General features: G+C 64.1%; 224 protein-coding genes, 6 tRNA genes, 1 other RNA gene and 2 pseudogenes (2 of these 233 only partly in view). 85 read left to right on the plus strand and 148 right to left on the minus strand.

From position 1 onward, the window contains the following. Nucleotides 1-62: the final stretch of a hypothetical protein gene (locus tag ACO055_RS03480; protein ID WP_422061219.1), read on the plus strand. It extends 2,302 nt beyond the left edge of the window; the window shows 62 of its 2,364 coding nt (coding positions 2,303-2,364); its start codon lies beyond the left edge, outside the window; it ends in the stop codon at nt 60-62. 529 nt (nt 63-591) lie between these two features. Here ACO055_RS03480 and ACO055_RS03485 read toward each other — a convergent pair. The 19 genes from ACO055_RS03485 to ACO055_RS03575 all read right to left on the minus strand — a co-directional run bounded on the left by ACO055_RS03485 (nt 592) and on the right by ACO055_RS03575 (nt 19,770). Further along, complete coding sequence (locus ACO055_RS03485; RefSeq protein WP_422061220.1) at nt 592-852, minus strand: DUF1467 family protein; 261 nt, start codon at nt 850-852, stop codon at nt 592-594. A gap of 2 nt (nt 853-854) precedes the next feature. Continuing rightward, nucleotides 855-2,489, minus strand: coding sequence for a ribonuclease J (locus ACO055_RS03490; RefSeq protein ID WP_422061221.1), 1,635 nt, complete (start codon nt 2,487-2,489; stop codon nt 855-857). Next, nucleotides 2,486-3,271, minus strand: a complete 786-nt coding sequence (locus ACO055_RS03495) for a type III pantothenate kinase (RefSeq protein ID WP_422061222.1) — start codon at nt 3,269-3,271, stop codon at nt 2,486-2,488. Before ACO055_RS03495 ends, ACO055_RS03490 begins: the two co-directional genes overlap by 4 nt. Nucleotide 3,272: 1 nt before the next feature. Next, nucleotides 3,273-4,073, minus strand: a complete 801-nt coding sequence (locus ACO055_RS03500; protein WP_422061223.1) for a biotin--[acetyl-CoA-carboxylase] ligase — start codon at nt 4,071-4,073, stop codon at nt 3,273-3,275. After that, entirely contained in the window at nt 3,995-5,428 is a 1,434-nt protein-coding gene (gene nuoN, locus ACO055_RS03505) for an NADH-quinone oxidoreductase subunit NuoN (RefSeq protein ID WP_422061224.1), read from the minus strand. The genes ACO055_RS03500 and nuoN overlap by 79 nt, the downstream gene beginning before the upstream one ends. Then, nucleotides 5,425-6,966, minus strand: a complete 1,542-nt coding sequence (locus tag ACO055_RS03510; protein ID WP_422061225.1) for an NADH-quinone oxidoreductase subunit M — start codon at nt 6,964-6,966, stop codon at nt 5,425-5,427. Before ACO055_RS03510 ends, nuoN begins: the two co-directional genes overlap by 4 nt. Next, nucleotides 6,963-8,999 carry an NADH-quinone oxidoreductase subunit L gene (nuoL, locus tag ACO055_RS03515; RefSeq protein ID WP_422061226.1) on the minus strand — a complete coding sequence of 679 codons (2,037 nt, stop codon included), beginning with the start codon at nt 8,997-8,999 and terminating at the stop codon, nt 6,963-6,965. The genes ACO055_RS03510 and nuoL overlap by 4 nt, the downstream gene beginning before the upstream one ends. A 4-nt stretch (nt 9,000-9,003) precedes the next feature. Then, nucleotides 9,004-9,309, minus strand: coding sequence for an NADH-quinone oxidoreductase subunit NuoK (nuoK, locus tag ACO055_RS03520; protein WP_422061227.1), 306 nt, complete (start codon nt 9,307-9,309; stop codon nt 9,004-9,006). Then, a complete protein-coding gene (locus ACO055_RS03525) occupies nt 9,306-9,917 on the minus strand; it encodes an NADH-quinone oxidoreductase subunit J (protein ID WP_422061229.1) in 612 nt (203 codons plus the stop codon). The genes nuoK and ACO055_RS03525 overlap by 4 nt, the downstream gene beginning before the upstream one ends. Before the next feature lie 12 nt (nt 9,918-9,929). After that, complete coding sequence (gene nuoI, locus ACO055_RS03530) at nt 9,930-10,418, minus strand: NADH-quinone oxidoreductase subunit NuoI (protein ID WP_422061230.1); 489 nt, start codon at nt 10,416-10,418, stop codon at nt 9,930-9,932. Then, complete coding sequence (gene nuoH, locus ACO055_RS03535) at nt 10,415-11,443, minus strand: NADH-quinone oxidoreductase subunit NuoH (protein ID WP_422062405.1); 1,029 nt, start codon at nt 11,441-11,443, stop codon at nt 10,415-10,417. The genes nuoI and nuoH overlap by 4 nt, the downstream gene beginning before the upstream one ends. A 300-nt stretch (nt 11,444-11,743) precedes the next feature. Next, nucleotides 11,744-13,756 carry an NADH-quinone oxidoreductase subunit NuoG gene (nuoG, locus tag ACO055_RS03540; RefSeq protein WP_422061231.1) on the minus strand — a complete coding sequence of 671 codons (2,013 nt, stop codon included), beginning with the start codon at nt 13,754-13,756 and terminating at the stop codon, nt 11,744-11,746. Further along, nucleotides 13,756-14,457: a hypothetical protein gene (locus ACO055_RS03545; protein ID WP_422061232.1), complete on the minus strand. Its 702-nt coding sequence runs from the start codon at nt 14,455-14,457 to the stop codon at nt 13,756-13,758. The genes nuoG and ACO055_RS03545 overlap by 1 nt, the downstream gene beginning before the upstream one ends. Then, nucleotides 14,454-15,746 (minus strand): NADH-quinone oxidoreductase subunit NuoF, encoded by a 1,293-nt coding sequence (gene nuoF, locus ACO055_RS03550; RefSeq protein WP_422061233.1) that lies wholly within the window; start codon nt 15,744-15,746, stop codon nt 14,454-14,456. Before nuoF ends, ACO055_RS03545 begins: the two co-directional genes overlap by 4 nt. A gap of 112 nt (nt 15,747-15,858) precedes the next feature. After that, nucleotides 15,859-16,527, minus strand: a complete 669-nt coding sequence (locus tag ACO055_RS03555) for a complex I 24 kDa subunit family protein (RefSeq protein WP_422061234.1) — start codon at nt 16,525-16,527, stop codon at nt 15,859-15,861. A 126-nt stretch (nt 16,528-16,653) separates the two neighbouring features. Then, nucleotides 16,654-17,871 carry an NADH-quinone oxidoreductase subunit D gene (locus ACO055_RS03560; protein ID WP_422062406.1) on the minus strand — a complete coding sequence of 406 codons (1,218 nt, stop codon included), beginning with the start codon at nt 17,869-17,871 and terminating at the stop codon, nt 16,654-16,656. 35 nt (nt 17,872-17,906) lie between these two features. Further along, nucleotides 17,907-18,845 carry an NADH-quinone oxidoreductase subunit C gene (locus tag ACO055_RS03565; protein ID WP_422061235.1) on the minus strand — a complete coding sequence of 313 codons (939 nt, stop codon included), beginning with the start codon at nt 18,843-18,845 and terminating at the stop codon, nt 17,907-17,909. Next, nucleotides 18,845-19,399, minus strand: a complete 555-nt coding sequence (locus tag ACO055_RS03570) for a NuoB/complex I 20 kDa subunit family protein (RefSeq protein WP_422061236.1) — start codon at nt 19,397-19,399, stop codon at nt 18,845-18,847. The genes ACO055_RS03565 and ACO055_RS03570 overlap by 1 nt, the downstream gene beginning before the upstream one ends. After that, on the minus strand, nt 19,396-19,770 hold the full coding sequence (locus ACO055_RS03575; protein WP_058456716.1) for an NADH-quinone oxidoreductase subunit A: 375 nt from the start codon (nt 19,768-19,770) through the stop codon (nt 19,396-19,398). Before ACO055_RS03575 ends, ACO055_RS03570 begins: the two co-directional genes overlap by 4 nt. Before the next feature lie 107 nt (nt 19,771-19,877). On the opposite strand from ACO055_RS03575, the gene ACO055_RS03580 reads away from it, so the two are divergent. Continuing rightward, the gene (locus ACO055_RS03580; RefSeq protein WP_422061237.1) at nt 19,878-20,471 is read left to right on the plus strand and encodes a YbjN domain-containing protein; all 594 of its coding nucleotides are present in this window, start codon (nt 19,878-19,880) and stop codon (nt 20,469-20,471) included. A gap of 107 nt (nt 20,472-20,578) precedes the next feature. On the opposite strand, the gene ACO055_RS03585 is transcribed toward ACO055_RS03580, so the two are convergent. From ACO055_RS03585 to thiE, 5 genes are all read right to left on the minus strand, one after another. Then, nucleotides 20,579-21,397 carry an inositol monophosphatase family protein gene (locus ACO055_RS03585; protein ID WP_422061238.1) on the minus strand — a complete coding sequence of 273 codons (819 nt, stop codon included), beginning with the start codon at nt 21,395-21,397 and terminating at the stop codon, nt 20,579-20,581. 96 nt (nt 21,398-21,493) lie between these two features. After that, the gene (gene efp / locus ACO055_RS03590; RefSeq protein ID WP_422061239.1) at nt 21,494-22,057 is read right to left on the minus strand and encodes an elongation factor P; all 564 of its coding nucleotides are present in this window, start codon (nt 22,055-22,057) and stop codon (nt 21,494-21,496) included. Nucleotides 22,058-22,169: 112 nt separating this feature from the next. Beyond that, nucleotides 22,170-24,119, minus strand: coding sequence for an OPT family oligopeptide transporter (locus ACO055_RS03595; protein ID WP_422061240.1), 1,950 nt, complete (start codon nt 24,117-24,119; stop codon nt 22,170-22,172). 311 nt (nt 24,120-24,430) lie between these two features. Then, nucleotides 24,431-24,946: a M23 family metallopeptidase gene (locus ACO055_RS03600; protein WP_422061241.1), complete on the minus strand. Its 516-nt coding sequence runs from the start codon at nt 24,944-24,946 to the stop codon at nt 24,431-24,433. After that, nucleotides 24,943-25,569 carry a thiamine phosphate synthase gene (thiE, locus tag ACO055_RS03605; RefSeq protein WP_422061242.1) on the minus strand — a complete coding sequence of 209 codons (627 nt, stop codon included), beginning with the start codon at nt 25,567-25,569 and terminating at the stop codon, nt 24,943-24,945. The genes ACO055_RS03600 and thiE overlap by 4 nt, the downstream gene beginning before the upstream one ends. Nucleotides 25,570-25,604: 35 nt before the next feature. Between thiE and ACO055_RS03610 the strand changes: the two genes are divergently transcribed. After that, the gene (locus tag ACO055_RS03610) at nt 25,605-26,006 is read left to right on the plus strand and encodes a hypothetical protein (RefSeq protein WP_422061243.1); all 402 of its coding nucleotides are present in this window, start codon (nt 25,605-25,607) and stop codon (nt 26,004-26,006) included. Here the strand turns inward: ACO055_RS03610 and ACO055_RS03615 are convergent. The 5 genes from ACO055_RS03615 to tkt all read right to left on the minus strand — a co-directional run bounded on the left by ACO055_RS03615 (nt 26,003) and on the right by tkt (nt 31,989). Further along, nucleotides 26,003-26,659 carry an O-methyltransferase gene (locus ACO055_RS03615; protein ID WP_422061244.1) on the minus strand — a complete coding sequence of 219 codons (657 nt, stop codon included), beginning with the start codon at nt 26,657-26,659 and terminating at the stop codon, nt 26,003-26,005. The two genes, ACO055_RS03610 and ACO055_RS03615, sit on opposite strands and share 4 nt — an antisense overlap. A gap of 18 nt (nt 26,660-26,677) precedes the next feature. Then, nucleotides 26,678-27,568: a fructose bisphosphate aldolase gene (locus ACO055_RS03620; RefSeq protein ID WP_422061245.1), complete on the minus strand. Its 891-nt coding sequence runs from the start codon at nt 27,566-27,568 to the stop codon at nt 26,678-26,680. 79 nt (nt 27,569-27,647) lie between these two features. After that, complete coding sequence (locus tag ACO055_RS03625; RefSeq protein ID WP_422061246.1) at nt 27,648-28,844, minus strand: phosphoglycerate kinase; 1,197 nt, start codon at nt 28,842-28,844, stop codon at nt 27,648-27,650. 133 nt (nt 28,845-28,977) lie between these two features. Beyond that, nucleotides 28,978-29,985, minus strand: a complete 1,008-nt coding sequence (gene gap / locus ACO055_RS03630; RefSeq protein WP_422061247.1) for a type I glyceraldehyde-3-phosphate dehydrogenase — start codon at nt 29,983-29,985, stop codon at nt 28,978-28,980. Nucleotides 29,986-30,021: 36 nt separating this feature from the next. Then, a complete protein-coding gene (tkt, locus tag ACO055_RS03635) occupies nt 30,022-31,989 on the minus strand; it encodes a transketolase (protein WP_422061248.1) in 1,968 nt (655 codons plus the stop codon). A 157-nt stretch (nt 31,990-32,146) separates the two neighbouring features. Here tkt and ACO055_RS03640 point away from each other — a divergent pair, with 157 nt between their 5' ends. From ACO055_RS03640 to ACO055_RS03655, 4 genes are all read left to right on the plus strand, one after another. Continuing rightward, nucleotides 32,147-32,347 carry a hypothetical protein gene (locus tag ACO055_RS03640; protein ID WP_422061249.1) on the plus strand — a complete coding sequence of 67 codons (201 nt, stop codon included), beginning with the start codon at nt 32,147-32,149 and terminating at the stop codon, nt 32,345-32,347. Further along, the gene (locus tag ACO055_RS03645) at nt 32,340-32,762 is read left to right on the plus strand and encodes a cell division protein ZapA (RefSeq protein ID WP_422061250.1); all 423 of its coding nucleotides are present in this window, start codon (nt 32,340-32,342) and stop codon (nt 32,760-32,762) included. Before ACO055_RS03640 ends, ACO055_RS03645 begins: the two co-directional genes overlap by 8 nt. A 227-nt stretch (nt 32,763-32,989) precedes the next feature. Next, the gene (locus tag ACO055_RS03650) at nt 32,990-33,568 is read left to right on the plus strand and encodes a 5-formyltetrahydrofolate cyclo-ligase (protein ID WP_422061251.1); all 579 of its coding nucleotides are present in this window, start codon (nt 32,990-32,992) and stop codon (nt 33,566-33,568) included. Continuing rightward, nucleotides 33,565-33,795: a DUF2842 domain-containing protein gene (locus ACO055_RS03655; RefSeq protein WP_422061252.1), complete on the plus strand. Its 231-nt coding sequence runs from the start codon at nt 33,565-33,567 to the stop codon at nt 33,793-33,795. The genes ACO055_RS03650 and ACO055_RS03655 overlap by 4 nt, the downstream gene beginning before the upstream one ends. Nucleotides 33,796-33,874: 79 nt before the next feature. On the opposite strand, the gene ACO055_RS03660 is transcribed toward ACO055_RS03655, so the two are convergent. Further along, nucleotides 33,875-33,951: transfer RNA gene (locus ACO055_RS03660), tRNA-Asp, on the minus strand. Between the two features lie 43 nt (nt 33,952-33,994). Continuing rightward, nucleotides 33,995-35,143: an AI-2E family transporter gene (locus ACO055_RS03665; protein ID WP_422062407.1), complete on the minus strand. Its 1,149-nt coding sequence runs from the start codon at nt 35,141-35,143 to the stop codon at nt 33,995-33,997. A gap of 249 nt (nt 35,144-35,392) precedes the next feature. On the opposite strand from ACO055_RS03665, the gene ACO055_RS03670 reads away from it, so the two are divergent. The 4 genes from ACO055_RS03670 (at nt 35,393) to ACO055_RS03685 (ending at nt 43,195) form a co-directional block, all read left to right on the plus strand. Further along, nucleotides 35,393-36,400 (plus strand): hypothetical protein, encoded by a 1,008-nt coding sequence (locus ACO055_RS03670; RefSeq protein ID WP_422061253.1) that lies wholly within the window; start codon nt 35,393-35,395, stop codon nt 36,398-36,400. Next, nucleotides 36,400-36,870 (plus strand): hypothetical protein, encoded by a 471-nt coding sequence (locus tag ACO055_RS03675; protein WP_422061254.1) that lies wholly within the window; start codon nt 36,400-36,402, stop codon nt 36,868-36,870. The genes ACO055_RS03670 and ACO055_RS03675 overlap by 1 nt, the downstream gene beginning before the upstream one ends. 74 nt (nt 36,871-36,944) lie before the next feature. Next, nucleotides 36,945-38,003 (plus strand): hypothetical protein, encoded by a 1,059-nt coding sequence (locus tag ACO055_RS03680; protein WP_422061255.1) that lies wholly within the window; start codon nt 36,945-36,947, stop codon nt 38,001-38,003. Between the two features lie 71 nt (nt 38,004-38,074). Next, a complete protein-coding gene (locus ACO055_RS03685) occupies nt 38,075-43,195 on the plus strand; it encodes a hypothetical protein (RefSeq protein WP_422061256.1) in 5,121 nt (1,706 codons plus the stop codon). Here the strand turns inward: ACO055_RS03685 and ACO055_RS03690 are convergent. From ACO055_RS03690 to thyA, 4 genes are all read right to left on the minus strand, one after another. After that, a complete protein-coding gene (locus ACO055_RS03690; RefSeq protein WP_422061257.1) occupies nt 43,192-44,466 on the minus strand; it encodes a dihydrolipoamide acetyltransferase family protein in 1,275 nt (424 codons plus the stop codon). The two genes, ACO055_RS03685 and ACO055_RS03690, sit on opposite strands and share 4 nt — an antisense overlap. Nucleotides 44,467-44,537: 71 nt before the next feature. Further along, nucleotides 44,538-45,542 carry an alpha-ketoacid dehydrogenase subunit beta gene (locus ACO055_RS03695; RefSeq protein WP_422062408.1) on the minus strand — a complete coding sequence of 335 codons (1,005 nt, stop codon included), beginning with the start codon at nt 45,540-45,542 and terminating at the stop codon, nt 44,538-44,540. A gap of 32 nt (nt 45,543-45,574) precedes the next feature. Then, nucleotides 45,575-46,870, minus strand: a complete 1,296-nt coding sequence (locus ACO055_RS03700) for a thiamine pyrophosphate-dependent enzyme (protein ID WP_422061258.1) — start codon at nt 46,868-46,870, stop codon at nt 45,575-45,577. 92 nt (nt 46,871-46,962) lie between these two features. Next, the gene (gene thyA, locus ACO055_RS03705) at nt 46,963-47,856 is read right to left on the minus strand and encodes a thymidylate synthase (RefSeq protein WP_422062409.1); all 894 of its coding nucleotides are present in this window, start codon (nt 47,854-47,856) and stop codon (nt 46,963-46,965) included. A 183-nt stretch (nt 47,857-48,039) separates the two neighbouring features. Here thyA and ACO055_RS03710 point away from each other — a divergent pair, with 183 nt between their 5' ends. Both ACO055_RS03710 and ACO055_RS03715 read left to right on the plus strand, forming a co-directional pair. After that, complete coding sequence (locus ACO055_RS03710; RefSeq protein WP_422061259.1) at nt 48,040-48,468, plus strand: JAB domain-containing protein; 429 nt, start codon at nt 48,040-48,042, stop codon at nt 48,466-48,468. 104 nt (nt 48,469-48,572) lie between these two features. After that, nucleotides 48,573-48,649 (plus strand) — tRNA-Pro (locus ACO055_RS03715). 167 nt (nt 48,650-48,816) lie between these two features. Here ACO055_RS03715 and ACO055_RS03720 read toward each other — a convergent pair. Continuing rightward, nucleotides 48,817-49,692 (minus strand): N-formylglutamate amidohydrolase, encoded by an 876-nt coding sequence (locus ACO055_RS03720; RefSeq protein WP_422061260.1) that lies wholly within the window; start codon nt 49,690-49,692, stop codon nt 48,817-48,819. A gap of 138 nt (nt 49,693-49,830) precedes the next feature. Between ACO055_RS03720 and cpdR the strand changes: the two genes are divergently transcribed. Continuing rightward, a complete protein-coding gene (gene cpdR / locus ACO055_RS03725) occupies nt 49,831-50,208 on the plus strand; it encodes a cell cycle two-component system response regulator CpdR (protein ID WP_422061261.1) in 378 nt (125 codons plus the stop codon). Nucleotides 50,209-50,278: 70 nt separating this feature from the next. Beyond that, nucleotides 50,279-50,353 (plus strand) — tRNA-Val (locus ACO055_RS03730). A 178-nt stretch (nt 50,354-50,531) separates the two neighbouring features. On the opposite strand, the gene ACO055_RS03735 is transcribed toward ACO055_RS03730, so the two are convergent. Together ACO055_RS03735 and ACO055_RS03740 are read right to left on the minus strand one after the other, a co-directional pair. Then, nucleotides 50,532-51,629: an acyltransferase family protein gene (locus tag ACO055_RS03735; protein ID WP_422061262.1), complete on the minus strand. Its 1,098-nt coding sequence runs from the start codon at nt 51,627-51,629 to the stop codon at nt 50,532-50,534. A 61-nt stretch (nt 51,630-51,690) separates the two neighbouring features. Continuing rightward, entirely contained in the window at nt 51,691-52,482 is a 792-nt protein-coding gene (locus ACO055_RS03740) for an SDR family oxidoreductase (protein WP_422061263.1), read from the minus strand. Nucleotides 52,483-52,576: 94 nt separating this feature from the next. Between ACO055_RS03740 and ACO055_RS03745 the strand changes: the two genes are divergently transcribed. The 4 genes from ACO055_RS03745 (at nt 52,577) to ACO055_RS03760 (ending at nt 57,534) form a co-directional block, all read left to right on the plus strand. After that, nucleotides 52,577-53,443 (plus strand): alpha/beta fold hydrolase, encoded by an 867-nt coding sequence (locus tag ACO055_RS03745; protein WP_422061264.1) that lies wholly within the window; start codon nt 52,577-52,579, stop codon nt 53,441-53,443. Nucleotides 53,444-53,453: 10 nt separating this feature from the next. Beyond that, entirely contained in the window at nt 53,454-54,182 is a 729-nt protein-coding gene (locus tag ACO055_RS03750) for an energy transducer TonB (protein WP_422061265.1), read from the plus strand. Nucleotides 54,183-54,313: 131 nt separating this feature from the next. Continuing rightward, entirely contained in the window at nt 54,314-56,791 is a 2,478-nt protein-coding gene (locus ACO055_RS03755) for a TonB-dependent receptor (protein ID WP_422061266.1), read from the plus strand. Nucleotides 56,792-56,850: 59 nt separating this feature from the next. After that, entirely contained in the window at nt 56,851-57,534 is a 684-nt protein-coding gene (locus ACO055_RS03760; RefSeq protein ID WP_422061267.1) for a Fe2+-dependent dioxygenase, read from the plus strand. On the opposite strand, the gene ACO055_RS03765 is transcribed toward ACO055_RS03760, so the two are convergent. The 4 genes from ACO055_RS03765 to ACO055_RS03780 are packed head-to-tail and all read right to left on the minus strand — an operon-like array spanning nt 57,531 to nt 60,519. Beyond that, entirely contained in the window at nt 57,531-58,475 is a 945-nt protein-coding gene (locus tag ACO055_RS03765; protein ID WP_422061268.1) for an FAD:protein FMN transferase, read from the minus strand. The genes ACO055_RS03760 and ACO055_RS03765 overlap by 4 nt on opposite strands. Before the next feature lie 11 nt (nt 58,476-58,486). Then, the gene (locus ACO055_RS03770) at nt 58,487-59,317 is read right to left on the minus strand and encodes a DUF4198 domain-containing protein (protein ID WP_422061269.1); all 831 of its coding nucleotides are present in this window, start codon (nt 59,315-59,317) and stop codon (nt 58,487-58,489) included. A gap of 21 nt (nt 59,318-59,338) precedes the next feature. Then, a complete protein-coding gene (locus tag ACO055_RS03775; RefSeq protein WP_422061270.1) occupies nt 59,339-59,866 on the minus strand; it encodes a DUF2271 domain-containing protein in 528 nt (175 codons plus the stop codon). A gap of 11 nt (nt 59,867-59,877) precedes the next feature. Further along, nucleotides 59,878-60,519 carry a PepSY-associated TM helix domain-containing protein gene (locus ACO055_RS03780; protein ID WP_422062410.1) on the minus strand — a complete coding sequence of 214 codons (642 nt, stop codon included), beginning with the start codon at nt 60,517-60,519 and terminating at the stop codon, nt 59,878-59,880. A 161-nt stretch (nt 60,520-60,680) separates the two neighbouring features. On the opposite strand from ACO055_RS03780, the gene ACO055_RS03785 reads away from it, so the two are divergent. Further along, nucleotides 60,681-60,833 carry a hypothetical protein gene (locus ACO055_RS03785; protein WP_422061271.1) on the plus strand — a complete coding sequence of 51 codons (153 nt, stop codon included), beginning with the start codon at nt 60,681-60,683 and terminating at the stop codon, nt 60,831-60,833. Nucleotides 60,834-60,840: 7 nt separating this feature from the next. On the opposite strand, the gene ACO055_RS03790 is transcribed toward ACO055_RS03785, so the two are convergent. Continuing rightward, nucleotides 60,841-60,933 (minus strand) — tRNA-Ser (locus ACO055_RS03790). Between the two features lie 241 nt (nt 60,934-61,174). On the opposite strand from ACO055_RS03790, the gene ACO055_RS03795 reads away from it, so the two are divergent. Next, nucleotides 61,175-61,942, plus strand: coding sequence for a DUF1134 domain-containing protein (locus ACO055_RS03795; protein WP_422061272.1), 768 nt, complete (start codon nt 61,175-61,177; stop codon nt 61,940-61,942). 172 nt (nt 61,943-62,114) lie between these two features. After that, the gene (locus ACO055_RS03800) at nt 62,115-62,651 is read left to right on the plus strand and encodes a hypothetical protein (RefSeq protein WP_422061273.1); all 537 of its coding nucleotides are present in this window, start codon (nt 62,115-62,117) and stop codon (nt 62,649-62,651) included. A gap of 43 nt (nt 62,652-62,694) precedes the next feature. On the opposite strand, the gene ACO055_RS03805 is transcribed toward ACO055_RS03800, so the two are convergent. Genes ACO055_RS03805 through petA form a run of 4 tightly spaced genes read right to left on the minus strand, consistent with a single transcriptional unit; the run spans nt 62,695 to nt 65,971 of the window. Then, a complete protein-coding gene (locus tag ACO055_RS03805; protein ID WP_422061274.1) occupies nt 62,695-63,249 on the minus strand; it encodes an adenine phosphoribosyltransferase in 555 nt (184 codons plus the stop codon). A gap of 26 nt (nt 63,250-63,275) precedes the next feature. Next, complete coding sequence (locus ACO055_RS03810) at nt 63,276-64,088, minus strand: cytochrome c1 (protein WP_422061275.1); 813 nt, start codon at nt 64,086-64,088, stop codon at nt 63,276-63,278. A 31-nt stretch (nt 64,089-64,119) separates the two neighbouring features. Then, the gene (locus ACO055_RS03815) at nt 64,120-65,400 is read right to left on the minus strand and encodes a cytochrome b (protein ID WP_422061276.1); all 1,281 of its coding nucleotides are present in this window, start codon (nt 65,398-65,400) and stop codon (nt 64,120-64,122) included. A 13-nt stretch (nt 65,401-65,413) separates the two neighbouring features. Continuing rightward, on the minus strand, nt 65,414-65,971 hold the full coding sequence (gene petA / locus ACO055_RS03820) for a ubiquinol-cytochrome c reductase iron-sulfur subunit (RefSeq protein ID WP_422061277.1): 558 nt from the start codon (nt 65,969-65,971) through the stop codon (nt 65,414-65,416). 224 nt (nt 65,972-66,195) lie between these two features. Between petA and ACO055_RS03825 the strand changes: the two genes are divergently transcribed. Together ACO055_RS03825 and hemF are read left to right on the plus strand one after the other, a co-directional pair. After that, nucleotides 66,196-66,654 (plus strand): tRNA (cytidine(34)-2'-O)-methyltransferase, encoded by a 459-nt coding sequence (locus ACO055_RS03825; protein ID WP_422061278.1) that lies wholly within the window; start codon nt 66,196-66,198, stop codon nt 66,652-66,654. Continuing rightward, nucleotides 66,651-67,511, plus strand: coding sequence for an oxygen-dependent coproporphyrinogen oxidase (gene hemF / locus ACO055_RS03830; protein WP_422061279.1), 861 nt, complete (start codon nt 66,651-66,653; stop codon nt 67,509-67,511). Before ACO055_RS03825 ends, hemF begins: the two co-directional genes overlap by 4 nt. Before the next feature lie 53 nt (nt 67,512-67,564). Here the strand turns inward: hemF and ACO055_RS03835 are convergent, their stop codons facing one another. Both ACO055_RS03835 and ACO055_RS03840 read right to left on the minus strand, forming a co-directional pair. Then, nucleotides 67,565-68,434, minus strand: coding sequence for a hypothetical protein (locus tag ACO055_RS03835; RefSeq protein WP_422061280.1), 870 nt, complete (start codon nt 68,432-68,434; stop codon nt 67,565-67,567). A 78-nt stretch (nt 68,435-68,512) separates the two neighbouring features. Beyond that, complete coding sequence (locus ACO055_RS03840) at nt 68,513-69,259, minus strand: hypothetical protein (RefSeq protein WP_422061281.1); 747 nt, start codon at nt 69,257-69,259, stop codon at nt 68,513-68,515. Between the two features lie 130 nt (nt 69,260-69,389). Between ACO055_RS03840 and lipB the strand changes: the two genes are divergently transcribed. Next, a complete protein-coding gene (lipB, locus tag ACO055_RS03845; protein WP_422061282.1) occupies nt 69,390-70,043 on the plus strand; it encodes a lipoyl(octanoyl) transferase LipB in 654 nt (217 codons plus the stop codon). Between the two features lie 10 nt (nt 70,044-70,053). Next, entirely contained in the window at nt 70,054-70,389 is a 336-nt protein-coding gene (locus tag ACO055_RS03850) for a hypothetical protein (RefSeq protein ID WP_422061283.1), read from the plus strand. A gap of 4 nt (nt 70,390-70,393) precedes the next feature. On the opposite strand, the gene queE is transcribed toward ACO055_RS03850, so the two are convergent. From queE to ACO055_RS03890, 8 genes are all read right to left on the minus strand, one after another. Beyond that, nucleotides 70,394-71,026 (minus strand): 7-carboxy-7-deazaguanine synthase, encoded by a 633-nt coding sequence (gene queE / locus ACO055_RS03855; RefSeq protein WP_422061284.1) that lies wholly within the window; start codon nt 71,024-71,026, stop codon nt 70,394-70,396. 4 nt (nt 71,027-71,030) lie between these two features. After that, nucleotides 71,031-71,714: a 7-cyano-7-deazaguanine synthase QueC gene (queC, locus tag ACO055_RS03860; RefSeq protein WP_422061285.1), complete on the minus strand. Its 684-nt coding sequence runs from the start codon at nt 71,712-71,714 to the stop codon at nt 71,031-71,033. 170 nt (nt 71,715-71,884) lie between these two features. Continuing rightward, nucleotides 71,885-72,370, minus strand: a complete 486-nt coding sequence (locus ACO055_RS03865; RefSeq protein WP_422061286.1) for a DUF3617 domain-containing protein — start codon at nt 72,368-72,370, stop codon at nt 71,885-71,887. A gap of 59 nt (nt 72,371-72,429) precedes the next feature. Further along, nucleotides 72,430-73,344, minus strand: coding sequence for an Hsp33 family molecular chaperone HslO (locus ACO055_RS03870; RefSeq protein WP_422061287.1), 915 nt, complete (start codon nt 73,342-73,344; stop codon nt 72,430-72,432). Further along, nucleotides 73,341-74,267 carry an ornithine carbamoyltransferase gene (gene argF, locus ACO055_RS03875; protein ID WP_422061288.1) on the minus strand — a complete coding sequence of 309 codons (927 nt, stop codon included), beginning with the start codon at nt 74,265-74,267 and terminating at the stop codon, nt 73,341-73,343. Before argF ends, ACO055_RS03870 begins: the two co-directional genes overlap by 4 nt. Nucleotides 74,268-74,295: 28 nt before the next feature. Beyond that, on the minus strand, nt 74,296-75,483 hold the full coding sequence (locus ACO055_RS03880) for an aspartate aminotransferase family protein (protein WP_422061289.1): 1,188 nt from the start codon (nt 75,481-75,483) through the stop codon (nt 74,296-74,298). A 110-nt stretch (nt 75,484-75,593) separates the two neighbouring features. Continuing rightward, entirely contained in the window at nt 75,594-76,580 is a 987-nt protein-coding gene (locus ACO055_RS03885; protein ID WP_422061290.1) for an LLM class flavin-dependent oxidoreductase, read from the minus strand. A gap of 67 nt (nt 76,581-76,647) precedes the next feature. Further along, nucleotides 76,648-77,109, minus strand: a complete 462-nt coding sequence (locus ACO055_RS03890) for an Lrp/AsnC family transcriptional regulator (RefSeq protein ID WP_422061291.1) — start codon at nt 77,107-77,109, stop codon at nt 76,648-76,650. Between the two features lie 65 nt (nt 77,110-77,174). Between ACO055_RS03890 and ACO055_RS03895 the strand changes: the two genes are divergently transcribed. Together ACO055_RS03895 and ACO055_RS03900 are read left to right on the plus strand one after the other, a co-directional pair. Continuing rightward, the gene (locus ACO055_RS03895; RefSeq protein WP_422061292.1) at nt 77,175-77,765 is read left to right on the plus strand and encodes a LysE family translocator; all 591 of its coding nucleotides are present in this window, start codon (nt 77,175-77,177) and stop codon (nt 77,763-77,765) included. A gap of 67 nt (nt 77,766-77,832) precedes the next feature. Continuing rightward, nucleotides 77,833-78,849, plus strand: a complete 1,017-nt coding sequence (locus ACO055_RS03900) for an aldo/keto reductase (RefSeq protein ID WP_422061293.1) — start codon at nt 77,833-77,835, stop codon at nt 78,847-78,849. Here ACO055_RS03900 and ACO055_RS03905 read toward each other — a convergent pair. From ACO055_RS03905 to ACO055_RS03920, 4 genes are all read right to left on the minus strand, one after another. Then, on the minus strand, nt 78,846-80,369 hold the full coding sequence (locus ACO055_RS03905) for an acyl-CoA synthetase (RefSeq protein WP_422061294.1): 1,524 nt from the start codon (nt 80,367-80,369) through the stop codon (nt 78,846-78,848). The two genes, ACO055_RS03900 and ACO055_RS03905, sit on opposite strands and share 4 nt — an antisense overlap. 43 nt (nt 80,370-80,412) lie before the next feature. Then, entirely contained in the window at nt 80,413-80,706 is a 294-nt protein-coding gene (locus ACO055_RS03910) for a hypothetical protein (protein ID WP_422061295.1), read from the minus strand. A 27-nt stretch (nt 80,707-80,733) separates the two neighbouring features. Further along, nucleotides 80,734-81,606 (minus strand): dienelactone hydrolase family protein, encoded by an 873-nt coding sequence (locus ACO055_RS03915; protein ID WP_422061296.1) that lies wholly within the window; start codon nt 81,604-81,606, stop codon nt 80,734-80,736. A gap of 177 nt (nt 81,607-81,783) precedes the next feature. Beyond that, nucleotides 81,784-82,443 carry an HAD family hydrolase gene (locus tag ACO055_RS03920; RefSeq protein ID WP_422061297.1) on the minus strand — a complete coding sequence of 220 codons (660 nt, stop codon included), beginning with the start codon at nt 82,441-82,443 and terminating at the stop codon, nt 81,784-81,786. A gap of 59 nt (nt 82,444-82,502) precedes the next feature. Here ACO055_RS03920 and ACO055_RS03925 point away from each other — a divergent pair, with 59 nt between their 5' ends. Further along, entirely contained in the window at nt 82,503-82,691 is a 189-nt protein-coding gene (locus ACO055_RS03925; RefSeq protein WP_422061298.1) for a hypothetical protein, read from the plus strand. A gap of 10 nt (nt 82,692-82,701) precedes the next feature. Here the strand turns inward: ACO055_RS03925 and ACO055_RS03930 are convergent, their stop codons facing one another. The 7 genes from ACO055_RS03930 to glmU are packed head-to-tail and all read right to left on the minus strand — an operon-like array spanning nt 82,702 to nt 87,795. Further along, on the minus strand, nt 82,702-83,076 hold the full coding sequence (locus tag ACO055_RS03930) for an aldehyde-activating protein (protein ID WP_422061299.1): 375 nt from the start codon (nt 83,074-83,076) through the stop codon (nt 82,702-82,704). 35 nt (nt 83,077-83,111) lie between these two features. After that, complete coding sequence (glmS, locus tag ACO055_RS03935; protein WP_422061300.1) at nt 83,112-84,935, minus strand: glutamine--fructose-6-phosphate transaminase (isomerizing); 1,824 nt, start codon at nt 84,933-84,935, stop codon at nt 83,112-83,114. 17 nt (nt 84,936-84,952) lie between these two features. Next, nucleotides 84,953-85,321, minus strand: a complete 369-nt coding sequence (locus ACO055_RS03940; RefSeq protein WP_422061301.1) for a PIN domain-containing protein — start codon at nt 85,319-85,321, stop codon at nt 84,953-84,955. Further along, the gene (locus tag ACO055_RS03945; RefSeq protein WP_422061302.1) at nt 85,318-85,542 is read right to left on the minus strand and encodes a ribbon-helix-helix protein, CopG family; all 225 of its coding nucleotides are present in this window, start codon (nt 85,540-85,542) and stop codon (nt 85,318-85,320) included. Before ACO055_RS03945 ends, ACO055_RS03940 begins: the two co-directional genes overlap by 4 nt. 30 nt (nt 85,543-85,572) lie before the next feature. Then, nucleotides 85,573-85,887: a hypothetical protein gene (locus tag ACO055_RS03950; protein WP_422061303.1), complete on the minus strand. Its 315-nt coding sequence runs from the start codon at nt 85,885-85,887 to the stop codon at nt 85,573-85,575. Continuing rightward, nucleotides 85,884-86,423 (minus strand): GNAT family N-acetyltransferase, encoded by a 540-nt coding sequence (locus ACO055_RS03955; RefSeq protein ID WP_422061304.1) that lies wholly within the window; start codon nt 86,421-86,423, stop codon nt 85,884-85,886. The genes ACO055_RS03950 and ACO055_RS03955 overlap by 4 nt, the downstream gene beginning before the upstream one ends. Nucleotides 86,424-86,427: 4 nt before the next feature. Further along, nucleotides 86,428-87,795, minus strand: coding sequence for a bifunctional UDP-N-acetylglucosamine diphosphorylase/glucosamine-1-phosphate N-acetyltransferase GlmU (glmU, locus tag ACO055_RS03960; RefSeq protein WP_422061305.1), 1,368 nt, complete (start codon nt 87,793-87,795; stop codon nt 86,428-86,430). A gap of 60 nt (nt 87,796-87,855) precedes the next feature. On the opposite strand from glmU, the gene ACO055_RS03965 reads away from it, so the two are divergent. Then, nucleotides 87,856-88,518, plus strand: a complete 663-nt coding sequence (locus tag ACO055_RS03965) for an HAD-IA family hydrolase (protein WP_422061306.1) — start codon at nt 87,856-87,858, stop codon at nt 88,516-88,518. Here the strand turns inward: ACO055_RS03965 and ACO055_RS03970 are convergent. From ACO055_RS03970 to ACO055_RS04010, 9 genes are all read right to left on the minus strand, one after another. Next, a complete protein-coding gene (locus ACO055_RS03970) occupies nt 88,515-89,204 on the minus strand; it encodes an alpha/beta hydrolase (RefSeq protein ID WP_422061307.1) in 690 nt (229 codons plus the stop codon). The genes ACO055_RS03965 and ACO055_RS03970 overlap by 4 nt on opposite strands. A 53-nt stretch (nt 89,205-89,257) precedes the next feature. Then, nucleotides 89,258-90,271, minus strand: a complete 1,014-nt coding sequence (locus ACO055_RS03975) for a nucleotidyltransferase domain-containing protein (protein WP_422061308.1) — start codon at nt 90,269-90,271, stop codon at nt 89,258-89,260. Continuing rightward, nucleotides 90,268-91,134: an HprK-related kinase A gene (locus ACO055_RS03980; RefSeq protein WP_422061309.1), complete on the minus strand. Its 867-nt coding sequence runs from the start codon at nt 91,132-91,134 to the stop codon at nt 90,268-90,270. Before ACO055_RS03980 ends, ACO055_RS03975 begins: the two co-directional genes overlap by 4 nt. Next, nucleotides 91,131-91,412 carry an HPr-rel-A system PqqD family peptide chaperone gene (locus ACO055_RS03985; RefSeq protein WP_422061310.1) on the minus strand — a complete coding sequence of 94 codons (282 nt, stop codon included), beginning with the start codon at nt 91,410-91,412 and terminating at the stop codon, nt 91,131-91,133. Before ACO055_RS03985 ends, ACO055_RS03980 begins: the two co-directional genes overlap by 4 nt. Beyond that, nucleotides 91,405-91,851, minus strand: a complete 447-nt coding sequence (locus ACO055_RS03990) for a MarR family winged helix-turn-helix transcriptional regulator (protein WP_422061311.1) — start codon at nt 91,849-91,851, stop codon at nt 91,405-91,407. Before ACO055_RS03990 ends, ACO055_RS03985 begins: the two co-directional genes overlap by 8 nt. A 68-nt stretch (nt 91,852-91,919) precedes the next feature. Further along, the gene (locus tag ACO055_RS03995; RefSeq protein ID WP_422061312.1) at nt 91,920-93,986 is read right to left on the minus strand and encodes a TonB-dependent receptor; all 2,067 of its coding nucleotides are present in this window, start codon (nt 93,984-93,986) and stop codon (nt 91,920-91,922) included. Then, on the minus strand, nt 93,983-94,615 hold the full coding sequence (gene maiA / locus ACO055_RS04000) for a maleylacetoacetate isomerase (RefSeq protein ID WP_422061313.1): 633 nt from the start codon (nt 94,613-94,615) through the stop codon (nt 93,983-93,985). The genes ACO055_RS03995 and maiA overlap by 4 nt, the downstream gene beginning before the upstream one ends. Nucleotides 94,616-94,622: 7 nt before the next feature. Then, nucleotides 94,623-95,648 (minus strand): SO2930 family diheme c-type cytochrome, encoded by a 1,026-nt coding sequence (locus ACO055_RS04005; RefSeq protein ID WP_422061314.1) that lies wholly within the window; start codon nt 95,646-95,648, stop codon nt 94,623-94,625. Beyond that, a complete protein-coding gene (locus tag ACO055_RS04010; RefSeq protein ID WP_422061315.1) occupies nt 95,645-96,856 on the minus strand; it encodes a parallel beta-helix domain-containing protein in 1,212 nt (403 codons plus the stop codon). The genes ACO055_RS04005 and ACO055_RS04010 overlap by 4 nt, the downstream gene beginning before the upstream one ends. 65 nt (nt 96,857-96,921) lie before the next feature. Here ACO055_RS04010 and ACO055_RS04015 point away from each other — a divergent pair, with 65 nt between their 5' ends. Continuing rightward, nucleotides 96,922-97,365, plus strand: a complete 444-nt coding sequence (locus ACO055_RS04015) for a DUF2147 domain-containing protein (protein ID WP_422061316.1) — start codon at nt 96,922-96,924, stop codon at nt 97,363-97,365. Between the two features lie 142 nt (nt 97,366-97,507). Here ACO055_RS04015 and ACO055_RS04020 read toward each other — a convergent pair whose 3' ends face one another. The 6 genes from ACO055_RS04020 to ACO055_RS04045 form a co-directional block, all read right to left on the minus strand. Beyond that, entirely contained in the window at nt 97,508-98,206 is a 699-nt protein-coding gene (locus ACO055_RS04020) for an aspartate/glutamate racemase family protein (protein ID WP_422061317.1), read from the minus strand. 109 nt (nt 98,207-98,315) lie between these two features. After that, nucleotides 98,316-99,800, minus strand: a complete 1,485-nt coding sequence (locus ACO055_RS04025) for an NAD(P)(+) transhydrogenase (Re/Si-specific) subunit beta (RefSeq protein ID WP_422061318.1) — start codon at nt 99,798-99,800, stop codon at nt 98,316-98,318. A 1-nt stretch (nt 99,801) separates the two neighbouring features. Next, a complete protein-coding gene (locus ACO055_RS04030; protein WP_422061319.1) occupies nt 99,802-100,083 on the minus strand; it encodes a proton-translocating transhydrogenase family protein in 282 nt (93 codons plus the stop codon). 144 nt (nt 100,084-100,227) lie between these two features. Then, nucleotides 100,228-100,842 carry a fasciclin domain-containing protein gene (locus tag ACO055_RS04035; RefSeq protein ID WP_422061320.1) on the minus strand — a complete coding sequence of 205 codons (615 nt, stop codon included), beginning with the start codon at nt 100,840-100,842 and terminating at the stop codon, nt 100,228-100,230. 118 nt (nt 100,843-100,960) lie between these two features. Further along, the gene (locus tag ACO055_RS04040) at nt 100,961-102,082 is read right to left on the minus strand and encodes an NAD(P) transhydrogenase subunit alpha (protein WP_422061321.1); all 1,122 of its coding nucleotides are present in this window, start codon (nt 102,080-102,082) and stop codon (nt 100,961-100,963) included. Nucleotides 102,083-102,092: 10 nt separating this feature from the next. Next, on the minus strand, nt 102,093-102,212 hold the full coding sequence (locus ACO055_RS04045; protein WP_422061322.1) for an aa3-type cytochrome c oxidase subunit IV: 120 nt from the start codon (nt 102,210-102,212) through the stop codon (nt 102,093-102,095). A gap of 297 nt (nt 102,213-102,509) precedes the next feature. On the opposite strand from ACO055_RS04045, the gene ACO055_RS04050 reads away from it, so the two are divergent. Next, complete coding sequence (locus tag ACO055_RS04050; protein ID WP_422061323.1) at nt 102,510-103,943, plus strand: sigma-54-dependent transcriptional regulator; 1,434 nt, start codon at nt 102,510-102,512, stop codon at nt 103,941-103,943. Here the strand turns inward: ACO055_RS04050 and folP are convergent. The 7 genes from folP to glmM form a co-directional block, all read right to left on the minus strand. Continuing rightward, complete coding sequence (gene folP / locus ACO055_RS04055; RefSeq protein WP_422061324.1) at nt 103,940-105,070, minus strand: dihydropteroate synthase; 1,131 nt, start codon at nt 105,068-105,070, stop codon at nt 103,940-103,942. The two genes, ACO055_RS04050 and folP, sit on opposite strands and share 4 nt — an antisense overlap. Then, complete coding sequence (locus ACO055_RS04060; RefSeq protein WP_422061325.1) at nt 105,070-106,209, minus strand: site-specific DNA-methyltransferase; 1,140 nt, start codon at nt 106,207-106,209, stop codon at nt 105,070-105,072. The genes folP and ACO055_RS04060 overlap by 1 nt, the downstream gene beginning before the upstream one ends. Nucleotides 106,210-106,416: 207 nt before the next feature. Continuing rightward, on the minus strand, nt 106,417-107,313 hold the full coding sequence (locus tag ACO055_RS04065; protein WP_422061326.1) for an oxidoreductase: 897 nt from the start codon (nt 107,311-107,313) through the stop codon (nt 106,417-106,419). Between the two features lie 17 nt (nt 107,314-107,330). Next, a complete protein-coding gene (locus ACO055_RS04070; protein WP_422061327.1) occupies nt 107,331-107,885 on the minus strand; it encodes a ribonuclease HII in 555 nt (184 codons plus the stop codon). Continuing rightward, the gene (gene thiD / locus ACO055_RS04075) at nt 107,882-109,024 is read right to left on the minus strand and encodes a bifunctional hydroxymethylpyrimidine kinase/phosphomethylpyrimidine kinase (protein ID WP_422061328.1); all 1,143 of its coding nucleotides are present in this window, start codon (nt 109,022-109,024) and stop codon (nt 107,882-107,884) included. The genes ACO055_RS04070 and thiD overlap by 4 nt, the downstream gene beginning before the upstream one ends. 106 nt (nt 109,025-109,130) lie before the next feature. Then, entirely contained in the window at nt 109,131-109,355 is a 225-nt protein-coding gene (locus ACO055_RS04080) for a DUF1272 domain-containing protein (RefSeq protein ID WP_422061329.1), read from the minus strand. A gap of 35 nt (nt 109,356-109,390) precedes the next feature. After that, a complete protein-coding gene (glmM, locus tag ACO055_RS04085; protein WP_422061330.1) occupies nt 109,391-110,728 on the minus strand; it encodes a phosphoglucosamine mutase in 1,338 nt (445 codons plus the stop codon). A gap of 119 nt (nt 110,729-110,847) precedes the next feature. On the opposite strand from glmM, the gene ACO055_RS04090 reads away from it, so the two are divergent. Beyond that, nucleotides 110,848-112,101 (plus strand): dicarboxylate/amino acid:cation symporter, encoded by a 1,254-nt coding sequence (locus ACO055_RS04090; RefSeq protein ID WP_422061331.1) that lies wholly within the window; start codon nt 110,848-110,850, stop codon nt 112,099-112,101. Continuing rightward, nucleotides 112,098-113,093 carry an aldo/keto reductase gene (locus tag ACO055_RS04095; protein ID WP_422061332.1) on the plus strand — a complete coding sequence of 332 codons (996 nt, stop codon included), beginning with the start codon at nt 112,098-112,100 and terminating at the stop codon, nt 113,091-113,093. Before ACO055_RS04090 ends, ACO055_RS04095 begins: the two co-directional genes overlap by 4 nt. Before the next feature lie 276 nt (nt 113,094-113,369). On the opposite strand, the gene ACO055_RS04100 is transcribed toward ACO055_RS04095, so the two are convergent. The 5 genes from ACO055_RS04100 to ACO055_RS04120 are packed head-to-tail and all read right to left on the minus strand — an operon-like array spanning nt 113,370 to nt 119,418. After that, nucleotides 113,370-113,906: a DUF1003 domain-containing protein gene (locus ACO055_RS04100; RefSeq protein WP_422061333.1), complete on the minus strand. Its 537-nt coding sequence runs from the start codon at nt 113,904-113,906 to the stop codon at nt 113,370-113,372. Nucleotides 113,907-113,913: 7 nt separating this feature from the next. Then, on the minus strand, nt 113,914-114,615 hold the full coding sequence (locus tag ACO055_RS04105) for an NnrU family protein (RefSeq protein WP_422061334.1): 702 nt from the start codon (nt 114,613-114,615) through the stop codon (nt 113,914-113,916). A 54-nt stretch (nt 114,616-114,669) separates the two neighbouring features. After that, a complete protein-coding gene (locus ACO055_RS04110; RefSeq protein WP_422061335.1) occupies nt 114,670-115,971 on the minus strand; it encodes an amidohydrolase family protein in 1,302 nt (433 codons plus the stop codon). Next, nucleotides 115,968-117,374 (minus strand): amidohydrolase, encoded by a 1,407-nt coding sequence (locus ACO055_RS04115; RefSeq protein ID WP_422061336.1) that lies wholly within the window; start codon nt 117,372-117,374, stop codon nt 115,968-115,970. The genes ACO055_RS04110 and ACO055_RS04115 overlap by 4 nt, the downstream gene beginning before the upstream one ends. A gap of 13 nt (nt 117,375-117,387) precedes the next feature. Further along, entirely contained in the window at nt 117,388-119,418 is a 2,031-nt protein-coding gene (locus ACO055_RS04120) for a peptide MFS transporter (protein WP_422061337.1), read from the minus strand. A gap of 214 nt (nt 119,419-119,632) precedes the next feature. Here ACO055_RS04120 and ACO055_RS04125 point away from each other — a divergent pair, with 214 nt between their 5' ends. Together ACO055_RS04125 and ACO055_RS04130 are read left to right on the plus strand one after the other, a co-directional pair. After that, nucleotides 119,633-120,214: a nitroreductase family protein gene (locus ACO055_RS04125; protein ID WP_422061338.1), complete on the plus strand. Its 582-nt coding sequence runs from the start codon at nt 119,633-119,635 to the stop codon at nt 120,212-120,214. Nucleotides 120,215-120,285: 71 nt separating this feature from the next. Further along, a complete protein-coding gene (locus ACO055_RS04130; RefSeq protein ID WP_422061339.1) occupies nt 120,286-120,633 on the plus strand; it encodes a GntR family transcriptional regulator in 348 nt (115 codons plus the stop codon). 58 nt (nt 120,634-120,691) lie between these two features. On the opposite strand, the gene ACO055_RS04135 is transcribed toward ACO055_RS04130, so the two are convergent. The 4 genes from ACO055_RS04135 to ACO055_RS04150 all read right to left on the minus strand — a co-directional run bounded on the left by ACO055_RS04135 (nt 120,692) and on the right by ACO055_RS04150 (nt 127,537). Continuing rightward, nucleotides 120,692-122,527, minus strand: a complete 1,836-nt coding sequence (locus ACO055_RS04135) for a tetratricopeptide repeat protein (protein WP_422061340.1) — start codon at nt 122,525-122,527, stop codon at nt 120,692-120,694. A 134-nt stretch (nt 122,528-122,661) separates the two neighbouring features. Further along, nucleotides 122,662-124,038, minus strand: coding sequence for a PEP-CTERM-box response regulator transcription factor (prsR, locus tag ACO055_RS04140; protein ID WP_422061341.1), 1,377 nt, complete (start codon nt 124,036-124,038; stop codon nt 122,662-122,664). Beyond that, on the minus strand, nt 124,035-126,146 hold the full coding sequence (gene prsK, locus ACO055_RS04145; RefSeq protein WP_422061342.1) for an XrtA/PEP-CTERM system histidine kinase PrsK: 2,112 nt from the start codon (nt 126,144-126,146) through the stop codon (nt 124,035-124,037). Before prsK ends, prsR begins: the two co-directional genes overlap by 4 nt. A gap of 2 nt (nt 126,147-126,148) precedes the next feature. Beyond that, on the minus strand, nt 126,149-127,537 hold the full coding sequence (locus ACO055_RS04150) for a TIGR03013 family XrtA/PEP-CTERM system glycosyltransferase (RefSeq protein WP_422061343.1): 1,389 nt from the start codon (nt 127,535-127,537) through the stop codon (nt 126,149-126,151). 125 nt (nt 127,538-127,662) lie between these two features. Between ACO055_RS04150 and ACO055_RS04155 the strand changes: the two genes are divergently transcribed. Next, nucleotides 127,663-128,700 carry a mannose-1-phosphate guanylyltransferase gene (locus ACO055_RS04155; protein ID WP_422061344.1) on the plus strand — a complete coding sequence of 346 codons (1,038 nt, stop codon included), beginning with the start codon at nt 127,663-127,665 and terminating at the stop codon, nt 128,698-128,700. Nucleotides 128,701-128,915: 215 nt separating this feature from the next. Here ACO055_RS04155 and ACO055_RS04160 read toward each other — a convergent pair whose 3' ends face one another. Both ACO055_RS04160 and ACO055_RS04165 read right to left on the minus strand, forming a co-directional pair. Beyond that, nucleotides 128,916-130,193 (minus strand): HD-GYP domain-containing protein, encoded by a 1,278-nt coding sequence (locus ACO055_RS04160; RefSeq protein ID WP_422061345.1) that lies wholly within the window; start codon nt 130,191-130,193, stop codon nt 128,916-128,918. A 113-nt stretch (nt 130,194-130,306) separates the two neighbouring features. After that, nucleotides 130,307-131,695, minus strand: a complete 1,389-nt coding sequence (locus ACO055_RS04165; protein WP_422061346.1) for a helix-turn-helix domain-containing protein — start codon at nt 131,693-131,695, stop codon at nt 130,307-130,309. A gap of 140 nt (nt 131,696-131,835) precedes the next feature. Between ACO055_RS04165 and ACO055_RS04170 the strand changes: the two genes are divergently transcribed. Beyond that, nucleotides 131,836-133,428, plus strand: coding sequence for an isocitrate lyase (locus ACO055_RS04170; protein WP_422061347.1), 1,593 nt, complete (start codon nt 131,836-131,838; stop codon nt 133,426-133,428). Nucleotides 133,429-133,693: 265 nt separating this feature from the next. Then, the gene (locus ACO055_RS04175) at nt 133,694-133,993 is read left to right on the plus strand and encodes a WYL domain-containing protein (protein ID WP_422061348.1); all 300 of its coding nucleotides are present in this window, start codon (nt 133,694-133,696) and stop codon (nt 133,991-133,993) included. A gap of 28 nt (nt 133,994-134,021) precedes the next feature. On the opposite strand, the gene ACO055_RS04180 is transcribed toward ACO055_RS04175, so the two are convergent. Together ACO055_RS04180 and ACO055_RS04185 are read right to left on the minus strand one after the other, a co-directional pair. Beyond that, nucleotides 134,022-135,005 carry a TerC family protein gene (locus ACO055_RS04180; protein WP_422061349.1) on the minus strand — a complete coding sequence of 328 codons (984 nt, stop codon included), beginning with the start codon at nt 135,003-135,005 and terminating at the stop codon, nt 134,022-134,024. Nucleotides 135,006-135,077: 72 nt separating this feature from the next. Beyond that, entirely contained in the window at nt 135,078-135,260 is a 183-nt protein-coding gene (locus ACO055_RS04185; protein WP_422061350.1) for a DUF465 domain-containing protein, read from the minus strand. A 262-nt stretch (nt 135,261-135,522) separates the two neighbouring features. On the opposite strand from ACO055_RS04185, the gene ACO055_RS04190 reads away from it, so the two are divergent. Both ACO055_RS04190 and ACO055_RS04195 read left to right on the plus strand, forming a co-directional pair. Continuing rightward, nucleotides 135,523-136,290: a crotonase/enoyl-CoA hydratase family protein gene (locus ACO055_RS04190; protein WP_422061351.1), complete on the plus strand. Its 768-nt coding sequence runs from the start codon at nt 135,523-135,525 to the stop codon at nt 136,288-136,290. A gap of 2 nt (nt 136,291-136,292) precedes the next feature. After that, nucleotides 136,293-137,168 (plus strand): alpha/beta hydrolase family protein, encoded by an 876-nt coding sequence (locus ACO055_RS04195; protein ID WP_422061352.1) that lies wholly within the window; start codon nt 136,293-136,295, stop codon nt 137,166-137,168. Between the two features lie 713 nt (nt 137,169-137,881). On the opposite strand, the gene ACO055_RS04200 is transcribed toward ACO055_RS04195, so the two are convergent. The 4 genes from ACO055_RS04200 to ACO055_RS04215 form a co-directional block, all read right to left on the minus strand. After that, entirely contained in the window at nt 137,882-139,201 is a 1,320-nt protein-coding gene (locus ACO055_RS04200; protein WP_422061353.1) for an amidohydrolase, read from the minus strand. A 14-nt stretch (nt 139,202-139,215) separates the two neighbouring features. After that, nucleotides 139,216-139,887 carry a DUF4893 domain-containing protein gene (locus ACO055_RS04205; RefSeq protein ID WP_422061354.1) on the minus strand — a complete coding sequence of 224 codons (672 nt, stop codon included), beginning with the start codon at nt 139,885-139,887 and terminating at the stop codon, nt 139,216-139,218. A 72-nt stretch (nt 139,888-139,959) separates the two neighbouring features. After that, the gene (locus tag ACO055_RS04210) at nt 139,960-140,745 is read right to left on the minus strand and encodes a 3-hydroxybutyrate dehydrogenase (RefSeq protein WP_422061355.1); all 786 of its coding nucleotides are present in this window, start codon (nt 140,743-140,745) and stop codon (nt 139,960-139,962) included. A gap of 25 nt (nt 140,746-140,770) precedes the next feature. Next, complete coding sequence (locus ACO055_RS04215; protein WP_422061356.1) at nt 140,771-141,919, minus strand: patatin-like phospholipase family protein; 1,149 nt, start codon at nt 141,917-141,919, stop codon at nt 140,771-140,773. A gap of 172 nt (nt 141,920-142,091) precedes the next feature. On the opposite strand from ACO055_RS04215, the gene ACO055_RS04220 reads away from it, so the two are divergent. Continuing rightward, the gene (locus ACO055_RS04220; RefSeq protein WP_422061357.1) at nt 142,092-143,012 is read left to right on the plus strand and encodes a neutral zinc metallopeptidase; all 921 of its coding nucleotides are present in this window, start codon (nt 142,092-142,094) and stop codon (nt 143,010-143,012) included. Further along, nucleotides 142,985-144,262 (plus strand): amidohydrolase family protein, encoded by a 1,278-nt coding sequence (locus ACO055_RS04225; RefSeq protein ID WP_422061358.1) that lies wholly within the window; start codon nt 142,985-142,987, stop codon nt 144,260-144,262. The genes ACO055_RS04220 and ACO055_RS04225 overlap by 28 nt, the downstream gene beginning before the upstream one ends. Here ACO055_RS04225 and ACO055_RS04230 read toward each other — a convergent pair. Then, nucleotides 144,259-144,966 carry an HPP family protein gene (locus ACO055_RS04230; protein WP_422061359.1) on the minus strand — a complete coding sequence of 236 codons (708 nt, stop codon included), beginning with the start codon at nt 144,964-144,966 and terminating at the stop codon, nt 144,259-144,261. The two genes, ACO055_RS04225 and ACO055_RS04230, sit on opposite strands and share 4 nt — an antisense overlap. 130 nt (nt 144,967-145,096) lie before the next feature. On the opposite strand from ACO055_RS04230, the gene ACO055_RS04235 reads away from it, so the two are divergent. Then, nucleotides 145,097-147,166, plus strand: a complete 2,070-nt coding sequence (locus ACO055_RS04235) for a prolyl oligopeptidase family serine peptidase (protein ID WP_422061360.1) — start codon at nt 145,097-145,099, stop codon at nt 147,164-147,166. A gap of 123 nt (nt 147,167-147,289) precedes the next feature. Here the strand turns inward: ACO055_RS04235 and ACO055_RS04240 are convergent, their stop codons facing one another. Continuing rightward, nucleotides 147,290-147,640: a cupin domain-containing protein gene (locus ACO055_RS04240; RefSeq protein WP_422061361.1), complete on the minus strand. Its 351-nt coding sequence runs from the start codon at nt 147,638-147,640 to the stop codon at nt 147,290-147,292. Nucleotides 147,641-147,726: 86 nt separating this feature from the next. On the opposite strand from ACO055_RS04240, the gene ACO055_RS04245 reads away from it, so the two are divergent. The 4 genes from ACO055_RS04245 to ACO055_RS04260 all read left to right on the plus strand — a co-directional run bounded on the left by ACO055_RS04245 (nt 147,727) and on the right by ACO055_RS04260 (nt 153,919). Further along, nucleotides 147,727-150,468: a valine--tRNA ligase gene (locus ACO055_RS04245; RefSeq protein WP_422061362.1), complete on the plus strand. Its 2,742-nt coding sequence runs from the start codon at nt 147,727-147,729 to the stop codon at nt 150,466-150,468. 95 nt (nt 150,469-150,563) lie between these two features. After that, nucleotides 150,564-151,925 (plus strand): MATE family efflux transporter, encoded by a 1,362-nt coding sequence (locus ACO055_RS04250; protein ID WP_422062411.1) that lies wholly within the window; start codon nt 150,564-150,566, stop codon nt 151,923-151,925. 97 nt (nt 151,926-152,022) lie between these two features. Continuing rightward, nucleotides 152,023-153,186: a sensor histidine kinase gene (locus ACO055_RS04255; protein ID WP_422061363.1), complete on the plus strand. Its 1,164-nt coding sequence runs from the start codon at nt 152,023-152,025 to the stop codon at nt 153,184-153,186. Between the two features lies 1 nt (nt 153,187). After that, nucleotides 153,188-153,919, plus strand: coding sequence for a LytR/AlgR family response regulator transcription factor (locus tag ACO055_RS04260; RefSeq protein WP_422061364.1), 732 nt, complete (start codon nt 153,188-153,190; stop codon nt 153,917-153,919). Nucleotides 153,920-154,008: 89 nt separating this feature from the next. Here ACO055_RS04260 and ACO055_RS04265 read toward each other — a convergent pair whose 3' ends face one another. After that, complete coding sequence (locus ACO055_RS04265) at nt 154,009-154,347, minus strand: UrcA family protein (RefSeq protein ID WP_422061365.1); 339 nt, start codon at nt 154,345-154,347, stop codon at nt 154,009-154,011. 234 nt (nt 154,348-154,581) lie between these two features. Here ACO055_RS04265 and ACO055_RS04270 point away from each other — a divergent pair, with 234 nt between their 5' ends. Continuing rightward, nucleotides 154,582-155,097 carry a hypothetical protein gene (locus ACO055_RS04270; protein ID WP_422061366.1) on the plus strand — a complete coding sequence of 172 codons (516 nt, stop codon included), beginning with the start codon at nt 154,582-154,584 and terminating at the stop codon, nt 155,095-155,097. A 3-nt stretch (nt 155,098-155,100) separates the two neighbouring features. Here ACO055_RS04270 and ACO055_RS04275 read toward each other — a convergent pair whose 3' ends face one another. Continuing rightward, complete coding sequence (locus ACO055_RS04275) at nt 155,101-155,475, minus strand: hypothetical protein (protein WP_422061367.1); 375 nt, start codon at nt 155,473-155,475, stop codon at nt 155,101-155,103. A gap of 148 nt (nt 155,476-155,623) precedes the next feature. Between ACO055_RS04275 and ACO055_RS04280 the strand changes: the two genes are divergently transcribed. Next, nucleotides 155,624-157,159 carry a BCCT family transporter gene (locus tag ACO055_RS04280; protein ID WP_422061368.1) on the plus strand — a complete coding sequence of 512 codons (1,536 nt, stop codon included), beginning with the start codon at nt 155,624-155,626 and terminating at the stop codon, nt 157,157-157,159. On the opposite strand, the gene ACO055_RS04285 is transcribed toward ACO055_RS04280, so the two are convergent. From ACO055_RS04285 to ACO055_RS04300, 4 genes are all read right to left on the minus strand, one after another. Beyond that, on the minus strand, nt 157,160-159,235 hold the full coding sequence (locus tag ACO055_RS04285) for a M13 family metallopeptidase (protein WP_422061369.1): 2,076 nt from the start codon (nt 159,233-159,235) through the stop codon (nt 157,160-157,162). 218 nt (nt 159,236-159,453) lie between these two features. Next, nucleotides 159,454-159,681, minus strand: coding sequence for a hypothetical protein (locus ACO055_RS04290; protein ID WP_422061370.1), 228 nt, complete (start codon nt 159,679-159,681; stop codon nt 159,454-159,456). Between the two features lie 11 nt (nt 159,682-159,692). Continuing rightward, nucleotides 159,693-160,631: a hypothetical protein gene (locus ACO055_RS04295; RefSeq protein WP_422061371.1), complete on the minus strand. Its 939-nt coding sequence runs from the start codon at nt 160,629-160,631 to the stop codon at nt 159,693-159,695. A 246-nt stretch (nt 160,632-160,877) separates the two neighbouring features. Next, nucleotides 160,878-161,459, minus strand: coding sequence for an N-acetylmuramoyl-L-alanine amidase (locus tag ACO055_RS04300; RefSeq protein ID WP_422061372.1), 582 nt, complete (start codon nt 161,457-161,459; stop codon nt 160,878-160,880). A gap of 205 nt (nt 161,460-161,664) precedes the next feature. Here ACO055_RS04300 and uvrA point away from each other — a divergent pair, with 205 nt between their 5' ends. After that, nucleotides 161,665-164,556, plus strand: coding sequence for an excinuclease ABC subunit UvrA (uvrA, locus tag ACO055_RS04305; protein ID WP_422061373.1), 2,892 nt, complete (start codon nt 161,665-161,667; stop codon nt 164,554-164,556). A 126-nt stretch (nt 164,557-164,682) separates the two neighbouring features. On the opposite strand, the gene ACO055_RS04310 is transcribed toward uvrA, so the two are convergent. Both ACO055_RS04310 and ACO055_RS04315 read right to left on the minus strand, forming a co-directional pair. Then, nucleotides 164,683-165,234, minus strand: coding sequence for a hypothetical protein (locus ACO055_RS04310; RefSeq protein WP_422061374.1), 552 nt, complete (start codon nt 165,232-165,234; stop codon nt 164,683-164,685). Nucleotides 165,235-165,646: 412 nt separating this feature from the next. Next, the gene (locus tag ACO055_RS04315) at nt 165,647-165,955 is read right to left on the minus strand and encodes a putative quinol monooxygenase (protein ID WP_422061375.1); all 309 of its coding nucleotides are present in this window, start codon (nt 165,953-165,955) and stop codon (nt 165,647-165,649) included. Between the two features lie 279 nt (nt 165,956-166,234). Here ACO055_RS04315 and ACO055_RS04320 point away from each other — a divergent pair, with 279 nt between their 5' ends. From ACO055_RS04320 to phoB, 6 genes are all read left to right on the plus strand, one after another. Beyond that, nucleotides 166,235-167,284 carry a substrate-binding domain-containing protein gene (locus ACO055_RS04320; RefSeq protein ID WP_422061376.1) on the plus strand — a complete coding sequence of 350 codons (1,050 nt, stop codon included), beginning with the start codon at nt 166,235-166,237 and terminating at the stop codon, nt 167,282-167,284. 165 nt (nt 167,285-167,449) lie between these two features. Next, nucleotides 167,450-168,826 (plus strand): phosphate ABC transporter permease subunit PstC, encoded by a 1,377-nt coding sequence (gene pstC, locus ACO055_RS04325; RefSeq protein ID WP_422061377.1) that lies wholly within the window; start codon nt 167,450-167,452, stop codon nt 168,824-168,826. After that, entirely contained in the window at nt 168,819-170,075 is a 1,257-nt protein-coding gene (gene pstA / locus ACO055_RS04330) for a phosphate ABC transporter permease PstA (protein WP_422061378.1), read from the plus strand. Before pstC ends, pstA begins: the two co-directional genes overlap by 8 nt. A 2-nt stretch (nt 170,076-170,077) precedes the next feature. Continuing rightward, nucleotides 170,078-170,875 carry a phosphate ABC transporter ATP-binding protein PstB gene (pstB, locus tag ACO055_RS04335; protein ID WP_422061379.1) on the plus strand — a complete coding sequence of 266 codons (798 nt, stop codon included), beginning with the start codon at nt 170,078-170,080 and terminating at the stop codon, nt 170,873-170,875. Nucleotides 170,876-171,068: 193 nt separating this feature from the next. Continuing rightward, a complete protein-coding gene (phoU, locus tag ACO055_RS04340; protein ID WP_422061380.1) occupies nt 171,069-171,791 on the plus strand; it encodes a phosphate signaling complex protein PhoU in 723 nt (240 codons plus the stop codon). Further along, complete coding sequence (phoB, locus tag ACO055_RS04345; protein WP_422061381.1) at nt 171,791-172,486, plus strand: phosphate regulon transcriptional regulator PhoB; 696 nt, start codon at nt 171,791-171,793, stop codon at nt 172,484-172,486. The genes phoU and phoB overlap by 1 nt, the downstream gene beginning before the upstream one ends. Nucleotides 172,487-172,682: 196 nt before the next feature. Here phoB and ACO055_RS04350 read toward each other — a convergent pair whose 3' ends face one another. Continuing rightward, complete coding sequence (locus tag ACO055_RS04350; RefSeq protein WP_422061382.1) at nt 172,683-173,981, minus strand: OprO/OprP family phosphate-selective porin; 1,299 nt, start codon at nt 173,979-173,981, stop codon at nt 172,683-172,685. A gap of 275 nt (nt 173,982-174,256) precedes the next feature. Between ACO055_RS04350 and ACO055_RS04355 the strand changes: the two genes are divergently transcribed. The 3 genes from ACO055_RS04355 to ACO055_RS04365 all read left to right on the plus strand — a co-directional run bounded on the left by ACO055_RS04355 (nt 174,257) and on the right by ACO055_RS04365 (nt 177,029). After that, a complete protein-coding gene (locus tag ACO055_RS04355) occupies nt 174,257-175,159 on the plus strand; it encodes an SDR family oxidoreductase (RefSeq protein ID WP_422061383.1) in 903 nt (300 codons plus the stop codon). 60 nt (nt 175,160-175,219) lie between these two features. Further along, nucleotides 175,220-175,876 carry a DUF4328 domain-containing protein gene (locus ACO055_RS04360; protein WP_422061384.1) on the plus strand — a complete coding sequence of 219 codons (657 nt, stop codon included), beginning with the start codon at nt 175,220-175,222 and terminating at the stop codon, nt 175,874-175,876. Nucleotides 175,877-175,955: 79 nt separating this feature from the next. Continuing rightward, nucleotides 175,956-177,029: a hypothetical protein gene (locus ACO055_RS04365; RefSeq protein ID WP_422061385.1), complete on the plus strand. Its 1,074-nt coding sequence runs from the start codon at nt 175,956-175,958 to the stop codon at nt 177,027-177,029. On the opposite strand, the gene ACO055_RS04370 is transcribed toward ACO055_RS04365, so the two are convergent. The 6 genes from ACO055_RS04370 to ACO055_RS04395 all read right to left on the minus strand — a co-directional run bounded on the left by ACO055_RS04370 (nt 177,007) and on the right by ACO055_RS04395 (nt 181,963). Then, nucleotides 177,007-177,354 carry a DUF2794 domain-containing protein gene (locus ACO055_RS04370; protein WP_422061386.1) on the minus strand — a complete coding sequence of 116 codons (348 nt, stop codon included), beginning with the start codon at nt 177,352-177,354 and terminating at the stop codon, nt 177,007-177,009. The two genes, ACO055_RS04365 and ACO055_RS04370, sit on opposite strands and share 23 nt — an antisense overlap. A 265-nt stretch (nt 177,355-177,619) precedes the next feature. Next, nucleotides 177,620-178,336 carry a serine O-acetyltransferase gene (gene cysE / locus ACO055_RS04375; protein ID WP_422062412.1) on the minus strand — a complete coding sequence of 239 codons (717 nt, stop codon included), beginning with the start codon at nt 178,334-178,336 and terminating at the stop codon, nt 177,620-177,622. Between the two features lie 87 nt (nt 178,337-178,423). Further along, nucleotides 178,424-178,999, minus strand: a complete 576-nt coding sequence (locus tag ACO055_RS04380) for a hypothetical protein (RefSeq protein WP_422061387.1) — start codon at nt 178,997-178,999, stop codon at nt 178,424-178,426. 46 nt (nt 179,000-179,045) lie between these two features. Next, entirely contained in the window at nt 179,046-180,434 is a 1,389-nt protein-coding gene (locus tag ACO055_RS04385; RefSeq protein ID WP_422061388.1) for a pyruvate dehydrogenase complex E1 component subunit beta, read from the minus strand. 1 nt (nt 180,435) lies between these two features. Beyond that, nucleotides 180,436-181,506 (minus strand): pyruvate dehydrogenase (acetyl-transferring) E1 component subunit alpha, encoded by a 1,071-nt coding sequence (pdhA, locus tag ACO055_RS04390; protein WP_422061389.1) that lies wholly within the window; start codon nt 181,504-181,506, stop codon nt 180,436-180,438. 130 nt (nt 181,507-181,636) lie between these two features. Next, nucleotides 181,637-181,963, minus strand: a complete 327-nt coding sequence (locus ACO055_RS04395) for an FtsB family cell division protein (protein WP_422061390.1) — start codon at nt 181,961-181,963, stop codon at nt 181,637-181,639. 186 nt (nt 181,964-182,149) lie between these two features. Between ACO055_RS04395 and ACO055_RS04400 the strand changes: the two genes are divergently transcribed. Then, a complete protein-coding gene (locus tag ACO055_RS04400) occupies nt 182,150-184,081 on the plus strand; it encodes a prolyl oligopeptidase family serine peptidase (protein ID WP_422061391.1) in 1,932 nt (643 codons plus the stop codon). A gap of 102 nt (nt 184,082-184,183) precedes the next feature. On the opposite strand, the gene eno is transcribed toward ACO055_RS04400, so the two are convergent. Further along, nucleotides 184,184-185,458, minus strand: a complete 1,275-nt coding sequence (eno, locus tag ACO055_RS04405; RefSeq protein ID WP_422061392.1) for a phosphopyruvate hydratase — start codon at nt 185,456-185,458, stop codon at nt 184,184-184,186. A 213-nt stretch (nt 185,459-185,671) separates the two neighbouring features. Between eno and ACO055_RS04410 the strand changes: the two genes are divergently transcribed. The 5 genes from ACO055_RS04410 (at nt 185,672) to ACO055_RS04430 (ending at nt 187,684) form a co-directional block, all read left to right on the plus strand. Next, on the plus strand, nt 185,672-186,214 hold the full coding sequence (locus tag ACO055_RS04410; RefSeq protein ID WP_422061393.1) for a hypothetical protein: 543 nt from the start codon (nt 185,672-185,674) through the stop codon (nt 186,212-186,214). Nucleotides 186,215-186,231: 17 nt separating this feature from the next. Next, nucleotides 186,232-186,681: a hypothetical protein gene (locus tag ACO055_RS04415; RefSeq protein WP_422061394.1), complete on the plus strand. Its 450-nt coding sequence runs from the start codon at nt 186,232-186,234 to the stop codon at nt 186,679-186,681. Next, complete coding sequence (locus ACO055_RS04420; RefSeq protein WP_422061395.1) at nt 186,681-187,052, plus strand: hypothetical protein; 372 nt, start codon at nt 186,681-186,683, stop codon at nt 187,050-187,052. The genes ACO055_RS04415 and ACO055_RS04420 overlap by 1 nt, the downstream gene beginning before the upstream one ends. Then, nucleotides 187,036-187,389, plus strand: coding sequence for a hypothetical protein (locus ACO055_RS04425; RefSeq protein ID WP_422061396.1), 354 nt, complete (start codon nt 187,036-187,038; stop codon nt 187,387-187,389). The genes ACO055_RS04420 and ACO055_RS04425 overlap by 17 nt, the downstream gene beginning before the upstream one ends. Nucleotides 187,390-187,468: 79 nt before the next feature. Continuing rightward, nucleotides 187,469-187,684 (plus strand): DUF4170 domain-containing protein, encoded by a 216-nt coding sequence (locus tag ACO055_RS04430; RefSeq protein WP_422061397.1) that lies wholly within the window; start codon nt 187,469-187,471, stop codon nt 187,682-187,684. A 33-nt stretch (nt 187,685-187,717) separates the two neighbouring features. On the opposite strand, the gene ACO055_RS04435 is transcribed toward ACO055_RS04430, so the two are convergent. From ACO055_RS04435 to ACO055_RS04450, 4 genes are all read right to left on the minus strand, one after another. Beyond that, entirely contained in the window at nt 187,718-187,996 is a 279-nt protein-coding gene (locus ACO055_RS04435; protein ID WP_422061398.1) for an ETC complex I subunit, read from the minus strand. Between the two features lie 180 nt (nt 187,997-188,176). Further along, nucleotides 188,177-190,645: an ATP-dependent helicase HrpB gene (gene hrpB / locus ACO055_RS04440; RefSeq protein ID WP_422061399.1), complete on the minus strand. Its 2,469-nt coding sequence runs from the start codon at nt 190,643-190,645 to the stop codon at nt 188,177-188,179. Further along, nucleotides 190,642-191,022, minus strand: coding sequence for a DUF1801 domain-containing protein (locus ACO055_RS04445; RefSeq protein WP_422061400.1), 381 nt, complete (start codon nt 191,020-191,022; stop codon nt 190,642-190,644). Before ACO055_RS04445 ends, hrpB begins: the two co-directional genes overlap by 4 nt. A 16-nt stretch (nt 191,023-191,038) precedes the next feature. Then, a complete protein-coding gene (locus ACO055_RS04450; RefSeq protein WP_422061401.1) occupies nt 191,039-192,052 on the minus strand; it encodes a polyprenyl synthetase family protein in 1,014 nt (337 codons plus the stop codon). 103 nt (nt 192,053-192,155) lie between these two features. Here ACO055_RS04450 and ACO055_RS04455 point away from each other — a divergent pair, with 103 nt between their 5' ends. Together ACO055_RS04455 and ACO055_RS04460 are read left to right on the plus strand one after the other, a co-directional pair. Further along, complete coding sequence (locus tag ACO055_RS04455; protein WP_422061402.1) at nt 192,156-192,443, plus strand: chorismate mutase; 288 nt, start codon at nt 192,156-192,158, stop codon at nt 192,441-192,443. After that, a complete protein-coding gene (locus ACO055_RS04460; protein WP_422061403.1) occupies nt 192,440-193,135 on the plus strand; it encodes a glutathione S-transferase N-terminal domain-containing protein in 696 nt (231 codons plus the stop codon). The genes ACO055_RS04455 and ACO055_RS04460 overlap by 4 nt, the downstream gene beginning before the upstream one ends. A gap of 339 nt (nt 193,136-193,474) precedes the next feature. On the opposite strand, the gene ACO055_RS04465 is transcribed toward ACO055_RS04460, so the two are convergent. The 12 genes and pseudogenes from ACO055_RS04465 to ACO055_RS04520 form a co-directional block, all read right to left on the minus strand. After that, the gene (locus tag ACO055_RS04465; RefSeq protein WP_422062413.1) at nt 193,475-194,779 is read right to left on the minus strand and encodes a sensor histidine kinase; all 1,305 of its coding nucleotides are present in this window, start codon (nt 194,777-194,779) and stop codon (nt 193,475-193,477) included. Between the two features lie 96 nt (nt 194,780-194,875). Next, entirely contained in the window at nt 194,876-195,538 is a 663-nt protein-coding gene (locus tag ACO055_RS04470; protein WP_422061404.1) for a response regulator transcription factor, read from the minus strand. Nucleotides 195,539-195,658: 120 nt separating this feature from the next. Further along, entirely contained in the window at nt 195,659-195,967 is a 309-nt protein-coding gene (locus tag ACO055_RS04475) for a hypothetical protein (RefSeq protein ID WP_422061405.1), read from the minus strand. An 89-nt stretch (nt 195,968-196,056) separates the two neighbouring features. Next, a tRNA-Val gene (locus tag ACO055_RS04480) sits at nt 196,057-196,131 on the minus strand. Between the two features lie 163 nt (nt 196,132-196,294). After that, nucleotides 196,295-196,567, minus strand: a complete 273-nt coding sequence (locus ACO055_RS04485) for an HU family DNA-binding protein (protein WP_037510426.1) — start codon at nt 196,565-196,567, stop codon at nt 196,295-196,297. 170 nt (nt 196,568-196,737) lie between these two features. Continuing rightward, complete coding sequence (gene lon / locus ACO055_RS04490) at nt 196,738-199,134, minus strand: endopeptidase La (protein WP_422061406.1); 2,397 nt, start codon at nt 199,132-199,134, stop codon at nt 196,738-196,740. Nucleotides 199,135-199,329: 195 nt separating this feature from the next. Then, nucleotides 199,330-199,665 carry a YbaB/EbfC family nucleoid-associated protein gene (locus ACO055_RS04495; RefSeq protein ID WP_422061407.1) on the minus strand — a complete coding sequence of 112 codons (336 nt, stop codon included), beginning with the start codon at nt 199,663-199,665 and terminating at the stop codon, nt 199,330-199,332. After that, nucleotides 199,662-201,365 carry a DNA polymerase III subunit gamma/tau gene (locus ACO055_RS04500; protein ID WP_422062414.1) on the minus strand — a complete coding sequence of 568 codons (1,704 nt, stop codon included), beginning with the start codon at nt 201,363-201,365 and terminating at the stop codon, nt 199,662-199,664. Before ACO055_RS04500 ends, ACO055_RS04495 begins: the two co-directional genes overlap by 4 nt. A 147-nt stretch (nt 201,366-201,512) precedes the next feature. Next, nucleotides 201,513-201,610, minus strand: an RNA gene (ffs, locus tag ACO055_RS04505) — signal recognition particle sRNA small type. Between the two features lie 38 nt (nt 201,611-201,648). Then, nucleotides 201,649-202,482, minus strand: a complete 834-nt coding sequence (locus ACO055_RS04510) for a c-type cytochrome (protein WP_422061408.1) — start codon at nt 202,480-202,482, stop codon at nt 201,649-201,651. A 55-nt stretch (nt 202,483-202,537) separates the two neighbouring features. Continuing rightward, nucleotides 202,538-202,917, minus strand: a pseudogene (locus ACO055_RS04515) (2Fe-2S iron-sulfur cluster-binding protein). Beyond that, on the minus strand, nt 202,917-204,020 hold the full coding sequence (locus ACO055_RS04520) for a cysteine desulfurase family protein (protein ID WP_422061409.1): 1,104 nt from the start codon (nt 204,018-204,020) through the stop codon (nt 202,917-202,919). The pseudogene ACO055_RS04515 and the gene ACO055_RS04520 overlap by 1 nt, the downstream one beginning before the upstream one ends. A gap of 273 nt (nt 204,021-204,293) precedes the next feature. Between ACO055_RS04520 and ACO055_RS04525 the strand changes: the two genes are divergently transcribed. Then, nucleotides 204,294-204,950 (plus strand): alpha/beta hydrolase, encoded by a 657-nt coding sequence (locus ACO055_RS04525; protein WP_422061410.1) that lies wholly within the window; start codon nt 204,294-204,296, stop codon nt 204,948-204,950. A 37-nt stretch (nt 204,951-204,987) separates the two neighbouring features. On the opposite strand, the gene ACO055_RS04530 is transcribed toward ACO055_RS04525, so the two are convergent. Continuing rightward, nucleotides 204,988-205,152, minus strand: a complete 165-nt coding sequence (locus ACO055_RS04530) for a hypothetical protein (protein WP_422061411.1) — start codon at nt 205,150-205,152, stop codon at nt 204,988-204,990. 112 nt (nt 205,153-205,264) lie between these two features. On the opposite strand from ACO055_RS04530, the gene rpiB reads away from it, so the two are divergent. The 8 genes and pseudogenes from rpiB to ACO055_RS04570 all read left to right on the plus strand — a co-directional run bounded on the left by rpiB (nt 205,265) and on the right by ACO055_RS04570 (nt 209,677). After that, the gene (gene rpiB / locus ACO055_RS04535) at nt 205,265-205,717 is read left to right on the plus strand and encodes a ribose 5-phosphate isomerase B (RefSeq protein WP_422061412.1); all 453 of its coding nucleotides are present in this window, start codon (nt 205,265-205,267) and stop codon (nt 205,715-205,717) included. Then, on the plus strand, nt 205,714-207,021 hold the full coding sequence (gene glyA / locus ACO055_RS04540; RefSeq protein ID WP_422061413.1) for a serine hydroxymethyltransferase: 1,308 nt from the start codon (nt 205,714-205,716) through the stop codon (nt 207,019-207,021). Before rpiB ends, glyA begins: the two co-directional genes overlap by 4 nt. A 5-nt stretch (nt 207,022-207,026) precedes the next feature. After that, entirely contained in the window at nt 207,027-207,245 is a 219-nt protein-coding gene (locus ACO055_RS04545) for a hypothetical protein (RefSeq protein WP_422061414.1), read from the plus strand. Between the two features lie 269 nt (nt 207,246-207,514). Next, nucleotides 207,515-207,985, plus strand: a complete 471-nt coding sequence (gene nrdR / locus ACO055_RS04550; protein ID WP_422061415.1) for a transcriptional regulator NrdR — start codon at nt 207,515-207,517, stop codon at nt 207,983-207,985. Nucleotides 207,986-208,010: 25 nt separating this feature from the next. Beyond that, nucleotides 208,011-208,154, plus strand: a pseudogene (locus ACO055_RS04555) (GIY-YIG nuclease family protein); the annotation flags it as partial. 306 nt (nt 208,155-208,460) lie between these two features. Beyond that, nucleotides 208,461-209,108: an RNA methyltransferase gene (locus ACO055_RS04560; protein WP_422062415.1), complete on the plus strand. Its 648-nt coding sequence runs from the start codon at nt 208,461-208,463 to the stop codon at nt 209,106-209,108. 33 nt (nt 209,109-209,141) lie between these two features. Next, the gene (locus tag ACO055_RS04565; protein ID WP_422061416.1) at nt 209,142-209,372 is read left to right on the plus strand and encodes a hypothetical protein; all 231 of its coding nucleotides are present in this window, start codon (nt 209,142-209,144) and stop codon (nt 209,370-209,372) included. Between the two features lie 92 nt (nt 209,373-209,464). Continuing rightward, on the plus strand, nt 209,465-209,677 hold the full coding sequence (locus ACO055_RS04570) for a hypothetical protein (protein WP_422061417.1): 213 nt from the start codon (nt 209,465-209,467) through the stop codon (nt 209,675-209,677). A gap of 5 nt (nt 209,678-209,682) precedes the next feature. Here the strand turns inward: ACO055_RS04570 and ACO055_RS04575 are convergent, their stop codons facing one another. Further along, nucleotides 209,683-210,012, minus strand: coding sequence for a chorismate mutase (locus ACO055_RS04575; RefSeq protein ID WP_422061418.1), 330 nt, complete (start codon nt 210,010-210,012; stop codon nt 209,683-209,685). A 212-nt stretch (nt 210,013-210,224) separates the two neighbouring features. On the opposite strand from ACO055_RS04575, the gene rpsD reads away from it, so the two are divergent. After that, a complete protein-coding gene (gene rpsD / locus ACO055_RS04580; RefSeq protein ID WP_037510385.1) occupies nt 210,225-210,836 on the plus strand; it encodes a 30S ribosomal protein S4 in 612 nt (203 codons plus the stop codon). Nucleotides 210,837-210,894: 58 nt separating this feature from the next. Here rpsD and ACO055_RS04585 read toward each other — a convergent pair whose 3' ends face one another. Beyond that, a complete protein-coding gene (locus ACO055_RS04585) occupies nt 210,895-212,856 on the minus strand; it encodes an alpha/beta fold hydrolase (protein WP_422061419.1) in 1,962 nt (653 codons plus the stop codon). Nucleotides 212,857-213,016: 160 nt separating this feature from the next. Between ACO055_RS04585 and ACO055_RS04590 the strand changes: the two genes are divergently transcribed. From ACO055_RS04590 to ACO055_RS04605, 4 genes are read left to right on the plus strand one after another with little or no spacing between them, the layout of a single operon-like run. After that, complete coding sequence (locus ACO055_RS04590; protein ID WP_422061420.1) at nt 213,017-214,702, plus strand: M28 family metallopeptidase; 1,686 nt, start codon at nt 213,017-213,019, stop codon at nt 214,700-214,702. Nucleotides 214,703-214,715: 13 nt separating this feature from the next. Beyond that, nucleotides 214,716-215,699 (plus strand): agmatine deiminase family protein, encoded by a 984-nt coding sequence (locus ACO055_RS04595; protein WP_422061421.1) that lies wholly within the window; start codon nt 214,716-214,718, stop codon nt 215,697-215,699. 8 nt (nt 215,700-215,707) lie between these two features. Further along, nucleotides 215,708-216,559, plus strand: coding sequence for an N-carbamoylputrescine amidase (gene aguB / locus ACO055_RS04600; RefSeq protein WP_422061422.1), 852 nt, complete (start codon nt 215,708-215,710; stop codon nt 216,557-216,559). A gap of 18 nt (nt 216,560-216,577) precedes the next feature. Then, entirely contained in the window at nt 216,578-217,222 is a 645-nt protein-coding gene (locus ACO055_RS04605; protein ID WP_422061423.1) for an FABP family protein, read from the plus strand. 3 nt (nt 217,223-217,225) lie between these two features. Here ACO055_RS04605 and ACO055_RS04610 read toward each other — a convergent pair whose 3' ends face one another. The 3 genes from ACO055_RS04610 to ACO055_RS04620 form a co-directional block, all read right to left on the minus strand. Further along, complete coding sequence (locus ACO055_RS04610; RefSeq protein WP_422061424.1) at nt 217,226-217,864, minus strand: PilZ domain-containing protein; 639 nt, start codon at nt 217,862-217,864, stop codon at nt 217,226-217,228. A 401-nt stretch (nt 217,865-218,265) separates the two neighbouring features. Continuing rightward, nucleotides 218,266-218,350, minus strand: a tRNA-Leu gene (locus ACO055_RS04615). Nucleotides 218,351-218,404: 54 nt separating this feature from the next. Next, nucleotides 218,405-219,859, minus strand: coding sequence for a coniferyl aldehyde dehydrogenase (locus tag ACO055_RS04620; protein ID WP_422061425.1), 1,455 nt, complete (start codon nt 219,857-219,859; stop codon nt 218,405-218,407). Between the two features lie 989 nt (nt 219,860-220,848). Between ACO055_RS04620 and ACO055_RS04625 the strand changes: the two genes are divergently transcribed. From ACO055_RS04625 to ACO055_RS04635, 3 genes are all read left to right on the plus strand, one after another. Further along, a complete protein-coding gene (locus ACO055_RS04625) occupies nt 220,849-222,036 on the plus strand; it encodes an acetyl-CoA C-acyltransferase (RefSeq protein WP_422061426.1) in 1,188 nt (395 codons plus the stop codon). A 193-nt stretch (nt 222,037-222,229) separates the two neighbouring features. Further along, nucleotides 222,230-222,694 (plus strand): RcnB family protein, encoded by a 465-nt coding sequence (locus tag ACO055_RS04630; protein ID WP_422061427.1) that lies wholly within the window; start codon nt 222,230-222,232, stop codon nt 222,692-222,694. A 137-nt stretch (nt 222,695-222,831) separates the two neighbouring features. Then, nucleotides 222,832-223,233, plus strand: a complete 402-nt coding sequence (locus ACO055_RS04635; RefSeq protein WP_422061428.1) for a hypothetical protein — start codon at nt 222,832-222,834, stop codon at nt 223,231-223,233. 30 nt (nt 223,234-223,263) lie between these two features. Here the strand turns inward: ACO055_RS04635 and ACO055_RS04640 are convergent, their stop codons facing one another. Beyond that, nucleotides 223,264-223,591, minus strand: the 3' portion of a protein-coding gene (locus ACO055_RS04640) for an SH3 domain-containing protein (RefSeq protein WP_422061429.1). The gene runs 131 nt beyond the window's last position; the window shows 328 of its 459 coding nt (coding positions 132-459); its start codon lies beyond the right edge, outside the window; it ends in the stop codon at nt 223,264-223,266.

A 223,591-nucleotide genomic window follows, 5' to 3' on the forward strand; every position in this document is an offset into this window, starting at 1 on the left:
CGTCGGATATCGGCAAGCTTTACGTGGCGCTGGCGCAGGCGATCGACCGTCTGCGGAACTAGGCCGCATTCGGAATAGCGGATTGGCGCGGCGGCGTTCGGCCGAAAACAGTCGCGGTCTTGTCCCGTCCCGTCCCGTCCCGTCTCGTCTTCGTCATTCCTGCGAAAGCGGGAACCCGGTTCCCACGCTCGCTCGCTGGGTTCCCGCTTTCGCGGGAATGACGACATGAGCGATGACCGCTCGTCAACCCAACCGGACGCTCAATCGCTGGTAATCCCGGACCTGATCCGGGATCCATGAGTTCACGGCAGCTGTGGAGCCCGGATCAGGTCCGGGGTGCCGAACGCGGAGACGATCGCCCTCGATCAGCGTCGTCGTCCCGCTGATGGTCGGTGTTGAACCCTGAAAACGGACCATTGCGCACGATTTGCATGTGAGCCCCGGCGATGGCCAGGATCCAGAGCGTGCGCACGGAACATCGGCTTTGAAACGCCCCGGAACCCCGGCTTTTGCCGGGGAACACGCCGGGTCGGACGAATGTCCGCTCCCCACGCCACAGCAGGCATCGACCAACAATCGGCCTGTGCGCTACTAGGCCCGCCCGCTCAGCACGTCGGGATCGGCCCAACCGTTCACATAGGCGATATAATAGAGCACGAAGCCGATCGTCGCGATGATCGTCATCTGCAGCAAGATACGCCTCGGACGAAAAGTCGCCGGCGCACCGGGGTCCTGCCCTCTCACCAGCGGCATGGCATCGTCGTCGGCACGGCGACCGTGGAAGGGCAGAATGAAGAAGGCGCTGAACGACCAGAACAGCGTATAGATCGCCAGCATCGACGTCCATTTCATCGTCAGATATCCACGATCAGCACGTCAGTGACGGGCTTTTTGCCGGTCCAGTCGGTCGCAACGCGCCGGACGCCGAGGCGGATCGCTTCCTTCAGCGCATTGCGGTCGCGCGCCTTGCCCGTCGCGGCCTGCTTGGCGGCGTCGTTCATTTCCTCGAGGAAAGTTTCGCGATCGTCCTCGACCGGCACGCCGCGATACTGGATCTCGCTGTTGGCGAATTTTCCGCGCGCAAAAACCACCGCGACCGAAATCTGTCCGTGCAGCGCCAATTTGCGTCGTTCATTGATCGTCTCGCCGTCCGCGGGAAGGATGACGTCGCCATCGAGGATCAGGCGGCCTGCATGCACGCGCTCGATGATCTTCGCCGGGCCGGGTGCAAGGCGAACGAGGTCACCGTTTTCCTGGATCAGCGCATCCGGAACGCCCTTTTCGAGCGCGAAGCGCGCCTGTTCGTGCATGTGGCGGATTTCGCCATGCACAGGAACGACGAGTTTCGGCCGCAGCCAACCATAAAGCGCGGCGAGTTCGGGCTGGCCCGGGTGACCGCTGACGTGGATATGCGCCTGCTTTTCGGTCACCGTGAGCACGTCCTTGGCGGCGAGCTGGTTCATGATCCGCCCGATCGCGACCTCGTTGCCGGGGATCTGTTTGGAGGAAAAGACGACCGTGTCTCCCGCTTCCAGCTTGATCTGGTGGCCGTCGAACGCCATCCGCGCCAGGGCGGCGCGCGGTTCGCCCTGCCCGCCGGTCGCGATGACCATGACCTTGTCGCGCGGCAAACGCATCGCTTCGTCGAAATCGACCGTCGGCGGGAAATCGTGCAGATAGCCGACCGAGCGCGCAACGCCGAGGATGCGGTCGAGCGACCGCCCCGCGACACAGAGCGTGCGCCCGCTGGCCTTTGCAACTTCGCCCAGCGTCTTGAGGCGGGCGGCGTTGGAGGCAAAGGTGGTGACGATCACCCTGCCCCTGGCCTCGCCGACCGCGGTCCGCAGTCCGTCGAACAGCCCGCCCTCACTGCCCGAAGCCTCGGGATTGAAAGCATTGGTCGAATCGCCGACCAGAACATCGATCCCTTCATTGCCGAGTTTGGTGAGCGCCGCCGCCGACGACGGGGTGCCCAGCACCGGATCGTCGTCGAGCTTCCAGTCGCCGGTATGAAACACCCGGCCATAGGGCGTGTCGATCACCGCCGCGCTCATCTCGAGGATCGAATGGGCGAGCGGGAGGAAGCGGATTCCGAACGGGCCGAGCTGGAACTGCGCGTCGATATCGACCACATGGACCTTGACCTGCTTCTCCAGCCCCTCTTCGATCAGCTTGCCCGCGATCAGCCCCGCGGTGAAGCGGTTGGCATAGAGCGGAACGCCCAGATCGGCGGCGAGATAAGGCAAGGCGCCGATATGATCCTCATGCCCGTGGGTCAGCACGATGCCGAGCAGGTCCTTCTTGCGATCCTCGATGAATTCCAGATCGGGCATGATGATGTCGATGCCCGGATAGTCGTGCGTCCCAAAGGTCACGCCGAGATCGAGCATGATCCACTTGCCGTCACAGCCATAGAGGTTGGCGTTCATGCCAATCTCGCCCGACCCGCCAAGCGCGAGGAAAAGCAGCTCCTTGCCAGGTACGGTCATGCCCCGGCGCCCCGCTGGTGATACAGGTGCATCAGGCCGTTCAGCGTCAGATCGGGTTCGATCCGGTCAAAGAGATGCGCCTGCTTGTCGAACAATGTGGCGAGCCCTCCGGTTGCAATCACGGTGAGCGGCTTGCCGATTTCGGCTTTCATACGCGCAATCAATCCTTCCATCATGGAGACATAGCCCCAATAAACCCCGATAAGCATCTGACTTTCGGTTGTTCTTCCAATAACACTGTCGGTGCCCGGTGCTTCGATCGCGATGCGCGGCAGCTTTGCGGCGGCGGCGACCAGCGCTTCGAGCGAGAGATTGACCCCGGGAGCGATGATCCCGCCCAGATAGGCGCCGTCGGGACCGATATGGTCGAGCGTTGTCGCAGTGCCAAAGCTGATGACGAGCTTGTCCTTGCCCGGTTCGACCGCTTGCGCCGAGATCGCGTTGACCGCGCGGTCGGCGCCGACCGATTGCGGCTCGTCGACCTTGAGCGCGATGCCCCAACTCACCGGCTCTCGCCCTGCGACGAGCGCATCGACGCCGAAATATTTATGCGCGAGCAACTGAAGATTATGGAGCGCGCGCGGAACGACCGTCGAGATGATCACAGCGTCAACATGGGCGCGATCATGGCCCTCGATGCGCAAAAGCTGGTCGAGCCAGACCATATATTCATCGGCGGTGCGGCGATCGTCGGTCGCGATCCGCCAGCGGGCGAGCAGCTCCTGCCCCTGGAAAAGCGCGAACTTGGCATTGGTATTGCCGACATCGATCGCGAGCAGCACCCTACTTCCCCTCCAGCGGTCGGTTCAATTCGACGTCGCCTGCGTGAACGAGCATGATCGCTCCGTCGGCGCGACGCAAGCGCAGCGCACCGTCGGCCGCGAGGCCGTCGAAAACACCGTCAACTTGCTGTTCGGACACACGGAGCGGCGTTCCAACCGAATGGCCGAGCGGCAACCAGGCGCGGACGATGCTCGCCGCGCCCTCCTGGCGCCAAATCCAGATCGCATCGACCATTGCCACCGCGAGCGCATCCGCGAAACGATCGCGGTCGAGACGCGCGCCCTTGTCGGCAAGCGCTGCGGTCGGCCGATCGGGCAACTCGGGCGCGGTGACCAGATTCACACCGATCCCGATGACAACCGAATTGCCCGAGCGCTCCAACAATATGCCGGCGCATTTTGCGCCATCGATCAGCAGATCGTTGGGCCATTTGAGCGTTGGTCCGACGTCTGGCGCCAAGGCCACTACGGCTTTCGCCAACGCGACGCCCGCGACGAGCGCCAGCGTGGCAGGCGACGGATCGCCAGCGGTCAGATGAACCACCGTCGATCCCATGAAATTGCCCTGCCCGTCGTTCCAGTCGCGGCCCAGGCGACCGCGCCCCGCGGTCTGGCGGTCGGCGACGAGCCAATGCCCCTCGCCGACATGCTCGCCGCTGGCAAGCCGCACCACCAGGTCGGCGTTGGTCGAACCTGTCTCTGCGATCCGCTCGACCGGCGGGATCAGAAGAGCACCGCCGCTGCGCTCGCGGACAGCGCCGCCAGGACGGGGATGAAGAGATAGCCGATCACCGAAAGCCACAGCGCGCTCGCCGTGATAACGGCATCCTCGACGACGACACCGCCGCCCGATGGGATTTCGGTGTCCGACTTGTCATCGAAGTACATCGTCTTGATGATCGCGATATAATAGAAAGCGCCGATCACCGAAGCGACGATGCCAGCAACTGCGAGCGGCACCAGGTGCGCGTTCACGGCGGCCTCGAACACCAGATACTTCGGCCAGAAGCCGAAGAGCGGAGGAATCCCTGCAAGGCTGAAGAAAAAGACCGACATCGCGGCCGAGAGGCCCGGGCGGCGCTGCGACAGCCCCGCCAGCGCCGGGATGCTTTCGATATATTGCCCATCGGCATCGCGAAGCTGGAGCACGACGAGGAACGCGCCGAGCGTCGTGATCATATAGACGAGCAGATAGGTCAGTACCGCTTCGACCCCTTGCTGCGTTCCGGCAGCAAGCCCGATCAGCATGAAACCGACATTGTTGATCGACGAATAGGCCAGCAGGCGCTTGATATTCTTTTGTCCGATCGCACCGGCAGCGCCGAGTATGATCGACGCGAGCGCGAGAAAAATGATGATCTGCTGCCAGGCTCCGACTGCGGGGCCCATCGCGCCGATCACAACGCGCGTCATCAACGCCATCGCCGCGACTTTGGGCGCGGTGGCAAAGAAGGTCGTCACCGGGGTCGGCGCGCCTTCATAGACGTCAGGAGTCCACATGTGGAACGGCACGGCGCTGATCTTGAACGCCAGGCCGGCGATCACGAAGACTATGCCGAAGATCAGACCGATGTTGAGCTTGCCGCCCATTGCCGCCGCGACGCCGGCGAAATCGGTCGTTCCGGTGAAGCCATAGAGCAGTGAGATACCATAAAGCAGAATGCCCGACGCGAGCGCACCGAGAACGAAATATTTCAGGCCGGCTTCGCTCGACCGTTCGTCGGTGCGCATGAAGCTTGCCAGCACATAGGCGGCCAGGCTGTTGAGTTCGAGCCCCACGTAAAGCGTCATCAAATCGCGCGACGAGGCCATGATTCCCATGCCGAGCGCAGCAAAGATGATCAACGTCGGATATTCGGCGCGCATGCCGTCCTTGAAGAAGCGCGGCGCGATGAACACACAGACAAAGCTCGCGGCATAGATCAGCAGCTTGGCGAAGGCGCCGAAGCTGTCGACCGAAAGCGTCCCCGAAAAGACTGTCGCATCGACGCCGAACAGCGCGACGACCGAAGCCGCTGCCGCGGCAAGGGTCAGCATCGCCGCGAGCTGATACAGCCCGACTTCGCGGTCGCTGAAAAAGGTGCCGAGCATCAGCGTGACCAGCCCGCCGACCGTCAGAATCAGTTCGGGCCAGATGAGAGCGAGATCGGCGTTCATTGGACGCCTCCTGCATGATGCGCTTCGCCGTGCGGCGCAGCGGCTTTCGGCTTGCCCGCGGCAAGGTGCGCGTCGCCTGCGGGTTTCGCCGGAGCCAGGCGCGCCACGACCGTCGTTACGTCACCGCGCATCGGCGCAAGGAAGCTTTCGGGATAGACACCCATCCACAGCGCGACCGCCGCGAGCGGCGCAAGGATGGCCCATTCGCGCGGGTTGAGATCGGCCATCGCCTTCACATCGTCCTTGGTCAGTTCGCCGAACACGACGCGGCGATAAAGATAGAGCATATAGGCGGCGCCAAGGATGATCCCGGTGGTGCAGACGAAGGCGACCCAGCTCGACGCTTCATAAATGCCCGCGAGGCTCAGGAATTCGCCGACGAATCCGCTGGTGCCCGGCAGGCCGATCGACGCCATCGTGAACAGCATGAAGAACAGCGCATAAGCCGGCATATTGACCGCGAGCCCACCGTAACGGTCGATCTCGCGCGTGTGGAGCCGGTCATAGATCACGCCGACGCAGAAGAAGAGCGCGGCCGAGACGACGCCGTGGCTGAGCATGATGATCAGCGCGCCCTCGATCCCCTGCTGGTTCAGCGCATAGAGGCCCGCGGTGACGATCGCCATGTGCGCAACCGACGAATAAGCAATGAGCTTCTTCATATCGCTCTGCACCAGCGCGACGAGGCTCGTATAAACGACCGCGACCATCGACAGCGCAAAGACGACCCACATGAACTGTGCCGAAGCTTCGGGGAACATCGGCATCATGAAACGGATAAAGCCATAGGCACCAAGCTTCAACAGCACGCCGGCCAGGATCATCGACCCTGCCGTCGGCGCCTGCACATGCGCGTCGGGAAGCCAGGTGTGGACGGGCCACATCGGCATCTTGACCGCGAGGCTGGCGAAGAAGGCAAGCCACAGCCACGTCTGCATTTCGACGGGGAAATTATAGCTCAGCAGCGTCGGAATATCGGTCGTGCCCGCTTCCTGGATCATCGCGATCATCGCGATCAGCATCAGCACCGACCCAAGCAGCGTGTAGAGGAAGAATTTGAACGCCGCATAGATGCGGTTCGCGCCGCCCCAGATACCGATGATGAAATACATCGGGATCAGTCCGGCCTCGAAGAAGATGTAAAACAGCAGCAGGTCCTGCGCCATGAAGACGCCGATCATGACGGTTTCCATGATCAGGAACATCGCCATGTACAGCCCCACGCGCTTGGTGATCGATTCCCAGCTGGCGAGGATGCACAGCGGCATCAGGAACACGCTGAGCATGATCAGCATCAGCGCCATACCGTCGATACCGAGCGCCCACTGAAAGCGGCCGAACAGATCGGCGCGCTCGGTGAACTGCCATTGTGCGCCGCCGATGTCGAACTGAGCCCATAGGACAACGCCCAGCGCAAAGTCGATCAGGGTCGCGGCGAGCGCGATGAAGCGCGCGTTGCGGTCGCCCGCAAAGATACACGCGATGGCGGCGACCGTGGGGACCGCCAGCATCAGCGAAAGGATAGGAAGCCCACTCACAGGAAATTCACCATGGCCCAGCTGGCAAGGCCCACAAGACCCAGCAGCATCACGAACGCATATCCATAAACATAACCCGATTGCAGCCGGACCGCGAGACGGGTCCCTCCAGCGACGAGGGCCGCAGCGCCATCGGGACCGAAGCGGTCGATGGTGCCTTCATCCCCGCGCTTCCAGAGGAAGCGCCCGATCGCGAAGGCAGGCTTCACGAAGAGGATATTGTAGAGCTCGTCGAAATACCATTTATTGTAGAGAAACTGGTGCAACAGCCCGAACTGCGCCACAAACCGCGCCGGCAGGCTGGTGTTGCGGATATAGCTGTTCCAGGCCAGGAAAAGCCCGATCGCCATCACCGTAAACGGCATCCATTTCACCCACCACGGCACTTGGTGCGCGGCGTGCATCAGATGCTCGTCGAACGCGAGGCTGCCCTTCCAGAACGCCATGCCCTCTTCGGGATAGATGAACTGATGGTGGAAGACGATGCCCGCGAACACCGCGCCGATCGACAGGACCACCAGCGGGATAAGCATCGAAAGCGGGCTTTCGTGCGGGTGATAGCCCGCGGTGCCATCGCCGTGTGCGTCGTGGTGGTGATCGGCATGCGCGTGATCGTCATGGCCGTGACCATGATCGTCGTGCACCGCATGCTGGATATGCTCGCTCTGGTCCCAGCGCGCCTTGCCATAGAAGGTCAGGAACACGAGGCGCCACGAATAGAAGCTGGTCAGGAAGGCGACGAAAATGCCGACCCAGAAGGCCACCACGCCGCCGCCGCCGCTCGCGAAAGCTGCCTCGAGAATGCCGTCCTTAGAATAGAAGCCCGCAAAGCCCGCGACGCCCGCGATGCCGACGCCGGTGATCGCCAGCGTGCCGAGCATCATCGCCCAATAGGTGATCGGGATCGATTTCCGCAGATTGCCGTAATAGCGCATATCCTGTTCATGGTGCATCGCGTGGATCACGCTGCCCGCGCCGAGGAACAGCAGCGCCTTGAAAAAGGCGTGCGTGAACAAGTGGAACATCGCAGCGCCATAGGCGCCTGCGCCCGCGGCGAAGAACATATAACCGAGCTGCGAACAGGTCGAATAGGCGATGACGCGCTTGATGTCCCACTGCGTCGTCGCGACGGTGGCGGCGAAGAAGCAGGTCGCGGCGCCGACGAACATCACGACGCCCTGTGCGACGGGTGCGGTCTCGAACATCGGCGACAGGCGGCACACCATGAAGACGCCCGCAGTGACCATCGTCGCGGCGTGGATCAGCGCCGACACCGGGGTCGGGCCTTCCATCGCGTCGGGAAGCCAGGTGTGGAGGCCAAGCTGCGCCGACTTGCCCATCGCGCCGATGAACAGCAGCAGGCAAAGGATCGTCATCGTGTCGAAGCGCGTCCCCATGAAGGTGATCGTGCTTCCCGCCATGCCCGGCGCGGCGGCCAGAATCTCGGGGATCGAGACTGTGCCGAACACCAGGAACGTACCGAAAATGCCCAGCATGAAGCCCAGATCGCCGACGCGGTTGACAACGAACGCCTTGATCGCGGCGGCATTCGCGCTGGGCTTCTTGTACCAGAAACCGATCAGCAGATAGGATGCGAGGCCGACGCCTTCCCAGCCGAAGAACATCTGAACCAGGTTGTTCGCGGTCACGAGCATCAGCATCGCGAAGGTGAAGAGCGAGAGGTAGGCAAAGAAGCGCGGCTGGTCCGGGTCTTCCTCCATATAGCCCCAGCTATACAGGTGGACGAGCGCCGACACCGTCGTGATGACGACGAGCATCACCGCAGTCAGCGTATCGACGCGCAGCTCCCAATTGAACTGGAGCGCGCCCGACGAAACCCAGTGGAGCACCGGCGTCACGCTCGCTTCGCCGCTGCCCGTCACGAACGACAGGAAGATCGGCCAGCTCAGCGCGCAACTGGTGAACAGCGCGCCGGTCGTGATCAGCTTTGACGGCACATTGCCGATCACGCGCTGACCCAGCCCTGCGACAAGTGCAGCGAGCAGCGGCAGGAAAACGATCGCCTGGATCACCGGCTTACCCCTTCATCCGGTTGGCATCGTCGACGGCAATCGTGCCGCGGCCGCGGAAATAAATGACGAGAATGGCGAGCCCGATCGCGGCTTCGCCCGCAGCAACGGTCAGCACGAACATCGAGAAGGCCTGCCCGACCAGATCGCCGAGCGCGGCGCTGAACGCGACGAGATTGATGTTCACCGCCAGCAGGATCAGTTCGATCGCCATCAGGATGACGATGATGTTCTTGCGGTTGATGAAGATGCCCAGCACGCCGAGCGTAAACAGCACCGCCGAAACGGCAAGATAATGGCCGACCGAAATCACAGTTCCATCCCCTGCCCGACGCCCGGATCGACCAGCCGCGTCGCATCCTGCGGGCGGCGCTGGTTCTGCAGCGAGACATTCTGCGTGCGCACTCCGCCGCGCTTGCGATGCGTCAGCACGATCGCGCCGATCATCGCAACGAGCAGGACGATACCCGCCGCCTCGAACAGGAAGATATAGCGCGTGTAGAGAAGCTCGCCGATCTGCTGGATATTGCTCTTGTCGGTCACGACCGGCGCGGCGCGCGCGGCCAGATCGACCCCGCCTGCACTCCATGCGCCCAGCGCGAAGATCAGCTCGGCGGCGAGGATGACCGCAACCAGCGCGCCCAGCGGCATATAGCGCACGAAACCGGCACGCAGTTCGGCGAAATCGATGTTGAGCATCATCACGACGAACAGGAACAGCACCGCGACCGCGCCGACATAGACGATGACGAGCAGCATCGCGATGAATTCGGCGCCCGCAAGCAGCATCAGCCCTGCCGCGTTGAAGAAGGCGAGGATCAGCCACATCACGCTGTGGACCGGATTGCGCGCGAAAATCACCATGGCCGCAGAGGCGATGACGACGGTCGCGAACAGGTAAAAGGCAAAGAGCTGGATCATGTGCGCGCGCCCTTATCGATAGGGCGCGTCGGCGGCAAGATTCGCCGCGATCGCGCGTTCCCATTTGTCGCCGTTGGCGAGCAGCTTGGCCTTGTCATAGAGCAATTCTTCGCGCGTTTCGGTCGCGAATTCGAAGTTCGGCCCCTCGACCACGGCATCGACCGGGCACGCTTCCTGACAGAAGCCGCAATAGATGCACTTGGTCATGTCGATGTCATAGCGCGTCGTGCGGCGCGAGCCGTCGTCGCGCGGCCCGGCCTCGATCGTGATCGCCTGCGCCGGACACACCGCTTCGCACAGCTTGCACGCGATGCAGCGTTCCTCGCCGTTCGGATAACGGCGCAGCGCATGCTCGCCGCGGAAACGCGGGCTGAGCGGATTCTTCTCGAACGGATAGTTGATCGTCGCCTTCGGCTTGAAGAAATATTTGAGCGTGAGGGCATGCGCCTTCACGAACTCCCACAAGGTGAAGCTTTTGATGAGGTGGGCAATGGTACTCATGAATACCTCGTCAGCATCAGATAGCCGGAGATCAGGAAGACCCAGAAGAGCGAAATCGGCAGGAAGATTTTCCAGCCCAGCCGCATCAGCTGGTCATAGCGATAGCGCGGAACGGTCGCCTTCACCCAGCTGAAGATGAAGAAGAAGGCGAGAATCTTGATGAACAGCCAGATGACGCCCGGAACCGCGTAGAGGATCGGGATATCGAGCGGCGGCAGCCAGCCGCCCCAGAACAGCACCGCGTTGAGCGTGCACATCAGCAGCACATTGGCATATTCGCCGAGCCAGAAGAGCGCAAAGCTCATCGACGAATATTCGGTCTGATACCCCGCGACGAGCTCCGATTCCGCTTCGGTCAGGTCGAACGGCGCGCGCGCAGTCTCGGCCAGCGACGAGATCAGGAACATCACCGCGAGCGGGAACAGGATGGGGTAGAAACCAAAGCCCTGGAACAGACCAAGCGCCGCGCCATCGCCGCCCTGCGCCTTGACGATGTCGTTCATGTTGAAGCTGTCGGCGAACAGCACGACGCCGATCAGGATGAACCCGATCGAGACTTCATAGCTGATCATCTGCGCCGACGCGCGCATCGCCGAAAAGAAGGGATATTTCGAATTCGAGGCCCAGCCCGACAGGATCACGCCGTATACGCCGAGCGACGAGATCGCGAGGATATAGAGCAACCCGACGTTGATGTCGGCCAGCACGGCGCCCGAATTGAACGGGATCACCGCCCACGCCATCAACGCGACCGTGAAGGTGATGATCGGCGCGATCAGGAACAGGCCGCGGTTGGCGCCCGTCGGGATGATCGTTTCCTGCAGGAACACTTTCAACCCGTCGGCAAAGCTCTGCAGGAGGCCAAAGGGGCCGACGACGTTCGGACCGCGGCGCAGCGCGATCGCGGCCCAAATCTTGCGGTCGGCATAGATGATCATCGCGACCGACAGCATCAGCGGCAGCGCGATCAGAAGGATACCCGCGACAGTCGCAAGCGCCCATGCAGCTTCGGCCGACATTCCCATGTCGACCCATCCCTTGAACGGGACATAGAGCATCATACGCTGGAAATACTCGGTCACAGCGACACCCCTCTTTCGTCACCCCGGACTTGATCCGGGGTCCATCCACGCTGGCGCCGCAATTGATGCCGGATCAAGTCCGGCATGACGATGTTATTGAAAACGGCACTCATTTCCGCGTTCCGTCTTGGTTGCGCCAATTATTATGCGGGCCTGGGCGCTCGACCTTCTTGGGGCCAAATGCGCGCCAGACGGCATAGCTCATGGCGGCAAGGAGGAAGCCAGAGGCGACAGGTGCGTAAGTCATTCCGCGGCCTCCGCAAAGTCTACGCCGTGAACCTGCTCTTCCGAGCAGCGCTGCATTGTCGGCGACGCGCGGCAGATGGCGTTGGTGAGATAGAAATCCTTGATCGGCGACGGGATCGCGCGGGCCTCGGGCTTCGCGCTCAGCTTCGGCACCGACCAGCCATAACCGGCGAGCCCCTCGACGCCGAGCGCCGGCACCGCCGCAGCCATCGCGGCGCGGCACTGCTCGAAGCTGTCGAAGCCGACCGACACGCCGAGCGTATCGGCCAGGGCGCGGAAAATGCTCCAATCCTCGCGTGCGTCACCGGGGGCGAACACGGCCTTCTCGCTGCGCTGGACGCGGCCCTCGGTGTTGACTGTCGTGAAATCCTTCTCGGTCCAGGCGGCCGCGGGCAGGATGACGTCGGCGGCGTGCGCGCCCTTGTCACCATGGTGGCCGACATAGACTTTCAGCGTGTTGTCGAAAGCTGTAAAATCGACTTCGTCGGCGCCAAGGAAGAAAGCAAGCTTCGGCTTCGCCTCGACCACAGCCTTGATACCGCCCGCCTGCGCATAGCCAAGCATCAACCCGCCCATGCGGCTCGCCGCCATATGGACGACACTGAAGCCGTTCCAGCCATCTTTGACCGCGTTCGCCGACTTCGCCAGCGCGAGCGCCGCGCCATGCACGCCGGGAACGGCAAGGCCGCCACCGCCGACGATGATCAGCGGACGCTCGGCACCCTTAAGCGCGTCGAGTGCCGCGGCAGGCAGCTTTGCGACCAGCGAGGCATCGTCGCCGAGCCAGTTGACCTTGTACGTCTGGTCCTTCTCGGGCCCGATCGCGAAGACCTTCGCGCCCTTCTTCCACACTGCTTTGCGCAGCCGCGTGTTGATCAGCGGCGCTTCCCAGCGAAGGTTCGTGCCGACCAGCAGGATCACGTCGGCGTTTTCAGCCTCGGCGATGCCGGTGTTGAAATTGACCGCCGACAGGCTGCTGACATCATAGTCGAGCCCGGTCTGGCGCCCTTCGAGCAACGTCGAACCCAGCGCGTTCACCAGCGCTTTTGCGGCGAACATCGTCTCGCAATCGGCCGTGTCGCCCGCAATCGCCGCGGCCGACGGACCCGCCTTGACGGCCTTGATCGCAGCGAACGCTTCGGCCCACGTCGCTTCGACGAGTTGACCGCCCTTGCGCACATAAGGTCGATCGAGGCGGCGACGGATCAGGCCGTCGACATGGTGGCGCGTCTTGTCGCTCGCCCATTCCTCGTTCACATCGTCGTTGATCCGCGGCAAAACCCGCAGCACCTGGCGCCCGCGCGCGTCGATGCGCACATTGGTGCCGACCGCGTCCATCATGTCGATGCCCAGCGTCTTGGTGAGCTCCCACGGCCGCGCTTCGAACGCATAGGGCTTGCTCGTCAGCGCACCGACGGGGCAGAGGTCGACGACATTGCCCGACAGCTCGCTCGCGACCGCGCGTTCCAGATACGACGTGATCTGCATATTCTCGCCGCGCCCGATCGCGCCGATGTCTTCGACGCCCGCGACTTCTTCGGCGAAGCGGACGCAGCGCGTGCACTGAATACAGCGGGTCATCACCGTCTTGACGATGGGACCCATATATTTCTCGGTCACCGCGCGCTTGTTCTCGTCATAGCGCGTCGCGCCGCGGCCATAGGCGACCGACTGGTCCTGCAGGTCGCATTCGCCGCCCTGATCGCAGATCGGGCAGTCGAGCGGGTGGTTGATGAGCAGGAACTCCATCACCCCTTCGCGCGCCTTTTTTACCATCGGGCTGTCGGTCTTGATGATCTGCCCTTCTGCGGTCGGCAATGCGCACGATGCCTGCGGCTTCGGCGGACCCGGCGCAACCTCGACCAGGCACATGCGGCAATTGCCCGCGATGCTCAGGCGCTCGTGGTAACAGAAACGCGGAATTTCTTTCCCCGCCAGCTCGCAAGCCTGCAGCACGGTCGCGCCCTGCGGAACGTCGATCTCTACGCCATCTACGGTAACTTTAGGCATCAGCCCGCGAACCCTTCCTTGCTCGTCACCGCGACCCGATAGGCGGCAAGCGCCATCAGCGCGCGAAGCCCGACGCGGTTCGTCCGGAACTCGGTGCCCTGTTTGATGCAGGACGATAGCTGCGGCGCGAGCGCCTTCATGGCATCGCGTTCGGCGTCGCTCATCACTTCGGTGCGGAACATTGCGGCGCTTTGCTGCGGCGCGGTCATTACGACGCACATCGAGATCGATTCGAGCGTGCTGCGCGCCGCGATCGGTGCCGCACTACGGTCACGACCCAGATCGGCCGAGAGCGCCGCAACGGTGAACTGGTCGGCAAGCAGATGCTCGGCCAGATTGCCCGCGAAGACGAGGCCCGAAAAGCCGAGCCGGCTGTTCGCGGCGCAGCGATCATGACCCTTGGCGATTTTGCGAATATCGTCCTGATACTCTTTCGACCGGTAATCCTTTGAAAGCAGCTTAACCGCTCCCGAGCGGCTCGCCTCGACGACGCAACCGGCAAAATTATACATCGCCTGCGCCGCGATCGGTTCGATCTTCGGTGCCGTATCGTCGTCATTCCTGGACGCCGACTCGTCGGTATTCGATGCCAGAGTGCGGTCGAACGGGTTCGCGTTCGCCGCACGGACTTCGCGCTGGGCGAAGGCCGGGGTCGCAGCCAGCGTTGCGCCAGCGATCAGGAGCAGAAGCTTCGTTGTCATTCGGCGGCCTCCAGCGCGCCGCCATTCTCGCGAATGCGGCGCTCGATTTCGGGGCGGAAGTGCTTGATCAGGCCCTGGATCGGCCACGCCGCCGCGTCGCCGAGCGCGCAGATAGTATGGCCTTCGACCTGTTTGGTCACATCGTACAGCGTGTCGATCTCGCTGATGTCGGCGTCGCCGGTGCGCAGCCGCTCCATGACCCGCCACATCCAGCCGGTGCCTTCGCGGCACGGCGTGCACTGGCCGCAGCTTTCATGCTTATAGAAATAGCTGATGCGGCTGATCGCCTGGACGACGTCGGTCGACTTGTCCATCACGATCGCGGCCGCGGTGCCAAGGCCCGATCCGACGGCCTTCAGCCCGTCGAAGTCCATCGGTGCGTCCATGATTTCGGCTGCGGGGACGAGCGGCACCGACGAGCCGCCGGGGATCACCGCGAGCAGATTGTCCCAGCCACCGCGGATGCCACCGCAATGCTTGTCGATCAGCTCGCGGAAGGTGATGCCCATCTCTTCCTCGACGACGCACGGGCGCTCGACATGGCCCGAAATCTGGAAGAGCTTGGTGCCCTTGTTGTTCTCGCGCCCGAAGGAGGAGAACCACGGCGCGCCGCGGCGCAGGATCGTCGGGACGACCGCGATGCTCTCGACATTATTCACCGTTGTCGGACAGCCGTATAGGCCCGCACCCGCCGGGAACGGCGGTTTCAGGCGCGGCTGGCCCTTCTTGCCTTCCAGGCTTTCGATCATCGCGGTTTCTTCGCCGCAGATATACGCGCCGGCGCCGCGGTGGACGAAGACGTCGAAATCATAGCCCGACTTCGCGGCATTCTTGCCGAGCAGACCGGCGTCATACGCCTCCTGCACTGCGGCAAACAGCGTCTCGGCCTCGCGAATGAACTCGCCGCGGATGTAGATGTAGGCCGCGCGCGCGCGCATTGCGAAGCCCGCAATCAACGCGCCTTCGATCAGCTTGTGCGGATCGTGGCGGATGATCTCGCGATCCTTGCAGCTGCCGGGCTCGGATTCGTCGGCGTTGATGACGAGGAAGCTGGGCCGGTCAGCGCGTGGCTCCTTCGGCATGAACGACCATTTGAGCCCCGTGGGGAAGCCCGCGCCGCCGCGGCCGCGCAGACCCGATGCCTTCACGACTTCGATGATCGCGTCCGGCCCTGCGGCCATCAGCGCTTTGGTATTGTCCCAATCGCCGCGCCCCTGCGCGCTTTTCAGGTTCCACGGCTGAAAACCGTAGAGATTGGTGAAGATACGATCCTTATCGGCGAGGCTCATGCGACCTCTCCCAAATCGTCACCCCGGACTTGATCCGGAGTCCACGACTTCAGCGCAGCGATGGATGCCGAATTAAGTCCGGCATGACGAAGGAACGAGGCTTTGGTCATGCTCACCACTCCTTCCGATAGTCGTGGTTGGCCTTGACCATGTCCTTCAGCGTCGTCGGGCCGCCCTCGGGCTCGCTCGTGTGGCGCTTGGGGTTCTGGGTGCCCGCTTTCGGCTGCTTGCCCGCCGCGAGTTCGTCGAGCAGGCGAACGGTGCTGTCATAGTCGAGGTCTTCGAAATTATCGTCGTTGATCTGAACCATCGGCGCGTTGGTACAAGTGCCCATGCATTCGACTTCGGTCAGCGTGAACAGCCCGTCGGGCGTCGTCTTGCCCTTCACCATCCCGCGATTCTTGCACGCGGCCATGACATCGTCCGACCCGCGCAGCAGGCACGGCGTCGTGCCGCAGACCTGGACATGATAGCGGCCGACGGGCGCCATATTGTACATGGTGTAGAAGGTCGCGACCTCATAGGCGCGGATGAAAGGCATATCGAGCTGCGAGGCGACGAACTCGATCACCGGCACGGGCAGCCAGCCCTGCGTCTGCGTCTCGGCGCCGACCTGGCGCTGCGCGAGGTCGAGCAGCGGCATCACCGCCGAGCGCTGGCGCCCCGCGGGATAGCGCGCGATGACTGCCTTCGCCTTTGCGGCATTGTCCTTGGTCCACGCAAAAGCGCCCCAGCGCGCGCGGGTTTCGGCTTCGTCGGGAATATTGGGTGCGTCAGCCATATAAAACCTCGTCACCCTGAACTTGTTTCAGGGTCCATGGTCCGCTCTGTCCATCGACTGAGCGCAAAAGGAGAGCGCAGGCCGTGGATGCTGAAACAAGTTCAGCATGACGGTTGAAAATGAGCATCACCGGTCGCACTCCCCGAACACGACATCGATCGCGCCAATGATCGCGGTCGTATCCGCGAGCATATGGCCCTTCGACATCATATCCATCGCCTGCAGATGCGAAAACGCCGTCGGGCGGATCTTGCAGCGGTACGGCTTGTTGGTGCCGTCGCTGACCAGGTAGACGCCGAATTCGCCCTTGGGGCTCTCCGTCGCGACATAGACTTCGCCGGCGGGGACGTGGAAGCCTTCAGTGTAGAGCTTGAAGTGATGAATCAGCGATTCCATCGACTGCTTCATCTCGCCGCGCTTGGGCGGCACGACCTTGCGGTCGAGGCTGGCGATCGGGCCGCTCGGCATATCGCGCAGGCACTGCTTGATGATCTTGGCCGACTGATAGACTTCCTGCACGCGGACCATGAAGCGGTCATAGCAGTCGCCGTGCGTGCCGACGGGAATCTCGAAATCCATCGCCGCATAGGCGTCATAGGGCTGCGACTTGCGCAGATCCCAGGCGATGCCGCTGCCGCGGATCATCGGTCCCGAAAAGCCCCACGCCAGCGCGTCTTCCTTGCTCACCGTCGCGATGTCGACGTTGCGCTGCTTGAAGATACGGTTGTCGATGACCAGGCTCATTGCGTCGCCGAACAGCTTCGGCAGGCGCGTTTCCGCCCATTCGCCGATATCGACGAGCAACTTTTCGGGAACATCCTGATGGACGCCGCCGGGCCGGAAATAAGCGCTGTGCATGCGCGCGCCCGACGCCCGTTCGAAGAAGTTCAGGCAATCCTCGCGCAGCTCGAACACCCACAGGTTCGGCGTCATCGCGCCGACGTCCATGACGTGCGACCCGATGTTGAGCATATGGTTGCAGATGCGCGTCAGCTCGGCGAACATCGTGCGCAGATATTGCGCGCGCGCCGGGACTTCGAGGTCGAGCAATTTCTCGATCGCGAGGACATAGCTGTGCTCCATCCCGAGCGGCGAACAATAGTCCAGCCGGTCAAAATAGGGCAGCGCCTGAAGATAGGTCTTATATTCGATCAGCTTTTCGGTGCCGCGATGGAGCAGTCCGACATGCGGATCGACGCGCTCGATGATTTCGCCGTCGAGCTCCATGACCATGCGCAGCACGCCGTGCGCCGCGGGATGCTGCGGGCCGAAATTGATCGTATAGTTGGTGACGGCTTGATCGCCCGCGGTATCGGCGGTGTCGACCGGATAGCCTTCGAACATATCGCTACCGTGATGCTTGACCTGGGGGGAGTCGGTCATGCGTCGCCTCCTGTCTTAGGCTTGCGCGGCGCGCGCGGCTTGGCCGACGCCGCCGCCTTTGCGGGCGCCTTGGGCCTGGCCGGCGCCTTTTCCGCGGCTTTGGTCGCGGGCGTCTTGGCCTTTGCCGCAGTAGTTGCCTTGGCGCCGTCGCGGCTCGTCTTCGCGGCCTTCAGATTGACCTTTGCACCTGCGCCCGTCTGCTCGGGCTTGTCGGTGGTCTTCGGCGTCGGCGGGGGCGCTTTCTTTTCGGCCTTGTCGTCGGCAACCTTGACCTGCTGCGCGGTCATCGGCGACGGGGCGCCCTTGCCCGGCGCTTCGCCCGTCCCGCCGGCTTTCTCGTCGCCCGGCAGCACATAGTCGGCGCCTTCCCAAGGGCTGAGGAAGTCGAAGTTGCGGAAATCCTGCGCCAGCTTCACCGGCTCGTACACGACGCGCTTGTCCTCTTCGCTATAGCGCAACTCGATATAGCCGGTCAGCGGGAAGTCCTTGCGCTGCGGATGCCCCTGAAAACCATAGTCGGTCAGGATGCGGCGGAGGTCGGGATTGCCCGCGAACAGCACGCCATACATGTCGAACACTTCGCGTTCGAGCCAGCCTGCGACCGGCCAGACCGGCACGATGCTCGGTACCGGCGTCGCTTCGTCGGTGCAGACCCGAACGCGCAAGCGGTGATTTCTGGTCACGCTGAGCAAATGATAGACGACTTCGAACCGCTCGCCGCGGTCGGGATAATCGACGCCGGCGATTTCCATCAGCTGCTGGTAATCCAGCTGGTCGCGCAGCACGACCATCACGCCCGCAATCGCTTCGCGGCGCACGGTGATGCTGTCCTCGCCGACGGCGAAGACATGCTCGATCAGATCGTCGCCGACGGCATTCTTGAGCGCGGCGCCAATGCCCTCGCGCGGGGCGATCAGGGGAGCGGGACTGGCCATCAGCGTTCGATGGTCCCGGTGCGGCGGATCTTCCGCTGCAATTGCATCACGCCGTACAGCAAGGCTTCGGCGGTCGGCGGGCAGCCGGGGACATAGATGTCGACGGGCACGATGCGGTCGCAACCGCGCACCACCGAATAGCTGTAGTGATAATAGCCACCGCCATTGGCGCAGCTGCCCATCGAGATGACATATTTCGGGTTCGACATCTGATCGTACACGCGGCGCAGCGCGGGTGCCATTTTGTTGCACAGCGTGCCCGCGACGATCATCACGTCCGACTGGCGCGGGCTGGCGCGCGGCGCGGCGCCGAAACGCTCCATGTCATAGCGCGGCATGTTGACGTGGATCATCTCGACCGCGCAGCAGGCAAGGCCAAAGGTCATCCACCAGAGCGAGCCGGTGCGCGCCCAGTTGAACAGATCCTCGGTCGACGTGACGAGAAAACCCTTGTCGCCGACTTCGCCATTGAGGTCGTCGAAGAAACTCTGGTCCGGGTTCGTGCCGGGGGCAACCGGCATCTGGCCGGACGGCAGGATGATACTGTTGCTCATTCCCAGTCCAACGCCCCTTTCTTCCACGCGTACACAAGGCCGATCGCGAGCTCGGCGAGGAATATCATCATCGTCGCCCAACCGGCCCAGCCGATTTCCTTGAGGCTGACGGCCCAGGGAAACAGGAAGGCGGCTTCGAGGTCAAAGATGATGAACAGGATCGCGACGAGATAGAAGCGCACGTCGAACTGGCTGCGTGCATCCTCGAACGCAGGGAAGCCGCATTCATATTCGGTCAGCTTCGCCGGATCGGGCTTATGCGCGCCGGTCAGGCGGGCCACGCCCATCGGCAGGAAGACGAACGCCGAGGACAAGCCAACGGCAATGACCAGAAAGATCAGAATCGGCAGATATTGCGTCAGATCGACCATGGGAGCTCGCAGTCTGTTTTGAGGCGTTTACCACCCCTTTGTTGGCCGCGCTTTAGGCCAGTGCGCCGCGCCTCGCAAGCGCTGCGGACAGGAAATTCGTTGCGCTTGTGACCAAAAGCACAAAGGGCGCTGGCGGGACCGCCTATCGCCATGATAATGCCGCCATCGGGGTCGGTTTTTCGGGCATATCCATGCCCGCTTTTGACTGGGGAATCACCATGGGACCAATTTCGCTTCGGGCCGCACTGGCGATGGGCGCTGCGCTCGTCTTTTCGGCTACGCCGGCACAAGCCGAACTCGTCAACGCGAAGAATCCGCAGACGATCAAGGCGATCGTCGAGTCGCAAGGCTGGCCCGCGACCCTGATCAGCAAGCCCGGCGAGGACCCCTATCTGGAGAGCAACCGCAACGGCCTGAAATTCCTGGTGCTGTTCATGAACTGCACCGACAACAAGAATTGCAAGACACTGCAATATTATATGGGGTTCAGCGACGCGAAAAACGTCTCGCTCGACCGCTTCAACGAATGGAACAAGACCAAGCGCTTTGCGCGGGCCTATCGCGACGACGAAGGCGATCCGGTTCTGGAAATGGATGTCGACGTCGATTTCGCCGGAATCCCGCGCGAAAATATCGGCGAGACCTTCAACACCTGGGCATCGCTGATGGACAGCTACCGGACGTTCATTTTCGAAAAATAGTTGGCGTTCGAGAACGGCGGACAAATATGGTTCGTCACCCCGGACTTGATCCGGGGTCCCGCTACTAGCATCGGAAAGCGGGATGCCGGATCAAGAATGGAAGGCGGTCAAGCGTTGCGCAGCGCGCCTGCGACCAGCTTTTGCAGCTTCGAATGCACCGCTGCGCTGCCCGCGATGTATTCGCTGCGCTCGATCGCGCGGTCGCCGCCGCGGAAATCGCTGACGAAACCGCCGGCTTCGCGAACCAGCAACATGCCCGCCGCGACGTCCCAGATCTGAAGGTCGCTTTCCCAGAAACCGTCATAGCGGCCTGCTGCAACCCACGCGAGGTCCAGGCTGGCGGCGCCAAAGCGGCGGATACCGGCAACTTCTGGCGCGACGGCACCGAAAATGCGGCTCCACTGCGCCATATTGCCATGACCCATGTACGGGATGCCGGTTGAAACCAGGCATTCGTTCAGGTGGCGGCGCGAAGCGACGCGCAGGCGCCGGTCGTGCAACCACGCGCCGCGGCCGCGTTCCGCCCAATAGCTTTCGTCGGTGACCGGCTGATAGATCAGCGCCGCCGTGACGTCGCCCCAGCCGCCACCGATCTTCGGTTCCTGCACCGCGATCGAAATCGCGAAGTGCGGGATCGCGTGCAGGAAGTTCGACGTGCCGTCGAGCGGATCGATGATGAAGCGCGGCTTGCCGGGTTCGCCTTCGATGATCCCGCCTTCTTCCAGGACAAAGCCCCAGCCCGGACGGTCGCGGCCGAGTTCGTCGTAAAGCGTACGCTCGGCGGCCTGATCGGCCTTCGACACGAAATCGGCCGGACCCTTCTGCGAAACCTGCAGATGCTCGATCTCGCCAAAGTCGCGGCGCAGCTTCGTGCCGGCCTTGCGCGCGGCGCGTTCCATGACGGTGATGATGCCAGATACGGCCATAGTTCTTCCTTCCAACACGTCGCCCCCGCGAAGGCGGGGGCCGCTGTCGGCAATGTAAAACGCTAGCGGCCCCCGCCTTCGCGGGGGCGACCTCATTTAATCCGCGCGGCGCACATATTCGCGGTCGTACACATGCACGACGATGCGGGTGCCGCTGGTGATGTGCGGCGGCACCATCACGCGCACGCCATTGTCGAGGATCGCGGGCTTGTACGACGAAGACGCGGTCTGCCCCTTCACGACCGCATCGGCCTCGACGATCGTCGCTTCGATCGTTTCGGGCAGCTCGACCGAGATCGGGCGCTCTTCCCACAGCTCGAGCACGACATCCATGCCGTCCTGCAGAAATTCATGGGCGTCGCCGACGACGTCCTTCGAGATGCTGATTTGCTCGAACGTATCCTTGTCCATGAAGACCAGGTCGTCGCCCTCGGCATAAAGGAACTGGAAATCCTTGGTGTCGAGGCGGACCTTTTCGACCGTGTCGGCGCTGCGGAAGCGGTTGTTGAGCTTGCGGCCGTCGATCAGATTCTTGGCTTCGACCTGCATATAGGCGCCGCCCTTGCCCGGCTGGGTGTGCTGGATCTTGGTGACCTTCCAGATCCCCTTTTCATATTCGATAATATTGCCGGGACGGATTTCAACGCCGGTGATTTTCATCGCGCACACTCGCTGGTTCAAGGATGGAAAGAGCCGCCGGCGCATCGGAACGCACCGGTCACAGGAGCGCGCCCTTAGCCGCGTGGGCGGCGAAGGGCAAGCCGTGCGTGCGTCAGGCGGTCGTCTCGACGGCTTTGCGCGTGCGCGCGTAGCTCATCACGACGAGCGCGACGAACAGTCCGAGCCCGATGAAAACCGACGGCAGCTGGAACCCTTCACCGACGACTGCGAGCGGGGCGTCGTTGCCCGTGCCCGCGACGATACCCGCGTACAGCACGCCGAACAGGCTTTCGCCAACGATCATGCCCGTTGCGGTGAGCACGCCCATGCGGTGCGCGAACTCGGCGTTCGCGCGCTTGTCGGCCCAGCGGTCATAGAACCAGCCCGCGACCGCGCCGATCGTCACCGGCAGGATCACCGCCATCGGCAGATAGATGCCGATGCCCACCGCAAGCGGCGGCAGGCGCAGCTTGCCCATGCGGCCGAGCAAAGCGTCGAGCAGGATGAAACCGACGCCCGCGGCGACGCCATAACCGAGCATCGTCCAGTTGAGGTCGCCGCCGAGCACGCCCTGTGCCAGCGACGAGATCAGCCCGGCCTGCGGCGCAGCCAGCGCATTCGGGCCCGCACCCGGCACCCCGACGAAACCCATGCTGTCGTTGAGGACATTGAGCACCGGCGGCACGACGAGCGAGCCGAAGACGACGCCGATCATCAGCGCGACCTGCTGCTTCCACGGCGTTGCGCCGACGAGCTGGCCGGTCTTCAGATCCTGAAGATTGTCGTTCGCGATCGTCGCGATACCAAAAACGATGCCGGTGACGATCAGCGCATAGGCGACCATTGCTGCACTCGCTTCGCTGCCTCCCCCGCGCCCGAGCAGGCCGACGAGAAGGAGCGAGGATGCGATGATCGAAAGAATGCCGATCCCCGAAACGGGCGAGTTCGACGCGCCGATCAGCCCAGCCATATAGCCGGTGACCGATGCGATCATCAGCCCGGCCACGATCACGAAGACAAGCGCACCAGCGATCAGGATGAACGACGACCCCGCAAGCGGCCCCCCGCTCAACACCGAATGCAGCAGCCAGCCGATAGGCAGCAGCATGAACAAAGATCCGCCGAATACCCAACCCACCGACAGATCCTGCTCCTCGACCGCCATCACCGCGCCGGCGCCGCGCGCCTTGCTCGCCGCCATCGCCGATCGAATGCCGCCGAACACGGGGCCGGCGATCTTGATCAGCGTCCAGATCGCAGCGATTGCGATGACGCCGGCGCCAAAGAAGCGCACGTCCGCGCGAAACACGGTGTTCGCCAAGGTCTCGGCATCGCCGGGTCCGCCCTGCGTCAGGATCGGCAGCAGGATCCACCAGCCGGTGATCAGGCCGACCAGCTGTGCAATTCCGACCGACAGGCCGACCAGATGGCCGACGCCGAACAGCGCAAAGGCCAGCCCGCCGCCAATCCCCGTCGCACCCGCGCCGACCTTGAACCAATGCGCAACTTCGCCGGCGGCGATTTTCATCTGCGTCAGCAGCGTGAAGCCCGCGGAAATCAGGCTGTTCCAGACGAGCGCCGACAGGCCCGCGCTATTCTCCGCCGCGCCTTCGGCGCTCGCGGCGCCCACTTGCAGCACTTCTGCCGCGGCGCGGCCTTCGGGATAGGGCAGATCGGAATCGACGACGAGCGCGCGACGCAGCGGCACCGAGAAAAGCACGCCCAATATGCCGCCGAACATGGTGATCGCGGTCGTCTCGATCATCGGGAAACCCTGCCAATATCCGACCATGATCAGCCCCGGCAGCACGAAGATGATCGCCGCGAGCGTGCCCGCCGCGCTCGCGATCGTCTGGACGATATTATTCTCGAGGATCGTCGCGCCCGACATGAAGCGCAGCAGCGCCATCGAAATCACCGCAGCGGGGATCGAGGTCGCAAAGGTCAGACCGACTTTCAGTCCCAGATAGACGTTCGCCGCGGTGAACATCAGCGTCAGCAGTCCGCCGAGTAACACGGCCCGCCAGGTCAGTTCGCGCATTGCTGTGCCATCGCGGCTCATATTCATCATCCTGCCAATTCTGTTGCGACCTGTCGCGGGCGCTGGGCGGACAAGCAAGCAAAAAGGCGATGAACCGAAGCTGATTTGACGTATCGATCCAATCCCTCCGGCACTCGGTGATTCATAACGACAGGCATGATGAGTATCGATCTTCCCAATCAGGCTCCCCCTGCCCCCGGGGCAGTGGTCAAGCGGCCGAATCGTCCGGCACCCTGTGCAGGGCTCTTTGGCTGGCGCAAGGATGGCGTTTCCAAATTCGACGCAAACGCCAACACGGCGCCGGGCCGCGACTTTCCGGTCGGTTAGCCCCGTCAGGGATGCGCGCGCCGGCCCGTCAACAGCGGATAGGGATTGACCGGATCGCCATCCTGCCACCCGCTTCCGGGCGCGGTTTTCAGAATCTGGAAATGCAGGTGCGGAAACGCAGGGTCGGCGTTGCCGCTGGCGCCGACGGTTGCGATCACCTGCCCCCTCGCGACGACCTGCCCCTCGACAAGCCCGCGGCGATAGGCCTGCAGATGCGCGTAATACAGGATCAGGCCGCCATCGGGCGAGCGCTGATAGATCGTCAGCCCGCCGCGCTTCGACGCGAACAGTTTCTCGATCCGCCCGTCCATCGCCGCAAGCACCGGCGTGCCGACCGGCGCGGGAATATCGATGGCGCGGTGCAATCGCCCCTCGGCGCGCGTCTTGCTCCAGCTATCGATCAGGTCGGACGCCTTGATGCCCTCGACGGGTATGCCGAACGCATCGGGCTCGATCGCGGCGCCGCTCGTTGCGGCCAGGCACAGCGCCGCGGAAAGGAGCGATCGCTGCGCGCGCGTCACCCCGCCAGCAGCTTGTCGAACTGCAGAACCGCGGCAGCAGCCCCTTCGGGATTGGCCCACACCGCGCTCGACACCGCCAGGAAATCCGCCCCCGCATCGATCAGCACCTGCGCATTGTCAGGCGTGATCCCGCCTATTGCGACGCAGGGCAGTTCGAACAAGCCTTGCCACCAGGTCAGGATTTCAGGCTCGGGATGATGCTCGACATCTTTTGTCGTCGTCGGGAAAAAGGCACCGAACGCGACATAGTCCGCCCCCGCCTCCCCCGCTTCCATCGCGAAATGACGGCTGTCGTGGCAGGTCACGCCGATCTGCGCGTCGGGGCCGAGCAGGCGGCGTGCCTCGCGCGGGTCGCCGTCGCCCTGCCCCAGATGCACCCCGTCGGCGCCGAGACGCTTGGCGAGCGCCATATCGTCGTTGACGATGAAGGCGGTGTTCTGCGCCGCGCAGATCGCCTGCAACGGCGCAGCCAGACGAGCGGCCTCGTGCTGGTCGACGCCCTTGACGCGAAACTGGAACGCCGCGACGGGCGCGGCGGCGAGCGCTTCTTCGAGTTTCGCCGGAAAATCGCCACCGACGTCGAGCGGAGAGATCAGGTAAAGCTGGCAGCTGTTTGTGGTCATGGCGGGTTCATAGCGATGCCGTCAGAAACGGGCAAATGCAGAACACAGCCCGCCTCGCCGCATCCGTCCTCACCGCCGCCCTCGCGCTCTCCGCCTGCGCGGCAACCGGCCAGCAGACGCCGCTCCGCGACGGCAGCGACGTCGCGCTGGGTCAGCGCGCGATGGTCGACGGTCCGATCGTCCAGCCGATCAAGGTATTGGAGGACAGCCGCTGCCCGATGAACGCGCGGTGCATCTGGGCAGGCCGCGTGCGTGTGCAAATGGTCTGGATTCGCGGCAATGGCGCGAAACAGCCGTTCGAGGTAACGCTCGGCGAACCGACGCAGCTCGCCGACGGCCAATTCACGCTGGAATCGGTACGTCCGGAAAAAATGACCAATGTAGCGCTGAAGCCCGAGGATTATCGCTTCAGTTTCCGCTTCGCAGGCGGGCTCTAAAGCACCCGCGCAAGAACGAAGCCGTCCCATTTCTTCGCGCCGACGGTCTGCACCGCGGTCGCATCGAGCCGCGTATCGGCTGAGAGCATGTCGAACAACGCGCGCGTACCGATAATCCGCTCATCGTCGCTATCCACATCGAGCACACCGCCTTCGCGCACGACATTGTCGACGACAATCGTCGTGCCGCAGCGCCCGAGCCGTATCGCTTCGTCCACGTAGAGCGCGTTGCTTTGCTTGTCGGCGTCGATGAACACGAAATCGAACGGTGCTTCGTCGACCATCGCGGCCAGACTGTCGGCTGCAGGGCCGACGCGGACATCGACCTTGGAAGAAACGCCCGCTCGGTCCAGATTTTCGCGCGCAACCGCCGCATGATGCGGTTCCAGCTCCAGCGTCACGAGTTCGCCGCCCTCGGGCAGCGCTCGCGCGAGCCAGATCGTCGAATAACCGCCGAGCGTCCCGACCTCGAGGATGCGCGTCGCGCCCGCTATCTGCGCGAGCAGAAACAGCATCTTCCCCTGCGCCGCCGACACGTCGATCGGTGGCAGGCCGTGCGCCTCATTGTTGGCGAGGGTGGCGGCCAACGCTTCGTCGTCGCCGAGAAGCTTCCCGGCGATATACTCATCGACGGCTTGCCACCCGCCACTCATTCTGGGCGCCCCATCACGTCACGCTACAGAAGCGGCATGAATGTCGTTGATCGCGCCGCCGAGCGAGCTGTTGAACTCGTCGTCGCTCATCTGGTGGCGCAGGTCTTCCAGCAACGCGCGGCTGAAGCTTGCGATGATGCCAGGATTTTTCGCCAGTTCGACGCACGCTTCGGGGCGTGCAAATCCCCCCGACAGCGCGACGACGCGAAGCACCTTCGCATGGTCGACCAGCGGCTGGAACAGACCGGCTTCGGTCGGCAACGACAGTTTCAGCATCACCGGCGCGCCGGTCCATTCGTCGAGCGCGGCGAGCATTTCCTTCAGCAACAGGCGGTCGGCGGCATCGCGCTCGGTGCTCTTGATGTTCACTTCGGGTTCGATGATCGGCACCAGGCCGTGCGCTGCGATGCGCGCCGCTTCGGCAAACTGCTGCTCGACGATCGCCTTGATCCCCGCCGGGTTCGCGAGATTGACCACGCTGCGCATCTTGGTGCCGAACACGCCCTTTGCGACCGCACGCTCGCAAAGCGCGTCAAGACCGGGGTTCGCCTTCATCAGCTGAACGCCGTCGGCTTCGTCTTCCAGTCCCTTGTCGACCTTCAGAAACGGCACCACGCCGCGGTCCCACAGCAGCGCCGGGACCGGCTTGCCGCCCGCATCGCCGTCCATCGTCCGTTCGAACAGAATCGCGCCGATCACCTTTTCGCCGTTGAAGCAGGGCGCGGTGACGATGCGGCTGCGCATGTCGTGGATCAGGGCGAACATTTCCTCATCGTTCGAGAAGGCGTCTTCCTCGATGCCATACCCCTTCAACGCCTTGGGCGTCGAACCGCCGCTCTGATCGAGCGCGGCGATAAAGCCCTGCCCCGATTGGATCTGTTGAAGCATCTCGGCTTTGGCGGTGGTCATAACGTCTCCGGTTTTCTGCATACGTATGTGGCGGCGCGCATAGCTGCCCCGGTGCCGGGATGCAAATGCGCAAAGAAATCTAGGCTTTTAGCGCGTCCACACCCGGCAGCGGCTTGCCTTCCATCCATTCGAGGAAGGCGCCGCCTGCGGTCGATACAAAGGTGAAATCGCCGGCCACTCCAGCGTGGTTGAGCGCTGCGACGGTATCGCCGCCGCCCGCGACCGAGACCAGCGAGCCTTCGCGGGTCAGCGCAGCGGCGGTCTTGGCCAGTGCAACCGTCGCCGTGTCGAACGGCGGCGTCTCGAACGCGCCGAGCGGCCCGTTCCAGACGAGCGTGCGACAATTCTTGAGCACGTCGGCGAGCGCTTCGACGGCGGCAGGACCGACATCGAGGATCATTTCGTCGGCGGCGACCTCGTGAACATTGACCGTCCGCGTCGGCGGGTTCGGCGCGAATTGCTTCGCGACGACGACATCATAGGGCAGATGGATCGTGCAACCCGCAGCATCGGCGGCGTCGAAAATCGCATTGGCGGTATCGACCAGATCATGCTCGCACAGCGACTTGCCGACATCGACCCCGCGCGCAGCGAGAAAGGTGTTCGCCATGCCGCCGCCGATGATCAGATGGTCGACCTGGCTGACCAGATTGCGCAGCACGTCGATCTTCGACGATACCTTCGCGCCGCCGACAACCGCCGCCACCGGATGCGCGGGATTGCCCAACGCAGCGTCGAGCGCCTTCAGCTCGGCTTCCATGGCACGGCCGGCATAAGCGGGCAGCCGGTGGGCAATGCCCTCGGTCGAGCCATGCGCGCGGTGCGCCGCCGAAAAGGCATCGTTGACGTACAAATCTCCGATCTCGGCCAGGGCATCCGCAAAAGCCGGATCATTCGTTTCCTCGCCGGCATAGAAACGCGTATTTTCCAGCACCGCGACATCACCCGCCGCCAGCACCGCGAGTCCCGCTTTCGCGCCTTCGCCGATGCAATCGGGAATGAACATCACCGAATGGCCCAGGACATCCTCGACCCCGCCCATGACGAGCGACAGCGACTGGGTCGGATTCTTTGCGCCCTTCGGTCGCCCGAAATGCGCCAGAAGCAACACGATCGCGCCCTTGTCGGACAGCTCGCGAATCGTCGGCATCGCCGCGTGGATGCGCGTCGCATCGCTGACCGCGCCTTCGAACAGCGGAACGTTGAGGTCGACGCGGACAAGAACGCGCTTGCCGGTGACGTCGCCGATATCGTCGAGGGTCTTGAAGCTAGCCACGTTTCCTCACTCCAATCCCATGGTCCCCCGCGAGGGCGGGGGTCCATCTTCTGCGCTCTCGCTGCCTACTGTCGTTCGCTCCATCCCGATAGGCCCGAAGATGGGCCCCTGCCTGTGCAGGGGCGTACGCAAATCAGATAAATTTCGCGATCACGCCCGCGGTGTCGATCATGCGGTTCGAGAAACCCCATTCATTGTCGTACCAGCTGAGCACGCGCACCAGCTTGCCGTCGATCACTGCGGTCTCGAGGCTGTCGATGGTCGAACTGGCCGCATTGTGATTGAAATCGATCGAAACGAGCGGCTCGTCGGTATAGCCCAGCACGCCCTTCAGCGGACCTTCGGCTGCGGCTTTCAGCACCGCGTTGACTTCTTCCTTGGTCGTTTCGCGGAGCGGCGTGAAAGTCAGATCGACCACCGACACATTCGGGGTCGGAACACGGATCGACGAACCGTCGAGCTTGCCCTTGAGTTCGGGCAGAACCAGACCGACGGCAACCGCCGCACCGGTCGAGGTCGGGATCATCGACATCGCCGCGGCGCGGGCGCGGCGCGGGTCGTCGTGGATCTGGTCGAGGATCTTCTGGTCGTTGGTATAGGCGTGGATGGTCGTCATCAGGCCGCGCTCGATACCGATCGCCTCGTGCAGCACCTTGGCAAAGGGCGCGAGGCAGTTGGTGGTGCAGGACGCGTTCGAGATGATCAGATGATCGGCGGTGATCTTGTCGTCGTTGACGCCGAACACGACGGTCAGGTCGACTTCCTTCGCAGGCGCCGAGATCAGCACGCGCTTGGCGCCGGCGTCGAGATGCTTCTGGCCGCCGGCCTTGTTCGTGAAAAAGCCCGTGCATTCCATCACGATGTCGATGCCGTTGGCGGCATGCGGCAGCGCGGCGGGATCGCGCTCGGCGGTCACCTGAATGCGCTTGCCGTTGATGATCAGGTCATTGCCATCGACTTCGACGCTGCCGTTGAACGCGCCATGCACCGAGTCATGGCGGAGCAGGCGGGCATTCGCCTTGGCGTCGCCCAGATCGTTGATCGACACCAGTTCCAGATCGTGATCGGTACGCTCCAGAATCGCGCGCGCCACATTGCGGCCGATGCGCCCGAAACCGTTGATTGCGACTTTCACTGCCATGTCGAGGAGTCCTTTCTGCGGGGTTGGCCGTCGGTCTTAAGCGCCGATCCGTGCCAGGATTTGGGGGGTAATAGCATCAACGGTAAGGCCGAAGTGCTTGAATAGGTCTTCGATCGGCGCCGACGCGCCAAAACTGTCAATACCAAAGCGCAGGCCGTCGCGGCCGGTATAGCGCTCCCACCCGAAGGTCGTGCCAGCCTCGATCGAGACGAGTAGCACGTCGTTGGGCAGGATATCGGCCTGATAAGCGGGACTTTGTTCGTCGAAAAGCTCGGTCGAGACCATCGAGACGACATCGGCGCCCTGGCCTGCGGCCTCCAGCCTGTCGGCAATATCCATCGCGAGCGAAACTTCGGAGCCCGTCGCGACCAGCACGACCTTGCGGCCCGCCGAAGCCGAACGAAGGCGGTAACCGCCTTTCAAACAAAGATTTTGCGTGACGTCATGACGCAGCGGCGGGAGGTTCTGACGGGTCAGCGCGAGAAGTGAGGGGCGATTCTGCTCCGCCAGCGCAATTGCCCAACATTCGGCGGTTTCGACCGCATCGGCGGGGCGCATCACGAGCAGGTTCGGCATCGCGCGCAGCGATTGCAGATGCTCGATCGGCTGGTGTGTCGGCCCGTCTTCGCCCAGCCCGATGCTATCGTGCGTCATCACATAGACGACACGCTGGCGCTGGAGCGCCGACAGGCGGATCGCCGCGCGGCAATAGTCGGCGAACACCAGGAACGTCCCGCCATAGGGGACGATACCGCCGTGCAGCGCCATGCCGTTCATCGCTGCCGACATGCCGAATTCGCGGATGCCGTAATAAATATAGCGCCCAGAATAATCATTCTTGGTCAGCGGCTTGGTCGACGATGTTTTGGTGTTGTTCGAACCCGTCAGGTCGGCGCTGCCGCCCAGCATCGCGCCGATATCGGCGGTCAGAGCGCTCAGCGTGTTCTCCGACGCCTTGCGCGTCGCAACCTTCGGTGGCTCGGCGATCAGGCCGTCCAGATACGCCTTGAACGCATCGCCGGGAACGACCTTGCCGCTCAGGCGGTCCTCAAATTCTATTTTATTATCGTTATTTGCCAGGCGATCATTCCATTCGGCATGAAGTGCCTTGCCCTTCTCGCCAAACGCTGCCCATGCCGCGGCGATATCGCCCGGAATGACGAACGGCTCGGCGGTCCAGCCCAGCGTCTCGCGCGCTGCCGCGACTTCGTCCGCGCCGAGCGGCGAGCCATGCGTTGCCGACGTCCCCTGCTTGTTCGGCGCGCCGAAGCCGATGACCGTCCGGCACGCGATCAGCGACGGCCGGTTGTCAGCCAGCGCCCCGTCGAGCGCACGGCGGATGTCGGCGGGATCATGCCCGTCGCAGCTGTCGACATGCCAGCCGGTCGCCGCATAGCGCGCTGCCACATCTTCGCTCGTCGACAGATCGGTTGCGCCGTCGATCGTGATCTTGTTGTCATCCCACAGCACCACCAGGCGTCCGAGCTGCAAATGCCCGGCCAAACCGATGGCTTCGTGGTTGATGCCTTCCATCAGGCACCCGTCGCCCGCTATCACATATGTGCGATGATCGACCAGATCGTCGCCATAGATCGCATTCAGATGCCGCTCGGCAATCGCCATTCCGACCGCCGTCGCCAGCCCCTGCCCCAACGGCCCCGTCGTCGTTTCGACACCCTCGAGCTCGAAATTCTCGGGATGTCCCGCGCACGGGCTATTCAGCTGACGAAAATTGCGGATATCGTCGATCGTCGGCCGCGCATAGCCCGCAAGGTGCAGCGTCGCGTAGGCGAGCATCGAGCCATGACCTGCCGACAGGACGAATCGGTCTCGGTCGGCCCATTTCGGGTCGGTCGGATCGAATTTCAGATAATCGGAATAGAGCACGCTGGCGACGTCGGCCATGCCCATCGGCATCCCCGGATGACCGCTATTCGCGGCCTGTACAGCATCCATCGCAAGCGCGCGGATGGCGTTGGCGAGCTGGCGTTCGGGCAATGTCATGAGTCCCCCGGGAAAGGATGTGAAGATGGCCGGATTCGGTGGGGACAGCCCTTTGCGGTGGTAGCCCGCGGAGTCAACCGCCCGTGGCATAAATCAGCACGCATTTCACTGCCGAGAGGCGATTGCGCCGCTTCCCCCGCGCTGCTACCTCATGGACATGGAACTCGATCTCGACGAATCCAGCCTGGCCATCGGCCGCATCGAACGGGCGCTCAGCCGGATCGAAAAGGCGTTGACCGACCGGGAAAGCCGCCCCGCTCCCGAACCTGCCGCCAACGATCAATCGGCACTAAAGGCCGAGGTTGTCGCGGTTATCGGCGAACTTGACCGACTGATCACGGAGGCAAAACGTGGCTGACGTCAAGCTTCATATCGCCGGGCGCGTCTATGATGTGAATTGCGCCGATGGCGAAGAGCCCCAGCTGTTGAGCCTTGCGGGCGTCGTCGACGAGAAGGTGCGCAGCATGCCGGGCGGGACCGAAATCCGCCAGATGCTCTTTGCTGCGCTGATGCTCGCCGACGAAGCGCAGGAAGCGCGCGGCAAAGCCGACAAGGCCGAGCCCCGGTCCGATTCGCTTCGCGCTGCGGTGGCGCTTGCCGAAAGCCGCGAGGCGCAGGCGCGTGACGATCTCAAAGCGGCTCTCACCGAGCTTGAGGCATTGAAAAAGGCCGAACCCGTCGAGGCGGCACCGCGCCCCGCACACGACCGCGCGCTGATCCAGATCGCTGACCGCATTGAAGCGCTCGCCGGAAAGGTCGAGCAAATCTCTTGAGAGTGACCGTCCGGGCTCCTACATAGGGGGTGGCGGGCACTGCCCGGTACGAGCTTTTGCGAAAATCCCTGAGGCGATACTTCATCCTAGGGGGCTGTCCCTGCCCGGACCCTGGTCCGACGTATATGGTCCCCACCTGACGTTACTGGCGTCAGAGGATCTTCCAGCAAACGACCCACGGTGGTCCCGCCACCCGCCGCACGACGATCCGAGGAGCCGGAAGACAGATGCTTTCCGAAGGCCTCGCCGAGAAAAAGCAGCATTTACGCGAAAAGCTGCGCTTTCGGCGCAAGCATTTCGCCGCGAATCTGGACGCGGTAGCGCGGTTGACGGCTTTTCGCGCCGTCCCGGGGCCAGTGGCCGCCATCCTTGCCGATCAAGCGCTTGTTGCTGCCTATGTCGCGTGGGGCGACGAGCCCGATATTCTGCCGATGCTGGCCGACCAGCCCGAGCTTGCCCTTCCCCATCACGCCGAACGCGTCGAAACAATGGATTTCCGCCGCTGGGTGACCGGAGACGCGCTTGTCAAGGGCCCGTGGGGCACCGATCAGCCGGCGACCGCCGCCGAAATCGCGACGCCAAGCTTCATCTTCTGCCCCCTCGTCGGTTTCGACCGCCGCGGGGCGCGCCTCGGCCAGGGCGGCGGCCACTATGACCGCTATTTCGCGGCACACCCCACCGCGCTGCGGATCGGTGTCGGTTGGTCGGTGCAGGAAATCGATGCCGTGCCCGCCGAGCCGACCGATATCGCGCTCGACGCCATCCTGACCGAGCAGGAATTCATCATCACCGGAGACCGTCTGTGAGCCAGCTACCCGCCGACCCGCCGCCGAGCTGGCGCAAGCCTGCCGGCATTTTCCTGATACTGACGCTGATCGCGGTCTGGGCGGTGATCGTCGTCGCGCTCTCCGCTTGGGTGGGCGCTTGGCCGATCCTTGTGCAGGCCGTCTTCTATCTGGTCGCCGGGATCATCTGGGTGCTGCCGCTCAAGCCGCTGCTGCGCTGGATGGAATTGGGAAAATGGCGCGGCTGACGCGCTGAAACAGCGCTTTCATTCCAGCCGAGCAAGGATCCCAAGCCGCGGTGGCCATCCCCTCCGAAAAAGGAAGGAATGGCGCGAGTGACGGGGCTCGAACCCGCGACCTCCGGCGTGACAGGCCGGCACTCTAACCAACTGAGCTACACCCGCGTGTGCTTGGGAGCAGCGCCAATATGCGCCGCGTTCCAGCCTGTCAACCGTCGCTTTCGTCCTTTGTGCGATTTAACCGGTCGCGCACCTCTTCGGCCGTGGTCAAGGTCCCGTGCTCGAAGAGGAAACCTGCCAAATCGGGCGTTCCGGTCGATGCCAATATCGTCTGGAGGATCAGCAGCAGGGGCACCGCCAGCAACGCCCCTGGCGTTCCCCACACCCATCCCCAGAAGCTCAGGGAAACCAGAATCAGAAGCGGATTGATCGTCAGCCGCTTGCCGAGCACCAGCGGCGTGACGAGATTCGCCTCGACCAGATGCACGCCGATAAAGATCAGCGCCGGCAGTAGTGCGAATCCCACCGCATCGAAGGTCATCAGTCCGCCGAGCCCGAGCAGCGTCGCGGCGACGATCGGGCCCAGATAGGGCACGAAATTGCAGATGCTGACGATCCCGCCCCACATGAAGGGCGACGGCATGCCGAGTGCCCAGAGCAGCAGCGACACGGTCAGGCCGAGGATCGCGTTGATCATCGTGATCGTCGCCAGATAATCGGCCGTCGCGTCGACAACATTCTGGATCACACGCGCGGTCTGCATCGCGCCGTCGAAACTGCCGCGACGGCGGATCGTCCCGCGCCGTAGCCGCGTCCAGCCGGACAGGAAGAAGAAGATCACGAGCACGGCGAAGAAGAGCTGGATCGCCGCAGCGGGCGCGGCCGAGATGAAATAGTCGACGACCGACGATGGCGCCTGTGCCGCGACCGCTTGCGCTGTCGCCTCGGTCCCGGTGGCGACCGACGTCAGCGTGCGATCGACGAATTTTTGCAGGCTCGAATAGAAATCGATCAGCGGCGCCAAATTGCTCTGGATACGCGGAATCGACTCGGGAATTCTTGCAAACCAGCCGGTTGCGGGCAGCACGATGATCGCCAGCGCCGCATTGATGATCGCCACGAACCCCGCAAGCGACAGGAATGCGGCCAGCCCCGATGGCACGCCGCGCCGCTCGAGCCATTCGAGCAACGGAACCAGCGCGATCGACACCACGATCGCCGCGGTCAGAGGCAGGAAAAATTCGGCACCGGCCTTCAGCGCAAAGGGCAGCCCGAGGCAGAAACTTGCGCCAAAGATCAATGCCAGGGCAGCGAGCAGCCGATCGCGGCGGAAATCGTCGATTTCGATGCGGCGCAGGGGATCTGCGGGCGCCGAACGCGCGTCCTTGCTCCCCCTGTCCTCTGCCACGACGCATCCCCTACCCGGTTAACCGCTTCGTCTTACGCGACCTTTACCCTTCGCGCCAGTCGGCCAGATTTGCGATGAACCGATCCGCCGAGCTGTCTCCAATTGGGTCAAAACCCCGTTTTCAATCGGTATTTTAACCAGAAATTACCCTTTTTCGCCGATGGCTGTCGTCACGGACCAGCTATCGGAGTCAAAATCATGATGAAAGCGCCTGTGGGGGGCGCGAAGCATCATAAGCTTCTTCTTCCCTCTTCCACTGCCCTTGCGCTCGTCTTGGCGCTGGCGTTGCCGTCGCAGGCTTATGCCGCCGGCACGCGCGCCGGTACCACGATCAGCAACACCGCGAGCGCCAGCTTCGACAATGGCTCGGGCACGCTGACCGTCGATTCGAACCGCGTGGACCTGCGCGTCGACGAACTGCTCGATGTCACCGTGGCGACGGGCAATCCGTCGGACGTGCCGACCACGCCGGGCGCGACAAACCAGCTGCTGACCTATTCGGTCACCAACACCGGCAACGGGCAGGAAGCCTTCGGCCTCAGCACTATCGCCAATGTCGGCGGCGACAATTACGACCCCGTCGTCACGCAGATCTACATCGACAATGGCGATGGCGTGTTCGACGCGAGCACCGACACGCTTTACACCGCCGGAACCAACGATCCGGTCCTCAACCCCGACCAGAGCGTCCGTATTTTTGTGCTTGTCACGACACCGGGCGCTGTCATCGACGGCAATCGCGGCATCGTGACGCTCGTCGCCGCCGCGAAAACCGGGACCGGCGCTCCAGGCACGACCTTTGCGGGTCAGGGCGAAGGCGGCGGCGACGCGATTGTCGGTACGACCGGGGCCGACGGCCAGGACAATGGCGCTTTCCGCGTCGCGGCGGCAACCGTCTCGCTCGTCAAATCCGCGGCCGTCGTCGACCCCTTCGGTGGCAGCGAGCCGGTTCCCGGCGCGACGATAACCTACACCATCACCGCGACCGTCGCGGGGTCGGGATCGGTGAACGGCCTCGCCATCACCGACAATATCCCGGCCGACACCGCCTATGTCGCAGGCTCGATCACGCTCGGCGGCAGCGCGCTGACCGACGCCGTCGATGCCGACGCCGGCGATTACAACGGAACACGAATTCGCGTCGGCCTCGGCACGGTTGCCGGCGGCCAGACCCGCACCGTCACTTTCCGGACAAGGATAAACTGATGAAGACCAAAGCCTTTTTCCTGTTCCTGGCGGCGCTTGCGCCGGCGCAGGCCTTTGCCGCGAACCAGGTCGCACTCGACAATAATGTGTTCGTCGAACGCGTGACGACCGACGCAGGCGGCAAGGAGCGCGTCCTGCTCGAAGAGCCGAAGATCGTCGTTCCCGGCGACAGGCTCGTGTTCGTGCTCAATTATCGCAACGCAAGCGCGCAGCCTGCCGACAAGTTCGTGATCACCAACCCGATGCCCTCGGCGGTGCGCTTCGCCGGCGCAGGGAGCGCGAGCGCGCCGCTCGTCTCGGTCGACGGCGGCAAGGCGTGGGGCCTGCTCGAAACACTCAGCGTGATTCAGCCTGACGGCACGCGGCGCGCAGCACAGCCCGCCGATGTCACGCACATCCGCTGGGCGTTCCAAAAGCCGATCCCGGCAGGCGCGACCGGCAAGCTCATGTTTCGGGGAGTTGTAAAATAAGCGTTTAAAGTAAGCCGCTTACCGGTTGCCAGCGGTGGGGATTACGGCAACCAACCAAGCCAAGGAGCTCAGCTATGACCAGCAAGCTGACTTACTGGGGCACCATCGGTCTGGCAGCGGCGTCCGTCGTCGCTGCCAACCCGGCTTATGCAGCCGGAACCACCGCGGGCGCCTCGATTACGAATACCGCAACCGTTGACTATCAGGTCGGCGGCGTTTCACAGGGCCAACAGAGCGCGTCGAACACGTTTACGGTCGACCGCAAGATCAACCTGACCGTTACCGAGGTGGGGACGGTCACGACGAACGTCGTGCCGAGCCAGGCCAATGCGGTCACCACGTTCCAGTTGACCAACAATTCGAACGAAGGGCTCGATTTCGCGCTCGTCGCGTCGCAGATCGTGGGCGGCACCGCCGCGCACGGTGGCACCGACACATTCGATGTCACGAACGTCCGGATTTACCGCGATAGCACGAGCGGCACGGTCGGCAGCTGGGATGCTGCCGACACGCTCGTCACCTATATCGACGAGCTGGCTGCCGATGCGTCGGTTACCCTGTTCGTGGTTGCGGACGTTCCGGCCGCGCTCGCCAATAGCGCCGTTGCCGGCGTGACGTTGCGGGCCACTGCACGCGAAGGCGGGCTGGTGGGGACCCAGGGCGCTGCGATCACCGAAACGGCGGGCGCGAACACGGCTGGCAAGGACACTGTCTTCGCCGATATCGCGGGCGTGGCCGGCGATGTGGCGCGCGACGGATCGCACAGCGACAACGACGACTATACCGTCCAGACGGCGACGCTTGCGGTCACCAAGACCAGCCGCGTCATTTCGGATCCGTTCAACAGTACGACGAATCCGAAGCTGATCCCGGGCGCCGTCGTCGAATATTGCATCTCGGTCGCCAACAGCGGCAGCGTTGCAGCGACGTCGGTCGTGATCAACGATCCGGTTCCGGGCCAGCTGACGTTCAGCACCGGCACGATCCTGCTCAACGGCACGGTTACCGCGGGCACCTGCAACGCCGATGGCGCAGCGGGCGGCAGCTACGTCGCGCCGAACGTGTCGGGTACCATCGCAACGATCGCGGCGGGCGCAACGCGCACGCTCGTCTTCCGCGCGACGGTCAACTGACCTGACGGAAGGACGGGGCAGCGGGCAGAGCGCATAAAGCGCCCTCCCGCTGCCCCTCTTCGGGACCAGCGATGCAGCTCCGCCGGAAATATCTGTCTTTCGTGACCGCCCTGGTCGCAGCAGCCACGCTGCCTGCGATACCGGTCGCGCACGCGCAGGTGATTTCCAATACGGCGTCGGCACAATGGACCGACAATGGCCAGAGCGGCCAGACGCTGTCGAACCGCGTCGATGTGACCGTTCGGTCGCGTCCGCCCGAACAGCCCGTCATCAAGACCTATCGCCTGCTTGATAGCGGCGGAAACAAGTCGGTGCCCCTCGTCCCGACGCGCTGCGGCGGTTCGATCATCGCAGCGCAAAGTGTCGCGGCGACCGGCAGCGGCAATCTCATTCAGCTGGCCGGCGTTTACGCCGGCATCCCGACCGCCCCGGCTTCCCTCCAGAGCAGCGATTCCTTTCGCGCCGGAGAAGTGCTGGTGGTGGGCGTCACGCTCGCATCCGCCAATGTCGATCCGAACGCGATCGACACGCTGGCAGTGGTCCTCGACCTGGCCAATGGCGACAGCGAGCGCATCACTCTCACCGAAACTGCGGCCAACAGCGGCGAGTTCGTCGGTTTCATCAACACGATCGGCGTGCCCCCGCCGGTCGTCGCAGGCGACTGCCGTCTGTCGGTCAATCCGGGATCGCCGATCCAGCTGCGCGTCACCGACCAGGCGAACGCCAGCCTGGTCGCGCTCGCAACGATCGACTTTCTGGTCGATCCCTTCGGCATCGTTTTCGACAGCGGCGACGGTTCGGCCGTTCCGGGCAGCCGCGTCACGCTCATCAACGCCGCGACGGGCCAGCCGGCGCAGGTGTTCGGCGATGACGGCGTATCCGCTTATCCTTCAACGGTCATCACGGGGCAGAATGTCACCGACGCGAGCGGGAAGGTCTACACCTTTCCCCCCGGCGACTATCGCTTCCCGTTCGTGGCACCCGGCACCTACCGATTGGTAGTCGAGCCGCCGGCGCCTTACACCGCGCCCTCGAAATCGAGCGCAGCGGATCTCGCCGGCCTGCGCCGTCCCGACGACGGCTTGCCGTTCACGGTCACCGACGCGAGCTATAGCCGGCCCTTCACGCTCGACAGCCCTGCCCCGGTGCGTGTCGATGTTCCGGTCGACCAGCCGGGCGTGCCGCTGATCCTGCGCAAGACCACGTCGACGCAGACCGCGGTCCCCGGCGACGTCGTGCAATACCGGATCGAAGTTGCAAACCGCGACGCACGGCGCACCACGGGCGCAGTGACTATCAGCGACACGCTCCCCGCCGGCATGCGGCTCCGCGCCGATACGGTGCGCGCAAATGGCGCGCGCATCGATGCGATCGTCAACCCCAACGGCCGCGATTTCACCGTCACCCTACCCTCGATCGCGCCCGCGGCGGCGGTGCTGCTCACATACGTCGCCGAAGTCACCGTCTCAGCGCAGCCCGGTAACGCACTCAACCGCGCCTCGGCCGCCGACAATCGCGGTAGCAAAAGCAACATCGCCGAGGCGACGATCTCGATCAAACGCGACCAGCTTGGCGACCGGATGACGATCATCGGTCGCATCACCGACGGCGGGTGCAGCGTCGATCCGGGTAAGGCGCCGGGCGTCGGTGGTGTCCGCGTGATGCTGCAGGACGGCAGCTACACCGTGACCGATGAAGATGGACGCTATCATTTCGAAGGCGTCCGCCCCGGCCTGCATGTCGTCCAGATCGATCCGTCGACACTTCCGCTCGACCGCGAAGCGATCGACTGCGCGCGTTCGACCGCGAGCGCGGGCAGCCCGATCTCGCGCTTTGTCGAAGGCCGCGGCGGGTCGCTGAAACGCGCCGACTTCCGCGCCACTGCCGCTACGCCGCGTGCAGCGTCGGGCGCGAGCAAATTCGAAGCGCCGAAACCGATGAGCGATCCCGATGCTGCGGGGGCGAACCGCGATTGGCTTGCCAGTCAAGCGCCTGGCATCGGCTGGCTCTTCCCCGACATCGATCACAACCCACGGACAAAAGCGATCCGCGCCGCTGTCAAACATGCGCCCGGACAGAAAGTGACCTTGACGATCAACGGCAAGCCGGTCGACGAACTGAGTTTCGACGGGGTGACCAAATCGGCCGATGGCCTTGTCGCCGTCAGCCTGTGGCGCGGTATCCCGGTCGGTGAAGGCGAAAACAAGCTCGTTGCCCAGGTGAAAGACGAGAATGGCGGCGTGGTCGAGACGATCGAGCGCAGCGTCCATTATTCGATCACCCCGATGCGCGCGACGCTGATCCGCGAAAAGTCGGTACTCGTGGCCGATGGTGTGACGCGCCCGGTGATTGCGGTGCGGCTGACCGACCGCGACGGCGCTCCGATCCGCGCCGGGCTGACGGGAGACTTCAGTGTCCCCGCCCCCTATTATCCTGCCGTCGAAGCCGACGCGCAGCAGGCACGCCAACTCGCGGGTCTCGAACGCGCGCAGCCCGTCTGGCGCATCGATGGTGACGATGGCATTGCCTATATCGAGCTCGAACCGACAACCGCGTCGGGAACGCTGTCGATGGATTTCAATTTCCGCGACGACAAGATCGAGCGCAAGCAGACGATCGAAACCTGGCTCGATCCCGGCGATCGCCCGTGGACCGTCGTCGGCTTTGCCGCAGGCACGCTTGGCTACAACACGCTAGACGACCGCATGGAGCCGGTGGCCGAGACGCTCGATGACCTGGGCGCCGACGCCCGCCTGGCGCTTTATGCGAAAGGCCGCGTGCAGGGCAAATGGCTGATGACGCTGTCTTACGACAGCGACAAGGACACGGACGACGCCCGGTTTGGCGGCATGATCGATCCACGCGCCTATTACACGATCTATGCCGACCGCAATGAAACGCGCTACGACGCGGCATCGGTGCGCAAACTCTACCTGCGCCTCGAACGCCCGCAATTCTACGCGATGTTCGGCGATATCGAGACCGGCATCTCGGAACCGCAACTCGCCCGCTATCAGCGTGCGCTTAATGGCGGCAAAGCCGAATATCGCGGCCGCAACCTCGCCGCGACGGCGTTCGTCGCGGACACCCCGTATCGCTTCCGCCGCGACGAAATCCAGGGGAACGGCCTGACAGGTCCGTATCAGCTTGGCGCGCGCGATGTGTTGCCGAACAGCGAGCGCATCGTCATCGAGACGCGCGATCGTCTGCACAGCGAACGGGTCGTCGAGAGCGTCACCCTGACCCGGCACATCGATTACGACATCGACTATCTGGCCGGCACGTTGCGCTTCCGGTCGCCGGTGCTCAGCCGCTCGTCGAGCCTCGACCCGCAGTTCATCGTCGCTGAATATGAGGTCGATGGTGTCGGCGAGCGCGTGCTGAACGCGGGTGGCCGTGTCAGCTTGACGTCCAATGACGAAAAGCTGCGTGTCGGTGCGACCTTGATTCACGACGAAGACAATAACGCCAAGACCAATCTCGGCGGCGTGGATGCGCGCTACCGCCCGAATGTCGATACCGAAGTCCGCGCCGAATATGCCGTGAGCGATGCGAAAGCGAAGAATGGCGCCGCCGCCGCTGCGGCGGGAACCGCGAAAGCATGGCTGATCGAGGCCGAGCATCACAGCAGCAACGCCGACTTCCTCGCCTATGTCCGCGAACGTGAGGCGGGCTTCGGGGCCGGCCAGCTCAATCGCGGCGAAGACGGCACGCGGAAATTCGGCTTCGATGCGCGCCTGAAGGCGACGCACAGCCTGTCGGTTACCGGCAGCGCCTGGCAGGAAGATTATCTCGATGTCGACGCGCGCCGCCGTGCTGCGCGCGCGCTTGTCGAATATGACAATGGCACCACGGTGATGCGCGCCGGACTGACTCACGCCGACGACCGGCTCGCGGACGGTTCGCGCAACACGTCGAACATCGTTCAACTCGGCGCGACGCAGCGGTTGTTCGACAAAAAGCTCGAACTCGACGCCCAGACTGAATTCGCGCTCGGCGGCAAGGATGCGAGCGTCGATTTCCCCACCCGTCACCGGATCGGCGTGCGCTACGCGGTGACGCGCGACGTCAATCTGGTCGGCAGCTATGAAATCGCCGACGGCGACACAATCCGCGCCCGCACCGCACGGATCGGCTTCGATCTGGCGCCCTGGGCTGGGGCCCGCCTGCTCGCCACCGCAAACAGCCAGGAAATCGGCGAATATGGCCCGCGCAGCTTTGCCGCCTATGGGCTGTCGCAGTCGCTGAAGGTCAATGATCGTCTGTCACTCGACCTGTCGCTCGACGGCAACCGCACGATCGGCGGCATTCGTGCCGGCGACGTGCTCAATATCGACCAACCGGTCGCGTCGGGCGGCTTTTTGGGCGGCAATGGCACGCTCACCGAAGATTTTACCGCGATCAGCGCTGGCGCGACCTATCGTACCCAGCGCTGGACGCTCACCGGCCGCGCCGAATATCGCGATGGCGAACTCGCCAACCGCTATGGCCTGACGCTCGGCGGCCTGCGCCAGTTCGGCGAAGGTCAGGCGCTCGGCGCGCTGTTCACTTATGCGAAGGCGAGCGGCAGCGGCACGACGCCGACGACCGAAGTCATCGCCTTTGAAGCCAGCTGGGCGCACCGGCCCGCCGACTCGCAGGTCTCGTGGCTCAACAAGAGCGAGTTCCGCTCGGACAAGGTCCGCGACGCGGTCGCGGGTCAGGCCGGCCCGATCGGCGGCGCGGCGCTCACGATCGACGGCGACGCGACAAGCCGCCGGCTGCTCAACAGCCTGTCGCTGAATTGGACACCGCTCGGCGATCGGGGAATCGGCGCCGGCGACACCTGGTACGAACGCGCGGAGATCGGCGTCTTCTGGGGCACGCGCTACAGTTTCGACCGCTTCGGCGCCGACGACGTGAAGGGCTGGTCGAACCTGATCGGCGCGGACCTCCGTTTCAACCTGAGCGAACAGATCGATGTCGGCGCCTCGGGAACCGTGCGCGTCGGCACCGGCGGCGACACGGTCGCATGGGCGGGCGGCCCGACGGTGACGCTGGCGCCGATGAAGAACGCCAACATCACGTTCGGTTACAACTTCGCGGGCTTCCACGACCGCGATTTCGAAGAGGCCCGTTTCTCGCGGTCGGGTGCTTATGTGACCTTCAAGCTGAAGTTCGACCAGACCAGCTTCGCCGGCCTCGGACTTTAATCCGCGAACAACAGAACGGGCGTCTCGACCAGCTTCTTCAGCGCCTGGACATAGCTTGCGGCGTCCCAGCCATCGACGACGCGGTGATCGCAGCTGATCGACAGGTTCATCAGCTTCGCGCGGCGGATGTCGTCGCCGTCAAAGACCGGACGTTCGACGATCTTGTTCGGACCGATGATCGCGACTTCGGGCCGGTTGATCACCGGGGTCGTCGCGATGCCGCCGAGCGGACCGAGCGATGTCACGGTCAGCGTGCCGCCGGTCAGTTCCTCGACCTTCGCCTTGCCGGTGCGCGCAGCTTCGGCCAAGCGGGTGATTTCGCTCGCCAATTGCCAGACATTCTTGTCCTGGGCATCGCGGATGACGGGAACCATCAGCCCCGCATCGGTCTGCGTCGCCATGCCGAGATGCACGGCCCCATATCGCGTCACCACGCCGCCTTCGTCGTCGTATCGCGCGTTGATCATCGGAAACTGGGGGATGGTGCGGCAGATCGCGACGATCAGGAAAGGCAGCATCGTCAGCTTGGGCCGCCCGCCGCGATGGGCGTTGAGATCGGCGCGCATGGCCTCCAGCGCGGTGACGTCCATTTCCTCGACATAGGTGAAGTGCGGGATCGCGCGCTTCGACGCCGCCATATTCTCGGCGATCTTGCGGCGCATGCCGATGACCTTGATCGGCTCGTCGGCGCGGGCGCGGCTGGCGCCCGGCGCATGATAGCCCTGCCCGCCGCTGTAGCGGAGGAAGGCATCGAGATCGGCGTGGCGGACGCGGTCGCCTTCGGCATGGACCTGGCCCAGATCGACGCCCAGATCCTTGGCGCGGGCGCGAACCGCGGGGGAAGCGAGCACCTGTCGGTCGTGCGACGGCGCGGCGACTGGCGCGGCGGCGGGCGCGGGTGCAGCCGGCGACGCCGCGACGGGCGCGGCCGCGACCTCGGCCACCGAAATCTCCTCGGCGCCCGGCGTTTCGGCGACGATTTCCTGTTCGACTGCAGTATCTTCCGTCGGCGCCTCGACATCGCCATCTGCGTCGGTCTCGATCACCGCAAGCGTCGAGCCGATCGGGATCAGGTCGCCGACCTCGCCCGCCAGCTCGACGACGATCCCCGATACGGGCGATTCCATTTCGACGGTCGCCTTGTCGGTCATCATGTCGGCAAGCTGCGCATCTTCCTCGACGCGCTCGCCGATCTTGACGTGCCATGCGACGATTTCGGCCTCGGCAATGCCTTCGCCGATGTCGGGCAGACGGAATGAATAGCGGGCCATGGCGTCAGTCCTTTTTCTTGATGGACCCCGGATCGCGGTCCGGGGCTCGCGCGCTTGTCATGCTTCGCATGTCAATTGCCCATGATCTTGGTCAGCGCGGTCGCGATGCGCACCGGGCCGGGGAAATAGGCCCATTCAAGGCTATGCGGATAGGGCGTGTCGAAACCGGTGACGCGTTCGACCGGCGCCTCGAGGTGATAAAAGCAGCGTTCCTGCACCAGCGCCGCGAGTTCGGCACCAAAGCCAGAGGTGCGCGTCGCTTCGTGGATGATCAGGCAGCGGCCGGTCTTCTTCACCGACGTCTCGATCGCCCCGATATCGAGCGGGAGCAGCGTGCGCAGGTCGATGATCTCGGCATCGATGCCCATTTCCTCGACGATCGTCTTCGTCACATGAACCATCGTGCCATAGGCCAGGATGGTCAGCGCCTCGCCCGCGCGCACGGTCGCGGCCTTGCCCAGGTCGATGCGATAATAGCCTTCGGGAACCGCGCTCGCCTCATGCTTTGACCAAGGCTCGACCGGCCGATCATAATAGCCGCTGAACGGGCCGTTATAGATGCGCTTGGGCTCGAGAAAGACGACCGGGTCATTGTCCTCGATCGCCGCGATCAGCAGCCCCTTCGCGTCATATGGGTTGGACGGAATCACCGTTTTCACCCCGCAGATATGCGTCATGATGCTTTCGGGCGACTGGCTGTGCGTCTGGCCACCGAAAATGCCGCCGCCGAAAGGCGTCCGCACCGTCATCGGGCAGATGAAGTCGTTCGCCGAGCGATAGCGAAGCCGCGCCGCCTCGCTGACGAGCTGGTCGAGGCCCGGATAGATATAATCCGCGAACTGGATCTCGGGGACCGGGCGCAGGCCATAGGCTCCCATTCCGACCGCCACGCCAATGATCCCGCATTCGTTGATCGGTGTATCGAACACCCGCGTCTTGCCATGCTTTTTCTGCAGACCCGCGGTTGCGCGGAACACGCCGCCGAAATAGCCGACATCCTCGCCCATCACGACGGTGTTCGAGTCGCGTTCGAGCATGACGTCCATGGCGCTGTTGATCGCCTCGATCATGTTCATCGTCTTGGTCGCGGTTTTCGTTTCGCCGGGCATCATTCGGGCTTCCAGTTCGGGCCGAACTTGGCCTCTTGCTCGGCGAGCATCTGCGCGCATTGTTCCTTGAGGTGCCAGGGCATGTCCTCGAACACGTCCTCGAACATCGTCTCGAACGGCTGATGCATGCCGTGGCCCAGAATACCGAGCTTTTCGGACTGTTTCTGGGTCGTCTTTACCAGCTCTTCGAGTTCCTTGGCCTGCGCCTCGTGACGCGCGCTATCCCACTCGCCAAGCGCTTCGAGATGCTGGCGCAGCCGTCCGATCGGGTCGCCGAGCGGCCAGGCGGTGGCTTCGTCGGCGGGGCGATAAGCGCTCGGGTCGTCCGACGTGCTGTGCCCTTCGCTGCGATAGGTGAAATGCTCGATCAGGGTCGGGCCATTGTTCGTGCGCGCACGGTCGGCCGCCCATTGCGTCGCGGCATAGACTGCGAGCGGATCATTGCCGTCGATCCGAAGCCCCGCGATGCCATATCCGACCGCCCGCGCCGCAAAGGTCGTGCGCTCGCTGCCCGCAAAGCCCGAAAAGCTGGAAATCGCCCACTGATTGTTGACGATATTGAAAATCACCGGCGCATTGTAAACGGTCGCAAAGGTCAGCGCCGAGTGGAAGTCACCCTCCGCCGACGACCCCTCGCCGCACCAGACAGTCGCGATGCGGCTGTCGCCTTTCGACGCTGACGCCATCGCCCAACCCACGGCCTGCGGATATTGCGTCGCGAGATTGCCCGACACGCTGAAGAAACCATGCTCGGGCGCCGAATACATGATCGGCAGCTGACGGCCGAGCAGATGGTCGCCGCGGTTCGAATAAATCTGGTTCATCATCTGGATGAGCGGATAGTCGCGCGTGATCAAAATGCCCTGCTGGCGATAGCTGGGAAAGCACATATCGCCACGGTCGAGCGCCATCGTCGAAGCGACCGACGTCGCCTCTTCGCCCGTGCATTTCATGTAAAAGCTGGTCTTGCCCTGTCGCTGGGCACGGAACATGCGGTCGTCGAACGCGCGCACCAGCATCATATAGCGCAGCATTGTGCGCAGCCGCTCGGGCGTCAGCTTGGGATCCCACGCCCCCTTCGCGACGCCGTCGAAATCGAGCACGCGAACAAGACCATAGCAAAGGTCGCGCATCGCATCGGGCTTGGTCGCTTCGCTCGGGCGCGGAGTCGCATCGACGGCTGGCACGACGATGTCGCCAAAGTCGGGCGCGTCGCCGGGACGATAGCGCGGCTCGGGAATATGAAGCGACAGCGGCGGCAGATTGCTCGCCGGACGCCCGTCCGTCTCAGGCATATCTTCTTCCCTTCGGGCGCGAATCGGCGCCTAGTTATATTTCACCGTGGCGACATATTATTACGGTCACCATAGGAATGCAACGGCAGCGCTCAGACCGCGACAGGCGCGGAAATATGCGCTTGCGGCGCGTAGGCCTCGACCGAAAAATCCTCGAACTTATAGTCGAAAATGCTCGAAGGCCGACGAAGGATGCGCAGCTTCGGCGCGCCGTCCGGAACCCGCCGCAATTGCTGTTCCACCAGCTCGGCATGGTTGAGATACAGATGCACGTCACCCCCGGTCCAGACGACCTCGTGCGCGTGCAAATCGCATTGCTCGGCAATCATCCGCGTCAGCAGCGCGGCCTCGAAGATATTGAATGCAAAGCCCAGCCCAAGGTCGCACGAGCGCTGGAACAACAGGCACGACAGCCCGCCATCGCTGCGCACATGGAACTGATAGGTCATGTGGCACGGAGGCAGCGCCATCCGATCCAGGTCGGCGACGTTCCAGCCGGTGAAGATGTGGCGCCGTGACCCGGGGTTGTTGCGAAGCCCGTCGATCAGCGCCGCGATCTGGTTGTGCCCATGTTCGGCGCGGCGAAAGAGCCCCTCGCCTGCCGGTTCATAGCGCGGCCAGTTCACCCATTGATGACCATAGACGGGGCCAAGGTCACCCCATAGCGCCGCAAAGGCATCGTCCGCGATGATCCGCGCCTCGAAATCCTCGGCGCTGATCGCCTCGCCCGTCGCCTTGCGATATTTGTCGAGCGGCCAGTCGGTCCAGATCCGGACCCCCTGCGCGACCAGCGAACGGATATTGGTATCGCCCGTGAGGAACCACAGCATCTCGCGCAGTGCCGTCTTCCAATAGACGCGCTTCGTCGTCAGCAGCGGGATCGCGTCGTCCTTCAGCGAGAATCGCATCGTCTCGCCGAACAGCGAGCGCGTGCCGACGCCGGTGCGGTCGACCCGCTCGTCACCCTCGACCCAGATGCGGCGCATCAGGTCGAGATATTGCAATTCATAATGGATGGAATCGGGCAAGACTCGCTCCTGGTTGAGACGCTCTTTGCTAGGCTGCACGCGGCCATGCGACAAGGGGCGCGGGAGGTATGAGGCGGCAATCGTCCAATACGGGCCAGTCGGCGCTTTTGCTGACGCATCGCCCGCCGCATGAACCGAGCCATGACCCTGATCGAGCCCATAGGCACGCTGCCGCCATCGACGGAGGCCGCCGGCTTCGTGCCGCGCGATGCCGAGGATGCGATCGCGCGCCACTTGCTGCGCCCTCTCCTCTTCGCCGATCGTGAAACCGTGCTGCTTGCCGGCTTCGATGGCTATGCGCGGCTGGTCGGCCTCGAATGCGCCGAAGGTGATGCGAGCGGCCGCTGCGTCATCGCGCCGACTTGCTGGAATCGCCTGCTCGCGCAGCGCGTGGAAACCGTGCTGATGGCGCACAACCACCCGTCGGGGATCGCACGACCCAGCGATGCCGACATACGCTGTACGCGCGAAGCCCACGCGCTCCTGCGGCTCATCGGCATCGACCTGATCGATCATCTGATTTTTGTCGAAAGCGGACATTTCAGCTTTCGGCATGCCCGGCTCGTCTAGTTCGGGCAATCCTGGTGATTGTGCCGATTGGCGCTTGATGTTCGCAAAATGCGCGTCTAGAGGACCGCCCTGCCTTCGCGCCGGTTCGCCGGTGCAGGATCGGTCGGGGAGTAGCTCAGCCTGGTAGAGCACTGTCTTCGGGAGGCAGGGGCCGGAGGTTCGAATCCTCTCTCCCCGACCAGTTTCTTTTGAAATCGACAACCCTTGTATCCTGAACCGACAATGCCTAGATTGTCGGTACGCCGTCGTGGTTTTCCCCCTTTCCATCACGGCGAGTGCCCCGTCGCATGACGTGGGTGCGTCCTCCCTGGACCCTGGCCACCTCGTACTCCGGTACGAGGTGGTTTTTTATTCGGCTGCGAGGGGGATCAGGTCATCGCCCGGACGCAGGTCGGCAGCGCGCCGTACCAAATTCGCAAACCAGCCTTTGAGCTGCGCCAGGCGTATCGCGTCGGGTGTGCGGTTGGGCGTCAGGTACAGGCTCCGGTCGATCTCGATCTGCACGGCGTGAATTCCATCGCGAGGTCGCCCATGGGTGCGCACGATATGACCCCCGGCATAGGGTTGGTTTCGCGACACAGGCGCGCCCGTTCGCGCTGCTTCATCCAGAACCAGATCGACAAGCCAGTGGGCCGCTGTTGCACCGAAGCGGTCGCCGACAACAATGCCTGCTCCATGTCCCGGCTGCCCGGCGGGAATGGGCGGCATGCTGTGGAGATCGATCAGGATCGCATGCCCGAAACGATCGCGCGCAGCGGCCAACTCCTCGGCAAGCGCAGCATGATACGGCCGGTGCAGCGATTCGAGCCGCCAGTGGAGGGCCGCGCGGTCGATCGGCCTTTTCCATAGGGGGCCGCAATCTGTCAGGCGCGTCGGCACCACGCCAAGCCCGGCGCGCTCCTTGCGTCCCGGCGCCGAAAATTGCGTTCGCAGCGCAAGTGCAACTTCGCCGGGCGCCATCTGCCCCTCTCCGCGATTGCAGTCGGCCACCGCGCGTGCCCACAGCGCTTCGACGACGGCCGCGCCAGCGTCGGTTGCCCCGGCGGCAATCCGGTCGCACCACCCGTCTTCCAGACGCTCCAGTTCGACGCGCTCCACGCGGGCCGCATCCAATATCTCGATCGGATAGACGCGCCCCGCATGCGGGACCGAAACGATGACGGGGCCGCGCTTCGCAGGTCGGTTGACGGCAATGGCGGACGACAGGATGGTGCGGGGCAGCATGACTCAGCGTGGCAAAAATTATTCGCTAAAGCCAGCGGTGCGGGAATTTGTTAAATCTCTGACGCTATACAGCGGCTTTACCATGTTAGTGGCGTTGCCGGAACCGGCGCTACAAGACACCAGGGGGCGTATTTCAACATGATTCGCATTTTGCTCGCGGAAGACGACGACGTGATGCGCGAGTATCTGGCGCGGGCGCTGACCAGCGCGGGCTATCATGTGACGGCGGTCGATCGCGGCACCGCTGCGGTCCCCTATATCGATTCGGGGACGTTCGACCTGCTGCTGTCGGACATCGTCATGCCCGAAATGGACGGGATCGAGCTGGCGCAATATACTGCCAAGGTCGCGCCGCAGACGCAGGTGATGTTCATCACCGGCTTTGCCGCCGTGTCGCTTCGCGCCGAGGAAAATGTCCCGCAGGCGAAGCTGCTGTCGAAGCCTTTCCACCTCAAGGATCTGGTTCGCGAGGTCGATACCATGTTCGACCGCGCCGACCGGTCAAGCCAACAATAACGATGCATCTTCGCGCGAAGGGCTTGCCAAGCCGCGCGGAGCCGATTAGGGGCGCGTCACCCCAAGGGATGGGCGTGTAGCTCAGTGGTAGAGCACTGTGTTGACATCGCAGGGGTCGCAAGTTCAATCCTTGCCACGCCCACCATTAAAAAGCCCCGCTTCTCCAACGAGACAGCGGGGCTTTCTATGTCTGCCGACAATGGCCGGCCAGGCTTGATTCGGCGTGATGGTCGGCGTTGCATCACCCGCCTCTCTCCGCAGTGCGGCGTATCGCGGACGTCCGCGGGCAACTCCGGCGGCGCCTTCATCGCCGCCCCCTCCCCTCAGACGGTGCGACGGACGGCCGAGCCTGACTGATCCAATATCTTGCGAGAAATGCGATGCCCCACCGCGGTGAGCGGCTTCTCGATCAACAGATAGGACGCGATCGCAAGCGGAATGAACGCCAGGCCAAGCGCGACGTTCGACAGCGCATAGAGCGCATCGGCATCGGTGGCCTTCCCGCCCCACATCACCGGCGCCAGCGAAAGCTGCTGCCAAAGATAGAGGCTGTACGAGACCAGCCCGATTTTCGACAGCCAAGGGTGGCGCAACACTGCGTCGAGGATGCCGCCCGGGGCGCCGAAGAGCGTGCCGAATAGCACGACCGCGACCATCAAGGGCTGCGCGAGCATCAGGAAGCGGCCGATCGACGAAGGCGCGACCGGGAATGCGACGAGCAGCGCCAGTGCCAACCAGATGACGCGCCGGTCAATGCCCGAAAGTCGGTCGCGGGTACGCGGCGCAAGCGCCACGAAAACGCCCGCCATGATGTATGTGAAGCCGCTGAGGGGCTCGAAAAATGCCGATGCGACGAGCAAGGCGGCCAGGATCGTTATCGCAGCCGCCCTCCGCCACACGGCCGCGAACGCGAAGATCATCGGCCAAATAAGATAAAACTGCTCCTCAACCGCCAGACTCCAGGTGTGCGCGAGCCACCACGAGCAGGAAAAGCCGGAGAAGTTGCACACATAGACCGAGCTGCGGAGCAGGGCTTCGTCGGGAACCAGGATCAGCCCGGCACGGCCGAGCAGAAAGACCACGAGGACATAGGCGTAGAAGGCGGGCATGATCCGGAAGACGCGACGGACGTAAAAGGCCTTCAGGCTGACCCGGCCTCGCTTTTCCTCTTCGGCGACCAAAAGGCTCGTGATCAGATACCCGCTGATCATGAAAAAGAAGCAGACGCCGAGAACGCCAAGCGACGAGACGATCGCGAAAGACTTGGTGCCGAATGGCAAACCGACAGAATCCAGTGCCTCGACGGGAAAAAGCGCTTTGGCGCGGAATCCGAAGAAATGACCGACTATGACCATCAGCACGCTGATGCCTCGCCAGCCATCGATTACGGCATTTCGACTGCCCGGTTGCTCGATCCCCATGCGGGTCGGCTATCACCCGCGCCCGACGCGCGCAATTGGAGTTTGGTCGGCGGCCTTTGTTTCAGGCCATGCCCTTCATCAGGTCACCGCGCGACGCGTCGCCGATCTGGCTGCCGCCGTCGCAGTCGAGGATCGTGCCGGTGATGTAGCCAGCAGCCGGCGAGCAAAGAAACACCGCCGATTCGGCGACTTCCTCGACCTTGCCCCACCGCTTCATCGCGATGCGATCATAATGCGCCTGGCGGCTTTCGGCGTCGGGTGCGAGGCGCTTCATGCCCTCGGTGTCGGCGATCGGCCCCGGCGAAATGCCATTCACGCGCACCTCGGGCCCCCATTCGAGCGCAAGGACGCGGATCAGCTGGTTGATCCCGGCTTTCGCGGCGCAGGCATGGGCTTGCAGCGCAGAGGCATTGATCGCCTGTCCCGCCGTGATCGCGATCAACGACGCACCCGGACGGTTCAGCAGGTCGTGGCAGCCGCGAAACACGTTGAACGTCCCGTTGAGGTCGATGTCGACCACGGTGCGAAACGCATTCGCCGACATGCCGAGCACGGGCGCGAGGAAATTGCCTGCCGCGCCCGAGATCACGATATCCATCGGCCCCAGCTTGTCGGCAACCGTCTCCATCACGCCGCGAATCGCCGCATAGTCGCGGACGTCGCCCGACAGGCCGATCGCGTCGTGACCGATCTCCGCAGCGGCGCGCTGCGCCTTGTCGGGATCGCGCCCCGCTACCGCCACCTTCGCTCCCAGGTCGGCGAAACGCTTGGCAATGCCCAGGTTGATGCCGCTGGTCCCGCCTGCAACGAACGCCGTCTTTCCTGCGAGCAGATTGTCCCGAAAACTTGTCATGCGCGTGCCGTCCCTTTCCCTATGTTCCCGACCGGACTTGACGGATGCCATTCGGTCGCCTTTTGAAACCTGACCAGACAGCAAGGAAAAGACGATGGCAAGTGGCCCCACCTCGAACAGCTTCATCTCGCAGCGGCTGAAGCTCCATTATGTCGACTGGGGCAATCAGGGTGCACCGCCGCTCCTTCTCGTCCATGGCGGGCGCGACCATTGCCGCAGCTGGGACTGGGTCGCCGAAAAGCTGACCAGCCGCTATCATGTGATCGCGCCCGACCTGCGCGGCCATGGCGACAGCGCCTGGTCGCCCGACGGCAATTATGAAATGGGCGCCTTTGTCTACGACCTGGCGCAACTGATCCACCAGCTCGACCTCGCGCCGGTGACGATCGTCGCGCATTCGATGGGCGGCAATATTTCGACCCGCTACACCGGCCTCTATCCCGACAATGTCAGGAAGCTCGTTTCGATCGAAGGCCTCGGCCCGTCGCCCAAGGTCCTGGCCGAACGGACCGAGACGTCGTTTGCCGACCGCTTCCGCAAATGGATCGACGACAAGCGTCTGGCGGCCGGGCGTCAGCCGCGCCGCTATGCGACCCTCGACGACGCTCTGGCGCGCATGGCTGCCGAAAATGCCTATCTGACCCCCGAACAGGCGCGCCACCTGACGATCCACGGCATCAACCGCAACGAGGACGGCAGCTGGAGCTGGAAGTTCGACAATTATCTGAACGTCTGGCCGATCGTCGACCTGCCGCAAGCCGATATCGAAGCCTTGTGGCGCGCGATCACCTGCCCGACGCTCCTCCTCTATGGTGCCGACAGCTGGGCCTCCAATCCCGAGGGTGACGGACGCCTCGAGCATTTCAACACCGCGAAAGTCATCGAATTCGAAAATGCAGGTCACTGGCTGCATCACGACCAGTTCGACCGGTTCATGTCCACGCTAGAGGCGTTCCTCTAAAAGCGGCCGCATGGCCTATACGGGACAGATAGCAGGGCGACAGCGATTGATCGCCGGCGGCGGCGCTTGGCTTGTCGCGTTCGCCATTGGGCTCGGCCTGATGAGCGGTCTCGACCTTCACGCTGCCCGCGTCGCAAGCGAGGCGATCAGCGCCATCGCCCTGCCCGCGCCGAAACCGCCGCACAAGGAGGCAGTCCCGCAAACGGCCGCCAGCGAAAAGGCCAGCGGCAGGGCGTCGGCCGCGAACAAGGTTGCGAAGGCGGCGCCTGTCATGGCGCCCAAGCCGAAGCTGCCGCCGCCCAGACCGCCGCCAATCACCGCCGCCCCGATGCCGGGCGCGGGAAGCGACGCGTCGGCCGGTGCCACCCCCACCCCCGGCCCCGGATCGGGCGCTGGCGGGCGCGGCGACGGCACCGGCGCGGGGGGATCGGGCAACGGCACTGGCGGCGGCGCCAAGGCGGCGTGGCGAAGCGGCGCGATCCGCGACCGAGACTATCCAAGGGACGCCAGCCGCGCGAAGGTCGGCGGCGATGTAGAGGTACGCTTTACCATCGAGCCGACCGGGCGCGTCACGCGGTGTCGCGTCACACGATCGAGCGGCGACGCTTCGCTCGACGCGACAACCTGCCGCCTGATCGAGGAGCGCTTCCGCTTCAGGCCTGCCACCAACGGCGCGGGCGAGCCGATCGCCAGCTCATTTGGCTGGCGCCAGAGCTGGTGGCTCGAAAGCCGGCGATAATTTCTGGGTCAGTCACGGCGGCTGTCGAGTGCAACAATTTGCGACATTGTCGCGAACGATTATCAATATCTGTTGACACTGCGAACGACTCTCAATAGCGGCCGGACAACCAAACCAAAAGGGGGTTATCCGTGAAGACTTCATCCGCCTCGTTCCTAGCACTCTCCTGCGTGGGCAGCCTGATCAGCGCACCCGCGCTCGCCGCCGAAACCGACGCCGGTCAGGACGCGCCGGGCAGCCGCAGCGATATTGTCGTTACCGGCTCGCTCGCCACCGAAGTGGAATCGCCAAAGTCGACCGCACCGGTCATCGACACCCCGCAAACGGTAACCGTTATTTCGCAGGAAACGCTGCGCCAGCAGAATCTGCTCACGCTGCGCGACGCGCTTTCGACGATCCCCGGCATTACCTTTGGTGCCGGTGAAGGCGGCGGCGGTTATGGCGACTCGATCAATCTGCGCGGCTATTCGGCGAACAACGACCTGACCGTCGACGGGGTTCGCGATAGCGCGCAATACAGCCGCACCGATCCCTTCAACCTGCAACAGATCGAAGTCTATAATGGCGCGAACTCGGTCTTCAACGGATCGGGCAGCGTCGGCGGAACGATCAATCTCGTCAGCAAGATCGCCTTCTCGCGCGACGCGACGACGGTGCAGGCTGCGGTCGGCACCGATAATTACTACCGCGCTTCGGTCGACAGCAACTGGCGCGTCAACGACCTGATCGCCGTCCGCCTCAACGCCATGTATCACGAAAACGACGTCCCGGGCCGCGACGTCGAATCCTACCAGCGCTGGGGCGTCGCGCCGTCGATCACGATCGGCGTCGACAGCGACACCAGCCTGACGCTCGCCTATCTTCACCAGGATGACGACAATACGCCGATCTATGGCGTTCCCTTCTTCCTCAGCACCGTGAACGACGGCCCGCTTCCGGGCGTCAACGACAGCGACTATTTCGGGATCGTCAATCTCGACAAGCAGAAGACGAAGGTCGACCGGCTGACCGCGACGTTCCGCCATGCGTTCAATGACAACATCTCGGTCCGCAACCTGACCCGCTGGCAGCGTGTAGGCCAGTATAGCCAGACGAGTGCGCCGCAGGGCACCTTTTGCCTCGCCAACAATCAGCAGCCGATCGGATCGAGCGCGAACGCGACGACGGGCAGCGCCTGCACCGTTTCGCTGACCAACGTCGTCGATTCCGCGGGAGTATTCCGTACCACTGCCAACCCGCTGGTGATCACCGTTGCCCCCGGCTTCTTCCAGCCCAATGGCCCGCGCGGACTGGTGCGCGATCAGGTCAATAATCTGATACACAATCAGACCGACTTTACGATCACGAGCGGATCGAAGGGCGGCGTCCACAACACGCTGGTCGTCGGCGGATCGCTCAGCTGGGAAGATTATGGCATCACCACCGCCAGCCTCGCGCGCAATGCGCTTGGTCAAGCCGTGGTGTTGCCACAGATCAATCTCGCCAATCCGAACACGACATACGCCGGCCCGGTCAATTTCACCGTCACCGCGCGATCGAGGAGCAACAGCCATAATGTCGCGGCCTATGCGTTCGACACGCTCGAACTTGGCGAGATGTTCGAGCTGAACGCTGGCCTGCGCTACGAAAAGAACCGCGCCGAATTCCGCAATATCCCGCTTGGCGCCTATCCGCCGGGCACAACGCCGCTGACGGCGCTGCAGCAGGTTCCGCAAGTCAGCGACGAGAATCTTTTCTCCTATCGCTTCGGCGCCGTGTTCCATCCGGCCAATGACATCAGCCTCTATGCCGCTTATGGCAATGCGAAGACGCCGTCGTCGGCAACCGTGCGCCTCGGCTGCGGTGTCGTTCCGGCCACGGGTGCGGCCGATCCTTGCGCGGTTGCTCCCGAAAAGGCGCGGACCTACGAGGTCGGCGCCAAGGCAGAGCTTGCGGACAGGAAACTGCTGCTCACGGCAGCGCTCTTCCGCAACGAGCGCAGCAATTTCCGCACGCCCTCGAATGATCCCGCGCAGCCCAACTCACTTCAGGTTCTCGACGGCGAATCGCGCGTCGATGGCGTCGCGATCGGGCTGACCGGCAATGTGACCCCCGAATGGGCGGTGTTCGCCAACTACACCTATCTCGACAGCAATGTGCGCCAGAGCGTTTCGGACTTTTGCCTTCGGACCCCCGGCGCGACCGGCTGCGGCAACAATGCCGCCATCCCCGATCCGCAGCGCGGCGACCGGCTGATCCAGACCCCGAAGCATTCGGGTAGCCTGTTCACCACCTATGTCTTCCCGTTCGGTCTGCAGATCGGATACGGCCTGACCTACCAGGGCAAGTTCGCGACCAATCAGCGTAACCTCGCGCAGCGCACGCAGTTCATGGTCGACGACTTCCTGATTCACCGCGCCTTCGTATCATACGACTTCAAGAACGGCCTCGTGGCTCAGCTCAACGTGTCGAACTTCACCGACGAGGATTATTACACCGGCGTCCGTAACAATGTCGGTGCGGCGACGATTTCCGGCACCGGCGTCGTCGGCGGCGGCGCAGTCAGCGGCGGCTGGGCGACCCCCGGCGAATCGCGCTCGGCGGTGTTCAGCCTCTTCTACAACTTCTGATCCAGCGAAGGGCGGGCGCGGCGATTGCCGTTCCCGCCCTTTTCGGCATAGAAGCGCGTATGATCCGCATCATTCCCGACGTGCTCGACGCTGCAGGCGTTGCTAAACTCCGTTCGCTGATCGACGCCGCCGACTGGACCGACGGCAACGAGACGTCGGGCCCGCAGGCGGCGCTCGCGAAGCAGAACCAGCAGCTCCCCGAATTTGGCGACACCGCAGCCGAAGCAGGACGCTTCGTCCTTGAGGCGCTGGGCCGAACGCCGCTATTCATCGCATCCGCGCTGCCGCTCAAGATCTACCCGCCCTATTTCAACCGGTACACCGGCGGCGACACCTTCGGCGACCATATCGACAACGCCATCCGCATGCGCCGCGGCAGCGACTTCCGGATGCGCGCGGACCTTTCCGCTACCCTCTTCCTGGCGGACCCGGACAGCTATGAAGGGGGCGGGCTTGTCGTCGAAGGCTTTACCGAGGCACCGGGCCTCAAGCTGCCGGCGGGGCACCTCGTCCTCTATCCCTCGACCACCGTCCACCGCGTCGAACCCGTAACGTCGGGATCGCGCATCGCCAGCTTCATGTGGATCCAGTCGATGATACGCGACCAGGGCCAGCGTAATCTGCTCTTCGACCTCGATATGGGGGTTCAGGGTGCGGCGATGGCGCTGGGCCAGGGCGATCAGACGGTCGTGCGCCTGACCGGCGTCTATCACAATCTGCTGCGACGCTGGGCCGATAGCTAAGTCAGCATTGCGCGCCATTCGCGCGAGCTGATCTCCCGATCGCCGACGACCATCGATGCCGCGAGTTGCTGCGCATCCGCAAGCGCGATCGCCTCGTCCGGTCCCAGCACGGTCAGCGCTGTTGCCCAGCCATCGGCCATCATGCAGCTGCGGTGCAGCACCGTCACCGATGACACCCCGTTGGCGATCGGGCGCCCGGTGCGCGGATCGAAGCTGTGCGAATAATATTGGCCATCGACCGTGAAGCCGCGCCGGTAATTGCCCGATGTCGCGACCGACAGGTCGTGCAGCGCGAGGCGCCAGGACGGAATTGAAGAAGTTGGCGGCATTTCGATATCGACCCACCAGGGCTGCCCGTCGGGACGAATGCCTTCGCCGCGCAATTCACCGCCGACTTCCATCAGGAAATGCCGCACGCCCTGCCCCAGCAGCCATTCGGCGGCAAGATCGGCGCCATAGCCTTTGGCGATGCCCGACAGATCCAGCCTCGCGCCTTCGCTGCGCCGGATGCGCGTGGCCGACCTGTCGAGTTCGATGGCGCCCTGGACGAGGAAGGCATCGGCAGCGACAGCCCCGACCGATTGGGCGCTGCCGAATCCCCAGCGCTCGGTCAGGTCGCCGAGGCAAGGATCAAAGGCTCCGCCGCTCGCTTCGGCAAGGTCGACCGCCGCAGCGATGACATGCGCGAACTCAGCGGGCACCGCGCACCATTCGCCCGCAGGTGCCCGGTTGAACCGCGACAGGTCGGAATCAGGTTCCCATTGGCTCATCTGCGCAACGACAAGGTCAAGCGCGGCTTGAACCCCGGCTCCTGAATCGGGCGGCGCCGAGACGGCGTGCAGCGACCAGCTCGTCCCCATGGTCTCGCCCGCAAAGCTCTGGCTATCCGCGCCCGCCGCGCGCGCCGCAAAGGCGGCGGGCGTCAGCGCGCGCGGGATCAATATGCGGTCGCTCAGGGTGCGAGCACCTCGAGCGTCGTCACATAGCTTGCGCGCTTCGCAATCGGCGGCGGCGTGCCCTCGGTCATCCCTTCGGGTTGCGGCGTCGTGACGTTCAACCAGTACATTCCGGCTTCGGGCCAGGTGACCGAGACTTTGCCGTCGGCGCCCGTCTGTAGGTGCTGTTCGCCGAGTTGATCGCGATAGCGGATGCCGCCCGGAATGACGGTGACCGGCAAATCCGCCGCGGGCTTGCCGTCGAGCAGGAACTGAAAGGTGGCCGCTTCGCCCGCGATCAGGTCGTTCGGATGCGTCACCGGCACCAGCTCGATCCCCTTGCCCACCGGCTTGAACAATGTCGTCGTCGGCTCGCCAACGGTCACGAAAATCTCGTTGCGATTGTTCGCTTCAGCCGTTTTCACGTTGGTCGCGCCCGCGGGAACACGCTCGGCAAGGTTGGCGGCGGTCGTGCCGCGCGCCAAGCGCTCGGTCTTCCCGTTCAGGTCATAGCTGCCCAGCAGCATGTCGGAGACCGACGCGATGCGATACGTCCCCTTCTGCGTCAGATGGATGTCAAATGTGCTGCGATAGCGCCCCGTCGACTTGTTCTCGATTGTGGCTTCGGTGCCGTCGGGCGCCCACGCCTTTACCGCGTCGAGCCGCATCGGCTGGTGTTCGAAATAGAAGAGGTCGTTCGACACCGCGGCATCGACCGTCACCCACACATCGTCGCCCGACAGAACGGTCGCCGACGGCATCATCCACTGACGGTGCGCGCTCGCCGGAACCGCGACCATCGCCGCGAGCGCGACGGTCGCCGCGAAACCCCAAAACTGCTTCTTCATAAGCCCTGCCCTTTCAAGAAATCAGCGGAAGGCGACGGTAACGGCGCCCAGTTCGGTCTTGCCCGCCGCGCGCCCGCCCGCACCGGCCTTGGCCGGCCAGGTGAACGGAATGCGCAGCAATTCGCGGCCGCCGACTTCGCGCGCCGCTTCGATCACAAGTGTATATTCGCCCGCTGCCGTCGCGCCGAGCTGGGCCCGGCTGAACGAAATCTTCTGGGCGCCCGGTGCGCGCGTCGCGCCCGAGAGGCCATTTGCAGGGAATTTCATCGTGCGGCCCGACGCGCGCCACCATTGGCGCACATCGCGCAGCCATTTGGTGCCCTCGTTCTTCTGCATGTCGTCGTCGTACCAGACGGCGACAGTCTTGGGCGGCGTGCCGGCTTTCTCGACCCAGATTGCGATATAGGGCCGGTGATATTCGGCGACCTTCAGCTGCGGGATGGTGACCGTGACGTCCATGGTGGCCGGCGCAGCCGCGGCAAGGACGGGCGCCGTCAGCGCGGCGCTCAGCGTTCCGCCGATCAGGATCGTTCGCGATGGGGACTTCATGAAAGCTCTCCTTAGTGGATGAAGATGATCGCGACAGCCGCGGGAAGGACGAGCCCCGCCGCAACGAGCGGCCAGGTGCTCTTGCGCTTCGCCGAGTGCAGCCACAGCAGGACCAGTCCGGTGAGCGCGAAGATCAGGCACGCAAAGGCGAAGATATCGATGAACAGGCTCCACGCGCCGCCCGAATTGCGGCCCTTGTGAAGATCGTTGAGGTAGGAAACCCAGCCGCGGCTGGTCACTTCGCTCGATACCTCGCCCGTCGCGCGATCGATCGCGACCCACGCGTCGCCGCCGGGGCGCGGCGCGGGCAGATAGACTTCGTCGGCGGACCATTCGGCAACGCCCGATGCCTTGACGGGAAAATGCTCCTCGACCCAGCTTGCGACCGGCTGCGGCAACGCGCCCTTGCCGCCCGCGGGATCGGCGCCGAGCTTGCCGAGCACCGCGGCCGGCATCTGCACCGACGCTTGCGTGACGACCGGCGTGGCCTCGATATCGGCGGCATGGTTCAGCGTGAAACCGGTGATCGCAAACAGCAGCAGCCCGATCAAGCTGATCGCCGAGCTCATCCAGTGCCACATATGCAGCTGCTTCAGCCAAAAGGCCTTGCGGCTCTTCTTCGTCGCCGGTCGCTGGGTTCGGGGTGCATGCATCTGGAGAAGGTCTACCTGAAGGATGCCCGCCATTATCGAGAACGATTCGCAATTACAACAATCAATCGAAATTTCAGGCATTTTTCCCGAAGCCAAAGTCGGGCCGTCCTTCTCTCCCCGGCGAGCATCGTGACGCGCCGCGCCGCTGCATCGCACCGGCCATGGTGCCGCGCTTCCCTTCGCGCCATCGGGCCGATGATGTCGGCATCGAGGAATATCGCATCACCGGCCCCCGCGAAGGCCGCGCGCCCGCGCTGCAACGCCAAGGAGGCGTGAAGGTCACGGCAACCCTGCCGCGACCCGATCGACGATGACAGAAAGTGGCGGAGACGGAGGGATTCGAACCCTCGGTACCGGATTAACCAGTACGACGGTTTAGCAAACCGTTGGTTTCAGCCACTCACCCACGTCTCCGCATGGTCTGTCGCGCTAACGACAGGCTGGCCTTAGGCGGGTCGCTATAGCCATGCGCTTCGCGACCCGCAACGCCAAACATTGCCCCATTTTCTGTCTTTGTTGCGCGGCTCGCGGCGAAAATGATTCGGTCTGGCGCAAAATCGACTCAAGTCATCGCCCATTCATTGCCGAGGATTCACTGTCGGAGTCATGGTTAAGCCGCGCGGCGCGCCATGCGCCGACCGATTTGGGGGACATAATGCGTAAGACGCTCACCACCTTTGCCGTCACGGCCGTCGCGTCGATCGGCCTGATGCTCTCGCCCGTCGCGGCGGGCGCGCAGATGACGTCGGTCGATCCCAATGCGGCGATCGATTCCGACCTCGACAATCCGCGCCCCGAAACGCCGCCGCCCGCGCCCGCCAGCAGCGACCCGGCGCTCGACAGCGACCTGGCGACCGGCGACCAGCAATATTCGGCAACGCCCGATGCCGCCACGACGACCGCCACCACCGACGCGGCGGTGAACGCCGCTCCTCCGGGCAGCACCTACAAGAAAGACGATCTGATCGGCGCGGCCGAAGGCGTCTTCGGCAAGGGCGCTCAAGGGCTTGCCGGTCTCATCGAGGACATCCTCAAGAAGCAGGGCGAGCCCAACGCCTATATCGTCGGCCGCGAAGCCGGCGGCGCACTGGTCCTGGGCGTGCGTTACGGTTCGGGAACATTGTTCCACAAGGTCGAGGGCGAGATGCCGGCCTACTGGACCGGTCCCTCGATCGGCTTCGATGCGGGTGCGAACGCCGGCAACACCTTCGTCCTCGTCTACAACCTCTTTGACAGCAACGACCTGTACCGCCGCTATCCGGCGGGCGAAGGCGCCGCTTATCTGATCGGCGGATTCAACGCCTCCTATCTGCGTCGCGGCGACGTGGTGCTGATCCCGATCCGCGTCGGCGTCGGCGCGCGCCTGGGTGCGAACGTCGGTTATATGAAGTTCCGCAAGAAACAGAACTGGGTACCGTTCTAGGCGGCGACCGCGGGCCGGGCGATCTCCCATCATCGCCGCGGGTCGTGCCATGTATTCAAATCGATTGCGAACCCCCTGGTGAACCTTATGCTTCGCCGGGGGGATATCGTCTCATGCTTCAGATCGCGGTTCGATGATTGACGACTGGGAAGCTTCGATCGCGCACGCGGACATGGCCGATTGGGTGACCGTGACCGCCTATCTGCTTGCTGCCATCGTGTCGGCGTGGGCAGCAACGCATGCGTCGCTGAGGCGAGAGGCGCGTGAGCGCACCTTCTGGCAAGTCACCGCCGTATTGCTGGTCTTTCTCGGCATCAACGAACTGCTCGACCTGCAAACGCTTCTGACGATGATCGGGCGGGCCAATGCGAAGGCGAACGGCTGGTATCCGGAACACCGACGGATCCAGTATCTTTTCATCATCGGATTGACCGTCGCTACCGCTGTGGCTGGACTTGTCGTGTTGTGGCTGACCCGGCGCGCGCACGCCATGGTGCGACTGGCGTTGATGGGTCTCGGCTTCATCGGACTGTTCGTGCTTTTGCGCGCCGCCTCGTTCCATCACTTCGACGACCTTCTGGGTCGGGGAGCGCCGTCGTTCAATTGGGGGTCGATACAGGAGATGGCCGGCATCATCATCGTTGCCGGCGCGGCCGCACTCTACACGCGCAAGCCGCGTGGAAAAACCATGCGTTGGCGCGTGCTCTGATCGCTGGGCCAGCGCTTATCCGGCCCTGACAGGGACCGACGCGTCAATCGCCCTCGAAGGCGATCAGCGTCTCGCACGCGAGGCCCGCCGCTTCGAGCCGCCGCGACCCGCCAAGATCGGGCAGATCGATCACGAACAGCGCTGCCGCGACCTCTGCGCCGACATTGCGCATCAACGCCGCTGCCGCGAGGATCGTGCCGCCGGTCGCGAGAAGATCGTCGACCAGGATGACGCGATGTCCGGGCAGCACGGCGCCCTCGTGCAGTTCGAGCCGGTCGACGCCATATTCGAGTTCATAGTCGACGCCGATGGTAACACCGGGGAGCTTGCCCGCCTTGCGCACCGGGACGACGCCCAGCCCCATCGCCGTCGCCATCGCCGCGCCGAACAGAAAACCGCGCGCTTCGACCGCCACAATATAGTCGGGGCGATAGACGGCGGCGCGGGCGCTGAGTCGGCGGACGCTTTCGGCAAAGCCGGCAGCGTCACCGATCAGGGTGGTGATGTCGCGGAACTGGATGCCCGGCTTAGGAAAGTCCGGGATGGTGCGGACGAGCGACGCGAGGTCGAGGTCCGGCTGAGGTGGGAGGGCGATCATCGTCGTGGCCGCCCTCCCCTGGATTCTCAGTGCTTCTTGTCGGCCCAGATGTTGCGGTACGACAAATAGGTCAGGCCGGTGAAAATGAGCAGGAAGATGAAGGCTGCCCAGCCCACTTGCACGCGCTTCACCAGTTTCGGCTCGGCGGTCCACACCAGGAACGCGCTGACGTCGGCGGCCATCGCTTCGACCGTGTTCGGCGAACCGTCGGCGAATGTCACCTGACCCTTGGTCAGCGGCGGCGCCATCGCGAGATTGAGGTTCGCGAAATAGGGGTTGTAGTGCAGCCCCGTGCTCGGACGCAGTTCCTTCGGCAGGTTTGCCGGCGGATTCTGGAAGCCGGTCAGCAGCGAATAGACATAGTCCTTGCCGCCTTCGCGCGCCTTGGTGATCAGCGACAGGTCGGGCGGCAGCGCATTGTTGTTCGCTGCGCGCGCCGCGGTTTCGTTCGCATAGGGCGACGGGAAATAATCCGACGGCAGCCCCGTGCGCGTGGCCGGTTCGCCGGTGTCGGGGTTGATCGACGGGATATTGTCATAGCCCTTGGCAAAGGTCTTCACCTGGCCTTCGCTATAGCCGAGATCACCGATGTCGCGGAACGCGACGAGGTGCAGGCTGTGGCAAGCCGAGCAAACTTCCTTGTACACCTGCATCCCGCGCTGCAACTGGGCCTTGTCCCAGTGCGGCATCAATCCGTCGCTCGCGAGCTTCAGATGCTTGGGGTGCTTGTGAAACTCGTGCGCGACGTTGACTTCATTCTTGAGCGGCGTCGTGAGAATCGCGAGCACCAGCGCAGTGATGAAACCAAGACCGACGAGAAAACCGAGCGGACGAACCATGGCTGTATCAGCTCCTATTAAAGTCCGGCGCTCAGGCCGTGGCCGCCGACGATTTGTCGGCATGCTTGGCGAGAACCGCCTCGGTGATCGAATTCGGCATCGGCAACGGACGTTCGATGCGCGACACGATCGGCAGAATCACCAGGAAATGAGCGAAGTAATAGATGGCACCCAGCTGGCTGAGGATCACCCAGGGCTGCTCGGCCGGCTGCATGCCGCACCAACCCAGCAGGAACACGTCGGCGACGAGGACCCAGAAGAACCAGCGGTACAGCGGCCGATAGGTCGATGACTTGACCGGCGAGCTGTCGAGCCAGGGCAGGAAGAACAGCAGCGCAATCGACCCGAACATCGCGATGACGCCCCACAGCTTCGCGTCAATCCACAGGAAGTTGAAGGTGAAGGCCTTCAGGATCGCGTAAAAGGGCAGGAAATACCATTCGGGGACGATATGCGCCGGCGTCGACAGCGAGTTGGCCGGGATATAATTGTCGGCATGACCGAGAGCGTTCGGGCTGAAGAAGGTCAGCGCAACGAAGAGCAGCAGGAAAATGCCCAGTCCGAACCCGTCCTTCGCGGTGTAATAGGGGTGGAACGGGACGGTGTCCTGTTCGTCCTTCACCTCGATGCCCGTCGGGTTCGACGAACCCGGGATGTGCAGCGCCCAGATGTGCAGGATGATGACGCCCGCGATCACGAACGGCAGCAGATAGTGGAGCGAGAAGAAGCGGTTCAGCGTCGCATTGTCGGGGACAAAACCGCCGAGCAGCCACTGGCGAACCGGCTCGCCGACGATCGGAATCGCCGAGAAGAAGCCGGTGATCACCTGCGCGCCCCAGAAGCTCATCTGGCCCCACGGAAGCACATAGCCCATGAAGGCGGTCGCCATCATGAGAAGGAAAATCACGACGCCGAGCAGCCAGACCATCTCGCGCGGCGCCTTGTACGAACCGTAATAAAGGCCGCGGAAAATGTGCAGATAGACGACGATGAAGAACATGCTCGCGCCATTCATATGCGCATAGCGAATGAACCAGCCGGCATTCACGTCGCGCATGATATGCTCGACCGAATTGAAGGCCACACCGGCGTTCGCGGCATAATGCATCGCCAGCACGATGCCGGTGATGATCTGGATGACCAGCGCGGCACCGGCGAGGACGCCGAAGTTCCAGAAATAGTTGAGGTTGCGCGGAACCGGATAGCCTGCGCCGATCGCATTATAGACAAGACGCGGCAACGGCAGCTTCTCGTCCAGATACTTCATCAGCGGCAGCTGCGGCTCGTAGTTTTTGGCCCAGGGAAAGCTCATCTTATCTCGCTCCTCAGCCGATCGTCACGACGGTGTCGCTGTTGAATTCATAAGGCGGCACCACCAGATTCTTGGGCGCCGGCCCCTTTCGGATACGCGCCGCAGTGTCATAGTGCGAGCCGTGGCACGGACAGAAATAGCCGCCGAAATCGCCACGATTCTCGCCCTCGGCCGCGCCGAGCGGCACGCAGCCCAAATGGGTGCAGACGCCAAGCGTGATCAGCCAGTTTTCCTTGCCGGGCTTGGTGCGTTCATCGATCGTCTGCGGGTCGCGCAGATCGCTCAGCGGCACCTTCTTCGCGGCAGCGATCTCGGCGGGGACGAGGTTACGGACGAAAACCGGCTGTTTGCGCCAGCTGGTCTTGATCGCCTGCCCGGGCTGGATCGCCGAAATATCGATTTCGGTGGTCGACTGCGCGAGCACGTCGGCCGAAGGGTTCATCTGATTGACCAGCGGGAACACCACCGCGGCTGCACCGACACCGGCAAAACTCACTGCTGCGATGTTGATGAAGTCCCGGCGCCGCACGCCATCTTCGATGCCGGCGGTAGTATCGGTTTCACTGGCCATTCGACTGCCCTTGCATGGGTGAACTGACAATAGTTCTCGAAGGATTAGCCCGCCTGAATTGCGCACGCACAAAGCGGCGCAGCCCGGCGGCCCCTCCGGGAATTGCGGGCCTGATAGCCGCACTGTCCGGGCTTGCCAACAGGCAATTTCCGCTTCTCGCGCTGTACGAACAGCTTGGGGCCAAGCCTCTCGATTCCCTGAACTAGCGCGGCTATGGCCTGCCCATGGAAATCGCCCTGTTTCAGCCCGATATCGCGGGCAATGTCGGCACCATCTTGCGCACCGCCGCTTGCTTTGGCGCGCCGGCACATATCATCGAACCGTGCGGTTTTCCGTTCGGCGACGCGGCGCTGAAGCGCGCGGGGATGGATTATGCGGTACGCGCCAATGTCCGCCGCCATCCCGGCTGGGACGCCTTCCGCCAATGGTCGCAGATCGGCGGTCAGCGCACGGTGCTGCTGACCACAGCGGGTGCGACACCGCTCCCCGACTTCGCTTTCGAGCCGGGCGACGTTCTGCTGTTCGGATCAGAGAGCGCGGGCGTCCCGCATCACGTCCATGACGTCGTGACCGCCAGGGTCGCGATTCCGATGCAGCCGGGCTTTCGATCCTTGAATGTCGCGGTGGCGGCTGGCATCGCGCTCGCCGAGGCGCTCCGGCAAACGAAAGGCTTTCCTTCATGATCTCGCTCGACAACCAGCAGCAGCAGGCGCGCACCTGGTTCGAATCGCTGCGCGACCGTATCTGCGCCGAATTCGAAGCGATCGAGCGCGAAGCGGGCAGCAACGCACGCTTCGGCTATACGCCTTGGGACCGCGAAGCCGAGGGCCTGACCGTCGGCGAAGGCGGCGGCGGCGTTCGCGGCGTGATGACCGGCAAGGTGTTCGAAAAGGTCGGGGTCAACGTCTCGACCGTCGGCGGCGAGTTCGCGCCCGATTTTGCCCAGTCGATTCACGGCGCAGGCGATGACCCCAGCTTTTTCGCCACGGGCATCAGCCTGGTCGCGCATATGAGCAATCCGCATGCTCCGGCTGTCCATATGAACACACGCTTCCTCGCGACGACGAAGCGCTGGTTCGGCGGCGGCGCCGACCTCAACCCGCCGATTCCCTATCAGGAAGACACCGACGCCTTTCACGCGCGGCTACGCGCCGCGTGCGCGCCCTATGGTCCCGACGTCTATGAACGCTATTCGAAATGGGCCGAGGATTATTTCTATATCCCGCATCGCGGCGTCCATCGAGGCGTCGGCGGCATATTCTATGACCACCTCGAATGCGGCGACGATGTCGAGTTCGACCGCAACTTCCAGTTCACTCAGGCGGTCGGCGAGGCCTTTCTCGACATTTTCCCGCAGCTCGTGCGGCGGCGCATGGGCCTGCCCTCCACCGACACCGAACGCGACGAACAGCTGGTCTGGCGCGGGCGCTATGCAGAATTCAATCTCGTATACGACCGCGGCACGTTGTTCGGCCTCAAGACCGGGGGCAATATCGATGCGATTCTGATGAGCCTCCCGCCGCTCGCCAAATGGAGCTGAAACAAAAAGGGCGCCCCGTCACCGGAGCGCCCTTTTTCATGTGTTAGCTTTGATCAGGCGAAAACGTCGGCCGCGGCTTTCGGCGAGATCGCACGATAGACGCCGACGGGTATCGAGAATGACACCATGATCAGCGGCAGATAGATCAGCGCGGCCGAAATGATCAGCGAGATCATCGCGCCGACCACCGATCCACCCAGCAGCGAACCGAGAATCGCCCCGACGATCATCCCGACGACCAGCACATAAACGAACAGCAGGATCGTGAAGAGAAGGTAGAACCCCACGATCACCCACTGCGACGGGCCGGTCAGCCGCCAGGATTCGCTAAGCCCCGTGATCGGATTGCGGGTCAGGCGATCGGCCATCACCGGGCCCGCCACGATGAAACGTCCTTGTACCCACAGCATGAAGACGACGACCGCGATATAAAGAATGACCATGAAGAACATCGTTCCGCCACCGATCGCGCCCGATTCCAGGGCGCCGGGCGAAAAAGCCCCCGCCCCGCCGAGCGCCGCGCCGAAGATCAGCCCGAAAATCAGCATGACGACGAAGATCAGGATATAGGCCGCGATCATCACGACGAACATGCCAAAGGCGAAAGCGGGACCGGCCTGGAAGGCCCAGCCCAGATTCGGCGCTTCGCCGGGGTGCATGCCGCCTCGCCAGATCAGCATGCAAACGCCATAGAGAATGACTGAGGCGAGCAGAGCGAACAGGCCGATCTTGCCGAATGCGCCCATGATCAGCGTGGGATCATTGGGAGCCATCGCCATGGCGGAGAAGGTCGACCCCAGCATCAGATAGCCGAGCAGGCCGACCACGAGCAACGCACCGCCGAACCAGATCAGCATCTGCATCCAATTGGCCTTCAGAAACGCAAAGGTTTCCGAAAAGGCCGCACCGATACTCATTTTCATGTCACTTCCCCCTTTTGTTGAACCTGACCTTCTTGGCTCCACGTCAGGCGACCCAACCTCCTGCCTTATCTTTTTTGTTCAATCGAATACCTCGGGGATCGCCCCCGTTGCCAGCTGACGGTAGGCCGCGGCCGAGATCGCGATCGTCACCATCGTTGCGACAACGCCGACCGCGGATTCGAAAAAGCCGCTCACGATATGGCCAATGCCGGGCCCCGCCCCCGCGATGACGCCCACCACGCCCGTGATGATCATCAGGATGATGACGAGCACGACCGTGACGAGGAACAGGAAAAAGAAGATCGCCCAGCCATTGCCGCGGGTCATGGCCCAGCTCTGGGCGATGGCGTCGAGCGGGTTGTAAACACCCCGGTCGGAGATGATCGGAGAAATCAGCCCCAACCGCCCAACCAAATAACACCCGGGAATGATAAGCAGAATGAAACCGAAGCCAAGGATGATGCCGACCAGTATCTGCAACACGATCAGCGTCGGCAAAAGCCGCAGCGCGAAGGACAAGGCCTCCCCCACGCTCGTGGCGGCGCGCGACAGCCAGAGCCGGAGAATTGCCAAGGTCCCGACCATCGCGAACAACCCCACCACGACCTGATAAGGCAGCATCTGCCAGACATTTTCCCGCACTGTCGCGATGACCTGATCGAGCGTCGCGCCGACGGGCGGTTCGACCGGTGTCGGACCGAACCAGGCGACGGCAAGCGAAGGCAGGAACAGAAATACCGCAGCAATCGTGCCGGTCAGCGTCGTATGCGATTTGAGCAGAGCCACCGTGTCGTCCCAGGCCGCGCCCATGTCGAATTTTGCCATTTATACCCCGTAATTTATTGCTTGCCCGGTTTCCGGTGAAACTGACCTCGTTCGGCCGTAATGTCCAGTCTTGTTACAGAATTGCGCCGCCCTCTTGCGCGGTGGCGCGGCAGGGGACAGATAGCGCTCGATGCCATCGTTCCCTGCCCCCGAATGGACCGTATCGCGCGGCCTGATCGATTATGCCGCAGCGCTTGCCGACATGGAGCGGCGCGCCGCCGCTATTCACGAGGGCATGGGGCAGGAGCGCCTCTGGCTGCTCGAACATCCGCCGCTCTACACAGCGGGCACCAGCGCCGATCCCGCCGAACTGCTCGACCCGCGCTTTCCGGTCTTCGATGCGGGGCGCGGCGGGCGTTATACCTATCATGGCCCTGGCCAGCGTATCGGGTATGTGCAGCTCAACCTAGCAAACCGCGGCCGCGACGTGCGCGCTTATGTCGCGGCGCTCGAAGGCTGGGTTATCGATGCGCTCGCGCTCCTCGACGTCCGAGCGCGCCGTGCAGATGGCCGCATCGGCATCTGGACCGACACGCCGGACGGACGCGAAGCCAAGATCGGCGCGATCGGCGTGCGCGTGAAGCGATGGGTGACGCTTCACGGCTTTTCGCTCAACGTGAACGCCGACCTGACGCATTTTACCGGCATAGTCCCATGCGGGATTGCAGAATTTCCGGTGACGAGCCTCGCCGCGCTCGGCAATCCGGCCACCTTCGTCGATGTCGACCAGGCGCTTTCGGACACGGCATCCGCCTTTCTCGACAAGCTACAGCAGAGCGATTAGGAACAACGCCATGACGCGGACATACTTCATCGCCCTGCCCCTTGTGATGCTCGCTGCCTGCAACAGCGAGCCTGCTGGAAAATCGACTGCCAAGCTCGACGCGATCGAGGTGCAGCCGGGAACGATCAGCGATTCGATGATCATTCTCGACGATAGCGCCGGCGATGGCACCGCGATCGACAACAGCGTTCCCGATGACGGCACGAAGAAAGAAGCGGCCAAGCCGGAGGACGCGTCGACCAGCGAAGAGGACAATGAGGCCACTTCGGATGATCCCGAGGCCATCGCCGCACCCGGCGGCCAAAAGGCCGTGACTCCTGACGCGGTCGCCAAAAAGGCCGAATAGGCTTTTAACGTAGCCCCAGGCTCTTGTGCGTCTGGAGCGACAAGCGCCAGCGCGGATCGGCCATCACCAAATCGATACACGCCTGCACATTGGCGGCCGCATCGGGATCGTCCAGCGGCTGGATCAGCCGATGCGCAAAATCGAGCGCCGCGAGCCGTTCGATGTCGCTACCCGGCTGCGGCCAAACCAGCTTCAGTTCGTCGCCGCTAGTCTGGACAAGTCCGCTTCCCGCCTTCGGGCTGATGCAGATCCAGTCGATGCTCCGCGGAACGGCAATGGTGCCGTTGCTCTCGATCGCGATGGTGAAGCCTTCGGCATGGAGCGCGTCGATCAGCTCGGAGTCGACTTGCAGCATCGGCTCGCCACCGGTCAAAACGACATACCGACCTGTCTCGGTCTCGCCCCAGCTTTCGGCGATGACCCTGGCGAGCGTCTCCGCGTCGCGATATTTTCCGCCAAGCGTACCGTTGGTCCCGACAAAATCGGTATCGCAGAATTTGCACACCGCCGTTGCGCGATCCTGCTCGCGCCCTGTCCACAAGTTGCAGCCGGCGAAGCGGCAAAAGACCGCGCGGCGGCCCGCCTGCGCGCCTTCGCCTTGCAGCGTCAGGAAAATCTCTTTGACGGCGTAAGTCATCGGATCAAGCGTAACGCGTCGGATCGGCAAGCCCCGCATCGGCGAAGCCCTTGCTGCGCAGGCGGCAGCTGTCGCAATAGCCGCAATGCAGTCCGCCCGGCGCCGGATCGTAGCAAGACCAGCTCATCCCCGCGTCCATGCCGAGACGCGCTGCTTCGGCCGCGATGTCGGCCTTTGTCATATGCTGAAGCGGCGCATGAATGCGGAAGTCGACCCCTTGGTCGCCATCACGCGTCGCGAGCCGCGCCAGCTTCTCGAAACCCGAAATGAATTCGGGGCGGCAGTCTGGATAGCCCGAATAGTCGAGCGCATTGACGCCGATGACGATGTCCTGCGCCTGCCGTGCTTCGGCCAGCCCGAGCGTCAGCGACAGGAAAATGAGGTTACGCGCGGGCACATAGGTCACCGGAACGTCCCCTCCAACCCCATCCTTGGGCACATCGATATCGGCCGTGAGCGCCGAGCCACCAAAACGGCGCAGGTCGAGCGGCAGCACGATATGCTCGGCCGCGCCGATATATTCGGCGATCCGTGCCGCCGATTCCAGCTCGACGCGGTGGCGCTGGTTATAATCGATTGTCAACGCGACGATCCGCGCGCCCGCTTCGCGTACGAGGCCGGCACAGACCATCGAGTCGAGCCCGCCCGACAAAAGGACGATCACGGTTTTTCCGGAAACTTGCTGCATCGGCGCCAAATAGGCGCCGATCAACGGGCGCGCAAGTGGTGCACTGCACCAAAGAAAATGGGCCGCGCGGCACTTGCTGCACGGCCCAGTTCGGCTCGAAAGCCGTTAGGGAGAAGGACACACATCCGTGCGTCGTGATCCCGGTCTAGCGAAGAATGGTTAACAAGAGGTTAGGAGCAGGCGCCGGCGCGGCGCGCCTCGATGGCCTGCGAGAAGGGCCGTCCCTCCGCAATGCCCTGCGTATCGATCTGCACAAGGCGGTTGGTTTCGCTGCGGATCGTCGTGCGGCCATGCCCCGCGCCCGGACAGGTGTAATGGACCGTCACCGAGTTCGGTGTATCTTCGATGATATAGCGCGAGCAATTGGCGCGCGGATGCTCGATCTGGATCAAGCGGCGCGCGTCGCCGATACAAACCGACTGCAACACCGCGTCCTTGCCCCGCTCGCGAAGTTGCCAACTGCCCTTTTCCAGCCGATCCAGCATCGCAAGCGACGGCGCTTGTGCGGGCACAGAGCCCGCGCCGGCCAAACCAAGCGCGACCAGGGAAACTCGAAAAATGGGAGAAAAGATCGCCATTTTACCTTCCATCCGGCTGCCTTGCCCAGGCAAAATTGCGACCCCGTTCACCCAGAGGTAGCAACTGGCGGCGGTCATTTCAACCGCCTGTCGTTCATTCGCCTCGGCTGGTCGCTGGACGGACGAGCGACGCCCGTTCAGCCGTGCGTTGCGATCTCGTCGAGCGGGATCGGAAAGACGCGCGAACAAAAGGCGCAATCGACCTGAACCAGACCCGCATCGTCCGCCATCTCGCGCCGTTCGCTCTCCGGGAATTTCGACAGGACACCTGCGAAATAGTCGACGCTGCAACGGCAACCGCGCGAAACTGGAATGCCCGGTTCGACGCGTACTTCCTCTTCATGGAACAGGCGCCACGCCAGCGTTTCGAGCGAGGTTGCGGGATCGGTGAGTTCCTCGCCCTTGAGCGTTGTGGCGATCGCCTTGGCGTGCTCCCACTCGGGATGATCATGCCGGACATGCAACCGGTCGCGCCCGACTTCGCCTTCGGGAAGATGCTGGAGCAACAGCCCGCCCGCGACGCATCCGGCTTCGGCATCATGCCGCGCCGACAGTCGGATCAGGCTCGCGATCTGTTCCGACTGTTCGAAATAATGCTCGGCAGCTTCGCCTATCGAGACGCCTTCCAGCGGGACGATCCCCTGATAGCGCTCGCTTGTCGCGCTCTGGTCGAATGTGATCGCAAGAAAACCTTCGCCAAACAGCGCAAACAACGTCGGATCGGACCCGACCTCGGCCAGCCGCTCGGCATCGAACTTGAGATAGCCGCGCAGCTCACCGCCGCGATAATCGCAAACCAGCAATTCGACGGGGCCGCCGCCGGTCTGCGCCTGAAGCGTCATCTGGCCGCCGTCTGCCTTGAGCGTCGAGCCGAGCAGGACGGTGAGCACCAACGCCTCGGCAAGCAGCTTTTCGGCGACGGGCGGATAGTTGTGCGCCGCCATGATCGTGTTCAGCACCGGCCCAAGGCGGACCAGCCGCCCGCGGACGTGCCGCTCGGCGATGGTGAAGACCAATGGCTGATCGAACCAGGTTTCGATCGTCTCGCTCATAATTTGCCGAGCGCCCAGAGCAGGATCGACTTTTGCGCGTGGACTCGGTTCTCGGCCTCGTCCCAGACGCGCGACTGCGATCCGTCAATCACCGCATCGACAACTTCTTCGCCGCGATGCGCGGGGAGGCAGTGGAGGAACAGCGCGTCGCTTTTCGCTGTGCCCATCAGTCGCTCGTCGACCTGATAGGGCGCCATCGCCGCCAACTTGTTGTGCGCGTGATCCTGACCCATCGACACCCAGGTGTCTGTGACGACCAGATCGGCGCCGGCGACGGCTTCGCGCGCGTCACGCACGACGTCGATTCTGGCGCCCTTTGCCCGCGCGGCCTCTACAAAACCGGCATCGGGCTCATAGCCTTGCGGCACACCCGCGCGGACATGAAAGCCGAACAGCCCCGCCGCCTCGATCAGCGATGCAAGGACATTGTTGCCGTCACCGAGCCATGCAAGTTCGAGGCCCGGCAGCGCTTTGCCGCTTTCGACGATCGTCAGCAGGTCGGCGACGATCTGGCACGGATGCGAAAGGTCGGTCAGCCCGTTGATTACCGGAACGCTGGCATATTCAGCCAGCTCCTCGATCTTTCCATGATCGTCGGTTCGGATCATGATCGCGTCGGCGTAGCGCGAAAGCACGCGCGCCGTGTCGGCGATCGTCTCGCCGCGGCCAAGTTGCGTCGTGCCGGCGTCGAGGATCATCGGCACGCCGCCAAGCTGACGGATGGCGATATCGAACGAAGCGCGCGTGCGCGTCGAATTCTTTTCGAACACCATCGCCAGCACATGATCGGCGAGCGGCTTGTCGGCGTCGGGCTTGGCTTTCGGCCAGCCGGCGCGTGCGGCCTTGCGATCGATCGCGTCGGCAAGCATCGCCGCCACCGCATCCCCGCCCGCGTCGGACAGGTTGAGGAAGTGCCGCATCATGCCCTCCGTTCCACGGGAACGGAAAACATCAGGACTCGGGCGGCGTATAGCTCGCCGCGCCCGCTGACAATTTCTCGATGCACTCGTCGATATGGCTCTGTTCGATGTTGAGCGGCGGCAGGATGCGGATCACATTGTCGCCCGCAGCCACCGTCAACAGCCCGTGATTGTCACGCAGGTGCGCAACGAAGGCGCGGCTGTCGCTCTTCATCTTGACGCCGAGCATAAGCCCCATGCCGCGCACGCTTTCGAACAAGCTATCATGGTTCGGGATCAACTGCTCGAGCGCGCCGCGAAGGCGCTCGCCGGTTGTTTTGACCTGATCGAGGAACCCGTCCTCCAGGACGACATCAAGCACCGCCTGCCCTGCCGCCATCGCGAGCGGATTGCCGCCATAAGTCGATCCATGCGTGCCGATCACCATGCCGCGTGCGGCCTGTTCGGTCGCGAGGCACGCGCCCATCGGGAAACCGCCGCCAATGCCCTTCGCGCTGGCAAGGATATCGGGTGCAACGCCATATTGTTCATACGCGTACAGCGAACCCGTGCGCGCGACGCCGCACTGGACCTCGTCATAAATCAGCATCAGGTCGCGTTCGTTGCAGATGTCGCGCAGGCCCTGCAGGAAGGGCTGCGACGCGGGGCGAATGCCGCCTTCGCCCTGCACCGGCTCGACGAGAAAACCCGCGGTGTTGTCATCGACCAGATCGAGCGCTGCGTTGAGATCGTCGAACGGCGCGTAGGCAAAGCCGGGCAGCAACGGATCGAAACCCTTGCGCAGCTTTTCCTGGTTGGTCGCCGAGATCGTCCCCAGGGTGCGGCCGTGAAACGCGTTGTTGAAGGTGATCAGATTATGCTTCTGGGCGTTGCCTGCGCTCGAATGATAGGCGCGCGCGGTTTTGATTGCGCATTCGACCGCCTCGGCGCCCGAGTTGGTGAAGAACACCGTATCGGCGAACGTGTTGTCGACGAGCCGCTGCGCCAGCGCTTCGCCCTGCGGGCTGCCATAAAGGTTCGACACATGGATCAGCGTCGCCGCCTGATCCTGGATCGCTTTCGTCAGCACCGGATGGCCATGGCCGAGCAGGTTGACCGCGATGCCACTCGCGAAATCGAGATAGCGCTCGCCGCGCTCGCCGATCAAATAGGCGCCTTCTCCGCGCACCGGACGCACACCGCACCGGGGATAAACGGGCATCAGCGGCGTGATCGACATGGCGGGCACCTTTCCAAACAAACAAAAGTAAAAAGGCGACCCCAAACGGGCCGCCCTTGGTCGGGCCGTCCCTATACTGCCGCGGCCAGAGCCGCGTCAACACAACGCGTTCAGAGCGATTTCGCGGCTTCCATCGCGAGCGCAACCGAGTGCTTGCGCGCTTCATGGTCGTACATCGACGAAGCGACTATGATCTCGTCGACCCGGGTGCGCGCCTGAAACGCCTTGAGCCCCGCAGCGATGTCGTCGACCGTACCGATTGCCGAGCATTGCAGCACATGGTCGAGGATCGCGCGGGCGTTGGGCGGAAGGCTGTCCCTATAGCCTTCGAGCGGCGGCTTCATCTTGCCGGGGTTGCCGGTGCGCAGCGCGACGAACGCCTGCTGCTGCGAAGAGGCGAGCAGCTCGGCTTCCTCGCGCGTGTCCGCGGCGAAGACGTTGAAGGCGGCCGCTGCATAAGGCTGGGAAAGCTGGTCGGAAGGTTTGAAATTGCGGCGATAGATGTCGAGCGCTTCGTCGAGCGCATCTGGCGCGAAATGGCTGGCAAAGGCATAGGGCAAGCCCAGCATCGCCGCGAGCTGCGCGCCGAACAGGCTCGACCCGAGGATCCAGAGGGGAATTTTCGTGCCCTCACCGGGCACGGCGCGGATCCCTAGCCGGTCGTCGCCCGCGAGGAACGCCTGCAACTCGACGACGTCTTGCGGAAATTGCCGCTCGTCACTCGCCAAATTTCGCCGCAGCGCGCGTGCGACCGTGCCGTCGGACCCGGGCGCGCGGCCAAGGCCCAGGTCGATCCGTCCCGGAAACAAAGCTTCCAACGTACCGAACTGCTCGGCGATGACCATCGGCGCATGGTTCGGCAGCATGATGCCGCCGGCGCCGATACGGATCGTCGAGGTCGCCTGCCCGAGATGCGCCAGCACGACCGAGGTGGCAGCGCTGGCGATCCCCGCCATGCCATGATGCTCGGCAACCCAATAGCGTTCGTAGCCAAGCGCCTCGGCGTGGCGCGCAAGGTCGGCGGCATGGGCGAGCGATTGCGAAATCGTGCCGGTGTCAGTCACGGGCACGAGGTCGAGGAAGGAAAGTTTCGTCATGCAACCGATATGCGGTCGCGACGTGCCGGGTTCAACCTCACTGCTTCGCGGGCACATGGAAGAAAAACTACGCCCGCTCGTCTTTCGGCGAGTCCATCAGCACATAGGTGGTGATCGAATGAACCTGCGGCAGAACGCCCAGCACCTCGGTGTGGAAATGTTTGTACGACGCGAGATCCTCGGTCTCGACGCGCAGCAGATATTCGATTGCGCCCGTGAGGTTGTGGCACTCGCGCACTTCGGGCGCGACGGCCATCGCCGCCTCGAAATCAACCTGCGACTTCTTGGTGTGCGACGACAGCCCGACCGTCACATAGGCCAGGAAGGTCAGCCCGAGCTTCGCCGGGTCGATCGCCGCGCGATATCCTTTGATAACTCCGCTGCGTTCGAGTTCCTGCACGCGACGCAGGCATGCCGACGGAGACAGACCCGCGCGCTCGGCCAGCTCGATGTTGGAGATTCGGCCGTCGCGCGACAATTCTCGCAATATCTTGCGGCCAATACTGTCGATCTTGATCATAGGTTGCATAATCTATCTCAAAGAAGACCATCTTTGCAATCCATCGCCGATTGAAACGCATTATGTTGCGCCGTATGGAACAAACCACTCTCGCTGCCCTCTCTGCTTTCGCGCTCGTCTCGTCGATCACGCCGGGTCCGAACAATATGATGCTGATGGCCTCGGGCGCCAATTTTGGCCTCCGCCGCACCGTGCCGCACGCGCTTGGCGTCGGGATTGGCTTTACGCTGATGATCGTCCTCGTCGGCGTCGGGCTCATGGGGCTGTTCGATCTGTTCCCCGTGCTCAACGTCGTTCTGAAGGTTGCGAGCGTCGCCTATCTGCTCTGGCTCGCGTGGAAGATCGCCAATGCTGCGGCGCCGGGCGATGACGAGAGCGCGCGCAGCAAGCCGATGACCTTTTTCCAGGCGGTGATGTTCCAGTGGGTGAACCCCAAAGCCTGGTCGATGGCGCTGACGGCGATCGCGCTCTACGCGCCTGACCGCAATCTGGCCGCGGTGCTGCTCGTCGCGGTGATCTTCGGCATCATCAACCTTCCCTCGACCAGCCTCTGGGCCGTGATGGGCACAGCGCTGCGCGGCTGGTTGTCGACCCCGACGCGATTGCGCGCCTTCAACTGGACGATGGCGGCCTTGCTCGTCGGATCGCTCGCACTGCTGATTTGACCCGATTGCAAGGTTGCGAACCGCAACCTAAAGACGGCGCTCCCCTCCCCTGACCGGAGAATTGAGCATGCAAAGCCGCCGCCTCGGAAAAAGCGCCATCCACGTCTCCGACATCTGCATGGGGACGATGACGTTCGGCAGCCAGACCGACGAGGTCGAAGCCTTTCGCATCCTCGACCGCTGCTTCGACGAGGGCATCGATTTCTACGACACGGCCGAAGGCTATCCGGTGCCGCCCGACATCAAATGGGTCGGCCGTACCGAGGAGATTGTCGGCCGCTGGCTGAAGACCAAGAACCGCGACGCGATCATCCTCGCAACCAAGGTCTCGGGCCCCAGCCACGTCTGGTTCAAATCGCCGTGCCGTGGCGGCATGACAGCGCTCGACCGCAAGAATATCTTCCAGGCGATCGATGACAGCCTGACGCGGCTGCAGACCGATTATGTCGATCTGTATCAGACGCACTGGCCCGATCATGACGCGCCTTATGACGAGATGATGGACGCGCTCGACGAACTCGTCCGCGTCGGCAAGGTCCGTATTCTCGGCTGCTCGAACGAGACGAGCTGGGGCTTGATGAAATCGATCGCGGCGTCCGAGCAACTCGGCGTCGCGCGCTATCATACGATCCAGAATAATTTCAGCCTCAACAACCGGCGCTTCGAGGATGAGCTCGCGCAGGTTTGTCGGCAGGAGGGCGTCAGTCTGATCCCCTATTCGCCGCTCGCCGGCGGCGTGCTCGCGGGGAAATATCAGGGCGGCGCGAAACCTGAAGGGGCCCGTTTCTCTCGCTATCTGGGCATGGAAGGGCGGCAGGCGGCGATGGGCCGCCGCTTCGTCAATGAAAAGAGCCTCGCGGCGACCGAGCGTTATCTGGCAATTGCCGAAGAAAATGGCTTGCACCCCGTGACCATGGCAACCGCCTGGTCGAAACAGCATGACTTCGTCGCCTCGACGATCGTCGGCGTCAGCGCCTATGATCAGGTCGACCCGATCCTCGCGGCGAAGGATCTGGTTCTGAGCGATGAGCTCATGAAAACGCTGAACAAGGTGGGCAAGGACATCCTCTACCCGATGGGCTAGCCGAACCGCTCGCGCAGCTCGAACTTCAGCACCTTGCCTGTCGCGTTGCGCGGCAGAGCATCGACAAGCTCGAGCCGCGCGGGATGCTTGTAGCGCGCAAGGCGGTCGCCGCAGTGCAGCTTCACTTCTTCGATGGTCACCGTCGCGCCCGGGCGCGGGACGATCACGGCGCAGCCATATTCGCCCCATTTGGGGTCGGGCAGCCCGATCACCGCGACCTCGTGGATCGCTTCCATCGCATAGAGCGCATTCTCGACCTCGGCCGGATACACATTCTCGCCGCCGGTGATGTACATGTCCTTCACCCGGTCCTCGATGTAGAAATAGCCGTCCTCGTCCTGCCGCCCGACGTCGCCCGAGCGAAACCAGCCGTCGACGAAGCTTGAGGCATTGGCATCGGGCCGGTTCCAGTAACCGGGCGTGATGTTGAGCCCGCGCATCCAGATCTCGCCAAGCTCGCCGATGGCCGCCTCGACCCCGTCGCCGCGCATGATCCTGGCTTCGCAATGGCGCACCGGACGGCCCGCCGCGCCGATCTTCGCCGGAATGTCGCGCTCGTCGAGCATCAGCGCCGCAGCGCAGGTTTCGGTCATCCCATAGCCTTCCCGGATCACGACGCCGCGGTCGTACCAGGTTCGGAGCAGGCTTTCGGGGACGCTTTCGGCGCCGCAGCTCATCGTCTGAACGCGCGAGAAATCGGTGCCCCCGAAATCGGGATGCGCCTGCATGGCATTGTACATCGCCGGCACGCCCAGGAAGTGGGTGACGCCAAGCGCGGGGTCGCCGAACAGGCCCAGCATGCCGCGCGGTTCAAATCCCCGCACGACGATGACGGTGCCGCCATATCCAAAGGTAATGGTCGTATAGGCGACGAGCCCGCCGATGTGGAACAAAGGCAGCGCGACGATGCCGACCATCCGGCTCGACGCGTTCGAGGCACTGCCCGATCCGGCATTGATGAAATAGAATTGGGCGTGATTGAACATCACGCCCTTCGGCGTTCCGGTTGTTCCCGACGAATACATGATCATGCACAGGTCGGTCCCGAGTTGCGGCGTTTGCGCATAAACAGGCGCCGCTGCGCCGATTGCGGATTCGAGGTCGCCGCTCTGTCCCATCGGATCCATCGTGATCCAGTGCGCGACCTCGGTCTTTTCCTTGAGCGCTGGAATGACGACCGCAAGATCGCTGTCATAGAAGACCGCGCGCGCGCCGCTATCGCTGACCATGAAGGCCAGCTCATGCGCAGTCAGGCGGAAGTTCAGCATCGTCAGCACCGCGCCGATCCGCCAGCAGGCGAACAGGATGTCGAGCATGTCGCTGCTGTTCATCGACAGCAGGCCAACGCGATCGCCCTTAGCGATCCCGATCGATGTCAGATGCCCCGCGATCCGCGCAACGCGCTCGTGCATGTCGGCATAGCTGTGGGTTCGTCCGCTGTGGATATCGATCGTCGCGGGCTTGTCCGGAAAACGCTGCGCATTCTCCGCGATCCAGTCATAGACCAGCATATCGTTCATCGTTTCTCTCCCACGGTAAACTTACGTTTTCCGCTGGAGAAAGCTAGTCCGAACCGCCCCCATCGCCGCCGCCATCACCTCCCGAGTCAGAGCCGCCATCCGAATCGCCGCCGCAATCTGCACCATCCTCGCCGCCAGCAGGATCATCGACGTCGCAGACGGGCGTGGCCGCGCTGTCGCCGGTGATCATTGACGGCGGCGAATAGTCCGAACCCCCGCTGTCACGTGGCGTCTCGTGCCGGGCCTGTCCGCCGCGCGTGATGCCGGGGATCGCACCCTTCGTCAGCTTCACGATCAACACCGCCGCCAGCAATAGCGCGATTATCGCCCAGACCATCTGCCGCTCTCCCCCCTTGCGAAGCCGCTATGCGAGTTGGGCCTTGAACAGCCCCAGCATCCGCCCCCACGCCTTTTCGGCAGCGGCCTCGTTGTATGCGCGGCCGTCGGGCGGGCACCAGCCATGCATCGCGCCGGCATAGACCTCGACCTCGTGCCACTGCTTTCGCGGCGTCAGCACGGCTTCAAGCCGGTTCTTTTCCTCGGGATCCTGCTTGTCGTCATTGCCGGCGATCGCGAAGAGATAGCCGGCATTGGTCTTCGGGATCAGCAGATGCGGGCTGTCGGGCTTGTCGCTGCCGACACCGCCGCCGTGAAAGCTCGCCGCCGCGCCGACGCGATCGGGTTCGAGCGCCGCGGTGTAGATCGTCATCGGTCCACCCATGCAATAACCGGTGGTGCCGAGCTTGCGCTTGGTATCGACCTCCTTCTGGGCATCCAGGAAGGCGAGATGCGCGGTCGCATCGGTCGTCACAAGCGCTTTGTTAAGCTGCTTCAGATAGCCGAACAACTTGTCGCGGATCGCGGGGTCGTTGAAATCGTTGGTCGCATCAACGACCGGCGACTTCTGCCAGCGATAAAAGGGGTTCACCGTCAGCACCGCATAACCCTCTCCCGCGAGCCGGTCGGCCATCTGGCGGAAGGCGGGGCGCAAGCCGCGAATGTCCGGCCATACCAGCACGCCGGGATGCTTGCCGCTCGCCGGCGCGACGAAATAGGCGTCGGCCGTGCCGTCGGCAGTCTTGATCTCGACATCGCGGCCCTTGACCGGCTTACCCGCCAGCGCGTGCGCGGGGAGCATCGAGGCGAGCGCGCCAACACCCGCGAGCGCGGTGAAACTGCGCCGCCCGACAGACAGGCCCGCACGGTCGAGATCGGCTTCGGTGAATTCATCGCACATCGCATCTCTCCTTGAAGACCATTTTCGAAAAGCGGCAGAAACCTGCGCAACTTCACTCTGGATTCGACAATTCGGCGGTTCACCAGGAGGCGAACAGGCGATGAGGCTAATCCAGCGGTACATTATAGGACAGCGATTTTTGAACGGGTTAACTCACGCCCTCGTCGTGGAGGGTATTCAGGCGAGCGCTGCAATATCGTCAAAGCTGAGCGCCACATGATGCACGCCGATGCCGCGCAACATCGCGCCATGCGCCGCACGGTCCGGGATATGGCTCGCGCCGCAAAAGCCGACGACGGTCATCCCGGCTGCCAGCGCAGCCAGCGCCCCGGTCGGCGAATCCTCGACCGCCAAACATTGCGCGGGGTCGATCCCGATTCCCTTCGCCGCAGCGAGATAGATATCCGGATGCGGCTTGCCACGGTCCCAGCCGTCAGCGCTGTAGATATGTGCGCCGAAATGATGGCGCAGCCCGAACAGGCCAAGCGCCCAGTCGATATATTCGGCGCGGCTCGATGAAGCGATCGCGCGGGGCATCGTGCCCAGCGTGCCCAGAAAGGCCGGCGCGCCAGGGACGGCGTCGAACCCCTCCATGAAACGCGCCCGGGCGCGGGTGCGGTGCGTCTCGCGGAAATCCGCAGGCAGCGGGCGGCCAAAGCGCGCTTCGATGCGCCGCTGCGTCTCCTGCCAATTGTGGCCATAATAATCGCGAAGGCAATCGTCATAGGTGGTGGGCATGCCCACAGCGGTCAGGCTCTCCGCAAGCGACTGGTTCGCGCGCACTTCGCTGTCGGCGATGACGCCGTCGAAGTCGAAAATGATCGCGGTGGGGGTCATGCAAATCTCACAATCTTCATACTTCGGGTTTAGAGCGAGCGGAGTCAGGAGACATCAGCATGAAGTTCATTACCCTGAAATCGCGCGGCGGCGATTATCTCGTCATCGCCGAAAATGTCGCCTGGCTCCGCGACTATGAAAACGGCCAGACGCAGGTCGGCATGGTCGGCGGCGCGCCGTTGCTGGTCGCCGGCAAGATCGAGGATATTGCCGCGTCGATTCTGGCGCAGGCGAACGGGTCCCAATGAGCCGCGGGCGTCACGGCATGATCGCGGCATCGCGCGCATAGCCCCAGGGACCTTCGCCCGACCAGTTCCGCCCGTCGGGAAAGCTCAGCGTCAAACCGCTAAGCAGCGACGGCGCAAACAGCCGCATGTTCACGCCCATCAGATCGACTTCGCCGCCCATGCGCTCGATCAAGCCCTTGGTCGCGGACCAATGTGTCGTGCAGCCGCAGATGGCACAGAAATGCAGATCCGAATTGGGATTTTCCCTGTCGGCGCGATTATAGGTTCGCGTCGCACCCTCGATCACCACGTCGCGCGGCGACATATAGGTCCAGAGGATGCCGTGCGAAAAACAGAGCGAGCAATTGCACTCGGCGATCTCGTCGGGCGCCCTGGTACAACGCAACGAGACGGCGCCGCAATGACAGGCGCCTTCCCAACTCATTCCACCGTCACCGACTTCGCCAGATTGCGCGGCTGGTCGACATCGGTCCCCTTCGCGACCGCCACATGATAGGCAAGCAACTGCACCGGCACCGCATAGACCAAAGGCGCGATCAGCGGGTGGACCTTGGGCATTTCGATGGTCGCCATGCAGCCGTCGCCGGCTTCGGCAAGGCCTTCGGCGTCGCTGATCAGCACGACCTTCCCGCCGCGCGCCATGACTTCCTGCATGTTGCTGACGGTCTTTTCGAACAGCGGCCCTGAGGGAGCGAGGACGATCACCGGGACCGCTTCGTCGATCAGTGCGATCGGGCCGTGCTTCATCTCGCCCGAGGCATAGCCTTCGGCGTGGATGTAGGAGATTTCCTTGAGCTTGAGCGCGCCTTCGAGCGCGAGCGGATAGTCCGGGCCGCGGCCGAGGTAGAGCACGTCGCGCGCGGGAGCGACGAGATGCGCCATCGCCGCAATATCCTCGTCATGCGCGAGCGCGGCATTGAGCGCCGCGGGCGCTTCGATCAGATGCTTGACGATCTCATGCTCTTCGTCGGCGCTAAGCTTGCCTTTCTTGAGCGCAAGATGCGCGGCGAGCGCCGCGAGCACCGCGAGTTGGCAGGTAAAGGCCTTGGTCGACGCCACGCCGATCTCCGGCCCCGCATGTGTCGGCAAAAGCAGATCGGCCTCGCGCGCCATGCTGCTGGTGGGCACGTTGACGACCACCGCGATCGTCTGGCCGTGCGCCTTGCAATGACGGAGCGCCGCAAGCGTGTCGGCGGTTTCGCCCGACTGCGAAATGAACAGCGCAAGCCCGCCCGGTTGCAGCACCGGGTCACGATAGCGGAACTCCGAGGCGACATCGATGTCGACGGGCACGCGCGCAAAGGTTTCGAACCAGTATTTGGCGACCATGCCTGCATAGAAGCTGGTGCCGCAGGCGACGATCGTGATGCGTTCGACGGTCGACAGGTCGAAATCCATCTGCGGCAGCGCGACCGTCTGTTCGAGCGGGCGGATGTAAGAGGAGAGCGTCTGCGCGACCACGGTCGGCTGCTCGAAAATCTCCTTCTGCATGAAGTGGCGATAATTGCCCTTCTCGACTGCGGCTGCGGTGACGCCCGAGGTGGTGATCTCGCGCGTCACGGGATTGTTGGCGGCGTCATAGATCTGCGCGCCATCCTTCGTGATCACGACCCAATCGCCTTCGTCGAGATAGGCGATCTTCTGGGTCAGCGGCGCGAGCGCAAGTGCGTCCGAACCGAGATAGGTCTCACCCTCGCCATAGCCGACGACAAGCGGCGAGCCGAGGCGCGCGCCGATCAACAGGTCGGGGTGCTGGCGAAACGCGATGGCGAGCGCAAAGGCGCCGCGAAGTTGCGGCAGAACGGCCTTCACGGCTTCCTGCGGCGACTGCCCCGCCTCGACCTGTTCGGAAACGAGGTGCGCGACGACTTCGGTGTCGGTCTCGCTTTCGAAGCTGCGGCCGCGCGCCTGCAACGCTTCGCGCAGCGGCTTGAAATTCTCGATGATCCCGTTGTGGACCAGCGCGATCTCGCCGGTCGCGTGCGGGTGCGCATTGCTCGTGGTCGGTGCGCCGTGAGTCGCCCAGCGTGTGTGCGCGATGCCCACCGTGCCGGGCGCGGGATTGCCCGCCAGTTCCTTGACGAGATTGTTCAATTTCCCCTCGGCGCGGCGGCGGATCAGCTGCCCGCCCTCGACCGTGCAGACGCCCGCCGAATCATAGCCGCGATATTCCATGCGGCGCAGACCGTCGACGAGGCGGTCCGCTACCTGGTCCTTGCCGATGATTCCGATAATTCCGCACATGGGAGCTTGGCTTTCTTCTAGAGCGTGTAGGGAATGCGAATACCCGGCATCGATGCCGGAAACACCTTGATATTGCGCGTAACCAGAATGCGACCGCTGATCTGTGCGGTCGCCAGTACGAAAGCGTCGGCGAGGGTCAAGCCCTTGCGTTCGGCGCGGAGCGCGGCGGCGCGGCGCGCGACGGCGTCGCCGATCTCTTCGACCTGGAAACAGCCGAGGAACGCTTCGACGGCTTTCAGGCTCTGCGCGTCGGCCGCCGACATGACTTCGGTCCAGCTGACGCGGCTGATGCTCTTGCGCCCCGCGCGGCGGATCTCGCTGCGCGCCGCGTCGACGCCATTAAGGGCATCGATCAATATGTCGCTGTCGAACTGCGCATCGATCATTCGCGCTTGCCCCGCAGGCGGCGCTGATACTTGAGTCCGTCGCCGATGTCGTCGCGCGCGCTCCATATGCCGAACGCATTATCGATCGCATCGCCCGAAGCATCGGCGCGATACGCCGTCACCGCGCGGCGAACGAGCTCGGCGCGCGATACCCCCTGGTCGGACGCGAGGGCGTCGAGCCATTCGACGTCGGTATCGGGAATGTCAGCGAGGAAGCGCATGCGAGTCTGATATCATATCATGATATCAAATCAAGTGCGTCCAAAGTTTCTGTCGACGAAGGTCATGGCAAACTGCACCGGATCGGCGGGGCGTCCGTTCGCCGCCTCGAACTTCGACTTGCCGTCATCCCAGATCTTGCGGATCTGCGCGGGAAGCTCGGCCGGAAATTTCATCTGCGCTGCGACGATCTCGGTCCAGCTGCCGGTGCGGGTCAGGCTCTGGCGCATCGTCGGCTCCATCGCCACGCAATAGGCGCGCGTCGCCTCATCAAGATGGCCGATCGCGTTCAGCACCCACGCGTCGACATAGCGCAGGAAGGGCTTGTCGTCGTAGCGGTCACTCATCTGCTTTTCTCCATCATCCATTCATCGCGCAGCAGACCATAGATCAGCGAATCGCGTACGCCGATGTGCGTTTCCCACTCGCCGCGCAGCCGACCTTCATATTGGAAACCGAGGCGTTCGAGCAGCGCAATCGAACCCGCATTCTCGGGATCGGTGTCGGCGAAAATGCGGCGCAATTCCAGGTTGCCGAAGCCATGATCGATCACCCGGCCGACCGCCTCGCGCGCGATGCCGCTGGCCCATTGGTCGCGGCGCAGAATATAGCCGATCTCTTTCACGTCGGGCTTGCCGTCGATCAGGATCACCCAGCCCAGCGCGACATCGTCGCCCGCCGTGATCGCCCAGCAAAGATAGCCCTGCCCTTCGCTGGCGTTGCCTTTGACATAGTCGGACGTCTCGGCGGGCGACGCATGCGGCCCGCTCGACCACCAGAGCATAACCTCGGGATCGGATAGCACCGGAAACAGCGCGGCGGCGTCATCCTCGCGCAGCTGGCGCAGCACGAGGCGCGCGGTCGTCAGCGTCGGCGCGGGCATCTTGTTATTTCTTGTCCGCCGCTTTTTTCTTGCGCATCGCGTCGTGGAAGCGGTCGGCCCAGCCCGGCTTGACCAGCTGCTCGCCCCGCACCAGGCGCAGCTCGCCATCGGCGACGTCGCGCGTCACCGCGCTGCCTGCGGCGACGATCGCGTCGCGGCCGATCTTGACCGGCGCGACCAGCGCACTGTTCGACCCGATGAAGGCATTCTCGCCGATCACCGTCTGATATTTGAAATAGCCGTCATAGTTGCAGGTGATCGTCCCCGCGCCGATGTTCGCGCCCGCGCCGATCGTCGCGTCGCCCAGATAGGTCAGGTGGCTTGCCTTCGCACCCTTGCCCAGAACGGCCTTCTTGGTCTCGACGAAATTGCCGATCTTCGCTTTCTCGCCGAGGATGGTGCCAGGGCGGAGGCGCGCGAAGGGTCCGACTTCGCACCCGGCGCCGATGATCGCACCCTCGATATGGCTGTTCGCGCGGATGTTGACCCCGTCCGACACCTTGACGCCCGGACCGAAAAAGACGTTGGGCTCGATCGTCACGTCGCGGCCAAGTTCGGTATCCCACGAGAACCAGACGGTCTCGGGCGCGCGCAGCGACGCGCCACCCGCCATCGCCTCGTCGCGCCTGAACGCCTGCCACTGCGCCTCCGCCGCCGCGAGTTCTGCCCGGCTGTTGATGCCGGCCACGTCATCGGGATCAGTCTTCACGACCGCGCAGTGCCGGCCGTCGGCATTCGCGATGTTCACGATATCGACGAGATAAAATTCCTTCGCTGCATTGTTGTCGGTGACGCGCGCGAGCAGTGCGAACAGGTCGCGGGCCTTGGCCGCCATCAGCCCCGAATTGCACAGGCGCACCGCGCGCTCGGCCTCGGTCGCGTCCTTATGCTCGACCATCTTCACGACGCGGTCGCGCCCCTCGGAATCTTTGGCGACGATGACGCGGCCATATTGCAGCGCGTCGGCAGGCTCGAACGCCAGCACGACGACCGCGGGCGCATCGGCAGCGCCCAGGCGATCGATCATCGACTGCATCGTCGCGGCCGGCACGAAAGGCACGTCGCCATAGAGGATCAGCACATCGCCGTCGAAACCCGACAATGCGCTTTCCGCCTGCTGGACCGCATGCCCTGTGCCGAGCTGCGGCTCCTGCACCGCCAGGTCGGCGCTTCCCGCCAGCGCGGCTTCGAGCTGGTCAGCCTTGTCGCCGACGATCACGACCTTCTTCGCGGGGTTCAGCGCATCGACGCTTGCCATCAGGTGGAGCAGCATCGGGCGGCCCGCGATCGGGTGCAGCACCTTGTGGAGGTCGGACTTCATGCGAGTGCCCTTGCCCGCGGCAAGGACGATGGCGGCGATCGGATTGCTCATGCGCGTTGCCATGCCAGCAAATCATTGCGGATTCCAGAGCATCGCGCCATGCGGGCGGGCATGAGCGATTTTCCTTTCCGCATTGTCGGCTTCGATCTCGACGGCACCTTGGTCGATACGGCGGGGGACCTGACCGCGGCGGTCAATCATGCACTGTCGCTGGTCGATCGTACGCCGCTGACCGAAGCCGAGGTCCGTCCGATGATCGGGCTCGGCGCGAAGCATATGCTCGAACAGGGACTGCTCGCGACCGGCGATGTTCCCGATGGCGCGGTCGAACGGCTCTATCCGGAGCTGTTGTCCTTTTACGGCGCCCATATCGCGGTCCACAGCCGGCCCTTCCCTGGCCTTGAGAAAGCGCTCGACCGGCTCGATGCGCTGGGCGTTCTGACCGCCGTCGTCACCAACAAGGCCGAGGGCCTGGCGCGCCAGCTCCTCGGTGAACTGGGCTTCGCCGACCGCATGGCCGCGATCATCGGCGGCGACACGCTGGGCATTCGCAAGCCTTCGCCCGAACCGATCCTTGCGATGATCGAGCAGTGCCGCGGCGGCCGGGCTGCGTTCGTCGGCGACAGCATCTATGACGTGATGGCCGCAAAGGCCGCAGGCGTTCCCAGCATCGTCGTCGGCTTCGGCTTTCTCGACCGCCCGGCAGGGGAACTGGGCGCCGATCGCGTGATCGGCGATTATGACGAATTGGTCCCGCTGCTCGGAACGCTCTAGCCGATCGCCCGCGCAGCTTCGTCGATCAGCGCGGCGACTTCGGTGGGCATCGACGCCAGCGACGCATGCCCTGCGGGCAAAGTGATGATCTTCTTCGCGTTCATCCGATCCGACATCAGCGCCTGATTGTCCGGATGGATCATCCGGTCCTCACTGGAAATCTGGTACCAGCAATCCTTGTTACGCCACGCCGGATTGCTGATCGTATCGCCGAAGGTGCCCGCAAGCGGTGCCTTTTGCGTGACCGCCATCACCCGTGCGCCATCGGCGTCGAGATCCTGGCAGAAATTGGCGTGAAACTTATCCTGCGCAATCCACAGATACCCGTCGCTGTCGGGCGCCAGCGCCGCCGCGCCGGCAGGCGGTTTCTGCTGCGTGATCGCCCCAGGCGATTCGCCCTCGTCGGGTGCGAAAGCAGCGACGTAGACCAGCCCCGCGACATTGGGATGATTGCCGGCACCGGTGATGACGGCGCCGCCATAGCTGTGGCCGACAAGCAGCACAGGCCCGTCATGCCGAGCGATCATCTTCGTGGTGCGCTCGACATCGTCGGCGAGCGAGGTCAGCGGCAGTTCGACGGCTTCGAGCGAATTATGGCCGAGCGCATCGAGCGCGAGGATAACCTTGCCCCAGTGCGCAGCGCCTCCCCAAAATCCGTGAACGAGAATGATGGCTGGACTCGTCATGGCTCTCTCCTGCTGGTCGCTTCGATATAGCACAGGAGTATGACGCTCCCGAATCAGCCCTTCCGCCACTTCGTCCAGAGATGCTTCGCGAGCATCATCGGCGGCATGCGCAGCCAGTGCGAGCGGATGTAGAAGGCCTGTTGAAGCAGGAAATTCGTCGGCCGCCCCCAGTCATCACGCGCCAGCAGGCGGCGGCGGTACCAGCTATCGGCCGGGTCCCGCCCGTCCCACCCCGGCGGAAGATCCGCGCCAAAAAGATCGCGCGCCAGCCGCGCCGCACGGTGAACCGCGGCGCCGAGCCCGTGCCGATCGGCGCGGGCGTCGAGCTTGTCCCAAAAGCGCGGATCGGCGGCCGCAAAATCGCGCGTCAGGCAATGAAAGTCCCACAGATTGCGGAGTCCCCCCTGCAAATCGCCGTCGGCGAGCATGTGCGCGGCGCAGTGACAGACCATGTCGGTGGGGCAAAGCACTGCCAGGCCGCTTTCGGTCACGACAGCGTCGCTGACGAGCGACAGCGCGTCGGGCGTGATCCGGTGCGTCTTCGGCAAAATCATGTGGTGCACGTCGATCATCCGGTCACGCGCCTTGTGGATCAGCGGTGGCAGCTCGTGCATATGTTCGCGGTAATAATGATCGTCATAGGGGTCGGATTTGACCCACTCCCAGCCCGCTTCGAGCAGTTCATTCTCGGCGCGGCGGATGTGATGCGCGACCACGAGGATGTCGAGATCGCCAATCTGGCGTCCGTCGCTGCAGCGCAAACCCACAGCGGCATAAGCCGTGCCCTTGAGCAATATGAATTCGATGCCTTCGGGCGCCAGCGCGCGGCGCGCCATTTCGGCTTCCCACAGGGCCTGGTTCTGGGCAACTTTCGCGGCTGCGCGCTGGTCGGCAAAAAGCGCAGCCACCGGAGGCGGCAGATCGGCGGCGTCAAGGCGGTGCGACAGGGTAGCCAGCATCGCCTCTGCACGCGCGACGCCGATGACACCGTCCCAGTCGCGCGGGGTCAATTTCGCGGCGTCGCGCCGCCCGGCGAACAGGTCGACAAGCGTCTGCATCGCGCTCATCGCGCCGCCTCCGCCCACAATTGTTCGACAAGTGCCATCCCCGCGGCGCTGTCGGGATAGGAAATGGCGAAGGCCGGCGTTTCGCGCACCAGCCGCGTCAACGCTGCAAAGCTCGGCTCGCCGAGCGCAATATAGTTGGTCGAGGCTTCGGTCAGCCGGACGAAGGCTTCGCCCTCGCCCATCGGCTCGATCGCTGCCTCGCCGCCGAAGCGCGGGAAGAGGAGCAGAGCCGGACGCGCGGGCTCGTGCATCGCAGCGATCGCATCGGCACGCGGGATGAGATGACGGATGTCGCCCTTCGGCGTTCGCGCAAGGAGCGGCCCCAGCCGTGCGGCATCGACCCGCGCCGCGACTTCCGCGATCGCCTCGTTCTTCAGGCTGACCGCGCGCGGAAAGGCGAGCGCGTCGCCGCTGGCGGGATCGATCAGCGTGAACTCGTCACCCATCAACCGCCAGTCGCTTTCGCCGAGCAACGCCGCGAGCGTCGATTTGCCCGATCCCGACTCACCCGACATGATGACGGCGCGGCCATCGCGCGCGACCGCGCTCGCATGAAGGAGCATGTGCCGCCGCCACCCGAGCGCGACCTGCAAATTCATTCCCATTTCCGCGGCGAGCAGCCCCATCGACAGCGGCAAGGGCAAGGCGTCGGGAACGATAAAATCGCCGCCAATATGCACCGAGGGCCGCAACCAGCGCCGCCACGGCCGCGCCGCGAACAGGCGCACCGTCGCATCGGCGGGACGGTCCGCTTCTTCGGGATAGGCGGCATAGAGCCGCGCCAGCGCGGCAATCGGCTCTGCCCAGTCGCTCCCGACGCGAAACTGGACCGGGCCGACAGCAATGCGCGTGCTGTGCCTCACGCTTCGGCCACCAGCCCCATGGCGGCCAGTTCGGCAAGCCGATCGGCGATGACGGCCACAGCGTCGCCTTCGGCTTCGAGATCGAAATCGGCCGCCAGCCGCCCGGCAAGCGAAGCCGCATCGCGGGCCTCGCCCTGCATCGCCGCCAACAACTCGGGCATCGGCGAGACGACGAGGTGCGTCTGCATCGATCGGCGGTCGAAGATGGCGGTGAGCTCGCCAAGCGCCTCGATGCGCAGCGCGTCGCGCGGCGCGGCGCGGTAGCGTGGATCAGCCATAATCTTCGGCGGCGGCCGTCAGCTTGGCAAGAATGGCGAGCAGCGTTTCGCGTTCGCCGGCGCTGATGTTCGATTCGAGCCGTGCTTCGCTGGCAAGCGCTGCGGGGACGATCGAGTCATAAAGCGACCGTCCGGTATCGGTCAGTTCCAGATGGTGCGAGCGCCCGTCGGCGGCATGCGCTTGCCGCGCGATCAACTGGCGATCGGCAAGCGCCTTCGCAGCCCGATTGACCGTTACCTTGTCCATTCGCGTCGCAGCGACCAGTTCGCGCTGCGTCAGCGGCCGCCCCTCGCCGAGCACCGCCATCAGCCGCCACTCGGGGATCTTCAGCCCGAACCGGTTCTGATATTCGGTGGCAATGCGTTCCGACAGGGCGTTGGAAGCGATCGACAAGCGATAGGGCAGGAAATTGTCGAGATTCAGTTTCTTCGCGGCCATGCTTTCCCAACCCCCAAGCGCCATCCCCGGCGGCCTTCACCCTATCGCCTAAACACGGCCTGTGAAGGTCAGAATGTGACGCGCGCGCCGATCCACAGCGTGCGCGGCGTCGCACGTTCGACGATCCCCGCCGACGAGATGGCGGCCGGCACCAGCTCGTCGGTCAGATTTTCACCGCGTGCCTCGACGCTGAAAGCGTCGGAAAAGCGCCACGACAGCCCGGCGTCGAGCGTCAGCGCGTCGTCGAGTTTCAGCAGGCCGATATCGCCCTCATTCTGGCTGCCGATATAGCGGAGGGTCGCGAATCCGCCGAGCGGACCGCTGCTGTTGCTGCGTAGCGAAAGGCTGCCGCCATGTTTCGCGATCTGCGCGGGGCGCCGTCCGTCGAGCGCCAGCGCTGCGCCCGAGGCATCGACCTTCGCATCGGTATAGGCATAGGTTGCGCGCAACGTTGCGACGCCCCACCGATGCTCGGCGCTCAACTCCACCCCCTTGCTGTCGATCGCGTCGAGATTCCGCCGCTGGTTGAGGTTGGGTGCGAGCGTTACATTGGCGATCGCGTTCGACAGATGGTTGGCGAACAGCGTCAGCGACAGTTTGGTGTCGTCGGGTTCCCAGTCTGCCCCGATCTCGCCGCCCCAAAGCCGCTCGGGTTCCAGCCCTTCGTTGGCGGTCGTTACCTCGGCACCGACACGGAACGGGCGATAGAGTTCGTTGAGCGTCGGCAGGCGCCAGCCGCGATAGGCGGCAGCGCGGAGCGACAGCGCGTCCGACGTCCAGCGCACACCTGCGCGGCCGCTGCCTTCCCACCCTTGCCGCGCAGCGAAGCGCAGGTTGGTGATCACCGAACCGCCGATATTGCGCTCGAGCCGATAACCCTCGGCAAGCCACCAGCGGTCGACACGGCCACTCAGCGTCCAGAGAAAGCCATTGCCCGCATCGCCCGACGTCCACTCGGCGAACGCGCCAATCGTATCGCTGCTGCCCCCCGCAATGCGGTGGCGGCCCGGCGTCACGCCGCTAAAAAAGAAATCCTCCTCGGTGCGGCCGACCGTGCGGCGCCAGTCGGCGCCGATCCGCAGCGGGTTCTCGCCATCGATGCCGGGGCGCACTTCGACGCGAGCGCCCAGCCCCGTGGCCGGTACGCGCTGGAACAGCGCCGGCACGACGCTGTTGCGCCCCGCTGCGACGCTTGCGAAGCCGCTTTCGAAATCGCGAAGCTGGATATAACCGAGCGCGAGCCACCGGGTTTCGCCATAGGGATCATGGACGAAGCGGATGCTGGCATCGATGCCGTCGACCTTGCTTTGTGTGAAGGCGGTGCCGCGGTCACGCCGATCCGAAAAGCCGCGCACGCTTGCTTCGATCCGGCTGTCGTCCCCTGCGTCGAAGCGCAGGCGCAGCCCGAGCCCGCCTTGTTCATAAGGCGCCGCGCGATCGACGCCCCCGCGATCGCCCTTGACGACGGGAGTGAAGCCGTCGCCGCGGCTGTAGCGGCCATCGACGGCAATCTGACCGTTGCCGATCGTGCTTCCTGCCGACGCCGACACGTCGCGGCTGTCGCGGCTGCCATAAGCGGCGCTTACCTCCACCCCATCGGTCATCGTCGAATAGAGCCCGACGGTGCCAGCAAGCGCGCCGGGGCCGTCGACGCCGCCCCCGCCGCCGCGGGTCACGACGATGCCGCCGAGGTTGATCGCGTCATAGGCCGACCACGCCACCCAGCCGCCGAACGGATCGGCTTGCGGCACGCCATCGAGTATGACCAGCGCACGGCTCGACGCATTGCCGCCGAGCCCGCGCAGCGTGACGCCCTGGCTCGTCGGATGGGCACTGCGACCGTCCGAACGTCGGAACTGCACGATACCCGCCTCGTCGCGCAAACGGTTTTCTATCCGCGTGCCGAGGCCGAAATCAAGGTCGCCGATAACCACCGACGACTGCACCTTGTCACCGGACGACGGTCGCAGTTGGCCCGCGCCGGTTACGACGATCTCGTCTTTCGAGCGCAGCGAACGCAGCCCGGGAAGATAACAACCTTCATCCACTCCCTCGGGCAGCGATATATCCTGGGCTTTCGCCATCGCCGCCGCCGGCAGCGCCAGCGCAGCGACTCCGATGACAAGGCGGATCACGCGGGCTTGACCGCGTCGGGATGCGCGCGCTTGAACGCGTCCAATTCCATGCACGCAGCGTCGATGTCCGCCAGTCGCGGATAACCGTCGAGCGGCACCTCGAACCGGCGCGCATTATACATCTGCGGCACCAGGCAGCAGTCGGCAATTCCCGGCGCATCCCCGCCGAGATATGTCCCTTCGCCCGCCATCGCTTCGAGCGCGTCGAACCCCTGCGCGATCCAGGTCGAGATCCAGCGATCCTTGGTCTGTTCGTTGAGGCCCAGGTCGCGGGTCAGATATTTGAGCACGCGCAAATTGTTGAGCGGATGGATGTCGCTGGCGATGACCTGCGCCCTTGCCAGTGCGACAGCGCGCGGCATCGCCTCTTCGGGAATGAGCCGGGGCTCGGGAAACGCCCGGTCGATCCAGTCGATGATCGCCATGCTCTGGATGATCGGCTCGCCATCGACGACGAGCATCGGCACAAAGCCTTGCGCATTCTGCTCGAGATAGGCGTCGCTGCGCTGCTCGCCCGCGATCAGGCTGATCTCGACGCGCTCATAATCGAGGCCCTTGAGATTGAGCGCGATACGGACGCGAAAGCTGGCCGAGGAGCGGAAATAATCGTGGAGGACGAGCTGGGTCATGCGCCGCCTAATGCCCGTCCTTCGGCATCTGGGCAATCCATTGCCGCAGCAGCGCTGCGCCTTCGCGATGCACCGTCGAGCGACCGAGTTCGGGCATCGCAATGCCAGGATCGGTGCTTTCGAGGCGATAGATCAGAAAGCTGTGTTCGGGGTCGCCCGGCGCGATCGCGAAATCCAGGCCGCCGCTGCCGCGCCCGGCGGCGGTCGGCCGCTTGCCGATGCCGTAATTGACGGTCACCGGATCGGTCCAGCGAAGAAACAGCCCGCTGTTCGACGCGCTCCCCTCTGGATTGTGACAATGCGAGCAATTGACCGCGAGATAGGCGCGTGCGCGGTCGGCGGCGCTGCCGCTCTTCGGATCGTCCCATCGCGGCATCGGTGCGATCGGGCTGGCGGGCCAGGAAAAGAAGCGCGCGAAATCGGGGCGGCTTCGCGCCGCGCCGAATTCCAGATTATTCGCTTTCGGACCAATCGGTACGATCTCGCCGTTCAGGCTGTGGCATTCCTTGCACTGGTTCTTGTTCGGAACGGCATAATTGATGCTGTGCGTCGTGCCGTTCGGACTCTTGAATGTGACGGGTATGCGCCGCCCCGCGATCGCAAGCGTCGCATCTGTCCCGTCGGCGTCCCAGATATAGGGCAGCGCCACCCATCCGCTAGCACGGCGAATGAGGAGCCGCGTTTCGAGCGGGCGTCCGCCATTCCAGTCGGGCCAGCCGAAGCTTTTGACGATCACCGTGCCGGTGGGAAAATCGGGAACGCCGTCGTCGCCGATCGGCGCGGTCGTGCCCGGAGGCATCCAGATCGCGCGATGCTTTTCGGCATAGTCGCTGAACAAGGGCGTGTGCAGGCTGTACGGCAGCAGCGCGGGCAGCGGATCGCTCGTCCCCGACCGGAACAGCCCGAAGGCGGAGAGTTTCGGCGGCATCGTCGCGCCGTCGATTACGGCCTGGTCGGGCATCGGCTCCGACACCGCGAACGCCGCACTGACGCAAAGCAGCGCCGCCGCGAGCGCCGCGGCAAATCGTCTCACTTGACCTTCGCCTCCATGCTCGCCGGAAGCTTGATTTCGGGGAGAGCCGCGGGCGGCGTCCCCTTTAGGGTGGCGGGCGCGGGCTTCGCTGCGTTGCGCGGCGTCTTGACGTCGGGCAGGCCCAGCGACAGCACGCCGACCTCGTCGAGCACGATCGCGTCGCCCGCGCCGTCCCACAGCACTGGCGGAAGCGAGCCGCCCAGCGCGGCCGCGATCGCGTCGCCGCCCTCGAAGGCGGGAGCATAGCCGGCCTTGCCATGTTCGTTGTCGCGCACGACGATCGCCTTTGGCAGCGGCTGATATTTCGCGTCGTCATAGGGGTAGCGATAGCCAACGATCATCACATTGGCGGTGCCGTTGGCCTCGAGGATATTGTCGAACACCTCGACATTGCGGTTCGCCATGACAAGCACGCCGGTGCCCGTCGGCACGCTCGCGACGATATTGCCTTTGGGCGCGAAGTTCGGCGTGCTGTTGTCGCGGATGATATTGCTGAAGACGCGGACATTATGGCCGCCCTGTTGCGGCAGGCTCGGCAGGTCGAACACCAATATGCCGCCGGTGTTGCGCGTCGCGATATTGTCGTGAACATCGGCGTCGAAGCTGTTCTCGATCTCGATCCCCGCGACATTTTCCTGCGCGATCGAATCGCGCACGACGATATTCTTCGACTGGCCCACATAAATGCCGGCGTCCGATGCGCCGCGCACGAAGACGCTGTCGATCAGCACGTCGGTGCTTTCGACGGGATAGACGCCATAGGCGCCGTTCGTCGACTTGGGCCCAGCGGTCCATTCGACGCGCAGCTTGTAATAGACGATGCGGTCGGCGCCTTTCGATTTGATGCCGTCGCCCCTGGTGTTCAGGACCGCGAAATTGGTGAGCAGGACATCGTCGGACGTGACAAGCAGCCCCTCGCCCGCCCCCTGTTGCTCCGCAAAGTCGAGGATAGACCCGCCCTCGCCAGCCCCCGCGCCGCGCACGGTGACATTGCTCACGTCGAGCGACAGCCCGTCGGACAGCGTCCACGTCCCCGCGCCGAGTTCGACCGTGTCGCCGGGTTCGGCGAGAATCAGTGCCTCTTGCAGCCTTTCGTTGGCGTCGGGCGTTCCCGCCTGGACGCTGATCGTTTTGGCCGCGGCCGGGTGGGCCGCAAGCGCCGACACGAAAACGAGCGTCGCCGCGTGGCGGAGGCTGTGGAATCGCATGTATCTCTCCCTGATTTTCGGGAAACATGCGGCAAGACTTGACGGATGCCAAGCGGGTTGCTGACATGCGTGTAGCTAAATACGGGGAGAAGGTCGCTTTGGGTCGCATATTCTTACTGGCGCTTGCCGCCTTCGCCGTTCCGGCGTCGGCTGCGGCGCCCGCTTCGCTGACCGGACGGTGGAAAACCGACGACGGCAAAGGCATCGTCGTCATGGCCCCGTGCGGGACCAAGATGTGCGGTCGCATCGAACGGCTGCTGATCAAGCAGCCCAGCGGAGGCCAACTCGACGAACGCAATCCGGACAAGAGCAAGCGCAGCCGCAAGGTGACCGGCCTGCAAATCTATTGGGATCTCGCGCCCTCTGGCGACGGCTGGAAAGGCGAAGGCTACAGCCCCGAAGACGGCCGCTATTACAAGGCGCATTTGCGTGTGAGGGGAAATGCGCTGACCATGAAGGGCTGCGTTTCGGTCTTCTGCCGCACGGTAACCTGGACGCGGATCGCCTAGGAGAAACGATCCCCCCCCCTGGTCCCAGGCCATGGGGAGGTGGCTGCGCAAAGCGCCGACGGAGGGCCATTGCGCGGCCCCTCCACCACTCGCTATGCGAACGGTCCCCTTCCCCACCGCCAGGCGGCAGGGAGGATTTTCATCACAGCGTCTCGCCCAGGATCCAGTCGACCCCTGCCGCGACATGAATGCGCGTCGTGTCATAGATCGGCAGCACATTCGCGTCGGCGTCGACCAGCATCACCAGTTCGGTACACGCCAGCACGATCGCCTGGATGTCCTGCTTTGCGATGTCGGTGATGAAGGTCTTCATCGTGCGGCGCGAACTTTCGTTCACCTTGCCCAGCATCAGCTCTTCGTAAATGATGCGGTCGATCTCGTCGACGCGTGCCGTGTCATAGGGCGCGAGCGTCAGTCCGTGGCGGACGAGGCGCTGGCGAAACCAGGGTTCGGTCGTCACATTGCGCGTTCCGATGACCGCGGTCGCCTTGATGCCGTCGGCCTTCATCTTTTCGCCGGTTTCATCGACGATATGCAGGATGGGGATCGAAATCGCCGCGGCTATATCTTCCGCGACCTTGTGCATCGAATTGGCGGCGATCATCAGCGCGGTCGCACCCGCGGCCTCCAGCCGCTGCGCCGAGGCGATCAGCACGTCTTTCGCATGCGCCCATTGCTCGGGCGTCGTGATCCGCGACAGCTCGCAATAGTTGAGGCTTTCGAGGATGATCGGCGCCGAACAGGCGGTACCAAGCCGCTTTTGCACACCCTTGTTGAGATGGCGGTAGTAAAGCTCGGTCGACGCCCAGCTCATTCCTCCGATCAGGCCGATTTTACGCATTACAAAACTCAATCCTCTTTAAATTCGTCGCCCCCGCGAAGGCGGGGGCCGCTCGCAGCCTTGAGCAAGGCCGATGGCGGCCCCCGCCTTCGCGGGGGCGACGTCTGAACTAGTGGCCGCTACCGCTCAGCGCCTTGACGATATCGTCAGCCATTTTCTTGGCGTCGCCGAGCAACATCATCGTCTGGTCCATATAGAAGACGTCGTTGTCGACGCCGGCATAGCCGACCCCGCCCATCGAGCGCTTCACGAACAGCACGGTCTTCGCCTTTTCGACGTCGAGCACGGGCATGCCGTAAATCGGCGAGGTCTTGTCGGTCTTCGCCGCCGGGTTGGTCACGTCGTTCGCGCCGATCACGAACGCGACGTCGCACTGCGCGAATTCGCCGTTGATGTCTTCCAGCTCGAAAACCTCGTCATAAGGGACGTTCGCTTCGGCCAGCAGCACGTTCATATGCCCCGGCATACGCCCCGCGACCGGATGGATCGCATATTTGACGTTGACGCCTTCCTTCTTCAGCTGGTCACCCATTTCGCGCAGCGCGTGCTGCGCCTGCGCGACCGCCATGCCGTAACCGGGAACGATGATGACGTTTTCGGCCTGGCTCATCAGGAAGGCCGCGTCTTCGGCGCTGCCCGGCTTCCACGGACGCTGTTCGGTCGACCCACCACTGCTGGGCCCCGCGTCGGCGCCAAAGCCGCCCGCGATCACGCTGATGAAGCTGCGATTCATCGCACGGCACATGATGTACGACAGGATGGCACCCGACGAGCCGACGAGCGCGCCGGTGATGATCATTGCCGTGTTGCCAAGCGTGAAGCCCATCGCCGCGGCAGCCCAGCCCGAATAGCTGTTCAGCATCGACACGACGACCGGCATGTCGGCACCGCCGATCGGGATGATCAGCAGGAAGCCGATGACAAAGCTGAGCGCGGTAACGGTCCAGAAGACCCACGGCGACTGATCGACGGTAAAATAGGCGACAAGGCCGATGATCGCGGCGAGTGTCGCAAGATTGATGACATGCCGCCCGGGCAGCGTGATCGGCGAACCCGACATATTGCCGTTGAGCTTCAGGAAGGCGATGACCGAGCCCGAGAAGGTGATCGCACCGATCGCGATGCCGAGCCCCATTTCGATACGGCTGACCGTGAAAATCTCGCCCGCAGCGTCAGCAATACCGAAGGCGCCGGGATTGAGATAGGCGGCGGCGGCCACCGCGACGGCGGCAAGGCCGACAAGGCTGTGGAACGCGGCAACAAGCTGCGGCATCGCGGTCATCGCAATCCGTCGCGCCATCACGATGCCGATCACGGCACCGATGCCGATCGCGCCCAGAATTTCGGCGAGGCCCACGGTGTCGAGGCCGCCATCGCCGGTGACCGGCGCATGCGTGAGCAAGGTGGTGACGACCGCGATCGTCATGCCCGCCATGCCGAAACGGTTGCCGCTTTGCGCCGTTGCCGGGCTCGACAGCCCGCGCAACGCGAGAATGAACAGGACGCCCGCTACCAGATAGGCGACGGCTGCCCAGGGGTTGACCGCGAGGCCATGGCCGCCCGCGGCGGCGGAAAGGATCGACTGAATGTCCATCTCAGCGTTCCTTCTTCTTGTACATCGCGAGCATGCGCGCCGTGACCGCGAAGCCGCCGAAGATGTTGATGCTCGCCATCACGACCGCGGCAAGCCCGAGCCATTTCGACGACGCCGATCCTGCGGCGGCGCTTGCAATAAGCGCGCCGACGATGATGACCGAAGAAATCGCGTTGGTGACGCTCATGAGCGGCGTGTGCAGCGCCGGAGTCACCGACCAGACGACGAAATAGCCGACGAAACAGGCCAGGACAAAAATCGAGAAAATAGAAATGAAGTCCACGGCCGGCTCCCCTGCTGATTCCGCTTGGGGCACCTCTTGCCGTGCGCAACGGGGCGTGTCGACTCCAAAGCTGCCAAAAAGAAAGGCGCGGACTTCCCGCACGGGAGAAACCCGCGCCCGGCGCGAAATATAATTACGCGCGCGCTACATTTTGGGGAGCAGCACCGCATCGACGACGTGGATCACGCCGTTCGACTGGTCGACGTCCGCCTGCGTGACAACCGCCTTGTTGCCACTCGCGCTGGTCAACAGGATCGCACCGTCGCTACTGGTTGCGGTCAGATCCTGGCCGTCGGCGGTTTTCAGCACGGCGCGGCCCTTGCCCTCGGCAATCCTGGCTTTGATATCGGCTGCGGTCAGCTTGCCCGGAACGACATGATATTTGAGCATGGCGGCGAGGACAGTTTTCTGCGCGGGGCGCATCCAGCCATCGCGCATCACCGCGGGCACCTGCGTAAAGGCTTCGTCGGTCGGCGCGAAGACGGTGAACGGTCCGGCCCCCGAAAGCGTCTCGACCAGTCCGGCCTGCTTGACCGCCGCGACGAGCGTCTTGTGGATCGGCGAGGCGGAGGCATTTTCGACGATAGTTCTGGTCCGGAGCATTTCGGCGCCGCCGACGGTTGGATTGCTGTTCGCGGTGACGACATCGCCCGTTGCTACGGCGCCGGTCTCGGTCTTCGGCGGCTCGGGCGTCTTGTTACATCCTGAAAGCGCCAGGCCGGCAGCGAGCGCGGTTGTGAACGGCCATTGTCTCGTCATCGCGATTCTCCTCTTCTGGACCAATGCAAAATGCCGCGGACTCGTTCGAATCCGCGGACACCCGCCTTGAAACGCGCCCTGCGGCGCGAAGGTTTCAGAAGAAAGACAGTGCGCGCGATTAGCCGAGCAGGCGCTCGTTCACGACCTTGCCGCCCTGTGTCAGGCGCACCGCATTGCCGATTTCCTCATCGAGCACCGGCTTGCCAGCGTCCTTGTCCCAGAAGGCCGACAGGAAATTGAACAGGTTGCGGCTGAACAACGCGCTGGTGTCCGCAGGCATCAACGCCGCGATATTCTTCGCGCCGATGACCGTCACGCCGTGGATACGCTTCGCTTCGCCCGGCACCGATCCTTCGACATTGCCACCGCTTTCGGCGGCCATGTCGACGATCACGCTGCCAGGGCGCATCGTCGCAAGCTGGGCGTCCGAAATCAGCCGCGGCGCCGGACGCCCCGGAATCAGTGCTGTCGTGATGACGATATCCTGCTTGGCGATGTGCGACGACACGAGTTCGGCCTGCGCCGCCTTATATTCGTCTGACATTTCGGTAGCATAGCCGCCCGCGCCTTCGCCCTCGATGCCCGCGACACTCTCGACGAAAATCGGCTTGGCACCGAGCGACATGATCTGTTCCTTGGTCGCGGCGCGCACGTCCGTCGCGCTGACCTGCGCACCCAGGCGGCGTGCGGTCGCGATCGCTTGCAGTCCGGCAACGCCAACGCCCATCACGAATGCCTTGGCGGCGCTGACGGTGCCCGCCGCGGTCATCATCATCGGAAAAGCGCGGCCATAGGCGTTCGCGGCGATCAGCACCGCCTTGTAACCCGAAAGGTTGGCCTGGCTGGAGAGGATGTCCATCGACTGCGCGCGCGTGATGCGCGGCATGAATTCCATCGCCAGCGCCTCGATCCCCAGTTTCGCATAGCCATCGATGCGTGCGCGCTCGCCAAACGGATTGAGCCCCGCGGCGAGCCAGGCGCCATCGGCAAAGCCCGTCAGATCCTTGGGATCCGGGCCCTGGACCGCGAGAATGATGTTGGCGCCTTTCAAGGTTGCGGCGCGGGTGCCGACACTGGCGCCCGCCGCACTATAATCGGCATCGGCGATGGAAGCGACTTCGCCTGCCCCCGATTCGATGGCAACTTCGGCCCCCAGGCCAATGAATTTCTTCACGGTTTCCGGGGTTGCGGCGACGCGGGTCTCGCCAGCGGCGAGCTCCTTCAGGACAGCGATGCGCATGCCGGCCCGGTCAGGAGATCAAGAGGACGACAAAGGCCGCCACGATCACGGTAAGGATCGTGCCAACCTTGAACAAGCTGATGAAACCCGCATAGGTTTCGTTCGCTGCCTTCATTTCCTGTTCCGCCATGACCTGTCCCCTTTGCCTGTTCGTCGCGAAGACACGCGCCCGCGCGCTCCAAAAATCGCCCCGGCACGCGAAAGCGCGCCCCGGAATCGCCCCAGGGTACGCGAAAGCGTGCCCCAGAATCGGACCTCGCGCCGGTCTTAGCCACGCCTTGCCCCTTGCTCAAGGGGCGCCAGCCGAAAAGCGCGTCATATGGAAAAGGCGAACGGCCTTAATAGCCCCTTTACCCATGTGCCCTACATCACTGCCCTTGGGTGGGCGAAACGGCACTGCGGGGCCGAAATGGGCAGAATCGAAAAAATGGCCAGCACGCGCGAGATGCGAACGGTGATGATCGTTGACAGCGAGCCTGCTCAGCAGCGCTTCCTGTCGGCCTTGGTGTCGCGTGGCGGCTGGCGCAGCGTCGTCGCCGCGGACACCGATACTGCGCTTGCCAAACTCGGCACGCAGGAAGGCATGGCGCTCGACGCCGTGCTCGTCGATCAAGGCACGCCCGGCATGGACATGGCGGAATTCGTTGCCGAACTGCGCCGCTGGCGCCCTGCATTGCCGCTGATCGTCATCACGATGCGCAACGGCGTCGAGGTTGCAGTCGCCGCGATGCGCGCCGGCGCGAGCGACTTCGTTCAGAAGCCTATCGCGCCCGACCGTCTGCTCGAAGCGCTCGACCGCATCGTGTCGCAAGGCGGCCCGCAGGGCGAGCTTCGCCCGCTCACCGAAAAGCTCCGCGCGCCGCTGGCGTTCGAGGAAATCATCGGATCGAGCCCCAATTTCCGCAGCGCGCTCGCCATCGCCGCCAAAGCGGCGCGAGCGCGCGTCCCGGTGATGATCAACGGCAAGCCCGGCACCGGCAAGGAAGTCTTTGCCCGCGCGATCCACAGCGCCAGCCCGCGTGCGCGCGGCGCACTGGTGATGGTCGATTGCTCGGCCGTATCGCCTGGCCTGATCGGATCGGGCCTGTTCGGCCACGAGCGCGGCGCCTTTCCGGGTGCCTTCGATCGCCAGCTTGGGCGGTTGGTACAGGCCGACGGCGGCAGCGTCATCATCGACCACGTCGAATGCATCCCGCTCGAGACCCAGGCCAAACTCGTCGAATTCCTCAAGACCGGCGAAGTGCAGATGATCGGCGGATCGATCCGCCAGAGCGTCGACGTCCGGATCATCGCGACCAGCACCAGCCCGCTCGACAAGCTGATCGAGGCAGGCCACTTCCGCGAAGACCTGTTCTATGCGCTCTCGACCGCGCAATTCACCCTGCCCTCGCTTTCGGAGCGCCGCGGCGACGTCGGCCCGCTCGCGCGGCACTTGCTTCAGCGCATCGGCGGACTGCCCGGCATGGGTCCGATCGGCGTCACCGACGACGCGCTGCGCCTGCTCGCCGCCTATGCTTGGCCGGGCAACGTCCGCCAGCTGCAGGACGTGCTGTTCCGCGCTGCAACCGCCAGCAAGACCGACGTCGTCACCAGCGCCGATTTCAAGGCGATCGAAGCCGCACTTGGCGGCGGCACTCCTGGCGGCGAAGGCGATGTGGCGATCAACGGCGAGGCGATCGGTGTCACGCTCTACCTTCCCGACGGAAACCTGCGTCCGCTCGAAGAAATCGAGGCCGACGTCATCCGCCTCGCGATCGGCCATTATCGCGGCCGCATGAGCGAAGTCGCTCGCCGCCTCGGCATCGGCCGCTCGACGCTGTATCGCAAATTGAGCGATCTGGGGATCGATACGGCGGCCTAGCCCGTCAGCGCAGCGTCTCGCAATCCGCGCCACACGCGCAGCGCCTGCCGGTTTTCGGCAATATCATGCACACGCAATAGCTGCGCGCCCTGCGTCGCCGCTTGGTAATGCAGCGCCACGCTGCCGCCGAGCCGCTGGTCGGCGGGCGCTTCGTTGTCGAGCGCGCCGATCATCCGTTTGCGGCTCGCTCCGAACAGCAGCGGACAGCCAAGCGTATGGAAGAGCGCAAGGCCGTTCACGATCGCGAGATTGTCCGCGACGCCCTTGCCGAAGCCGATACCCGGATCGACGATGATCTTCGCAGGATCGATCCCTGCCGCGGTGCACGCCGCGACGCGCTCGGCGAGCATGTCGTACACGTCGAGCAGGACGTGCGCATAGGGACCGCCTTCATGCGCGTCGCTTTTCGCCGACGGCGCGTGCATCAGCACGACCGGGCAGCCCGCCTTCGCCACGACCTCCATCGCGCGCTCGTCATAACGAAGCGCCGAGATATCGTTGACGATCGTCGCACCGGCCGCGAGCGCGGCTTCCATCACCGCGGCCTTGCGCGTGTCGATCGACACCGCCACGCCGCCGCGCGCGAGCGCCGAAACGACGGTCTCGACGCGTTCGATCTCGTCGCCTTCCCAGACCGGCGGTGCGCCGGGTCTGGTCGATTCGCCGCCGACATCGACGATCGCTGCCCCCGCCGAGGCGAGAGCGAAGCCCGCATCGCTCGCGGCGGCAGTATCGACATGCTTGCCGCCGTCGGAAAAACTGTCGGGTGTGACGTTGAGGATGCCCATCAGCTGCGGCTCGCTCAGCCGCACGACGCGTTCGCCCAATTGCATCGTGCCGCGCGGCCGCGCGACTGCGGCACGCTGCGCGCGCACTGCGTCAGCCAGCCGGTCGGGCATCACCGCGATCCAGCCGTCGAGTTCGGGAACCGCAATGATCGCCGACTTGACGCTGTCATTGTCGCGCAGGCTGACATGCCATGCTGCAAACCAGACCATCGTGTCGGCGATGCGCAAACAATCGTCGTCGAGTTCGTGCGGACGGTCGACGAAGCACGCCGGGCGGCAATAGACGCGCGCATCCTCCCACGTCTTGCCGAAATCGGGCTTGGTCAGCGGCTGAAACATCAGGCCTCGTTCGCCAGCAGCCAGTCCTGCCGCACGGCGTCGATCACGCGAAGCTCCTTGCCGGTGTCGACGTGCCAGAAGGTCCAGCCGTTACAGCTCGGCGCGCCCTGCACGCCGGCGCCGACCTTGTGGATCGACCCCGCCGGCTGGCCGTCGCATTCCAGGCTGCCATCGACGCGCACTTTCGCTTTCCAGCGGCGCTTGGCGTCGGTGAGGAGCGTTCCCGGTGCGATCAGGCCGCCCTCGACCAGGGTGCCGAACGCGACGCGCGTCGCCGCCTGCGGCGCCATCATCGTCTTCACCGCGCTTTCGTCGAGCGGCAGCGCCATTTCGATCCGTTCCAGCGCAGCGGCGATATAATCATCCTCGCGCTCGATGCCGATGAAATGGCGGCCCAGGCGTTTCGCGACGGCGCCGGTCGTTCCGGTACCGAAAAAGGGATCGAGGATCACGTCGCCGGGGTTCGAGCTGGCGAGCAGAATGCGATAGAGCAAGGCCTCGGGCTTTTGCGTCGGATGGACCTTCGTGCCGCCCTTCTTAAGCCGCTCCTGCCCGCCGCAGATCGGGATCAGCCAGTCGCTGCGCATCTGAAGTTCGTCGTTGAGCGTCTTCATCGCGCGATAGTTGAAGGTATAGCGCGCCTTTTCGCCCATCGACGCCCAGATCAGGGTCTCATGGGCGTTGGTAAAGCGCGTGCCCTTGAAATTGGGCATCGGGTTCGCCTTGCGCCAGACGATGTCGTTGAGGATCCAATAGCCCTGATCCTGCAGCGCGGTACCGACGCGAAAGATGTTGTGATAGCTGCCGATCACCCAGATGCTGCCGCCGGGTTTCAGGATACGCTTGGCCTCGGCAAGCCACGCATGGGTGAAGCGGTCATAGGTCGCGAGGCTGTCGAACTTGTCCCATTCATCGTCGACGGCGTCGACCTGGCTGCCGTCGGGGCGATGGAGGTCGCCGCCGAGCTGGAGGTTATAGGGGGGGTCGGCAAAGATCATGTCGACTGACGCCGCGGGCAGGCTGCGCATCATCTCGACGCAATCGCCCTGCAGGATGCTGTCGAGCGGCAGGTCCGCCGGCGCCGCTGTCGGCGCGCGCTGCTTGACCGCAGGCGCCTTGACCCGTTCCATCACACCCATGTCTCGCCCCTGTCCATTCCCGAAAGAAGCCCCTGATGAGTCCGGCGGAGTCCGCCGTCAAGCTCAGGATTCTAGGGATTCCGCGTCTCCAAATGGTTAACGGGACGAGAACGAAACGAGTCTGACACACCATATGGAGTCGCCCGCGACTCGGGGACTCAACCGGTGGTGGTGTGGCGGCGAGGACTCACCGGCCACTTTTTTTTATCAAAGCCCCGGATCGACGCCCGTCAGTTCGATCGAACGGCGCCACAGCTCGGACGCGAGCTTCGGGTCGCGCGCATCGCGGGTGGCGCGCGCCGGACCCGATCGCCCCGATACTTCGCCCAGCCCCTGCGGCCCCAGATAATCGCCGCCCTGCACATTGGCACCTGTCGCGGCCTGCAACGTCGGCCACGCGCCCTGCGCGGCGCTGTTGAAAAAAGGCGCTGCAAGCGGCGTCATCGTCCGCAACGGCAGCGGCAGGTGGCGCGTCAATTCGGTGAGCGCGACGCCCGGATGGCAACCGATCGCCTGCGTCGCGCGGCCCGCCGCGCCCAGCCTCCGGTCGAGCTCGAACATGAACAGCAGATTCGCCAGCTTGCTCGTCTGGTAGCGTTGCCAATTGTGATAGCTGCGGCTCGCGTCGAGGTCGCTGTAATCCATCGTCCCGCCCTTGTGCGCAAGGCTCGCGGTGATCACGATCCGGTCGTCGACATGTGGGTGGATCAGGCCCGTGAACGCGAACGTGCCCAGGTGATTGACCCCGAATTGCAGTTCGAAGCCCTGTCTGGTCAGCGTCTTCGGCGGGATCATCACCCCCGCATTGTTGATCAGAACATCGATCCGAGGTCCCGCGAGCACTGCCTGCGCCGCCGCCTTCACCTGATCGAGGTCGGCAAGATCGAGCGGCTGGAACGACAGATCGGCTGTCGGCACATCGACGCGAATGCGGTTCATGGCCGCTTCGGCACGGCCTTCGTCGCGGCACGCCAGCACCACATGCGCGCCATGCGCCGCCAGGATCTTCGCTGACTCGAAACCCAGCCCGGCATTGGCGCCGGTCACCAGAAAACGTCGCCCGGCCTGCGCGCCGACATCGTCGGCGGTAAATCCGCTGCGCATCGCTCTCTCCTGCTTTTTCAGACCAGCTGCATTTGTGCGACCGGGGCAAAACTCGTCCGATGAAGCGGCGTCGGGCCGTGCTGACGCAGCGCCGCGAGATGACGCGCCGTACCATAACCCATATTGCTATCCCAGCCAAAGTGCGGGAAATCGCGCGCCGCAGCGACCATGAAACGGTCGCGATGCTCCTTCGCGATAATACTCGCGGCCGAAATACAAGGATGCAGCGCGTCGCCGCCGACGATCGCTGTCGCGGTATAACGCCAGCGCGGCAGGCGATTGCCGTCGACAAGGACCTCGGTCGGCTCGAACCCCAGCGCTTCGACCGCGCGCGTCATCGCGAGAAACGTCGCCTGCAGGATGTTGATGCTATCGATCTCGGCGACGCTCGCTTCGCCGACGCCCCAGCGGCAGCGCGCCTTGATCTCGATCTCCAGTTCGCCGCGCCGTTTGGCGGTCAGTTTCTTGCTGTCGTCGAGGCCTGCTATTCCTGCCGGACATAGCAACACCGCGGCCGCGACCACCGGCCCCGCAAGGGGGCCACGCCCGGCCTCGTCGACCCCGACGATCATATCCGCCAGGGCGGATACCGCCGATATTCGCCTGCCTGATACAGACACAGCCGATTGCCCGCCGGATCGGTCAACCGCGCCTCGCGCCAGCCCCACTCTTCATCCTTCGGCATCTGGTCGAAGCGCACGCCGCGCCGCGCGAGATAAGCGGCCCAGGCATCGAGCGCGCCGCTCTCCAGATAGGTCGTCGCTCCGCCCGCCGCGCCGTCGCCGACGTGAATAGACAATGTCACGCCGTTCGCCGCTTCAAAACGGGCATAGCCATTGTCCGGACTGTCGACGATCTGCCTCAGCCCCAGCTGTTTGTAGAAGGCGACCGACGCCGCATAGTCGATCGCGGGCAAGGTCATCTGGTTGAGCGCCGGGCCGGTGAACAGTCCGTCGTTGCGCACCATCTGCTGCCCCATCGGGCCGTGCCCTTTGCCCAGTCCCGGCGCGTCGAGCAGCGCCAGCCGCACGAAATCGCGCGCGCGCGCCACCGCCGGTTCCAACGGCATGCCCTGCGCCAGCCCCGTCGCGATCGCGCTCGCCAGCGTGCAACCGGTGCCATGGGTGCTCGTCGTGTCGATCCGCGGCGCTTCCCAGCGCGCGACTTCGCCCTCGCCCGTTTCGAGCAGGCGGTCGATCACCGTCTCGCCTTCGACATGACCGCCCTTGACGAGCAGCGAACAGCCGTGCGCCAGAACCGCCTCCTCGCCGCCGAGCGCTTCGAGTTCGGGCAGGTTCGGCGTGGCCACCATCGCGCGACCCAGGAGCGCGCGAAACGCGGCAATCGTCGCGCTATCGGCCAGCACCGCGCCGCTTGTCGCAACCATCACCGGATCGAACACCACTGCCGCTTGCGTCAGGTCGGGACGCGCCAGCCGCTCGGCGACCGCCGCGGCCGTCTCGGCGCTGCCGATCATTCCGATCTTGACGGCATCGACGCCGATGTCGGCGACGACGCTGTCGATCTGCGCCAGCACCATCGCGGTCGGAATCGCATGAACGCTCTGCACGCCCAGCGTATTCTGCGCGGTGATTGCCGTGATCGCCGTCATCGCATAACCGTCGAGCATCGTCACTGTCTTGACGTCGGCCTGAATCCCCGCGCCGCCTCCGCTATCGGAGCCCGCGATGATCAATACGCGCGCCGTCACCGGCCCTTGTCCTGACCATCATCACCCCGGGCTTGATCCGGGGTCCATGCCGCCGAGGCCGAGCTGGATACCGGATCCAGTCCGGCATGACGAATGAGGCTATATGTCACCCCTTATGCTTTCGCTCCGTCGAGGCCGGAAATTTCGCCAGAATAGCGCCCTCGCGCAGCGGCCGGTCGAGCAGGTCGCCACGGCAATTGGGGCAAATTTCGTCGAGCTTGTCGGCGCAATTCGCGCAAAAGGTGCACTCCATGGAGCAGATGAAGGCCCCGTGGACGGCGGCGGGCAGATCGCGGCCGCATTTTTCGCAATCGGGTCGCATTTCAAGCATGGTAAGTCTCTTTCGGTTCTGGAAAAATCAAATGGTCATGCCGCCGCCACGCGCACCGCGTCGCAAATCATGTCGACGACGCGCTCGACCTGTCCGGCGTCGTCGCCTTCGGCCATAACGCGGATCAGCGGTTCGGTGCCCGACGGGCGAATCACCAAACGTCCGCGGCCCGCCAGCGCAGCCTCTCCCTCGGCAATGGCGGCCTGGACATCGGCATTCTCGAGCGGCTTGCCGCCCGCGAAACGGACATTCTTCAAAAGCTGCGGCACCGGATCGAACTGATGGAGCAATTCGCTCGCCGGCTTGCCTGCGGTCACGAGTTCGGCGAGCACCTGCAACGCTGCGAGCGTGCCGTCGCCCGTCGTCGCATGGTCCGACAGGATCATATGCCCCGACTGTTCGCCGCCGACATTGAAGCCGCCGCTCTTCATCCGTTCCAGCACATGGCGGTCACCGACCTTGGTCCGCTCGAGCCGCAGCCCCTCCCTTTCGAGGAAGCGTTCGAGGCCGAGGTTCGACATCACCGTCGCGACGACGCCGCCGCCCTTGAGCAAGCCTTGCCGTGCCCAGCTCGCGCCGATCAGCCCCATGATCTGGTCGCCGTCGACGATCTTGCCCTTTTCATCGACGATGATCAGCCGGTCGGCGTCGCCGTCGAGCGCGATGCCGATATCGGCGCCGCTCGCGACAACCGTTTCCTGCAGCAGCCCCGGCGCCGTCGAGCCGCACTTGTCGTTGATGTTGATGCCATTGGGCTCGACGCCGACCGCGACGACATCGGCGCCCAGCTCCCAGAACACCGTCGGTGCGCTGTTATATGCCGCGCCATTCGCGCAATCGAGGACGATCTTCAGCCCGTCGAGCCGCACCGATTCGGGCAGGCTCTGTTTCACCGCGTGGATATAGCGCCCGCGCGCATCCTCGATTCGCTTGGCGCGACCGATATGGCTGGGGTCGGCAAGCTTCGGCGCGACCGTCAGCAGATGCTCGATCTGTGCTTCATCCTCGTCGGACAATTTATACCCGTCGGGGCCGAACAGCTTGATGCCATTGTCGTGAAACGGATTATGGCTCGCCGAAATCATCACGCCCAGGTCGGCCCGCATCGATCGTGTGAGCATTGCCACGGCGGGTGTCGGCATCGGCCCGACCTGAACGACGTCCATGCCCACGCTGGTGAAGCCCGCGACCAGCGCATTTTCCAGCATATAGCCCGACAGGCGCGTATCCTTGCCGATCACGACGCGATGTTTGTGGTCGCCGCGCAGGAAGTGCGCGCCCGCCGCCATGCCGACGCGCATCGCAGTCTCGGCGGTCATCGGAACCTGGTTGGTCAGCCCGCGAATCCCGTCGGTTCCGAAAAACTTGCGCATGGCACCTCTGCTACCTAATCCGGTCGCCAGGACAAGAGCCTGCCCCGATCAAGGGATGGCCCTAGGTCACTCATTTTGGCTTGGCAAGTTGGCCGGCGCGACCTTCGGGGGAATAGAGCTTGAAATCGGCATGGATCATCCTTTCGGCCCTGATCGGCGGCATGCTCCTGGGCATCGTCGTCGAGACGATATCGGTCGACGCGGGCACCGCCAGCCTTCCCTTCATCGAACCGATCGGCCTTCTCTGGCTCAACGCGCTCAAGATGACGATCATCCCGCTGATCGTTGCGCTCCTGATCACCGGCATTACTGCAACCGCTGACGCAGCGCGCGCGGGCAAGCTGGCGGGCCGCGCGGTCGCGATCTTCATCGGCGCCAATCTGGTTGCGGGGCTGATGACATTGCTCGTCTTGCCGCTGCTTCTGCGCGCCTTTCCGCTGTCTGCCAGCGCGGCAGAGGGATTGCGCCACGGGCTCGGCGGCACCACCGAAACTGCGCCGTCGCCGCACTTCGCCGATTTCCTGCTTTCACTGATCCCCACGAATCCGATCGCCGCGGCAGCCGACAGCGCGATTCTGCCGCTCATCGTCTTCACCACCATCTTCGCTTTTGCGATCACCCGCATCGGCGGCGCCGAACGCGCGACGCTTTCGGGCTTCTTCAAGGCGCTCGGCGACGCGATGCTTGTCGTCATCGGCTGGGTGCTCGCGCTTGCCCCGATCGGCGTCTTCGCGCTTGGCTATGCGCTCGCGATCAAGGCGGGCATCGCGGCGTTCGGCGGACTGGCACATTATGTGCTGATGCTGTCGATGATCGGCGTCTGCACGATCATCCTCGGCCTGCTGCTTGCCGTCCTGGTGGTTCGTATCCCCTTGCCGCGGTTCATTCGCGCGATGGTCCCGACCTTCGCGGTCGCGCTCAGCACGCAAAGCTCGCTCGCCAGCCTGCCCGCAATGCTCCGCTCGTCGGCCGAACTCGGCGTCGATCCAAAGAAGGCAGACATCGTGCTGCCGCTCGCGGTTGCGCTCTTCCGCTTCACCAGCCCGGCGATGAACCTCGCGGTCGTCGTCTATGTCGCGTGGCTGTTCGGGATCGAACTGACGCCGTGGGAGATGGCGGTCGGCCTCGCTGTCGCGCTTGCCGCGGCGCTGTCGTCGGTCAGCCTGCCCGGCTCGATCAGTTTCGTGACCTCGATCGCGCCGATTGCCGTGTCGATGGGCGTCCCCGTCGCGCCGCTCGGCCTGCTGGTCGCGGTCGAGACTTTCCCCGATATCTTCCGTACGCTCGGCAATGTCGTTGGCGATGTCGCCGCGACCAAATATGCCGCCGATGGTATAGATGACGACGCCCCCCCCGCAGGAGAAGCCTCATGAAGTATCGCAAGCTCGGCCACGGCCTTGAAGTGTCGGCTATCGGGATCGGCTGCATGCCGATGATCAAGGGCGGCAACATCCTTTATGGCGAAGCCGCCGACCTCGACGAATCGAGGCGCGCCATCCACCGCGCGATCGACCTTGGCGTCACCTTCTTCGACACCGCGCAAATCTATGGCCCTTTCAGCAACGAAGAGCTGCTCGGCGAAGCGATCAAGGGCAAGCGCGACGGCCTCGTCATCGCGACCAAATTCGGCTTCAAATTCGACGGCAACCAGATCGTCGGCGTCGATGGCTCACCCGCCAATGCGCGCGCGGCGTGCGAAGGCTCGCTCCAGCGACTCGGCATCGACACGATCGACCTGTTCTACCAGCACCGCGTCGATCCCTCGATCGCGATAGAAGAGGTCATCGGAGGAATGATGGACCTAGTAAAAGAAGGCAAAGTCCGCCACATCGCGCTTTCCGAGGCTGGGCCCGACACGATCCGCCGCGCCGCCAAGGCCGCGCCGATCACTGCGCTGCAGAGCGAATATTCAATCTGGGAGCGCGACGTCGAAGAGGAAATCCTTGGAGCCTGCCGCGACAACGGCATCGGCTTCATTCCCTATTCGCCGCTCGGCCGCGGCTTCCTCGCCGGCACGATCCGCAGCCGCGACGAGCTTCCCGAAAACGATTGGCGCCGTAACGATCCGCGCTATTCGGAAGAGAATTTGCCCGCCAACCTCGCCATCGTCGATGCGATCGCCGGCGTTGCGGCAAAGCATGGCGTGTCGAACGCGCAGGTCGCGCTCGCCTGGCTGCTCGCACAGGGCGACGACATCGTTCCGATCCCCGGCACCAAGCGCCGCGTCACGATGGAGGATAGCGTCGGCGCGGCCGACGTCACGCTGACCGCCGACGACCTGGCCGCAATCGATGCCGCCGCACCGCGTGGCGGCACCAGCGGGCCGCGCTATGGCGAAATGGGCATGCGGATGGTGCGGCTTTAAATCCAGTCCCAAACTCGTCGCCTCGGGCTTGATCGGGGCGACGAATGACGGGAAAGGACCGGTCGGAGACGATTCAGATGTGTTCCCCGGCGAAGGCGGGGGTCCAGAGCGTGCTCGCGCAACGCCGGCTCTCCGGCGCCCTGGACCCCGGCCTTCGCCGGGGAACATGAAGGGTCGCCAGGTTGACGCTTTCGCGGGAATGACGAAGGGAGCGATGACCGCTCATCACCCCAACCGGACGCTCAATCGATCGTCATCCCAAACCCCTCGTTCCATTCAGTCCTTCCGGTCCAGTCGGTCGCACAGGCCGGCGACCTTTTCCGAAAGGTCGTGAAAGCGCATCTGGTCGAGCTTTTCGTGCAGCCTCATGATCTCCAGCTCGGCGCGCAGATTGACTTCATAGTCCAACTGCTCGGTCAGCCGGTCCTTCGCGGCCTGCCGATTCTGGCTCATCATGATGACCGGCGCCTGGATCGCCGCAAGCGTCGACAGCATCAGGTTCAGGAAAATGAACGGATAGGGATCGAAGGTCAGGCCCAGCTTCTCGAACAGCTTGGAATTGATGAGCATCCACCCGAACAGGACGATGCCGAACGCGATGATGAACCCCCACGAACCGCCCACCGCAGCCACCCGGTCGGCCAGACGATCGCCGAAACTGCCCTGCATTCCGTCGTCGTCATCGACATCGCGGCTCGTTGGCTGGCGCTCGGCAATCGCGCGCACGACGCGCTGCTCGCCGCCATCGAGCTGATCGTAAGCGCGGCCCAGCAACCGCAGCGACAGGTCGGATATCTGCTCTTCGTTGGTCATTGCGTTCCTAGCCTGTCCAGCGCCAGATGCCCGCGACCATATAGCCGAGCGCGCCATGCGCCCAGGTCGCGACAAGCCACAACAGGATTCCGCCGAGCAAGGCGTGGGCGCGCGGGATCGCGTCGGCCCAGGGTGTGACGCCGGCAACCTGCCGCCCGAACGGCACAAAGCTTGTCCGCGCGGCCCAATGCCGCCAGCTGTCGCCCATCAGCCGTGCCTTTTTCGCATCCTGTCCCGCGGATCCGACAAGCGCGAGAAACGCGATCGCCGACGACAGGACAATCTGCCCCGGCGTCGGCATGACCAGCGCATGCGCCAGTGCCCACAGCGCAAAGCCCCACATCATCGGGTGGCGGGTGATCGCAAAAACGCCGCGCGGCGCGGCCTGCGCTGATGCGGCGGCATTCGGCGCGGGTAGCGCCGGATTGCCGATCAGCGACCCCATGAACAAAATGCTCGCGAACAGCACGAGCAGCGAGGCGAGAATCCATAACGGATCGTCGACCGCCCACAGCGGCGGCTCGGGCGGCATCCCGCGGTACGCCTGTATGATCATCACGAAGGTCGCGATGGCGACGATCGAATAGACGATCTGGAACCCGCGCTCGCCGAGCCGTCCGGCAAGGCCCGCGCGCATCGGATGCGACAGCGCGAAATGGGTGCCGACGAACAGGACGCACGTGACGATCAAAAGCGACATCGGTTGCATTGGAGCCTTCTCCCTCTCCCCTCCCCGGCGGCCGCTTTTGTTCAGGCGCGTGCCTTACCTGTCGTAGGCCTTGGGCAACGCCCCTTCGGTCGGCGTCAGATAGCGGTCGCGCAGGCGGTCCTGCCGCGTGACGAGCGACTGGCGTTTGCCATCGATCCAGACCGCCGTCGGACGGCTGCCGAGTTCGAGCGGATCATTGTCCCAGATTACCACGTCGCCGACGCGGCCGGCCTTGAGCGATCCCATCGTCGCATCCATGCCGATCGCCCGCGCCGGAGCGCTGGTGATCGCGGCAAAGGCCTGATCCCACGTCAGCCCGCTCGCGCCCGGCATCTTCGACAGGCCGACGAGATTGCCCGCATATTGGGTGGTGTACCCCATCTTATGCGCGTCATCGTCGTCGAACACGCCGACCGACACATCGACCCCCGCGGCCTTCAGGCGCCCGGCGTTCGACTGCGTCGCGCCAAGCTGCTCGAAGCTGCCCGCCAGGTCGGTGAGCGGCGAGACGAGCACCGGCACCTTCGCCGCGGCCAGATCGCGCGCGACGAGCCAGCCCTCGGTCGCGCCGACAAGCACCAGCTTCAGCGCCGGGAATTCGCTCTTCAGCTTGATGACGTTCAGAATATCCACGGCGCGGTCGACGCGGACGAACAGCGGCGTCGCGCCATTGATCACGCGTACCAAGGCCTCGGCATCGGCACGCTGGATCAGCGTGTCGTTGCTCCACTCGGCCAGCGTCGCGGGATTGCGCGCATAGCTGCGCGCCGCGAGCAATTGTTCGCGGAACAGCAGAAAGGTCGCGGCGCGGCTGCCGCCGGCCTTGGCCGAACCATCTTCACCGAACGCGACATATTGCAGCGCGCGCGGCCTGGTTACCATGTTCATATCGTCGCCCAGGTCGACGACGGCGCCCTGTCCGGCGAACAGATTGCTGCTGCTTCCCGGTGCGACGATCGCGCGCGTGACACCCGCGGCGCGGTTCACCGCGATCGGCGAGCCCATGGGGTTCAGCGCTGGCGCGATATCGAGCCCTGCCGAAAAGCGCGACTTGTTCGCCGAACGATCGTTGGTGCCATCGACGGCGTCGATCTCGACCAGGCCAACGCGGCTGAACGCCGCGACGATACCCGGCGTGACATAGCGGCCTTGCGCATCGATGCGTTCGATACCCGCAGGCACCGCAACGCCGGCACCGGCGGCGACAACCTTGCCGCCGCGTACGACCACGGTGCCGCCCTCGATCGGCGCGCTGCCATCGCCGATGACGAGCTTCGCATTGACGATCGCGATATCCTGCGCGGCGGCAGGAAGCGCGATCAGCGCGGCAGCGGACAGAAGGAGCGCGCGGATCATTTCACGTCTCCTTCACCCGGTTGGCCAAGCTCGAAATCGGTCACTGGCCGCCGTTTGGGATCATTGGCATCGAACATCAGCGCACCGTCAATCCAGACTTTTTCGGGCCGCGTATAGACGCTGAACGGATTGCCGTTCCACAGCACGACGTCGGCCATCTTGCCGGGTTTCAGGCTGCCGATCTTGTCCTGCAGGCCGATTGCCTTCGCGGGGTTGATCCCGAGCCATGTCCACGCCTGCTCATCGGTGATCTGCATTCCCATCCGGCGGCCGGCGGCGAGTGCCTTGGCGGCTTCCTGGTTCAGGCGCTGGATCTGGTTCGCATCATCCGAATGGACGATCGTGCACGCGCCTTCCTTGTACATCAGCGCGATATTCTCGGGCACCGCGTCATAGGCTTCCATCTTGAAACCCCACCAATCCGCCCACATCGCCGCGCAAATGCCTTCCTTCTTCAGCAGGTCGGCGATCTTGTACGCCTCGACCGCATGATGAAAGGCCGAAACCTTATAGCCGAACTCGTGGCTCATATCGATGACCTGCGCCATTTCGTCGGCGCGATAGCAATGGTTCTGGACCAGGATTTCGCCCGACAGAACCCCTGCGAGCGTCTCCATCGCCAGGTCGCGATCGACCGGCTTTCCTTCGTCGAGTTTCTTCTTGTACGCCGCCGCCTTCGCCCAGGTCTGTCGGTCGACCGCCATATTGCCCATGCGGGTCGAGGGCATCCGCCCCTTGCTGCCGTACACACGCTTCGGATTTTCGCCGCACGCCATCTTCAGGCCGTAGGGCGCGCCGGGGAACTTCATTCCCTGCACCGTGCGCGCGGGGACATTCTTCAGCACGACCGAGCGGCCGCCCATCAGGTTCGCGCTGCCGGGCAGGATTTCCAGCGTCGTGATTCCGCCGTTCGCGAGCGCGCGGGTAAAGCCCGGGTCCTGCGGCCAGACGCTATGTTCGGCCCAGACCTCGGCGGTCACCGGACCCGTCGCTTCATTGCCGTCCGAATTCGCCTCGACGCTCGGACTTGCGTAGTCGCCCAGGTGGCTGTGAATGTCGATCACGCCCGGCGTCAGATATTTGCCCGTGCCGTCATAAACGTCGGCGTCGGTCGGCAATTCCATGTCGGGGCCGCCGACGCGGTCGACCTTGCCGCTCGACAGCACGATCGATCCATTGTCGATCCGCCCGCCCTCGCCGTCGAAGATGGTGACGTTGCGGACGACGGTCAGCCGCGTCGGATACCCCTTGTAGGTCGAGGGATAGGGATCCTTGTCGAACTTGACCGGCTTGTCGGCCGATGCCGTCGTGACAGGCTTGTCGCCCGCCGACTTCGCACCGCCGCCCGAGGAAGCGCAGGCGGCGAGCGCGAGCAGCGGCAGCGCCGCAATCGATAAACGCATGATCACAAGCCCCTTATTTTACGCCGTGCATCAGAAATTTCAGCGGCCATGCCAACAGCAGCAGCAGCCCGCCGATGACGATCGAGATCAGACCGATCGTCTGGAACACGCCCACATAGGTATCGAGGCTGACGCGCAGGTTCGTCACCTGCCCGCCGACCGTCTCGACGCTTGCGAACTGGGCGACGATCCCCGCGACATATTGCGCGGTAGCGATCGACAGGAACCACACGCCCATCATCAGCCCGACGACGCGCGCGATCGACAATTTGGTGATCATCGAAAGGCCGACCGGCGAGATGCAGAGTTCCGCGATCGAGTGGATCAGATAAAGGCCGGCAAGCCATGCCAGCCCGACCTGGAACTTGCTGTCGGCAAACTGCGCCCCCCAGACAAGGAACAGGAAGCCCGCGCCGACGCCCATCAGCGCGATCCCGAACTTGACCGGGATATTGGGCTCAAGACCGCGTGCTGCCAGCGCGTTCCAGAGCATGCTGAACAGCGGCGCGAGCAGCACGATGAACAGCGCGTTGAAGATCTGCGTCTGCCCCGCGGGCATGACATAGACCCGCTCGCTGCCAAAGCCGTTGATCCGCGCGACATGCATGCCGATCATCGCGGCCACGACGACGCCGGCCCACACGATCGCCATCATGCGCTTTACTGCCGCATCCTCGCCGCGCGAGAAGAACCACCAGGCGAGCCAGGCGACCCCGCCGAACAGCCCTGCGAAGAAGAGATAATAGCTGATCGGCGTCGCACGGAACATGGCGAACAACGGCTGGGTCCAGCCGACCTCGAGCATCGTGTTGCGTTCGGCGAACAGCGTGAGCGACGAGCCGGCCTGTTCGAACAGCGTCCAGAACACGACGTTGAAGATGATCAGCACCATCGCGGCAAGCATCATCTGGAACTCGACGCGGCTGCCCTTGAAATATGCCCAGGCCAGAATGCCGGGGATCGCGAGGATGAAGGTGCCGAACATGACCTTGCCCATGATAGGCAGCGTCGCAAGATAGCCGATCAGGCCGGTCCCAGCCTCGGGCTTCACATAGCCCATCAGGTTCGAGAAGAGGAAATAGACGAGCGGAATCGCGAGCAGCGCGCCGCCATAGATATACCAGTCCTTGCTGGCGTCGGCGCCTTCGGGGCGCTCGCCATAGCCTTTGAGGCGTCCGCCATCGAATTGGAAGAGCAGCCACGAACAGGTCATGCCGATCGCCGCCAGGCCGAAACCTGCCCACCAGCCGACGGCTTGCGCGAGGATCGGGCAAAAGAATTGCGAGACCAGCGAGCCAAGGTTGATGCCCATGTAGAAGATGGTGAAACCCGCGTCGCGGCGGCGATCGCCATCGGCATAGAGCGAGCCGACAATCGTCGAGATATTGGGCTTGAAAAATCCGTTGCCGATCGTGACCAGCCCCAGCCCGATAAGCAGGATGGTGACGAACATCGGCGAACGTTCGGCGTCGGACTTGAAATTGTCGGAAGCGATCTTGCGCGTTTCGCTGCCGTCGGCGCCAAGCAGCGAGACCGATTTGTCCTCGTTGCCGCGAATTTCCAGCTTCTGCCCGTCAACGGTGATGAAGCGCGCCTGGCCGCCATCGGCGTTCGCCTCGACCGCGACGTCATAACGCTGCGCATCGATCGTCGCGAAAGGCTTGGCCGTCTCGCCGCCGAAGCAGAGCGTAAAATAGCCAAGCGCCATCAGGATCGCGCCGAACTTCACCGATCGCTTCGATCCCAGATACCGGTCGGCGATCAGCCCGCCGATCAGCGGCGTGAGATATACCAGCGCCGTGAAGCCGCCATAAATTCCGGCGGTCGTCGTATCGCTGAACAGGAAATGGTTGGCGAGGTACAGCGTCAGGATGGCGCGCATCCCGTAATAGCCAAAGCGCTCCCACATCTCGGTCGTGAACAGGCGTTTCAGCTGCCGCGGGTGGCCGAACCAGCCATTATGGTCGCCGGGATGGATCATCGTGACGTCGGCAGGCGGCGCCCCCGGCTCCAGCGACGCATTCTGGTCCACTTCATTCGTCATGTGTCGGGCTCCCCGGTATATTTTGATTGAGGAGGCGCCTGTTCCGCATCGCGGAAATCCCGCCCCCTTGCCGATTTGATCGCGCAACCTAGCGCGAAAATTACGCAAGGGAAGAATCTAATTGCGCGTGAAACCAAGTGGCGGCAGTCAAAAATATTATTGCGAATCGATCGCAACACTTGCGCACGGCGAACAGCGCGCCCAAATGCGCTCCATGTTCAACGACACCAGCACCCTCCGCTCGCACCTCGCGACCCGCCGTTCGGGCAAGGCGCGCGACATGATCACGCCCGGTCCCGATGCTGGGGAACTGAAAGACATCATCACGCTCGCGCTGCGCACGCCCGATCATGGCAAACTCGCGCCGTGGCGGATCGTCACGATCGCCGATGATCAGCGCGATGCCTTCGCGACGCTGCTCAAGGACGCATGGGTTGCAGAAAATCCCGGCGCCGCGGGGCTCGACCTGTCGGCGCTCGACCAGTTCGCGCACCAAGCGCCCTCGTTGCTCGTGCTCGTCTCCACCCCCGTCCCCGGCAGCAAGATTCCGGTGTGGGAGCAACAGATGTCGGCAGGCGCCGTGGGAATGAACCTGCTCCACGCCGCCCACGCGCTGGGATTCGTCGGCAGCTGGCTCACCGGATGGGCCGCCTATAGTCCCGATGTCGCGAAAGCCTTTGGAGTCGCCGATCACGACACAATCGTCGGTTATTTCTTCATCGGCACCGCGGGCGCCAATCTGTCCGAGCGTCCACGGCCCGAATATGAGGATGTCGTCCACGCCTGGGACATTTAATTACAATGCAGGCATATTTTTGATAATTTTCATGATTTGACTGTGCTGCTGTCTTATGGCATTAAGGCGGCATGCTCGATCAGTCCAAACCCGTGTACCAGCGTTTGCGCGACGTCATCGCCAACGCCATTCTCGACGGCAGCTTTCGCGACGGCGACATGCTCCCGTCGGTCCGCTCGCTCGCTGCCGAGGAAGGCGCGAACCCGCTGACCGTCGCCAAGGCCTATCAGACGTTTCAGGACGAAGGTCTGGTTACGGTCAAGCGCGGCGTCGGCATGTTCGTCGCCGAGGGCGCGACCGACCGGTTGCGCGAGTTGATGCGTCACGATTTCCTGACCAATGTCTGGCCGCCCGTGGCGCAACAGATGCGCCGCATCGGGCTTGACGCGCGGACGCTCCTCGACCTCACCGACGCTTGATCGCGAACGCCGTATAATCATTGGTCATCCCGGCTAAAGGCCGCGATGACGCGGGCGACTACTGCCCGATCTGCTCGGCTTTTTCGCGTAAATCTTCGGCGCCTTGCCGGTCACCGCGCTGTTCGAGCAGGTCGGCATAGAACAGCATGATCTCCGAATTGAGCGGCTGCAGCCGATAGGCCAGGCCGATCAGCCGCAACGCGCGATCCTTGTCGCCCTTCGCGGCCCATGCGTGCGCGAGTTCGCGCAGGACCACCACGTCGCGATTGCCGATGCGTTGCCGCACCCGCTCGAAATGCGCGATGGCCTGATCCCAATGCTCGATGTCCATCGCCAGATGCCCCGCGAGCAGATCGGCCGCGATGCTCGACGGCTGGCTGTCGCGCAGCGCCAGGATCGCAGCGCCCGAGCCTGCGGAATCTCCCGCTACGAATAGCGCATTGGCCAGCCGCAACGTCGTGCGCTCGCCGGCATCAAGATCGCGTGCGGCGCGATAGGACTGGATCGCAAGATCGGTGCGCCCGCCCGCCAGCGCCGTGTCGCCAAGCAGGATATGCGCGTCGGCAACGCCGCGATTGGCATCGCGCAGTTTCGTTGCCCGCGCGATGGCGCTGCCAACATTGCCCGCCGTGATATCGGCCGCGATCGCCGGGATCGCTTTTGCCGGATTGAGCGGTTCGGCGTCGGCGCCTGTTACCAGCAGACCGTAACTGTCGCTGACCGCGAAGGGCGCAGCCCCGCCCCGGCTCAGCGAGGCGGCGCGCGCAAGAAAGCCGGTCGATGCGACCTGCTGGCCCAGTTCGGCAGCGATGCGCGCCGAAAGCAGCAGCGACCAGCTGTCGGCGTCGGCACGCGCCACAATCGGCGCCAGCGCTTCGGCCGCGGCGTCGGTGTCGCCATCGGCCCAGTCCGCGGCCGCAAGGATTCGCCGTGCGGTAAAATTCTCCGGCTGTTCGGCAACGAGCCGGTCGCCCCATGTCGCGGCGACCGCTTCGCCGCCCAGTTGCAACTCGACGATCGCGCTCAGCAGCATGAAGCCGGGTTCCTCGTCGAGCGCGCCGCGCGTTCGCTGCAGCAAGCTGCGCGCGAGCGCATAATTGTCGCCGCGTGCGGCGAGTACGGCTTGCAGATAATACAGCCGCGGGTTCCGCGGGACGAGTGGGGCAGCGCGGCGCAGCGACGCGAGCATATCCTTGTAGCGCCCCAGGTCGCCAAACGTCGCCGCCTGTTCGATCAACGCATCGGCATTGTCGGGATCGGCTGCGAGCGCCCTGTCATACCAGCCCAGCGAAGCCGTCAAACCTTGCTGGGTGCGAACCAGGTTCGCCTTATACGCCAGCGCGGCGCAGTTTCCCCTGTCGAGCTCGATCGCAAAGTCGACGGCATCGCGCGCGCCGAGCGTATCGGCATTGGCGTCGCGGAAGCGCGCGACATCGACCCACAACATCGAATTGCGCGGCAGTTCGCGCACCGCGCGATCATAGGCGTCGCGCGCGGCGCCCAGGTCGCCATTGTCCAGGTGAACATCGCCCGCGACCCACGCGGCCTCGCCGATCATGGCGGGCGCGATCGGGCCTCCATCGAGCGTCTGCAGCGCGCGGCTGCCGTCGCCTTGCAGCGCATAGGCGCGGGCAAGCAGCGGACGAAGATATTCGTCATTGGCGCCCGCGCCCAGCGCGGCCTTCACCGTCGCTTCGGCGCCAACCCCGTCGCCCAGCCCGATCTGCGCGCGCGCAAGTTTGACCCACGCTTCGATCGCGTTCGGATCGCTCGCCGTCGTCCGTTGCAGTTCGGCAATCTGTTGCTGCCATTGCTGGCGCGGGCTGTCCGGACGTGCCCCATCGCACCCGGCCAGCGCCGCGGCGGCGACCAGCCCGACAAGCAAGCGCCTCATGCGTAGTCACCCTGAACTTGTTTCAAGGCCAATGGTCCGGCTTCGCATGATACGCAGCGCATGACGAAAGCGGCCGCCGTGGATGCCGAACCAAGTTCAGCATGACGAAAAAGGAAAAGGCGCAAAAGATGCATTCAGGCGTGCATCCGATATTGCTTGAGCAGGTCGTAAAGCGTCGGTCGGCTGATACCGAGCAGCTTGGCCGCCAGCGAGATATTGCCCTCGCTCTGCGTCATTGCGCGGCGGATCGCGACGCGATCGGCCGCTTCGCGTGCACTCCGCAGGTTGAGGTAATCCTCACCCGCCTCGCCTTCGCTGGCCGCAAGATCGAGGTCCCCCTTCATCACCAGCTTGCCGTCGGCCATGATCACCGCACGCTTGATACGGTTTTCCAGCTCGCGGACATTGCCTGGCCAGCGCCCTTCGTCGATGGCCTGAAGCGCGTCGGGGGCGAAGCCGCGGACCGCTGGGTTCATCGTCGGCGCATATTGATGAAGGAAATGCCGCGCGAGCAGCACCGAATCGCCCGGCCGCTCGGCCAGCGACGGGATCTTCACGACCATCTCGGCAAGCCGGTAGTACAGGTCGTCGCGAAAGCTCTGCTCGGCGATCATCGCGTCCAGGTCGCGGTGCGTGGCGCAGACGATGCGCGTATCGACCGCGATCGCCTTGCGCCCGCCGATGCGCTCGATCGTCCGCTCCTGAAGGAAGCGCAGCAACTTGACCTGGAGCGGCAGCGGGATGTCGCCGACCTCGTCGAGAAAGAGCGTGCCGCCATGCGCCAGCTCGATCTTGCCTTCGGTCGTCTTGACCGCGCCCGTGAAGGCGCCTTTTTCGTGCCCGAACAATTCGCTTTCGAGCAAATTCTCGGGGATCGCGGCGCAATTGATCGCAACGAACGCGCCGTCGCGCCGCCCGCTCGCTTCGTGCAGGCCGCGCGCTAGCAGCTCCTTGCCGGTGCCGCTGCCGCCGAGCAGCATGACCGACACATCGAGATTCGCGACGCGCTCGATCGTGCGCGCGACCTTCAGCATTTCGGGTGCGCCGGTAATCATGCCGCCGAGAACGCGATTGTCGCTGCTCCCCTGCCCCGCCAGCCGTGCATTCTCGACCTCGAGCTCGCGAACATGGAACGCCCGGCGGACGATCAATCCCAGTTCGTCGATGTCGATCGGCTTTTGATAAAAATCCCACGCGCCGTTCGCGATCGCCGCCAGCGCGCTCGCGCGTTCGCCATGCCCGGACACGACGACGACTTTCGTGTCGGGCTTGTTTTCAAGGATCGCCTTCAGAACGCGAAACCCCTCGCGCGTGCCGTCGGGATCCGGCGGCAGGCCCAGGTCGAGCGTGACCACCGCCGGCTCCTCGGCGCGAAGCAGCTCGATCGCGCTGTCATAATCGCCCGCGATCAGCACCTCATATCCGTCATACGCCCATTTGAGCTGCGCCTGCAGCCCGGGATCGTCCTCGACCACCAGCAGCTTGCGAATGTCGGTCCTGCCCTCGCTCATGTCTTTGCAACTTTCATGATCCGCTCGTCGGCTGCGCTGTCGGCACGCGCGTCGGCCAGCGGCAGCCACAAGGTGAAATTGCTGCCTCTGCCCGGCTCGCTCGCCACTTCGATCGAACCGCTCATCGCCTGCGCCAGCTGAAGCGCCTCGAACGCCCCGATGCCGAAGCCGCCCTCCTTGGTCGAGACGAAGGGTTTGAACAGTTCGTCGCGGATGAAGGCGCGCGTCATGCCGATGCCCTGGTCGATCACATCGATCCGGGCGCGGCCCTGTTCGGCGACCGCGATGACCTGCACCGTCGTGTCCGCAGGCGAAGCGTCGATCGCATTGGCGACAAGATGCTGGACGATCTGCCGGATCGATCCCGCATCGCCCCACGCAGAGAGCCCAGCCTGGCACCCCACGAACAGCGCGCGGCGCGCTTTGGCTTCGGCGGCAATCGCATTCAGTACCGGTTCGACCAGCGTCCGTTCGGCCTCGGCCGTCCGCCCTCGCTCGCGCGGCGACAGGCGGACGAGCAGATCGGCGAGGCGCCCCGACGAAATCTTCAGCGTCTCGACCATGTCGGCCCGAAAGGCCGGCTTGTCGGCGTGGCGCTCGGCATTGCTCGCGAGCAGGCTGAGCTGGCTCGCCAGATTCTTGATATCGTGCATGATGAAGGCAAAGCGCCGGTTGAATTCGTCGAAGCGCTTGGCTTCGGACAGCGCCGCCTGGCTCTGCGATTCGGCGAGATAGCTTGCCGCCTGCTGGCCCGCGATCCGCAGGACGTCGAGGTCCTCCCAATCGAGCGCGCGCGACACCGGCGGGCGGTGCAGCACCGCGACCGCAATCATCCGCTGGAAATGCAGCACCGGGACAACCACCCAGGCGCGGCTGTCGGTCATCAGCCAGGCCGGAATCGCCAGATCCTGCTCGTCCGCCGGCCGGCCTCGCCGTTCGGCGTCCAGGTCGACGATATGCCGCGTTTCCTGCAGCATGAAAGCCGACCGCAATGACAAGGCGCCCTCTTCCTCGATCCCTGCGGGCCAGTGCCACTGCTCGGCAACGCGAAACGCGCCGAGCGGGTCGGGCAGCATCAGCAGCGCGCCGGGACTGCCGGTCAGCTCGGCCAGCGCCTTGGCCACGCGGCGGTGAAGGTTGCGGTCGTCGTCGCCGCCGCTCTGAGCGAGCGTCGCGGTGAAGCGCATCCATTCGGCCCGATAGTCGTACCGATGCTCGAAGAAATGCTTCGAGATCATCACCGACAGCCACGCCCGCGCCCGCTCCGACAGCAGCAACAGGCCGCCTGCGCCGAGTGCGAAGATCAGAAACGTACCTTGCGCCAGATCGCCATAGTCACCGCCAACCAGCCGTGCCACGGCACCGACAAGCCCGATCAGGACCAGATAGGTCGCCGCGCCGATCAGGATCAGCGTCCGCATCGCAGCGGTGCGCGACAGGCGGATGCGCTCGCGCCCGACATCCATCGCAGCGACGACGAACGTCGGCAGCATGAGCAGCGCCACCGCCGGCAACAAGTGGATCAGCGTCAACGCCGGTTTGCCGGTCAGCGCGCCGATCAGCTGGACGTTGAGTTCATACGCCCACAGCATCGCAAAGCCGCCGGCGACCGCCATCACCGGCATGCGCAGCGCTGTGCTCGCTCGCCGCACCGCGCCATCGACGACGAGCAGTCCGCCCGTCGCGACAATCATCGCCGAAATCGCCAGCGTCGGCCCCAGCCATTCGGCGGCATCGGCACCGCGCTGCCAGTGCGCAGCGCCGCCGATCAACAGCATCGCGGCGCTGATCGTCACCAGCAGCCGCAGCACAAGGCGCAGCGGACGCGACATCGGCGCCGCCTTCGACCAGAAAGTTGCGCGCAACCAGCCGAGCATCGCAAGGTCGCGCAGCGCCTGCGCGACCAGCGCCTGCGACGACCCCGGCGACCAGATATAGAACGCGGTGCACCAGGCGGCGGTCGCTGCCGCGGCAAGGGCAAGCCAGCGCGGTGCCGGCATCAGCACGATCATCCGGCTGCGCGGCCGCGCGAACAGCCACAGCGCCACACCCGCGAACGCCGCGAGCGCGAGCGCCGACAGAATCTCGGAAAGACCGGAGAGCGCCACGATCAGCGGGCCCCCTCCGGCCACAGCACGACGCGAACCGTCTGAAGCAGGATCAGCAGGTCCAGGAAGGGCGAATAATTTTTGGCGTAATAAAGATCATATTCCAGCTTGACCCGCGCATCCTCGACCGATGCACCATAGGGATAGTTGATCTGCGCCCAGCCGGTCAGTCCCGGCTTCACCATGTGGCGCTCGGCATAATAGGGCAGCTGCTCCTCGAGTTCCTCGACGAAGCTCGGCCGTTCGGGACGCGGGCCAACAAAGCTCATATGCCCTTTGAGCACGCACCACAGCTGCGGCAGCTCGTCGATCCGAAGCTTGCGGATGATATTGCCGACGCGCGTGATGCGCGGGTCATTCTCGGCCGCCCAGACTGCCCTGCCCGCGACTTCGGCGTCGGTGCGCATCGAACGGATTTTCACGATTTCATAGGGCTCGCCGAACAGGCCGACGCGCGCCTGGCGATAGAAGATCGGCCCCTTGCTATCGAGTTTCACGGCAATCGCCGCGATCGCGACCAGCGGCAGGCCGATCACCAGCACGATCAGGCTGGCCAGAATGTCGAACACGCGTTTGCCAGCCTTGGAAATCCGCTGTCCTGCGGAAAAGCCGTCGGAAAAGATCAGCGCGCTGGGGTTCGTCGTCGCCAGATCAACGCGCCCTGTCTCGCGCTCGATGAAGCTGGCGATATCGTTGACGTGCACACCCGTTGTCTTGACGCGCAGCAAGTCGCCAAGCGGCAGCGAGTTTCGCCGCTCCTCCATCGCCAGCACCACTTCGCCGGCGCCAAGCGCGACGACATGCTCGGACAGATTGGCGATGGCCTCGCGCGCTACCGCCGCTTTCATGACCTTCTCGCCGCCCGACATCGCGACGAAACCCGCGATCGCGATCCCGCTCCCCGGCGCGTCGGCCAGCGCCTGAAGCCGCGCCGCGCGCGTTCCCGCGCCGAGCACCAGGATGCGCCGCTTGAAGGCCTCGGCCCCGGCGCTTTGTGTCAGGATCAGGCGAATGACGAACAGCGCCAAAATCGCAAGCGCCATCGCGTACAGGCTGTTGACGCGCCACAGCGTCGCGGTCGGCAACAGAAAGCCGACGACCGAAAGGAAGATCACGCCGAGCGAAACGGCGGCGAGAAGGCGCGCGGTCGCAAATTTCATCGACCGCAATGCTTCGTTGCCATACATTCCGGTCGCCATCATCGCGAGCGAATTGGCCACCGCAAAGGTCGTCAGCGGCAGCCAGCGCGCCCCGAGCAGGCCCGCATCGAAACCGGCAAAATGGGCATAGAGGCGCCACGCCGCCTCGGCCGAACCGAGCAGCGCGAAGAACTCGATGAGCGCCAGCCAAACCACCGCGTGCGGCACATAATGTTTGAACAATCGGAACATGGAAAAATCGGGCCCTTTCGGGAGCCGACCCTAGCAAGGAGGCGTCAACTGTCGGTTAATTTTACACTTGTTTCTTGGTCCCATCGGGGGGTGACCGGGGCCGAGCAAGGCGATACAGCACCGCCATGACTGTTTTGATTCAGCCCGTCATTTTGTGCGGCGGCGCGGGCACCCGGCTATGGCCGGAATCGCGCGGCAACCGGGCAAAACAATTTCTGCCGCTGCACAGCAGCCACAGCTTGTTCCAGCAGACCGTGCGGCGGACGCCCGCAGGCGCGGGCTTCGGTCCGCCGGTTGTCGTCTGCGGCGATGGCCATGTCGCATCGGTTCGCGAGCAGATGGAAGACCGCGAAGCCAGCCTGCTCGTCGAGCCCATGCCGCGCAATACTGCAGCGGCCATTGCGCTCGCGGTGGCGCGCTCCGACGCCGATACGCTGCTCCTCGTGATGCCCAGCGATCATGTCATCGCGGACGTTTCGGCCTTTCACGCCGCCATCGCGGTCGGCGCAAAGCTGGCACAGCAGGACTGGCTCGTCACCTTCGGCATCACCCCCGACCGTCCCGACACCGGCTTTGGCTATATCGCCAGCGGCGACGCGCTCGATGGCGGCGGCTTTGTCGTCGATCGCTTTATCGAAAAGCCGCCGCTGGACGAGGCTGAAACGATGCTCGCTGCCGGCGGCTATAGCTGGAACGCCGGCATCTTCCTGTTCCGTGCCGGTCGGATGCGCGACGCGATGCTCGAACATTGCCGCCCGATCTTCGAAGCCGCCGATCGCGCCGTCGCGGCGGGGATGTTCGACGGCGACGCCTTCTACGCCGATGCCCCCGCGTTCGAACGCGCACCGTCGGATTCGATCGACTATGCCGTGATGGAAAAGGACGATCGCGTCGCCGTCGTGCCGGTTGCGATGGGCTGGTCCGATCTGGGAAGCTGGCACGCGGTCCATACGCTTGCCGAGGACAAGGATTCCGCCGGCAACGCGCTGACCGGCGATGTGTTCGTGCACGACAGCAAAGGCAATCTGATCCGCGCCGGCGGCAAGCGCGTGTCGATCATCGGGATGGAGGATGTCGCGGTGATCGTCGATGGCGACGATATATTGGTGATGCCGCTGAGCCGCTGCCAGGATGTACGCGCGGCAGCAAAAGCGCGCAAATAGCTGCCTGATCGGCCCATTCCTCGGGGTCGTCGATGACGGCGGACGAAGGGAAGCGGACGATTTTGATGTGTTCCCCGGCGAAGGCCGGGGTCCATGACGTCAGGGGTGCGGTGGATCCCGGATCAAGTCCGGGATGACGAAGGCGCGAATGTCCGCTGATCACCCACAACCGGACAACCGGAGCAGTATCGGCAGGCCGGCGAAGGCGCCGATTCCTACCCCGGCAGATCCGCCGCCATCAACTCCAGCCGCATCATCTCCCAGTCGGGAAAGCGCCAGAAGGTCGGGCTGTCGCGGCCGAGGATACGAGGATTTTCGGCCGACGGGGCGATCGCGCGCTCGAACGGCGCGCATTCGGCCAGCGTGTCGCAATCGAAAAAGACGCGCACGACCACATCCTCATACGCCTCGCCATCGCTGCCCATGACCAGACCGAGTTCGCCCGTCGACAGCCGGACCAGCGTGCCGACCGGATAGATTCCCAGGCTGTCGGCGAATCGGTCCAGCAGGCCCTCGTCGAAATGGCCTGCCCAGCCCTTCATCTCGGTAAGCGCGTCGCACGGCGTCCACGCGTTCTTGTAAGGCCGGTCGGAGGTGACCGCGTCATAGACATCGCAAATCGCGCCCATTCGCGCGAACAGCGACAGCGCTTCGCCGCGCAGGCCATCGGGATAGCCGCGGCCGTCGAGCTTTTCGTGATGGCGAAGGCACACTTCGAGTGCTGCTTTGGGGACGCCCGGCGAACTTTCGAGCAAGGCATGGCCCGCGAGCGGATGCCTTTTGACCGAGAGGAATTCGCCCTCCGACAGGCTGCCATTCTTGTTCAAGATGGCTTCCGATATCGCCACCTTGCCAACGTCGTGGAGCAGGCCGGCGACGCCCAGATCCTGCACGACCGGCTCCTCGAGACCGAGGTGGCGCGCAAAGTTCATCATCAGCGCGCAAACCGAAACCGAGTGAAGATAGGTATATTCGTCCTTCTCCTTCAGCCGGACCAGGTTGATCAGCGCCTTCGCGTCGCGCTCGATCGAATTGCCGATCGCGCGCGCCAGCGGTACCATGCGTCGCGCCTCGACCGCCCGGCCGAGACGTGCCTTCTCAAACATATCGACGACCGCATCGTGCGACCGGTCGATGGCCTGCCGGGCGCGGCGACATTCGCCGTTATAACCGAGCTTGCGGCGGGGCTCGTCTCGCTGCGGCACCGCTTTCGCCGCAAAGGCCATCGGTTCGCGGCGGACAGGAAGCGGCGCCTCTCGCGACGGTGCGGAACGGCCCACTGGCGCGCGCGACAAAGGTTCGGCGGCCGCAACGCTGCTGCGGCTCTGATCGATCACCAGCCCGTCGATCGACGAATTGCGGATACGGAGCAGCTGTTCGGCGGTCTCGATGCGAAAATGCTTCGTCCAGAACGGATGGTCGAACCACGACCCGTCAAAGGCGTGGACGAACATGCCGATCTCGACATCCTCCGGTTTGATCCGAACCAGCATTCCTTCGGTCCCAATGGCCAATGACGCCCCAGCAGACGTCAAGCTTCGGAGTCATAACGGCTTTTCTTTCCGAGAGTTTAGCGTCGACGCGTCATCGACGCGTCCGGACCCCGTCAATCGCCGGCGAAATCGAACGCGCTCACGCCACGTTCGCCCTCGCGGAAGCGCAACGGGCGGCCAAGCGGCGGCATCGAGCGCTGGATGCAGCCCGTCCGCGTGCAGCGTCGGCAGCCAAGTCCGATCGGCGTTGCCGGGCTGCGCATCAGGTCGATCCCGCGCGCCGCGATCAGCGGCGCCGCGACCTTGGCATCGACCCCCACGCATACGGCGAAGCGCGCCGGCGTGCCGCTGCCGGTCGCGCCGGGCGCCGCAACGCTGCGCGACTGGGTAAACCAGCGCGATCCGTCCTCGATCTCGACCAGGTCGGCGATCACCTCGCCGGGCCGCGAAAAGGCTTCATGGACGCCCCACAGCGGGCATCGCGCGTCGCCGTCGACCAGCGGCGACTGGCTGGCGCCGGCATAGCGCTTGCTCCCCTGCCCCGCGCGGTCGACGCGCAGCATGAAGAAGGGCAGGCCGCGTGCGCCAACGCGCTGGAGCGTCGTCAACCGGTGCGCCACCTGCTCATAGCCGGCGCCGAACCGCCGCTGCAGCAGCAGCAGGTCATACCCCGTCGCATCGCAGGCGCGCAGGAAGCGCCCATAGGGCATCATCAGCGCGGCAGCGAAATAATGGATCAGATGCCGCTCGAACATTCGCGCGGCGGCGGTTTCGGCAAACTCGGCGCCCGCGACGAGTGCGTCGATCTCGGCCTTCGCCTCGATCTGCGCGAGCGTGGCCGCGGCCTGGAAGGTGCGCGAGGCAGGGCGGAGCAATTCGCTGAGCATCAATTGCCGCGCGTGCCAGTCGAGCCAGCGCAACCGGTCGGGCATCACGTCGCTCGGCAGGATGCGGATGCCCAGTTGGTGTCGCGTGCGCAGCCGCTCCGAAATCGTGCCATAGAGATCGCCGCCCGCAAGCCGCAGTTCGTCGGCCAGTTCCTCGGCGCGCGCGTCCAGATCGGGAAAATGATTGCGCCATTTTTCGATCGCGCGGCGCACGGCGGCAACTTCGGGCGCATCGCCTTCACTTGGCGCGCGTCCTTCGGGCGCGGCATCGAACAACCGCGCAAAGGCCGCGGCGGTCGAGGGCGCGGTCTGCATCCACTCCTCGACTTCGTGCGTCCCGATCCCCAGATCGGCGAAGCGCGGATCGGCCAGGCGCCGCCGCAGCCCCGCGAGCCCGCCGGGCAGATCCTCGGCTCCCAGCTTCGCTGCATCGAATCCAAAGCGTTCGGCAAGCTTTACGATCACCGTCGCGCTCAGCGGGCGCTGGCCATGCTCGATCAGATTGAGATAGCTTGGCGAGATCGCGAGCGCTTCGGCCATCGCCGCCTGCGTCATCCCCGCCTCGCGCCGCACCTTGCGCACCGCCGGCCCCGCAAACACCCGCCGCTCCGCCATGAATTGTAACTTTCTTTACTAATTTACACGCTGATTTACACCTTATCGCTGTAATTCACAAATATTATTGACAAAGCTTTTCACTTTGCGCGGCTCTTTCGTCAACTTCCACCCATCACCTCCTCACAAGGACTCAAACGATGGGCTACCAGGACGACATGGCACAGGCAGGCCGCCTCATCCGCGACTATGACGGCACATGGGACGGCATCAGCGGCGAAAGCATCGCCCGCATGCGCGCCCAGAACAAGTTCAAGACCGGTCTTGACGTCGCGCGCTACACCGCGCGGATCATGCGTGCCGACATGGCCGCCTATGACGCCGACCCAGCGAACTACACCCAGTCGCTCGGCTGCTGGCACGGCTTCATTGCGCAGCAGAAGATGATCTCGATCAAGAAGCATTTCGGCACGACGAAGGGCCGATACATCTATCTCTCGGGCTGGATGATCGCCGCGCTCCGCAGCGAATTCGGTCCGCTTCCCGACCAGTCGATGCATGAAAAGACCAGCGTTCCCGCTCTGATCGAGGAAATCTATACCTTCCTGCGTCAGGCCGACGCGCGCGAACTCGGCGGCCTGTTTCGCGAACTCGACGCCGCGCGCGCCGAGGGTGACGAGCTCAAGGCGAAGCAGATTCAGTCGGCGATCGACAATCATGAAACACACGTCGTGCCGATCATCGCCGATATCGACGCAGGCTTCGGCAATGCCGAGGCAACCTATCTGCTCGCCAAGAAGATGATCGAAGCCGGCGCCTGCGCGCTGCAGATCGAGAACCAGGTTTCGGACGAAAAGCAGTGCGGTCACCAGGACGGCAAAGTCACCGTCCCGCATGAGGACTTCATCGCGAAGATCCGCGCCTGCCGCTACGCCTTCATGGAACTCGGCGTCGAGGATGGCATCATCGTGACGCGCACCGACAGCCTCGGTGCCGGCCTGACCAAGCAGATCGCTTTCTCGAAGGAACCCGGCGATCTGGCCGACCAGTACAACAGCTTCCTCGATTGCGAAGAGGTCACAGGTGCGGGCAACCCCGGCGATGTGCTGATCAACCGCGACGGCAAGCTGATGCGTCCGAAGCGCCTACCTTCGAATCTCTATCAGTTCCGAGCCGGAACCGGCGAAGACCGCTGCGTCATGGATTGCATCGCGAGCCTGCAGAACGGCGCCGACCTCTTGTGGATCGAGACTGAAAAGCCGCATATCGATCAGATCGCCGGCATGGTCGATCGCATCCGCAAAGTCGTCCCCAATGCCAAGCTTGCGTACAACAATTCGCCGAGCTTCAACTGGACGCTGAACTTTCGCCAGCAGGTGTTCGACGCCTGGAACGCCGAAGGTCGCGATCTCGGCGCTTACGACCGCGCCAGGCTGATGAGCGTCGATTATGACGGCACCGAGCTCGGCGACGAAGCCGACAACCGCATCCGTACCTTCCAGCGCGACGCCGCGAAACGGGCGGGTATTTTCCACCACCTCATCACGCTGCCGACCTATCACACCGCAGCGCTGTCGACCGACAATCTCGCCAAGGAATATTTCGGCGACGAAGCGATGCTGGGCTACGTCAAGGGCGTCCAGCGCGCCGAAATCCGCCAGGGTATCGCGTGCGTGAAGCACCAGAATATGTCGGGCAGCGACATCGGCGACGACCACAAGGAATATTTCGCCGGCGAAGCGGCCCTCAAGGCCGCGGGCAAGGACAATACGATGAACCAGTTCGCCGCTTAAACGAGTTCGGCGCGAGGGGCACGTTGCACCCCCTCGCGCCACCCTTCTTGGCGCGGGGGCGCCTTGCAACCTGACGCCCCCGCGCCTCCCGAGCTTTCCTGGGGAGGAAAGCCTGTCCGTCGGAAGCCCTTGGGCCTCCGGCGGACATTTTTATTGCGCTTTCGTTTTAACGGCTTGGCCATTGTGACAACGCTTACCTCTTGCAGCAGTGCATCGGGGTATGCATTATGGTGCAACGCACAAAACTCTCCCCAAGGTAAAATCTATGAGCGACAACCGGCTGAAGCTGATGGAAGCGATCGCGCGCCGCCGCCGCATCACGGCGCAATATAATGGCACGCGCATGACGCTGGCCCCGCACCAGCTCTTTGAGCGCCACGGCGCGCTGTTCGTCAGCGCGCTCAATCTCGACAAGGCATGGCGCTCCGACGACGAGCGACGCCTGGGCCATTTCAAGCTCGACGGCCTTGGCCAGCCCGAGCTCGAAGAGGAAGAGTTCGAGCCGCTGCCTTCCTTCGAGGCCGCGGCACCGCGCGACGACGACGTCCTGCTGATGGCAGTATAAGAGGCGGGCGCGGCCGCCCGCCCCTACCTTACACGACCGCGGTTTCGTCCGCCTTTGTCTTGACCAGCGACCAGATCACGCCGCCTGCGATCAACGCGACTGTCACGCCCAGACTGACGAGCGGCGGGAATTTGTCGCCGCCGAGAAGGAAGTCGGCGACGAAGATCTTCGACCCGATGAAGACGAGCACCAGCGCGAGCGCATATTTGAGATAGTGAAACCGGTGCACCATCGCCGCGAGCGCAAAGTACAGCGCGCGTAGGCCGAGGATCGCCATGATGTTCGACGTATAGACGATGAAGGTATCGGTCGTGATCGCAAAGATTGCGGGCACGCTATCGACCGCGAACACGAGATCGGCGAGGTTGATCACGACAAGCGCGAGGAACAAGGGCGTCGCCGCGAGTGCAAGCTTGCCGGTCTTCGTGTCGGGCACGCGCACGAAAAATTTCTCGCCATGCAGTTCGTTTGTAATCGGGATGTGCCGCGAGAGCCATTTCACCACCGGATTGCCGGCTACGTCCATCGGCTTGTCGCCCGCGAACAGCATCTTCACACCGGTGAAGACGAGGAACGCCGCGAAGACATAGAGCAACCAGCCATATTCGGTGACGAGCGCTGCGCCGCCCGCGATCATGATCCCGCGAAGGACGATCACCGCGACGATGCCCCACAGAAGCGCGCGATACTGGTAGCGCGCCGGAATCGCGAAGGTCGCAAAAATCAGCGAGATGACGAAGATATTGTCGATCGACAGCGCCTTCTCGATGAAGAAGCCGGTGTAATATTGGAGGCCGGCCTCGCCGCCCTTCTCGATCCAGATCCATGCTCCAAAGGCGAGCGCGATCGAAATGTAGAGCAACGAGAGTTTCAGGCTCTCGCCAATCCCCATCTCCTTGTTTTCGCGATTGAGGATCCCGAGGTCGAAGGCGGTAAGCGCAACGACAAGGCCGATAAAGGCCAGCCAGAACCAGGCCGGGGTCCCCAGCCAGTCGGCGAACAGAAATTCCATGATATGATCCCTGGCATACGCCAAAGCCGCCGCCCTTGCGAGGCAGCGTCTCTGGTCGCTTCTTATGTCGGATTAAGTTGCGAGTGCGGGCGGGCGCGACAGCCGGGCGAGCCGGTTCCGGACCGCGAGCTTCAGCGTCTTGAGCCGCAGCAACCGGAACGGATCGGCGCCGCGGCGGCGATTCTCGTGGCGCAACGCGTCGTCGAGCTGACGATGCAGCATGGTCAGGCGATAAAATCGGGTATTGAGCGTCATGAAGGGCCTCCTGATTGGATAATCAAGCAGGTGACGCCGATGCCGGACCCGGGATTGAGGGGGGAGGTGGGCCCAGAGCATCGGTGTCACCCGATGCGGTCCGACATCACGTGGCGGAATTTCTTCCGCCGACGCCAGAGGGGCCCGGCCCGCATGGCTGGTATCTAGGATGTCCTGCTCCGGCTTACAAGGCTTTGCCCCTGCCCCATTCGTCGTGCTAGCCCGGAAAGGCATCGGATCGCCGAGCCAAGGGGGAGAGTGGATGACCGTTCTGATCGATCGCGATGGCCCGGTGACGATCGTCACCATCGACCGGCCGGCGAAGCGCAACGCCGTCGACCCCGACACCGCCGTCGCGCTGCGCGATGCGTTCACGGCTTTCGCGACCGACGCCGACGCTCGTGTCGCGATCCTGACGGGCAGCGCAGGACATTTTTGTGCCGGCTTCGACCTCGGCGCAGTCGGCACGTCGCGCTATGATCCCGACGGCCCTGGCCCGATGGGACCGACGCGCATGCTGCTCGACAAGCCGGTGATTGCCGCGGTCGAGGGCCATGCGGTGGCGGGAGGGCTCGAACTCGCGCTCTGGTGCGATATGCGCATCGCGGCGGAAAGCGCCGTGTTCGGCGTCTATTGCCGTCGTTGGGGGGTGCCGTTGATCGACGGCGGGACGGTGCGCCTGCCCCGCATCGTGGGTCAGGGCCGCGCGATGGACATGATCCTGACCGGGCGACCGGTCGCCGCCGACGAGGCGTATCGTATCGGCCTTGCCGATCGCGTCGTCGCCGATGGCGACACCTGCACCGCCGCGATCGAACTGGCAAAACAGATCGCCGCTTTCCCGCAAATCTGCCTGAATAGCGACCGGATCAGCGCCTATCGCCAGTGGGATTTCGATATCGCGGGCGCGCTCGCGCATGAAGCTCACGCCGGCGTTGTGCCTCTTCACGAAGGCGCGTCTCCCGGGGCGAAGCGCTTTACAGACGGCACGGGTCGCGGCGGCAGCTTTGCCGCGTTCAACGGAGAATGACGATGAGGATATGGATCGCCGCCGCCCTGCTCGCTCTGCCCCTGCCCGCTACCGCAGCGCCCGACATGCCCGCCGCCATCTACACCGACCCGGCGCCGGACAAGGTCCATCCCGCCGCGATGGAGGTCGTCCACATTCCAAGCGGCGGCGCCCTGATCAATGGCGTCGTCTATATCGCCGCGGGCGAAGGTCCGCATCCGACCGTCGTGCTCTGCCACGGCCTGCCCGGCAACGAGAAGAACCTCGATCTGGCCCAAGCAATGCGCCGCGCAGGCTGGACGGTCATCACCTTCAATTATCGCGGTTCGTGGGGCAGCCCCGGCGAATATCGTTTTGCGCAGAATCTGGAGGATGCGGACGCGGCCCTCGCCTTCGCGCGCGACGCCGGCAACGCCGCCAAGCTTCGGATCGATCCGAAGCGTCTGGTCGTCGTCGGCCACAGCATGGGCGGATGGGTGGCCGCGCTGACCGCGGCGCACGACAAGGATCTGATCGGTGCAGCGATGATCTCGGCAGGGAATATGGGCGTAATCGGCGGGCTGCCGCGCGACCAGGCGGTTGGCTTGCTTCGCGACAACGGCTTGGAAGCGCTCGCCGGAACAACGCCCGAAATCATGGCGGACGAGATTATCGCCAACAAGGATCGCTTCGATTTCGTGAAAGCGGCGCCGCGCCTCATGCAGACCAACCTGTTCGTCCTGACCTCTGACGACGGACTCGCGGGAATGAGCGACGCGCTGACCGCAGCGATCGAAACCGGCGGCGGCTCGAAACTGAAAACGCTGCACGTCGCGACCGATCATAGCTGGTCCGACGCCCGCATCCGGTTGCAGAGCGAGATTTTGAACTGGCTCGCGACGCTGACGGCGGTGGATTGATTGAGGTCCAGTGACGCCTAAAGCCACAAAAGCCCCGGACGCGCGCATCGAATTTGTGTCCTTTGTGGCTTTAAGACCGGATTTCGCGAGTTCGGGACAGGCTCGGGCGACACAAAATACGCATGGACGCACGAAACTGCTTCCAGTTTTGCTTCAGGCGAAGGAGCGAATATCGACGAAGTCAAAGAGCCAGAGCCGAGGCTGGCACAGCGGACCAATGTAGGAAAGCGGCATTTCGCGGGGCGGATGGCTGGTTGGGGGTGGGAAGCGGACAGTCACCCGACCCATGGTGCGCCCCGGCGAAGGCCGGGGTCCAGGGCGTTCGACAGCCGACGTTGCGTTCGCGCGCACTGGACCCCGGCCTTCGCCGGGGAGCACGTCTCGATCGTCTGCAATCGGTCGCTTGCTCTCCGTCATGCTGAACTTGTTTCAGCATCCATGGCCTGAGCTCTCCTTTCGCGCCGCGCCGAAGGAAACGGCAGCCCATGGATCCTGAAACAAGTTCAGGATGACGAGGCTATAAATGTCGCGTTCTGGTCGAAAGCGGTCATCGCTCCCTTTGTCATTCCCGCGAGAGCGGGAAGCTGGCGACCCGTCGTGTTCCCCGGCGAAGGCCGGAGCACCTGGGCCTGTCGAAGGGTCCGGGATGACGAAGATGGAGCGGGACGGGAAAAGAAGGTTCGCTTGCGGTCAATCGGACGCGGGCGTTCCGCCTATTTCTTCGGCATCAGGTTCATCGCCATCGCCGTCAGCGCCTCGGTCGCCGTCGAAATGACCGCAGGCGCATCGGGCGCCCAGAAGGGCGAATGGAGGCTGGGCAGGGTCCGCCCTTCCTTCTTCGCCGCATCGAACTCGGCCTGCGGGACGCCGCCAACCCAGATGATCAGGCTCTTGATGTCCTTATTCTCTTCGCGCGAGAAACGGCTGAAATCCTCGCCGCCCATCACGGGCGGCATTTGCATGACGCGCTTTTCGCCAAAGCGCGTTTTAAGAAAACCCGCCATCTCCTGCGTGAAATCGGGCGTGTTGAACATGGCGGGCGTGAACTCGTCCTTCTCGACCGTCACCACGGGCATCTTGTCGTCGGGGATGCCGGCGGCGATCGCTTCGCCCTTCGCGATCCGGGCGATACCGTCGAGCAGCTTCGCACGCACCTCGTCCGTATAGCTGCGCACTGTCAGTTGCAGCCGCGCTTCGTCGGAAATGATATTATGCTTGGCGCCCGCATGAAAGCTGCCGACGGTCACGACCGCGCTGTCGAGAGGGCTGATCTCGCGCGATACCAGCGTCTGCAACGTCGTCACGATCCGGCTCGCAAGCACGATCGGGTCCTTTGTCGCCTGCGGATAGGCGCCGTGCCCGCCGAGACCCTTCACCAGGATATCGACGCTGTCGACATTGGCGAGCGCATAGCCCGGCGTGTAGCCGATCATTCCGGCAGGAAAGCCAGCCGCGTCGTGGAAAGCGATCGCATATTGCGGCCGCGGGAAACGCGTGTAGAGCCCGTCGGCGAGCATCATCCGCGCGCCGGCGCCGCGTTCCTCGGCGGGCTGCCCGATCATCACCAGCGTCCCCGACCATTTGTCCTTGTTCGCTGCCATCAGCCGCGCGGTGCCGACCCAAGCAGTCATGTGCGTATCGTGACCGCAAGCGTGCATCACGCCGGTCTCGACGCCTTCCTTCGTTGTCACGCGCACCTTTGACGCACCGGCAAGCCCGGTCTGTTCGACCACCGGCAGTGCGTCCATGTCGGCGCGGACGAGCACGACCGGACCCGGCCCGTTCTTGAGCACCGCGACGACGCCGGTGCCACCGACCTTTTCCGTCACTTCGAACCCCAGCTTGCGCGCTTCGGCCGCCAGAACACCTGCCGAGCGCACTTCCATGAAGCTGAGTTCGGGGTTGGCGTGCAGATCCTTGTAGATATTCATCAGCGACGGCATCTGTTTCTGCACCTCGCCGCCGAGATCCTGCGCCGCGGCAGGCATGGTAAGCGCAAGGGCGGCAACGCCCGTCCACAAGATCCGCATCATATTTTCCCCTGTTGTCAGCTTGACGGTACGAGCTCGATCACGTCGAGCAAGGATTCATAAGCGGGCGACGGCAACACCAGCCGCCAGCGATTGTCGCCGATCCGTTCGACCAGCCCGGCCATGTCGCGCATCCGGTCGGAGCCATAGCTGACCGGCATCGACTCGTCGCCGAGCACCAGCGTACCCAGGAACACCTGTCGTTTCAGATTGTCGGAAAAGATCAGGCCGACCGGCCGCTGCGACCCGTTCACCTTCGTCAAGCTCATCAGCCCCTGCTCCGCCGAGACGCGGCAACGGAACCAGTCATAGGCGACATAGGCGAGCGTGCTGGCGCCCTGCGTCCCGATCTTGACCGTCCGGCACCGATATTCGCCGGGCGGAAGATGCGGGTTCGGCAGCGCGGCCATCGGCTGCAACAACACGCCTTCGCGGTCGATGCTGTCGCCGGAGCCCTTTGCGCGCGCATCGGCGAGCGCCGCTTCCCAGCTTGAATACCAGTTGCGGATGCGCTGCTTGTCCTGCGCGGTCGCCGTCGCGCGCCAGGTGCCCGCGGCGTCGACCTCGCCAGGCGGCGCGTCGGCCACCGCGGGCGGCGGAGGCGTCGGCTGCGGCGGCGGCGCCGTCTGGCAAGCACCAAGAGCCAGCCCCAGCGCAAGCGTCGAAATATATGGGATGCGACCCCGCATGATCCGTCCTTCCTGGTCGGTTATCGCTTAACCTTAGGAGGCGAAAGGGGAATGCTCAAGGCCGCTTCCCGATCAGGCGGCGGTCCAGCCACCATCGACGCTGAGGTTCGCGCCGGTAATGTTCGCCGCCTCGTCGCGGGTCAGGAAACTCGCGATCGCCGCGACCTGCTCGACCGTGACAAACTCCTTGGTCGGCTGGCCCGCGAGCAGCACGTCGTTGATGACCTGCTCGCGCGTCATCTTGCGCGCTTTCATCGTATCGGGAATCTGGTTCTCGACGAGCGGAGTCCAGACATAGCCGGGGCTGATGCAATTCACCGTGATACCCGCTTCGGCAACCTCGAGCGCGACCGTCTTGGTCAGCCCGGCAAGGCCGTGCTTTGCGGTGACATAGGCCGATTTGAACGGCGAGGCGACGAGCGAGTGCGCCGAGGCGGTCGCGATGATCCGTCCCCAACCCTTCTTGCGCATCCCTGGCACCGCATGGCGAATGGTGTGGAACGATGCCGTCAGGTTGAGCGCGATGATCATGTCCCATTTCTCGGGCGGGAAATCCTCGACCGGCGAGACGAATTGCATGCCGGCATTGTTCACCAATATGTCGACGCCGCCCAAATCCTTGTCGGCGCGGCCGAACATCGCTTCGATCTCGTCGGGCTTCGTCAGGTCGGCGCCGTCGTAAACCGCCTTGCCGCCGTTCAGCACTTCGATCGCGGTCCGTTCGGCCTCGATCGCCGCCGCTTCGCCAAAGCCGTTGATGATGATGTTCGCGCCGCTTGCCGCGAGCGCCTTGGCGATACCGAGCCCGATTCCCGAAGTCGATCCGGTGACGAGAGCGGTCTTGCCTTTGAGGTGCATGGTCAGTCCTTTCAGTGGGGGGAGTTCAGGATCCGGTCTTGGGGCGGAGGTCGCCCGACTGGACGGCAAAGCTGTCCGAGCGCCCTTCGACGATGCTTTCGGCAAGCAGATGCCCGTCCTTCATCGCCGCCTCGACCGCCGCGCGGCCGAGCGCCCAGTTGACCTCCATCGTCGAGCGCGAAAATTCGAAATCGCGCGCGCCGGTCTGCCAAACCGGCGGCTGGTGGATGAGCTGAACGACGTTGAGCGCTTTGCAGTCGACCATCTTTCGCACCGCCTTCACTTCGGGCAGGTCGGTAAAGTCGGCGGGCAATTTGCTCAGCATCCGGTCGATCAGCCGGTGTTCCTTGCGACGGCGGACCAGCCCGTCGGAAATTCGCCGCGTGCGGCTGGAATAGCGGATGTCCTTTTCGCGCGACCAGGCTTCCTCCAGGTCGTGCGGCCGATCGCCGCGCGCAGGAAACAGGTCGACCTGGAACACCAGCATATCGGCGTCGGTCGCCTCGACGACATGTTCGAGCGGCGTGTTCGAGACGAGCCCGCCGTCCCAATACCAGGTACCGTCGATCTCGACCGGCGGCAGTCCGGGCGGCAACGCGCCCGATGCCAGGATATGCCGCGCGTCGATGCGATCGGTGGTCGTGTCGAAATAGCGGAAATTGCCCGTCTCAACCGCGACCGCGCCGACCGACAGCCGCACCTTGCCGTCGTTCAAGCGATCCCAGTCGACCAGCCGGTCGAGCGTCGCGATCAGCGGGGTCGTGTCGTAGAAGCTTACCGCCGCGGGCGTCTGCCGTTCGGCAAACATCGGGGGCGGAATGCGCGGCACGAAAAAGCCCGGCACGCCGAAGGTCGCGACCTGCGCCGCCGCCCCGATGTGCGTCCATTCGCGTGCCCAGTCATTATCGACGATCGGCAGCGACGGCAGCGCCGACGAAACGCCATCCCAGAACTCGCGCATTTTTCCGACCGCGGCATCGCGCGGATTTCCAGCGATAATCGCAGCGTTGATCGCCCCGATCGATATACCCGCGACCCAGTCGAGTTCGATGCCAAGGTCGATCAGCGCTTCATAGACGCCGGCCTGAAATGCCCCAAGCGCGCCCCCGCCCTGAAGGACGAGCACAACGACATCGGGAAGCGGCAAGGCGGCACGGGCGGCACGGCGAGGCATGGACTCGGACGATCCTTTTCTCTGCGGTCGGCACCCGCGCCCTTTTGTGCACCGCAACACAGGCAATTGCAAGCGCGCCGAAGCGACAACGGTTGCGCGAAGCCTCTTCCAATTGCCCCCGCGCGCTGCCACAAACGGGGCCGGACAAGCAGTTAGCAGCTGGAGGAACCCCATGCGTCTCGACGACTATGACCCCGGCGACGATATCCGCGACCTTGGGCGCGGCGGTGGCGGTTTCGGCGGCGGCGGGGGTGGCGGCGGCATGGGCGGCCTGCTTATCGGCCTGCTGCCGATGCTTCTTGGCCGTAAAATGGGCTGCGGCACGATCTTGCTGCTCGGCGCTCTCGCCTTTTTCTTCTTCGGCGGCGGCATGCAGATGCTGGGCGGCGGCGGCACCGTCGATCCGGCAGCCGACAGCCGCGGTGCAGCGACAGGCGGCGCAACGGGCGCTGTTTGCGACACCCAGGCCGAGCGCTTCGCGTGCAACGTGTTCAGCTCGACGAACAAATATTGGGCGACCCAGATCAGCGGCTATTCGGAACCCGGCTTGCGCTTCTTCACCGACCGGAACACGTCGGGCTGCGGCGCCGCGCAAGCGGCGATGGGCCCCTTCTATTGCCCCGCCGACCACGGCATCTATCTCGACACCGCCTTTTTCAACGAGCTTCAGACCAAATTCGGCGCCGCGGGCGACGCGGCGCAAGCCTATGTCGTTGCGCACGAGGTCGGCCATCATATCCAGACCGTGACGGGCATTTCGGACCAGGTCCGCCGCGCCCAGCAACGCGCCTCGCAGGCCGAGGGCAACGCGCTCCAGGTCCGCATGGAGCTGCAGGCCGACTGTTACGCCGGCGTCTGGGCAAGCCGTGCGCGCAACGCGGACGGGGCGCAGGTCATGGAACCCGGCGACATGGAAGAAGCGATGCGTGCCGCGAACGCGATCGGCGACGACACGCTGATGCGCTCGGCCGGGCAGCGCCCCGTTCCCGAGAGCTTCACGCACGGGACCAGCGAACAGCGCATGACCTGGCTGCGTCGCGGCCTGCAAACGGGGGATCCGAAGCAGTGCGACACGTTCAACGCGTCGCTCTGATCGCGGCCGCGGCGCTGGCCGCGGCCCCCGCCTCGGCCGATACGGTCTATGTCCAGACAGGAAAGCTGATCGACGGCCTGTCGAACGAGGTGCGGAGCGGCCAGTGCGTCACGATCGTCGATGAACATGTCAAGACGGTCGGTCCGTGCGGAAAGGCGCCCGATGGCGCGACCGTCATCGACTGGTCGGACTACACGGTATTGCCCGGACTGATCGACCTTCACACGCATCTTGCCGACCTTGGGCAGAGCGCGGACCTTGCCGCGCCGATGAAAGCTTCGCCCGCCGAAACCGCGCTGGTCGGCGCCCGCAACGCCAGAGTGACGCTCGATGCGGGTTTCACCAGTGTCCGCGACGTCGGCACCTATCGCGGATTGACCGACGTCGCGCTGCGTAACGCGATCGATCGCGGCGACGTACCTGGCCCGCGCATGTGGGTTGCGGGCGCCTATCTCACCATTCCCGGTGGCGGGGGCGAGCTCAACGGCGTCGTTCCCAACGATCAACTGCCCCCCGACATGCGCCTTGGCGTCGCCGCGACGCCCGAGGAAGCGGCCGCAAAGACCAATTACCTCCTCGATCATGGCGCGAACTTCATCAAGACGATCGCGACTGGTGCGGTGCTGGCGATCGGCACCGAACCCGGCGCGCCCGAACTGACCGTCGACCAGCTGCGCGCGATCGTGAAAGTGGCGCATGCGCGCGGCAAGCGGGTCACCGCCCACGCGCATGGCGCGATCGGTATCCAGAACGCCATCAATGCCGGCGTCGACAGCATCGAACATGCCAGCCTTGCCGACGAAGCGACGCTTCAGCTTGCGAAGAAGCACGGCACGTGGCTCGCGATGGATATCTACAACGGAGACTACATCGAGGATGTCGGCACCAAGGAAGGCTGGCCCGAGGAATATCTGCGCAAGAACCGCGAAACGACCGACACCCAGCGCGCGGCGTTCACACGCGCGGTCGCGCTGGGCGTCAACATCGGTTTCGCAACCGACGCCGGCGTCTATCCGCACGGACTCAACGCGCGGCAATTCGCCTATATGGTCAAATATGGCATGACCCCGATGCAGGCGATCCAGGCCGCGACCGGCCGCGCCTCGGAAGAAATGGGCCGCGCCGACATCGGCGCCATCGCGCCCGGCCGCTATGCCGACATGGTTGCGGTGAAGGCCGATCCGCTCAAGGACATCCGGTCGCTCGAAAAGATCGACCATGTGATGAAGGGCGGCGCGGTCGTCCGCTAGCGCTTCACGGCACCCCGCGCTTCCGCATGCACCTCCGCGCGCGCCAGCAGCAGCGCAAGATCCTCGCGGCTGATGTCGAACGTCTCGCCCAGATCGTCGAGTGCGGCGTCGATGTCGGCCATCAGGAGTCCGGAAACGACGACTGGCACAACGGCCCTGCCTTCGACCGGTTTGGCACGGTGCGGATAGCTGTGGCCCGAGAAGCGGTGGTACAGCCATCCGACTGCGACGAGGATCAGCGAGTTTACCAGCACCGGCAGCAGCAGGTGCCCAATATTCCCCGATTGCACCATGTCCCCACCGACCACCGCGCTCAGCGCGGCAGCCCCTCCCGGCGGATGAAGGCAGCGGAGCAAAGACATGATCAGAATCGCACCGCCCACGGCGATCGCGGCCGCCAGCGCAGGTTGCGGGACAAGGCTGATGACGGCAACGCCGAAGATCGACGACACGCCATTGCCGCCGATGATCGACCACGGCTGCGCAAGCGGGCTTGCCGGAACCGCGAACAGCAACACCGCCGAAGCCCCGATCGGCGCCACGATCCACGGCGTCGCGGCGGGGAACAAGACGAAGCAAGCCCCGCCCGCAACCGCGATGCCGATCAGCGCGCCGAGGCTGCCGATCGTGCGGTCGCGCAGGCTTGCGCCCGCGAGCAAGGGTACGAACAGTCTGGTGGTCGATGTTGTCAGCGCCCGGAACACGTGATTCTCCTCTTCGGCCAGCGCGGATGAACCATCGCGGCGGCGTGATCCAGAGAGCTTTGATTTGATCGGGCGAAGCTCGATTGACGATCGCGCTTGAAAGCGTTCGCCGCAGCGTTAAACCCTCGCCATGCGTAACATGCTCCTGATCAGCGCGATCGCGCTCACCGCCGCCCTGTCCTCCCCCGCGTTCGCTCGCCCAATGACCGAGGTCGATCTGGCGACGCTCAAGCGCGTCGCTGCGCCGACCGCATCGTCCGACGGGCGCTGGGTCGTCTTTCAGCAGACCGATACCGAGAAGGGCAGCTACAAGCGGTCGACCGGCCTTTGGCTCGTCGATCGCAATGCCAAAAGCGCCAAGCCCGTCCAGATCGCCGACACGGCGGGAAAGAATGAAACCGCCCCTGCGTTCGCGCCCGACGGCAGCCTCTATTTCCTCTCGAACGCTTCGGGCACCGATCAGGTTTGGCGTATCGATCTTGCGGCTGGCGCTGCCGCAACGCAGGTGACCCAGACCAAGGCCGATGTCGCAGGCTTCAAAATCTCGCCCGACGGCAAGAAGCTGCTCGCCTGGGGCGACATCCCCAGGGAGTGCACCGACTTCGGCTGCGATGCGAAGGACAAGGGCGCCCTCGTCGGGCCCGGCAGCGGCCGCCTTTACAAAGACGGTGCCGGCTTCGTCCGCCACTGGGATGCATGGGAAACGCCAGGCACATATAGCCGTCCGTTCGTCTTCAATCTCGACGGCGGCAAGGCCAGCGTCGCGCGTGCCGTCGATGCCGGTCTGACCGGCGACAGCCCCTCAAAGCCGATGGGCGGCGGCGACGAACTCGCCTGGGGCGCCGACAGCCGCACTGTCTATTTCACGATGCGCAAGGCCGACCGGGACGAACCGACCTCGACCAACCTCGATATATATAGCTGGCTGGTCGACAGCCGGATGATGCCGGTCAATTTGACCGAAGACAATCATGCGACCGACACGCTGCCCGCCCCCTCGCCCGACGGCAGGTCGCTCGCTTATGTCGCGATGGCGCGGCCGGGTTACGAAGCCGATCGTCAGGTTCTGATGCTGCGCAATCTTGAAAGCGGTGAGATACGCAAGCTGACCGACGCATGGGACCGCTCGGTCGATTCGATCGCCTGGGCGGCCGACGGCAAGTCGCTCTTCGTCACCGCGCAGGATGTCCTCGACCATCCGATGTTCAAGGTCGACGTCGCAACCGGCAAGGTCGAGAAGCTCAAGGCGTCGGCTGAGGCGTTCGACGGCACGGTCGGCGACGTGACGGCGCTTCCGGGCGGCGCGCTGCTCTACACGCGCAACACCGCCCTCGCGCCAACCGACCTCTATGTCCGCGATGCCAAGGGCAAGGTGAAGCAGCTGACGGCGGCCAATGCCGCGGCGCTTGCCGAGTTCGACCCGGTCAAGTTCGACCGCATGCAGTTCGCCGGTGCGAATGGCGACAAGGTGTGGGGCATCATCCTGAAGCCCGCCGCCGCGACCGCCAAGCTGCCGGTGGCCTTCATCGTTCACGGCGGCCCGCAGGGCAGCTTTGGCAACGGTTGGTCGACGCGCTGGAACCCGCGCCTCTTCGCACAGCAAGGCTATGGCGTTGTCAGCGTCGATTTCCACGGCTCGACCGGCTATGGCCAGGCCTTCACCGACGCGATCAACAAGGATTGGGGCGGCAAGCCGCTCGAAGACCTTCGCCTCGGCCTCGCTGCGGCGGGCAAGCAGGACGCACAGCTCGACATCGCCAACGCCTGCGCACTCGGCGCCTCCTATGGCGGCTATATGATGAACTGGATCGCCGGTCAGTGGACCGACGGCTTCAAATGCCTCGTCCAGCACGACGGCGTGTTCGACGCGCGCGCCATGGCCTATGAAACCGAGGAGCTATGGTTCGACGAATGGGAGCATGGCGGCCCCTATTACGAAGTCCCCGAAGAGTTCGAGAAATGGAACCCGGTCAATCATGTCGCCAAGTGGAAGACCCCGATGCTGGTGATCACCAGCGAAAAGGATTTCCGTATTCCCTATACGCAAGGCCTCGCCGCATTCACCGCGCTCCAGCGCCGCGGGATCGAAAGCCAGCTTCTGGTCTTCCCCGACGAAAATCACTGGGTTCTGAAGGGCGCGAACAGCGTCCAGTGGCACCAGACGGTGTTCAACTGGCTGGGTAGCCATCTGAAGAAATAGCGTCAGGTTTCTGTCTTCTCGTCACCGCGGACTTGATCCGGGGTCCCGCTTCTTTCTTTCGATGTTGAAAGCGGGGTGCCGGATCAAGTCCGGCATGACGAAGAAATAGCGCTGTTCGGACGATCACCCCGTCGCCGCTTCGCCGCCCGCCTTGCCATAGAATATGCGCCATAGCGCCAGGTCGTCGCTGAAATCGGCATAATGATGCTCGACTCCAGCCGCGACGAACAGCAGGTCGCCCGCGCTGAATGGCGTGCGCTCGCCGTCGTGGATCAACACGCCTCCGCCTCGGACGACTGCGTAAAGCTCGTCCTGCTCATGCGGCGTCTGGCGGTTCGGCGGAACGGGAACCGACAGGCGGACGTCGAGCGTCCCGCGTTTCAGCGCCAGCACCGACCGTTCGCCCTCAGGCGTCGGCACTTTTTCCGCATGGTCGGAAAAGCGGATGACGCCGCTGCGCATCGTATCGTTCATGGCCTGGCTCCTGCACGCTGGCGCCAGTCTAATCTGTGCCGATCCGGCTTGCCAGTCCGCACCCCGGCTGGCAAAGGCGCCCGGCTATGCCGATGGAAAAAACGTTCGATCCCGCCGCTATCGAGGCGAAATGGGCCCATCAATGGGAAAGCCGCGGGCTGTTTCGCCCCGCGCGTCCCGACGCGACCCCCTTCACGATCGTCAACCCGCCGCCCAACGTCACCGGCGCGCTGCACATCGGTCATGCGCTCGACAATACGTTGCAGGACGTGCTGATCCGTTACGAACGGCTGCGCGGCAAGGATGCGCTGTGGGTGGTTGGCATGGACCATGCCGGCATCGCGACGCAGATGGTCGTCGAACGCCAGCTGGAAGAGCAGCAGGACAAGCGCACCAATTACAGTCGCGAGGAATTCGTCGAGAAGGTCTGGACCTGGAAAGCGGCAAGCGGCGGCCAGATCACCGGCCAGCTCCGCCGCCTCGGCTGTTCGATGGACTGGTCGCGCGAACAGTTCACGATGGACCCGCATTTCACCGCCGCCGTGGTGAAGGTGTTTGTCGACCTCCACAAAAAGGGGCTGATCTACCGCGACAAGCGCCTTGTGAATTGGGACCCCAAACTCAAGACCGCAATTTCGGATCTCGAGGTCGAGACGCACGAGATTCAGGGCGGCTTCTGGCACTTCAAATATCCGCTCGCCGACGGCGTGACGCTCGACGACGGGCGCAATTATATCGAGGTCGCGACAACGCGCCCCGAAACGATGCTCGCCGACATGGCCGTCGCGGTGCATCCAAGCGATGCGCGCTATGCGAGCGTGATCGGCAAGGACATCCTCCAGCCGATCACGGGCCGCCGCTTCAAGATCGTCGCCGACGAACATGCCGATCCGGAACTGGGGTCGGGCGCGGTGAAGATCACGCCGGGGCATGATTTCAACGACTTCGACGTTGGCAAGCGCGCGGGCTTCAGGGCTGGCGAGATGCTCAACATGCTCGACGGCGACGCCAATGTCATTCAGACCGCCGATGGCCTGATCCCCGACGAATATCTGGGCCTTCACCGCTTCAAGCGCGACGGCAAGGATGGCGCGCGCGAATTGGTCGTGACGCGGATGAAGGAACAGGGCTTCCTGATCCCCCACGTCGTGACGCCAAAAGATGGCGACGTCGTCGAACACGACGCCGAACCGCGCACGATCCAGACGCCGTTCGGCGACCGTGGCGGCGTGGTGATCGAGCCCTGGCTGACCGACCAATGGTATGTCGACGCCGAAACCCTCGCCCAGCCTCCGATGGCGGCGGTGCGCGACGGGCGCATCAACATCGTGCCGAAGACGTGGGAAAAGACCTTCTTCAACTGGATGGAAAATATCCAGCCATGGTGCGTCTCGCGGCAATTGTGGTGGGGTCACCGGATTCCGGCGTGGTACGCCGACGACGGCCGCATCTTCGTCGCCGAGACCGAAGAAGAAGCGCAGGCCCAAGCCGGAGCCGGCGTAGCGATCGCCCGCGATCCCGACGTCCTCGACACCTGGTTCTCGTCCGCCCTCTGGCCCTTTGCCACCCTCGGCTGGCCCGAAGACACCGAACTGCTCAAGCGCCATTACCCGAACGACGTCCTCGTCTCCGGCTTCGACATCCTGTTCTTCTGGGATGCGCGAATGGCGATGCTGGGCATGGAGTTCATGGGCCCCGAGCGTGAGCGACCCGAAGACAAGGTGCCGTGGAAGACGCTCTATCTCCACGGCCTCGTCCGAGCGCCAGACGGCGCGAAGATGTCGAAGTCGAAGGGCAATGTCGTCGACCCGCTCGGGCTGATCGACCAATATGGCGCCGACGCGCTGCGCTTTTTCATGGCAGCGATGGAAAGCCAGGGCCGCGACATCAAGATGGATGACGCGCGCCTGGCGGGCTATCGCAACTTCGCGACCAAGCTGTGGAACGCCGCGCGCTTTTGCGAAGCCAACGGCATATCGGCCTCGACCAGCTTCGAAGCGCCCGCCGCGACATTGCCGGTCAATCGCTGGATCATCGGCGAGGTCGCCGCAACCGTCGCCGCAATGGACAAGTCGCTGGCCGACTATCGTTTCGACGAGGCGGCGAATGCGATCTACAGCTTTGCGTGGGACCGCTTCTGCGACTGGTATCTCGAGCTGATCAAGCCTGCGTCGAGCGAGGTCGAGAGGGGCACGATCGACGATGAGACCAAGGCCGTCGCAGGCTGGGTGCTCGACCAGATTCTCGTCATGCTCCACCCCTTCATGCCTTTCATCACCGAAGAGCTGTGGACGGGACTGGGAGACCGCGCCGACTATCCGCTGATCACCGCCAGGTGGCCCGCGCCCGGCGCCGTGCGCGACGCCGACGCCAGCGCCGACATCGACTGGTTGATCAAGCTCGTCAGCGAATTGCGCACGGCAAAGGCCGAACTCGGTCTGCCGCCCGGAGCGCGCCTTGCCGCACATTTCCCTGCGTCGCTGAACGGTCGCACCGACAAGCTTGCGGCGCAGCTCGACCGCCTCGCGCGCCTCGACACGATCAGTTTCGACCCCGCCCCGGCGGGTGCCTCGGCGCAACTCGTCGTCGAGGGCGAGACGATCACGGTGCCGCTCGAAGGCGTGATCGATATCGCGGCCGAACGCGACCGCCTGACCAAGGCGCTCACCGCCGCGGCGAAAGAGCGCGACGGCCTGGCCGGACGCCTCAACAACCCAAGCTTCGTGGAGCGTGCCAAGCCCGAAGCGGTTGACAAGGCGCGCGCCGACCACGCCGCCAAGGACGCCGAGGCCGACCGCCTGACCGCCGCGTTGGCAAGGCTGGGGTGACCGACGACGCGCCTTTGACGCCGACACCCGTGGCGGCCGCCGCCGACCCCGCTGCGGGGCCGGTGCCGCCACGACAAACGGCGCGCGGCGGCGGGATGGACCTGACGAGCGGGCCGATCGCCAAGACGCTGATCCTCTTCGCGCTGCCGACGCTCGCATCCAACATCCTCCAGACGCTGTCAGGATCGGTGAATTCGATCTGGGTCGGCCAATTCCTGGGCGAAAGTGCACTCGCTGCGACCGCGAATGCCAACATCATCATGTTCCTGATGTTCGGTGCCTTCTTCGGATTTGGCATGGCGGCAACCGTCCTCATCGGCCAGTCGATGGGCCGCGGCGATATCGATGCGGCGCGGCGCGCGAGCGGCGGCGCCATCGGGCTCGCGATCGGCTTCTCGCTCGTCATTGCGCTGATCGGCTGGTTCGCGTCGGATCGGATATTGCGCTGGCTCGAAACCCCACCCGAAGCCTTCCAGCTCGCACACGACTATCTTCGCGTCACATTCATCGCCGTGCCCGCGAGCATGTTGATGGTGATGCTCTCGATGGCGTCGCGCGGGGCGGGCGATGCGGTGACGCCGCTGCGCTTCATGATCCTGACCGTTGTGCTCGACGTCGTGCTGAACCCGGTCCTGATCCTCGGGCTCGGCCCCGCGCCCCGGCTCGGCATCGCTGGCAGCGCGCTTGCGACCGCGATTGCGGGCACGATCAGCCTGATCGGCATGATCGGCTGGTTCTATGCCAAGGGTCATGTGCTGCGCCTGCGCGGCCGCGAGCTTGCCTATCTGCTTCCGGACTGGGGCGAGCTGCGCTTCATCATCGGCCGCGGCCTGCCGATGGGCGCCCAGATGCTTGTCATCTCGGGCGCGGGGCTGATCATGGTCGGGCTCGTCAACCGCGAGGGGCTCGTCACCGCAGCGGCCTATGGCGCGACATTGCAGCTGTGGAACTATATCCAGATGCCCGCGCTAGCCGTCGGTGCCGCCGTCAGCTCGATGGCAGCGCAGAATATCGGCGCGCAGCGCTGGGACCGCGTGGCCGGCGTCACGAATAGCGGCATCGCGATCAACCTCGCCATGACCGGCGTGCTGATCGCGCTGCTCCTGCTGTTCGACCGCGCTGCGCTCGCCCTCTTCCTCGGCAGTGGCAGCGCGGCAATCGATGTCGCGCGCAACATCCAGTATATCGCGACGTGGACGTTCCTGCCCTTTGGGACAACGATCGTGCTGATCAGCACGCTGCGCGCGAACGGCTCGGTCGTCCCGCCGCTCGTCATCCTGTTCCTGTCGATGTTCCCGATCCGGCTCGGTATCTATTATTTCGGTTATCCGGTGATCGGCAGCGACATTCTGTGGTGGAGCTTCCCGCTCTCGTCGCTCGCCTCGCTTGCCATGGCATGGGCGGTGTACAAACGCGGAAACTGGCGCCGCGCGCTGCCCCAGGCGAAAGCGGTCTGAGCCTTTTTCTTCGACCAAAGCGCTCACCCCTTCGACTGGCGGCCCGACGTCTGCTAGCTTCGGCACAATGTTTGACGCTAAAGCAGCCCCAATGAACATGACCATTCGCAAAGAGGCGCTGCGCGACCAGCGGGCGAAGATGCTGGCAGCGGCACCCGACTGGCGGGCCTCCGACGCCCGCGTCAATCCCCGCGTCGCAATCGGCTCGATCCTCGCCATGTGGCTGCTCTATTTCCTGATCACGACCGGGCTCGGCATGCTGGCGGGCGCGGAGCAATGGGAATATGCTGGCCGCCGCGCTCTGGTGGTGGTTGCGGGCATCCTCTGCACCTTCGTGCTCTACCAGCTCATCCAGCGCGTCCAGCCCCAGGGCTTCGGCGCACGGCTGGGCCTGGCCCTCGGCGCAGCGGTGCCGCTGGTCGCGGTCTATGCCACGATCAATCTGCTCGTCTTCTTCTACTGGTTTCCCGGCCCCGATGCCGAGCAGATCATCAAGGAAGTCCAGTCCAAATTCCCCATTGCCTGGGAGACGGTGCTGATCGTCGACAGCTCAATCCGCTGGTATTTCTTCTTTGCGGTGTGGGCCGCGCTCTATGTCGCTTTCGGTTATGCGAACGAGATGCGCGCGGTCGAGCGCCGTGCAAATCATTTCCGGATCGAGGCGCAGACGGCGCAGCTTCGCGCGCTGCATTATCAGGTCAATCCGCACTTCCTGTTCAATACGCTCAACTCGCTCTCGACGCTGGTCTTGCGCGGATCGAAGAGCGAGGCCGAGACGATGATCATGAATCTCGCGTCCTTCCTTCGCTCCAGCCTTGCCGTCGACCCCGAACAGCTCGTCAGCCTCGACGAGGAAATTGCGCTACAGCGCCTTTATCTCGACATCGAACAGACGCGCTTTCCCGACCGCCTCCAGGTCGAGGTGAACATTCCGAAAGATCTGGAAAATGCCTGCGTCCCGGTCCTGATTCTGCAGCCGATTATCGAGAATGCGATCAAATATGGCGTCGCACCCAGTAAGGGCAAAATCGCAATCCGGCTGACCGCAAGCAGCGAATATGGCTTGATGGTGGTGCGCGTCGAGAACGACATCGACCCCAAGGCGCCCGCGCCGCCACCCGGAACCGGTCTCGGCCTCGGCAATGTTCGCGAGCGTTTGCTCACCCGTTATGGACCCACCGCGGGCTGCGAATGGGGGCCTTCGGACACCGGTGGTTTCTTCGTCTCGCTGTGGCTACCTTTGGCGCGGGAAGGCTGTTGATATGCTTCAAACATTGCGCACCCTGATCGTCGACGACGAGCCGCTCGCGATCGAACGGCTTCAGATCCTTGCCGGGCAACAGGATGGCGTATCGCTTGTCGGCACGGCCAGCGACGGCGCTTCGGCGCTGCGTCTGGTGGATGCTCTCGCGCCCGATCTGGTCCTCTGCGACATCGCGATGCCAGACCTCAACGGCCTTGCGGTCGCTGCCGCGATCGAACAGCTCGACAATCCACCCGCGGTCGTCTTCGTCACCGCCTTCGATCAATATGCCGTCGCCGCCTTCGACGTCGCGGCGGTCGACTATCTGCTCAAACCCGTGTCGCCCGACCGTCTCGCCCGCGCGTTGGCGCGCGTCCGCGAATGGCGCGCCGCCGAGCGCGCGCCCAAGCAGAAGAGCAAATGGATCGGTGAATTCTGGGTCCAGAACCGCGGCGAAATGTTGCGCATCGATGCAGGCCAGGTCGACCTGATCGAGGCCGAGCGCGACTATATGCGCCTGCACGTCGGCGGACGCAGCTGGCTGATCCATCAGACGATCAAGTCGCTGGAAGCCCGGATGGACCCCGATCAGTTCATGCGTATCCACCGGTCGAAGATGATCCGCCGTGGCGGCATCGTCGGCCTGAAACATCATGGCGATGGCGCCTGGAGCGTCGACCTGGGCGAGGGCGGAGTCCACCGCATCGGGCGCACTTACCTGCACGACGTAAAGGCGATCATGCACGCCTGAACAAGCAAGGCGGCCATGCCGCTCTGGGGCATGACCGCCTTCGCCGCGACCCGCCCCCTGCTTGTGGGCGGCCGAAGCACCGATATCCGTCAGGGAGCGGCGACCAGCGGCGGCTTCTCGCTCGCGAACCTTGCGTGGCTGCCATTATACAGCGCCGCAACCTGCGGTTCGACGCTGCGCTTCGCTGCGGCTTCGCATTCCAGTGCCGCGGCGCGCTGACGAAGCGATCGTGAATCGACCGAACACATCGATTTGATCGCCATACGGACCCGCGTGTCGAGCCGTTCGCGACCGGCCGAGGTCGAAAGGTTGAGATCGTTATAGTGGATCGTCACGCTTGGGCGTTGGAGATCGTCCTGCGCGAAGGCGGGAACCGCAGCCCCGCCACTCGCAATGGCGGCGATCAGGATAAAGGATAGTTTCGACATGGGGAGTGTCCTCTCATCTGGGGGATGATGATGCGGGACACGAAAGGAGTTAGAACCGGGGAAGACTAAAACCCTTCCGCATCCCGCAATCAGGAGATGCGCCAATCTGGCGCGCTTTGCGTGCGCGGTTCGACCGGTCCCGCGCGCTTGTCGATTGGAAAGACAAAGCGCGTCTGCGCATCGACCAATGGCCGAAAGCTTGTAATCTGCCGTTCATCATGGCCTTCTTCTCGCATGGCAAGGAAGCGCAAGCAGACCGCGAGTCGCGATGTCGTCCAGCGTCGGCTGGTGTTCGCACTGGCGCTGGCAATGGCGGGCCTTGCCGCGGGCGGCGCGCTCGGGATGCTGACTGTCGGCGGCGGCTTGTCCGGTGGCTTGGCGGACGATCCCTCCTTCGCGCAGCTTAGCGCCAATCCGGATGCACTTGTTGCCGACGGCGGCGTGTCGGCCGCCCCGTGCCTCGATTGTGCGGACAGCTATGGCGTAGGCGGGCGACTGCGCGCCGAGCACGACAAGAGGATGAGCGAACCCTTCCGCGAACTGGGCGCGGTGGACATGGATATGCCAACGGAGCGCGCGGACGACGATTATCGGTATGGCGGACGCTTTCCCGATCCGCCCGCCCTCGCCGTCAAGGCGGTGCCGGCAATGGTGGTGCCGGTCGCGCTTCCAGAAGACGCAGCGACAGCGCCCACCGCGCAGCAAACAGGCCCCGACGATCCGCCGGAGCCTTCTGCGCCACCGAAATAGAAATCAGTTCTTCGGCTGGGCCGTCGCGGGATGCGCGCAGCGTGTCGTGTCGCCCGCCTTGCAAGCCGCGACATCGGCTTCCCACTGAATCCGCTCTTCGGCCGACATGGCAGCAATGCGCGCCTTTTCGGCTTCATATGTTGCCGTTTCCTGGGTGAATGTGGCCTGTGCCGACGCCTCGGCCTGCGCCGCCGCCGCGACCTGGGCGTTATAGGAGTCGGTCTCGGCCTTCGCTTTTGCCTGCTGTTCGGCATTCAGGCGCGCGGTGTTGGCACGCTCTTCTGCGGTCGTGCCGTCGGCCTGTTTCTGCATCGCCGCCGCCGACCCTGCCGCGAGCAGCGCGATCGCTGCGGTCGCCGTGAAAATCGTCCTGATCATCGAAGCTCTCCTTCTATCGAGGCACCTGTCCGTCCAACGCTCCGCCCCGCAATGGCGTTCCCGATCGGCGCGTCCCATCCGCAAGTTTGACGTCGCGTCGCGCTGCCGCCATGTTGGCCGCCTCCTTCTTGTCCGAACGGCGGGTCCTTTGCCAGCACCAACGCGTCACCCGATCAATCGTCCGGTCTTTTTCGTACCGCTCGCAATCCTGACCGCAGCGCTCGTGCTCAGCCTGTGGTTCGGCGCCGATTTCGTCGCGGCGGAAACGCGGGCAAACGACTGGATCTTGCGCGCGTTCGGGCCGGTGTTTGCGGGCGCGGGACTGGGCTTCATCCTTCTGCTCGTCATCGTCGCCTTTTCTCCGCTCGGAAAGACGGTCATCGGCGGCGCAGGGGCAAAGCCGCTGCTCGGCCGGTGGCGCTGGTTCGCCGTGATGCTCTGCACGACGATCGCCACGGGCATATTGTTCTGGGGCGCCGCCGAGCCCTTGTTCCACCTCAACGCCCCACCCCCGATGCTGGGCCTCGAGCCGGGCAGCGATGCCGCGGCAACGTTCGCGATGTCGACGATGTTCCTGCATTGGACGCTGACCCCATACGCAATCTACACTGTCGCCGCGCTCGCTTTCGCGCTCGTCTATTACAACCGCGGCGAACCTTTCAGCCTGTCGTCGCTGTTCGTTCCGCTCATCGGCCGGCGCGCGCATGGTCCGGTCGGAACCGCCATCGACATCATCTGCCTCTATGCGCTCGTTGCGGGTATGGCGGCATCGATGGGCGCAGGCATCCTGTCGCTGGCGGGAGGGATTGAAAATCTGGGGGGATTTGCGGGCGGCATGCCGCTGCGATGGGGAATCGCGGCGCTGATCGTCGCGAGCTTCCTGATTTCCGCAGCGACCGGTCTGCAAAAAGGCATTGCCGGCCTGTCCGTGCTCAATACCTGGCTGTTCTTTGCGATCATCGCCTTTGCGCTGCTCGCCGGCCCGACGTCGCAACTGTTCGGACTCTCGCTACGCGGTGGCGGCGAATATTTCAGCACCTTCGTGCCGCGCAACCTTGGCCTTGATGTCGACGGCGACTGGAGTCGGCAATGGACGATCTTCTATTGGGGCAACTGGTTCGCATGGGCGCCGGTGACCGCCTTGTTCCTCGGTCGTCTGGCGATCGGGTATAGCGTACGCGAGTTCATCCTGATGAACCTGGTCCTGCCCTCGCTTTTCGGCGCCCTGTGGATGATCGCGATTGCGGGGTCGGCGATCGTCATCGACCAGCAAAGCAGCGCCAGCCTCTATGCCGTGATCGCTGCAAAAGGTCCGGACTCGGTCCTGTTTCGTCTTTTCGATGCGCTCGGCGGAGGGCCTGCCGCGACCGGACTGATCCTCTTCACCATCTTCCTGTCCTATGTCGCGGGCGCCGACGCCAATGTCTCGGCAATGAGCGCGCTGTCTACGCGCGGCATCACGCCCGACGCGCCCGAGGCTCCCATGGCGGTGCAGAGCGTGTGGGGCGTTGCGGTCGGGCTGGTAGCGGTCGTGCTGGTCGCTGCATCGGGGATCGACGGCATCCGCATGATGTCGGTACTTGGCGGTTTCCCCGCGCTCTTCGTCATCATCGGCGCGGCCATATCGCTCGCAGTGATGATGGTACGGGGGCGACCCACGGCCGCCCCCGCCCTCTCCGACTGATTACCAGATGCGCGTGCGCGCTTCGGGCTTGATGTAATATTTGCTGTCGGGCGTCACGTTGAACGCCTTGTACCAGGCGTCGACGTTGCGCACCGGCCCGATGATCCGCCAACGCGCCGGGCTGTGCGGATCGCTTGCGACCTGCTGCTTGGTCGCATCATCGCGCGCCTTGTCGCGCCACGCCTGCGCGAACGCGAGGAAGAAACGCTGGTCGCCGGTCAACCCGTCGATCACCGGCGCTTCCTTGCCGTTCAGCGAACGGTGGTAGGCATCATAGGCGACCTCGAGCCCCGCGAGATCGGCGATATTCTCGCCCATCGTCAGGTCGGGGTTGATGAACGCACCCGGCGCCGCCTCATAGGTCGCATATTGCGCGCCAAAGCCCTTCGCCTGCTCCTCGAAGCGAGCGCCATCGGTGGCCGTCCACCAGTCACGCACTGCGCCATTGGCGTCGATCTTGCGTCCCTGATCGTCGAAGCCGTGCGTGATCTCGTGGCCGATGACGGCGCCGATCGCACCATAATTCACCGCATCATCGACGCTTTCGCTGAAATAGGGCGCCTGCAGGATACCGGCCGGGAACACGATCTTGTTCTCGAGCCCGCCATTATAAGCGTTCACCTCCTGCGGGTTCATCGACCATTTCTTGCGGTCGACCGGCTTGTTCAAGTCGGACAGCGAATAAGCATATTCGAACGCCGCGCTGCGCTTCACATTGCCGTAAAGGTCGGCAGGGTCGATCTTCAGCCCCGAATAGTCGCGCCATTTGTCGGGATAGCCGACCATGACGTCCATCTTTTCCAGCTTTGCCTGCGCCGCGGCCTTGGTTTCGGCGGCCATCCAGCTGTTGGTCCGGATGCGGTCGCCCATCGCAAGTTTCAGGTTCGCGACCAGCGTCTCCATCTTCGCCTTCGCGCTCGCCGGGAAATATTGCTTGGCATAGGTTTCGCCGACAAGTTCGCCGAGACTGCCGTCGACGAGCGTCAAGCCGCGCTTCCAGCGCGGGCGCAGTTCGCCGACACCGCTCAGCACCTTCGTATATTCGAAACGGCTGTCGACGAATGCCTTCGAGAGATAGGGCGCGGCGTTGTCCGCGACATGAAACTGCTGCCACAGCTTGATCGTGTCGAGCGGCGTCTTCGCATAGAGCGCTGCAATGTCGCGAATGGCCGTGTTCTCGTTGACGATGATTCGCTTTTGCGGTGCGATTCCCGCGCCCTCGAACCAGGCTTTCCAATCGAGCCCCGGCGCATAGGCGGCGAGCTCGTCGGACGACATCGGATTGTTGATCTTTCCGATATCGCGGCGATCGGCGATCGCCCAGCTGACCTTCGCAATCTCGGTCTCGAACGCCATGATCGCATCGGCCGCTTTGTCAGGCGCGGCGTTGCCGACCAGCTTCAGCGTGCGAGCGATATAGTTGCGATACGCGTCGCGCTGTGTCTTGAAGCTGTCGTTCAGATAATAGTCGCGTTCGGGCAGCCCGAGGCCGCCCTGCCCCAGCCAAAGCACGTTCGTCGTGGGATCATTGGTGTCGGCATAAGGCCCGCCGCCGACAATCGTCGCGCCGAAAGTGCCCTGCGTTGTCCCCATGAAGCGCGCCATCGCGCTCTTGTCCTTGATCGCCGCAACCGCGTTGACGTCGGCGACCACCGGCTTGGCGCCGAGGGCGTCGACGCGCGCTTCGTCGAGGAAGCTCTGGTAAAGTCCGCCCACCTGGCTCGTCGCCGGCGCGCCCGTCACAAGCTGCCGCAGCTGGCGCTGGGTCAGGTTATAGACGTCGTAGTCGACCCCTGCCGACGCTTGATCGGCGGGAATTTCGGTGCGCGCAAACCAGGCGCCATTGGCATATTTGTCGAAATCGTCGCCCGGCTTCACCGACGTGTCGCGCGCCCCGAGATCGACACCCCAGCTGCCGAAGGTCAGCGCTTTGAGCGATCCCTCGTCCTTGCCGCCCGCATCGTCGGCTGCAGCGGTCAGTTCCGCCGCCGGCGCCGCATCGCGCGCCATGGCAGGCGATGCCATCAATGCCGCCGCAATCGCGAGTCCGGCTGCTCCTGCGAATAAGCTCTTCATTTCCCCAGTCTCCTAATTCCCCGCGCCGCCGGGTCGAGGCGGCGTACATGGCCATGCTTGTCCGCCCGCGCGGCGGAAGGGTCAAGCGACGGGTCGGACGCTGGTCGAAGGCTTTGGGATGTTGGTGGAAAGACAGGCAGGTGAAAGCCGCGTTCGCCGTGGCGCGCGGAGAATCCTCACCTGCCTTCGCATCCGCTGTGGCTCAGGCGATGACGAATTCAGTCCGATTTCGGAATGACCGTCGGCTCGTCCTTATAGACGACAACCATGTGCCACTGCGTATCGTCATGCGAACCCCATACTTTGCTGGGTCCCTTTCCATCATAGACCTCCACGACATCGGCAGGGCCGATGGCGACACGATGCTGCCCATAATAGGCATCGACAGCCTCTTCCGCTCTGTCTCGCGAGTCGAAGATGAAGACCAAAATCCTGTCGTCGGCCATTTCAGTTCCCCTCAGAATGCATCGGCATCGGATATCATCGCCGCACGCTTCGCACCGTCGAGTTTGAAATGGGTCTTCCAAACATCGCGGCCGTCAAAATAGCGAATACAGTCGAGCTTGGTCGGACAGGCAGTGGACAGCTCGGTGCCGAGGCCGTGCTTATCCTCGAAACCCGTGACACTCTGCCTGAAGCTGTCGTCCGGGAGCGCGATCAAGCGACTGAGAAAGCTTTGCTTGAAGCTTTCATATTGCGTTTCGACGGCATCGATCTGGGCTCGTCGGGCTGCATCGGGCGGCGTATATTCTTCCCCGAAGAGCGTCACCGCTGCCGCCGCCATTTCGGGGGCAGACTCAGCGGATTCCCTTGCAGCCTCGCCCACTGCAACGACCGAAGCCCCTCCCGTCAGCGCCAGAATCTGCGCCGCCATACCGGTCGAGAAATATTGTGCCAGGCCGCCCTTTGCCGTGGCATTTGTCGCGCTGTTCCCACCCTCGAAATTGGCTCCGAAGCTCGCCAGAACCGAATAGGCGTCGACCGCGTCCCCGCGCCGCGCGGCAAACAGACAGGGATGGCTTTGCACCGACGCGCCCGACGGCGACACCTTGCAAGGAGACAGGAGATTTTGTTTCGAAGCGCTGGTCTTCAGATCGTCCGTATTGGCCAGCAGCGGCATCAACACCGCCTCTTGCCGATCATAGCCGACCACGACCGATGGAACCTGGCCTGGCGTCGTTCCCACCTTGATCCCGAACGACGTATTCGTCCCGAATACCATCATGTTGCTGTGGCGGGTTGCTTGTACGCAGCCGCTCGTAGCGATCAGGCATGCTATGGCTGCAAGCTGGCCGATTGGTCGACGACGCATAAGGATTGCCCCTTCAGTTTCGACAAGATGTCCTTCGTATGATTTGCCTGCCCGGGTGTCCGAATGACGATGAGCAACTGACATTGCGAGGGGTCGGCCATGATCCATCGCGCATCGCTCCAGCCAAGATAGGCCCCGCCGCCCGGCAATGTGTCCCAACCGATGCCCGCCCCCGCGCGCTCGATAGCAAACAGGCCTTCGGCCAGGACGGGGACGCGGACGCGAACGATGCCGACCGACGTGATGTCCGCCGTCTGGCCCGCCCCGACGTTGATGACGGTGCAGCCGGAAAGCAGCGCAACGCTCGAAGCAATGAGCGCTGCATGGCTGCTAATCATCCGGATGCGGATCGGCGGGGGCGTGCTCGCCATCATAAAAGGCTGCGACCTTAGCCCGCACGTCGCCGATGAACTCGTCCTTCCTCACATTGTGACCAGGGCAGTCATGCGTCGTCGCCGGATCCTCCTTGTGCAACCGGATGGTCGCAGGATCGAGCCCGAGCCGCCGACCGATACTGGCCACCGCCGCGACAGCATTGCGCCGTACCGCAAGCCCGCGGCCCGAATTGAAAGCTTCGATATCGTAATTGCCCAGCATCTCGACGCCGATCGAGACATTGTTCCAGCCCGGCGAATGGCGTCCGGTGGTGGTCAGCGGCGTGAACACCCAGATTTGCCGGTCGTCGACGAACAGATGCGGTCCGGCGCGCCAGCCCAGCCCTCTGTAATAGCCCTCAAGATTGCGGATATGCTGCATCGAGAAACCGTTCGGCCGCTGCGCGAGCGACGGAACGGCCGTGTTGTGCACGGTGATGAAGGACGGCCGCCATGCCGACCAGTTCAGCCCCTTGCAATACCGGTCGAATTCTTGCTGGTTGAACGCCAATCCAACAATCGGTTTCCAGTCTGGCATTTCCGTCTCCCCACCGACACATGCGATGAAGGGGTCAGGATATGGGCGGACGCTGTTGGACGGAAACACCAAGCTGATCCATTGTGGTCCCAAATCCGACACCCTATCTTCACGCCGCAACGGCCTCTTGCGCCGAAAGAACAAATCTGGAACATACCTCCCCCATGAGTCTCACCCACATCCCAGGTCAGCGTCGGCGGTCCGCATGCTGACCCACATCAAGGTGCGCGGTGCGCGCGAGCATAATCTGAAAGGGGTGGACGTCGATCTGCCGCGCGATGCGCTGATCGTCATCACCGGCCTGTCGGGCAGCGGCAAATCCTCGCTCGCCTTCGACACCATCTATGCCGAGGGGCAGCGGCGCTATGTCGAGAGCCTGTCCGCTTACGCGCGCCAGTTCCTCGAAATGATGCAAAAGCCCGATGTCGAGCATATCGACGGGCTGTCGCCGGCGATCAGCATCGAACAGAAGACGACAAGCCGCAATCCGCGCTCCACCGTCGCGACGGTGACCGAGATCTATGACTATATGCGCCTGCTGTGGGCACGCGTCGGCATTCCCTATTCGCCGACGACGGGCGAGCCGATTTCGGCGCAGACGGTTACCGACATGGTCGACCGCGTGATGGAATTGCCCGAAGGCACGCGCGCCTATCTGCTTGCCCCTGTCGTGCGCGGCCGCAAGGGCGAGTATAAGAAGGAACTCGCGCAGTGGCAGAAAGACGGGTTCACGCGTGTCCGCATCGACGGCGAATTCTACGAGATCGGCGAGGCGCCGACCCTCGACAAGAAATACAAGCATGACATCGAGGTTGTCGTCGATCGCATCGCCGTCCGCGAAGGACTCGGCACGCGGCTCGCCGACAGCTTCGAGACGGCGCTCAAGCTCGCCGAAGGGCTTGCCTATGTCGACCTTGCCGACGGCCCGGTCCCAGGCCGCGAGGACGAAGATACCGGCGGCGCGATGAAGGGCGCGGGCATTCCCGCGAACCGGCTGATCTTTTCGGAAAAATTCGCCTGCCCCGTCTCGGGCTTCACGATCGCCGAGATCGAACCGCGGCTGTTCAGCTTCAACGCACCGCAGGGTGCGTGCCCGGCGTGCGACGGCCTCGGCGAGCGGCAGGAGTTCGACCCCGATCTGGTCGTTCCCAACCATGCGCTGAGCCTGAAGAAGGGCGCGGTGGTGCCGTGGGCGAAATCGAACCCGCCCTCGCCTTATTATATGCAGGTGCTCGAAAGCTTGGGCAAAGCCTATGGCTTCGACCTGACGACGCCGTGGCAGGATCTGCCCGGCGAAGTGCAGCTCGTCATCCTGTACGGCAGCGGCGGCAAACCCGTCGAGCTGACCTTCAAGGACGGGCGCCGCAGCTATACCACGCACAAGGCGTTCGAGGGGGTCATCGGCAACCTCAACCGCCGCCTGCTCCAGACCGAAAGCGCATGGATGCGCGAGGAGCTCAGCAAATATCAGACGCCGCAACCGTGCGAGACGTGCCACGGCGCGCGCCTGCGCCCCGAACCGCTCGCGGTGAAGATCGCGGGCGAGGACATCAGCATGTCGGCGCAGCGGTCGGTCGCCGACGCGCTCGGCTGGTTCAGCACGCTCGACGAGAAATTGAACGATACGCAGCGTCAGATCGCCAAGGCGATCCTGAAAGAGATCAACGAGCGGCTGGGCTTTCTCAACAATGTCGGGCTCGACTATCTGAACCTGAACCGCACCAGCGGCACGCTCAGCGGCGGCGAGAGCCAGCGCATCCGCCTCGCCTCGCAGATCGGCAGCGGCCTGTCCGGCGTGCTCTACGTCCTCGACGAGCCGAGCATCGGGCTCCACCAGCGCGACAACGACCGGCTGCTCGCAACGCTCAAGCGCCTGCGCGATCTGGGCAACACGGTGATCGTCGTCGAGCATGACGAGGATGCGATCCGCCACGCCGATTATGTCGTCGACATGGGCCCCGGCGCGGGCCTGCACGGCGGCGAGATCGTCGCCGAGGGCACGCTCGATCAGGTGCTCGCGAACAAGAACAGCCTGACCGCGGCCTATCTGACCGGCGCGAAGCGGATCGAGGTGCCGAAGCATCGCCGCAAGGGGAATGGCTTTGACCTGGTGCTGAAAGGCGCGCGCGCGAACAATCTGCAGAATGTCACCGCGAAGATCCCGCTCGGCACCTTCACCTGCGTCACCGGTCTGTCGGGATCGGGCAAGTCGAGCCTGATCATCGACACGCTCTATGCCAGCGCAGCGCGCGTACTCAACGGCGCGCGGATGGTCGCGGGGCCGCACGACAGCCTGAAGGGGCTGGAGCATTGCGACAAGGTGATCGACATCGACCAGTCGCCGATCGGCCGCACCCCGCGCAGCAACCCCGCGACATATACCGGCGCCTTCACGATCATCCGCGACTGGTTCGCGGGCCTGCCCGAAAGCCAGGCGCGCGGTTACAAGCCGGGGCGCTTCAGCTTCAACGTCAAGGGCGGGCGGTGCGAGACCTGCACCGGCGACGGGCTGATCAAGATCGAGATGCACTTCCTGCCCGACGTCTATGTGACGTGCGAGACGTGCCACGGCAAACGCTACAACCGCGAAACGCTCGAGGTGAAGTTCAAGGGCCACAGCATCGCCGACGTGCTCGACATGACGGTCGAGGATGCGGCGGAGTTCTTCAAGGCGGTGCCGTCGATCCGCGAGAAGATGGCGATGCTCGTCCGTGTCGGGCTCGGCTATATCAAGGTCGGTCAGCAGGCGACGACGCTGTCGGGCGGCGAGGCGCAGCGCGTCAAGCTGGCCAAGGAATTGTCGCGGCGCTCGACCGGACAGACGCTCTATATCCTCGACGAGCCCACGACCGGGCTGCATTTCGAGGATGTCCGCAAATTGCTCGAAGTGCTGCAGGCCCTCGTCGACCAGGGCAACAGCGTGATCGTGATCGAGCATAATCTGGATGTCATCAAGACCGCCGACTATATCCTCGACCTGGGCCCCGAGGGCGGGGTCAAGGGCGGCGAGATCGTCGCGGCGGGCACGCCTGAACAGGTCGTGAAGGAAAAGCGCAGCTTTACCGGGCAGTATCTGGCGCCGTTGTTGGGGAAGTAGCGAAAGTCCGTTCTTCCTTCGTCGTCACCCCGCCCCCTTCGACAGGCTCAGGACAGGCTTGATCCGGGGTCGAACGCCTGTCGCGTCGATACTGGGCCCCGGATCAAGTCCGGGGATCACATGGCGTCAATGCCACACCGTCGACAGCGGATAGAGCGCGATCAGCCAGACGAGGCAGGCGCATACCGCACGGCGGTCCTTCACCGCGATCGCCAGCGCGGCGACGGGGAAAAAGGACCAGGTGACGATCGCGGTGCGCAAACTCCACGCCCAGGCATCGCCGACGAGCGCGACCGTCGCGGCGATCAGCACAACGTTGCAGAGCAGCACCCCGCCGAGCACCAGCCGGTACTGCTTGTCGAAATGCGCATTCATGTCGCCCCACGCTTCGGGATCGTCGGGGAAGACCAGCGACGCGGCGACGAAATAGATCGCGGTGACCACGAAGCCGCCGAACAGCACCGGCCAGCTCAGCGGCAGCAGGTCGCGCAGGCTCCAGCCATACATCCAGAAGGTCACGACGTCGCACGACACGAACAGGCCGAGCAGCGCGGTCGGCCAGCCGATGCGGACGCGGTGGCTCGCCTTCAGCGCCCGCGCCAGCCCGCCCAGCCCCTCGGCGAGCGCGAGGCCGAGGATCAGCCCGAACAGCGAAAAGATGAATTCGAACCCGCCCATATGCCCCGTATCGCTCCTCTTCGTCCTCGATCCGCCCCTATCGCAACGGCGCCGCCAATCAAGCCCGTCGCGCGCGGGCGCACCCGGCGCAAAGGCGCGCCGTGATGCCAAAGTTCAGCAAAGTTCAGCCTCAGGAGCCGATTTGCCGTTTCCCTGCCCGATGCGCGAGACAAGACGACCCAGCCGCCCCGAACAGCGAGGGGCACCCATATTTGTCCATGAATTGAAAGAGACGGATAGAGGCTGGCACAGCCGGATATTGTAGGAAAGCGCTTTTTCCGGCTCCGCTCTTGCTCCCTTCGTCACCCCGGGCTCGATCCGGGGTCCAGCTTTTCGCCGGTGCCGCGCGGGACCCCGGATCGAGTCCGGGGTGACGACAAAAGAAAGCACAGCAAAGGGCGCGAGCGCCACCCTATCCCATCAGCTTCGCGGTGACATCCTCGGCGGTGTAGATGCGGATCACCGGCGGCTGCGGCGAAAGGGCGCGCATTTCGGCGACGAAGGCGCCCGAAGCAGGCACCGCGAAATGGGTCCGCACCGAATCGATGCTCTCCCACTCCTCGACAAAGACGAGCCGCGCGGGATCCTCGTTATCGATATGGCAATTATGCGCGAGACATCCCGGCTCAGCGCGCGACCGCGCGCTATGCTCGGCACCGAGCGCAATCATGCGCTCGCGATGCTCGGGGGTGAGAATGACGTGGCCGGTGATGAGGATCATGCGGCCTGCTCCCTATAGCTCATGCGCTACGTTCCCTTCTCTTGCGCTCTCGCGCCGATTTGTGCGGCGAACTGCTGCGCAGTAGCGCATCAGGCATCAGAGAGATTCAGAATTTCGATAGCCTGCTATGCAAAATACGACAATCGACCATCCCATCGCATGACACTTATATGACACTCGCTGTCACATACGCGTCACACAAATCCATCAGAGGGCAGTCAGCGAGTCGCTGCAGGGGTGGCGGCTTGGTTTGGTAACGACCCCTCTACAGGATATTCCATGGCCCAGAAAATCGCTCTCGCCGTCGGCGCCGCCGTGTGCGCGCTGGCGCTTTCCGCCTGTCAGGACCAGGCTTCGTCGGGTGGTGCCGCGCGCGATTATATCAGCGCCGTCGGCTCCTCGACCGTCTATCCCTTTGCGACCGCAGTCGGCGAGAAGTTCGCCGAAGCGACCGGCAACAAGGTGCCGAAGATCGATTCGACCGGCACCGGCGGCGGCTTCGAGCGTTTCTGTGCCGGCGTCGGCGGTGACACCCCCGACATCGCCAACGCCTCGCGCCGCATCAAGAAGAAGGAATTCGACACCTGCGCCAAGAATGGCGTGAAGGACATCGTCGAAGTCCAGATCGGCATCGACGGCATCGCGCTGGGCGAATCGACGCGCGGCCCCGGCTTCGCGCTGTCGGAAGAGGATGTCTACAAGGCGCTCGCCGCGAACCCCTATGGCAAGCCCAACACGGCGAAAACCTGGAAGGACGTCAATCCGGCGCTTCCCGCAGTCGCGATCTCGGTCTTCGGTCCGCCGTCGACCAGCGGCACCTATGATGCGTTCAAGGAGCTGATCCTGGGCAAGGGCTGCGACGCCAATCCCGAGATGAAGGCGCTGAAAGATACCGACAAGGAAAAGCACGAAGCGACCTGCACCGCGCTGCGCGGCGCGCCCTTCTATGTCGAGCAGGGCGAGAACGACAATCTGATCATCTCGAAGCTCGACAAGAACCCGACCAGCCTCGGCATCTTTGGTTACAGCTATCTTGAAGCCAACAAGGACAAGATCAAGGCGGTGCCCGTCCAGGGCGTGTCGCCGACCTATGACACGATCGCCAACGGCAGCTATCCCGGCTGGCGCCCGCTGTATATCTACGTCAAGAAATCGCATGTCGGCGTGATCCCCGGCCTGGCCGAATATGTCGCCGAATTCCTGAAGGGTTCGGCCGAGGGCGGCTATCTGGCGCCCAAGGGCCTGATCGTTTCGTCGAAGAAGATCGCCGACGAAGCCGCGGCGAATGCCAAGGGCATGACCGTGCTCGACGGTTCGGTTCTGAAGTAAATACTCGCTCAACATTTCCGGTGTTCCCCCGCGAAGGCGGGGGGCCATCACCTACCCTCGCCCTCCTCGGCAACCTGTCGCGAAACGCGATAGCGCAGCAGATGGGCCCCCGCCTTCGCGGGGGAACGGGCCCGGATCGGGGATGAGCCCAATGACGAGGACGATGTGACCTTCAACGCCGCCGCCTTATTGCTGCTCATCGGAGGCTTTGCGCTGATCGGCTGGCTTGCCGGCCGCGCGCGATCGTCGTTGCTGTCGGTGCGCAGCGGGACCAAGCTGCATTCGCGGCCGCAATATCATGGATGGTATGTCGCGCTGTGGCTGTTTGTGCCCGCGGCGATGTTCCTCGCGGTCTGGGCCGCGGTGTCGCCCGCGCTGATCACCAACAGCGTGCTCGCGAGCGACGCGGCGCAGAGCCTGCCCGCCTTCGGTTTCGAACGCGGCGCGATCCTGTCCGATGCGCGCAACGTGGCCGAGGGATACCAGAGCGCGGTGCGCATCCCCGCCGCGGCGGCGCTGGTCAAACCCTATGCCGATGCGACGCACAGCCATGCCTGGATCGGAATCGCCGCAATGCTGGCGCTCGCGCTCGCGGGCGGGCTGTATGCCTTCACGCGGATCAGGCCCGATTTCCGCGCGCGGACGCGGGTCGAAAAGATCGTGATGCTGCTGCTGATCGTCGCGTCGCTCGTCGCGATCCTGACGACATTCGGCATCGTGCTGTCGCTCCTGTTCGAATCGATCCGCTTTTTCCGCCTCGTCTCGCCCGCCGAATTGCTGTTCGGGACCAATTGGGCGCCGACCAGCGGCGCGCCGGTCGACGACACGTTCGGCGGCATTCCGCTGTTCTGGGGCACGGTGCTGATCGGCGCGATCATCGCGATGATCGTCGCGATCCCGATCGGGATGATGACCGCAGTGTATCTGACGCAATATGCCGCGCCGCGCGTGCGCCGCTGGGTCAAGCCCTTGCTCGAGATTCTCGCGGGGGTGCCCACCGTCGTTTACGGCTATTTCGCTGCGCTGACCGTCGCGCCGGCGCTGCGCGAATTTGCGGTGATGCTGGGCATCCCGAACGCGTCGACCGAAAGCGCGCTCGCCGCGGGTATCGTGATGGGCGTGATGATCATCCCGTTCGTCTCTTCGATGGCCGACGACAGCATCAATGCGGTGCCGCAGGCGATGCGCGACGGATCGCTGGCCTTGGGCGCGACGCCGAACGAGACGATCCGCCAGGTGCTGATCCCTGCCGCATTGCCCGGCGTGATGGGCGGCATATTGCTCGCCGTCAGCCGCGCGATCGGCGAGACGATGATCGTGGTGATGGCGGCGGGCCTGTCCGCCAACCTGACCGCCAATCCCTTCGCCAGCGTTACCACGGTGACCGCGCAGATCGTCAAGTTGCTGACCGGCGACCAGGAATTCGACAGCGCCAAGACGCTTGCCGCCTTCGCGCTCGGGCTCGTGCTGTTCATCGTGACGTTGCTGCTCAACATCGTCGCGCTGCGCATCGTCAAAAAGTATCGCGAAGCTTATGAATAGGGAAACCGCCCCCACCGACTGGAAAGGCGCCGCGATGCAAAAGCGCATCGCCGGACGCTATGCCGCCGAGCGCCGGTTCAAGCTGATCGGGCTGGGCGCAGTGTTGCTGTCGGGCGCGTTCCTTGCCTTCCTGCTGTTCGTGATGGTCGGCAACGGCCTGCGCGGCTTTACCTATACCAATGTCGAGGTGCCGGTCGATTTCCAGGCGATGCCGCTGACCGTCGATGCCGCGCGGCTCGGCGATGCCGACGCCGACCAGGCGATCGCGAACGCCGGGCTGGCCGACATCGTGAGCTTTGCCGCCGACGAAGCGCTCGGAACCGACGGATCGAAGATGATCTCGGAAAATGCGTGGAAGGAAGTGCGAACCGCGATCAAGGCGGACCCGGCGCTGCTGAAGGGCAAGTCGACCTTTCACCTCCCCACCTCGTCCGAAGTCGATATCGCCGCCAAGGAAGGCGCGAAAGGCGCGATGGGAGCGAAAGTCGCAGCGCTGGAGAAGGACGGCAAGCTGTCGACCGGAATCCACTGGCCGTTCTTCAGGAACGCCGATGCGACCGATCCCGCGGTCGCAGGCATTTGGGGCGCGCTCAAGGGGTCGGTGCTGACGATCTTCATCGCCTTCCTGATCGCGTTTCCGACCGGGGTTCTGGCTGCGCTGAACCTTGAGGAATATGCGCCGAAGAACCGCTGGACCGACCTCATCGAAGTGTCGATCAACAATCTGGCCGCGGTGCCCTCGATCATCTTTGGCCTGCTCGCGCTCGCGGTGTTCATCAACTGGTTCGGCCTCTGTCAGGCCAGCGCGCTCGTCGGCGGACTGACGCTCGCGCTGATGACGATGCCGGTGATCGTGATCGCCAGCCGCAACGCGATCAAATCGGTGCCGCCGTCGATCCGCGACGCGGCGCTGGGCGTCGGCGCGAGTCCGGTGCAGGTCGTGTTCCACCATGTGCTGCCGCTCGCGCTGCCCGGCATCCTGACCGGCACCATCATCGGCATGGCGCGTGCGCTGGGCGAGACCGCGCCGCTGCTGCTGATCGGGATGCGCGCCTTCATCGGCGATGTGCCGAGCGGCGTCTGCTCGCCGGCGACGGTGCTGCCGATGCAGATCTTCCTCTGGTCGGACGAAGTCGACCGGGGCTTTGTCGAGAAAACCTCCGCCGCGATCATCGTGCTGCTTATCGTGCTGCTGTCGATGAACGCTCTCGCGATCTATCTTCGCAACAAGTTCGAAAAACGCTGGTGATCATGACCCCCCAGACCACGACAAACGACGATCTCACAATCGCCGACCCCAAGATGAAGGCGCACGGCGTCAACGTCTTCTATGGCGAGAAACAGGCGATCAACGACGTCTCGATCGACGTCGGCACCGACCTGGTCACCGCCTTCATCGGCCCGTCGGGCTGCGGCAAGTCGACCTTCCTCCGTTCGCTCAACCGCATGAACGACACCGTCGCGAGCGCCAAGGTGACCGGGCGGATCGAGCTGGACGGCGAGGATATCTATGCGCCGTCGATGGACGTCGTCCAGCTGCGCGCGCGCGTCGGCATGGTGTTCCAGAAACCGAACCCCTTTCCCAAGTCGATCTATGACAATGTCGGCTATGGCCCGCGCATCCACGGCCTCGCGCCGTCGAAGGCCGACCTCGACGTCGTCGTCGAGCGCGCGCTGGTGCGCGCGGGCCTGTGGGACGAAGTCAAGGATCGCCTCCAGGAAAGCGGCACCGCGCTGTCGGGCGGCCAGCAGCAGCGGCTGTGCATCGCGCGCGCGATCGCGGTCGACCCCGAAGTGATCCTGATGGACGAACCCTGTTCGGCGCTCGACCCGATCGCGACGGCGAAGATCGAGGAGCTGATCCACGAACTGCGCGGCAAATATGCTATCGTGATCGTCACGCACAATATGCAGCAGGCGGCCCGCGTGTCGCAGCGCACCGCCTTTTTCCACCTCGGAACGCTGGTAGAGTACGGCAAGACGACCGACATCTTCACCAACCCGAAGCAGGAACGCACCAAGGATTATATCACCGGCCGCTACGGTTGAGAGATAATGAAATGCCTTGCGCCCTCCCCCTTCGTCATACTGAACTTGTTTCAGTATCCATGGCCTGCGCTGTCGTTCAGCGCAGTGTCGACGGAGAGGGCGGATCATGGATGCTGAAACAAGTTCAGCATGATGAGGAAAACAAGGGTTGGTCGCCGGATTTGAAAGCGGCCTCCAAGATAGGACAAGAACGATGGCAGTAGTCAACGATCACACCGTCAAGGCTTTCGACGAAGACCTCAACCGCCTCCGCGGGTTGATCAGCGAAATGGGTGGCCGCGCCGAACAGGCGCTGCTCCAGGCGATGAGCGCGCTCAACAATGGCGACCTCGAACTCGCGGCGCAGGTCGTGCGTGACGACAAGAAGATCGACGCGCTGGAAGCCGAAGTCGAACAGCTCACCGTCCAGACCATCGCGCTGCGCGCGCCGATGGCCGACGACCTGCGCGAAATGATCGCGGCGCTCAAGATCGTCTCGGTCGTCGAGCGCATCGGCGATTATGCCAAGAATATCGCCAAGCGCGTCGCATCGATGGACCAGACGCGGCAGATCGAGGCGATCCCGGTGCTGATGTCGATGTCGGCGAACGTCGCCGAGCTGATACACGACGCACTCGACAGCTTCGCCGCGCGCGACGCCGAACTCGCCGTTCGCGTCACGGTCCGCGACAAGAATGTCGACGATTTCTATAACAGCATCTTCCGCACCCTCGTGACCTTCATGATGGAAAATCCGAAGCATATCACCGAGAGCGCGCACCTGCTGTTCGTGGCCAAGAACCTCGAACGCATGGGCGACCATGCGACGAACATCGCCGAGATGGTCTATTATGTCGTCACCGGCGACCATATGGAGGAACGCGAGCGCGGCGAGACGCCCGAAAGCAGCGCCTCGGCCGGGCAGGAGCAAGGCTGATGCCCCAGCCCGACCTGCTGCTGATCGAGGATGACGAGGCGATCGCCGAGCTCATCGTATGGCATTTCGCGCGCGAAGGCTTTTCGGTCCGCCAGACCCCCGATGGCGAGCACGCGCTTGTCCTGGTCGAGGAGCGCGTTCCCGACATCGTCCTGCTCGACTGGATGATCGAAAGCCTGCCGGGAATCGAGGTTTGCCGGCGTCTGCGCCGCAACCCGAAATCGGCGAACGTGCCGATCATCATGCTCACCGCGCGCGGCGAGGAAGAGGACCGTATTCGCGGCCTCGAAACCGGCGCCGACGATTATGTGACCAAGCCGTTCAGCCCGCGCGAACTCGTCGCGCGCGTCTCGGCGGTGTTGCGCCGCCTGCGCCCCGCGCTCGCGGGCGAACTGCTCGCCTATGCCGACATCGAGCTCGATTCGGTCGCGCACAAGGTCGTGCGCGGCGGCCAGATCGTCGCGATGGGGCCCACCGAGTTTCGCCTGCTGCGCCATTTCATGGAACATCCGGGCCGCGTCTTTTCGCGCGGGCAGTTGCTCGACAGCGTCTGGGGCCAGGACAGCGACATCGAGCTGCGCACGGTCGACGTTCACATCCGCCGCTTGCGCAAAGCGATCAACCTGCCGGGCACCGCGGACATCATCCGCACGGTGCGCTCGGCAGGCTATGCGCTGGATTCGGGTAAGGGTTGAGAGCCGACTGGCGGTTCGGAGCGGACCTTGCCTTCATCGTCATCCCGGACTTGATCCGGGATCCATCACCACGCCGTCGTCGTGGATCCCGGATCAAGTCCGGGATGACGACGGGGGCGTCGGGATGGCGACGGGGGGCGGACGGATGACCGTCCCTACCCTCAAGGCAGCCTTCGATGCGATGCAATCGCGTCGCTTAGAAGTCGAGCTGCGTCCGGAGGCCGAAGGCATCGGCCGAATAGTCGCGGTCGCCGTTCGCGGCGCCGATCGCGGCATTGTCGAACATCAACCGGCCGTAGTTCGCGGTGACGCGGACATAGGAAATCGGCGCCCAGACGACCGATACGCCGATCGTCTTCTGCTTGCCGCCGACGATCCCGGCGTCGTTGAGGTCGAGATAGTCGTACCGGGCGTTGACCTCGATCGCGCCGGGCCCGCCGGCATTGATCGGACGCGACGGCGCCAGGCGGTCGAACGCACCGTCCTTGTACACGCGGGCATCGCCGCGCGTCAGCACATAGCCCACCTCGGCATAGCCGCCGAAGAAGGTGGGATCGGCGAAGCCCGGGCGCCGCGCGGTCTGCCAGAAACCTTCGCTCGCGACGTGGAAGGGCCCGACCATCGCCGCGCCTTCGAGTCCCAGACCGCGCTCGCTCGATGCATTGAACGCGCCGGTATCGACGATACGGGTATTCGTGGTGTGGACGAACGGCCGCGGCGAATAGCGGACACCGGCGGGCGCCTGGTTGAGGTTGCGCCAATGGCCGGATCCGCCGAGATGCAATTGCGCGTCGCCGAATTTGGGCATCCAGACCGCGCGCGCGTCGAGGCTGACGCTGTTGTTCGAATCGCTGAGCAGGTCGTTGGCATTGTCGCCGAACACGCCGCCCTGCACGAGCAGCGCCTTGCCCTTGTACTGGGCCGACATGCCGACCCGGCGCTCGAAGCCGAAGGCCTGGGCGAAGGCTGCGCGCTCGAGCATGCTGGTGAACAGATCGCTGGTCAGTTCTTCAAGCGACCAGAAGGGCTTGTGCTGACCAACGGTAACCGACAGCGGCCCCGTGCCATAGGTCATGTAGACATCGGTCAGTTCGACCGAGCTGTTCGCGACGTCCATTTCGGCGCGATAGCCGAAGCCGCCGGGAATCTTGCCTTCGAAGCCCAGGAAAACGCGGCGGAATTCGGTGCCGACACCGCCGTGCGAGCCCGTCACGCCAGCGGGCGCGTTGATGCTCGTGAGATCCATCTGCATCCGGCCGCGCGGCTTGAAGCTCCAGCCGTCGGCGGTCTTGAATTCGGGGGCTCCCTTCCACGCGATGTCGGTCGCGGGCTTCGCCGTGACCGAAGGCGCGGGAGCGGGAATCGCCGCCACGGTCGGAGCGGGCGCCGCTCCGGGCTGCCCCGTCGCCGCGTCGAGGCGCGCTTCGAGCGTATTCACCTGCGCCTTCAGGGCCGCGAGTTCGGCGCGCAGTGCCGCCGCTTCGTCGGCGCTCATAGCCTGTGCATGCGCGGCCGCGGGCAGGCAGAGCATGGTGGTTGCCAGCAGGGCGGCGGATAGAGTGTGGCGCATGGGTGGATCGGCTCCGTTGCGTAAGGTGGCGTTGGCGGTGCTGCTATGACGAATTTGTGACAATTGCACGTCATGCGGATGACATTTTTATTTCATCGGCATCGCGCACTCGCCCTCTTGCCTGCCCAATGTGAACGGCTAAGGACGTTGCAGTTTTTTCGGGCCGTTTTCGACAAGCCGCCTCATCCTTGGAGACCATCATGACGATCAAATTTGACGGGCGCGTTGCCATTGTCACCGGCGCCGGGGGCGGCCTTGGCCGCGCCTATGCGCTCGAACTCGCGCGCCGCGGTGCCAAGGTCGTCGTCAACGACCTCGGCGGATCGCGCGACGGCACCGGTCATTCGGACGCCGCTCTCCAGGTTGTCGAGGAAATCCGCGCAGCAGGCGGCACCGCTATTTCGAACGGCGGCAGCGTTACCGAATATGATCAGATGGTCGAAATGGTCGCCAAGGCGAAGGAAGAATGGGGCGGCGTCCACATCGTCATCAACAATGCCGGTATCCTGCGCGACAAGAGCTTTGCGAAGATGGAACCCGCCGATTTCGACCTGGTGCTGAAGGTCCATGTCAACGGTAGCGCCAACGTCACCAAAGCGGTTTGGGACACGATGCGCGAACAGGCCTATGGCCGCTTGCTGATGACGGCATCGTCGACCGGCCTCTACGGCAATTTCGGGCAGGCGAATTATGGCGCAGCGAAGCTGGGTCTTGCCGGACTCACGAAGACGCTCCACCTGGAAGGCGCGAAGTACAACATCCGCTGCAACACGATTGCGCCGGTTGCGGGCACGCGCATGACCGAAGACATCTTTCCGCCCGAGCTGTTCGAAAAATTCACTCCCGAGAATGTTGTCCCGGCCGCGCTCTATCTGGTGAGCGAAGACGCCCCGACCAACATGATCATCGGCGCCGGCGCGGGCGCTTTCCATGCCGCCTATGTCACCATGACCCCCGGCGTTGCGCTCCCCGAAGGCGAGCGCACCCCCGAAGGCGTCGCCGCCGCGTGGGACAAGATCATCGACCGTAATGGCGAGACCGTCCCGCAATCGGGCAGCGAACAGTCGATGGCGGTCATGCGCGCCTTGCAGGCGCTGGGCTGAGCCTGATAGCATCTCCCTGCCGGGGACGCCGGGGCGGCGTCCCCTGTTTGGGGGAATGATATGGCGGAGATGGGGCTCTCCGAGGGGATAGATCTGCTGCAGCAGCGGGCGAAGCTCCTCAAATTCATGCTGATAACAGGGTTCGTCCTGATCGCGGCCGTGCTGGTCGGCCAGCTTGCCGAACTGCGCGGCCTGGTTTCACTCGATCCCAATATCGAAATGACGAGCGCCGCGGCGCTCTACACTGCGATCACGCTGGGCGACGGGCTGTTGGCTCTTGTGACGATCATCGTCTTTTCGATGTGGATCTATCGCGCCGCCGCGAATGTCGTCGCGGCCGAAGTCCATGGCTTCGCCTACACCGCCGGCTGGTCGGTCGGCTGGTTCTTCATCCCGATCGCCAATCTGTTCAAGCCATTCGCAGCGATGCGGCAAATCTGGAACGCCAGCCACGGCGCCATGAACGAGCGACTCGACGACGGCAACGGCCTGCTCGCGCTGTGGTGGGGCACATGGATCCTGTCGAATATCGCGGCGAACGTCTCGTTCCGCCTGTCGTTAAACCCCTCTTCCGTCGAGGAATTCACCTTGGGCCTCCAGATCGGTACCGTCGCATCGGCAATCAGTCTGGCGCTGTATCCCGCCGCATACCGGCTGGTGGACAGCATCACCAATGCGCAGCGCGAGCGGCTGACGGCCGCACATATCTTCGCCTGATTTATCGTATTGCATCACCAACACACCTGCGCTATGATCGCTGCGGGGCAAGGGGATCGGTCTAAGAAGGACGACCCCGATGTATAGTGAAAGCGACCTGCAAGCTGCGGTCGATGCAAAGGTACTGACACCAGAGGCCGCTTCGGCTTTCCGGTCGCATATGGCATCGACGCGCTCGGCCCCCGCGGCGGATGAAGAATCCTTCCGCCTCATCACCGGCTTCAACGATATTTTCGTCAGCATCGCGGCGGTGATCCTGCTCGTCGCGGTGGGCTGGATCGGTCAGTCGATCCACCCGGCGCTCGCCGGCATCTTCGTCGCGGGCTCGGCCTGGTTCCTCGCCGAATATTTCACGCGCAGGCGCCGCATGGCGCTGCCCAGCATCGTTCTGGTCCTCGCCTTTTCGGCGGGCGTGTGCGCGACGATGATCGGATTTCTGTTCAAGCATGGCGAAGCGATTTTCGGCAACCATCCGAACGAGAACATCTTGGCCGTCATCGTCGGCGCGGTCGCCATGGTGACCGCCGCGGCGACCTGGTTCCACTGGAAGCGCTTCATGGTGCCGATCACCGTCGCGGCCGGAACCGCGGCGCTGGCGGCGACCGCCGTCGCGCTCGTCCTTGCGATCACCGGTGTGCCCAGCCCCGATGGCGCGCTGCCGATGGTGCTCGTGCTGATCGCCGGGCTCGGTGTCTTTGCGCTGGCGATGTGGTGGGACCGCAGCGACCGGGTCCGTCAGACGCGCCGCAGCGATGTCGCCTTCTGGCTCCACCTGCTTGCCGCGCCGATGATCGTGCATCCGATCTTCCACCTGCTCGGCGTCACGCGCGGCGATGATATCGGCAGCGGCGCTGCGGTGCTCGTCGTCGGCATCTACATCCTGTTCGGGCTGATCGCGCTGGCGATCGACCGCCGCGCGCTGCTTGTCTCGGCGCTCGCCTATGTGCTGTTCGCGATGACGCAGCTGTTCCGGACCTTTGGTGCGGTCGAGCTCAATGTCGCGCTGACGGCCTTCGTGATCGGTTCGGCGCTGCTGCTGCTCTCGGCCTTCTGGCAGAATGCCCGTGCTGCGGTGGTCGGCTTCCTGCCCGACAATCTGGCGGACCAGCTGCCGGCGACGATGCGGACCGTCAGTCCCCAACCAGCTTCATAAGCTTGCGCTCGACGGGGGCGAGCACGTTAGAAAGCTCGTCCCCGCGCTTGAGAACTGCCCCGGCTTCGGAGACCAAGGCCCACATGCCCTGGCGGCTCCGCAAGGCGGGGCGTTTTTCTATGCGATATTCGGGGCGCTCTGCGGCGCGGCGAAAGGCCGAAAAGATGGCCGCGTCACGGTGGAAATCCATCGCATAGTCACGCCAATGCCCCGCGGCGACCATCCGGCCATAAAGGTCGAGGATGCGCATCAGTTCGGGACGCTCGAAACCGGTCTGCTGCGGTACCGTCCTGGTCGCGAACGGCAGAGGCGTTACCGTTCCCACGGGGTCAGAACTGATCCATGACGCGTTCGAAGCGCGGAGATGGCGAAGATATCGGGTTCGGGCACACGCCGCCGATGGCAGCTTCATCTGCAAGGGTACCCAGGCTCGAGATCGAAGCCATGTCGGCGTCCCTTCGGGATTTGACCGATTTTGTCCATGTCCGCGTCAGCGAGCCTTGGAATATGCTCATATGCCTGCGTCTCGCTTCCATGCCCTGAACAAAATCGCTTCAAACCTCGAATGCGTCATGGATCAGTTCTGACCCCTAGGCGCTTTTCCGGCCCCCCTTGCGCTGCGGCATCTCATCCTCCGCCGCAGCATCGCGTTCGTCGAGCAGCTCCTTCAGCTGCTTCTGGAGCAGCTCGAGCTGGCATTGCAGCAATTCGACCTTCTGCGTCGCGGGATCGAAGGTCTCGCTGCACGGCGTGCCATAGGGCACGAATTCGCGCGCATATTCGCTGGCGTCGAGCAATGTCGAGCGCGCCGGAATGCCGACCATCACCGCGCCTTCGGGCACATCTTTCGTTACCACTGCATTGGCGCCGACGCGCGCCCGCGAATGGACGGTGACCGGACCCAGAATCTGCGCGCCCGAGCCGACGATGACATCGTCCGACAGCGTCGGGTGGCGCTTGCCGCCGATGCCGTTCGCCGGATCGGTGCCGCCGAGCGTCACGCCCTGATAGATCGAGACATTGTCGCCGATCTCGGCAGTCTCGCCAATCACCACGCCAAAGCCGTGATCGATGAACAGGTGGCGCCCGATCTTCGCACCGGGGTGGATGTCGATGCCCGTCATCCAGCGCGAGAAATGATTGACGAAGCGCGCGAGGAAAAACAGATCGGCCTCGAACAGCCAGTGCGCCATGCGGTGCATGCCGACCGCAAGAAGGCCCGGATAGAGAAGGATTTCCGCGCGCGACCGCGGCGCCGGATCGCGCGCCTTGATCGAATCCAGATAGGCAATCAGCCCATTGAACATCATCTATGACCCCTGCGACCCTATTTCTGTACCGCACTAGATAGATGTTTGGCGGCGGCTTTTCCACCCCCCAGCGGCATTATTCCGTCAGCGGCCGATCAGGCCGATCCGGAACAGCAGCAAACCCTCGCTTCGCCAGCGCCGTTCGCCGTCGTGCGCAGCGACGGCGGCGGCCCAGCGATCGAGCATCAGCAAGGCGCGGTTTCCTTTGAACAATACGCGTGGCAGGGTCGGCTGGTTACGCGCGTCGGCGAACAATTGCCGCGCTTCGTGCGCGCCTTCCTGAAGCGCCGCCCCCCAAAGGAGACCCCAGCGCGCGCCACCTGCGCCGCCCGACAAGCCGAACAGCGCCTGGCCGAACCCCGAGGCCGCGTCGCGCCGCGCTGCGTCATCCTCGGCGACCAGCATCGCTTCGGCCGCATCGACGAGCGTCGCGAGTCCGCGCGGTCCCGCCCATGCCGCCTGCAACTCGGCGAGCAAGGGCTCGCCCTTCGGCAGCGCCACAGGATCATTTTCGAGCAACGCCATCATGTCGCGCCACCAGGCGAGCTTGATCTGTCCGATCAGCGGCTCGCGCGCATCGCGCAGCAGCCTGGTCAACCGCTCGGCCAGCCCCCATAGCGCCACGACGGCCGCGCGCCGCTCGCGCGGCACCGCCACCATCACACGCGGATCGCGGATATCCGGATACGCAGCCGTTTCCGGCGCGTCAGGCGCGATTGCAGACCGCCTTCACCGCCGCGATCACCCGCGGCGTATCGACGAGCGCCTTCTTTTCGAGATTGTGTGCATAGGGCAGCGGCACATCTTCGTTGCAGACGCGAACGACCGGTGCATCGAGATCGTCGAAGCCCTGTTCCATCGCGACCATCGCCAGTTCGCTGGCGATCGAGCAGGTCGGCCAGCCTTCCTCGACGACGACGAGGCGGTTGGTCTTCTTGAGGCTGGCCAGAACCGTTGCGACGTCGAGCGGGCGGATCGTGCGCAGATCGATGACCTCGGCCTCGATCCCCTCACCTGCGAGCGCATCGGCGGCCTCGAGCCCAAGCCCGACGCCGATCGAATAGCTGACGATGGTGACATCGCTGCCTTCGCGCATGATGCGCGCCTTGCCGATCGGCAGAACATAGTCGGCGACGTCGGGAACGTCGAAGCTGCGGCCATAGAGCAGCTCGTTCTCGAGGAAAACCACCGGATCGCCGCTGCGGATCGCGGCCTTGAGCAGGCCCTTGGCATCGGCCGAATCATAGGGCGAGATCACGATCAGGCCGGGAACGCTGGCGTACCAGGGCGCATAGTTCTGGCTGTGCTGCGCCGCGACGCGGCTCGCCGCGCCGTTCGGGCCGCGGAACACGATCGGACAACGCATCTGGCCGCCCGACATATAATTGGTCTTTGCGGCCGAGTTGATGATGTGGTCGATCGCCTGCATCGCGAAGTTGAAGGTCATGAACTCGATAATCGGACGCAGGCCGCCCATCGCGGCGCCGGTGCCGAGCCCGGCGAAGCCATATTCGGTGATCGGCGTATCGACGACGCGCTGCGGGCCGAACTCCTCGAGCAGGCCCTGCGTAACCTTGTACGCCCCTTGATACTCGGCGACTTCCTCGCCCATGACGAAGATGCGGTCGTCGGCGCGCATTTCCTCCGCCATCGCATCGCGCAGGGCTTCGCGCACCGTCAGGCGGACCATCGCGGTTCCTTCGGGAAGCGATGGGTCAGCAGCGCGCTGGACCGGAGCCGGTGCAGCCGCAACGGGAGCAGCAGGTGCCGGGGCGGGAGCCTCGGCAGCAGGTGCAGGCGCAGGCGCCGGTGCCGGTGCCGCGGCAGGCGCAGCCGCCGGAGCGGCATCCTCCCCCTCGCCGGTGATCGTTGCGATCACGGTGCCGACCTTCACATTGTCGGTGCCTTCGGCAACGAGGATCTGGCCGATCGTGCCTTCGTCGATCGCTTCATATTCCATCGTCGCCTTGTCGGTTTCGATCTCGGCGAGAATGTCGCCCGACTTCACCGTGTCGCCTTCCTTGACGAGCCACTTGGCGAGCGTGCCCTCTTCCATCGTCGGCGACAGCGCCGGCATCTTCAGTTCGATGGCCATCTCAATATTGCTCCACCAGCACGTCGGTATAAAGTTCATGCAGTTCGGGTTCGGGCGCGCTTTCGGCAAAATCGGCGGCGTCGCTGACGATCTGGCGGATCTCCTTATCGATCTCCTTGAACTTGTCCTCGGTGATGCCCGCCTCGAGCATCAGCTTTTTGAGATGTTCGATCGCATCGCTCTTGTCGCGCACCGCCTGCACTTCCTCGCGGCTGCGATATTTGGCGGGATCGGACATCGAATGGCCGCGATAACGATAGGTCTTGAGCTCCATGAGCACCGGCCCCTTGCCTGCGCGCACCCATTCGATCGCCGCTTCGGCGGCACCGCGAACCTCGAGCACATCCATGCCGTCGACCTGCATGCCGGGGATGCGGAAGCTTTCGCCGCGTCGATAGAGCTGATCTTCGGCCGACGAGCGGTTGACCGACGTGCCCATCGCATATTGGTTGTTCTCGATCACGAAAATGATCGGCAGCTTCCACAGCTCGGCCATGTTGAAGCTCTCGTATACCTGGCCCTGGTTCGACGCGCCGTCACCGAAATAGGCCATCGCGATGCCGCCGTCGCCGCGATATTTGTGCGCGAACGCCAGCCCGGTGCCGAGCGAAACCTGCGCGCCGACGATGCCGTGCCCGCCATAGAATTTATGCTCGACGCTGAACATGTGCATCGAACCGCCCTTGCCGCGCGAGATACCCGCAGCGCGGCCAGTGAGTTCGGCCATGATCACCTTGGGGTCGATGCCATAGGCGAGCATGTGGCCATGGTCACGGTAGCCCGTGATGACGCTGTCCTTGTCGCCGTCGAGCGCCGACTGCAATCCGACCGCAACGGCTTCCTGACCGATATAGAGGTGGCAGAAGCCGCCGATCAGGCCGAGGCCGTAAAGCTGCCCCGCCTTTTCCTCGAAACGGCGGATGAGCAGCATCTCGCGATAGAATTTCTCGAGCTCCGCGGGCGTCGCATCATAGGGTGCGGGATCGCGCGGGGACTCGCGATTGCTGGCAGGAGCCGGGGTGGAAGCAGTGTTTTTCGGCGCAGCAGTCTTGCGCGCAGGGGCTTTGGCCAAGGCGGGTTCCTTTACGGTTAGCCGTTACGGCAGGGCACTCCTATAGGAGCGCGAAGCCCTGTTTGGCAACGTCCGCTTGGGCATGACTTCGCTGCTGTTTTCGTATGCATTGAGGATATAGCCAAAGCCCTCAGGGCTTGGCTTCAGGCTCCACCGGAATTGCGATTTCGTCGGGGTGCATGACGCCCAGCTTTTCGCGCACATATTCATCGGCAAGGTCGGGATCGACGCGGCGCCGATCGAGCAGGTTGACGCGGTTTTGCAGCTCGGTCTGCTTCTTGGACAATTGAGTCAGCACGACGCGCTTCTTTTCGACCGACTGGCCGTAATCGCCCCACGCATAAAGGCCGGTGGGACCAAAAATGATGTAGCCGATCATCGCCAGCACCGCGATCAGCGCCACGGTGGGGCCGACCGCCCTGTTCATCGATTTCCGGAATTTGTGCTTCTGCGTCATTTCGGCCCTTGAATCAGAGTTGATTCGCGGCGTCAAGGCGAAGAAGCCACTTTTCCAAGGAAATTCCGCGAAGCAACGTCGCGATGACGCCCGGTCAACTGTCCGCGCCGGCACCGATGCGTTTTACTCTAGTAATACAGCGTGAAGTCTGACACCTTGAAGCCCGCCATAAAATAGGGAATTGCCATGCGCCTGATCTTGACCGCCGTCTTGCTCGCCACGACATCGCCGCTCGCCGCGCAGGTCGCAACGCCCGACCGTCCGGTCACCGATCCCAAATCGGTCGTCTCGCCCGCCAACGCCGACAGCCGCCCGGTCCCGCTCGACGACATCGGGGTCACGCGCGCGCTCTACGACGCGGTGTGGAGCACCGACGGCAAACAGATTTTCGTCGCCACCGACCTGACCGGCCGCATTAACATCTGGCGCATGGACGCGAATGGCAGCTGGCCGGTGCAACTCACCCAGTCGGACGACGCGCAGTCCGGCCTCGCCGTGTCGCGCGACGGAAAATGGCTCTATTTTACCCAGGATATCGGCGGCAACGAATATCCCGACATCTACCGCATTCCGGTGGGCGGCGGCCCGGTCGAGAATCTGACCAACACGCCCGACCGCCGCGAGGACAGCTTGCTCGTCGCCCCGGCGGGTGATCTCATCGCCGTGTCCACCAAGCTCAAGAGCGAAGGCCAGACCAACGTCGGCGTGATGGACGCGAGCGGCAAGATTCGCGCGCTCACGGCCGAAAAGGACCCAGCCTATAATTGGGCAGCGGCGGCATGGGTCAACGGCGGCAAGGCGATCATCGCCAACCGCGTCCGCGTCGACGGCGTCGACAGCGAAGTCTGGCGGATCGATGCAGCCAGCGGCGCCGCGACCAAGCTGCTCGCCAAGCCCAAGACCATCTATCAGGCGACCGGCGCGACGCCCGACGGCGCGACCCTGGCCATCACGACCGACGAAGGAACGGGCCAGTCGCACGCGGGCGCCTATCATATCGCGACGAAAAAATGGCGCTGGCTCGCCCCGACGCCGTGGGAGGAGTCGAGCGACATCATGACCCCCGACGGGACCGCGATGTTCGTCCGCACGAACAACGACGGGCGCTCGACGCTGGCGCGCGTCGACCTGGCGACGATGGCGAAGAGCGACCTCGCGCTCGATCCCGGCCGCAACGCGATCCCCGGGCTGGCGGCCATTTCGCCCGACGGTGCGAAGATGTTCGTCACGCGCAGCGGGGCCGATTCACCGACGATGCTCTATGCTTACGACCTGGCGGCCAATCGCGCGACGCCGGTCGTTCCGCTGGCGATGGCCAGCCTGACGCCCGCGATGCTGCCCAAGTCGCAGGTCGTGACGTACAAGAGCTTTGACGGAACGCTGATCAGCGCGATCGTTACGACGCCCTTCAACCTGAAGCGCGACGGCAGCAATCCCGCGATCGTGATCCCGCACGGCGGCCCGACAGGCCAGTCGCAGGATGGCTTTTCGCGTTATGCAACGGCGTTCGCAACGCGCGGCTATGTGGTGATCCAGCCGAATTTCCGCGGCTCGACCGGCTATGGCAAGGCGTTCCAGGAAGCGAATTTCAAGGATCTGGGCGGCGGCGATTTGAAGGATACGGTCGCGGCCAAGACCTTCCTGGTCCAGTCGGGCTATGTCGATCCAAAGCGCGTCGGCATTTTCGGCGGATCCTACGGCGGCTTCATGACGCTGATGGCGATCGGCCGCACCCCCGACGAATTTGCCGCAGCGGTGCAATGGTTCGGGATCATCAACTGGCGCACGATGTACCGCGATCAGGACGAATTGCTCAAAGCCTATCAGCGCTCGCTGCTCGGCACGCCCGAAGAGAATCCCGACGTCTATGACGCGTCGTCGCCGCTGACTTACATGCAGGCCGCCAAGGCCCCCTTGCTCAGCCTGCAGGGCGAAAACGACATTCGCGTGCCCAGGGGCCAGGCGCAGGAAGTCAACGAGCTGCTCAAGGCGAAGGGGAATGTGGTCGAGACGGTCTTCTACCCCGCCGAGGGCCATGGCTTTCAGAAGCGCGAAACGCAGCTCGATGCGCTGCGCCGCACGATCGGGTGGTTCGACAAATATCTGAAGGCGAAGTGACCCCCTCGCTTCGTCACCCCGGACATGATCCGGGGTCTAGGTGGTCAAGCGCCGAAATGGATCCCCGATCGCGTCCGGGATGACGAAATTGGGTGCGAAGCTTTACCCGAAAATAGCCATCCCCGGGTAGCGCGCCATATCACCCAGCTCTTCCTCGATACGGATCAGCTGGTTGTACTTGGCGAGCCGATCCGACCGCGCGAGGCTGCCGGTCTTGATCTGGCCGCAGTTGGTCGCGACCGCGAGGTCGGCGATGGTCGAATCCTCGGTCTCGCCCGAACGGTGTGACATCACCGCCGTGTAGCGCGCGCGATGCGCCATATCGACCGCGTCGAGCGTTTCGGACAGCGTGCCGATCTGGTTGACCTTGACGAGCAGCGAGTTTGCGAGACCGTCCTTGATCCCCTGCTCCAGGCGCAACGGGTTGGTGACGAACAGGTCGTCGCCGACGAGCTGGCACTTGTCGCCGACCAGGTCGGTGAGCGCCTTCCAGCCCGTGAAGTCGTCTTCGCTCATCCCGTCCTCGATCGACAGAATCGGATAATCCTTGACCAGCGCGGCCAGATATTCGGCCATCTGTTCGGGGCTGAGCGAAAGCCCTTCGCCGCTGATCTCATATTTGCCGTTCTTGAAGAATTCGGTCGCGGCGCAATCGAGCGCGAGGACGACATCGGTGCCGAGCTTGAAGCCCGCCTGGTCGACCGAGGCGGCGATGAAATCGAGCGCCGCGCGGGTCGAAGCGAGGTTCGGGGCGAAGCCGCCCTCGTCGCCGACCGCTGTCGCGAGGCCCTTTGCCGACAGGCCTTTCTTCAGTGTGTGGAAAATCTCGCTGCCCCAGCGCACGGCTTCGGCGATGCTCCCGGCGCCGACTGGCATGATCATGAATTCCTGAACGTCGATCGGATTGTCGGCATGTTCGCCGCCGTTGATGATGTTCATCATCGGAACGGGCAAGGTCCGCGCCGAAACGCCGCCGACATAGCGGTAGAGCGGCAGGCCGCGGGCATCGGCCGCGGCCTTCGCAGCGGCCAGGCTGACGCCGAGGATGGCGTTGGCGCCGAGGCGCGCCTTGTTCGGGGTCCCGTCGAGATCGATCATCACCATGTCGAGTTCGCGCTGATCCTCGGCATCGAGGCCGAGCAGCGCCTCGGCGATCTCGCCATTGACGGCGGCAACCGCCTTGGTGACGCCTTTGCCCAGATACCGGCCCTTGTCGCCATCGCGCAGCTCGACCGCTTCATGCGCGCCGGTCGACGCGCCCGACGGCACCGCGGCGCGGCCGAAGCTGCCGTCCTCCAGCAACACATCGACTTCGACGGTGGGATTGCCGCGACTGTCGAGAATTTCGCGGCCGTGGATGTCGATGATGGCGGTCATGAAGGTCGTCCTGCTGTGCAGCCCCGGGCGGGCCAAGTGGGATAGGCGCCCGCCTGTTATCGACGGCCTGCCGCTAGTGCAACCGCTGCATAGGAATTTTGCCGCGCTATGGAACCAATCGCCCCGTCTTGCTATATAATGTGGTAGAACCGAAAAGGGACCCGCCCGGCATCCCCCGCCGACGTAAGGCCCGAAGAGAAGAGGACAAAGCCCATGGCCAAAGCTGCCACTCCCGCCGCAAAGAAAGTCGCGCCCAAGGCTCCCGCCAAACCTGCTGCCGCCAAGGCCGCTCCCGCGCGCAAGCCCGTCGCCAAGAAGGCGACCACAAAGGATCATCCGATCCGTGACCAGCTTGCCGCAACGCGCGACACCATCAAGTCGGAAGCGACGAAAAAGGCTGCCGCGCTGAAAAGCGATGCGAGCACGCTTGCGAACCAGGCATCGAACAGGGCGCGCGGCGCCGCGACCAAGGGCAAGGACAAGGCCGCCGAGGCGGTCGGCAGCCTGGCGAAGATGCTCGAAGACAGCGCCGGCACCGTCGATAGCAAGTTCGGCAAGCAATATGGCGATTATGCGCGGTCGGCGGCTGCAACCGTCGCCGGTCTCGCCTCGACGCTCGACAAAAAGGATCTCGACGAGCTCGCTGCGTCGACCAAGGATATGGTCAAGAAGAACCCGGCGATTGCAGTCGGTGCGGCGACCGTTATCGGTTTCGTGCTTGCCCGTATGCTCAAGGGTGGCTCGAGCAGCGACTGACCGCTACAGTCGCACAGATGTCACCTCCTGATTCCGAACCGCCGCAGGGCGATGCGCGTGCCTATGAGCGCGTGAGCCACGGCTATGCGCCCGGCGGCCGCCCTGTCGCGCCGCCGCCCGTGCCGCTCGACAAGATCGTCGGCGATGTCGTCGACAATCTGTCGGCGACGGCAAAGGCCGAGCTGGCGCTGATCGAAGCGCGCGGCGAGCTGGCGCTGCATGGCGCCAGCTGGTCCGCCGCGTGGGGCGTCATTGCCGCCAGCGCGCTGGGCGTCGCGATGCTGGCGCTTGCGTTCGGGGCCATCCTGGTGCTGACGCCGCTCGTCGGGCCCTTGGCGGCGACGCTGATCGTCGTGATCCTCTTGCTGCTGATTGCTGCTTTCGCGGGATGGCGGGCGCGGCTCAGCTATGGCGACATCCGCACCGCGCTTCGCCGCGATCTCACGAACGAAAGCCCCGACGACTGATGCGATCGCGCAACCGCCTGATAAATGCCGCACGCCGCTCGATGCTCCAGCGTGCCGAACTGCACCGGCGGCTCGACGTCGCGCAGGCGGCGCTCAAGCCGAAGGCGCTGGTCGCGCGGGGAAAATACCGCCTCGACGCCAAGATCGACGACACCGCGCAGGCGGTGCGGCGGGAGTTTCGCAACAACCGCCTGCCGATTGCGCTCGCTGCGGTGGCGGGGCTGGCGTGGCTGTTTCGCGAACCGATCAAGGAGCATGCACCTCGGCTTGCGCAGAAGGTGCAGGATCTGGCCGAAGCGGCCATCGAGAAATTCAGGCCTGAAACAGCCGACGAAGATTTGACGGAGGACCATGATGAAGCCGATCAGTGAAACCGCAAGCGAAGCCCGCGCCAAAGCGAGTGAACTTGCCGAGAAAACCGCCGAAAATGCGCGCGCGACCGCCGAGGCGGCGAAGGCGCGGATCCAGGACGGATACGGCCGCGCCCGCGCCGCGACGAGCGAACTCGCCGCGAAGAGCCGCGAACAGGCAGACGCCGCGCGCGAAGTCGCCGGCGAGGTGTATGAAAAGGGCAAGGTGCAGGCCAAGCGCGCGAACAGCAAGCTCAAGGACGTTGCCGAGAAGCAGCCGCTGGCACTCGTCGCCGGCGCGGTCGCGATCGGCGCTTTGCTCGGGTCGCTGCTGCCCAAAGGCCGCAACGACGACTGACCGGCTTGCCGTAACGGCGAAGCGCTGGTAGGGGCCGCGCCTTCTCCCCTCCCCGCGTTAATCCGCAAGGAAAGCAGTCATGAGCAAATTGCACCTCGTGTTCGGTGGACGCGTCAGCGATCCGCAGGGTCTCGACTTCACCGACCTACACAACCTCGACGTCGTCGGCCTGTTTCCCGACTATAAATCGGCCGAAAAGGCTTGGCGCAGCGCCGCGCAACGCACGGTCGACGATGCCGAAATGAAATATGTCGTCGTCCACCTGCACAAATTGTTGCAGCCGCAAGCCGAGTAATCCGTCATCCCCGCAAATGCGGGAGCGACGTCATCAACGGAAATTGTCGGCGTAAGCCTGAATCTTCAGGGTGCGGACCGGCGTGGGTGCGATCTCCACCTCGATACCGTTCTTCGCTGCATAGGCCGCGGCCTCGTCGCTGGTCGCAAAGCCCAGGCGAAGCTGGCGCTGCGTGTCGCCGCTGCCCGCCCAGCCCATCAGCGGATCGGCCTTGCGCGCTTCGGCGGGCGCGAACTCCAGGAACCAGCGCTGCGTTCCGGCGCGGCCCGACTGCATCGCATTTTTGGGCTTCTGGAAAATGCGCGCTTTCATGGGATCGTCCTAAAACTGGGTGCCGGTAAGGCCGCCTTAGCGGGAAGCTGCAGCCGCGAAAAGGGAAGAAAAAGGCCACCATCCTCTCCATCGTCATCCCGGACTTGATCCGGGATCCATTCGGCGCTGGCGTGGTGGATCCCGGATCAAGTCCGGGATGACGAATATTCCGGGACGTGCCTATTGCGCATCGCGCCGTGCCTGCGCCGCTTTCGTCATCAATGTGGGGCGGGCACTTGCCGGATCGTCGGGCCAGCTATGCTTCGGATAGCGCCCGCGCATCTCCTTTGCGACTTCGTACCAGCTGCCGCTCCAGAAGGACGCGATGTCGCGGCTCGTCTGGATCGGCCGGTGCGCGGGGGAGGTCAGAGCAAGGACGAGCGGGATCGGTGGATCGCCGATCACCGGATGGCGCGCCAGACCGAACATCTCCTGCACGCGGACGCTGACCGCCGGGCCGCCATCGGCGCCATAGTCGATCGCGTGGCGGCTACCCGCAGGGGTCATATAATCGGCAGGCGCAAGCTTCTCGAGGCGTTGCCGCGCAGACCAGTCGAGCAGCCCCGACAGCGCATCGACGAGTCGCTGGTCGCCGATGTCGCGCAGGCCGCGCGACCGTTCGAGCAGCGGCGCGAGCCAGAGATCAAGGCTGTCGGCAAGCGCCGGTGCCGACAGCGCGTCCAGCCCGGCGAAGGACGCACGCTGGCGCAGCGCCTGCGACACCGGCCCCCAGCCAACAAGGCCAAGCCCCTTTTCGCGGACGGCGGCGAGCCGCATCGCAACATCGTCTTCGGCACCCTCGCTGCGCCCCGCCTGCCCGCTCGACAGGGCAATCGCGCCCAAACGGCGCTCGCGCCGATGATCGACGCGATCGCTGGCGGGGTCATAGCTGCTCGCCGAGCGGCTGATGATATGGTCGGCAAATATCGCCTCGACCTCGGCCAGGGTGACCGGTGCCGCGCCAAGGATACGCACGCCCGCCGCATGCCCCTGAGCATCGGCGATGGCGAGCCATTCGCTGTTCGCCAGCGGATCGAGCGGGTCGAGTTTGTACGCGCGGCCGCCTGCGCTCAGATAGTCGCCGCGCTGTCCCGCCCGCTGGCGCGCGACACGGTCGGGCCACGAGGTCGCGATCCAGCCGCCGACCGAGCGTTCGCGCATGCCGCCCGCTCCGATCGCCAGTTTTTCTCCGATACTTGCGAGCCGCCGCGCGAGCCTCGACGCCCCATCGGCGCGGTCGCCCCTCATGCCCTTCCAGCGCGCGAGCCGCGCCTCGACATCGACGCCGCGCCCGCCAAGCCCCGGCTCGGTCAGCAGAACGGCCAGCCGTGCGGCCAGTTCGGCTTCGCCGGCGCGCGCTGCATCGAGCACCATATGCGCCAGCGGCACCGGCAGCGGGATCGAAGCCAATGCCCTGCCGTGCGCGGTGATGCGCGCGTCGGCGCCGAGCGCGCCGATCGCCTGCAAACGCGATTTGGCTTCGCTGATCGCCGCGGGCGATGGCGGGTCGAGCCAGCCGAGTTGCCGCGGGTCGATGATGCCCCAGCTCGCGCAATCGAGCACGACGGGCATCAGGTCATTCTCGTGAATCTCGGGCGGATCGAACGGCGGCATACCGGCGGTCGCCGCCGCTTCCCACAAGCGATAGGCGACCCCCGGCCCCTGCCGCGCCGCGCGGCCTGCGCGCTGCGTCGCCGATGCCTGGCTCGCGCGTTCGGTGACGAGGCGTGCGATACCCGCGGCCTTGTCGAAACGCGGACGACGCGACAGACCCGCGTCGATCACGATCCGTACGCCCTCGATGGTGAGGCTGGTTTCGGCGATGCTCGTCGCGAGGATCAGCTTGCGCCCGCCATCGGGGTCGCGAACGAGCGCCTTGCGTTGCAGCGCCGGATCGATCTGGCCGTGAAGCCGGTGGACGACGAGCGGCAATCCCGCTGCTTCGACCGCGGCGGCGGCGCGTTCGATGTCGGCAGCGCCCGGAAGGAAGGCGAGCATGTCGCCCGCCTGCTCGTCAGCCATCGCTTGCCGGACGGCCATCAGAACCGACGCCTCCAGCCGGTCTTCGGCGCGGCGGCCGATGTGGCGGAGGTCCAGCGGCCAGCTTTTGCCTTCGCTCCGCACGACCGGCGCATTGCCGAGCAGCGCGCCAAAGCGCGCGCCGTCGAGCGTCGCCGACATGGCGACGAGGCGAAGGTCGTCGCGGAGCCCCTGCTGCGCGTCGATAGCCAGCGCGAGCGCGAAATCGCCGTCGAGGCTCCGCTCATGCACCTCGTCGAACAACACCGCCGACACGCCGTGCAATTCGGGGTCTGCGAGGATGCGGTTGCGGAACAGCCCGGGCGTCATGACAAGCAGGCGCGTTGCCACCGACTGCTTGCTGTCGAGCCGCGTCGCATAGCCGACGCGGCCGCCGACAGCCTCGCCCACTTCTTCGGCGATGCGTTCCGCCGCGGCGCGCGCCGCGAGGCGGCGCGGCGAGAGCAGCCACACATTGCCTTTGCACCACGGCTGGTCGAGCAACGCCGGCGCGACGCGCGTCGTCTTGCCCGCCCCCGGCGGGGCGACGACGACGGCATTGGGCTTGAACACCAGCGCCGCCATGATGTCGGGCAGCACCAGATCGATCGGCAGCGGAATGGTCGTCATGTCCGCGCCGCAGGATTGCCCAGTTCGATATTGAGCCGGAACGCTTCGGCGGCGAGGCGCGACACTTGGTCGGCGGTGACCTCGGTCGCTTCGGTCATCACCAGATTGCCGAGCTCATATTTCCCGCTCGCCTTGATCCGCGGATCGACCTCGCGCAGCCGCTTTCCGCGCCAGAAGCCGAGCAATACGCGATGATCCTCGGCGCGGATCAATACGCAGGGACCGTTCGCCATGAAGACGAGATTGGTCCATTTGATCACTTCGTCGAAGGGGGCGGCGCCCATGATCGCGGCGCGCATCATCTCGCAGCGCTCGCGCTGCCAACCCGAAAGCGCAGCGACATAGGCGTCGGGGCTTTCCGCCGCTGGGCCCATCATCGCCATCGGCGCCAGCTCAATAAGCGCGCGCGACCGCGAAGGCGACCGCTTCGGTCAACGCCGCTTTCGCCTGACTGGAGCGGAAGCCGCCGATGGCGTCGACCGCGCGCTGGCCATAGTGGCGCGCACGCGCCAGCGTGTCGTCGATCGTGCCGTGCTTGCGGAGCAGGTTGGTGGCATAGGCGAGATCTTCGTCCGACGTGCGATGCCCGATGATCGCCTGTTTCCAGAAGTCGCGCTCGTCGGCCGATCCGCGCGCATAGGCCAGGATGACCGGCAGAGTGACCTTGCCGTCGCGGAAGTCGTCGCCGACCCCCTTCCCCATCGTTTCCTCGTCGGAGACATAGTCGATCGCATCGTCGACGAGCTGGAAGGCGATGCCGAGGTTGCGGCCATAGGCGTCGAGCGCAGCTTCGGCGGCATCGTCACGCTCGGCAACGACCGCGGCAATCTTGCACGCGGCGGCGAACAGCTCGGCCGTCTTGGCATTGATGATCGCGAGATACTGGTCTTCGCTCGTTTCGATCCGGCGCTGCGCCGACAGCTGGTTGACTTCGCCCTCGGCGATCACGGCCGAAGCGCGCGAGAGGATCTTGAGCACTTTCAGCGATCCGTCCTCGACCATCACCTCGAAAGCGCGGCTGAACAGGAAGTCGCCGACGAGGACCGAGGCGCTGTTGCCCCAGATGATGTTGGCGGTCTTGCGGCCCCGCCGGAGGCCCGATTTGTCGACGACATCGTCGTGCAGCAACGTTGCCGTGTGAATGAATTCAACCGCAGCAGCGAGCTTGCAGTGGCGGCGGCCGGGATAATCGAGCAGCTTGCCACAGGCGAGCGTCAGCATCGGGCGCATCCGCTTGCCACCGCCCGCGATCAAATGGCCGGCGAGTTCGGGGATCAGCGGAACTTCGGACTGCATGCGATCGAGAATGACCGAATTCACCTCGTTCATATCGGCGGCGACGAGCGCCATCATCGGGTCGAGCGAGGGCGGACGATCGCCGTGCAGAAGGTGGATCTCGGCAGTCATGATGGGGCGAGCCTTGGCCGGAGGGCCGTAAATTTGCAACGACTTTCGGCTTGCTTTGCTGCCCTGCCCGGTGCCAAGCGTGCCGGATACGAGAGGAACCCGCATGGACGACCAACTGAGCCGTTACCGCCAGAGCATCGACAATATCGACGCCGCACTCGTCTATATGCTCGCCGAACGGTTCAAGGTGACCAAGGCGGTCGGCGAACTCAAAGCCCGCGACGGCCTGCCCCCCGCCGATCCGTCGCGCGAAGAACGGCAGATCGAGCGACTCCGCAGCCTGGCGCGCGACGCCGATCTCGACCCCGATTTCACCGAAAAATTCCTGCGCTTCATCATTGAGGAAGTGATCCGGCATCACCAGCAAGTGAAACGCGAGGCAGGCGTATGACGCCGGACCATCCGATCTTTGCAAGATGGCCCGCCGAGCATCCCGATCGGCTTCAGCTGTTCGGCGCGCCGACGCCCAATGGCGTCAAGGTCAGTATCATGCTCGAGGAATGCGGGCTGCCTTATGAAGCGCACCGCGTCGACATCATGGCGAACGAGAGCCACGATCCGGCGTTCCTCGCGCTCAATCCCAATGGCAAGATTCCCGCGATCTACGATCCCGACGGGCCGGGAGGAAAGCCGCTCGCCTTGTTCGAATCGGGCGCGATCCTGCTCTATCTGGCCGACAAGACCGACCGATTCCTGCCGGAAGACCCAGGGCGGCGCTATGAAGCGATCCAGTGGCTGATGTGGCAGATGGGCGGCGCGGGTCCGATCTTCGGCCAGCTTGGCTTCTTCCACAAATTCGCAGGCAAGGATTATGAGGATAAGCGCCCGCGCGACCGGTACGCAGCGGAATCGGCGCGGCTGCTGGAGGTGCTCGACGGGCGGCTCGATGGACGGACGTGGATCATGGGCGAAGACTATAGCATCGCCGACATCTCGCTGATCGGCTGGATCCGCAACCTGATCGGTTTTTATGACGCTGCCGCGATCGTCGGGTTCGATCGGTTCCACCATGTCCAGGCATGGCTGGAACGCGGCCTCGCGCGACCTGCCGTGCAGCGCGGGCTGGTGGTCTGCGCGACATGAAACAATAGCGACTGCACGCGACCGAAAGACGACGTCCCTTTTGTCGTCATCCCGAACTTGTTTCAGGATCCATTGGCGGCCGTTTCCTTGGACACGGCGCGAAATGAGAAGTCCGGCCATGGATGCTGAAACAAGTTCAGCATGACGGAGGTTAACGACCAATCGCAAACGATGCTGATGTGTTCCCCGGCGAAGGCCGGGGTCCAGAGCGTTCGACAGCCGGCGTTGCGTGAGCACGCTGTGGACCCCGGCCTTCGCCGGGGAACACGCTGGGTCGCCAGCTTCCCGCTTTCCCCGGAATGACGAAGGGAGCAACGTCCGCTTCCCACGCCAAGCCGACTAACCCGCCGGCAGCTTCAGCCGCACGAGCAGTCCGCCCAGATCCTCGCTCTCCTCGAGCGCGATGCTGCCGCCGTAAATTTCCGCGACGTCGCGAACGATCGCAAGACCCAGTCCGGTCCCCGGTTTGCCGCTGTCGAGCCGCACGCCGCGGTCGAAGATGCGCTGTCGGTCGGCGGGCGAGATGCCGGGGCCGTCGTCTTCGACCAGTATTTCGGCAGTCGCGCCTTCGCGCTGGACCGTGACGAATACGCTGCCGCCGCCGTATTTGGCAGCATTTTCGAGGAGATTGCCGATCAATTCGTCGAGATCCTGCCGCTCGACGCGTGCGATCAACGCCTTGTCGCCCGAGGCATCGAGCCGGACCTTTGGATAGAGCAGCCCGACAGCGCGCGACACGCTGTCGACGCTGTCGCGGATGTTGGCGCGGGCCTGTGCCGCGCCGCGTCGTCCGACGGCGCGCGCGCGCGCGAGGTGGTGGTCGACCTGCCGCTGCATCGTCGCGGCCTCGCGCCGGACGGTCTGCGCCAATTCATCGCCCGACCCCGCCGCACTGTTCACAAGCACGGTCAGCGGCGTTTTCAACGCATGCGCGAGATTGCCGGCGTGAAGCCGTGCTTCTTCGGCCTGTTTCTCGTTATGCGCGAGCAGCGCGTTGAGTTCCTCGACCATCGGCTGCACTTCGAGCGGCAATGGTGCGGTAACACGGCGATGCTGGCCGCCGCGCATCGCGGCGATCGCCCGGCGGATCTGGCGGAGCGGCAGCAGGCCATAAAAGGTCTGGAGCGCCGCAAGCACGATCAGCCCGACGCCGAGCAACGCCAGGCTGGGAATCAGCGTCGCGCGCACCGCGCGGATCTGCAGATCGAGCGCGTCGCGCGACTGGGCGATCTGGAACCGCCAACTCGTCTTGCTGCCCGGCAGGATGACATTGCGTTCGAGCACGCGCAGTTCCTCGTCGGGGAACTGGTTGCTGTTGTAGGTGTGAAGCGCGTCATCGACATGCTCGCGCGGCGGCGTCAACGAGCGTTCCCACAGCGACCGCGAGCGATAAGGCTCCTGCCCGCCGCCGCTGATCTGCCAATAAAGGCCGCTATAGGGTTCGAGGAAGCGCTGGTCGCCGAGCGGCTCGATCAGCCGTACCTCGCCGTCGGGGCCGATCTCCGACGAGCGGATCATCGCGATCAGCACATATTCGAGGCTCGAATCGAAGTTGCGCGTGATCGCGGTGGTCAGCACGCGGTCGAGCGCGAAGCCGCCGCCGATCAGCAGCACCGAAATCCAGAGCGTCGCGATCGCGATCATGCGCCGCGCGAGCGAGCCCGTGATACGGCTCGTGAGCGCTGCCGGCTTCGCCGGATCGGATGCTACCGCCGAGGCGACGTCGGCTTCGGCCATGCCTTATTGCGGATCGTCGAGCTGGTAACCGAGACCGCGGATGGTGGTGATGATGTCGGCCCCCAGCTTTTTGCGGATGCGCGTCACGAACACTTCGATCGTGTTCGAATCGCGATCGAAATCCTGATCATAGATATGCTCGATCAATTCGGTGCGCGAGACGACCTTGCCCTTGTGATGGAGCAGGTACGAGAGGAGCTTATATTCCTGCGCCGTCAGTTTCACCGGCTCCCCATCGAGCGTGACGCGACCCGAGCGGGTGTCGAGGCGGACCTTGCCCGCAATCAGCTCGCTCGAGGCATTGCCCGCAGCGCGGCGGATCAGCGCGCGAAGGCGGGCGATCAGCTCTTCGGTCTGGAAGGGCTTGGCAAGATAATCATCGGCGCCGGCATCGAGCCCGGCGACCTTGTCCGACCAGCTGTCGCGCGCCGTGAGGACAAGCACCGGAAAATTGCGCTTTTCGCGGCGCCAGCGGTCGAGCACGGTCAGGCCGTCGATTTCGGGGAGGCCGAGGTCGAGGATCGCCGCGTCGTAATTTTCGGTCGAACCCAGAAAATGGCCATCTTCGCCATCGGTCGCGAGGTCGACGGCATAGCCGGCGCCTTCGAGCGTCGCCTTGAGCTGCGGGCCCAGCGTGGGCTCGTCCTCGACAATCAAAATCCGCATTCAAGCGCCTTTCCTCTGCGTGCCCGGTCGCGCCAGGCCGCTCTGTGACAACTGTGTATCAAGTCCGAACGCCCACCGCAAAATCTCGTTGCGACAGACGGTGCGGCGTTTTCGCGAATGTCAGGGTTTGCGTCCGACGATCCGGCCGGTGCGGGCATCGACATAGACGATGACGACCTGCGCGCCGTCCATGAACTTCAGCGCATAGATCATCCGGTCGGGGTCGAACTGCGGGCCGCCAAGATAGCTCATGCCGCTGTACGGCGGGCGCGACCGGACTTCGGCGATCAGCCGGTTGAGCGGGATCACCTGTCCCTGCGCCGCGGCATCGCGCAGGCTGTCCTGGTCGCGATCGCCGCGCGCGATAGCGGGCACGCCGCTGGCGAGCAGCAGAGCCGGAACGAGCATAGTGGTCAGAATGCGGAACATGCCCAAGGTCCTAGAGGCGACGCATTGAATAGGCGATGAATGGGACAGCAAGCCGACGTTCGGGTCGGCAGCCGTTTCGCTTGGGACAATGGTGGGCGCGACAGGGATTGAACCTGTGACCCCACCCGTGTGAAGGGTGTGCTCTACCGCTGAGCTACGCGCCCGTCCCGGTGCCGACCGATGGTCGATGCTCCGAAAGCCGGACGTCCATAGCCGCTCGCGCGGGTAATGCAACGTCCATTTGCAGGCGCCCCCGTCCGCCCATGCAAATCGGGCCGCAGCTTGCGCCACGGCCCGAAATGTTTTCACCAGAAGGTGCCTGTCAACTTAGTTGACGGCGTCCTTGAGGGCCTTGCCGGCCTTGAACTTCGGCTGGTTCGACGCCGCGATGGTCATCGTTTCACCGGTGCGCGGGTTGCGACCGGTCGAGGCCTTGCGCTTGCTGACGGCGAACGTGCCAAAGCCGACGAGACGGACTTCGCCGCCCTTCTTGAGCGAGCCCGTGATCGCGTCGAAAACAGCTTCGACGGCCTTGCTCGCGTCGCCCTTGGTCAGGCCGCTCGAGTCAGCGACGGCGGCGATCAGGTCTTGTTTGTTCATGCCTAAGGAACCCCTGCGTTATGGTTGGTTGAATGATTCATGGCCCGAAGCCATGGCGCGCCACTAACGATGTTTCGCCCCACCTTGTCAAAGCAAAAAAGGCCGAAAAACTACCCAAAACGTCGATTCTGCGACGAATTTACGTCGAAATGCTTTCCGGCACTGATGACTCAGTGCCGAATCGCGGTCTCGGGGTCGCTTCCCGGCGAAATCGGGGGCGACGCGGCGAGTTCGTCCGCCTCGGTCCACTCGATCGGCACGATGGGACTCGCCAGCGCTTCGGCCAGCACCTGATCGACATGGCTGACCGGAATGATCTTCAGGCCGTTGGTTATATTGGCGGGAATTTCCACCAGGTCCTTTTCATTCTCTTCGGGGATCAGCACTGTCGTGATGCCGCCGCGCAGCGCCGCGAGCAGCTTTTCCTTGAGCCCGCCGATCGCAAGCACGCGGCCGCGCAGCGTGACTTCGCCGGTCATCGCGACATCGCGGCGCACCGGAATGCCGGTCAGCGTCGAAATCATCGCGGTGACCATGCCGACGCCCGCCGACGGGCCGTCCTTCGGCACCGCCCCTTCGGGCAAGTGGATATGGATGTCCTTGCGTGCGAACAGGCTGGGCTTGATGCCATAGCTTGGCGCCCGCGCCTTCACGAACGAGAGCGCGGCCTGAACCGATTCGGTCATCACTTCGCCGAGCTTGCCCGTGGTGCGCACCTGGCCCTTGCCCGACGCGGTCACGGCCTCGATCGTCAGCAGTTCGCCGCCGACTTCGGTCCATGCCAGGCCGGTGACGGCGCCGATCTGGTCCTCCAGATCGCCCATGCCGTGGCGAAATTTGCGGACCCCCGCAAATTCGTTGAGATTTTCCGGCGTGACGGTGACGCTTTCCGCCTTGCCTTCGAGGATGCGGCGCAGCGCCTTGCGCGCCAGACGCGCAATCTCGCGCTCGAGCGTGCGGACGCCCGCCTCGCGCGTGTAGTAGCGGATCAGGTCGCGCAGCCCTTCGTCGGTCAGCGTGAACTCGCCGTCCTTCAGGCCATGTGCCTCGACCTGCTTGGCGATCAGGTGGAGCTTTGCAATCTCGACCTTCTCGTCCTCGGTATAGCCTTCGAGCCGGATGATCTCCATGCGGTCGAGCAGCGCCTGCGGCAGGTTCAGCGAGTTGGCCGTCGTGACGAACATGATGTCGGACAGATCGACGTCGATCTCCAGATAATGGTCCTGGAACTTCGCATTCTGTTCGGGGTCGAGCACTTCGAGCAGCGCCGAAGCCGGATCGCCGCGGAAATCCTGGCCCAGCTTGTCGATCTCGTCGAGCAGGAACAGCGGGTTCATCGTGCCGGCCTTCTTGAGGTTCGTCACGATCTTGCCCGGCAGCGAGCCGATATAGGTGCGGCGGTGACCGCGGATTTCGGCTTCGTCGCGCACGCCGCCGAGCGACTGGCGGACGAATTCGCGGCCCGTCGCCTTGGCGATCGAACGGCCGAGCGAGGTCTTGCCGACGCCCGGGGGGCCGACGAGGCAGAGGATCGGCCCCTTCAGCTTGTTGGTGCGTGCCTGGACCGCCAGATATTCGACGATCCGGTCCTTCACCTTTTCGAGCGCATAATGATCGTCGTCGAGGACGGCCTGCGCCTTCGCGATGTCTTTCTTCAGCTTCGACTTCTTGCCCCACGGCAGGCCGATCAGCGTGTCGAGATAGTTGCGAACCACGGTGGCTTCAGCCGACATCGGCGCCATCGCGCGCAGCTTCTTGAGCTCGGCGTTCGCCTTGGCCTTGGCTTCTTTCGACATCTTGAGGCTGTCGATCTTGACTTGCAGCTCGGCCAGATCGTCGCCGCCCTCGCCATTGTCGTTGCCGAGTTCGCGCTGGATCGCCTTCAACTGTTCGTTGAGATAATATTCGCGCTGGCTCTTTTCCATCTGTCGCTTCACGCGGCCGCGGATCTTCTTTTCGACCTGCAGCACGCCGAGTTCGCCCTCCATGAAGGCGAAGACCATTTCGAGCCGCTTGGCCGGCGCATCCTCGACAAGGAGCGCCTGCTTGTCGGACACCTTGATGTTGAGGTTTCCGGCAACCGAATCGGCGAGACGCGAGGCGTCTTCGATCTGCGACAGCTGCACCGCGGTTTCGGCGGGCATCTTCTTGTTGAGCTTGGCGTAGCTTTCGAACTGGTCGACGACCGAGCGCATCAGCGCAGCGGTATCGACGCTGTCATCGAGCGTGTCGGCAATGGGCTTCACGGTCGCCACGACCGCCTTGCCTTCGGTCGAAAGGCCGGTGAGCTTTGCGCGCTCCTTGCCTTCGACGAGCACGCGGACGGTGCCGTCGGGCAGCTTCAAAAGCTGTAAAACCGTCGCAATGACGCCGGTTTCATACAGGTCGTCGCGCTGCGGATCGTCCTCGCCCGGATCGAGCTGGGCGACGAGGAAGATTTCCTTGTCGGCTTCCATCGCGGCTTCGAGCGCGGCGACCGAGCGGTCGCGGCCGACGAAGAGCGGAACGATCATATGCGGGAAAACGACAATATCGCGCAGCGGCAACAGGGGAAAAGATTGCGTCATTACGGCTCCTGGGCGTGCCCCGGCTTCGGCGGCTCCGCCCCTCTTATAGGGTGTTCATCGCTAATATGGCGTAACTTGGCGCGCATTCAATGTCGCGATGCTGAACGGGCCACACGGCGACGCGGGATTGCGAGGGGGCAAGGTCATTCGGTGGCAAGCCCCTCCCGTCGCGAAGCGATGGGGAGGATTATCAGGTCAGAACGGCAGCTTGAAACCCGGCGGGAGCGGCAGGCCGCTCGTCATTCTGCCCATTTCCTCGTTGCTGACCCGATCGGCCTTTTCACGAGCGTCGTTGAAGGCCGCGGCGAGCAGATCTTCGAGCATCTGCTTGTCATTGGGGACCATCAGACTGTCGTCGATGTGGATCGATTTGATCCGGCCCTTCGCGCTCGCAAGAATCTTGACCAGACCGCCGCCCGACACGCCTTCGACCTCGACGCTGTCGAGCTTCGCCTGCGCTTCCTGCATCTGCGCCTGAACGGTGGCGGCGGCTTCCTGCGCCGCCTTCATCATTTCTTCGATCGATTTCATGACTGGGACCTATGTTGATTGTTATCGTCTTCGACAAGCCTTGCGTCCGGAAACGCGGCCAGAGCCGCCTTCACGACGGGCAATTCGCGGATTCGCGCCTCGTTGTCGGCAAGCTTGGCGGCGCGCATCTGGCCGAGGCTGGGGCGACCCTCGCCCTCGCCCGCGCGGACTTGCCAGCGGCTGCCGGTCGCGTTCAGAAGGGCATCGCCGAGTGCGCGCCCGAAACCCGCGTCGAGCGCCGGCACAGCGGCGTAGACGAGCAGGCCGGGTTCGAGCTCCAAAAGTTTGACGTCGTCATAAACTTGCCGCGCAAGCTGATGATTACCGGTATTTTCGAGAAGCTGCTGAATCTGCGCAATGGTGAGCGCGGAGACCGGTGGCGCGGGGTTGGCCAACGCGGGATTTGCGGATGCGGGATTGGCCGATGCGACCGGATCGGCCGCCATGCTTTCCTGCCCGGCGGCGACGGCGGGAGCCGCTAGCGGCATGGTCGGCACACCGCCCGATTCCAGCAGCCTTGCCAACTCGCCGGGATCGGGGAGCGACGCGGCATAGATGACGCGCAGCAGCAGCATTTCGAGATGCTCGACCGGGTTGTTCGCGCGAAGAACCTCGTCATGGCCCTTGAGAAGCAGCTGCCAAAGACGGTTGAGCGGCGCAAAGCCTAGCTTTTGTGCCCAGTCGCCGATGCGTTCGCGGTCGCTCGCGGCAAGCGCAGGGTCGTCGTGACGCGCCACTTTTGCCAGCGTCACCGCATGCGTCAGGTCCATCAACCCGCGCACCATCGCGACAGGTTCGATCCCCAGCGCATATTGCGCGCGGGCCAGGTCGATCGCGCCGCCGCTGTCGCCTTCGAGGATCGTCGCCATCAGTTGCGCAATCGCGCTGCGGTCGGACAGGCCGAGCATCGTGCGCACCTGATCGGCGCCGATCATCCCGCCGCCGGCGCCTCCAGCCTCGAGATCGGCGTGCGCGATCGCCTGGTCGAGGATCGAGAGTCCGTCGCGCACCGATCCTTCGGCAGCGTTGGCGATCAGCCAGATCGCCGGCGCTTCGGCCTCGACGCCTTCCTTTTGCAGAATCGAGCTGAAATGCGCGAACAGCATATCGGGCGTGATGCGGCGAAGGTCGAAACGCTGGCAACGCGACAAGACTGTTACCGGCACCTTGTTGACTTCGGTGGTCGCAAACAGGAATTTGACGTGCGGCGGCGGCTCTTCGAGCGTTTTCAGAAGCGCATTGAAGGCGTTGCGCGACAGCATATGCACTTCGTCGATGATGTAGATCTTGTAGCGCGCCGACACCGCAGCATAGCGCACCGCCTCGATAATCTCGCGCACATCGTCGACGCCGGTGTTCGACGCGGCGTCCATCTCGATCACATCGATATGGCGGCCTTCGGTGATCGCACGGCATGGTTCGCAGATCCCGCACGGGTCGATCGTCGGCCCGCCCTGCCCGTCGGGACCGATGCAGTTCAGCGCCTTGGCAATCAGGCGCGCGGTCGACGTCTTGCCGACCCCGCGCACGCCGGTCATCAGGAACGCATGCGCCAGCCGGTCGCGCGCAATCGCGTTGCCAAGCGTCTTCACCATCGCATCCTGCCCGATCAGCTCGGTGAAGGTTTGCGGGCGATATTTGCGGGCCAGAACGCGGTATGGGCCGCTCGACGCCGGCGGAGCGGTCGCGGGCAGGTCCATTCCCAGCATCGGGATATCGTCGTCGGCGGAATCGCTCATGCGCTTCGTATTAGGGACGGCCGGGGCGCTTGTCGAAGGGGAAAGCGGGGGTTCCCATATCTCGTCATGCTGAACTTGTTTCAGGGTGACGAAACCAGAGAGACAGATGAGGGTGGGAGCCGGAACGACCCGCAGCAAATTCGTTGCGGCTGCTTCCTTCCGGACCTGACCGGGTTGGCGAAGACTGCGTCCGCCCGACTCCCGGCGCGCATATGGCGGGGACCGGCGCGAAAATCAAGCGCGGTCAGGGATCGCGTTCGGCCACGGCCTTCAGATAGGCATGGATGGCGGCGATTTCGGCGTCGGTGAAATGGCTGTAGCGTCCCCGCGCGACTTCGCCCATCAGCCCCAGCTTGCGTTCGCCCGCCGGAACGCCGGTGCGGAGCAGGCGGGCAAAGTCCCCGGATTCGTAGGACGCGGCGATCCGGATGTCGGGCCGTTCGGCCTTGACGGGCCCGCTCTTCCCGCCGCGCAGGTTCATTTCGTGGCATTCGGCGCAGGTGGCGCGGACCATATAGCGCGCGAGGCGATGCTGCGGCCCTGCGTCGGGCGGCCACGCCTTGCCCTCGCGCTCGACCTTGACGGCGGATGAGTAATAGGTGCCCTTCGCCATCTCGGCCTTCAGGATCGGGCCGAAAGTCGGGGGCGGATGCGCCGCGCCCTTGGCCGGACGGCTGCGGATATAGGCGATCAGCGCCGCCATGTCGGCGTCGGCGAGCTGCGTGAAGAGGTTCGACGGCATATCCCAGAGCGGCGTGCCGTCGGGCTTTTTCCCGCTGCGAATGACACTTTCCAGCTGCGCGTCGCTATAGCCCGCCGCCGCGACGGTCAGGTTGGCGGTCCACAGGCGGCCATAGCCGTCCTCGCTCCAGTCCTGGCCGGCCAGATCCTTGCCGTGGCACCCCGAGCAGCCGAGGACGATCGCGAGGCGCTCGCCATGCTTGACGCGATCGGGCGACAGTTTCGCAAAGGCGACGGGCGGATCGCGTTTTTCCGCAGGCGTACCGCACGCCCCGAGCAGCGCCAGTGTCGATGCCAATACTGATGATGCCCGTACCGAAAAGGCCAATCCCCGCATTGCCCCTCCTCTCCCGATCAAGACGCGCCGACGTCTTCTGCGATTGCCGGTAGTATCAGCGCGGTCCCTGCATATTGCGGCTTTCGGGCGGAATATGCACGGTCAAACCGTCGAGGTCGCCGGTCAGCACGATCTGGCACGACAGGCGGCTCGTGCGGCGCACCCCCGCGGCGAGGTCGAGCATATCTTCCTCCATCTCGCTGGCTTCGGGCAAGCGGCCGAAATCCTCCTTGTCGACAATGACATGGCAGGTCGCAAGCGGCCGAAATCCTCCTTGTCGACAATGACATGGCAGGTCGAGCAGGCCATCTGTCCCTCGCACGTTCCCTCCAGCGGCATCATATGGGCTTGCGCAACGTCGAGCAGGATCGAGCCCGGTTCAGCCTCGACCTCTGTGCGTCCCTTGCCGTCGGCGTGAATGAAGGTGACGCGCATCAATTCACTCCCTGAAGGCGCGCGGCCTCCCTGATCGCGGCCAGACCCTCGCGCAGGTCAAGCTCGCTGGTATACCGTCCCCAGCCGAGGCGGATCGAGGCGCGCGCGTCGGCTTCGCTCACCCCCATCGCGCGCAGCACATGGCTGACCTTGCCCGACCCGCTGCCGCACGCGCTGCCGAGCGAGAAAGCGATGTTGCGGGCGTCCGACATCAGGCGGAGCCCGTTCACGCCTTCGCGCCGGACGTTGAGATTGCCCCGATAGCGCGGGCTGGCGGCGCCGTTGAGCATCCATTCGGGGAGCAGGTCCATCGCGAGCGACCAGAGGCGCTCGACATGCGCGCCGTCGGCATCGAAACGTTCGGCCGCGAGCGCCGCCGCAGCGCCGAAGCCGGCGCAGAGTGCCGGCGACACGGTGCCCGAACGCATCCCCTGCTCCTGCGCGCCGCCGAACATCAGCGGATCAAGGTCGATGCCGTCGCGAACCCACAGCGCGCCGATGCCCTTTGGCCCGTGGATCTTGTGCGCCGAAAGCGCGATCAGGTCGGCGCTGTCGGGAATCGCGACGCGGCCATAGCCCTGCACCGCGTCGCAGAGCAGCAAGCTGCCCTTGGCATGCGCGGCCGCCGCGAAATCGGCGACGGGCTGGATCGTCCCGACCTCGTTGTTGACCAGCATCGTCGCGACGATGCCATTGTCCGGAATCAATGCATCGTCGGTTGGAAGCGCGAGCCCCGCGCTATCGACCGGCAGGATCGCGGCATTCAATCGTTCGAGGCATTGCAGCGAAGCGGGGTGTTCGATGCTGAGCCCCGCGACGCCGCCCGGCCTGGCTTTCGCGCCGCTGAACAGCGCCCAGTTGAGCGCCTCGGTCGCGCCCGAGGTAAAGAAGACGCGCCCGCCCTTCGGCAGCAGAGCCGCGACCTGATCGCGCGCGACTTCGACAGCGGCAGCGGCGGCGCGCCCGGCCTTGTGCGTGCTCGACGGGTTCGCAAAACCACCGCCGCCAAAGTCATCGGCGCCCGGCCCCCCCAGCCAGCGCATCATCGCCTCGCGCGCTTCGGGAGCGAGCGGCGTCGTGGCCTGATAATCGAGGTAGATCATCGCCGGCATTTGCCTGCTAATCCTGCCGGTGTCGAGCGATGCTCTTCGGCTATCGTCATCCCGGACTTGATCCGGTATCCACTATTCCGGCGCTGCTGGCATGGATCCCGGATCAAGTCCGGGATGACGAAGAGAGACCGATCACTCCCCCTATTGCGAGCGATTCGCAAAAGTTGCAACTTGCTACGCATTTTCTATATAGGCGCCATCTTCGCTCCGCCACCCGCCAACCGGCGATTCGCGCCGGAGCTCAAAAAGATAAGAGGTGTTCCCATGCCCGACGTGATTTTCCCCGGCCCTGAGGGCCGCATCGAAGGTCGATTCTCGCCGCCGCCGCGCCCGCGCGCGCCGGTCGCGCTGATCCTTCACCCGCATCCGCAGGGCGGCGGCACGATGAACGACCGCATCACGCAGGCGATGTACAAGAGCTTCGTCGCGCGCGGCTTTGCCGTGCTGCGCTTCAACTTTCGCGGCGTCGGCCGCAGCCAGGGCACGTTCGACAACGGTATCGGCGAACTGAGCGATGCCGCCTCGGCGCTCGACTGGGTCCAGTCGATCCATCCCGAAGCGCAGACCACCTGGATCGCGGGCTTCAGCTTTGGCGCGTGGATCGGCATGCAGCTGTTGATGCGCCGCCCCGAAATCCGCGGCTTCCTGTCGGTCGCGCCGCCGGCGAACATGTACGACTTCAGCTTTCTGGCGCCCTGCCCCTCGTCGGGCATCATCGTCGCGGGCGGGCAGGACGAGATCGTCCCCCCCGCCGCGATCCAGAAACTCGTCGACAAGCTGCGCACGCAAAAGGGCATCACGATCCATCACGACGAGATCCCGCGCGCGAACCATTTCTTCGAGCATGAGCTCGACCAGTTGATGAAGTCGCTCGATAACTATCTGGATATGCGGCTCGCACCCGATTCGCCGATCCGCTGACCTTGGGGTCCTCCCCCCGCGTGGGGAGGACGTCATGTCATGTCGTCGGCACCAGCCAGATCGCGACATTGGCGAACATCACCAGCGCCGCGACGAGCATCAGCAGCGCGCGCTTGCGGTCGCCCATGCGAAAGACATAGGCTGCACCGGCGGTCAGGACGACCCCGGTCAGCATCAGCACGGAAATGATCGTGTCGGACATCGCGCCGCCTTATCGTCGGCGTCACAAATTTGCCACCTCGCTTATGGCCAAGGGCGACGGCTTCGCCTAAAGCGCGCTCATCGATTCCCTTTGACCTTTCGGGAGCCGCGCCATGCGCATCGCGATCGCCTCTGACCATGCCGCTTACGAGCTGAAGGCCGTGCTCGCCGACTGGCTGCGCGGAGAAGGCTATGAGGTCGCCGACCTCGGCCCCGACAGCACCGACAGCGTCGACTATCCCGATTATGGCTATGCGCTGGCCGAAGCGATCGCCGACGGGCGCGCGACCCGCGGCATCGCGCTTTGCGGATCGGGTATCGGGATCTCGATCTCGGTCAATCGCAACCCCGCCTGCCGCTGCGCGCGCGTCGATGAGCCGCTTTCGGCATCGCTCGCCCGCCAGCACAATGATGCCAACGTCATCGCGCTGGGCGCGCGCCTGACCGGCATCGACATGGCGAAGGCGTGCGTAACCGCCTTTCTCGCCACCGAATTCGAAGGCGGCCGCCACGCGCGGCGCGTCGACAAGCTTTCCAATCCGCCCCAACTGGAGACCAGCCGATGACGACAGACACGCTCGACAAGCCCATCAAATCGGCCGGCTATTTCACCGATGGCGTTGCCGCCACCGACCCCGCTGTCGCCGCGGCGATGAAGCACGAGATGGATCGCGAACAATATCAGATCGAACTGATCGCGTCGGAAAACATCGTCTCGAAAGCGGTGCTTGAAGCGCAAGGGTCGGTCTTCACCAACAAATATGCCGAGGGCTATCCGGGCAAACGCTATTATCAGGGCTGCGCGCCGTCGGACGAGGTCGAGACGCTGGCAATCGACCGCGCCAAGCAGCTGTTCGACTGCGGCTATGCCAATGTCCAGCCGCACTCGGGCGCGCAGGCGAACGGCGCGGTGATGCTCGCGCTGTCAAAGCCCGGCGCGACGATCCTGGGCATGAGCCTGGACGCTGGCGGCCACCTGACGCACGGCGCGCCGCCCGCGATGTCGGGCAAATGGTTCAATGCCGTGCAATATGGCGTGCGCGCCGACGACCATCTCGTCGATTTCGATCAGGTCGAGGCGCTGGCGAAAGAGCATCGCCCGTCGTTGATCATCGCGGGCGGTTCGGCCTATCCGCGCACGCTCGACTTCGCGCGCTTCCGCGCCATCGCCGATGATGTCGGCGCGCTGCTGATGGTCGACATGGCGCATTTTGCGGGTCTGGTCGCGGGCGGCGCGCATCCGTCGCCGATGGAGCATGCCCATGTCGTCACCACGACGACGCACAAGACGCTGCGCGGCCCGCGCGGCGGCATGATCCTGACCAATGACGAGGCGATCGCCAAGCGCATCAATTCGGCGGTTTTCCCTGGCCTCCAGGGCGGTCCGCTGATGCACGTCATCGCCGCGAAGGCGGTCGCTTTCGGCGAAGCGCTGCGTCCCGAGTTCAAGGATTATGCCAAGGCGACGATCGCCAACGCGCAGGCGCTCGCGAACCGGCTGAAGGCACGCGGCGCCGACGTCGTCGCGGGCGGCACCGACACGCACCTCGCGCTGATCGACCTTCGTCCGCTCGGCATCACCGGCCGCGACGCCGACGAAGCGCTCGAACGCAGCGCAATCACCTGCAACAAGAACGGCGTCCCCTTCGATCCGCTGCCGCCGGTCAAGACCAGCGGCATTCGCGTCGGTTCGCCCGCGGGCACCACGCGCGGCTTTGGCATCGCCGAGTTCGAGGCCATCGGCGACATGGTCGCCGACGTGCTCGAAGCGCTGCGCGAAAAGGGTGAGCATGGCGACGCCGATGTCGAGGCGGATGTGCGGGGCCGCGTCCGCGCGCTCTGCGAACGCTTCCCCATCTATCAGGGATAAGAGCGATGGCACGGCAGAGCCCAGAAGAACCGACGCTGGTCGAAACGACGATCGAAGAGGTCAAGGCGATGGGCAAGCAGGGGCTGGCCCATCCGTCGACCAAGCCGGTGCTGACCGGCGGCGCGATCGGCGCCGTCGCGGGCATATTGCTGCCGGTCGTGACATGGCCGGTGGGCCTGTTCGCTGGAGCTGCGATCGCACTCTATAGTCGGGTGAAACGCTAAGGGTCCAAACTCGATGGCGGCATCGTCGAGGTTTGAAGCAAAATGGCCCAGCGCGAGGAGAGAAGACGCAGTAATATGTCAATATTTCAAGGCCTCTCGACGAAGCGATGGGCCATTTTGATCAAATCGCTTCGGGACGCCCAAATAGCTTCCATCGCGGCCCGAAAGCCGCTTGGAAAGGCAACCAGCCTTCCCGGCGCGTCTTTCGGCCCGAGCTGTTCGCCATTTGGGCGCCTCGGCGATGCTGCCATCGAGTTTGGACCCTAACCATGCGTTGCCCCTATTGCGGACATGAAGACAGCCAGGTGAAGGACAGCCGTCCGACCGAGGACGGCGCGGCGATCCGCCGCCGGCGCCAGTGCGAGGATTGCGGCGCGCGCTTCACGACGTTCGAGCGCATTCAGCTGCGCGAAGTCGCGGTGCTCAAGGCAGGCGGCGGACGCGAACCCTTTGACCGCGAGAAACTGATGCGCAGTGTCCAGATCGCCTGTCGCAAACGCCCGATCGACGGCGCGCGGATCGAACGGCTGGTGTCGGGAATCCAGCGCCAGCTCGAAACCTCGGGCGACAATGAAGTGCAAGCGGCGCAGATCGGCGCAATGGTGATGGAAGCGCTGAAGGGCTTCGACAATGTCGCCTATATCCGCTTCGCCAGCGTCTATCGCGACTTCACCGAAGCCAAGGATTTCGAGGAGTTTGCATCGTCGATCACCGAGGCGGCGAAGAAGGGCGGATCCTGAAATCCACATGACTTTCTGGGCCTATATGCTTCGCTGCCGCGACGGCAGCTATTATGTCGGACATACCGACGATCTGGAAATGCGCGTCGGACAGCATCAGTCCGGAGAGATTCCAGGCTACACGGCAACAAGGCATCCCGTGGAACTGGCCTGGAGCGCGGAGTTTTCGACACAGGCCGATGCGCTTGAAGCGGAACGCCAGATCAAGGGCTGGTCACGAGCGAAGAAGGAAGCATTGATCCGCGGAGATTGGCCGGCGATTCGCCGACTGGCCAGCCGTGCCAGGGTGCTTCGAGACGAAACAGAGACTTCGCCAAGCTCAGTCTCCGTTCCTGCTCAGGACGAACGCAATTCCTTGTCTTCCGCTTGTCCCGAAGAGCGACCGAGCCCCGGCGAAGGCGCGTCTCGACGGGGCCCTGTCATCGTCCTTGTCCGGCCACAGCTTGGCGAGAATATCGGCAAGGCGGCGCGCGCGATGTTGAATTTCGGGTTGACCGACCTGCGGCTTGTTGCCCCCCGCGACGGCTGGCCGAATCCCGACGCGGGTCCGGCCGCGGCGGGCGCCGACATCGTGCTTGCATCGGCCGAGGTTTTCGATTCGCTGGCCGACGCCGTCGCCGATTGCACGCATATCTATGCGACTACCGTGCGCAAGCGCGGGGTCACCAAACCGGTGTTCACGCCCGAAGCTGCCGCGAAGCAGGTGCACGCCGCCGCGGGCCGCTCGGCCTATGTTTTCGGACCCGAACGTTCGGGGCTGGAAACCGACGACGTCGCGGTCGCGCACAGCATCGTCACGGTGCCGATCAATCCCGAATTCGGATCGCTCAACCTGGCGCAGGCGGTCATCCTGATCGCCTATGAATGGTCGAAAGGCATAGCGCTGGCCAGCCCGCCCGACGTTCCGCTCGAGCCGCCTGCGCCGCATGCCGAGATGGAGGAGTTGATCCAGCATCTTGTCCGTGACCTCGATGCCGCCGGCTATTTCTTTCCGGCCGGCCGTACCGAAGCGACGCTTCGCACGTTGCGGACCACGCTCACCAAGACCGGCTGGTCGCACAATGACATCCGGATGCTGCACGGCATCATTACGATACTTGGCAGAGAGCCGCGATCACGATAATTGACGCGCTCCCTCCCTGGAGTCTCCACAGCAATGTTTTCCCTGCTTATTTCCCTGGCCCTTTCGGCCGCCGCCCCCGAAGCCGCCACGTCGCAACCGACGGGCGAAACCACCGCCGTGCCCGAAAAGGCCAAGCCCAAGCTGATCTGCCGCCGCATCGCCGACACCGGCAGCCGCTTTTCCGAGCGCGAATGCCGCACGCAGGAAGACTGGAATCGTCAGGCCGATTCGACCAGCAAGCGGATGGGCGACGCCAAGAATTGACAATCGGACGGCGCCATGCTGCAATGCAGCATGTCGACCGCCGAACCGATGATCTCAATCGGTCGGCGATCCCCAGGAGTTTGATTTAGATGATGAGCCTATTTCTTTCGCTGGCGCTTGCGGCGGCGGGATCCGACGCCGGGCAGCCTGCCAAGCCCGCCAAACCCAAAAAGGTTTGCGAAAGGGTCGAAATGTCGGGGAGCAATATCCCCAAGCGCGTGTGCCGGACGGTCGTCGAACCGACTCAACCCAAAGACGAAGCCAGCGCCGAGCCGAACAAGCCGTCGACCGGCGCGACCAACTGATCGCATCAGCTCCCGGCGCGCAGGCGATCCCAGCGGGTCGTTTCATAAGCGATCGACTGCTCGACAAGCTCGTCCCACACCGCACGTAGTCGCGCGGGCTCCAGCCCCGCGGCCGCGGCTTCCTGTGCGACATTGTCGAGCACCTCGGCCTTGCGCGCTTCGTCGCGCACGCTGTCGCGGTCGGTCTTGATGCGCGCGGCAGCGTCCATGTAAGCGAAGCGGTGCACGAGCAGCGCGACCAGCTCGCGGTCGACCTGATCGACCCCGGCGCGCACGTCGGTCATCGTCTCGCATTGATCGGGACGTTTCGGGTCGGGAAGTTTGGCGGCGGTCATGCGCGCTGCCTTTAGCGGCTTTTTTTGTGCTGTCGAGGGATGGCCCGTTCGGGGGCCTGAACGCTTGACTTTGCCGCCTTCGCCGTCTAACCGCGCGCCTTCGCAATGGACCCCGCACCCCGGTGAAGCGGCGGTCGCATATGGCTCAGCCCATATGGTGCGACCCGGGAATCGCCGAAATTTCTCGGCACACAGCAAGTTGGAGACGACATATGTCGAAGCGCCAAAGCGCCAAGTATAAACTCGACCGCCGGATGGGTGAAAACATCTGGGGTCGCCCGAAGAGCCCGGTCAACCGCCGCGAATATGGCCCCGGCCAGCACGGCCAGCGCCGCAAGGGCAAGATGTCGGATTTCGGCATCCAGCTCCGCGCGAAGCAGAAGCTGAAGGGCTATTACGGCGACATCACCGAGAAGCAGTTCAAGAAGAATTATTTCGAAGCATCGCGCATGAAGGGCGACACCGGCCAGAATCTGATCGGCCTGCTCGAGCGTCGCCTCGACGCCGTCGTCTATCGCTCGAAGTTCACCCCGACGATCTTCTCGGCGCGCCAGCTCGTCAGCCACGGTCACGTCTATGTGAACGGCGTGAAGTGCAACGTCGCGAGCCGTCTCGTGAAGCCGGGCGACGAAGTCACCCTGGGCAAGAAGGCGCAGGAAATGGCGCTGGTTGCCGAAGCGCAGAGCCTGCCCGAGCGTGACCTGCCCGAATATCTGTCGGTTGACGGCACCAAGTCGACCTATGTCCGCGTCCCGACGCTCGACGAAGTCCCCTATCCGGTGAAGATGGAACCGAACCTGGTCGTCGAATTCTATTCGCGCTGATCGAGTTCGCTATCGAATTCAAAGGGGGCGGTCCGGAAACGGGCCGCCCCTTTTCGATTCAATGCGGCAGAAACTGCGTGATCCGCGCCAACATCGCGGCTCGCGCGTCGCTATCGTTCAAATTGTGCGCAAGTCCGGGATATTCGATCAGTTCGACTTTGCGCCCGGCTCCGGTCAACGCGCCCCGCATGATGCGGGCCTGATCGATATCGACATTCTGGTCGAGCGTGCCGTGGAACATCAGCACAGGCGCCTGAATGCGGCCCGCATTCTGCGCCGGCGATCCTTCGCGGATGTGCGGGCCCGAGCCGATGAAATCGCGCGTGATCGTACCGCTGATGTAGCGGGCACTTTCGTCCTTCATCTTGCCAAGGTCGGTCACCGGCGCAATGGCGACGATCGACTTGAACAGATCGGGCGCCAATACGCCCGACTGCAATGCCGCATAGCCACCATAGGACCAGCCGACGATCGACAGCTTCGCCGGATCGGCACCTTCGGACAGAATCCAGCGGCCGGCGTCGGTCACGTCGCCGATCGCAGTCTTCCACGACTGGAAACCGTTGTTCTGATACCATTGGTCGCCATAGCCCGATGATCCGCGATAATTGGGCTGAACGACCGCGAAGCCCGAGTGGGCGAAATATTGCGCGAGCCAGTCGAACCCCCATTCGTCGCGTGTCGACGGTCCGCCGTGCGGCATGACGATGGCGGCGAGCCCCTTCGCATCGGTTCGTCCGGGCGGCAGCGTCAGATAGCCGGGGATCATGGTGCCATCGGCGGCCGGATAGCGAACGGCCTTCACCGGCGACAATGTCTGCCCTGCCAGTAGCGGGCGCTCATCCAGTAACGGGCGAAGCTGTTTTGCGGCCGGCGTGTACCGATAATAACGGCCGGGATCGACGTCCGAGCCGGCCCAGACAAGCCACTGCGATTCATCGGCCGATGCGTCGATGAAATAGACATCGCGCCCGCCGAGCGCCCGCGACAGCGACTTTGCCATCGCCGCGACGTTCGGATCGGTCGTCACCATCTGGCGGCGGTCGGTCGCATAGGTGACGCCGACGACGCGCTGGTCGCGGCCGACGCGGACCAGGTCGTCAACATCGACTTCGGGATGGCGATAGAGGGTTTCGCCCTTCCCGGTTCCGTCGAGGTTGACCGCAAGCACGGCCTGGCGCCCGTCGATCTTGCCGAAACCGATCGCCCGATTGGTCGCGGCATCGATCGCCCAGGGATCGAAACCCTCGCGCGAGAGGATGTCGAACGACGACAAGGACTGCCAGTCGCCACCGTTCGCCGGTTTGAACAGATAGCGCACGACGCTGCTCAGATTGCCGGTGCGTCCCTCCATCGGCTGGGTGCCCATGATGCGGACCTTGCCTTTGCCGTCGGTAATATACTCTCTCGCATCGCGGCGCGGCTTTTCGACCGGCTTCGCCGAACCGGCAGTGACGTCCATCAAGTCGACGCCCATCCCCTCCTCGTCCTTCGTGATCAGCGACGCGCTGTAGCGGTTGGCTTCGGGGACATAGCTGCGCATCACGAGCACGCTGTTCGCCGGCCCTGGCTGCCAGTCGATGATCGAACCGCCGCGGAAATCGAAACTGAGCGCCTTGTCGCTTCGCCGGGTGCTCAGCGTCTTCACATTGCCTCCCGTCGCGTCGACGCCCAGCAACGAGGTGAAGCCGAAGATTGTGTCTCCCAGCTTCTGTCGTCCGCCGATCTGGCAGACGATCCGCGCATCGGTCGCCCACCGGCACCATTGCAACATCTCGGGATCGCCGCTCGCGCGGAGGATCCGGCGCGGCGCGGCCCCATCGGCGATCTCGACAACGAACAGATCGTTTGCCTGTCCCTTGTTCGGCGCGACGAAGGCGATCCGCTGCCCGTCGGGCGACAGGCTGACCTGCGTGATCCCGCCGAGCGTTCCAAAACGCCGCGCGGCGTCGTCGGTTTGCGCCTGTGCCGCGCTCGCCATCAGTCCGGCACTCAACAACCACAGAAAGCGACCCTGCATCCCCTATCTCCCTGTTATCCGGTCCCGTTCCCTGACTGCTTAACCGGTGTCGCGCGATTGCCAAGAGCGAAGATGTTCCGTTCCCAACCGGCGCTTGCACGCCCGGCATCGGGCTGGCAGAAGCCCGGTCGCCCGCACTGTAACTTTCCAAGGAAATTCCATGCTTCGCTTCCCCCGAACCGCCGCGGCTTTCGCGGTCCTGCTTTCCGTTGCCGCATGTGGCGGCGCCGACAAGGCGGCCGCGCCCGATACGGCCGCGCTTCCCGACGTCCAGTTCCCCGAGCTGTCGCTCAAGACGCTTCAGGATGTGACGAAGGAATTGTCGTCGGACGCCTATGAAGGCCGCGCGCCCGGCACCGCCGGCGAGGAAAAGACCGTCGCTTTTCTGATCAAGAAATTCGAGGAAGCGGGGCTGAAGCCCGGCAACAATGGCAAGTGGACGCAGGACGTCCCGCTGGTAGAGATCACGACCAAGAATGCCACGCCGCTGACCTTTGCGGGCGGCAAGGCGCCGGTCACGCTGCAATATGCGAAGGACTTTGTCGCGTTCAGCTATCGTGTGCAGCCGAAGACCGATATCAAGGACAGCGACGTCGTGTTCGTCGGCTATGGCATCAACGCCCCCGAAAAGGGCTGGAACGACTATGCCGGGCTCGACGTGAAGGGGAAGACCGTCGTCATTCTCGTCAACGATCCCGACTGGCAGACCAAGGAAGCCAAGGGCGAATTCAACGGCCGCGCGATGACCTATTATGGCCGCTGGACATATAAATATGAGGAAGCGGCGCGTCAGGGTGCTGCTGCCGCGCTGATCGTCCACGACACCGAACCCGCCGCTTATGGCTGGAACGTCGTCGAATCGAGCAACACCGGCGCCAATTATCTGGCCGAGAGCAAGGATGGCGGCGCCGACCAGACCGCGGCGAACGGCTGGATCCAGCTCGGCAAGGCGAAGGAGCTTTTTGCCAGCGCGGGCCAGGACTTCGACAAGCTGCGCGCCGAGGCCGGCAAAAAGGGCTTCAAGGGCGTCGCGCTGACCGGCGTGAAGGCAAACTTCGCCTTCGACAACGAGATTGCGAAGAAGATGTCGCGCAACGTCGTCGGCGTGCTTCCGGGCAGCAAGCGCGCGGACGAATATGTCCTCTACACCGGCCATTGGGACCACCTCGGCCGCTGTACGCCCGTGAATGGCGACGACATCTGCAACGGCGCGGTCGACAATGCGAGCGGCATCGCTGGTCTCGTCACACTGGCAGAGGCCTATAAAAAGGCCGGCGCACCCGAACGCAGCGTCGTCTTCCTTGCGGTGACGGGCGAAGAATCGGGCCTGCTCGGTTCGGCCTATTATGCCGCGAACCCGGTCTTCCCGCTCGCGCAGACGGTGGGCGGCGTGAACATGGACTCGCTCAATCCCAACGGCCCGGCAAGGGATATTGTCGTCGTCGGGCGCGGCAAGTCGCAGCTGGACCTGTATCTGGAAAAGATCGCCAAGGCCGCGAACGTCGCGATCGTCGACGAGCCGACCCCCGAGAAGGGCTTCTATTACCGCTCCGATCACTTCAGCTTCGCGAAGCTCGGCGTGCCCTTCTTCAACTTCGGCGCGGGCGACGACCTGGTCGAGGGCGGCAAGGATGCGGGCGTGAAGGCGCACGAGGATTATGAGAAGAACCGCTATCACGCACCGGCCGACGAATATGCTGCGATCAAGAATTGGGACGGCATGCTCGCCGACCTGAAGCTTTACTATGCTGCCGGCCGCATGCTCGCATCGACCGATGCATGGCCGAACTGGAACGATGGCGACGAGTTCCGCGCCGCGCGCGACAAGTCGCGTCCCGCGAAGTGACCGGAAGGCGCCCATGACGCAAAAAATGCCTGCCGAATGGGCGCCGCACGTCGCCGTATGGATCGGCTTTCCGCATATGGCGGAGGAATGGTCGAGCCAGATCGACGCGGCGCGGCGCGATGTCGCCGCCTTCGCCAACGCCGTCCATGACGGAGGCCGCGGCGAGAAGGTGCATCTTCTCGTTCGCGACCATGACAATGCCGATATCGCCGAAGCGCTGGTCGATGAAGGCGTGCAGTTGTTCGTCGCTCCCTTCGGCGACATCTGGCTTCGCGATACGGGCCCGATCATCGTCGGCACCGGCGCCCAGCGTGAAGCGCGCAATTTCGATTTCAACTGGTGGGGCAACAAATTCGTGATGCCCGGCGACCGCGAGATCGGGGCGATCCTGGCCGCGCACGCGGATCTGCCGACGCAGCATCTTGACTGGGTGCTCGAGGGCGGCGGCATCGACGTCGATGGCGCAGGCCTGTGCGTCACGACCGAGGAATGCCTGCTCAACCCCAACCGCAACCTGGCGCTGACGCGCGAGGATATTGCCGTGCGGCTGCACCAGTCGCTCGGGATCGAGCGCCTGCTGTGGCTCGGCAACGGGCTGGTCGGCGATCATACCGACGGCCATGTCGACAATCTGGCGCGTTTCGTTGGCGAAGGGCGGCTGGCGATTCCGGTCGCGGCGGACAGCGATGATCCCAACGCCCCTATCTATGCCGATGCGCGCGCGCGCGCTGCCGCTTTTGGCGGAGTCGAGATCGTCGACCTCCCCTCGCCCGGCCGCGTCGAAGTCGACGGCGAGCTCGCGGCCGCGAGCTATATGAACTTCTACATCGGCAACAGCGTCGTGGTGGTGCCGACCTATGGCGTCGCGAACGATCAGGCCGCGGTGGATGCCCTCGCCGCATTCTTCCCCGATCGCCGCGCGGTGGGTGTACCCGCGCGCGGCATCATCGTCGGCGGCGGCAGCTTCCATTGCTCGAGCCAGCAGCTTCCGGCATAGGGACCCGCATGACCCGCACGATCACCGTCGCTGCGCTGCAGCTTCCCCTGCCTGGCCCCGCCGCGCCAAACATCGACGCCGTCACGGCGCTTGTCGAGCAAGCGGCGGGCAAAGGCGCGCAGGTCGTCCTGCCGCCCGAGCTGTTCGAGGGGCCCTATTTCTGTCAGGTCGAGGATGAAGCGCTGTTCGCGAGCGCGCGCCCGACCGCCGAGCATCCCAGCGTCCTCGCCATGCAGGCGCTCGCCGCGAAGCTGAAGGTCGCGATCCCGACGAGCTATTTCGAGAAGGACGGGCCGCATTATTACAACACGCTCGCGATGATCGGCCCCGACGGCGACATCATGGGGACGTATCGCAAGAGCCACATTCCCGACGGCCCCGGCTATGAAGAGAAATATTATTTCCGCCCCGGCAACACCGGTTTCAAGGTCTGGGATGTGTTCGGCGCGCGGATCGGCGTCGGGGTCTGCTGGGACCAATGGTATCCCGAATGCGCGCGCGCGATGGCGTTGATGGGCGCCGAGCTGCTGTTTTATCCGACCGCGATCGGATCGGAGCCTTATGACGCCGATCTCGACACCAGCCGGATGTGGCGCCGTGCGATGCAGGGGCATGCGGTGTCGAACTGCATGCCGGTGATCGCCGCGAACCGCATCGGCACCGAAGCCGATGCCAGTTTCTATGGCCACAGCTTCATCACCGACGAATGGGGCGACATGACGCAGGCGTTCGGCGCGGCCGAGACCGGCGTGCTGGTCGAAACGATCGACCTCGACCGCGCGGCGAAGCACCGCGCCGGCATGGGCTTTTTCCGCGACCGCCGGCCGCAGCTTTACGGACGGCTCGTCGAAGACATCTGAACCAGCTTGGGGGCGAGCATGGAATTACCCGACGATATTTTCACCGAACCCGAAGACGTCGATCCCGAAACGCTGGCTAATCTCGGCCCGCTGCGGCGACTGGCCGGCATCTGGGAAGGCCAGCGCGGCGTCGACATCAACCCCAAGGCCGACGGCCCGGAAACGCGCCAATATTACGAGCGGATCGAGATGCAGCCGATCGACCCGCAGGCGAACGGGCCGCAGCTTTTATATGGTCTGCGCTATCATCTCCACGTCAACACGCGCGAGGAAGACATCACCTTCCATGATCAGGTCGGCTATTGGCTGTACGAAGCCGCGACGGGACTGATCCTGCAGACGCTGGCGATCCCGCGCGGGCAGATCGCGATCGCGTCGGGGCATGCCGAACCCGACGCGAAGCGGCTTGTCGTCAAGGCGGAGCGCGGGCAGACCGAATATGGCATCTGTTCGACGACGTTCCTCGACCTCGCCTTTCGGACCGACAGCTATCAACTGACGGTCGACTTTCACGACGACGGGTCGTGGAGCTATGTTTCCGACACGATGCTGGTCGTCAAAGGCCGCGACGAGCCTTTCCTGCACCGCGACCGGAACAAGCTGAAAAAGATCGCCGAACCCGACCTCAACCCCTGGGCCAGGATCGTCAAGGGCGCCGCCTGAGCGTCAGTTCTGGAAGTGGCGAATGCTTTCGAGATCGGCGCGGTCGAGCGGCTGTGTCAGCCATAGCCCGCCGCGATTTCCCCGCGCCCACCGCACGATCGCCTTGCGGCGGATGCCGCTTGCAAGCACGAGGTCGAGTTCCTTGCCGACCTCGAAATGGCCCTCGTGGATGAAGCCCGCACCGCTCTGCGACAGGTCGACCAGTTCGATGCTGCTTGTGCCTTCGTCGGTGACGACCTGCGCCTGGGTGTGCACGGGCAGCCGCGGCTGGCGATAGCCGCTCGCGCGCTGTTCGGCGGCAAGACGCTTCAGCACGTCGGCAACATCGACCTCTTCGTCGAACGCCACGCCGCAGCGACCGCCTTCGGACCAGACGACCGTACCGCGGACGGCAACGGCATCGGACAGCGCGACCTCGAGCACTTCGCCGACGGCAACGGGGACGTCCGCCGCCAGCATCATTCCGCGATCCGACATATTGCGCACGCGCCACAGACCGACGTCGCCGTCGCGCTTCACTTTCGCGATGCGCCAGACGGTGCGATAGCGATCGGCGACGCGACGATCGCTGTCCGGGCCGGGAACCGGCTGAGGCGGCTGGAGCGGCTGCGGCGCTGCACTGGGAGCATGCGGATTCGTCATGCCATCCTCATGTGGAACAGCGCCGGGCGAACGGGAATAGCTCATATCTATATTACGATCCGCTCGAATAATGCTGATGGTTCATATCGAAATTTCGCTTGTTACTCAATGCTGTTGCCACCCGTAGTTAACAGTCACTCGACCTATTAACCCGAACCCTGAAACCTGCATGCCCGCCGAATATGAATAAAATTCTCATTTCGTTTAATTTAACGGTGCCAGATCGGCAGGATTAAATGGAAAATCAGGTAAATCGCCGCCGCGAACCGGTTCGCTCGCCGACAAGCGTCCGGTTTCGGCATATCGACCGAAGAGAGGCGCGCGATTTGACGCGCACCGCGCGTTTGGGCGCGGACGATATCCAACGGATATCGGCTATTCTGGGCGGATCTGAGCGATGATGGTGCCCCTGGCCGGACTCGAACCAGCACTCCTTGCGGAACCGCATTTTGAGTGCGGCGCGTCTACCAATTTCACCACAGGGGCACGGCGCTTGCAGCGCGGCGCATCCCCTAAAGCGAAGCGCCGCTTTTTGCCAAGCTATTTCTTGAGCTCTTTCGCGAGCGTCTTGGCCGTCGCCTTGCCATAGGGCGGCTTGAAGCCGGCAAGTCCCGCAACATCGAGTTTCGGCTGCCGATAGACGGCGCGCGCATGGCTGAAGGTCCTGAACCCGTCGACGCCGTGATAATTGCCCATGCCCGACGGCCCGACGCCGCCAAAGGGCAGATCCTCCATCGCATTGTGGAACAGCACGTCGTTGACCGTCACGCCGCCCGAGATCGTCCGCGTCAGCACACGGTCTTCCTCGCTCTTGTCCTGCCCGAAATAATAAAGGCCGAGCGGGCGGTCGTTCGCATTCACATAGTCGATCGCTTCGTCGATCGTCTTGTAGGTCTTGACCGGCAGGATCGGGCCGAAGATTTCTTCCTGCATCACTTTCATGTCGCTGGTCGGATTGCGGACGATGTGGAGCGGCATCTTGTGGCCGTTGGCGCTCGCGAAATCCTCATTCCCCGGATTGACCTCGATCACCTCGGCGCCCTTCTCGCGCGCGTCGGTCAGATAGCTTTGCAGCCGGTCGTAATTGCGCACATTGACGACCGAGGTATAATCGTCGTTGGCGAGCAGCGTCGGATAGAGCGCCGCGGCGCCTTTGGTAACGCTGTCGATCACATCGCCTTCCTGATCCTCGGCGACGAGCAGATAGTCGGGGGCGAGGCAGATCTGGCCGGCGTTCATCATCTTGCCGAGCGCGACACGCTGGCCGACGAGATCCTTGTTCGCGCTGCGCCCGATGAAGGTCGGCGACTTGCCGCCAAGCTCGAGCGTCACCGGCACCAGATTGTCCGCGGCCGCGCGCATGATATGCCGCCCGACGCTCGTCGCGCCGGTGAAGATCATATGGTCGAAAGCAAGCTTCGAGAAAGCGATGCCGACATCGGCGTCGCCGGTGAACACCGCCATCTCGCTCTCGTCGAAATAATCGGGCACCAGCCGCGCCATCAGCGCCGAGACATTTTCGGTGAACTCGCTCGGCTTGATCATCGCGCGGTTGCCCGCCGCGAGCACGCCCGCCATCGGTACGAACACCATGCCGACGGGGAAATTCCACGGCGCGACGATGCCGACGACGCCCTTGGGCTGATAGACGACCTCGGCCTTCGCGCCGAGCAGCCCGAGCGGGAACGTCGGCTTGCGCTTCTCGCCCTTCGCCCAGCTCGCCATATGCTTTTTCGCGTGCTTGAGCGCGCTGACCGACGGCATGATGTCGGTCATCAGCGTCTGTTCGCGGCTGCGATGGCCGAAATCCTCGCTCACCGCCTTGGCGAACGCTTCGGCGTTGTCGACGAGCATGGCGATCGCGCGGTCGATGCGATCGGTCCGCACCGCAAGGCTTTCGGGCATGGCAGCCGTAAAGCTCGCCTTCTGCGCCGCGAGCACGTCGTCCATGCGCGCCGTTTCGCCGGCAATATCCTGCTTGATCGCGGTGGCCATGACCCATCTCCCTGTTTGGATTTGCCGCAGTTCACCATGCCGCGCGGTGAGTTGCAAGTTGAAACCCGCGCGCACCGCGTGATCGAGGGCGCCAAGGCCCGGCCCCGACGCCGGGGCCTCCGAGCCGCAGTGGAGCGCGGAGGGCCGGCTGACGACCAAAAGACGACGTCCGTTTTGTCGTCATCCCGGACTTGGTTCAGGATGACAGAGGGCCAACGACCCATTGCGGACGATCTTGACCTGTTCCCCGGCGAAGGCTGGGGTCCAGAGCGTGCGCACGCGACCTCGGCTCTCGAACGCCCTGGACCCCGGCCTTCGCGGGGGACCACGCTGGGTCGGGTGACCGCCCGCTCCCCACCCCAACCGGACGCCCAATCGATCGTCATCCCGAACTTGATCCGGGATCCATGAGTGCCACGGCAGCTATGGACCCCGGATCAAGTCCGGGGTGACGAAGGAGAAGACGATCGCTCTCAATCCGCTTCGGACTCTCGTTGCTGGTCTGAGGGGATTGGCAGCTAACAACCAATTGAAGACGTCCCTTTCATCGTCATCCTGAACTTGTTTCAGGATCCATGGTCCGCCGTCTCCTTCAGCACAGCGCCAAATTCGAGCTCAGGCGGTGGATGCTGAAACAAGTTCAGCATGACGAGAATTGAGGGGCAGCCTTCCACCCCGGTCCGGTCCTTCGCCGCGTTACGGTGACGGCCCCGACGCCCTGCCCGGAAAAACCTCTTTCCTACAATATCCTGCTATGCTTCAAGATGGTGGATGAGCAGCACCCTTCCCGCCCCAGCACGCAACCCGCACGCGTGTCGCCACAGGCGGCAGCCCGACGGGATCGTCATGAGGCTGAACTTCACTGAACTTTGGCTGCCCTTCTCCCGAAATGAGCGGGCCCGGAGATCGGCTTTCCTCCCCCTTTCGCATTTGCAGCATTTCCGCTAATCGGGCCGCCGACACAGTTTTCCCTTACGGAGTCTTCTGCCATGACCGCCACCGATCCCGTCGTTTTCCTTTCCTATGCACGCACCCCGATGGGCGGCATGCAGGGTGCGCTTTCGGACGCCAGCGCGACCGATCTTGGCGCGACCGCGGTGAAGGCAGCGGTCGAGCGCGCAGGGGTTTCGGGCGACGATATCGAGCGCATCTATATGGGCTGCGTGCTTCCCGCCGGGCTTGGCCAGGCGCCGGCGCGTCAGGCTGCGATCAAGGCGGGGCTGCCCAAGTCGGTGCAGGCGACGACCGTCAACAAGGTGTGCGGTTCGGGCATGCAGACGGTGATCATGGGCGCCGAAGCGCTCGCCGCCGGCAGCGTCGACCTGGTCGTCGCGGGCGGCATGGAATCGATGACGAACGCGCCCTACCTGCTCAAGAAGCACCGCTCGGGCGCGCGCATCGGTCACGACACCGCCTATGACCATATGTTTCTCGACGGGCTGGAAGACGCCTATGAAGCCGGCCGCGCGATGGGCACTTTCGCGCAGGACACCGCCGACGCCTATCAGCTGAGCCGTCAGTCGCAGGACGACTATACGCTCGAATCGCTGAGCCGCGCGAAGGCTGCGATCGCCGACGGTGCCTTTGCCGCCGAAATCGCTCCGGTGACGATCGCCGGGCGCAAGGGCGACGTCGTCGTCGACACCGACGAAGCGCCTGGCAAGGCTATGCCCGACAAGATCCCGACGCTGAAGCCTGCCTTTGCCAAGGACGGCACGATCACCGCCGCCACCAGCAGCTCGATTTCGGACGGCGCCGCCGCAGTGGTGCTGACGCGCCAGTCGGTCGCCGATGCGAAAGGCGCCAAGCCCGTCGCGCGCCTTGTCGCGCACAGCGCGCACGCGCAGGAGCCGAAGGATTTTACCGTCGCCCCCGTCGGCGCGATCAACAAGCTGCTCGCCAAGACCGGCTGGGCCATCGGCGATGTCGACCTGTTCGAAGTCAATGAAGCCTTTGCCTGCGTCGCGATGTTCGCAATGCACGACCTGGGCATTCCGCGCGAGAAGATCAACGTTCACGGCGGCGCAACCGCGCTTGGTCATCCGATCGGCGCCAGCGGCACGCGCATCATCACGACGCTGATCGCGGCGCTCCAGCGCCATGGCAAGACGCGCGGTATCGCAAGCCTGTGCATCGGCGGCGGCGAAGCGACCGCGGTTGCGATCGAACTGGTCTGAGTTACGCGTTCGAATGGTTGCACGGCGCCGTCGCACGACGGCGCCGTTTCGTCGCGTTCTGCGACAAACTGCGACACTAATGTATTGAAAATAAACACGCCGTTCCGGAACAATTCAAATCGACTCGCGTAATTCGTTCCTCAGTCATCGGGCAGATCCCCTTCCCCCTGACCGACTGAAAAGGAATGGCACAATGAAGAGCAAATTTCTCACCGCCGGCCTGATCGCCGCGATGATGGTTCCCGCAGTGGCGCAGGCCCAGACGCGCGAGATCCGCAATGATCGTCGTGACGTCCGTGAAGAGCGTGGAGAGCTTCGTGACGCGCAGCGTTATGGCGATCGCGGCGATGTCCGCGAGGAGCGCCGCGAATATCGCGATGCGAAGCGGGATCTGCGCGACAGCAAGCAGGATTGGCGCCGCGACACGCGCTATCAGAACTATCGCGCGCCGTTCAAATATCAGCAGTTTCGCGTCGGCGCGACGCTTCGTTCCAACTATTATACGCCGGCGTATCGGCCGACCTATGACAGCCGTTGGGGCGTTCCGCACCCGGGTCGCGGCCTGACCTATGTCCGCCACTATAACGACCTGCTGCTCGTCAACGTGCGAACCGGCCGGGTCGTCCAGGTCTATCGCAACCAGTTCCGCTGGCGCTGATCGCCGGACACGGCATTGACGGGAGAGGGTCCGGCGCGCAATCGCCGGGCCCTTTCTCGGTTCGGTTCGGCGATTGCCATTGCCGGGCACCCCGAAAGGGCATAGCCTTGGCTCCTTGTCGAAGGGGAGACATTGCCATGAAAAAATTCGTTCTGATCGCCGCGCTGGCGGCGCTGGCGGCTTGTTCGCAAAAGGCTGAAGAGTCGAAGGAAACGGCTGCGGCACCGGCCGAGGCGGCAGCGCCCGCACCCGCCGCGGCGACCGACTCGGGAACCCAACCGGGAACCTATGACGTCAAGATGGCCGACGGCACGACGGCCTCGACGACGATCAACGCCGACGGCACCTATGTCGACACCGACGCGAAGGGCAAGGAAATCAAGGGCCAGTATGCGACCCACGACGGCAAGGATTGCTTCGATCCCGACGGCGACGAAATGGGCATGTGCTGGGCGGTGACAAAGCCCGGCGCCGATGGCAGCTTTACCGCAACCGCGGATGACGGCACCGTCGTGACGGTGGCCCCGAAAAAGAAGTGAGCCGCTAAACCCGCCGTATCGGGGGCGGCTTCAGTCGCCCCAGATATGGTCGGTCTGGATCCAGCCCTTGCGGCCCTTGACGTCGAGCAGGCACCAGCCGTCCTTGCAGTCGGTGATGCGGCCAACGACACCCGGCTGCGCACGATAGGACACCGCGGCCGACAGGTTTGGCTCCTCGCGCATCGCCTGGATGCTGCCAGTCACGATCGCCGTGCGCGTGCGGCTTAACAGCCGCGCCGCCATCCAGCCTTGCGTGCCATCGGGATCCTCGATCTTGCGCCACGTCTCGAAGCGCGCGATCACCTTCACCGGCAAGTCCTTGCGGCGATATTCCCATGTCACCGGCACGTCGGGCGAC

This window comes from Sphingopyxis sp. (assembly GCF_965227415.1).
Classification (GTDB): domain Bacteria; phylum Pseudomonadota; class Alphaproteobacteria; order Sphingomonadales; family Sphingomonadaceae; genus Sphingopyxis.

Bases quoted from the DNA above. Each gene is read 5' to 3' on its own strand.
- ACO055_RS03485 (WP_422061220.1), bottom strand. From the start codon at position 852: ATGAAATGGACGTCGATGCTGGCGATCTATACGCTGTTCTGGTCGTTC.
- ACO055_RS03490 (WP_422061221.1), bottom strand. From the start codon at position 2,489: ATGACCGTACCTGGCAAGGAGCTGCTTTTCCTCGCGCTTGGCGGGTCG.
- nuoN (WP_422061224.1), bottom strand. From the start codon at position 5,428: ATGAACGCCGATCTCGCTCTCATCTGGCCCGAACTGATTCTGACGGTC.
- ACO055_RS03525 (WP_422061229.1), bottom strand. From the start codon at position 9,917: ATGATCCAGCTCTTTGCCTTTTACCTGTTCGCGACCGTCGTCATCGCC.
- nuoI (WP_422061230.1), bottom strand. From the start codon at position 10,418: ATGAGTACCATTGCCCACCTCATCAAAAGCTTCACCTTGTGGGAGTTC.
- nuoH (WP_422062405.1), bottom strand. From the start codon at position 11,443: ATGGGAATGTCGGCCGAAGCTGCATGGGCGCTTGCGACTGTCGCGGGT.
- nuoG (WP_422061231.1), bottom strand. From the start codon at position 13,756: ATGCCTAAAGTTACCGTAGATGGCGTAGAGATCGACGTTCCGCAGGGC.
- ACO055_RS03545 (WP_422061232.1), bottom strand. From the start codon at position 14,457: ATGACAACGAAGCTTCTGCTCCTGATCGCTGGCGCAACGCTGGCTGCG.
- nuoF (WP_422061233.1), bottom strand. From the start codon at position 15,746: ATGAGCCTCGCCGATAAGGATCGTATCTTCACCAATCTCTACGGTTTT.
- ACO055_RS03555 (WP_422061234.1), bottom strand. From the start codon at position 16,527: ATGGCTGACGCACCCAATATTCCCGACGAAGCCGAAACCCGCGCGCGC.
- ACO055_RS03560 (WP_422062406.1), bottom strand. From the start codon at position 17,871: ATGTTCGAAGGCTATCCGGTCGACACCGCCGATACCGCGGGCGATCAA.
- ACO055_RS03565 (WP_422061235.1), bottom strand. From the start codon at position 18,845: ATGGCCAGTCCCGCTCCCCTGATCGCCCCGCGCGAGGGCATTGGCGCC.
- ACO055_RS03570 (WP_422061236.1), bottom strand. From the start codon at position 19,399: ATGAGCAACAGTATCATCCTGCCGTCCGGCCAGATGCCGGTTGCCCCC.
- ACO055_RS03575 (WP_058456716.1), bottom strand. From the start codon at position 19,770: ATGGTCGATCTGACGCAATATCTGCCGATTCTGATCTTTCTGGTCATT.
- ACO055_RS03585 (WP_422061238.1), bottom strand. From the start codon at position 21,397: ATGGCCGTATCTGGCATCATCACCGTCATGGAACGCGCCGCGCGCAAG.
- efp (WP_422061239.1), bottom strand. From the start codon at position 22,057: ATGAAAATCACCGGCGTTGAAATCCGTCCCGGCAATATTATCGAATAT.
- ACO055_RS03595 (WP_422061240.1), bottom strand. From the start codon at position 24,119: ATGAGCCGCGATGGCACAGCAATGCGCGAACTGACCTGGCGGGCCGTG.
- thiE (WP_422061242.1), bottom strand. From the start codon at position 25,569: ATGACCACAAACAGCTGCCAGCTTTACCTGATCTCTCCGCTCGACGTC.
- ACO055_RS03610 (WP_422061243.1), top strand. From the start codon at position 25,605: ATGCAGAACACAGCCCGCCTCGCCGCATCCGTCCTCACCGCCGCCCTC.
- ACO055_RS03615 (WP_422061244.1), bottom strand. From the start codon at position 26,659: ATGAGTGGCGGGTGGCAAGCCGTCGATGAGTATATCGCCGGGAAGCTT.
- ACO055_RS03620 (WP_422061245.1), bottom strand. From the start codon at position 27,568: ATGACCACCGCCAAAGCCGAGATGCTTCAACAGATCCAATCGGGGCAG.
- gap (WP_422061247.1), bottom strand. From the start codon at position 29,985: ATGGCAGTGAAAGTCGCAATCAACGGTTTCGGGCGCATCGGCCGCAAT.
- tkt (WP_422061248.1), bottom strand. From the start codon at position 31,989: ATGACATTGCCCGAACGCCAGCTCGCCAACGCCATCCGCGCGCTTGCG.
- ACO055_RS03640 (WP_422061249.1), top strand. From the start codon at position 32,147: ATGGAACTCGATCTCGACGAATCCAGCCTGGCCATCGGCCGCATCGAA.
- ACO055_RS03650 (WP_422061251.1), top strand. From the start codon at position 32,990: ATGCTTTCCGAAGGCCTCGCCGAGAAAAAGCAGCATTTACGCGAAAAG.
- ACO055_RS03670 (WP_422061253.1), top strand. From the start codon at position 35,393: ATGATGAAAGCGCCTGTGGGGGGCGCGAAGCATCATAAGCTTCTTCTT.
- ACO055_RS03675 (WP_422061254.1), top strand. From the start codon at position 36,400: ATGAAGACCAAAGCCTTTTTCCTGTTCCTGGCGGCGCTTGCGCCGGCG.
- ACO055_RS03680 (WP_422061255.1), top strand. From the start codon at position 36,945: ATGACCAGCAAGCTGACTTACTGGGGCACCATCGGTCTGGCAGCGGCG.
- ACO055_RS03685 (WP_422061256.1), top strand. From the start codon at position 38,075: ATGCAGCTCCGCCGGAAATATCTGTCTTTCGTGACCGCCCTGGTCGCA.
- ACO055_RS03690 (WP_422061257.1), bottom strand. From the start codon at position 44,466: ATGGCCCGCTATTCATTCCGTCTGCCCGACATCGGCGAAGGCATTGCC.
- ACO055_RS03695 (WP_422062408.1), bottom strand. From the start codon at position 45,542: ATGAACATGATCGAGGCGATCAACAGCGCCATGGACGTCATGCTCGAA.
- ACO055_RS03700 (WP_422061258.1), bottom strand. From the start codon at position 46,870: ATGCCTGAGACGGACGGGCGTCCGGCGAGCAATCTGCCGCCGCTGTCG.
- thyA (WP_422062409.1), bottom strand. From the start codon at position 47,856: ATGCGCCGCATCTGGGTCGAGGGTGACGAGCGGGTCGACCGCACCGGC.
- ACO055_RS03710 (WP_422061259.1), top strand. From the start codon at position 48,040: ATGACCCTGATCGAGCCCATAGGCACGCTGCCGCCATCGACGGAGGCC.
- ACO055_RS03720 (WP_422061260.1), bottom strand. From the start codon at position 49,692: ATGCTGCCCCGCACCATCCTGTCGTCCGCCATTGCCGTCAACCGACCT.
- cpdR (WP_422061261.1), top strand. From the start codon at position 49,831: ATGATTCGCATTTTGCTCGCGGAAGACGACGACGTGATGCGCGAGTAT.
- ACO055_RS03735 (WP_422061262.1), bottom strand. From the start codon at position 51,629: ATGGGGATCGAGCAACCGGGCAGTCGAAATGCCGTAATCGATGGCTGG.
- ACO055_RS03740 (WP_422061263.1), bottom strand. From the start codon at position 52,482: ATGACAAGTTTTCGGGACAATCTGCTCGCAGGAAAGACGGCGTTCGTT.
- ACO055_RS03745 (WP_422061264.1), top strand. From the start codon at position 52,577: ATGGCAAGTGGCCCCACCTCGAACAGCTTCATCTCGCAGCGGCTGAAG.
- ACO055_RS03750 (WP_422061265.1), top strand. From the start codon at position 53,454: ATGGCCTATACGGGACAGATAGCAGGGCGACAGCGATTGATCGCCGGC.
- ACO055_RS03760 (WP_422061267.1), top strand. From the start codon at position 56,851: ATGATCCGCATCATTCCCGACGTGCTCGACGCTGCAGGCGTTGCTAAA.
- ACO055_RS03770 (WP_422061269.1), bottom strand. From the start codon at position 59,317: ATGAAGAAGCAGTTTTGGGGTTTCGCGGCGACCGTCGCGCTCGCGGCG.
- ACO055_RS03775 (WP_422061270.1), bottom strand. From the start codon at position 59,866: ATGAAGTCCCCATCGCGAACGATCCTGATCGGCGGAACGCTGAGCGCC.
- ACO055_RS03780 (WP_422062410.1), bottom strand. From the start codon at position 60,519: ATGCATGCACCCCGAACCCAGCGACCGGCGACGAAGAAGAGCCGCAAG.
- ACO055_RS03785 (WP_422061271.1), top strand. From the start codon at position 60,681: ATGGTGCCGCGCTTCCCTTCGCGCCATCGGGCCGATGATGTCGGCATC.
- ACO055_RS03795 (WP_422061272.1), top strand. From the start codon at position 61,175: ATGCGTAAGACGCTCACCACCTTTGCCGTCACGGCCGTCGCGTCGATC.
- ACO055_RS03800 (WP_422061273.1), top strand. From the start codon at position 62,115: ATGGCCGATTGGGTGACCGTGACCGCCTATCTGCTTGCTGCCATCGTG.
- ACO055_RS03805 (WP_422061274.1), bottom strand. From the start codon at position 63,249: ATGATCGCCCTCCCACCTCAGCCGGACCTCGACCTCGCGTCGCTCGTC.
- ACO055_RS03810 (WP_422061275.1), bottom strand. From the start codon at position 64,088: ATGGTTCGTCCGCTCGGTTTTCTCGTCGGTCTTGGTTTCATCACTGCG.
- ACO055_RS03815 (WP_422061276.1), bottom strand. From the start codon at position 65,400: ATGAGCTTTCCCTGGGCCAAAAACTACGAGCCGCAGCTGCCGCTGATG.
- petA (WP_422061277.1), bottom strand. From the start codon at position 65,971: ATGGCCAGTGAAACCGATACTACCGCCGGCATCGAAGATGGCGTGCGG.
- ACO055_RS03825 (WP_422061278.1), top strand. From the start codon at position 66,196: ATGGAAATCGCCCTGTTTCAGCCCGATATCGCGGGCAATGTCGGCACC.
- hemF (WP_422061279.1), top strand. From the start codon at position 66,651: ATGATCTCGCTCGACAACCAGCAGCAGCAGGCGCGCACCTGGTTCGAA.
- ACO055_RS03835 (WP_422061280.1), bottom strand. From the start codon at position 68,434: ATGAAAATGAGTATCGGTGCGGCCTTTTCGGAAACCTTTGCGTTTCTG.
- ACO055_RS03840 (WP_422061281.1), bottom strand. From the start codon at position 69,259: ATGGCAAAATTCGACATGGGCGCGGCCTGGGACGACACGGTGGCTCTG.
- lipB (WP_422061282.1), top strand. From the start codon at position 69,390: ATGCCATCGTTCCCTGCCCCCGAATGGACCGTATCGCGCGGCCTGATC.
- ACO055_RS03850 (WP_422061283.1), top strand. From the start codon at position 70,054: ATGACGCGGACATACTTCATCGCCCTGCCCCTTGTGATGCTCGCTGCC.
- queE (WP_422061284.1), bottom strand. From the start codon at position 71,026: ATGACTTACGCCGTCAAAGAGATTTTCCTGACGCTGCAAGGCGAAGGC.
- queC (WP_422061285.1), bottom strand. From the start codon at position 71,714: ATGCAGCAAGTTTCCGGAAAAACCGTGATCGTCCTTTTGTCGGGCGGG.
- ACO055_RS03865 (WP_422061286.1), bottom strand. From the start codon at position 72,370: ATGACCGCCGCCAGTTGCTACCTCTGGGTGAACGGGGTCGCAATTTTG.
- ACO055_RS03870 (WP_422061287.1), bottom strand. From the start codon at position 73,344: ATGAGCGAGACGATCGAAACCTGGTTCGATCAGCCATTGGTCTTCACC.
- argF (WP_422061288.1), bottom strand. From the start codon at position 74,267: ATGATGCGGCACTTCCTCAACCTGTCCGACGCGGGCGGGGATGCGGTG.
- ACO055_RS03880 (WP_422061289.1), bottom strand. From the start codon at position 75,483: ATGTCGATCACGCCGCTGATGCCCGTTTATCCCCGGTGCGGTGTGCGT.
- ACO055_RS03885 (WP_422061290.1), bottom strand. From the start codon at position 76,580: ATGACGAAACTTTCCTTCCTCGACCTCGTGCCCGTGACTGACACCGGC.
- ACO055_RS03890 (WP_422061291.1), bottom strand. From the start codon at position 77,109: ATGCAACCTATGATCAAGATCGACAGTATTGGCCGCAAGATATTGCGA.
- ACO055_RS03895 (WP_422061292.1), top strand. From the start codon at position 77,175: ATGGAACAAACCACTCTCGCTGCCCTCTCTGCTTTCGCGCTCGTCTCG.
- ACO055_RS03900 (WP_422061293.1), top strand. From the start codon at position 77,833: ATGCAAAGCCGCCGCCTCGGAAAAAGCGCCATCCACGTCTCCGACATC.
- ACO055_RS03905 (WP_422061294.1), bottom strand. From the start codon at position 80,369: ATGAACGATATGCTGGTCTATGACTGGATCGCGGAGAATGCGCAGCGT.
- ACO055_RS03910 (WP_422061295.1), bottom strand. From the start codon at position 80,706: ATGGTCTGGGCGATAATCGCGCTATTGCTGGCGGCGGTGTTGATCGTG.
- ACO055_RS03915 (WP_422061296.1), bottom strand. From the start codon at position 81,606: ATGTGCGATGAATTCACCGAAGCCGATCTCGACCGTGCGGGCCTGTCT.
- ACO055_RS03920 (WP_422061297.1), bottom strand. From the start codon at position 82,443: ATGACCCCCACCGCGATCATTTTCGACTTCGACGGCGTCATCGCCGAC.
- ACO055_RS03925 (WP_422061298.1), top strand. From the start codon at position 82,503: ATGAAGTTCATTACCCTGAAATCGCGCGGCGGCGATTATCTCGTCATC.
- glmS (WP_422061300.1), bottom strand. From the start codon at position 84,935: ATGTGCGGAATTATCGGAATCATCGGCAAGGACCAGGTAGCGGACCGC.
- ACO055_RS03940 (WP_422061301.1), bottom strand. From the start codon at position 85,321: ATGATCGATGCGCAGTTCGACAGCGACATATTGATCGATGCCCTTAAT.
- ACO055_RS03945 (WP_422061302.1), bottom strand. From the start codon at position 85,542: ATGCGCTTCCTCGCTGACATTCCCGATACCGACGTCGAATGGCTCGAC.
- ACO055_RS03950 (WP_422061303.1), bottom strand. From the start codon at position 85,887: ATGAGTGACCGCTACGACGACAAGCCCTTCCTGCGCTATGTCGACGCG.
- ACO055_RS03955 (WP_422061304.1), bottom strand. From the start codon at position 86,423: ATGCCCGCGCCGACGCTGACGACCGCGCGCCTCGTGCTGCGCCAGCTG.
- glmU (WP_422061305.1), bottom strand. From the start codon at position 87,795: ATGAGCAATCCGATCGCCGCCATCGTCCTTGCCGCGGGCAAGGGCACT.
- ACO055_RS03965 (WP_422061306.1), top strand. From the start codon at position 87,856: ATGAGCGATTTTCCTTTCCGCATTGTCGGCTTCGATCTCGACGGCACC.
- ACO055_RS03970 (WP_422061307.1), bottom strand. From the start codon at position 89,204: ATGACGAGTCCAGCCATCATTCTCGTTCACGGATTTTGGGGAGGCGCT.
- ACO055_RS03975 (WP_422061308.1), bottom strand. From the start codon at position 90,271: ATGAGCGCGATGCAGACGCTTGTCGACCTGTTCGCCGGGCGGCGCGAC.
- ACO055_RS03985 (WP_422061310.1), bottom strand. From the start codon at position 91,412: ATGGCTGATCCACGCTACCGCGCCGCGCCGCGCGACGCGCTGCGCATC.
- ACO055_RS03990 (WP_422061311.1), bottom strand. From the start codon at position 91,851: ATGGCCGCGAAGAAACTGAATCTCGACAATTTCCTGCCCTATCGCTTG.
- maiA (WP_422061313.1), bottom strand. From the start codon at position 94,615: ATGACCCAGCTCGTCCTCCACGATTATTTCCGCTCCTCGGCCAGCTTT.
- ACO055_RS04010 (WP_422061315.1), bottom strand. From the start codon at position 96,856: ATGCGATTCCACAGCCTCCGCCACGCGGCGACGCTCGTTTTCGTGTCG.
- ACO055_RS04015 (WP_422061316.1), top strand. From the start codon at position 96,922: ATGCGTGTAGCTAAATACGGGGAGAAGGTCGCTTTGGGTCGCATATTC.
- ACO055_RS04020 (WP_422061317.1), bottom strand. From the start codon at position 98,206: ATGCGTAAAATCGGCCTGATCGGAGGAATGAGCTGGGCGTCGACCGAG.
- ACO055_RS04025 (WP_422061318.1), bottom strand. From the start codon at position 99,800: ATGGACATTCAGTCGATCCTTTCCGCCGCCGCGGGCGGCCATGGCCTC.
- ACO055_RS04035 (WP_422061320.1), bottom strand. From the start codon at position 100,842: ATGACGAGACAATGGCCGTTCACAACCGCGCTCGCTGCCGGCCTGGCG.
- ACO055_RS04040 (WP_422061321.1), bottom strand. From the start codon at position 102,082: ATGCGCATCGCTGTCCTGAAGGAGCTCGCCGCTGGCGAGACCCGCGTC.
- ACO055_RS04045 (WP_422061322.1), bottom strand. From the start codon at position 102,212: ATGGCGGAACAGGAAATGAAGGCAGCGAACGAAACCTATGCGGGTTTC.
- ACO055_RS04050 (WP_422061323.1), top strand. From the start codon at position 102,510: ATGGCCAGCACGCGCGAGATGCGAACGGTGATGATCGTTGACAGCGAG.
- folP (WP_422061324.1), bottom strand. From the start codon at position 105,070: ATGTTTCAGCCGCTGACCAAGCCCGATTTCGGCAAGACGTGGGAGGAT.
- ACO055_RS04060 (WP_422061325.1), bottom strand. From the start codon at position 106,209: ATGGGTGTGATGGAACGGGTCAAGGCGCCTGCGGTCAAGCAGCGCGCG.
- ACO055_RS04065 (WP_422061326.1), bottom strand. From the start codon at position 107,313: ATGCGCAGCGGATTTACCGCCGACGATGTCGGCGCGCAGGCCGGGCGA.
- ACO055_RS04070 (WP_422061327.1), bottom strand. From the start codon at position 107,885: ATGATCGTCGGGGTCGACGAGGCCGGGCGTGGCCCCCTTGCGGGGCCG.
- ACO055_RS04080 (WP_422061329.1), bottom strand. From the start codon at position 109,355: ATGCTTGAAATGCGACCCGATTGCGAAAAATGCGGCCGCGATCTGCCC.
- glmM (WP_422061330.1), bottom strand. From the start codon at position 110,728: ATGCGCAAGTTTTTCGGAACCGACGGGATTCGCGGGCTGACCAACCAG.
- ACO055_RS04095 (WP_422061332.1), top strand. From the start codon at position 112,098: ATGAAGTATCGCAAGCTCGGCCACGGCCTTGAAGTGTCGGCTATCGGG.
- ACO055_RS04100 (WP_422061333.1), bottom strand. From the start codon at position 113,906: ATGACCAACGAAGAGCAGATATCCGACCTGTCGCTGCGGTTGCTGGGC.
- ACO055_RS04105 (WP_422061334.1), bottom strand. From the start codon at position 114,615: ATGCAACCGATGTCGCTTTTGATCGTCACGTGCGTCCTGTTCGTCGGC.
- ACO055_RS04110 (WP_422061335.1), bottom strand. From the start codon at position 115,971: ATGATCCGCGCGCTCCTTCTGTCCGCTGCCGCGCTGATCGCGCTTCCT.
- ACO055_RS04115 (WP_422061336.1), bottom strand. From the start codon at position 117,374: ATGCGTTTATCGATTGCGGCGCTGCCGCTGCTCGCGCTCGCCGCCTGC.
- ACO055_RS04120 (WP_422061337.1), bottom strand. From the start codon at position 119,418: ATGACGAATGAAGTGGACCAGAATGCGTCGCTGGAGCCGGGGGCGCCG.
- ACO055_RS04125 (WP_422061338.1), top strand. From the start codon at position 119,633: ATGTTCAACGACACCAGCACCCTCCGCTCGCACCTCGCGACCCGCCGT.
- ACO055_RS04130 (WP_422061339.1), top strand. From the start codon at position 120,286: ATGCTCGATCAGTCCAAACCCGTGTACCAGCGTTTGCGCGACGTCATC.
- ACO055_RS04135 (WP_422061340.1), bottom strand. From the start codon at position 122,527: ATGAGGCGCTTGCTTGTCGGGCTGGTCGCCGCCGCGGCGCTGGCCGGG.
- prsR (WP_422061341.1), bottom strand. From the start codon at position 124,038: ATGAGCGAGGGCAGGACCGACATTCGCAAGCTGCTGGTGGTCGAGGAC.
- ACO055_RS04150 (WP_422061343.1), bottom strand. From the start codon at position 127,537: ATGTTCCGATTGTTCAAACATTATGTGCCGCACGCGGTGGTTTGGCTG.
- ACO055_RS04155 (WP_422061344.1), top strand. From the start codon at position 127,663: ATGACTGTTTTGATTCAGCCCGTCATTTTGTGCGGCGGCGCGGGCACC.
- ACO055_RS04160 (WP_422061345.1), bottom strand. From the start codon at position 130,193: ATGCTGGTTCGGATCAAACCGGAGGATGTCGAGATCGGCATGTTCGTC.
- ACO055_RS04165 (WP_422061346.1), bottom strand. From the start codon at position 131,695: ATGGCGGAGCGGCGGGTGTTTGCGGGGCCGGCGGTGCGCAAGGTGCGG.
- ACO055_RS04170 (WP_422061347.1), top strand. From the start codon at position 131,836: ATGGGCTACCAGGACGACATGGCACAGGCAGGCCGCCTCATCCGCGAC.
- ACO055_RS04175 (WP_422061348.1), top strand. From the start codon at position 133,694: ATGAGCGACAACCGGCTGAAGCTGATGGAAGCGATCGCGCGCCGCCGC.
- ACO055_RS04180 (WP_422061349.1), bottom strand. From the start codon at position 135,005: ATGGAATTTCTGTTCGCCGACTGGCTGGGGACCCCGGCCTGGTTCTGG.
- ACO055_RS04185 (WP_422061350.1), bottom strand. From the start codon at position 135,260: ATGACGCTCAATACCCGATTTTATCGCCTGACCATGCTGCATCGTCAG.
- ACO055_RS04190 (WP_422061351.1), top strand. From the start codon at position 135,523: ATGACCGTTCTGATCGATCGCGATGGCCCGGTGACGATCGTCACCATC.
- ACO055_RS04195 (WP_422061352.1), top strand. From the start codon at position 136,293: ATGAGGATATGGATCGCCGCCGCCCTGCTCGCTCTGCCCCTGCCCGCT.
- ACO055_RS04200 (WP_422061353.1), bottom strand. From the start codon at position 139,201: ATGATGCGGATCTTGTGGACGGGCGTTGCCGCCCTTGCGCTTACCATG.
- ACO055_RS04205 (WP_422061354.1), bottom strand. From the start codon at position 139,887: ATGCGGGGTCGCATCCCATATATTTCGACGCTTGCGCTGGGGCTGGCT.
- ACO055_RS04210 (WP_422061355.1), bottom strand. From the start codon at position 140,745: ATGCACCTCAAAGGCAAGACCGCTCTCGTCACCGGATCGACTTCGGGA.
- ACO055_RS04215 (WP_422061356.1), bottom strand. From the start codon at position 141,919: ATGCCTCGCCGTGCCGCCCGTGCCGCCTTGCCGCTTCCCGATGTCGTT.
- ACO055_RS04220 (WP_422061357.1), top strand. From the start codon at position 142,092: ATGCGTCTCGACGACTATGACCCCGGCGACGATATCCGCGACCTTGGG.
- ACO055_RS04235 (WP_422061360.1), top strand. From the start codon at position 145,097: ATGCGTAACATGCTCCTGATCAGCGCGATCGCGCTCACCGCCGCCCTG.
- ACO055_RS04240 (WP_422061361.1), bottom strand. From the start codon at position 147,640: ATGAACGATACGATGCGCAGCGGCGTCATCCGCTTTTCCGACCATGCG.
- ACO055_RS04245 (WP_422061362.1), top strand. From the start codon at position 147,727: ATGCCGATGGAAAAAACGTTCGATCCCGCCGCTATCGAGGCGAAATGG.
- ACO055_RS04250 (WP_422062411.1), top strand. From the start codon at position 150,564: ATGGACCTGACGAGCGGGCCGATCGCCAAGACGCTGATCCTCTTCGCG.
- ACO055_RS04255 (WP_422061363.1), top strand. From the start codon at position 152,023: ATGACCATTCGCAAAGAGGCGCTGCGCGACCAGCGGGCGAAGATGCTG.
- ACO055_RS04260 (WP_422061364.1), top strand. From the start codon at position 153,188: ATGCTTCAAACATTGCGCACCCTGATCGTCGACGACGAGCCGCTCGCG.
- ACO055_RS04265 (WP_422061365.1), bottom strand. From the start codon at position 154,347: ATGTCGAAACTATCCTTTATCCTGATCGCCGCCATTGCGAGTGGCGGG.
- ACO055_RS04270 (WP_422061366.1), top strand. From the start codon at position 154,582: ATGGCAAGGAAGCGCAAGCAGACCGCGAGTCGCGATGTCGTCCAGCGT.
- ACO055_RS04275 (WP_422061367.1), bottom strand. From the start codon at position 155,475: ATGATCAGGACGATTTTCACGGCGACCGCAGCGATCGCGCTGCTCGCG.
- ACO055_RS04285 (WP_422061369.1), bottom strand. From the start codon at position 159,235: ATGAAGAGCTTATTCGCAGGAGCAGCCGGACTCGCGATTGCGGCGGCA.
- ACO055_RS04290 (WP_422061370.1), bottom strand. From the start codon at position 159,681: ATGGCCGACGACAGGATTTTGGTCTTCATCTTCGACTCGCGAGACAGA.
- ACO055_RS04295 (WP_422061371.1), bottom strand. From the start codon at position 160,631: ATGTCAGTTGCTCATCGTCATTCGGACACCCGGGCAGGCAAATCATAC.
- ACO055_RS04300 (WP_422061372.1), bottom strand. From the start codon at position 161,459: ATGCCAGACTGGAAACCGATTGTTGGATTGGCGTTCAACCAGCAAGAA.
- uvrA (WP_422061373.1), top strand. From the start codon at position 161,665: ATGCTGACCCACATCAAGGTGCGCGGTGCGCGCGAGCATAATCTGAAA.
- ACO055_RS04310 (WP_422061374.1), bottom strand. From the start codon at position 165,234: ATGGGCGGGTTCGAATTCATCTTTTCGCTGTTCGGGCTGATCCTCGGC.
- ACO055_RS04315 (WP_422061375.1), bottom strand. From the start codon at position 165,955: ATGATCCTCATCACCGGCCACGTCATTCTCACCCCCGAGCATCGCGAG.
- ACO055_RS04320 (WP_422061376.1), top strand. From the start codon at position 166,235: ATGGCCCAGAAAATCGCTCTCGCCGTCGGCGCCGCCGTGTGCGCGCTG.
- pstA (WP_422061378.1), top strand. From the start codon at position 168,819: ATGAATAGGGAAACCGCCCCCACCGACTGGAAAGGCGCCGCGATGCAA.
- pstB (WP_422061379.1), top strand. From the start codon at position 170,078: ATGACCCCCCAGACCACGACAAACGACGATCTCACAATCGCCGACCCC.
- phoU (WP_422061380.1), top strand. From the start codon at position 171,069: ATGGCAGTAGTCAACGATCACACCGTCAAGGCTTTCGACGAAGACCTC.
- phoB (WP_422061381.1), top strand. From the start codon at position 171,791: ATGCCCCAGCCCGACCTGCTGCTGATCGAGGATGACGAGGCGATCGCC.
- ACO055_RS04350 (WP_422061382.1), bottom strand. From the start codon at position 173,981: ATGAGCGCCGACGAAGCGGCGGCACTGCGCGCCGAACTCGCGGCCCTG.
- ACO055_RS04355 (WP_422061383.1), top strand. From the start codon at position 174,257: ATGACGATCAAATTTGACGGGCGCGTTGCCATTGTCACCGGCGCCGGG.
- ACO055_RS04360 (WP_422061384.1), top strand. From the start codon at position 175,220: ATGGCGGAGATGGGGCTCTCCGAGGGGATAGATCTGCTGCAGCAGCGG.
- ACO055_RS04365 (WP_422061385.1), top strand. From the start codon at position 175,956: ATGTATAGTGAAAGCGACCTGCAAGCTGCGGTCGATGCAAAGGTACTG.
- cysE (WP_422062412.1), bottom strand. From the start codon at position 178,336: ATGTTCAATGGGCTGATTGCCTATCTGGATTCGATCAAGGCGCGCGAT.
- ACO055_RS04380 (WP_422061387.1), bottom strand. From the start codon at position 178,999: ATGGTGGCGGTGCCGCGCGAGCGGCGCGCGGCCGTCGTGGCGCTATGG.
- ACO055_RS04385 (WP_422061388.1), bottom strand. From the start codon at position 180,434: ATGGCCATCGAACTGAAGATGCCGGCGCTGTCGCCGACGATGGAAGAG.
- ACO055_RS04395 (WP_422061390.1), bottom strand. From the start codon at position 181,963: ATGACGCAGAAGCACAAATTCCGGAAATCGATGAACAGGGCGGTCGGC.
- ACO055_RS04400 (WP_422061391.1), top strand. From the start codon at position 182,150: ATGCGCCTGATCTTGACCGCCGTCTTGCTCGCCACGACATCGCCGCTC.
- eno (WP_422061392.1), bottom strand. From the start codon at position 185,458: ATGACCGCCATCATCGACATCCACGGCCGCGAAATTCTCGACAGTCGC.
- ACO055_RS04410 (WP_422061393.1), top strand. From the start codon at position 185,672: ATGGCCAAAGCTGCCACTCCCGCCGCAAAGAAAGTCGCGCCCAAGGCT.
- ACO055_RS04415 (WP_422061394.1), top strand. From the start codon at position 186,232: ATGTCACCTCCTGATTCCGAACCGCCGCAGGGCGATGCGCGTGCCTAT.
- ACO055_RS04420 (WP_422061395.1), top strand. From the start codon at position 186,681: ATGCGATCGCGCAACCGCCTGATAAATGCCGCACGCCGCTCGATGCTC.
- ACO055_RS04425 (WP_422061396.1), top strand. From the start codon at position 187,036: ATGAAGCCGATCAGTGAAACCGCAAGCGAAGCCCGCGCCAAAGCGAGT.
- ACO055_RS04430 (WP_422061397.1), top strand. From the start codon at position 187,469: ATGAGCAAATTGCACCTCGTGTTCGGTGGACGCGTCAGCGATCCGCAG.
- ACO055_RS04435 (WP_422061398.1), bottom strand. From the start codon at position 187,996: ATGAAAGCGCGCATTTTCCAGAAGCCCAAAAATGCGATGCAGTCGGGC.
- hrpB (WP_422061399.1), bottom strand. From the start codon at position 190,645: ATGACGACCATTCCGCTGCCGATCGATCTGGTGCTGCCCGACATCATG.
- ACO055_RS04445 (WP_422061400.1), bottom strand. From the start codon at position 191,022: ATGATGGGCCCAGCGGCGGAAAGCCCCGACGCCTATGTCGCTGCGCTT.
- ACO055_RS04450 (WP_422061401.1), bottom strand. From the start codon at position 192,052: ATGACTGCCGAGATCCACCTTCTGCACGGCGATCGTCCGCCCTCGCTC.
- ACO055_RS04455 (WP_422061402.1), top strand. From the start codon at position 192,156: ATGGACGACCAACTGAGCCGTTACCGCCAGAGCATCGACAATATCGAC.
- ACO055_RS04460 (WP_422061403.1), top strand. From the start codon at position 192,440: ATGACGCCGGACCATCCGATCTTTGCAAGATGGCCCGCCGAGCATCCC.
- ACO055_RS04465 (WP_422062413.1), bottom strand. From the start codon at position 194,779: ATGATCGCGATCGCGACGCTCTGGATTTCGGTGCTGCTGATCGGCGGC.
- ACO055_RS04470 (WP_422061404.1), bottom strand. From the start codon at position 195,538: ATGCGGATTTTGATTGTCGAGGACGAGCCCACGCTGGGCCCGCAGCTC.
- ACO055_RS04475 (WP_422061405.1), bottom strand. From the start codon at position 195,967: ATGTTCCGCATTCTGACCACTATGCTCGTTCCGGCTCTGCTGCTCGCC.
- ACO055_RS04485 (WP_037510426.1), bottom strand. From the start codon at position 196,567: ATGAACAAACAAGACCTGATCGCCGCCGTCGCTGACTCGAGCGGCCTG.
- lon (WP_422061406.1), bottom strand. From the start codon at position 199,134: ATGACGCAATCTTTTCCCCTGTTGCCGCTGCGCGATATTGTCGTTTTC.
- ACO055_RS04495 (WP_422061407.1), bottom strand. From the start codon at position 199,665: ATGAAATCGATCGAAGAAATGATGAAGGCGGCGCAGGAAGCCGCCGCC.
- ACO055_RS04500 (WP_422062414.1), bottom strand. From the start codon at position 201,365: ATGGACCTGCCCGCGACCGCTCCGCCGGCGTCGAGCGGCCCATACCGC.
- ACO055_RS04510 (WP_422061408.1), bottom strand. From the start codon at position 202,482: ATGCGGGGATTGGCCTTTTCGGTACGGGCATCATCAGTATTGGCATCG.
- ACO055_RS04520 (WP_422061409.1), bottom strand. From the start codon at position 204,020: ATGATCTACCTCGATTATCAGGCCACGACGCCGCTCGCTCCCGAAGCG.
- ACO055_RS04525 (WP_422061410.1), top strand. From the start codon at position 204,294: ATGCCCGACGTGATTTTCCCCGGCCCTGAGGGCCGCATCGAAGGTCGA.
- ACO055_RS04530 (WP_422061411.1), bottom strand. From the start codon at position 205,152: ATGTCCGACACGATCATTTCCGTGCTGATGCTGACCGGGGTCGTCCTG.
- rpiB (WP_422061412.1), top strand. From the start codon at position 205,265: ATGCGCATCGCGATCGCCTCTGACCATGCCGCTTACGAGCTGAAGGCC.
- glyA (WP_422061413.1), top strand. From the start codon at position 205,714: ATGACGACAGACACGCTCGACAAGCCCATCAAATCGGCCGGCTATTTC.
- ACO055_RS04545 (WP_422061414.1), top strand. From the start codon at position 207,027: ATGGCACGGCAGAGCCCAGAAGAACCGACGCTGGTCGAAACGACGATC.
- nrdR (WP_422061415.1), top strand. From the start codon at position 207,515: ATGCGTTGCCCCTATTGCGGACATGAAGACAGCCAGGTGAAGGACAGC.
- ACO055_RS04560 (WP_422062415.1), top strand. From the start codon at position 208,461: ATGTTGAATTTCGGGTTGACCGACCTGCGGCTTGTTGCCCCCCGCGAC.
- ACO055_RS04565 (WP_422061416.1), top strand. From the start codon at position 209,142: ATGTTTTCCCTGCTTATTTCCCTGGCCCTTTCGGCCGCCGCCCCCGAA.
- ACO055_RS04570 (WP_422061417.1), top strand. From the start codon at position 209,465: ATGAGCCTATTTCTTTCGCTGGCGCTTGCGGCGGCGGGATCCGACGCC.
- ACO055_RS04575 (WP_422061418.1), bottom strand. From the start codon at position 210,012: ATGACCGCCGCCAAACTTCCCGACCCGAAACGTCCCGATCAATGCGAG.
- rpsD (WP_037510385.1), top strand. From the start codon at position 210,225: ATGTCGAAGCGCCAAAGCGCCAAGTATAAACTCGACCGCCGGATGGGT.
- ACO055_RS04585 (WP_422061419.1), bottom strand. From the start codon at position 212,856: ATGCAGGGTCGCTTTCTGTGGTTGTTGAGTGCCGGACTGATGGCGAGC.
- ACO055_RS04590 (WP_422061420.1), top strand. From the start codon at position 213,017: ATGCTTCGCTTCCCCCGAACCGCCGCGGCTTTCGCGGTCCTGCTTTCC.
- ACO055_RS04595 (WP_422061421.1), top strand. From the start codon at position 214,716: ATGACGCAAAAAATGCCTGCCGAATGGGCGCCGCACGTCGCCGTATGG.
- aguB (WP_422061422.1), top strand. From the start codon at position 215,708: ATGACCCGCACGATCACCGTCGCTGCGCTGCAGCTTCCCCTGCCTGGC.
- ACO055_RS04605 (WP_422061423.1), top strand. From the start codon at position 216,578: ATGGAATTACCCGACGATATTTTCACCGAACCCGAAGACGTCGATCCC.
- ACO055_RS04610 (WP_422061424.1), bottom strand. From the start codon at position 217,864: ATGACGAATCCGCATGCTCCCAGTGCAGCGCCGCAGCCGCTCCAGCCG.
- ACO055_RS04620 (WP_422061425.1), bottom strand. From the start codon at position 219,859: ATGGCCACCGCGATCAAGCAGGATATTGCCGGCGAAACGGCGCGCATG.
- ACO055_RS04625 (WP_422061426.1), top strand. From the start codon at position 220,849: ATGACCGCCACCGATCCCGTCGTTTTCCTTTCCTATGCACGCACCCCG.
- ACO055_RS04630 (WP_422061427.1), top strand. From the start codon at position 222,230: ATGAAGAGCAAATTTCTCACCGCCGGCCTGATCGCCGCGATGATGGTT.
- ACO055_RS04635 (WP_422061428.1), top strand. From the start codon at position 222,832: ATGAAAAAATTCGTTCTGATCGCCGCGCTGGCGGCGCTGGCGGCTTGT.